Raw genomic sequence first — 228,739 nt, 5'->3', positions numbered from 1 at the left:
CTTGTCCACGGTCAGGCACTTGCCGCTGTGGCGGGCCTCAATGCGGTAGTAGTCGCTACCCGCTGCCACCCGCACAAAGCGCCACTGCTGACTGTTGGGGTGCGTAAACTCCCACTGCACCACCGCGGCGCCGGGGTCCTGCGAGCCTTTGCTGACGTCGAGCGAGCGGCCGCTGCTGCGGGCCACGATGCCGTACCAGGTGTTTTCCTCGGGGGCAGTTTCGGCGTACTGCGCCCGGAGCGGGCCGGCGCACAGCAGAGCAATCAGAAAAGTAACCAGAGAGAAACGGAACGGCAGCTGAATCATGGGCAACAGAACGGAAGGTAGGGCCCGCAAGTTAGGGCAAAACCCTCCGGCCACCGAAAAGCAGCGCGCCGCACCCCTGCAGCAGGAGCGCGGCGCGCGCGAATCAAGCGACGGGCGCTGGCCCGGCGCGGTTACTGAGGATTATGGATGTACTTGAACCGGACAAACCGATCGTTTTCGTAGATGGCGGTGAAGTGGCCGCTGCTCTGGGGCTTTTGTTCGGCTTTGCGCTCGGGCTTCGGTGTGGCGGGCATAGAGGAGGATGGGTAAATTCCGGGCATCATGCCGGGGACGTGACAGATGAAGGAGAGGATTTTTGAAGCCATGGTGTAGACGTTTGTTTTCGTGGTGCGGAGACGTGTAAGCAGAACAGTAACAGCTGATCAGGCGCTGCAGACGCTTTTTCTGATCACCGTTTCAAATGTAAAGATATTATCATTCGATTGAATGATGCTAAGGTAAATTTTTTATCAAATAAGTATAAATACCAACTTTCCCGTATATCTGCATCCGTACTGGCACGGATAAATATCTGTGGGCCAGCACGGATAGCCGCTTAACGAGAAGCACCGCGGAGCGCATACGTGTAGCATATGGAAGGATTGGCTCTCATTTATGGAGCCGGCGCGGATTTCATTATCTGACGCACAAACGCCCGCCCGAGGGCGCCATCCGCACCCAGGCGCCTGGAGCCGGCCCGCTTTTTCGGCGGTAGCTGACAGGGGCGACTAGCTGATCAGCTTATGCCGGAGCGCATACTGAATCAGGCCTATCACCGATTTGCAGCTGGTTTTGACCAGAATATTCCGGCGGTGGGTTTCCACCGTCCGCTCGCTGATAAAAAGTTGCCCGGCAATATCAGCGTTAGAAAACTCCCGGGCTATGAGCTGCAGAATCTCCTTCTCACGGCTGGTCAGCCCTACGGGGCGGTGTTCGGTAGTGGCAGCGCGGCCATTGGCCGGAGTCCGCATATTCTGCAGCAGCATGGTGCCTACTTCGGGGCTGAAGAATGTGCTGCCGGCCGCCACCGAGCGAATGGCGTTGCTCAGTTCGGCTTTGCTGGTGTTTTTTAGGAGGTAGCCCGCGCCGCCAGCCTCTAGCACTTCCGTCACCGACGCATGATCGTGCGACATACTCAGGGCCAGCACCCGCACGTCGGGGCGCTGGCCATGGATGAGCCGGGTCAGCTCCACGCCGCTCATCTGCGGCATATTCAGGTCTACAATGGCCACATTCACCTCGGGGTGGTTGTGCAGGCACCGCAGCGCTTCGGCCCCGTTGCTGGCCTGGGCCACCACCCGGATATCGGCTTCCTGGCGCAGCAGCGTCTTGATGCCTTCTATCACCAACTGATGGTCGTCGGCCAGCAGCACATGAATCCGGGCAGGTGAGGGTAGCGGTTCGGTCATGAGCAGATTGGAGCTGGCCCGCTGCACAAAGCAGACAACAGCAGTGCGTAACTCAGAAAATCGGTTGGCCGTGGGTACTTGGGCTAAGGAAGATACAACAATCAGGCTGGGTTTTCAATTGGCCGGGGCCAGCGGAATTTCTATGCTGATGCTGGTGCCGTGGCCGGGCCGGGAGTCAATGTGCAGGGTACCCCGCAGGTAGGCCACGCGGGACTGAATGTTGCGCAGCCCCATACCAGCCTCGGGCTGGCTGGCCAGTGTGGTTGGGCAGAAGCCCACGCCATTATCTTCCACCAGCACCGTCAGCTGGTGCGGCTGGCGAATGAGCTGCACCGACAGCGTAGTGGCGCGGGCGTGTTTGAGCATGTTTTGCACCAGCTCCTGCACCACCCGAAACAGGGCCATTTCCACCGCCGGGTCGAGCCGTTCCTCCAGGCCCAGCGCTTCAAAGTGAATCTGGAACCGACTGGCGCACTCTATCCGGCTCAGAAAGCTGCGCACAGCCTCGGCCAGCCCTCGCCTGATCAGCACGTACGGCGCCAAGTTGTGCGAAATGCCCCGCACCTCCCGCACCGACTCGTCCACGATGTCCAGCGCCGCCCCGAACTGTTGCTGCTGGCTTTCCCGGAGGCCGGGCTCCAGCTCCGCGCGCAGCGCCCCCAGGTTGAGCTTCACCACGCTCAGCAGCTGCCCCAGCCCATCGTGCAGGTCGGCCCCGATGCGCCTTCGCTCCTGCTCTTCGGCCGCCAGCACCTGCTCGGCGCGCAGCCGCTCCAGCTGCTGGCGCTCCTGCGCGAAAGCCACCTGCTGCTGCAGCCGGCGCCGGTTCAGCAGTAGATAGCCACCTCCGGTAAACCCCGCCAGCAGCAGCAGCGCCACCCGCGACCAGTACTGCCGGCGGGCCGCCATGGCCTGGCCCTGCTGCTCGGCCAGGGCCTGCTGGTGCAGGTATTCGCTGAAATCCAGGGCCTGCACCTGCACTTGGCGGCTGTGGTTGAACAGACTGTCGCGGATGACGGCGGCCATCAGCAGATACCGGTAAGCCTGGGCGCTGTCGGCGCGTGCGGCCATGCGCCGGGCCAGGTAGCCGCTGGCCTCAAACACGCCTTTGGCGTAGCGCCCCTGCTGGCTGGCCAGCAGCGCCTGCCGGGCATACAGCAGCACCTGGCCGGACTGCTGCCCCTGCGCCAGCCGCGCCAGCCCCAAATAGGAGCGGCACAGCGCATACGACACCGGCATGCCCTCCGACCGGGCAATGGAGCATAGGTAATAGCGGCGGGCTTCCACGGGCTGCCCGCGCCGGGCAGCAATATCACCGAGCAGCGACAGGTCGCCGATTTCGCTGTGCCGGTCGTGGTAGCGTAGGTCGTAGCGGTAGCCCTGCCAGGTGTAGTGCCACGCCGAATCCAGGCGGCCCTGTGCCAGATATGCCTGCCCCACATTGCCGAGAATAGGCGTCAGGAGCACATTGTCGTGGTGCTGCCGGGCCAGGGCCAGGGCGCGGTAGTAGTAGCGCAAAGCCGTCTGGTAGCGGCCCTGCTCGGCGTAGGCGTAGCCCAGGGCATTATCGGCATGAATGATACCACCCGCGTAGGGAATGGCCTCGGCCAGGTGCCGCGCCTGCAGCTGCGTCTGTACGGCCGTGGGGTAGTTGCCGCTGCGCAGGAAGGCCCAGCCCAGCATCAGCAGCGCCCGGCACTCGCCGGTCCGGAAGTTGAGCTGCCGGGCCAGGCGCAGGCTTTGGCGGCCATAGCGGACAGCAGCCAGCGGATCATCGTCGGTTCGGTCCCAGGCCAGCAGCGTCAGGAGCTGCACCCGGGTGGTGTCGGGTTGGCTGGTGGCCAGCAGCCGCTGCAGGCTGTCGGCGCGGGCGCTGGGCTGCCGGGCGGCCATGCCGGCCACGGCGCAGCCCAGGAGTAGCCAGATAACAGCCAGGAATTCGCGCATAGCAGACGAACGTACCATAGACAAACCTTGCGCAGCTGCCGGCCAGACAAGCTGCAGGAATAGCGGCCCCGGGGCCAGGCCACCCGAACAGGCCGGCAGCACCGATTACAGCCCGGGCACCGCCCAGAAAACACCTTCTGTAGCAGCCCCTTATGTTGAGGCCAGCTGAATTATGGGGTATATATACAACTTTCACGATAAAAAGCCGAAACCCGGCCGGCAACATCCACTGCAGCTCCCGAGTACATAGCAGCGGCCGCTGCCGCTACGGTAGTGCGCCCCCGCAATCCATCCACCCTACTGCCCCTCCCCACCATGCGCAAAGGCACCACTGTCACCTGGAAATACGGCACCGGCACGGCCACCGGTAAAATCGAGGAAACCCACAAGGAGAGCGTCACGCGCAAGCTCAAGGGCGCCGACATCACCCGCCACGGCACCCCGGATAACCCGGCCCTCGTTATCGTGCAGGACAACGGCGACCGGGTGCTCAAGCTGCAGAGCGAGGTGAAGGCCGCTTCGGCCAGCGCCAAAAAGTAGCCGGCCCACCTACTCAACCCGCACAAAAAAAGCCCGTCCGGATACGTATCCGGACGGGCTTTTCTAGTTTACAACTGCGAGGTTACCGGTTGTCTTTGTCGGGCTCGATGAAGGCTTGCTCTTCCATTTCGGTGGGCATTACCACGATGCCTTTCTGCAGCATGGAGTTGCGCTTGCCGTAGAGGAAGTACACGATGAAGCCGAGAATCATCCAGCCCAGGGCCACCTGCAGCGTGAACGAGTCGAGGGCCAGAATCATGCTCGTGCACACCAGCACGCCCATTACAGGCACGAAGGGGAACGACGGCGACGACAGCGGCGCCCGGAATGGACGGTGCTGCGCGGGGTCGGAGCGGCGCATGATCCAGATGCCGGCCGACACCAGCACGAAGGCCAGCAGCGTACCGAACGAGGTCAGGTCGCCGGCCAGCGAGCCGGGCACGAAGGCGGCAAAGCCACCCACAAACACCAGCAGCGCCAGGTTCGACTTGTAGGGCGTGTTGAAGCGCGGGTGCAGCTCGGAGAAGGCTTTCGGCATCAGGCCGTCTTTGGCCATCGAGAAGAACACGCGGCTCTGGCCCATCAGCATCACCAGGATTACCGACGAGAAACCGAGCAGAATGGCCACCGTCACGGCCGTACCCAGCCACTCGTAGCCGGGCATGTGCGCCTTGATGGCGTACGTCACGGACGCCTCGCCGCCCAAAGCTGGGTCGGCAAATTCGCGCCAGTTGGCAACGCCCGTCAGCACGTGGCCGAACAGGATGTAGAGCACGGTGCACACGGCCAGCGAGCCGAGAATACCGATAGGCATGTCGCGCTTGGGGTTTTTGGCTTCCTGGGCCGCAGTGCTCACGGCATCAAACCCGATGAAGGCGAAGAACACGATGGCCGCGCCACCCAGCACGCCACCCAAGCCATGCTTGTTCCAGGCGGTGTACTCGCGCACTACCACGCCGGCAGCGTTTTTCACGGGCTCGGCGTTGTCAGGAATCAGGTAAGGAGTGTGGTTGGCGGGATTGATGAACTGCCAGCCTACTGCAATGAACACCAGCACGATAGCCACTTTCAGAAACACCACTACGGCGTTGAACATGGCCGACTCCTGGGTGCCTTTGATGAGCAGCAGTGAGAGGGCCACAATCACCAGCAGCGCGGGCAGGTTGATGATGCCATGCTGCATTACGCCATCTACCACGGCGCTTTCGAAGGGCGAGTGGCTCAGACTATACGGTATACTGGTGCCAAAGACTTCTAAGAGCTTATTCAGGTATTCGCTCCAGGCAATGCTCACGGTGGCGGCCCCGAGGGCATATTCCATGATCAGAGCCCAGCCGATAATCCAAGCCACGAACTCACCCATGGTGGTGTAGGCGTAGGTGTAGGCCGAGCCGGCAATCGGAATCATGGCGGCAAACTCGGCGTAGCACAGGCCGGCAAACACGCAGCCGATGGCGGCCACGATGAAAGCCAGCGTCACGCCCGGCCCGGAAGCCTGGGCGGCGGCGGCGGCGGTGCGCACAAACAGGCCAGCGCCGATAATGGCGCCCACGCCCAGGGCCACCAGATTGCCGGCGCCCAGCGTGCGCTTCAGCGTACCGTGCCCGGTGGAGTTAGCCTCGCCCAGCAGTTGGGCCAGCGGTTTTTTGGCGAAAATATTTGCCATACAGGTTTGGAGAGAGAGGGGAAAAGTAGAGGTGAAACCATGGTACCAACGGCCTGCAAGCCGTTGCGAGGCCCCGAATATAGGCGTTTCTGTGCTTGGTAAGCTATCCGCTCACGATTAGCGGGCACGGCAGGGGCCGGATTAAACCCCGGGCGCCGCCGCTACTCTAACCGGCCGTAACCACACCCATAGACTTCCCCGCCATGAAAAAGATGCTTGTCCTACTCGCCGCCCTTGCCTTATCGGCCGGCACCACCTTTGCCCAAACCACTCCTGCGCCTACCACCCGCATGGGCGCGGGCCGCATGCAGGACGCCGCCCGCACCCCCGAGCAGCGCGCCGACATGCAAACAAAGCACCTCACCAAGCAGCTGGGCCTTTCCGCTGACCAGAGCGCCAAAGTGCAGACCATTGCCCTGGCGGAAAACCAGGAACTGCAGGCCCTGCGCGGCAAATATGCGTCAGCTGATACCCGCAAAGGTGCCGGCCAGGAGATGAAAGCCGTGCAGGAGAAATACGATGCGCAGCTGAAAGGCGTGTTCACGGCCGAGCAGTACGCCAAATACACCCAGATGCGCGAAGACCGCATGGACAAGCGCAAAGAAGGCCGCATGAAGCAAAAGAGCTAAGCTGCCGGTAGGCCACTTAAAAATCCCCGACCCACACCGGCCGGGGATTTTTTTGTACTGGCCGAATGCCGGCCCGGCTGGCTGCTGGCCCCGAAAACGTCCGTAGCCGGCGGCGGCCCCAGCCTGCTTCTGCTTGTTCCACTTACCTTCGGGTGATATATTTGAAGAAGTACGCCTTCGCGGCGACTCCACCACATCCTCCACCCCATGAGTCCTCTGCCCAGTAGTACCGGCTCGGTACAAATTCAGCAGTTCTACGACAAAGGCCTGGCCCACGCCAGCTACGCCATCCGCAGCGGCCGCCAGGTAGCCATCATCGACCCGGCACGCGACCCGCAGCCATACTACGATTTCGCCGACGAGCACGACGCCCAGATCGTGGCCGTTATTGAAACCCACCCCCACGCCGACTTCGTGAGCAGCCACCTGGAAATCTCCCAGGAAACCGGCGCCACCATCTATGTGAGCAAGCTGGTAAATGCTACCTATCCGCACGAAGCCTTCGACGATGGCGACCGGATTACGCTGGGCAACATGGAGCTACACGCCCTCAACACCCCCGGCCACTCCCCCGATTCCATCAGCGTGCTGCTAATGGACGAGCTGGCCCAGACCCGCGCCGTGTTCACCGGCGACACCCTGTTTGTGGGCGACGTAGGCCGCCCCGACCTGCGCGAGTCCGACCTGGTAGGCGGCCACAGCCGCGAGGCCCTGGCGGCCCAGCTCTACCATAGCACCCGCGAGAAGCTCATGACCCTGCCCGCCACCACCAAAGTGTACCCGGCGCACGGCCCCGGCTCGCTGTGCGGCAAAACCACCAGCACAGACCTCGACAGCACTATCGGTAAGGAGGTAAAAACCAACTACGCCCTGCAGCCCATGTCGGAGGCCGAGTTCATCAAGGTGCTGCTCGAAGACCAGCCTTTCATGCCCAAATACTTCGGGCACGACGTAGTGCTTAATCGTCTGGGTGCTTTGCCGTTCGAGGACAGCATCCGGGCCGTGCCGCGCCTGTTTCCGGACGCCGAGCTGGAGGCCGGCGTATTGCTGATTGACACCCGGCCTGCCGCCGAGTTCCGGGCCGGCCACCTGCCCGGCGCCATCAACCTGATGGACGGTGGCAAGTTTGAAACCTGGCTAGGCTCCATCATCGGGCCGCAGGAATCGTTCTATCTGCTGGCCGACTCGCAGATTGCCCTCGACACCGTGATCCGCAAAACCGCCAAAATCGGCTACGAAGGCAACGTGCGCGGCGCCATTCTTACACCGCGTGAGCTACCGGCTACTTCACCGGCCGTGGACGTGGAGCAGGTTCGGCAGCAGCCCCAGGGCTTCACCATCGTGGATATCCGCAACCGCGCCGAGGCCCAGCAGCCGGTCTTCGACAATGCCCTGGTGATTCCGCTGCCCGAGCTGCGCGAGCGGGCCCACGAAATCCCGACCAATAAGCCCGTGCTGGTACATTGTGCCGGCGGCTACCGCTCGGCGGCCGGCGTCAGCATCGTGCAGGCGGCTCTGCCGGGCGTGGCGGTGTATGATCTGGGGGAAGCCGTTACGTCGTTTCAGACTCAGGCAGTTCATTAGTCAGTTTCCGCAGAGGGCGCAGAGAAAGGCGCAGAAGTCGCAGAACGTGCTGCGGCTTCTGCGCCTTCTTCTGCGCCCTCTGCGGGAACTACCGTCCGGGCTATTTCGATTACGACACCATGCGCGTACTACACACCGCCGACTGGCACCTGGGCCAGCGCTTCATCCAGGGCCACGAGCGCACCGACGAGCACCGCCACTTCCTGGACTGGCTGGTGACCACCATCCGGGAGCAGCAGGTGGAAGTGCTGGTGATTGCCGGCGACATTTTCGACACCGGCTCGCCTTCCAACCAGGCCCTGGAGCTATACTATTCCTTCCTGCTCAACATTCGCGGCACCGGCTGCCGCGACATTGTGGTGGTGGGCGGCAACCACGATTCGCCGGCCACCCTCAATGCGCCGGCCCGGCTGCTGCGCCACCTGCGCGTGCACGTGGTGGGCTGCGTGCCCGACTGCTTCGAGGACCAGGTGCTGGTGCTGGATGATGCCGCCGGCCAGCCCGGCCTGGTGGTGTGCGCCGTGCCCTTCCTGCGCGACCGGGACGTGCGCCTCTCGGTGCCCGGCGAAACGGCCGAGGAGCGCGAAGCCCGCATCAAGCAGGGCATTGCCGACCACTACGCCCGCCTCGCCGAAGTGGAGAAAGTGTGGCAGCTCAAAGACCTGGGCCTGCCCGTGCTGGCTACCGGCCACCTCTACGCCGCCGGCGCCGCCCCCTCCGACTCCGAGCGCACCATCCACGTCGGCAACCTGGGCCAGGTGACGGCCGACCACTTCCCCACCGTGTTCGACTACGTGGCGCTGGGCCATTTGCACCGGCCGCAGCGGGTGGGCGGCCGGGAGCACATCCGCTACTCGGGCTCCCCTATTCCGCTGTCGTTTTCCGAGCTTGATCATCCTAAGGAAGTGCTGCTGCTCGATTTTGTCGGCGGCAAGCTAGCCGCTCTGCAGCCCCTGCCGGTGCCCGGCGCGCGGCGGCTGGTGCGCTTCCACGGCACGCTGGAGGAAGTCACGCAGGGCCTTACCACCTACGACAACGCCGGCTACCTGCTCCCGGCCTGGGCCGACGTGCAGATCCACTCCGAGCTCACCCAGCTGGAAGTGGCCGACGCCCTGCTCCAGGTGATTCAGACCCTGGACCGCCAGCAGCTGGAGGTGCTGGCCCGCCGCCACCTGCGCCTGATCAAGCTCCGCGCCCTCGGCACCGACGACGCCGAAGCCGACGAACCCCTCACCCCCAGCCTCCACGACTTCACGGAGCGCGAGGTGTTCGGCCAGCGCCTCGCCGCCGAGCCCGAAGCCAGCCGCGCCGAGCTACTGCGCACGTTTGATGAGCTGCTGGAGAGTATGTGAATACGATGGTAAGGAGCAACCGCCGGCCGCAGGCTTGCGTTATACAGCCTCTACTCTTTTTCCTGTCACTCATGAGCATCTTCGGTTCTGACCGCCCCAGCGGTACATTAGGTGGCCTGCTAGCAGGCCTATTCGGCAGCAAAAAAGCCGAGAACCCCGCTTCCGACACGTATGGCAATACTGCCCGGTCGGGTGGCGTTGGCCGCAAGCTGGCTACCGGCGCACTGCTGGCCGCCGGCGCGGCGTACCTCTACAACCGCAACAAGAAAAAAGACATCAGCGCCCCCAGCTTCAACCCGAATCTGTAAGCAGCCTGCTGCCTACCACCGAAAAGCCCCACTCCGGATTGCCATTGGCTTCGGAGTGGGGCTTTTTTGTGGCTGATTGCGGCCGCGCGGCCGTGCCGGTCAGGTACACTGGCAGGGTGTGGCCGGGCGCCTTAGTGGTCGTAGCTCACTACCCGCGTCACCTGCCACCGCCCCTCTTTCAGGCGCCACACCATCATATTCTTGAACGTGCCGCAGTCGTCCTTGCCGTTTTCGACGTGGCAGAACCGGTGCTGGTAGGTTTCTACCGCGCCATAGCCATTGATGGGATACACTTCCAGGGTACCGGGCACCAGCTGGCGGTTCAGGCCGGTGGTTTTGTTTTGCTCGAACAGGCGCCGGAAGCCCTCCATGGATTGCTGGAAATTAGCCAGGCCGCCTTTGTCGTGGTAGAACTCCAGGTCTTCGGCGAAGTAGGTTTGTAGCTGCGCGAGGTCGTGGCGGTTGAACGCCGCGAACATGAGGCTGTCCTGCCGGGCAATGGTGGCGTAAAGCTCTGGCGAAACCGGCGAATACGCCGGCTTGGCGACGGCCGAAACGGGGCGCACCGGCGCACAGGCCCCGGTGAGCATCAAAAGCAGAATGGCAAGCGGCAGACGGTTCATCGGCTTTGCTATTGTTTCTTGACTACTATCGGACTTGGACCGGCTTCATAATATGCCAGAATTCTCTCTACTTCGGTGGTAGTCAGCAGTTGCAGGTTAGCGTTACGCTTAGCTTCGGCTGCAGGCATCATAGAGCGCATCAACAGCAACGTAAATGCTTCTTTTCTATGAGGCAAGCCGAGTGGATGAGACTGGTTGCTCAGGTAGCGTGTATAAGCGGCAGCCATCATTTCCCACACGGCTATTTCCCGGTCTGGATGAACATCACGCTGAAAATTGTTGATGGTTTCGGCTAAGCTGACCGGATATACCTCGGCAAATGTGGCTTGGATACGTGTAATCTGCTCCACTTGCTGTTTCGTCAGCGAATCGTGTACAACGGTTCCAATATGGATCTGCTTCGTGTCAATTGTCTGAACATCACCCTTGCCTACTTCTGGGGTGGAAGAATCTGGTTGGCATGCACCTAACCACAAGCCTGAGCATAACAGTAATACAGTCGAAAATTTCATAGCGGCCAAGATACTGTGCTGAATCTGGCCAAGGCGCCCAACTCAAAGGGCATGATTTTCAGAGAAGGTATTGCCCGCAGGGCCAGTTACCTTTGCAGAAGCTCAAATTAGTGCTTCCGCTTATTGAAATTCGTGGCAGCTACCCGTTAGTCGTTGCCTCTCCATGAAAATTCTCCGCGTCCGTTTCTTCAACCTCAACTCCCTGCGCGGCGAGCATACCGTGGATTTCAGCCAGACGCCCCTCTCGGACGCGGGCCTGTTTGCCATTACCGGGCCCACCGGCGCGGGCAAAACCACTATTCTGGACGCCATTACGCTGGCCCTCTACGGGCAGGTGCCGCGCCACGAGGCCACCGGCCCCGAGCACGTGATGAGCCACGGCACCGGCGAGAGCTGGGCCGAGGTGGAATTTGAGGTGAACGGCCAGCACTACCGCTCCAAATGGGGGCAGTACCGGGCCCGCAAGCGGCCCGAAGGCAATCTGCAGCCCCCCAGCATGGAGCTGAGCGAGCGAAAAATGGCCGACGACGGCACCGAAACCTGGCCGCTGCTGGAGGAAATGAAGCGGCAGGTGCCCGTGCGGGTAGCCGAACTGAGCGGCCTGGAATACAAGCAGTTTCTGCGCTCGGTGCTGCTGGCCCAGGGCGACTTCACCCGCTTTCTGAAGGCCCCGGCCGGCGAGCGGGCCCAGTTGCTGGAGAAAATCACGGACACCAAAAAGTACTCCGACATCTCGCGGGCGGCCTTTGAGCGCGCCAAGCAGGAAACCCAGCAAGTAGAGCAGCTGCGCGCCGGGCTGGCTGGCGTCACGCTGCTGTCGGCAGAGGAAGTGGCGTTTCTGGAAGACGAGGTGCAGGAGTTTGCGCGCCAGCTGGCCACCGCCACCGCCGCCCAGGAGCAGCTACGTGAAGCCCGGCAGTGGCACCTGCGGCTGCAGGAGCTGCACCGCAACGTGCTGGCCACCCAGCAGCGCCAGCACCAGCTAAACGGGCAGGCCGAAACGTTGGCCCCACTGCGCCAGCGCCTGGCTTTGCACCAGCAGGCCGCGCCCTTCGCCACCGACTACGCCCTGCTGCGCCAGCTGGAAGCCCAACTCGGCCGCCTGCGCCAGGAAACCCAGCAGCTCCAGACGCAGCTGCCGCAGCTGGAGCAGCGCCGCGCCACCGCCGAAGCCACCCGCACTACCGCCCACCTCGCCTACGACCAAGCCACCAGCACCCGGCAGCAGCAGGAGCCACGACTGCGCGAAGCCGAGCAGCTGGATTTGCTGATGGCGGAAGCCCGGCAGCGCCTCGACAAAGGCAAGCAGGAATATCAGCAGCGCAACACGCTGTGGAAAGAGCAGAACCGGGAAGCGGCACAGTCGGCCGAGCAGACGCAGGTGCAGGCCCGGCAGGCCCAGGAGCTGCGCGAGTGGCTGCTCCGCCGGGCGGTGCTGAGCGGAGCCGCCGAAGCACTGGCGCCGCTCAGTGGCTACCTCCAGGATTGGCAGCATATTCAGGCAGAAATAGCCGAGCTGCAGCAGGCAACCGGCAAATGTCAGCAGCAGCTGACGGCCGCCACCGCCACTGAAACCAGCAATACCCAGCTGCTGCAGGAAGCCCGGGCGCAGCTTGCCGCTACCACCACCCAGCAGGCCGCCGCCGCCGCCCTGCGCCACGACTGGCACCAGCAGATTACGCACCACGTAGCCCGGCTTCACCACGAAAACACAGCGCTAGAAACCAGCCTCCACGACCTGCGCCGGCTGATGCAGGCGCACCAGCTCATTCTCACGCACGAGGAGGCCCGCCGCCACCTCACGCCCCATGAGCCGTGCCCGTTGTGTGGTGCGCTGGAGCATCCGTATGCCGCCGGCGTATTGGGTGTCAGCGAGGCCTCGGTGCTGCGCGACCAGGCGCGGGAGCAGGAGCTGACCCAGCAAATGGTGGCGCTGAAAGGCCGCCTCAACCGCCTCGTCAGTATTGGGGGGCTGCTGGAAACTGAGCTTGCGCCACCGGCCGAAACACCGGTTATCCGGTTGCTAACCGAAGCGGAAGAAGCCACGGTGCCCGCTACGGTGCGCGGCCTGGTGCAGGAAATCCGCACCCTGGAGCAGCAGCAGCAGCAGGCGCTGCTCACCCAGACCAAAGCTGAAACCGACCAGCAGCACGCCCGGCAGCAGCAGCAGCAGCTCCGCCAGGAGCTGGAGCGCCTGACGGCCCGGCTGCAGGATTCGCAGGAGCAAGCCCCGAAAATCAAGGAGCTCATTTCCAGCCTCCTGCTTTCATTCGGCTTGAAATTTTCGGGTGAAAATGGCCCCGAGTTGGTGCGCAGTCTGGAAAGTGCGGGCACTGAATTTCGAAGCAAGCAGCAGGAAGTGGATAAGCTTGAGCGGGAACTGGACCTGAACAAAGGGCGCGCCGAAGCCGCCACCCAGCGCCGCGATGAGCTGCAGCAGTGGCTGACGGCCCGGCTGGCAGAACTGACCGCTGAGCACGAAGCCATCCAGCAGCAGCAGCAGCAGCGCCACGCCCTGCTACCCGATGCCGACCTGGCCGCCGTGCGCCAGCGCCTGGAGCAGGCCGTGCGCACCACTGAAACCCAGCGCCAGCAGGCCGAGCAGCAGTTTCAGCAGCAGGAAACGGCCGCCACGGTGGCGGCGGCCCGCCTGCAGCAGCTCACCCACGACACCGCCCAGCAGCAGCAGGCGCACTCCGCCAGCACAACGGCCCTCACGCAGGCCCTGCAGGCCGCCGGCCTCGCCCCCGACCCGGCCACCCTGCCCGCCCTGCTCCTGCCCGAAACCGAGGCGGCCACCCTGCAGGCGCAGCTCAGCCGCCACGAGCAGGAAGTAGCACTGGCCGCCCGCACCCTGCTGGAAACCGAGCAGCAGCTGCAGCAGGAAGAAGCCCGCGCCCTCACCACCGAGCCGCTAGACGCCTTGAACCACCACCTGGAAACCAGCAGCCAGCAGCTGGCCACCCTCAACCAGCAGCTGGGCCAACGCCAGGAGCGCCTCGGCAGCCACCGCTCCGGCCAGGAGCGCCACGCCACACTGGCCGCCCAACTGGAAACCCAGCAGCAGGAAGCACGCCGCTGGCGGCAGCTGGCCGAGCTGATCGGCTCGGCCGACGGCAAAAAATTCAGCGAATTCGCCCAGGGCCTCACCCTGGCCCGCCTCGTGGATCTGGCCAACCGCCACCTGCACCGCTTCTCCGACCGCTACCGCATCCTGCGCAACCCCGACCAGCACCTCGACCTGCTCATCCAGGACGAGTATCAAGCTGGCGCGGTGCGCACCATGAACTCGCTGTCGGGCGGGGAAAGCTTTTTGGTAAGTCTGGCCCTGGCGCTGGGCCTCTCGGAGCTGGCGGGCCGCAAAACCCAGATCGACACGCTGTTCATAGACGAAGGTTTCGGCACGCTCGACCCCGACACGCTGGACATTGCGCTTTCGGCGCTGGAAATGCTGCAGGGCACCGGCAAAACCATCGGCATCATCTCGCACGTGGAGGCCCTGCAGGAGCGCGTCAGCACCCAGATCAGCGTGCGGAAAGGGGCCGGCGGCATCAGCTCCCTGCAGGTGCTAGGGTTCAACGGGGCATTGTAGCAGAAGCCCGAAAAACCCGCAGAGCATTCTGCTGAATGGTATTTGCTTTCTTTGCTTTGGAGCTTCGATTCATGGCTCGCAAAACCACTTTTTCACCTTTTATCCTCTGTCCTTTGAAACAATCTTTACTGTTAGTGCTGCTGCTGCCGCTATCCTGCTTTGCGCAGACCGGGCGCAACATGATGCAGATGAATCAGCAGTCCCGCCAGGATTTCAACCGCATGACGAGTCAGCGGAACCAGGATTTTCAGAACCGGCAGATGCTCAGGCCACGGGCGGGCTTGGGCGGCGGGCCAATGACGGCGGAGCAGCTAACGCAGGCTCAGGCCAAGCAGCAGCAGCTGGAGCAGGCCGCCATCGAGAAACTCGCGCAGCTAGCCCGGCAGCAGCAACAACGACGTGAACAGCATCCGGCTGCTAACCCCCAACAGGCCGCACTTCAACAGAAAAAAGACGAGAAGCAGCTGAATATTCTTACGGTGAAAAACTATCGCGAGGTATTTCTGCCCGGCCAAGTTGTCAATGCACTGCAGGCCCAGCAGCTCCCGGCCAGGGCACAGCAGAACCTGCGCAATCTGAACGAAAGCCTAACGGACAAATCGTGGTGGAAAAAGCAGGAAGGCGCCGGGTTGACGGCCAATCTTACCGCATACAGCGATACCCTTTCTTCACTGACCACGAGCTTGTTGGGCTTTGATTTGGCCTCCCCACCGGCCATGCCGGCCCCCTTCTCCCTCACGGGCCTTACCGCGCAGTTGGCCACCCACACCTTCGACCAGAATGCCGCTACCCAGCTCGTCAGGGATGCGGCACTGAGTGACAAACTGGTGGCGGGCGAGCAACTGGCCAAGGCCGTCAATAACTTTCGCAGCCTTAGCACCGCTGCCGTCCAAAGCCCACCTACCAATCCCAAAAAGTTGAAGGAAGACGTGCAAGCGAGCCTGCGCACAGTAAACAAAGAAATGGAGCGCTATTATGCACGCATCAGCGCCGCGCACGCTCTTACCGATGCCCAAAAAGCCTTATTGAAATCCACGTCGGATTACTTGGCTAAAAACCGCAAATAACCCACCAGCCAGCCGGCAACCGACGGGGTACACCAAACTGGTGTCCAACCAAATCAGTAGCAGCAAAATAGCCGCACCAGGCAGTAGGATGACCATTCTGCTGTCTGGTGCGGCTATTTTACACCGATATATGGCTAGGCCGAAACGGCCCTTATTTCCGCCCAGCTCCAGTACCGCCGGGGCTCGACACCAGCGTAGGCGGCCTCGAAAAATCGTACTACTTCCTGCTCCAGCACTTCAGCAGGAATAGACGAAGCGTATAGTGGGCGCTGGTCGGGGTCGGCGTAGCGTTGCGCTTTCGTGAGGCCTTTGCCGCTCAGGCGCAGCAGCGGGCCCGTGTCGGTGATACCGTCATGGGTCCAGCGGCGCGGGGTGGCTTCCAGCGCATTGAGGCGGGCGGCCAGGGTATCGAGCGGCAGGCGCGGCAGCGTGGGGCGACTTTCCAGGTCAATCCAGGTGGAGTATTTGTACTCGAATTCGTAGCGCTGGCCGTCGTACAGGCTCAGCACCATATCGGTGCCGCGGCTGGCGCTGAACAGGGCGTAGTACGGCAGCGGCTCCGGCGTGCGCACCACCGTCAGCCCGATTTGCGGGTAGCGCCGCACGGTGGTAGCGGCGCTGTGCAGCACGGCCACGGCCTGGAGCACCCTGCTGTATTCCGGTTCCCAGACGGCGCGGCCTGGCTCCGGGTTTTGCAGAATATCACCGAAGCGGGGCAGAAACCAGGCAAACTTCTCCGCCGAGGCCTCGTCTTCGCGGCGGCGGCGGGCTGGGGCGCCAAACGGCTCGTAGAACCGCGTTTTCTCTTCGGCATTCAGCCAGCACACCAACTGCAGCGCCTGGCGGGCCTGCGGGTGCTGCCAGTCCAGCTCCCGAAAGTCGCCCAGCGTAGCCACTAGGCGCAGCAGGTCCTCGTGCTGCAGCGCCAGCGCCGGATTCAGCAGCGCCCAGACGCCCACAAAGCCATCCACGTCAAAATGATTGGCCGTGACGGCGGCGGCGGCCAGCCCGGGCGTGTGAGGATGGCGCAGGGCCCGCAGCACCGAGCCCGCGCTGGTGTCGTCGCGCAACGGCGTGGGCGTGGCGGCCCCGCGCCAGTGCGCCAGCGTGAGTGCCGCCCCCAGTCCGGTGCTATCTACCACGATAGTAGGCTGCCGGCGCAGCTGCTGAAACGGAACGAAGTATCTGGGCTGCAAAGTGGGGTGATGAGGGGAGGATGAGGGGAGGATGAGGAAGAACGTCATTCCGAGCTTGCGAGGAATCTCGCGTGCTGACGTTGTGGGGCAAATCTACATGCTTGGCAACGTTGGGACGTGAAACGGGCTGCTCGCCCCCCGAAAATGCATAGCGGCCGCATGAGTACGCTGGCCTATCCGCAGATGCTGAACACGCCTCGCAACATCAGCACGCGAGATTCCTCGCAAGCTCGGAATGACGTTCTTCCTCATCACCCCCATCACTTCATCACCTGTCACCCCATCACCTTTTTCCGCGGCGGTTGCGGATGCGTTCTATTTTGCTGCGACGCACCCAGTGCAGGTATTTCTGCAGCTCTTCGGCGCCTTGCAGCAGCTCGATGGTGCAGTAGCGGCGGGCCAGCTCGCGGTTGTCGAGGAGTAGGTGCACGGTGCTGTGGCAGGGCTGGCAAAGCGCCACCGTAGGGCCGTGGCGGCCGCCTTCTTCGCGCGGCACCAGATGGTGCCGCGAAGTATGCTGCACTTCCCGCCCGCACAGGCCACAACGGGTTTCGGAAGCTTCAGCACGAGATTCTGAGCCGGGAAGCAAGGTAGTTTGACGACGGCGACGAGGCATAGACAGCCCTAGAACCGTTAAAAGCCAGCCCCGGTTTCCGGCTGCCAGGCGCAATAAAAAACCACAAAAAATAAAATACGGCCGTACGGCACGTGTCGAAATACTTCTATATTTGGTTGGGATAGAGCTAGTCAGCAAGCTGCATTCTCGATTTTTTCCCTTTTAGCATCTTCCTGCGATATACTTCACTTTTACCTTGTTGCCCATGCGCGTTTCTACTCTCTCTCCTTTCCATCATCTGTCGTCGCTGCTGCGGGGGGTGGGCCTGCTGGTAGCATTGTGGTGCCTGGCTCCTTCCGAGGCAAGTGCCCAGACCTGGATGGTTTCCACTGACCCTTACCTCAAGCTCGGCGTCATGGACAAGTTCGGGCAGCTGGGAGGCTACACCGCTAAGTTTGTGGTGACCAACCAAACCACCGGCAAAGAGTACATCCTGGTGAAGCAGGTAGCCGGCGGCCAGAACGGCGTAGACGTTATTTTTCCTTCTGAACCCTCGGAGCCCGACTATTTCAAAACCCAGACCGGCGAGGCAGCCCGGGCCCTGCCCGGGCGCTACAGCTGGGAGTGCCAGGTGAGCGGCAAAAAAGTGGTGGGCGGCAAATTCTCGCTGCCCGAAACCACCAACGACGTGTCCGTAATCGAGCAGAAGAAGCCATAGCAGCCCGGTAAGGGTCTGCCTGCAAAGGCCCGCAGCTTCGGCTGCGGGCCTTTTTTATGGCCGTTGTGTGCCGCCAGACGCCAGATTACGTATTAGGGCTTTGGCAGCTTTTGCCGCTCCTCTTTTACTTTGCGTCTTTCCATCATGCCCAAAAAATCCTTTTCCGAAATCATCAACAGCCCCGGCATGCCCGTGCTGGTTGACTTTTACGCCGACTGGTGTGGCCCGTGCAAAGCTATGGCGCCCGTACTGGAGCAGCTGGCCCAGCAACACCAGGGCAAGCTCAAAGTCATCAAGATTGATGTGGACCGCAATCCGGCGGCGGCCCAGCAGTTTCGCGTGCAGAGTATCCCTACGCTGATTCTGTTTCATAAGGGCCAGCCGGTGTGGCGGCAGGCCGGGGCGGTGCCGGCCGGGCAGCTTACGCAGGCCGTACAACCTTTTCTGAGCTAGCAGCCTCTTACGAGGCAGGAGCCGGACAATCGGCCAAACCATCCGGGCCGGGCCGGTGTTGGGCAGTGCGGGGCACGTACCTTTGCGGCCTCCGTCCTGCTTGTTGCTCATGCGCTACTTTTCGTATCTGATTGGTTTGCTACTGCTGTGGAGCGTGGCGGGCAGCTCCCCGGCGCAGGCCCAGGAGCGCTACCGGCTCAGCGGCTACATCCGCGACGCCAGCCGGGGCGTGCTGCCCGGCGCCTCAGTAGTGGTGCCGGCCCTGGCTGCCGGGGCCACCACCGATTCCACCGGCTTCTACTCGTTTCTGCTGCCGGCGGGCCGTCATCAATTGGTCATCTCCTTCATCGGCTACCAGAGCCAAACCCGCGACCTGAACCTAACGCGCGCCCAACGTCTGTCGTTCACGCTGGCCGAGAGCAGCAACACGCTGGGCGAAGTGGTGGTGGAGGGCTCCGGCACGCTGGAGCAGAAGCTGCAAACCACTCAGATGAGCGTAGAGCGCCTCACGGCCGCCGAGGCCAAGTTGCTACCCGCTTTGTTCGGGGAAGTGGACTTGCTGAAAACGCTGCAGCTCAAGCCCGGCGTGCAAAACGGCGGTGAGGGCACCTCCGGCCTGTTCGTGCGCGGCGGCTCCTCCGACCAGAACCTGGTGCTCGTGGACGATGCCGTAGTGTACAACCCGGCCCACTTGTTCGGGCTGTTTTCGGTGTTCAACCCCGATGCCGTACAAAGCGTGGACCTCTACAAAGGAGGCTTTCCGGCGCAATATGGCGGGCGGCTGTCGTCGGTGATTGATGTGAAGATGCGCGAAGGCGACAACCAGAAAATCGTCACCAGCGGCGGCATCGGCCTGATTTCGTCCCGTTTGACGGTGGAAGGCCCTATCGTGAAGGACAAAGGTTCGTTTCTACTGTCGGGGCGGCGCACGTATTTCGACGTTTTCACGCGCCAGATCAATAAGGCCAGCGAAAACAACCCCGACTACAACCCCATTCCCGACTACTACTTCTACGATTTCAACGCCAAAGGCAATTACAAGCTCGGCGACAAGGACCAGGTGTTTCTGAGCGGATACCTGGGGCGCGACGTCTTCGGGTTCGGCTCGCAGGGCGGCTTCGATTTCAACTTCAGCTGGGGCAACACACTGGGTGCGGCGCGCTGGAGCCACGTGTTCAACAAGCGCCTGTTTCTGAACACCACCGCCTCGTACACCAACTACAAGTACGACGTCACCAACAAGCTCGACCAGTTCAGCTTCAATCTGGCCTCTGATATCCAGGACCTGGCTTTGCGTTCCGACCTCGACTACACGCCCAACGACCGGCACGCTTTCAAGTTCGGGGCCCAGCTCATCAACCACCGCTTTGGCGTGGGCCGCCTGCAGGCCGGCTCCGCCGACGGCCGCCTGAGCATCGGCTCCGATGTGGCATACCGGGGCCTGGAAGGCGGCCTTTACGCCTCCGACAACTTCAAGGCCACCGACAAGCTGCAGCTGGAATACGGCCTGCGCCTGAGTGGTTTCCAGAGTGGCTCGAATAGCTACGCCGGGTTGGAGCCGCGCGGGTCGGCGCGCTACTCGCTCACGCCCAAAACTTCGCTCAAGGCCAGCTACGCCCTGATGTACCAGTACGTGCACCTCGTCACGAACTCCGGTGCCACGCTGCCCACCGATATCTGGTATCCGTCTAGGCAGTCGGTGAAGCCGCAACGCTCGCAGCAGGCTGCGGCCGGTGTGAGCTTCCTGCTCGGCGACGGCAAGTACCTGCTCACCAACGAGGTGTACTACAAATGGGCGCAGAACCAAGTCGACTTTAAGGATGGCGCGCAGCTGTTCGTGAATCCGGACCTGGACTCAGAGTTCCTGTTTGGCAAAGGCTGGGCCTATGGCAACGAGCTGTACCTGGAAAAGAAAACCGGCCGCACCACCGGCTGGATCGGGTACACGCTGAGCTGGAGCAAGCGCCAGTTTCTGCCCCAGCGCGGCACCACGGGCATCAACGAGGGCCGCGTGTTCTACCCCAGCTTCGACCGCCGCCACAACCTGACCGTAGTGGTGCTGCACAAGCTTACCGAGCGCCTGAACCTCACCGGCTCGTTTGTGTACACCACCGGCAATGCCACCACGCTGCCCGCCGCCCGCTTTGCCGTGCAGGACATCTTCGGCGGCGACCTGTCGGCGGTACCCGTATACCCTGACCGCAACACCTTCCGCCTGGCCCCCTACAACCGTCTCGACCTGGGGCTGGTGTGGAAGCTGAAGCCCAACCGCTGGGTGCCGGAATCCGACCTGACGTTCAGCGTATACAACGCCTACAACCGCCGCAACCCCTATTTCGTGTACTTCGACCAAGTGCGGGCCGGCGGCGAGGATACGCCCGTCACCAGCTACCGCGCCCGGCAGGTGTCACTGTTCCCGACCATTCCGGCTGTCACGTACAACTTCAAGTTCTAATCACGGATTCAACCGGATTTTTCGGATTTAGCTTCGCTGTCCTTCGGTTCACGGATTTTGTGAGCGGCTCGGTTTGGGCTGATTTCCTTCGTAGCTGACACCGCTTGCTTCTGCCCTTTTTGCTTATGTCTGGCTCTATGACCCGTTTTTCAGCTTTACGCACCACCGCCAGCTTGTTGACGCTAGCCGGCCTCACGGCTTCCTGCGACCTGGAGCAGAATATTGATGTGGAGCTGCCAGCCCTGCCAGCCCAGCTGGTGGCGGAGTGCTACCTCGAAGACGGCCAGATTCCGCGCCTCACCGTGACGGAAACCGTGCCCTACCTGGCCAGCCCCGAGCCCGTACTGCCTACCGACGTAACGGTGCGCCTCACGCTGGCCAACGGGCAGGTGGAGGTGATACGCTTTTTCCCGGGCGTTGACCCGGTGACGGGCAAAGGCTACACCCACATGGGCCGCCGCCCGCTGGTGGCGCGTCCCGGCGACGTTTTCAGCCTGGAAGTGGTGGACACGAAAGGCCGCCGCCTGACTGGCACGGCCACCGTGCCGGCGCGGGTGCCCATCGACTCGGTGGAGTATAAGTTCAACGACCTGCCACCAACCCAGCGCGAAGCATTCGTGCTCACCAACTTCCGCGACCCGGCCGGCCTGGGTGACTACTACCGCCTGCAGATTCACCGCGACAGTATTTCCGATGAGGCCGAAATCGACTACGATGTGGAAGACCGCCTCAACGATGGCCGCCCCTACACGCTCGGCACCAGCTACCGCTTCGACCCCGGCGACACGCTGCTGGTCACGCTCTACCACTTCGACCAGCCTTACTACCTGTTCCGGCAGTCGGTGAACGATGCGCGCAACGCTAACGGCAACCCGTTTGCGCAGCCATCGGCCATCAAGAGCACGGTGCAGGGCGGGTTGGGCGTGTTCACGGTGCTCAGCTACGACCGGAAGCAGATTATCATCCCGTAGCGGCCACCGCACGGCGGAAATAAAAATCCGGCGGCATACAACGTTCCTGCGCTAGACTTACTCTACGTTATATCCTTTCACTTTTATCTTTTTCTTCCCTTATGCGCCTACCCTACTTAACCCGTTTACTCTGCCTGCTGGCCGTGCTCAGCTTTGTCTTCAGCAGCTGCCAGGAAGACGACCCCACGCCCGCTTTCGGCCCCATCAAAACCCTCACGACCGGTAGCTGGCGCCTCGATGAAATCCGGGAAAACAACCAAGTTACCAGCACCGGCACCGGTATCAAAGACCGGTTCAGCCTCACGTTCCGCGCCGATGGCACCTACACCGAAAACCAGTTCGTGAACGGCACCACCTACGCCGGCACCTGGATGCTGATGAGCGGCAACACCATTCTGCACTTCACCGACCACAAAGGCGACGACCACCAGTACAACCTCGTCAGCATCTCCGACACCGGCCTGCAGTACGGCGCGCTCAACAAGAACAACCAGCAGGAAGTCTACACCTTCTCCGCCCAGCCATAATCAAGTGATTTTACGAACAAAAAAACGGCCGCTGCATGATGCAGCGGCCGTTTTTTTGTTCGCCTTGAAGCCGTTTCGGTCGCCAGCCGGCACAGGCTGAAGCCTATGCTACATGCGCGTTAGTCCTGCTGCGCGATGACGGCCTGCAGCAGCGCCGTGAGGCGGGGCTCGGCGGCGGCGGCTACGCGCAGGATGTCGGCTATTTCCACCCGCTTGAGCTTGCCCGGTGAGCACAGGTCGGTGATGACGCTGATGGCCAGCACCGGCAGCCCCATGTGCACGGCCGCAATGACCTCGGGCACGGTGCTCATGCCCACCGCGTCGGCCCCGATGGTGCGCAGGTAGCGGTACTCGGCGGGCGTTTCCAGCATGGGGCCGGGCACGCTCACGTACACGCCGCGCCGCACCTTATCGGCGAAGCCGAGGCTGCGGGCGGTCTCTTCGGCCTGGCGCAGCAGGCGGGCATCGTAGGGCTCCAGCATGTCGGGGAAGCGGGCACCCAGCTCGTCGAGGTTTTTGCCGATGAGCGGGTTGGTGGGCTGCAGGTTGATGTGGTCGTCGATGAGCATGAGGTCCGAGTAGTTCATGTCAGGGTGCAGGCCGCCGGCGGCGTTGCTCACGAACAGCTTCCGGATGCCCAGCATCTTCATCACGCGCACGGGCAGCACCACCTGCTCCATGGTGTAGCCTTCGTAGAAGTGAAAGCGGCCCTGCATCACCAACACTTTGCGGCCGCCCAGCTCGGCCGCCAGCAGGTTGCCGGAGTGGCTTTCCACCGTCGAAACCGGGAAGTTCGGGATGCTGGCGTATGGGATAGTGTGGTGAATGGTCAGGTCCTTGACCAGCGCGCCCAGCCCGGTACCGAGGATGATACCGAATTCGGGCTCAAAGCCCTGCAGCAGCGGGCGAATATGGTTGGCGGCTTCGTGGAGGTGTTGCATTGTGGTGGACATTGATAAAAAAACTGTCATCCTGAGCTTGCGAAGGATCCTATCAGGTCAGAACGTATCGTGAGAACAGCAAGCGTTGCAACGACTCGTTCCGGCGTGATAAGATCCTTCGCAAGCTCAGGATGACAGACGATACCTATTGAATATTCAGCTCAAACGGCATGCGGGCCTGGGCACCTTTCATTTCCGAGAGCTTCTTGTACTGCTCGTACACCGGAAACAGCGGGCCCATTTCCTGCTTCACCAGGCTCATGCGCACTTCCTCGTTGATGCCGCTGAAGATGTTTTCCATAAACGACTTCTGGCGTGGCAACGCCTGCAGCGTGTAGTCGCCTTCCTTGAGCTTGGCGCGGCGGGCCGCAATGCGCAACGCATCATCCATGGAACCCAGCACGTCTACGAGGCCACGGGCCTTGGCTTCGGAGCCCGACCATACGCGGCCGGAAGCGTAACCGCGCAGACGCTCCACAGGCATGTTGCGGCCCTGGGCAGCTTTGGTGGTGAAGTCGGCGTAGATGCGGTTGATTTCGTTCTGGAACTGGCTCTGCTCGAAGGGCGTGAGCGGGCGCGTGATGGTGGGGAAGTCCGAGAACTTGCCCGTTGTCACGCGGTCCGTCGTCACGCCCAGCTTGTCGCGCAGCAGCGGCTGGATGTTGGGCAGCACGCCGAATACGCCAATACTGCCGGTGATGGTGTTCGGGTGGGCCACAATGGTGTCGCAGCCCATGGCAATGAAGTAGCCGCCCGAAGCCGCCACGTCCGACATCGAGCAGATGATGGGCTTCACCTTCTTGGTAAGCAGCACTTCGCGGTAGATGATGTCGGAAGCCAGCGACGAGCCGCCGGGCGAGTTCACGCGCAGCACCACGGCCTTCACCTTGTCGTCGAGGCGGGCTTTGCGGATGGCTTCGGCGAAGCGGGTGCTGCCGATGCTGCTGCCGCTGCCTTTGCCGGTCACGATGTCGCCCTCGGCGTAGATGACGGCAATGCGGTTGCTGCCGCTGCTGCTTTCCTCGTCGTCGGCTTTGCTGTAGTCGGTGAGGCTCACGAGGCTCAGCTTCTCGTCTTTCTCCACGCCCAGCTTGCCCTTCATGTAGTCGAGGGCCTGGTCGTAGTAGCCGAGGTTGGTGACGAGGCCGAGGCGCTTGGCGTCGTCGGCGTTGTGCACCAGCATCGAGTCGCTGATGGTTTTCAGGCGCTGGGGCGCGATTTTGCGAGCCGTGGCAATGTGGCCCAGCATGAAGTCGTTGATGGAGTTCAGAAAAGAGGACGTCTGCAGGCGAGCCGAATCCGACATATTCTCGCGGAAAAACGGCTCCACGGCGCTTTTAAACGAGCCCACCCGGAAGATCTGGGGCTGAATGCCGGCCTTCTCGAACAGGTTTTTGTAGTACATCGTCTCGGAGCTGAGGCCGTTGAATTCCAGCGTGCCCTGCGGATTGAGGTAGATGCGGTCGGCGACGGACGTGAGGTAGTAGCTCTTCTCCGACTGCGCATCGGCGTAGGCCACCACAAACTTGCCCGACTTCTTGAAGTCCAGCAGCGCGTCGCGCACTTCTTCCAGCGAGGCCATACCGGCCTGCACCAGCTCCACGTTCAGGAAGATGCCCTTGATATCGGAGTCGTTTTTGGCGCGGCGCAGGGTGGCTTTCAGGTTGTCGAGGCCGATGTTATCGGCCTGGGAGCTGACGATGGAGCCAAACGAGGTGCGGCTTTCGCGCTCGGCAATCGGCTTGTCGAGCTTGAGCTCCAGCACCGAGTCGCTGGCCACGGTTACTTCGGTGTCGGACGAGGCCAGCGCGGCCACGAAGCCGATCAGCAGCACAAAGCCCAGCACCCCGAACACGAACAGGCCCGTGAGCGTGGCCAGCACGTACTTAAAGAATTGTCTCATTGAATCGCAGATGTTGCAGATGAAGGAGGATGACGCTGATGCAGACGGCGCAAGCGGCGTTTTGCTTTCGGTATAACAACCAGACGGCAAGTTATTGATTCGGCTGCCTGCGTGGCTTGGATTGGCGGCTTTTAAATCACAGATGGTGCAGATTTTTCGCTGATTACGCAGATGTAGGATTGATGTAAAAGCCGCCGGACCAGGGCTGTTCTATATCGATCCTACATCTGCGTAATCAGCGAAAAATCTGCAAAATCTGTGATTAATAGCCGTACTTCTCGCCCCAGAGCTGGCGCAGGCGCTCTTGGGCTTTGGCTTCGGCGGGGTTATGGCCGGGGAGGTAGAACACGGTCCCGCTGAGGGCCTCGGGCAGAAACTCCTGGTATGCGAAATTGCCAGGGTAGTCGTGCGAGTATTGGTACTGGCCGCCGTAGCCGAGGTCTTTCATGAGCTTGGTGGGGGCGTTGCGCAGCGGGATGGGCACCGGCTGCACGCCCTGCTGCCGCACCAGCGCCCGCGCCTCCCGGATGGCCTTGTAGCTGGCGTTGCTCTTGGGCGAGGTGGCGAGGTACACCACGGTCTGCCCCAGGATAATGTCGCCCTCGGGCATGCCAATCACGGCAATGGCCTGGAAGCAGCTCTGGGCCAGAATCAGGGCGTTGGGATTGGCCAGGCCCACGTCTTCGGAGGCCAGAATGAGCAGGCGGCGGGCAATGAACTTGGCGTCCTCGCCACCTTCCAGCATCACGGCCAGGTAGTAGAGGGCGGCGTTAGGGTCGGAGCCGCGGATGCTCTTGATGAAGGCCGAAATGACGTCGTAGTGCATTTCGCCGCCTTTGTCGTAGCGGGCGAGGTGCTGCTGGGCCAGTTGCTGCACGCCCTCGTCGGTGATGACAACTTCGCCGGTTTTGGGGTCGGGGCGGCTGGCTTCCACCACAATTTCCAGCAGGTTGAGCAGCTTGCGCGCATCGCCGCCCGAGATGGTGAGCAGCGCGCCGTACTCCTGCATGCGCACCTTGCGCTGCTGCAGCTGCGCGTCCTCGGCCAGGGCTTTGTCTACCAGGCCGGTCAGCACTTCCTTGCTCAGCGGCTCCAGCACGTACACCTGCGCCCGGCTCAGCACGGCCGGAATCACCTCAAACGACGGATTTTCGGTGGTGGCCCCGATGAGCGTGACGATGCCCTGCTCAACCGCGCCGAGCAGCGCATCCTGCTGGCTTTTGCTGAAACGGTGGATTTCATCAATAAACAGCACCGTGCCGCGCTGCTTGCGGGCGCGCTCTATCACCTCGCGCACGTCTTTCACGCCGGCATTCACGGCGCTGAGCGAGGCAAACGGCTTGCCCAGTTCCTGCGCCAGCAGGTTGGCCAGGGTGGTTTTGCCCACGCCGGGCGGGCCCCACAAAATCAGGCTGGGCAGACGGCCGGCGCTGAGGTAGCGGCGCAGCACGCCTTCGGGCCCGACGAGGTGCTGCTGCCCGGCGTATTCGTCGAGGGTGCGGGGACGGCGGCGCTCGGCCAGCGGCGCGTTGGCCGCGGCAGGCGGGATAAAGGCCGGCGTAGGATCAGAATCGAAAAGGGAACCGGTGGACATATTGGAGGGGGCGTAAGCTTCAGCTTGCGCCGGAAGGAGATGAAACGGCGTGGCCGTGGGTTTGCCCTAGTACGTATGGGTTACGGCGCAAGCTAAAGCTTACGCTACATTCGCCCCAATGAAAAATTCCGCTAAGGTCCACTCGGCCCTCTTTGTGGTGGCGCTGATCTACGCCGCCAACTACAGTATTTCCAAGGATGTGATGCCGCAGTACATGGGTCCGTTTGGGCTGGTGCTGCTGCGCGTGGTGGGCGCGACGGTGTTTTTCGGCATCCTGAGCCGGCTGGTGGCGCCGCAGGACCGCATCACCGGCCGCGCCGACCAGCTGCGGGCCGTGGCATGCGGCATCCTGGGCATCGGCTTGAACCAGCTGTTGTTCTTCTCGGGCCTCAACCTAACCTCGCCCATCAACGCCTCGCTCATCCAGACCATTGCGCCGGTCGTGACGGTGCTGGCCTCGGCGGTGCTGCTGGGCGAGCGGCTGACGCTGCCCCGGCTGGCGGGCATCGTGTTGGCGGGCGCCGGCGCGGCCAGCATCATCCTGAGCAAAGGCCCGGTGGCGGCCGGCGGGCAGGACGGACTGCTGGGCAACGTCTACATCCTGCTCAACGCCACCGCGTTTGGGGTGTACCTGGTGCTGGTAATGCCGCTGATGCGCAAGTATCACCCGTTCACGGTACTGGCGCGCATCTTTCTGGTGGGCGCCTTTATTGCGGTGCCGGCCGGCTGGCAGCAGGTGCAGCAGCCCGATTACGCCAGCTTCCCGGCCAGCATCTGGGCCGCCATTGCCTACATGGTGATTTGCCTCACGATTCTGGCCTACCTGCTCAACAACTGGGCCCTGAAATACGCCTCCCCCGCCCTGCTGGGGGCCTACATCTACCTGCAGCCGGCCCTGGCCGTGCTCATTGCCGTGAGCCTGGGCAAAGACGTGCTGACCTGGGACCGGGGCTGGCAGGCGCTGCTGATTTTCGGCGGTGTGTTTCTGGTCAGCCGCAAGCCGAAATCTGCCGTGCAGCCGGTACCGCTGGAGCCGGTGCAGGACTGACGAGCACAACCAACGGCCCCTAAGTTTGGCCGCTACTTCAGATAAACCGAGCCGATTTTAAGTTTCCCCCATGACCACCCGTCTGCTTGCTATAACTATGCTGCTGGCGGCCTGCACTCGGCCGACACAACACGCAGCCCGTTTTGCATCCCCGGCTCTTGCGGCCAGGCTCGACTCGCTCAGCGCCGCTGACTGGCAAGACCGTCAGGCCATTTTCGCAGTGTTCAGGCAACATGGATTTAAATCAACCGTGGCGGATACGGCCAACCGCTGGCTGCTGCGGCAGGATGCTGTGCGGCTGGCGACATTTCAGCAGCTGGAGCGCCACCACGGCTGGCCCGCGGTAACCCAGGCCGGTACCGAAGCAGCCGGAACTGCTTTTCTGTTGCTTCAGCATGCTCCGGATTCCGTACAGCTGCAGTATTTGCCCCGCGTAGAGGCCCTTTATGAAGCCAGAAGGCTGCCGTCCGCCGATTACGCCACTTACCTCGACCGGGCTCTGATCAATCAAGGGCTGCCTCAGCAGTATGGCACGCAATCGGCCCGGGTAGTGCGCCCTTTCGGCGAAACCATAGACTCGTTGTTGCCGACAGCGGGGTTCGACAAGCTGGACGAGCGCCGCCGTACCATGAAACTGGAGCCTCTACAGCGACAATTGCGCCCGGGCACCATGTATTTTAAGACCAAGCCGTAAGGTATCAGCCGTGGACACTTCGTCCGAAACCCGCAAAATCATTCACCTCGACATGGACGCGTTTTATGCTTCCGTGGAGCAGCGCGACAACCCGACGCTGCGCGGCAAGCCCGTGGCCGTGGGTGGCTCGCGGGCGCGGGGCGTGGTGGCGGCGGCGAGTTATGAGGCCCGGCAGTTTGGGGTGCGCTCGGCTATGCCTTCCAGCACGGCGCTGCGCAAGTGCCCGGAGCTGGTGTTCGTGAAGCCACGCTTCGAGGTGTATAAGGAAGTGTCGCGGCAGATCCGGGCCATTTTTGCCGAGTACACGCCCCTCATCGAGCCTCTTTCCCTGGATGAAGCCTACCTCGACGTCACCGAGAACCTGAAAGGCATTGCGCTGGCTACGCAGGTGGCGCGCGAAATCCGGGCCGAAATTCTGCGCCAGACCCAGCTGACGGCCTCGGCGGGCATCAGCTACAACAAGTTTCTGGCGAAGCTGGCCTCCGACCACCGCAAGCCCAACGGCCAGTTCGTGATTCGGCCCGAGCAGGGGCTGGCGTTTGTGGCGCAGCTGCGGGTGGGCGAGTTTCACGGCATCGGGCCGGCCACGGCGGCGCGGCTGAACCAGCTGGGCATCTTCAGCGGGCTGGATCTGCGGCAGCAGTCGGAGGCATTTCTGCGCCAGCACTTCGGCAAGGCAGGCGGGCACTACTACCTTATTGCCCGCGCCCAGGACCACCGCCCCGTCGTGCCCGACCGGGTGCGCAAGTCGGTAGGCTCCGAAACTACCTTCGCCGAAGACCTGCACACGCCTCAAGAGCTGCGCGAGGGCCTGCAGCCCTGCCTAGACTCGGTCTGGGGCTACTGCCAGCGCACCGGGCTGCTGGGCCGCACGCTCACGCTCAAGGTCAAGTACGCCGACTTCCAGCAGATTACGCGCAGCCGGACGCTGCCGGCGCCGCTGGCTAGTATGGCCGCTCTGGCTCAGATCAGCCAGGAGCTAGTGCAGGGCTGCCTGCCGCTGCCCAAGGGCGTGCGGCTTCTGGGGGTTTCGTTGTCCAACCTCGAAACGCCGGAAGATTTCATCGGCAAGCAGCTCACGCTCAGCCTTTAGACTTGGGCGTCTTTTTGGTAGGTTTGGTGGCTGCCGGCGCGGGCCGGGCTTTCTTGCGGGCGGCTTTGCGGGCCTGGCGCCGTTTACGTAAGCCGGCCAGCCGCTGCCGTTCCTCTTTGCGTTCGGCGCGGGCAGCCATACGCTCGGGCAAGCGCGCCATCAGCCGCTCGCGCACATATTGGGCGAGGCTGGAAAGAGGCACCAGCTGCGTGGTGCGCAGAAAATGCAGCACCTCCGCCCGGCGCAGGCTGCTTACGCCGTACAGGCCGCGGGCCAGCAGAAACTGCTTCACCTCTTCCAGCAGCAGCAGGCTGGCCAGCGGCGCGGGCTCCACGGTGGCATTGTAGCGGGCGGCGCGGTGCGGGCGCAGCTCCTCCTCTGCTGCCACCAGCACGCCCACCCAGTCGGGCAGCAGCGGCAGCAGTTTGGGCAGGTGCTTTTCCGTCACCACAAACGTCACGAAATCATAGACTTCACTGTAGCAGCGCAGCTGGTTGGGCACGCGCTGCAGCGTGTCGGCATCGCCTTTCACCTCGTAGCCGTGCAGAAAGTCCGGCGTGATGTGCACTACGTCGGCGCGGGTGGTGCCGGTGGGTAGCTCATCAATGTACACGCCACCCAACAGTAACGGGTAAAGTAGGGCTCGGATTTCCGGGTCATTCATAGGGGCCGGTTTGGGCTGGCTAAAGGTGCGAACGGCAGCGGGCATCGACAAGCAAAAAGAAAGCCCGACCGCAACTGGTGCGGCCGGGCTCAGAACAGAATCGGCCGAAGCCGTACTGCTTAGTTAGAATCGGTTTTCACTTTCCGCTTCTTCTTCTTGTCTTTCACTTTAGCATCGGCGGGCAGCGTGGTGGCGGGCGCTACGCTGGTAGCAGACTGCGTTTCAACGGTGGTCGTCGTAGAAGCTGGCATCGTGGTGGTCGTGGAATTGATGGTTCCAGTCGCCGGATCCGGCATCGTCGTGGTGGTGCTTTGTTGGGTCGGCACCGTAGTCGTGGTGGTGGTGTTGGTGGTCTGGGCGTTGGCAGCAGACATACCGGTTACGAGCACGGCGGCAATAGCAAGTAGCTTTTTCATGTAAGTCAAAATTGAAGGTGAACTACTCAAGTCAGCCGCTTGGCTGTCTTTTGAATAGCCTCTAACGCAACATTGCCCCTCATGGTTCAGACTGGGCTTCATATTGCCACCAGGGCTGCCAGCTCACCTCCACCCCAAATGCCGCAGTAAAGCCATGCAGCCAGCATCTTGCGCCAAATCCGGTCAGTGAAAAAAACTGTCCGATTCAGTCCACAAAAGCCCAGCCACACGCGTTTGGTGCCGGTTCAGGCAGCCGTATTTAGCCGGTAAAACCACCAGAAAGGCCGGGCTGCTCTGCGGGGCAGCCCGGCCTTTCTGGTGGCTGGACATCAAGTTTGGCTATTCCGGAAAGTTGGGGTTAGTGCGCATACGGGTGCGCTTGCGCTTCTCCTTCACTTTAGTCGGTTGCGGCTCAACCGGGGCCGGCGAAGCCATGGTTCCCTGCTGCAGGTCAGCAGCGGGAGGTGTTGGCTTGCGCACTGAGTCTGGGAGAACCGGCGTGGCGGGTGTGCTCGGAGGAGGAGAAACCGTTTGCGCGGAAGCAGCCCCGGCCAACAGTAGCAACAGGACGCAGACAGCTGGCATTTTCATGGCTAGGCAGTTAAATGAAGCGCAGGCGGGCGACAACCAGACAGCCCGTTAATATACATAAAAATCTATGTAAAATTCACTTCTCCTACCCGCCGCTACTTCAGCAGTTCGTGCAGCACCGTCTGCATAGAAATGGTCCGATTGCCGGCTTCTTGGATGATGAGCGAGCCGGGCGCGTCGAGCACGGCATCGGACACTTCCACGTTGCGGCGCACGGGCAGGCAGTGCAGGAACTTGGCGTCTTTGGTCAGGGCCATGTGCTCGGGGGTGAGCATCCAGGCGGGGTCGTTGCCCAGCACCTGTCCGTAATCCTGGTAGCTGCTCCAGTTTTTGGCCTGCACGTAGTCGGCTCCTTCCAGGGCTTTCTTCTGGTCGTACTCGATGCGGGCGCCTTTGGTGAATCTGGGGTCCAGCTCGTAGCCCTCGGGGTGGGTGATGACGAAATCCACCCAGTCGATTTCCGCGAACCAGTCGCAGAACGAGTTGGGCACGCACTGAGGCAGGGCGCGCACGTGCGGGGCCCAGGTGAGCACCACTTTCACGCGCTCCTTCTGCTTGGTTTCGGCCACCGTAATCAGGTCGGCGAAGCTCTGCAACGGGTGCAGCGTGGCGCTTTCCAGGCTGATAACGGGGACGGTGGCGTACTGCAGAATCTTGTTGAATACGACTTCGCCATAGTCCTCCGCCTTGTCCTTGAGGGTGGGGAAGGTGCGTACACCCAGCACGTCGCAGTACTGGCTCATCACCGCAATGGCGTCCTTGATGTGCTCCTGGGTGCCACCGTTCATCACCGCGCCGTCGGCCATTTCCAGGGTCCAGGAGTCGGCGCCGGCGTTGAGCACCCAGGCCTGCGCGCCCAGGTTGTAGGCCGCCTTCACCGAGCTGAGGCGGGTGCGCAGGCTGGGGTTGAAGAAGATGAGCCCAACAGTTTTGTTGCGCCCGATGTGCTGGTAGCCGTAGGGATTAGCCTTGATTTCGAGGGCTTGCTGCAACAGGGCCTTATAGTCGCCCGCATCGGCGAAAGAGGTGAAGTTTTTCATTGTGTAATTGTTAACCTCTTTTCCTTATCAAAAAGAGCTTTTGCTCAGTAGGAACCCATACATATACAAAGCTGCCAACTGGATAAGCTGAAAAGTATGCGTAGTAGTTGCCGGGTTTGTGGAGGTACTGATTTTCTACGAATTGTCTGCTGCACCGAAAGTCTTGCAGATTGCCAAATCCAGTTGAATTTATGTGAAGCTTATCTTCAGTATGGGCAGGTGTGGGTAGCCATTTTGAACGTTCGATTGACTGCAACGGACGTGTGGATTGACCATACTGCGCTTCCGTGAAGTTGGGTAGATTTTCAGTCGGAATAGTGATTAGTTTCTTCGAAGAGGAAACAGTGTATTCGTAGAAATCAAAAGCTTCACCATGATTCGTCAGTCCAATAAAGTCATGGCTACATTCCAAGTTCAAAAGCACATCTGGCTGGCCGAATAAGTCGTTTCCAGCAGTTTCTTTAGGCGGCTGCCGAAACCAAGCGCTATCAAAGAACAAAACGACGCAGATAAGAGAAATGAACAGGCCAAGTACAATACCTAAACCTGTTTTGAGGTAGCCTCTACTCGTCATTGTTTTGCTGCTGATTAATTGGCCATTCTGCTTGCCATTCAAAAACTACATCGCCTTATACTCGTTCCAGCTCTTAATCTTCAAGTCCTTCATTTCCAGCGAGCAGAAGGCTTGGATAAACGCCTTCGCCAGCCGCGCATTCGTCAGCAAACCGACGCCGAAATCCACAGACGTGCGGCGGATTTTGTAGTCGTTATCCAGCTCGCCTTTCGACAGGTTTTTGGGGATGTTAATGACCAGGTCGATTTTCTTTTCCTTCAGATAGGTCAGCACGTTAGGCTCCTGCAGCTCATCGGGCCAGAAGAGGAGGCTGCTTGGGATGCCGTTTTCGGCGAAGAAGCGGTGCGTGCCTTGCGTGGCGTACACGGTGTAGCCCTTTTTGACGAGCAGCGCGGCGGGCGCGAGCAGGGCCACTTTGGAGATAATGGGGCCTCCGGAAATGAGCACCGTTTTCTGCGGGATTTTGTAGCCTACGCTCAGCATCGATTTCAGCAGGGCTTCCTCGGCGGTATCGCCCAGGCAGCCGACTTCGCCGGTGCTCACCATATCCACACGCAGCACCGGGTCGGCGCCGGGCAGGCGGGTGAAGGAGAACTGCGGGGCCTTCACGCCCACGAAGGGCAGGTCGTAAATCCGCTCGCTTTCGTCGCGCTCTACGGGCTTGCCCAGCAGGATTTGCGTGGCTTTTTTGATGAGGTTGTTGCCCGATATTTTCGATACGAACGGGTAGCTGCGCGAGGCGCGGATGTTGCACTCAATCACCCGGATTTCCCCGTTTTTTTCCAGGAACTGAATGTTGAATGGGCCGCTGATTTCGTAGCGCTTGGCAATCTTTTCGGCGATGATTTTCAGCTTGCGGATGGTGCCCACGTACACCCGTTGGGGCGGGTAGTACATGGTGGCGTCGCCGGAGTGCACGCCGGCAAACTCCACGTGCTCGGAAATGGCATAGCTCACGATGTCGCCGTGGTCGGCCACCGCGTCCAGCTCAATTTCCTTGGCTTCCTGGATGAATTCTGACACCACCACCGGGTATTCGTCGCTCACCTCCACGGCGGTTTGCAGGAAGGCTTCCAGCTCGAAGGTGTTGGAAACCACGTTCATGGCGGCGCCCGACAGCACGTAGCTCGGCCGGATGAGCACCGGGAAACCAACTTCGCGCACGAAGGCGTTCATGGCTTCCAGCGAAGTCAACTCCTTCCAGCGCGGCTGCGCGATGCCCAGCTCGTCCATGATGCTGGAGAACTTGTGGCGGTTTTCGGCTTCGTCGATGCGGGCCGGCGCGGTGCCCAGAATGGGCGCGTGGGCGTCGGCCAAGCGGGTGGCGAGGTTGTTGGGAATCTGGCCGCCGGTGCTCAGAATCACGCCGCCGGGCTGCTCGAAATCCAGGATATCCATCACCCGCTCGAAGCTCAGCTCCTCGAAATACAGCCGGTCCGACACGTCGTAGTCGGTCGACACGGTTTCGGGGTTGTAGTTGATGATGATGGTTTTGTAGCCCTCGGCCGCTGCCGTTTGCACGGCCTGTACGCCGCACCAGTCAAACTCCACCGACGAGCCGATGCGGTACACGCCCGAACCCAGCACCACCACCGACTGCGCGGTTTCGCGCGTCAGGTCGTTTTCGGCGCCGTGGTAGGTGGTGTAGAGGTAGTTGGTTTTGGCCGGGAATTCGGCCGCCAGCGTGTCAATCTGCTTCACCACGGGCAGCACGCCCAGGGCCTTGCGGCGGGCGCGCACCAGCAGCTCGTCGGACTTCACGTCGCCTTCGCCCAGCAGCTGCACGGCAATCTGCTGGTCGGAGAAACCGGCCTTCTTCACGTCGCGCAGCAGCTTGGTTTCCAGGCCATCAATGCCGGTTGCGCGACCGGCGGCCAGCTGCTTGCCCAGCTCGAAAATGGTGTGCAAACGCTGCAAAAACCAGTGGTCAATCTTGGTCAGCTGGTGCACCTGCTCCAGCGTGTAGCCGGCCTCGAAGGCGCTGTTGATGGCGAAGATGCGCTCCTCGTTGGGCTCGCTCAGGAGCTGGTCGATTTCGGCGTGGTCGAGGTCGTCCTCGGGGCGGTTGGCCACGAAGCCGCGCTTGCCGGTGTCCAGCATCCGCAGGCCTTTCTGGATGGCTTCCTCGAAGGATTTACCGATGGCCATCACCTCGCCCACGCTCTTCATGGCGCTGCCAATCTGGCGGTTAACGCCCGCGAACTTGCCCAAATCCCAACGCGGCAGCTTCACCACCACGTAGTCGAGCGCCGGCTCGAAAAAGGCCGACGTTGTCTGCGTCACGCTGTTTTTCAGCTCGGCCAGCGAGTAACCCAGGCTCAGCTTGGCGGCCACAAAGGCCAGCGGGTAGCCCGTAGCCTTGGAAGCCAGCGCCGAGGAGCGCGACAGGCGCGCATTCACCTCAATCACGCGGTAATCCTCCGAAACGGGGTCGAGGGCGTACTGAATGTTGCACTCGCCCACGATGCCCAGGTGGCGGATGGTTTTGATGCCGATGGTGCGCAGCTTGTGGTACTCGCGGTTGCTCAGCGTCTGCGACGGGGCCACCACGATGCTCTCGCCGGTGTGAATGCCGATGGGGTCGAAGTTCTCCATGTTGCAGACCGTGATGCAGTTATCATACGCATCACGAACCACTTCGTACTCCACTTCCTTCCAGCCCTTCAGCGACTCTTCCACCAGAATCTGGTCGGAAGTGGTGAAGGATTTTTGGGCCAGCGTCCGCAGTTCGTCCATGTTGTTGGCGAAGCCGCTGCCCAGGCCGCCCAGCGCAAACGCCGCCCGCACGATGATGGGGAAGCCGATTTTCTCGGCCGCCGCCAGCGCGTCGTCCATCGTCGTCACGGCCACGCTGCGGGCCGAGAGCACGCCAATCTGCTCCAGCTTCTCCTTGAAAATATCCCGGTCCTCGGTGTCGATGATGCTCTGCACGGGCGTGCCCAGCACCTTCACGTTATACTTCTCGAACACGCCGGCGCGGTATAGAGCCACGGCGCAGTTCAGCGCCGTTTGGCCGCCAAAGGCCACCAGAATGCCATCGGGTTGCTCCTTTTTGATGACTTCCTCCACGAAGTAGGGCGTCACGGGCAGGAAGTACACGTCATCGGCAATGTTGTCCGACGTCTGCACGGTGGCAATGTTGGGGTTGATGAGGATGGTACGGATGCCTTCCTCCTTCAGCGCCTTGAGAGCCTGCGAGCCGGAATAATCGAACTCCCCGGCCTCGCCAATCTTGAGGGCGCCGGAACCGAGGATGAGCACTTTCTGCGGTTTTTCCATCTATCGTGTGCGGTGTGGTGGGAGCTTAGCTCCCGGCTAGCCCGGCGGATGCCGGCGTGAAGGTTTATGTTTGTTAGAACGTTGGGCGGGACAGTCGTTGCCAGCAGTTCAGTATGTTTGAACAACCTTCAGCAGATTTAGCTAAGTGGTTATTCCTTATGAAAAGAGCCTTCTTCCTTTTATTCTGCTGCGCGCTGATGAATCAAGTGTCAGCACAGTCTTATCGGGCCAAGAATGCTATGCGTACTCGCGAAGTACCAGTGCCGGCCAAAGTGGTTAAGAAGTTTAAGCGTACCTACCCTGATGCTCGGATTGACTCTTGCCGCGTTTACGGCGACTTGGAGAAGGGGGAAGAGGAGTACATGTTTTATTCCAAGCAGCAGAACCGAGTGCTCAACGTAGCCTTCGATAAGAACTGCCAGTTTGCTGAATCGGAAACCGAAGTTTCGATTGAAGAACTGCCTCTGTCATTGCAGCAAACAATAGCCAAAAAATCCTTCCAAGCCGATAGCATAGGAAAGGCGTTCAAGCTAATTGGTAAGCGAAGACGCAACGAGGTTGAGTACATGCTTGAATGGTTTATCAACGAGAAGGGCCATAAACTTAAATCCTTCATGTACTTCAACGCGGCAGGTTCTTTATCCCGAGCATCGGTAGCTGATTCCTGGTAGAGATGCTTCGGCAAGCTCAGCATGACGTTCTTTTTCGTCGTGCTGAGCTTGGTCGTTCGGCTACTTACCAGCCTTGTACTTCTCGACCTCGTCCAGGAACTGGTCGAAGAGAAACTCCGTGTCTTGGGGGCCGCCGGCGGCTTCCGGGTGAAATTGGGTGGAGAAGAAGGGCTTGGTTTTGTGCTTGATGCCTTCGCAGGTGCCGTCGTTAAGGTTCTCGAACAGCATGTCCCACTCGGCGGGCAGCGTTTCGGTGTCCACCGCGAAGCCGTGGTTCTGGCTGGTGATGTAGCAGCGCTGGGTGCCGGTGAGCTTCACGGGCTGGTTGTGGCTGCGGTGGCCGTATTTCAGCTTGAAGGTATCACCGCCCGCGGCCAGGCCCATGAGCTGGCTGCCCAGGCAGATGCCGAAGATGGGCTTGTCCTGACCCAGCGCCGTTTGCAGGTGGCCGATGGTGGCCTCGCACATTTTGGGGTCGCCGGGGCCGTTGCTCAGGAACAGGCCGTCGTAATCGAGGGTTGTGAAATCGTAGTCCCAGGGCACCCGAATCAGCTCCACGTCGCGCTCTAGGAAGCAGCGGATGATGTTGGTTTTGGTGCCGCAGTCCACGAGCACGATTTTGTGCTGGCCATGGCCGTAGTGCTGCACGCCGGCGGGGCTCACCTGGGCCACCAGGTTTTCGAGGTTGGGGTCGTGCAGGGGCACGTCGGTTTCGGCCACGATTTTGCCCAGCATGGCACCTTTCTCGCGCAGCTTTTTGGTGAGCATGCGGGTATCGACGCCGAAAATGCCGGGGATGTTGTACTCCTTGAGCCAGTCGCCGAGGCTTTTGGCGGCGTTCCAGTGGCTGTGCTCCTCGGAGTAGTAATTCACCACCAGCCCGGCAATATGAATCTTATCCGACTCGAAAATCTTTGAAATCGACTCGTACAGGTCCTCGCCGGGCACGCCGTAGTTGCCCACCATGGGGTAGGTGAGCACCAGAATCTGGCCGGCGAAGGATGGGTCGGTGAGGTTTTCGGGGTAGCCGGTCATGGCCGTGCTGAACACCACTTCGCCCGCGGCCGAAGTAAATGCGCCGAAAGAAGTACCCTCGATTTCAGTGCCGTCTTCCAGGACGAGTTTTACCGATTTAGCGTTTTCCACTCTGTTATGCGAAAAAAGGGTTTACTCTATTGTTGATTTTCAGCAGTAGTCAAGCCCGCCGCTTCCTTGCTCGTTAATGGGAGCGAGGCGGCAGGGATGTGCTTCAGTCCGATCAACGCTGATCGGAACATGGTAATCGGAGGGGAATGCGGCGATTTGGCGCCCCCTATGCCGAGCGTCTGGCGGGTGCGCGGCGTAGCCTCCGCCGGCTTTTGCAGCAGCCACGATACATTTTCGGCTGGAATAGGACCGAATACCGGGGGTCTATTCCAGCCGAACAATGACTTAAGCCAAACGGGAGAGAAAGAATATACATCAATCGGTCCCGCACCCTGCCACTTCCAAATGTCAGGCATCGGAAAGTCGGGCGGGCACAACTGCTGGAAGGAAAAATGGGTGGCCGTTCTTTCATGGAAAGAACCAGCCGGTTGCTGCGCAATAGTCACCAATGGCAGCGTGCAGCTAATCAGAAGGGGAGCCTGGCTCGGGAACTTCATCGTGCTACTCATTGGGGCTGCAAGTTAGGCTACAAGCTGCTTACTTTCTTACCTCCACCGGAATAAGTGTGTACAGCGCCTGCAAAAACCGGTCTACCTCGGCCTTCGTGATGTTGAGCGGCGGCAGCAGGCGCAGCACCGTGGGGTCGGAAGCGTTGCCCACGAAAATGTGGTGCTCGGCGAGCAGCTTGTCCCGGATTTCCTTGATGGGGAAGTCGTACTTGATGCCCACCATCAGGCCGCGGCCGCGGATTTCTTCGGCGCCGGCGTGGGCCAGCAGCTCGGTGCGGAGGTATTCGCCCAGCTCGGTGGCGTGGGCCAGCAGGTTTTCATCTTCGATGACTTCGAGCACAGCTAGGGCGGCGGCGCAGGCCAGGTGGTTGCCACCGAACGTGGTGCCCAGCAGGCCGTACGAGGCCTGGTATTTGGGCGAAATCAGGATGCCGCCGATGGGAAAGCCGTTGCCCATGCCCTTGGCAACGGAAATGATATCGGGCCGCAGGCCGGCATGCTGGTGCGCGAAAAACTTGCCGCTACGGCCGTAGCCACTCTGCACCTCATCGGCAATCAGCAGCACGTCGTTGGCCCAGCAGAACAGCGCCAGATGACGCATAAACTCGTCGGAAGGCATGATGATGCCGCCCACGCCCTGAATCGGCTCCACAATGACGGCGCAGACGTCGCCGCCGTGCAGCACGGCCAGCACAGCCTCCAGGTCGTAGTCCACGAAGGTCACCAAGTGGCCTTCGTTGAAAGGCGCCACGATTTTCGCGTTGTCCGTAGCCGCTACCGCGCCGCTGGTGCGGCCGTGAAACGCGCCTCGAAACGCCACCACGCGCTTTTTGCCGGTATGGAAGGAGGCCAGCTTCAGCGCATTCTCGTTGGCCTCGGCCCCGGAGTTGCACAAAAACAGCGTATAGTCCTCGTAACCCGACACCTGGCCCAGCTTGTGCGCCAGCTGCGTCTGAATCGGAATCTGCACCGAGTTGGAGTAGAAGCCGATATTCTGCAGCTGCTCGGTGAGGCGCTGCACGTAGTGCGGGTGGCTGTGGCCGATGCTGATAACGGCGTGCCCGCCGTAGAAGTCCAGATATTCCTGGCCCTTGTCGTCCCAAAGCTTCGCCCCCAGCGCCTTCACGGGCGTAATGTTGACGAGCGGATACACGTTGAAAAGCTCCATGATATAGATGTGAGAGCTGAGAAGTTAGAACTTAGAAACGTACGGCAGAACTCGAAGATGAACGTCATTCCGAGCTTGCCGAGGAATCTCGCGTGCTGATGTTGTGGTGGTATTCCGGACGTCAGCAAGCGAGATTCCTCGACTTCGCTGCGCTCCGCTCGGAATGACGTTATGAGAAGCTAGAATAGCCCGGCCTTCAACCCCAGACCCGTCGTTTCGGGCAAGCCAAAAACCAGGTTCATGTTCTGCACGGCCTGGCCGGAAGCGCCTTTCACCAGGTTGTCGATAACGGAGGTGATGAGCAGTTGCTTGCCCATTTTCTGCACGTGCAGCAGGCATTTATTGGTGTTCACCACCTGCTTGAGGTGAATTTCCTTGTCGGAAACCGTGGTAAACGGGGCATCCTGGTAGAACTGCTGGTACAGCGCCCGGGCTTCATCCTCGGTCAGGTCCGACGGCGTGTAGACGCTGGCGAAGATGCCCCGCGTGAAGTTGCCGCGGTACGGGATGAAGTGGATATCCACCGCCAACTCGTGCTGCAGTTGCGCCAGGCTCTCCCCTATCTCGCCCAGGTGCTGGTGCGTGAAGGGCTTGTAGATGGACACATTGTTGGTGCGCCACGAGAAATGCACCGTCTCCGAGAGGCTCTGGCCCGCGCCCGTGCTGCCCGTAATGGCCGAGACGTGCACATCATCCGTCAGCTTGCCGGCCTGGGCCAGCGGCAGCAGCGCCAGCTGAATGGCCGTGGCGAAGCAGCCGGGATTGGCAATGTTCTGGGCCTGCTGAATGCGGCTGCGGTTCAGCTCCGGCAACCCGTACACAAACTCCAGGTCGCCAAATTCGGCGTCGGCTTCCAGGCGGAAGTCGTTGCTCAGGTCGATGACGTGGGTGGTTTCCGGCAGCGGATTCTGGGTCAGCCAAGCCTTGGAGTTGCCGTGGCCCAGGCACAGAAACACCACGTCCTCGTCGCCCTGCAGCTCAGCTGCGAAGCGCAGCGCCGTCTCGCCCACCAGGTCGTCGTGCACCTGGTGGATGGGGTTGCCGGCATTGGAGGAACTCACGATGCCGCCCAGCTCCACAAACTCGTGGTGCAGCAGAATCCGCAGCAACTCCCCCGCCGTGTAGCCGGCCCCACCGACGATGCCTGCCTTAATTTTCATCGTTGAACGAGCTATGAATCTTCAGCTGGTTGCTGAAGATTTTGATGAAGCCTTTCGCGTCGCGCGAGTCCCAGGCGTTGTTTTCCTCACCGTAGGTGGCCACCTTCGACTGCATCATGTCGAACGGCGACTCCACACCCAGCAGCTCAAATTGATAAGGTTTCAGGGTCACGTACACCGTACCCGACACCCGCTCCTGCGACGACTCCAGGAAGGCCTCCATGTCGCGCATTACCGGGTCGAGGTACTGGGCCTCGTGTAGCAGCGTGCCGTACCAGTTGGCTATGTAGTCTTTGTGCAGCAGCTGCCAGCGGCTGGACGTATGCTTTTCCAGCAAGTGGTGGCCTTTGATGAGGATCAGCGGCGCGGGGGCCTCGAAGCCTACCCGGCCCTTGATGCCCAGAATCGTGTCGCCCACGTGGGTGTCGCGGCCAATGGCGTACTGACCGGCCAGCTCGTTGAGGGCCACAATCAGGTCCACGGGCTTCATGGCTTCGCCGTTCAGCGCCACCGGCTCGCCTTTCTCAAAGGTGATGCTGATTTCCTGCGGCTCGGTTTTGCTCAGCTGCGTCGGCCAGGCCGACTCGGGCAGGCCCTGGCGCGAGGTCAGGGTTTCCACCCCGCCCACGCTGGTGCCCCAGATGCCTTTGTTGATGGAGTATTTGGCTTTTTCCCAGCTCATCTCCACCCCATTCTTTTGCAGATATTCGATTTCCTGCTGGCGCGAGAGGCCCAGGTCGCGGATGGGCGTGATGATTTCGGTATCAGGCGAAATCACCGAGAAGGCCACGTCGAAGCGCACCTGGTCGTTGCCGGCGCCGGTGCTGCCGTGGGCAATGTAGTCGGCTTTGTTCTCGCGGGCGTACTCGGCCAAGGCCAGGCTCTGGAACATGCGTTCGGCACTCACGCTCAGCGGGTAGGCGTCGTTTTTGAGCACGTTGCCGGCCAGCAGGTAGCGCAGGCACTGCTGGTAGAACCGGTCCGTTACGTCAATCACCTCGTGGCGCGTGGAGCCCATTTCGTACGCGCGCTGCTCGATGCCGGCCAACTCCTCCTGGGAGAACCCACCCGAGTTGACAATCACCGTGTGGACTTCCAAACCCAACTCCCGGGTCAGATATACCACGCAATAAGATGTATCCAAGCCGCCACTATAGGCGAGAACTACTTTTTTCATGGAGTGCTGTGTGGTATTAGTGGGCCGTCATGCAGAGGCGGAGCCGAAGCATCTCGCGTGCTGAGGTTGTGATGCTTTTCCCGACGCCAGCCGAGCGAGATGCTTCGGCTCCGCCTCTGCATGACGGACTGACGGCAATTGATTAGCGCTCCTGCGCCAGGATTTCGATGGATTGCTGCGTGAAACTGTCGTCCAGCGTGTCGTAGACCATGCCGGTGCAGAGGCACATTTTGCGCTGGTTTTCCATCAGGATGCCGTAGTTTTTGCAGCTGGAGCAGCCCTTCCAGAAGTCGTCCGACTGCGTGAGCTCGGGGAAGGTCACGGGGCGGTAGCCCAGCTCGTTGTTGATCTTCATCACGGCCGCGGAGGTGGTGATACCGAAGATCTTAGCCGCCGGGTACTTCATGCGCGACAGCTCGAACACGCGGTGCTTAATGGCGCGGCCCAGGCCCTCCTTGCGCAGCTCGGTGTTCACAATCAGCCCCGAGTTCACCACGAATTTCGCGTCCTCGAAGGTTTCGATGTAGCAGAAACCGGCCAGCTGGTCATCGATAAAGGCGATGATGGAGTCACCCTTTTCCATCTTCTTAATCAGATAGTTAGGGTCACGCTTGGCAATGCCGACGCCGCGCGTTCTAGCGGATTCGGCATACCATTGACAAAGGGTTTCCACATACTGCGCATCGGCAGCATTGGCGACTCGTAAATTCATGGTCAGGACTCGGTTAGTGGCCGGAATTGTGCGGCAACAGACTCGGAAAGACAAAAAAAGGAAGGGAGCAGGCGAGGCTGCGCGGGCTCCGGCGGCGGGGCCGGAAGCATCAAAAACCCGAAGGCGAGGTGGCCCCGTTGGGCCGGGGAGCGGGGCGTTCCAGCCGGGAGCCGGAAGAAGTCACACGGGTAGTTACACTCGGACTAAGGTCGGTTGATTCGTGAAGGGTCTCTTGGGGTGGGCTCCGGTAGGAGGACCCGGCGTCGGTTCGCGGTAGAGGCGGAACCCGGACGTACTATTGCAGCCAGCGGTTAAGCTGGCATGATTCGCACGACCAGCATTGGTCGTCGCAGAAGCGCAATAGAAGAGAGTTGAATCATGACGGTTGCCGCGGGGCGGCGAGGGAGTGTTTTCACGGTTTAAATCGTTTAAACCGCTAAATCGTTGCAAAACTAGAGGATTTTTTTCGGAAACTTTGCCGCTCCGGGAGCAAAATAAATTTCTTAACAGTGCGGCCGCTCGGTTTATGCCGGGGCCCCATGAGGCCTGTTTTAGCAGCGTACGGCGCGCAGTGCCGCATTTCTCCCTACTTGCATCCTATGAGCGAAGGCCTGAAAATTTTTAAAATCGGGGGCGGCATTATTGATGATGATGCCCAGCTGCAGCGGTTTCTGCGGGAGCTGGCGCAAGTGCCGGGCCGCAAGCTGCTGGTGCACGGCGGCGGCAAAGGTGCCAGCCAGATGCTGCGCGACCTGGGCCAGGAATCCCAGATGGTGCAGGGCCGACGCATCACCGACACTGCCACCCTCGACATCGTGACCATGTTCTACGCCGGCAAAACCAACAAGCAGGTGGTGGCCGGTTTGCAGGCCGCGGGCGTGAATGCGCTGGGCCTTTCGGGGGCCGATGGCAACGCCATCCGGGCCGTGCGGCGGCCGGTGCGCGACATCGACTACGGCTTCGTGGGCGACCTGCCGGCCGACGCGGTGAACGTGCCCCTGCTGCGCCAGTTACTGGAAACCAACCTGCTACCCGTGTTCTGCGCCATCACCCACGACGGCGCAGGCCAGCTACTCAACACCAATGCCGACACCATTGCCAGCGTATTGGCTTGCGCTTTGGCCCCGCACTACGCCGTGGAGCTACACTACTGCTTCGAGAAGGACGGCGTGCTGCGCGACGTGGACGACGACGCCTCGGTGATTCCGCAGATAACCGCCGCTGAGTACCAAGAGCTGAAGGCCGCGGGCATCATTGCGGCCGGCATGGTACCCAAGCTGGATAACGCCTTTGCCGCCCTCGAAGCCGGCGTGGCACGGGTGGTCATCGAGCACGCGCTGCGCATCAACGAGCCCGTAAAAACCGTGCTATGCAGGAACTAACTGCCCTCACCAACGACGCCATTGAGCTGCTGATTCAGCTGGTACAGACGCCTTCCTTGTCCCGGGAAGAAGACCAGACGGCCGAGCTTATTTTCCGGTTTCTGACTTTCCACGGCGCCCGCCCCCAGCGCGACGCGAACAACGTGTGGGCCCTATCGAAGCGCTTTGACCCGGCCAAGCCCACCATCCTGCTCAACTCCCACCACGACACCGTCAAGCCCGGCGCGTCCTGGACCGCCGACCCGTTCGGGGCTGTGATGGAGGGCGACCGGCTGACCGGCCTGGGCAGCAACGACGCGGGAGCTTCGGCGGTGAGTCTGCTGGCCACATTCCTCTACTTCCACGAGCAGGAGAATCTGCCCTACAACCTTATCTGCGCCATTACGGCCGAGGAGGAAGTATCGGGCGCGAACGGCATCCGCCGGCTGCTGCCGCTGCTGCCGAAGATTGACCTGGGCATCGTGGGCGAACCGACGCAGATGGACCTGGCGGTGGCTGAAAAGGGCCTGGTGGTGCTCGACTGCGTAGCCCACGGCCGCACCGGGCACGCGGCCCGCGAGGAAGGCGAAAACGCCCTCTACAAAGCCCTCGACGATGTGCAGCGCCTGCGTGACTACCAGTTTGAGCGGGTGTCGGAGCTGCTGGGTCCGGTGAAACTGACCGTAACGCAGATGCAGGCCGGCACCCAGCACAACGTGGTACCCGATCGGTGCACCTTCGTGGCCGACGTGCGTACCAACGAGCTGTATACCAACCCGGAAGTGGTGGAATTCGTGCGCAGTCTCATCGGGGCCGAGGTAACGCCACGCTCCACCCACCTCAACTCCTCGCGCATCCCGCTCACGCACCCGCTGGTGCAGCGCGGCGTGGCGCTGGGTTGCCGTACCTTCGGCTCCGTCACCCTCTCCGACCAGAGCATGATGCCCTTCACGACCGTCAAAATCGGCCCCGGCGACTCGGCCCGCTCCCACACCCCCGACGAGTACATCCTGCTCAGCGAAATCCGCGCCGGCGTGCAGGGGTATGTAGCTTTGCTGGACGGGCTGGAGTTGTAACACCAAGCTCCAGCTTGGTGAATCGTTGAACGACGGGCAGCCTGAGGCATCCGCTTTTCACTGCCCTGTGCGCGCAACAACGATTCTGTTCAACGATTCACCAAGCTGGAGCTTGGTGTTACTGCAACACACATGAAAATCTGGGATAAAGGCATTGCCGTTGATAAGAAAATCGAGCAGTTCACCATCGGGCGCGACCGGGAGCTGGATATGTACTTGGCGCAGTTTGACGTGCAGGCGTCCCGGGCCCAGGCCAATATGCTGGCCGGGGCGGGGCTGATTTCCGGGAACGAAAACCAGCAGTTGCAGCAGGGCCTGCAGGAGCTGGCTGCCCAACTGGAAGCCGGCACGTTCACCATCGGCGAGGACTTCGAAGACGTGCATTCCAAAATCGAGTCATACCTGACCGAGCACTATGGCGACGCGGGCAAGAAAATCCACACCGCCCGCTCCCGCAACGACCAAGTGCTGACGGCCATTCAGCTCTTTCTGAAAGACTACACCCAACGCGCCGCCGCCCGCACCCTGGAGCTGGTGGAGGTACTGTTGCAGAAGGCAGAGGATCACAAAACCGACCTGATGCCCGGCTACACCCACTTCCAGGCGGCTATGCCCAGCTCGTTCGGGCTGTGGTTTTCGGCCTACGCCGAACACCTGCTGCTGGATCTAGCGTTGTTCGAGGCCGCCCACACCGTGGCCGACCAAAACCCGCTGGGCTCGGGCGCGGGCTTCGGTAGCTCCTTCCCCATCGACCGGCTGCAGACCACCCAGGAAATGGGCTTCGGCAACCTGGCCGTGAGCAGCGTGGGAGCCCAGATGCTGCGTGGGAAAACCGAGAAAACCGTGGCCTTTGCCCTGGCCGGCATGGCCGCCACCCTGGCCAAAATGGCCTACGACTTGGTGCTCTACAACTCGCAGGATATGGCCTTCGTGGAGCTGCCGGCGGCCTTCACCACCGGCTCTAGCATCATGCCCCACAAGAAAAACCCTGACGTGTTCGAGCTAATCCGGGCCCGCTGCAACGCCCTGCAGGCCCTGCCCAACACGCTCATACTGGCCACCAGCAACCTGCCCAGCGGCTACCACCGGGACTTCCAGATTCTCAAGGAAATCCTGTTCGAGCCGATGACGCAGTTTCTCGACATCCTCGACATCGTGCTGTTTGCCCTGCCCCAGCTGCGCATCAAGCCCGATCTGCTCAACCAGCCCAAATACGACGCCGTATTTACGGTGGAGAATATCAACCAGCTCATCCAGACCGGCACGCCCTTCCGCACCGCCTACAAGCAGGTGGGCCTGGCCGTGGAAGACGGCTCGTACGTGCCCCATAAGGAGTTTCAGACCACCCACTTGGGCAGCGTGCACAACCTCGGCCTGGAAGAAATCCAGGCGAAAGTGGCACGGTTCCGGGCGGGGAGCCGGCTGGTATAGCGCCGGCCTCCCCTGCTATGCGGCCAGAAACGCCACCGATAGCAAACCCAATACTGGGTTGAAACTACGGTCACTATAACATGGTTTTTGTTTACATTTGATTTTTCCCCAATGGCAATTTGAATAACCCTATTTTCAATTTACTCTAATGGATACCCAATATAAATTACCTTCTTTTAATACAGAAGAGCTGTATCGAGAAGCAGTTCAAACAAACCCAAGTTTTCAGTTTTTCAATATCGATGATTTAGAAAAACATATTGAAATCATAAGTCGCCACTTTCAATTTCCCGAATTACTAGAAACTAATATAATTCATCCTTTGTCACATCCATATCCTTATATATATTATTGGGTATACACGATGTGGAAACGCAAGGCTGATGACGCTAAGTCAGAACAACAAGAATTACTTATCTATATAACTAAAATCAAGCCTCACCTAAAAGACCTCTCATTATTCGAAATAAGCAGACGTTTGCATGAGGAACAAAAAAGCTATGAAGATAAAATAACTATTGGATCTATATCACGAACTGTATACCCAATCGTTGCATATCCTATCATTCTTGCTAATATTATTTTTGAAGAAAATCCAAAATGGATATTTTATTCAGCCTCATTACAGAAGGCTTTCCTTAATACTGTTTTACCCAGTGTTAATTGCAACAACGTCATCGTTGATTTTCAGAAACAGAATAGCTCATATCATAGAATAGAGAACGAGAATGATGAACCAATTTTAGAGTATGATGATGAATCATCAGTACAAGCTCCTCCTCCAGATATAGATTATGAGAGCCCAGCAAAATAATATTCACCATATCACATTACTACTTCTGGCGTTCCAATATCATTGTTCGACTTAACTGTCTAATTAAAACATATTGAAAAGGCCCCGAAACCAGACGGTTTCGGGGCCTTTCTTATGCGGCACAGGCTGAAGCCTATGCTACAGTTTTACAGGTGAATCACCTCGCCGTAGGCGGCGGCGGCGGCCTCCATGATGGCCTCGCTCATGGTGGGGTGCGGGTGCACGGCCTTGATGATTTCGTGGCCGGTGGTTTCGAGCTTGCGGGCTACTACTACCTCGGCAATCATTTCGGTTACGTTGGCCCCAATCATGTGGGCGCCCAGCCACTCGCCGTACTTCTTGTCGAAGATGACTTTCACGAAGCCGTCTTTCACGCCGGCGGCCGAAGCTTTGCCGGAGGCCGAGAACGGGAATTTGCCCACCAGGATGTCGTAGCCCTGGTTTTTGGCTTCGGCTTCGGTGAGGCCTACCGAGGCAATTTCCGGCGAGGCGTAGGTGCAGCCGGGAATGTTCTGGTAGTTGAGCGGCTCGGGGTGGTGACCAGCAATTTTCTCGACGCAGATAATGCCTTCGGCCGAAGCCACGTGGGCCAGGGCAGGGCCGGGCACGATGTCGCCGATGGCGTAGATGCCGGGCACGTTGGTCTGGTAGAAGTCGTCGACGATAACGCGGCCCTTCTCCACCTTGATACCCAGCTCCTCAATGCCAATGTTTTCGAGGTTGGTCTGCACGCCCACGGCGCTCAGCACCACGTCGCACTCCACCTGCTGCTCCCCTTTGGCGGTTTTGATGGTTACATGGCAGCCAGCGCCGCTGGTGTCCACCTTCGTCACCTCGGCACTGGTCAGCACGTTGATGCCGATTTTGCGGAACGACTTTTCCATCTGCCGGCTCACTTCCTCGTCCTCCACGGGCACAATGCGGGGCAGGTATTCCACCACCGTCACCTCCGAACCCATGGTGCGGTAGAAGTAGGCAAACTCGACGCCGATGGCGCCAGAACCCACCACCACGAGGCGCTTGGGCAGCTGCTCCATGGTCATGGCCTTGCGGTACTCAATGATCTTCTGGCCGTCGATGGGCATGCTGGGCAGCTGGCGGGCGCGGGTACCGGTGGCCAGAATGATGCTCTTAGCCTCCACCGTTTCCTTGGTGCCATCGGCTTTGGTGAGCTCCACTTTGCCGGGGGCCAGCAGCTTGCCGGTGCCCATCAGGGCGTCGATTTTATTCTTTTTAAACAGGAAATTGATGCCCTTGCTCATGCCCTCAGCCACACCGCGGCTGCGCTTAATCACGGCACCAAAATCATAGCCCACGCCCTCGGCTTTGAGGCCATAATCGGCGGCGTGGTTGAGGTATTCAAACACCTGGGCGCTTTTGAGCAGGGCTTTGGTAGGAATGCAGCCCCAGTTGAGGCAGATGCCGCCGAGCGACTCCCGCTCGATAACGCCGACTTTCAGACCAAGCTGCGAAGCCCGGATAGCAGCCACGTAGCCGCCGGGGCCGCTGCCGACAACGACCAGGTCGTATTGCAATGCCATGTTGTTATACTTGAGGGTGAGATTGAAAAGCCCGCACCGGGCATGGACTGCTGGCGGGGCCCGGCAAAGATAGGCAGGCCGCGCAACTCGCCAACTGACGGCCGCCAGCCGCCTGCCAGCCCGGCAGGCCGCTTAAAACAACGGCCGGCCTATATCCGTTCGGGCCGATGCCCCGTAGAAGACCCGATTTACCTGTCCGGCGCCCTGGCGCCTCCTTTCTGACTGCTTTGCTCATGAACCACCGTCTACTCTCCCTGCTTTCCATCACCGGCAGCCTGCTGTTTTTCAGCCAGTGTGCCACCACCACCGAAGCCGACAAGCCCGGCACCACCCAGCGCGCCATGCGCCAGGAAACCGTTGCCGCGCCGGCTGCTACCGCCAGCACTGGCACGGAGGTAGCAACGGCCTCCGCCGCACCCGTGCCCGCCCCCGGCACCATGGAAGCCGCCGCCCGCAAATCCAGCGCCGACTACCGCAACGAAATCCGCACCGCCGACGCCACGCTCAAGGCGTCGCCCCGCAACTTCGACGCGCTGCTGACCCGGGCCAAGGCCAAAAGCCACCTCAAGGACTACGCCGACGCCATTGCGGACTACAACCTAGCCGCCCGCCTCAAACCCACCAACGCCGAAGTGTACTACAACCGCGGCCTGAACCGCCTCAAGCTCAAGCAGTACGCCCCCGCCATCTCCGACTTCAGCAAAGCCACCCGCTACAACCCCACCGACAAGGAGGCCTTCTTCGGCCGGGGCGCGGCCCGCATGCAGATGTTCAACTTCAAGGCCGCCATCCCCGATTTCACTAAGGCCCTCGAGTTGGACCCCACCTACGCCGACGCCTACGAGTACCGCGGCATCAGCTACGCCTCCATAAACAAGCCCGCCGAGGCCAAAACCGACCTCGAAAAAGCCACCCAGCTCAACCCTGAAGCCGCCAAGAGCCTCCGCCGCTACGCCGGCAAGTAGTTTAATGGGTTAGTGGCAGAACGTCATTCCGAGCAAAGGCGGAGCCGTAGCCGAGGAATCTCGCCAGCGTGGTAAAATCAGTTACTACACTAGCGAGATTCCTCGGCTACGGCTCCGCCTTCGCTCGGAATGACGTTCTATCTATTTTATCGGACTACCGCCCAAACAGCAGTTTCACGTAGAAACTCGGCTGGCGCAGCCGTTCGCGCATATCCAGGTCCAGGAACATCATGGACAGGGTTTCGGCCAGGGTGGGGTTGTTGGCGGCGCGGTTGGCAATGAAGTTGAACAGCCACGGATAGTCGAGTAGCTTCTGCATGGCGCGGCTCAGGCGTAGCTCCTGGCCTAGGCGGTTGTACACGGCCGCGTCGTAGCCGCGCAGAAACGCGGGCGAGCAATCCTGGGTGGCCAGCGCCCGGCCGGCCCAGTCGGCGGCGTGCCGCCCAGATACCATGGCGTGGCTAATGCCTTCGCCCGTAAACGGGTCGATGAGCGAGGCGGCGTCGCCGAGCAGCAGGTAGTTCTTGCCCGACAGCGCGCGGCGCTTAGAGCCCAGCGGCAGCCCAAAGCCGCGCACCGGCCCCAGCCGCTCGGCCCCGGCGAACCGGTCTTTGAGGGCGGGGTGCGTCTGCAGGATTTCGGCCAGCCGCTCGCGCAGATTCACTTTCTTTTTCGACACGGCTTCCGTGAGCATACCCACGCCCACGTTGGCTTCACCGTTGGGCAGCGGGAACACCCACAGATAGCCCGGCAAGAAGTCTTTGATGAAGTGCAGCTCGATAAAATTGTCGGGGTGCAGGCCCTGCACGCCGCGGTAGTAGGCCCGCAGCCCCGCGCAGTGGTGGGCCGGCTCCAGCGCGTGCCCGGCCACCTGCCGCGCAAACCCCGACTGCGCCCCATTGGCCACCAGCAGCAGTCGCGCCAGCGCCACGGGCGTGCCGGCGGCGTCTCGCACCAGCCAGCGGCCGTCGGGCTGCTGCTCGGGCAGGGCGGCGTCCAGGCCTTCGCGGAAGTCGATTTCGGGGCGGCGGCGCACTTCTTCCACCAGGAAATTATCGAAGTCAATGCGCTTGCTGATGTGGCCGGCGGCGCGGTCAGTGGCTTTGTTGTAGCCGGGCTTGAAGGGCACGGCCAGCTTGCGGCCGTTGGGGGCGTAAAAGTCAATGCCCCAGCTGGGCAACTGGGCGGGGTCGGCGGCCAGCTGAGCGGGCAGCGCCTCCCCTATCCGGCGCAGCTCGCTGATGACTTTACCACTGAGGGCGTCGCCGCACACTTTGTCGCGCGGAAAGGTGGCCTTGTCCAGCAGCAGGCAGCGGTGACCGGCGTTGGCCAGGTGCAAGGCCGCCGTGGCGCCGCCGGGCCCGGCACCCAGAATGCAGATATCGGTTTCGAGCATACGTAGCGCCAAGCTCCAGCTTGGCGGGTCATGGGACGGTGCCTGCTGAACGATTTCTAGCGGAATCGTTCAACGATGCACCAAGCTGGAGCTTGGCGCTACATTTTCCTGCAAGCTAATACCGCCAATCCTTACCTTCGCCGCATGACAAAATTGCTCGACGGAAAAGTGGCCCTGATTACGGGCGCTTCCAAAGGAATCGGCCGCGCCATTGCGGTGCATTTTGCCCAACTGGGCGCTCAGGTGGCTTTCACCTACCTCTCCAGCGTAGAGAAAGGCCAGCAGCTCGAACAGGAGCTGGCCGCCCACGGCACCAAAGTGAAGGGCTTCCGCTCCGACGCCTCGGTATATGCCGAAGCCGAGAAGCTGGTGGACGACGTGGTAGCCGAGTTCGGCAAGCTGGATATTCTGGTGAATAACGCCGGCATCACGCAGGACGGCCTGCTCATGCGTATGAGCGAGCAGCAGTGGGACCAGGTCCTGGCCGTGAATCTGAAGTCGGTGTTCAACCTCACCAAAGCCGCCACCAAACCCATGATGCGCGCCAAAGCCGGCAGCATCATCAACATGAGCTCGGTGGTAGGCATCAAAGGCAACGCCGGCCAGAGCAACTACGCGGCCTCCAAATCGGGCATTATCGGCTTCACGAAGTCGGTGGCGCTGGAGCTGGGCTCGCGCAACATCCGCTGCAACGCCGTAGCCCCCGGCTTCATCGAAACCGAAATGACCGACGCCCTCGACTCCAAACAGGTAGACGAGTGGCGCAAAGCCATTCCGCTGCGTCGCGGCGGCACCCCCGAAGACGTGGCCAAAGCCACCGCCTTCCTCGCCTCCGACGACAGCAGCTACATCACCGGCCAGGTACTGCAGGTAGACGGCGGCATGCTGACCTAGCACTGCGGTCCTGTCTGTAACGCGAAGTTGCACTTCGCGGAGCGTCCACGTCGTTTGGGGTAATAGCCCTGAAAACGATGATGCGGTGCTTCGCGAAGTGCAACTTCGCGTTACGTCCTTTCCTAACTCCCATCCCCCACCATGCGCCGCTTCCTCCTGTTTCTGCTGCCGCTGCTGCTGCTCACGGTACTGGCCTACCCGCGCCTGCACCGCCGCTACACCCGCCTGCGCCAGACCCAGACGGCCCGCACCGCCGTGCAGCAGCTGGCCCCGCGCCTGCACGACGGCGACCTGATTTTCCAGACGTCTCAATCAGCGCAGAGCCGGGCCATTCAACTGGCTACGCATTCCGCGTACAGCCACTGCGGCATCCTGTTCCGGAAAAACGGCGAATGGCGCGTGTTTGAGGCCGTGCAGCCCGTGAGCGAAACCTCGCTGGCCGCCTGGGTGGCGCGCGGTCAGGGCGGCCGGTTCGTGGTGAAGCGCCTCCGCAACGCCCGAACCGTGCTGACGCCCCCGGTGCTGCGGAAGCTGCATGCCGCCGGCGAGCAGTACCGCGGCCGCAGCTACGACCTGTATTTTGGCTGGTCGGATGAGCGAATCTACTGCTCGGAGCTGCTCTGGAAGATGTACCAGCAGGCCACGGGCCGCGAAATCGGACAGCTCCAGCACCTGCGCGACTTCGACCTCTCCCACCCCGCCGTGCAGGCCAAGCTGCGCGAGCGGTACGGCAAGCAGCTCCCGCTCGATGAGCTGGTAATTTCGCCGGTCCGGATGCTGGACAGCCGGGAGCTGGTGACGGTGCGGTAGCTTAAGCCACTGCTGGCCCGGCCACAGTGCCACGGCGCTTTTGCGTTTACTCCCGCAGCTTGGCCTGAAGGCAATTTCTCAACTGCACTTCCGCTGCATCAACAGAGCGCAGCGCAACCGGGCCGGTGGATTCGTACACCAGGAAATCCTGCGTTTCTCCGAAATCCTGCGGAAATGCAAGCGCTGATATGATGGCCATATTATCCTGTACGAAGCGCGCCTGTTGCTTTACTTTAGCCGAGTGGCGGTAGAAATGCAGGATGATGTGCGGCTGGTAGGTGTTACCGGGCTTTTTATTTAGTTGCCGGGCATACAGCGTATCCACTACCGAATACTGCGCCTCGAAATGCAGCTCAAAGTCTGCTTTGCCGATGTGCGCCAGGGCAATCTTGCTGCTGTCGGCCGTTACTTTCCGCACCGTCCAGCGCTCGGGCAAGCAGCCACGGAGTTTTGCCTCGGCGTAAGGCGTTGTGGTCCTGCTCCTGCTCTCACTGCTGGTCTTACTGCTGGTCTTACTGCCGTACGCGCAGCCGTTTGGCAGTAAGACCAGCGCTACACCAAGCGGCCATAATATTACTGCGGCAAGTCTGTTCATGGCGCACATAGCGGCCTAGCTGATTATCGTAGAAGGGTAGTAGGCGTCAAGATAAGCAATACGGTTAGCTGCCGCATTACAGCGGGATTCTCTGCGCCGCTCGCCTTACCTTGCGCCGCATCCGTAAGCGCTTCTGACTACCTCCGACTTACTCATGAGCAAAGCCGTTTTCATTGCCACTGCCGAGCCGTACAGCGGCAAGTCCGTTGTGACGCTGGGGCTGGTACACCTGCTGCTGGGCCAGGCGCAGCGGGTGGGCTACTTCAAGCCCATCATCACGCCCCTCGCCGACGGCCAGCCCGACTATCACATCCAGACGGTGCTGCAGCACTTCCAGCTGCCCCTCGCCTACCCCGATACCTACGCCTACACCGGCCAGGAGGCTTTGCGCATGGTGGAGGCCGGCCGAGCCGGTGAGCTACTCGACACCATCATCCACCGCTTCAAGCAGCTGGAAGCCGCCCACGACTTTGTAGTGGTGGAAGGCACCGACTTCGTGGGCAGCAGCCTGGCCCTGGAGCTGGACCTCAACTGGCAGGTGGCCCGCAACCTAAGCGTGCCGGTGGTGCTGCTGATTTCGGGCCTCGACAAAACCGTGGAGCAGCTCGTCAACGCCGCCTTGTCCATCCGCCGCGATGCGCTGGAAAGCGAGGTGCAGGTGCTGGCCCTAGTGCTCAACCGCGTGGCCCCGGCGCAGCTGGATGAGGTGCGCACCCTGCTCCGCGACCAGCTGCCGTCCGAAACCCAACTGGCCCTCATTCCGGAAAGCCCGGCCCTGCGCAGCCCCACCATGCAGGAAATCCATGACCAGCTGGGCGGGGAGCTGCTGTTCGGGGCCGACCAGCTTACCAACCCCGTCGACCACTTCATCAATGGCTCGATGCAGGTGCCCAATTTTTTGCTGCGCCTCGAGGAAAACGTGCTCATCATCACGCCCGGCGACCGGGCCGACCTTATTCTGAGTGCCCTGCAGGCCAATATGTCGGCCAGCTACCCGCGCGTGGCGGGGCTGGTGCTCACCAGCGGCTACCGGCCCGAGGACTCGGTGCTGCGCCTGATTGAGGGCCTACCCGCGGCCGTGCCGATTCTGCTGGTAGAGTCGGGTACGTTCCAGACTACCACCCGCATCGGCAACATTCAGGCGCGCATCGGGCCGCAGCAAACCAAGAAAATCCGGCTGGCCATCCAGACGTTTGAGCGCCACCTCGATGCGCCGCGCCTGCTGGAGCAGCTCAGCACGTTTGCGCCGCGCGGCCTCACGCCGCACATGTTCCAGTACCAGCTGCTGCAGTGGGCGCGCAGCCAACGCAAGCACATTGTGCTGCCCGAGGGCAACGACGACCGGGTGCTGCGCGCGGCGGCCCGCCTGCTGGAGCAGGACGTGGTGAGCCTCACCATCCTCGGCGACCCGACCCAGATTCTGGCCGCCGCCAAGCGCCTCGGCCGCCCCCTGGACCCGCAGCGCGTGCAGCTGCTGGACCCGGCCGCCTCCGCGCTGTTCCAGGACTTCGCCGAAACCCTGTTTGAGCTGCGCCGCAGCAAAGGCGTGACCCTGGAAATGGCCCGCGACCTGATGACCGACGTGTCGTATTTCGGCTCGATGATGGTGTACAAGGGCCTCGCCGATGGCATGGTGTCGGGGGCGGTGCACACCACGCAGCACACCATTCGGCCGGCGCTGCAGTTTATCAAGACGCGGCCGGGCGTGTCGGTGGTGTCGTCGGTGTTCTTTATGTGCCTGCCGGATCGGGTGGCGGTGTTTGGCGACTGCGCCGTGAACCCCAACCCCACCGCCGAGCAGCTGGCCGAAATTGCCATTTCCTCGGCCGACAGCTCCCGGCGCTTCGGCATCGAGCCGCGGGTGGCTATGCTGTCCTACTCCTCAGGCACCTCCGGCGAGGGCGCCGACGTGGACAAGGTGCGCCAGGCCACCCAACTCGTGCGCCAGCTCCGCCCCGATTTGCTGGTGGAAGGCCCCATCCAGTACGATGCCGCCGTGGACCCCGCCGTGGGCCAGCAGAAGCTGCCCGGCTCGCCGGTAGCAGGCCAGGCCAGCGTGCTCATCTTCCCCGACCTGAACACTGGCAACAACACCTACAAAGCCGTGCAGCGCGAAACCGGCGCCCTGGCCATCGGCCCGATGCTACAGGGCCTGAACAAGCCCGTCAACGACCTGAGCCGCGGCTGCACCGTCGACGACATCTACAACACGGTGCTGCTGACGGCCATTCAGGCGCAGGGGCAGTAAAAAATCTGCGTAAAATCAGCCACAACGGGATAGAGACACGTATTCGCGTCTCATCGTTGAACGGCCGGAACTGCGCCACCTAAACAACACCAGCAACGATTGAGACGCGAATACGCGTCTTTACACCGTTCTGGCTGCCCGGCAGAACACCCTTTTTCAAACTCGCATACATCACCCAATCAACCTACATGGCCTCCGGACTTTTTGCATTACTAGATGATATTTCGGCTTTAGTGAAAGTCAGTGCCGCCAGCCTGGACGATGTGCCGGCGCAGGTGGCCAAAACCACTGGCAAGGTGTCGGGCATCGTGATTGACGATACGGCCGTGACGCCCAAGTACGTGGTCGGCCTCGACCCCAGCCGGGAGCTGTCCATCATCTTCCAGATTGCCAAAAAGTCGCTGTTCAACAAGCTGCTGATTCTGACGCCGGCGGCGCTGGTGCTGGGCTACTTCGCGCCCTGGGCCATCACGCCCATCCTGATGCTGGGCGGAGCATACCTGTGCTACGAGGGCTACGAGAAGGTGCATTCCATGTTCAGCAAGCACCCCGAGGCGCAGGCGGAAACCGAGCAGATGGAAACCATTACGCCCGAGGAGCTGGAGAAGCAGCGCGTAGCCGGCGCCGTCCGCACCGACATCATTCTGTCGGCCGAAATCATGGCCATTGCCTACAGCCAGGTAACCGACCAGCCCATCGTGAACCAGATCATCGTGATGCTGGCCGTGGCGGTGTTTATCACGGTGGCGGTGTACGGGTTTGTGGGGCTGATTGTGAAGGCCGACGACATCGGTCTGCACCTGGCCGAAGGCGACAACAGCGCGGCCATCAAGAGCTTCGGCCGCGGCCTCGTGAAGTTCATGCCGAAGTTTCTCAGCATCCTGAGCTACGTGGGCACCGCCGCCATGCTGTGGGTGGGCGCCGAAATCATTGCCCACGGCATCCCCTTCACCGCCCACCTGCTGCACGACCTGGAAGTAGCCCTGGCCTCCATGCCCGCCGTGGCCTGGCTGGCTAAAGTAGTGGCCTGCGGCCTGGGCGGCTTGGTGATTGGCTTCGTGGTCGACCAGGTAGTACGGCTGGTGAAAAAGCTGCTGCCGGCTAAGAAGGAGGTTGCTCAGTAGCGCGAACTTCTTGTCAATAGATGTTGAAGCCGTTTTGTAGCGTCTTATAGAACGTCATGCTGAGCTTGCCGAAGTAGAACGTCATGCTGAGCTTGCCGAAGCATCTCGCGTGCTGACGTTGCACTACTATTCAGACGTCAGCACGCGAGATGCTTCGGCAAGCTCAGCATGACGTTCTGATTATTCTGACGACTTCCCAAGCAGCTTCTCTCTCACTACCTCTCCCAATGCACATCTTCGTCATCAACTCCGGCAGCAGCTCGCTGAAGTACCAACTGTTTCGCTGGCCGCAGGAGCAGCCGCTGGCCCGCGGGCTGGTGGAGCGCATCGGACTGCCCGACGGCCAGCTCACGCACACCACCCTGCAGCCCGACGGCCAGGAGCATACCGAGCGCCACACCCTGCCCATCCCCGACCACCGCACCGGCCTGGAGCAGGCCATGCGCCTGCTCACCGACCCCGCCACCGGCGTGCTGCAAAACCCCGCCAACGTGCAGCTGGTGGGACACCGCGCCGTGCACGGCGGTGAGGAGTTCCGGCAGCCGACGCTGGTAACGCCGGAGGTGAAGGCCCGCATCCGGGAGCTGTTTCCGCTGGCCCCGCTGCACAACCCGGCCAACCTGCTGGGCATGGAAGTGGCCGAGCAGCTGTTTCCGCAGGCCCGGCAGGTGGCGGTGTTCGACACGGCGTTTCATAGCACACTCCCGCCCCACGCCTACCGCTTCGCGCTGCCCGAGGAGCTGTACACTCGGCACGGGCTGCGCGCCTACGGCTTTCACGGTACCAGCCACCAGTTCGTGAGCCGCGAAACCCTGCGCTACCTGGGCCAGCCCGACGCCCGCGTTATCACGGTGCACCTGGGCAACGGCTGCAGCATGGCCGCCACCGTAGCCGGCCGCGCCGTGGATACCAGCATGGGCTTCGGCCCCATGAACGGCCTGGTGATGGGTACCCGCGCCGGCGACACTGACCAGGCCGTTATCTTCCACTTGGTAGAGCAGCTGGGCTACTCGCTCGACGACGTCAAGAACCTGCTCAATAAGGAAAGCGGCATGCTCGGCCTCACCGGCCACAGCGACATGCGCGACATCACACGCCTGCTCAACGAAGGCGACCCGCGCGCCCGCCTCGCCTACGACCTCTACGCCCACCGCATCAAGAAGTACCTCGGCAGCTTCCTGGCCGTCCTCAACGGGGCCGATGCCGTAGTCTTCACAGGCGGCGTGGGCGAAAACGACGCGCTGGTGCGCCAGCTGGTGTGCGCCAACCTGGACTTCCTGGGCATCCAACTCGATGAAACCGAAAACGCCCGCCGCGCCCCCGGCATCCGCGACTTATCAGCAGCCGGCAGCCGCGTGCAGGTGCTGGTGGTGCCCACCAACGAGGAACTGGAAATTGCACGGCTGTGCGCAGCCGTTAGCCTCACTGCATAGCCTCCTCTCCAGTAGAAAAGGTGAGACAGATACTTTTTTTGATAGTTAAGCTCTGCTCTCTGAAAAGGATATTTTGGGTAAAGCTGATAGACGCCAGAACAATTTCTAGAGCTAGCCCCCCTCTCCTTTTCGGAGAGGGGGTTGGGGGTGAGGCGACTAAAAACTAGCTCCACCGCGGAGGCGGCTAGGGGGTGAGGCAACGGAACTACGTACCTTCGCTACGCAACTCTGTGGCGCTTGCCGGGGTTCTTAGCCTGCTCACCCGCTATTTCCGTCTTTTGATTTCTATAGCTGCTTCTCCCTGGTTGATTTTGCCGTGCCTGCTGGCGGGCGCGGGCTATGCGGCGCTGCTCTACTCGGCCAAGGCCCCCTGGAGCCGCCGCCTGAATTATGGGCTGGCGGCGCTGCGCTTCGTGGTGGTGAGCTTTCTGAGCTTTCTGCTGCTCTCGCCCTTCCTCAACACCACGACCACCACCACCGAGAAGCCCACCATCGTGCTGGCCGTCGACAACTCGCAGTCGGTGGCCCTGTTTACGCCCGCGCCAGTGCTGGGCCAGGCCACCGGCGGACTGCGGCAGCTGGCGGCCACGCTGCAGGCTAAAGGCTTCACAGTGGAAACCCGCCCGCTGGCCGGCCCGGCCCGGCCCGCCGACTCGCTGCGCTTCACAGCCCCGGCCACCGACCTCAACGCCCTGCTCAGTGGCATCCAGGAAAGCTACGATGGCCGCAACCTGGCCGGCGTGGTGCTGGCCTCCGATGGCATCGTAAACCAGGGCCAGTCGCCGACTTTCGCGGAGTTCCGGTTCCCGATTTATAGCCTGGCCCTCGGCGACACGGTGCCGAAAAAAGACCTGAGCCTGCCCGCCCTCACCTACAACCGGGTGGCGTTCAGCGGCAACCGCTTCCCCCTCGAAGCCGACCTCACTTATGACGGTTTTGCAGGCGGTGCGGCCGTGGTGCAGCTGCGCGAAAACGGCCGCGTGCTCCAGACCCGGCGCGTGGCGCTGCCCGCGGGCCAGCGGCGCACCAAGGTGGCCTTCACGGTGGTGGCTCCTGCCCCCGGCAAGCGCCGCTACGAGGTGGTGGTAGAGCGCCAGGCCGGCGAATTCACGGCCCTCAACAACAGCAAGTTCGCCTACATCGAGGTGGTGAAAGGCAAACTGCGGGTGCTGCTAGCCGGCGCTGCCCCCCACCCCGACCTCAAGGCCCTGCGCGCCGCCATCCAGGGCAACGACAACTTCGACCTCATCACCTACCTGCCCGGCATCAGCCCCCTGAAAGCCGGCCAGGACTATGATGTGGCCATTCTGCACCAGCTGCCGGCCCGCTCCGGCGTGGGGGCCGAGGTGCTGGCGCAGGTGCGCAGCCGCCGCACTCCGGCCCTGTACGTGCTGGGCGCGCAATCTGATTTCACCGCCTACAACGCCCTCGGCACCGGCCTCACGGTACAGCCCCGCGGCAGCCAGACCGACGACGTGACGCCTACGCTCAACCCGGCTTTCTCGCGCTTCACCTTTGAGGAAGACGCCCTGCGCCGCTTTGCCGCCTACCCGCCCGCCCCGGTGCCGTTCGGCGACTACCGGCTGGGCGGCGGGGCTGAGGCCGCGCTCTGGCAGCAGGTGGGCCGGGTGCGTACCCAAAAGCCTCTGCTGGTCTTCGGGGGCACGCCGCAGCAGCGCCAGGCCACCCTACTCACCGAGGGCAGCTGGCAGTGGCGCCTGCAGGAAGCCGTGGAGCACGACGACCGGCCCGAAGCCTACGACCGGCTGGTGAACCGCACGCTGCAGCTGCTTACCCAGAACGCCAACAAGAAGCGCCTCGACGTGTACCCCACCCAGGATGCCTTCAGCTCGCAGGACGACGTGACCTTCGCGGCCGAAACCTACAACACCATCTTCGAGCGCATCTACGGCCAGCAAATCACGCTCACCTTCACCGACGAGCAGCAGAAAACCCGCACCTTCACCTACACCACCACCGAAGACGGCGCCCCGCTGCACCTGGGCGCACTGCCCGGCGGCCTCTACCGCTACGTGGCCCGCGCCACCCTCTCGGGCCAGCCCCAGCAAGACCGCGGCGAGGTGCTGGTGCAGGAGCAGCAGCTCGAAGCCCTGCAAAGCCGCGCCGACCACAACCTGCTCTACCAGCTGGCCCGCCGCAGTGGCTCGCGCCTTTATTTCCCCAAGCAGTTTCAGCAGCTGACGGATGATATTCTGAAGGCCGATTACAAGCCCATCATTTACTCGCAGCAGGATCTGCAGGATTTGATCAATCTGAAGTGGTTGTTCTTCGTGCTGTTGGCTCTTGCCACGCTGGAATGGGCCACCCGCAAGTATTCCGGCGGGGTGTAACACCAAGCTCCAGCTTGGTGAATCGTTGAACGAAACCGTTGCCTCGGCGCGGGAGATACGCGCAGTAGAACGTTCGTATTATGGTGCCATCCGTCAGCAACGATTCACCAAGCTGGAGCTTGGTATTACATCGGGCCATCTTCTCGGTACCTTTGCGCCATGCGTTACATTCTGCTCAACAAGCCCTACGAAGTCCTCACCCAGTTCACCGACGAAGCCGGGCGCCAGACGCTCAAGGATTTCGTGGCCGTACCCGACATTTATCCGGTAGGCCGGCTGGACTACGACTCCGAGGGCCTCGTGCTACTCACCGACGACAAGCAGCTGCAGCACCGCCTATCGGAGCCGCGCTTCAAGGTGCCGAAAACGTATTGGGTGCAGGTGGAAGGCGTTCCGACCGAGGCCGCACTGGAGAACCTGCGCCGCGGCGTCGACCTGAAAACCGGCTACACCAGCCCCGCCGAGGTGGCGCTGCTGCCCGAAGCGCCCGAAATCTGGGAGCGCAGCAAGCCGGTGCGCTTCCGGGCTGCCATTCCCACCAGCTGGGTCCAGATCCGGATTTCACAGGGCATGAACCGGCAGGTGCGCAAAATGACGGCCGCCGTGGGCTACCCCACCCTGCGCCTTGTGCGCGCCAGCATCGCCGATATGGCCGTAGCTGAGCTGCAGCCCGGCCAATGGCGCGAACTGACCGAAGCCGAAGTGCAGGCCCTGCGCGAAGACATGGCCGCCCAGACGGCCGCCGCCGGCACCTACAAGCCCACCACCAAAGCCTCGGAGTACTGGCCCGGCGGCGTGCGCCCAGCCACCAGCAAAACCGGCCAGAACAGTGCCGGCGGCTACAACCGGGGCGGGTTTGGGGGCCAGGGCGGAGCCAAACCCGGCGCTGCCGATGGGCGCGCCGCCGGCAGCCGCGGGGCCGGCCGGCCGGGCACGTTCAGCGCCAAACCATCCAACGGCAAGCCCAAAAACGCCTCGCCCGGCAAAACCGGCAGCAAGCCCGGCCCAAAGTCGGCGGGGCGGGGCACGACGGGGCGCAAGCCCGGCCCGGCTGGTGGCAGCCGCAGCAGCCGCGGCTAGTGGCCGGACGGGCAGCGAGGCGGTGGCGCCGGACGCTTGGCCTGGCCGTGCTGGTGTTTCTGGCAATGAACGCAGTGGCGTTTTTTCACGCCTGGCGCTTCACGCATTTCACCACCGAAGCCGGCTCCCACACCGATAACCCGGAGCAGCTGACGCTCCTGCAGAAAGTGGGTATTCTGCTCACGGGCATTAAAAACCCGAAGCCCGTCAACCGGCAGCGGCCCGATTTCCCGTACCGCACGGTGTATCTGAGCAGCCCCAACGGGCGGCTGGAAACCTGGTACGCCACGGTGCCCGAGGCGCGCGGCACCGTGGCCCTGTTTCATGGCTACACCAGCTGCAAAAGCAAGCTTCTGACCGAGGCCGGCTACTTCCGCCGCCTCGGCTACAACGTGCTGCTCACCGATTTTGCCGGCAACGGCGGCTCCGAGGGCAACGTCTGCACCGTGGGTCATCATGAAGCTGAAGACGTGGCTACGGCCGTGCGCTGGCTGCAGCGGCGGCCCGGCCCGGTGCTCATCTACGCCAACTCCATGGGGGCCGTGGCCACGCTGCGCGCCGAAGCCGAGCTGGGCATCCGGCCCGACGCCAATATCCTGGAGTGCCCCTACGGCTCCATGCTCCAGACCGCGCAAAGCCGCTTCCGCTCCATGCACGTCCCGCCCTTCCCGATGGCCAACCTGCTGGTGTTGTGGGGCGGCCTGGCCAACAACTTCTGGGCTTTCGACCTCGACGCCACGCGCTACGCGGCCCTCACCAGCACGCCCACCCTACTACTCTGGGGTGCCGCCGACCCGCGCGTAACCCGCCCCGAAACCGACGCCATCTTCGCCGCTCTGCGCGGCCCCAAGAAGCGCCAGGACTTTCCTGGCTCCGGCCACGAGCCATATTGGTGGAAGAATAAGGCACTGTGGGAGCAGACGATTCAGGAGTTTCTGGCAAATCCGGCTACCCGCTGACTGCTATATGTGGCACGGACTTCAGTCCGTAGCCCCCCCGAACCGCACATTATCTACCGGACGGCAGCGGGCTACGGACTGAAGTCCGTGCCACAGGCTACCGATTAGCCCTGCCCCTGTGGCAGCATATCCTGCCGCCGGCTTTTTCGTAAAAGCCAGTCCGTCGCGAAATCCTTCGGGCACCTGCTCAGAAATGACAATCTGTCACGAAAAAGCAGGCTTTTTGCGGCTGGTACGCGTCTTGTAACTCCCCCGATGCGAGCAATTCGCGTCCTACAACCTGACACTCCAACTCCTAACCGATAACCATTCAGATGGGCAAAATAATTGGTATTGACCTCGGCACCACCAACTCGTGCGTGGCCGTTATGGAAGGCAACGAGCCGGTAGTTATTCCGAACAGCGAAGGCCGCCGCACCACCCCGAGTATCGTAGCCTTCCTCGATAATGGCAAGGGCGAGCGGAAAGTTGGTGACCCGGCCAAGCGCCAGGCGATTACCAACCCAATCAACACGCTGCAGTCGATCAAGCGTTTCATGGGCCGTGGCTTCGGCGAAGTGACCGAGGAAGCCAAAAACGTCTCGTACCAGCTGGTAAAAGGCTCCAACAACACGGTAGCCGTCCAGATCGGTGACCGGCAGTACACGCCGCAGGAAATCTCGGCCATGGTTCTGCAGAAAATGAAGCAGACCGCCGAAGACTACCTCGGTCAGCCCGTAACGGAAGCCGTTATTACGGTGCCTGCCTACTTCAATGATGCCCAGCGCCAGGCCACCAAAGAAGCCGGCGCCATTGCTGGCCTCGATGTGAAGCGCATCATCAACGAGCCCACCGCCGCCGCTTTGGCGTACGGCCTCGACAAAAAGCATAAAGACCAGAAGATTGCCGTGTATGACCTCGGCGGCGGTACGTTCGACATTTCCATCCTCGAGCTGGGTGATGGCGTGTTTGAAGTGCTGAGCACCAACGGTGATACCCACCTCGGTGGCGACGACTTCGACCAGGTAATCATCAACTTCCTGGCCGAGACGTTCGCCAGCGAAAACGAAGGCCTCGACCTGCGCAAAGACGCTATGGCTCTCCAGCGCCTCAAGGAAGCTGCCGAGAAAGCCAAGGTAGAGCTGTCGTCTTCGACCGAAACCGAAATCAACCTGCCGTACGTGACGGCTACCGCCTCGGGCCCCAAGCACTTGGTGGTGAAACTGAGCCGCGCCAAGTTCGAGCAGCTCGCCGACAACCTAGTGCGCCGCTCGATGGAGCCTTGCAAAAAGGCGCTGCAGGATGCCGGCCTGAGCACTTCCGACATCGACGAGGTTATCCTCGTAGGTGGCTCGACGCGCATTCCGCGCATCCAGGAAGAAGTGGAGAAGTTCTTCGGCAAGAAGCCTTCCAAGGGTGTGAACCCCGACGAAGTAGTAGCCGTGGGCGCTGCCATCCAGGGCGGTGTATTGACCGGTGAGGTGAAGGACGTACTGCTGCTCGACGTGACCCCGCTTTCGCTGGGCATCGAAACGATGGGCGGCGTAATGACCAAGCTCATCGAGAGCAACACCACGATTCCAACCAAGAAGTCGGAGACGTTCTCGACGGCTTCGGATTCGCAGCCTTCGGTAGAAATTCACGTGCTGCAGGGCGAGCGTCCGCTGGCTTCGCAGAACCGCACTATCGGCCGCTTCCACCTCGACTCGATTCCGCCGGCTCCCCGCGGTGTTCCGCAGATCGAAGTAACCTTCGACATCGACGCCAACGGCATTCTGCACGTGTCGGCCAAAGACAAAGGCACCGGCAAGGAGCAGAAGATCCGCATCGAAGCTTCCTCGGGCCTGACTGACGCCGACATTGAGCGCATGCGCAACGAAGCCGCTGCCAACGCCGACGCCGATAAAGCCGAGACGGAGCGCATCGGCAAGGTAAACGCCGCCGACTCGATGATTTTCCAGACGGAGAAGCAGCTGAAAGAGTACGGCGACAAGCTGAGCGCCGGCAACAAAACGGCCGTTGAAGATGCCCTCGCCGACCTCAAGAAGGCTCACGAGAGCAAAGACATCAGCCAGATTGATACGGCCATGGAAGCCATCAACACGGCCTGGCAGGCAGCCTCGCAGGAGATGTACGCCCAGGGCGGTGCCGAAGGCGGCCAGCCCGGCGCCGACGGTGGCAACCCCTTCGGCGGTGCCGGCCAGCCCGGCGGCAACGGCCAGCAAGGCCAGCCCCACGACAACGTAACCGACGTGGATTACGAGGAAGTAGGCAAGTAAATCACTGATTAGCGCTGATTGTATTGATTGCGCTGATTGTTGAAAACAGAAAGGCCCGGAGCAGCTTGCTCCGGGCCTTTTTGTGTTTACATCCTGGCAGGTTTTCGGCGCAGGTGTTGCCGTAGGCAACAGGCGAGCCTGAACACCAAAGACCGCCTGACTCTGCCCTAGTGCGCTGTAGCAGAACGGAAGATTCCCGGCCGCTACCTTACCTACCAGACCGCCATCCGCCAGTCGATTTACAGCCCACAGTAACGCAAACAGCCCAGGCAAGTGCCTGGGCTGTTTGCATTACTGACCATCATAGCTGTCTGCTGATGATTTGCGGTTTGCAGCCGACTCGCTAGGTAGTTAGCTCCTTTTTCTCGCCGGGGTTCTCAGCTTCTTCGGCTTCTTCTTCGTCCTCCTCCTCAAAGCCTTCCTGTATCTTCTCAGTGGCTTCGGCGTGGTCGTCGGCGTCGGCTTCCTCGCAGTTTTCTTCCTGTTCCTCTTTGTCGTGGGGCTCGTAGCTGAGCTTGATGTAGATGGGGAAGTGGTCGGAGCCGACGTACGGCAGGCGCTCCATATCATCCACCTTGAAGTGGGCCGACACGAACACGTGGTCGAGGGGCCAGCGGAGCAGGTAGTGGTCGGCGTGGAAGGTGGGCAGCAGGCCGCGGCCCACGCGTGGGTCCATGAGGCCACTGATGCGCCGGAACAGCTCGGAAGTGTGCGACCAAGCCACGTCGTTCATGTCGCCGAATACGATGGTGGGCTCGTCCTTTTTGTCGATGGCTTTGCCTACCAGCAGCAGCTCGGCGTCGCGCTTGGTGCTGGTTTTGGATTCGGCCGGCGCTGGCGGCTTGGGGTGCAGGCCGTACACCTGCACCCAGGTGCGGCCATCGGCCAACTGCACGCGGGCATGCAGGCTGGGCACGTCGTCGTCGAGCAGGTACTTGATGTCGCAGCTTTCCAGCTTGAGGCGCGAGAAGAACAGCAGGCCGTACGTGTTGTCGAGCGGCTCGTGGCAGGTGTGGGGGTGGGTTTCTTCCAGCGGCTTGAGCTGCTCGTACCACCACTGGTCGGTTTCCACAGCCATGATGATGTCCGGATCCATCTTCTGGATGGCTTGCAGCGCCTTCTGGCCCTGCTTATTGAATTGCAGCACGTTCATCATCACCAGACTCAGGTGGCGCTTGCCGTCCTTGAGGGTGCTGTCGCCCACCTGCTTTTTCACCAGCGGCGTGTAGGGCACAATCCGGAAGAACTGGTAGACCACGGCCGCGGCCAGCAGCCCCAGCGCGCCTACGCCCCACCAGCCCGGCAGCGTATGCCAGCCCAGCAGCAGGCCACCGACTATTGTAAGCAGAGTAACAGCCACGATCTGCAGGCGCGGGAAGTCAAACACGCGTATCCACCAAGCCGTTGCGCGCAGCAGCGGCAGCAGCGTAGCCACAACGCTGGCCAGCGTCAGGAGCATTACCAGGCCATGAAGGGCAGTCAGCCACCAGGGCAATGAGTCAAAATCAGGCATCAGAGCAGAGAAGGTGTGGGGAGGATTGGGCGGGATGGAGCGCGGGAAGCGGTGGTTACTCGTCGTTGAAGCCGCCTTTCCGCAGCTCTTCGATGGTGCGCATCACTTTGTCTTTAAGCGAGGCACGGTACTTTTCCAGCACATCGTGCAGGCGGGCGTTGCTGATGGCCAGCATCTGGGTGGCCAGCACGGCGGCGTTGGTGGCACCGTCGAGGGCCACAGTGGCCACGGGCACCCCAGCCGGCATCTGCAGCATCGACAGAATGGAGTCGAGGCCGTGGATGGAGGTAGCCGAATTGATAGGCACCCCAATAACCGGCAGTGTGGTGAAGGCCGCCACCATACCCGGCAAATGGGCAGCCCCGCCCCCACCGGCAATAATGACGCGCAGGCCCCGCTTACGAGCTGTTTCGGTATATTCTACCAGCCGATGCGGCGTGCGATGCGCCGAAACCAGCGTAATTTCATACGGCACGTTGAACTGGCGCAGCAGTTCGGCGGCCGCCGACATGGTCTTTAGATCAGACTGGGAGCCCATGATGATGCCCACCAAAGGGGTTTCGGTGGCAGCAGCGGCGTCGGCGGCCGCTACCGTGGGAGGAAGCGTGGTATTCATGCGAGCGGAAAGAGAGAGGGAAAAACAGGATAGGCCTGCCGGGGAGTTGCTTCTACGGGCTGCCCGGGCTACGGTTGAGGCATAAACATAGCATTTTCCCTGCTTGCTGATTCTCAAAGGCTCGTACCTTTACCCGTAGCTACACGCCCGGTCCATGGAGATACTGCTCGCCACTTTTACCACACTCTTCTCGGTTGTGAACCCCTTTGGGGCCATGCCGGTATTCCTGACCCTGACCGAGGAAGACACGCCGGCCGAACGCGCCAACATCGGCCTAAAGGCCTGCCTGTACATGGTGGGCGTGCTCACGGTGTCGTTTTTCGCGGGGCAGTACGTGCTCAACTTCTTCGGCATCAACATCCATCACCTGCGCATTGCGGGCGGCATCCTGCTCATGCGCTCGGCCTTCGACCTGCTTACGCCGGGCGGCAACCGGGCCAAGGTGTCGGAGGAAACGCTGGAGGAAAGCATGCACAAAAACGACATCAGCTTCACGCCGCTGGCCATGCCCATGCTCTCGGGGCCGGGTTCCATGGCCGTGTGCATCGGCCTGTTTACGGGCAAGCTCAGCTACTCCGATATGGGCCTGATTGTGCTGGGCTTCGGGCTGGTGGCGCTGGCAGCCTACATCATCCTGATGTCGTCGTTGCGGCTCACGCGGTTTCTGGGGCGGCCCGGTATGGCGGCGCTGGCCCGCATCATGGGCTTCCTGACGCTGGCTATCGGCGTCAATTTTATGGCTACGGCCATTATAGCGCTGTTTCCGGGGTTGAGCCGGTAGGCGGCAACTCGCCGCATATCCGGCTTATTCAGCTTGCATGGGCGTTTGCCTGACGTGTCAATGAGCAAGAAATCCTGTAAAGGGCAAGGCGTACACCACCGCAAGTACCCACACGGCAACCAGCGCATACCAAACTCTAGCCCTCCCGTTTTCCGCATCGTACCGCGACAAGCGTTCTTCGGTAAGGTGACGTTTGAAGTAGCGTGTCTGCAAGCAGGCATAGGCACCCAGCAGAAGCCCAGCCAGAAGCAAAAAGGTAAGCTGCCCCTGTATAAGTCTCACATTCATAATCTTTTCAATAACCAGCAACAGGTCGAAACCCACCAGCGCATACACCATCACCAACCCCACCTTTGCTGCATCCAGACGACCGGAGGGATATAGCTGCCGTTTGGCAACCAGACTATACAGGCAGTGAAAAAGGAAGCTGGTAACTTGAAGCATAGTAGATAGGGGCCTGCGCGGCGTCTTATGATAAGCCGGAACAAAAGTAACTTTCCCGGGCAAGAAGGCCTGCTCAAGGATAAGCAGCAGCCTTCTATCTGCCCTTAGTTGCCAGGCCAAGTAGATACTGTCGCGGCAAGGTAGCACACTGGTTTCGGTCATCTTGCCCTGTTTCCGGGCCAGACCGTTTGCTACAACACTCTTATCCTTTTTGCTAATCATCATGCTACACACACGTTGGATACCCACGCTTGGCTCTCTGCTGCTGTTCTGGTTGAGTACCACAAGCCTACAGGCTCAGAGCAAGGACGACCACCTAGAGCCCGCCGATTGGCACTACACAACAGTTGAGCAGCTACAAAAGACCGCAGCGCTGGCGCAGGTGGTCGTGCTAACTTCTTTCAAGTCCTCGTATGTGCTTTCGATTGAGCAGGACAAGCAGCGCTACTACCTAACCTACGCGGAAATGCGGCGCGGCACAGCCCCGGCGGCGGGCTTCCGACGCGATTCGCTGGTGGCTAGCAGCGCGCGAAAACTGGCCATTACGACCGAACTGGCCCGGACTCTCACTAACCTGTGGCATGCGGCCATTCAGCAAACCCGCTACCCCGAGCCCCTCATGCGCATCCGGACAGATGGGACCCGGTTTGTATTTTCCAGCTTCCGGCCGGGCATGGGCCTGCGGGCCGGTACCACCTGGGAGCCGGCCGCGGGCACGCACATGTCATCCCTCGCTGGCATCGTTACCGAACTGCACCAGTTGGCCACCGCCGGCGCTTATTCTGAGCAGCAACAGAATCTGTTGGAGGATGCCCGCATTTTGCTGAAGGCGCTGCAACCGAATTGAATGCGGAAGCCATGAACGGATATGTGGAGGTATTAGCAGTTCTCGCCTTGATCCTCCTCTGCTTTACTGCACTGATTGTCTTTCCGGCAGCTGGTTTGTGGTGGCTGACTAAGTGGCTGCAGCGCCGACAGTATCGCCGGTCAGCGGTAGTCATGCAGGTTCTGCTGGTTGGATTTGGTCTGTTCTGCTTCAGTGTTGTGTATTCTTTCTGCGTTCCGTTTGACAGCGAGATTGAACATGAGTTCGTGCAGATTACCGGATTGCCTTTTCCAACTTCTGGTGAGGTAATCGAAAGCAAAACATCAGGGCTTGATTTACAAGGTGACTATCACCTAACTGCCCGCATAAAAGTGAGCCGACAGGATTATACGCGGCTTTGGCGGAACATTAGCGCTGACACTTCTTTCCGGCAGCTTTCCCCGAATTCGGCGGCAACAGACAGTTCTTCCTACCAGACATTTGAAAAACATAGCCGCAACAGCAGTCAGTATCGCTCTATTAGCTTTTGGACCGATGGCCGAACGGTTACATTTCATCATAGCAGCAACTAAGGAAGCTTCCGCTGCTGAAGCATTCAGACTGATTTTTTAATTCGGCGAAGCGTACCTTTGCGCCCCGGCTGCTGGCCTCGGCAGCGGCGGAATCAGCGAAATAACCAGCGAAACCTGTGCTTAAGAACGACCTCCTCCTCCGTGCCGCCCGTGGCGAAGAAACCGAGCGCACGCCCGTGTGGCTGATGCGCCAGGCCGGCCGCATCCTGCCCGAATACCGCGCTTTGCGCGCCCGCCTCAGCGGCTTCAAAGAACTGGTAGAAACGCCCGAGCTGGCTGCCGAAGTCACCATTCAGCCCATCGACGCGCTGGACGTGGATGCCGCCATCATCTTCTCCGATATTCTGGTGGTGCCCGACGCCATGGGCCTCACCTACGAAATGGTGGAAGCCCGCGGCCCGCTGTTCCCGGAAACCATCAAAACCGCGCAGGACGTGGCCCGTATGCGCATCGCCGACCCCGAGGAGCACCTCGGCTACGTGCTGGAAGCCATCCGCGTGACCAAGCGTGCCCTCAATGGCCGTGTGCCGCTCATCGGGTTTGCCGGCGCACCCTGGACCATCCTGGCGTACATGGTGGAGGGCCACGGCTCCAAAACCTTCAGCAAGGCCCGCCGCATGCTGTATCAGGATCCGGCACTGGCGCACGAGCTGCTCCGCAAAATCACGGCTACCACCATTGCATACCTGAAAGCCCAGGTAGCGGCCGGCGCCAACATCGTGCAGGTCTTCGACTCGTGGGCCGGGATTCTGCCGCCCGCGCACTACAAGGAGTTCAGCACCCGCTACATTGCCGAAATCTGCGCCGCCATTCCGGAGGTGCCTGTCACGGTGTTTGCCAAAGGCGCTTTCTGGGCGGTGGAAGACTTCGCCCAACTCCCCTGCCGCACCATCGGCCTCGACTGGAACCAGGACCCGCGCGCCGTGCGCCCCTTGGTCGGCGACAAAACACTGCAGGGCAACCTCGACCCCTGCGCCCTCTACGGCACGCCGGAACAGGTGCGCGCCGCCACCATTGCCATGCTCGACCAGTTCGGGCCGCACCGCCACATCGCCAACCTCGGCCACGGCGTCTACCCCGACACCAACCCCGACAACGTGAAGGTGTTTATCGAAACCGTGAAGGAATACAGCACGCGGCTTAGGGCTTAGGGCTTAGGGCTTAGGGCTTAGGGCTTAGGGCTTAGGGCTTAGGGCTTAGGGCTTAGGGCTTAGGGCTTAGGGTGTATGTGAAAGGCCCCGCCGGGTTACGGCGGGGCCTATTTTTTTTCTGTTTATTCGAGCCTATGCCCTAAGCCCTATCCCCTAAGCCCTACAACACCAACCCGGTTTCCTGCGCCTCGGCCAGCAGCAGGCTTTTTTCGATGGGCACTACGCCGGCCTGCTCGCACACGAGGCCGCCGCCGAGGTTGGCCAGCGCGGCTGTAACCGGAGCCGGCATGCCCAGTGCCACGCACAGCGCCGCAATGCTGATAACCGTGTCGCCGGCGCCCGAAACGTCGGCAATGCTGCGCAGGTGGGCCGGAATGTATGTTTTGGTAAAGCTGCCATTTTCCACAAATACGCCACGCTCCGACAGCGTCACCAGCACGTTGTCGGGCGTGAGCAGCTCGCGCAGGCGCGCCACGGCCGCCTCGAAGGCGGGCTGGTCGGCGTCATCGAAGGCCACGCCCAGGCCTTCGCGCAGCTCCTTCAGGTTGGGCTTGAACAGCGTGCAGTGGCGGTAGGCCAAGAAGTTCTTTTTCTTCGGATCGACGACGGTGGGAATGCCGCGCTGCTGGGCCAGGCTGATGAAGTGCTGGATGCTGGCTTCGCAGAGCACGCCCTTGTCGTAGTCCTCAAACACCACCACGTCGGCGCGGGCCAGCAGCTGCTCGAAGCGGGCGGTGAGGTCGGCGTTTTCGGTGCTATTGAGGTCGGTTTCCACTTCGGAGTCGATGCGGAGCAGTTGCTGGCCGTGGGCCAGGATGCGCTGCTTCACGGTGGTGGGCCGGTAGCTGGAGCGCACCATGCCGTCGGGGGCGAGGCCAGTGGTGTGCAGCAGTTCCAGCAGCTGGTCGCCGCCCTGGTCGTCGCCAATAACGGCGCACAGCAGCGGCGTGGCGCCCAGGGCCTGCACGTTCAGGGCCACGTTGGCAGCCCCACCCAGCCGCTGCTCGGTGCGGCTCACCGTCACGACGGGCACCGGAGCCTCGGGCGAGAGGCGGGCCGCCTTGCCCCACACGTAGGCATCGAGCATCACGTCGCCCACAATCAGGACGGTGAGGCCGTTGAAAGCGGCAAACAAATCGGGCAGGGAAATGGGCGCGGAGGCAGCAGCAGGCATTACAGCAGGTTCGGGCATAAGAAGCCGCAAAGGTAGGAAGTAACGCGTTGCGCCGGCCTGGTGCAGAAAAAGCAGTAGCGCGAACTACAAAGTTCGCGCTACTATTTCTACGTCAGCTTCACCAAGCTGTTTTTGATGCGGATGAAGGCTTCGCGCAGCTTCTCATCGGCGGCGGCAGTGCTGAACCGGATGCAGTTCGGGGCCCCGAAGGCGCCGCCATCCACGGCCGCCACGTGGGCGTCGTGCAGCATAAACATGGCCAGGTCCGACGCGTTGCCGATTACCTTACCGTCGGGCGTGGTTTTGCCGAAGCAGTTGCTCACGTCCGGGAAGACGTAGAAAGCGCCGCTGGGCGTGGGCGTGCGGAAACCGGGGATTTCCTGGCACAGGGCCAGCACCAGGTCGCGGCGGCGGCGGTAGGCGGCCACCATCTCGTCGGCGGAGCTGCGGCCGCCCAGCAGGGCCGCTAGGGCCGCGCGCTGGGCAATGGAGCAGGTGCCGGACGTAATCTGGCTCTGCATCTTCTCGCAGGCACCGGCAATTTCCTTGCTGGCGGCCAAGTAGCCCACGCGCCAGCCCGTCATGGCGTAGCCTTTCGAGAAGCCGTTCACGGTAATCACCCGGTCTTTGATGGCCTCAAACTGGGCCATGCTCACATGCTCGCCCACGAAGTTGATGTACTCGTAAATCTCGTCGGCCAGCACGTGCACCTGCGGGTGGCGGGCCACTACCTCAGCAATGGCGCCCAGCTCTTCCCGGCTGAACACCGAGCCCGTGGGGTTACACGGCGACGAGTACATAATGAGCTTGGTGCGCGGCGTAATAGCGGCTTCCAGCTCGGCGGCCGTCACCTTGAAGTCGTTTTCCAACGAGCCCATCAGCGTGACGCTGGTGCCCTCGGCCAGGCGCACCATCTCCTCGTAGCTCACCCAGTAGGGCGCAAACACAATCACCTCGTCGCCGGGGTTGATGAGGCTGAGCACGGCGTTGGCCAAGGCCTGCTTGGCTCCCGTGCTCACCACAATGTTTTCGGGCTTGTAGCTGAGCTGGTTGTCGCGCTGCAGCTTGTCGCAGATGGCCTGGCGCAGCTCCGGGATGCCAGGCACGGGCGTGTAAAACGTGTAGCCGTCATCGAGGGCCTTTTTGGCGGCGTCCTTGATGTACTGCGGGGTCTGAAAGTCGGGCTCGCCAAAGCTGAGGCTGATGACGTCCACGCCCTGCGCCGCCAGCTCGCGAGCCTTTTTGGCCATGGCAATGGTCTGCGACTCCTGCATGGCCAGGATTCGGTCGGAAAGAACGGAAGACATAAGCGGGGCGGCGTCGGACATGCGGGAGGGGAATTTTGGGGTGGGGATGCGGGCAAAAGTACGGCGAAAGTAACGTAGGGCCTCAGCCGTCTGTCATTCCGACGTAGCAGGAATCTGAGTTAAGACGGCTGAGTGAGTTTGGCCAGATTCCTCCTGCGTCGGAATGACAAACGTGCTACTCCATGCCCAGCCAGCGGAAGCGGCGGAGCAGGATGCGCAGGTCGGTGCCGGGCTCGTAGTCTTTGGCGTAAAGCAGCTCCAGGCGGCGGCGGGTGGCCTCGGTGAGCGGGCCGCGGGCCTGCACGCCATCGGCGGGCGAGAGGATGGCGCGGGCCAGGCGCTGGGGGGCGGCGGCGTAGCGCAGCCCCACCCAGGTGCAGGAGCCGGCCAGCACCCGCACGCAGTTGCGCAGAAAGCCGCCCTTGTGCTGCTGCAGGGCCAGCAGCAGCGGCGAGGCCAGCAGCAGCACAAGGCTGGTGAAGATGTCGAGCAGGCGCTTGTTGCGCACCTGCTCGGGCCGGAACAGGTTCAGGGTGATATCCAGCGTGTAGTAGTCGCCGGGCGAGTCTTTGCTGGAGCTGCCGATGATGTACTCGCTGTCCTGAGGCAGGATTTTGTAGGCCACGGGCGGCTGCTGCGGCAAGCTTACCATGAGGCTGATGATCTGGCTGGCCGACAGGTCGCGGCCGCAGAAAATCAACTCATCGAGGGCGTAGATGCGGATGATGTCTTCCAGCTGCCGCACCTCGCCCAGCGCCTCGTCGGCAGGCCCGGCCGAGAGCAGCGGGGGCGCCGCCAGCGTAGCCGTGCCGCCCCCGGCCGCGTACGTGCCCGGCGCGTCAGCTGCTACGAGCACAGCGGCGGTTACTTCGGCGGCGGGCGTGATGAAGCCGATGATGCGGGCCTGCACACCAGCCTGCTCCAGCAGGTGGCGCACCCGCAGGCTTTCCACCCCGGAGCCCACGATAGCCACGTTTTTCTGCCGCCTTTCGCTCAGGCGCAAATCGTGGTAGCGCAGGAAGTGCGTGGCCAGGCGCCGCCCTACCAGCGCCACCACGGCCCACCCGCCGCCCAGAATAATGAGAGCCTTGGAGAATCGGTAGGCATCGAAGAAGTTGCTGATGGCCGAAATCAGGACCGTGCCCACGAAGATGCCGCGCACGATGCGGGCCGTTTTAGTGGGCTGGTCGTAGGCCCCGCTCAGGTAGGCCGACGTCAACCACACCACCAGATAAGCCGGCACCGCCACCAGCATAAACTCCGGCGGGTAGTCGGTGCGCACGTACTTGTGGTTGTTTTCCCAGTAGTTTTTCAGGAAAAACATACCGCCGTAAATCAGGCCGGCATCCAGCAAAATGGGCGCGGCCTGGGCGAGCAGCCGCATGGCCACCGCCGCCCCCGCCCGCAGCCAGATGGCTCCGTTGATGAGCAGCGAAAACAGCCCTGCCCGCTGCGGCGCAAAGTGCTTCTGCGCGAAAATCACCATGGCCCGGTAGAACACGAACACGTAGTTGACGCTGGTACGCTTGGTGCTTTCGCCCTTGTAATGGATGATGCGGGTGCCGGGGTAGTAGTAGTTTTTCCAGCCGCCCTGCGTGATGCGGTACGAGAGGTCGATGTCCTCGCCGTACATGAAATAGTCTTCGTCGAGCAGGCCCACCTGGTCGAGGGTGGCTTTGCGCATGAGCATGAAGGCGCCGCTGAGCACGTCTATTTCGTGGGACTGGTCCCGGTCAAGGAAGCCGAGGTGGTAGCGCCCGAAGCGGCGCGAGGCCGGAAACAGCCGCGCCAGCCCGAAGATCTTGTAGAACGCCACGCCCGGCGTGGGCAGGCCGCGCTTACTTTCGGGCAGAAACTTGCCCTGGCCGTCCAGCATCTTCACGCCCAGCCCGCCGGCGTTGGGGTGGGCGTCCATAAAATCGCAGCAAGCCCGGAAGGTGTCTTCTTCCACCACCGTGTCGGGGTTGAGCAGGAGCTGGTACTCGCCGGTGGCCTGGCGCAAGGCCTGGTTGTTGCCTTTGCTGAAGCCGGGATTGTCCTTGTTTTCAATGAGGATGACTTCCGGAAACCGGGCCTTTACCATCGCCACGGAGCCATCCACGGAGTTGTTATCCACCACAAACACCTCCACCGGCTCGCCCAGCCGTTCCGTGGCTCGCCGCACCGACAGCAAGGCCTGCTCCAGAAAGTAGCAGACGTTATAATTGACGATGACGACTGAAAGCTTCACGGATAGCGGCGGCATAGAGGGCCGAAAGGTAAGAAATGTAGCATAGGCTTCAGCCTGTGCCCTCCCGCAATCCTTGTTCGCCCTTAAAAACAAAAAACCTTCCCCACACACACAGGAAAGGTTTCTTTACTATACAGAGAAGTAAGCTGCCGGCACAGGCTGAAGCCTATGCTACACGCACCTACCTACCGCGCCTGGCGCTGGCGTTCCACGATGCTGCGGCCCAGCGTGATTTCGTCGGCGTATTCCAGCTCGCCGCCCATCGGAATGCCGCGGGCGATGGTGCTGATGTGCACGCCCTCGAAGTCGCGGAGCTTGCGCGAGAGGTAGAAGGCCGTGGTGTCGCCTTCCATGGTGGGGCTAATGGCCAGAATCACTTCCTTGATTTCTGACTCCGGCCCGCTCATACGCGCCACGAGGCTGTCAATCTGCAGGTCGCTGGGGCCCACGCCTTCAATGGGCGAAATGACGCCGCCCAGCACGTGGTAGGTGCCCTTGTACTGGCCGGTATTCTCGATGGCAATGACGTCGCGGATGTCCGACACCACGCACACCGTGCTGTGGTCGCGGAGCTGGTTGGCACAGATGGCGCACTCCGGCGTGTCGGAAATGTTGTGGCAGGTGTCGCAGTAGCGGATTTCGAAGCGCATCTTGGCCAGGGCCTCGGCCAGGGTGGCTGTGGTGTCGGCTTCGGCCTTGAGCAGGTGCAGCGCCAGCCGCAGGGCCGTCTTCTTACCTACTCCGGGCAGCTTCGACAGCTCGCCAACGGCGTTTTCGATCAGCTTGGAAGGAAACTCCATTCAGTTGAATTGTTGCATTGTTTACTGGCTAAATGGCTGGGCGTTCCGGCATCTTATTGAACAACCACCCATTCAACAATGCAGCCATTTAGCCATTTAGACGATATCCGCTGAAATTCCCCGGTCGTGGAGGGCGGTGCACATGGCGGCCAGCTCCTCGTAGGCGCCGTGCTTGACGGTGCACTGGCCTTTGTAGTGGATGAGGAGCGTGCACTGCTCGGCCTGCTCGGGCTGGTGGCCACACACGTCCATCAGGGTTTTGATGACGTGGTCGAAGGTGTTGACGTCGTCGTTGTACACGATTAGGTCGCGCACGTCGGTGGTTTCTTCCAGGAGCAGTACGTCCTCGTCGTACTCGATTAACGGCTTGGTGTTCATGGCGCAAAAATACGGAAAAACGGGCAGATAACCGGACTGCGGACACGTCACCCGGCCTGCTATAACCTATTCAGGGGTTGAATCGTTTCCGCATTTTACCGGAATAAAGGTCTGCTACCGCAGGGACTCGGGCGGCAGCCCGGGCATGGCGGAGGCTCCGGGAAATCCGCCGTAATTTTCCGGCTGATTAGCCTGTTTCCGCCTCTCCAACTGCCATGCCCGTTCCGTCCGCCGAATTCAAGCGCGCCCTCAAGAAGCTGTCCGACAAGGAAAAGGAGGCCCTGCTGCTGCGCGCCGCCCGCCGCGACGCCGAGCTCTACGACACGCTCTGCTACGAGCTACTGCCCGACATAACCACCGAAACCGTGTTCGAGCAGGCCTCCGACCAGATTCATGAGCTGTTTGCGGTGGGCGCTACCGGCCGCCTGCTCAACCGCAGCCTCACCAAAGCCCTGGGCAAAGCCACCAAGGAAGTGGCCCGCGCCCGCCGCATCACCAAAGACAAACGCCTGGAAGTGGACCTGAACCTGTACACCCTGCGCCACATCTTCGACAACTACACCGGGCAGTTCGAGAGCATGTACGCCGGCTTTTATACCGGCACGGCCCGGCTGGCGGCCCGCACGGCCCAGCTGGTGCTCAACAACCTGCATGAAGACCTGTGGCTGGAGTACAAGGCCGAAATCGACGAGTTTCTGCAGCAGCTCCACGCCCGCGCCAAAAGCCGCAGCCTCAAGTTTGAGCTACCCCGCGAGCTGGTGCTGCCGGAGTAAGTTGGCAGTATCGGAATAACCAGTTACTTGCCGGAAAATATCCGCGCTATGCCCCTATTCCGCTACCTGCCGGCCCTGCTGCTGCTCAGTGCCCTCCCCTCCTGCTCGTCCGACGGCCCGGCTGGGCGCCCGGCCACTACCGGCACAGTGGCCAAAGCTGCCCCCGATACGGCCGCCGTGCGCAAAGCCGCCCAGCAGTACCGCGTGGTGCTCGGCGAACCGGTTTTTGTGGATAGCTCCGCCTACTATTACCAGCCTGTGGAAGTGGGCATGAAAAACGGCGGACGGAATCTGCGCGACAAGATTTCACTCTCAGTCGAGAGTAGCAGCAGCTACGGCAGTCAGGGACAGGTCTTCAATCTGCTGTTCACGCACCAGCCCGACCAGACCACGCATTTGCTGCTGCCGCACGGCCGTTTCCTGATTACAGAAGTTAACTCGTCGGCGCAGCCGGCTGCCCGCTACCCCTTCCTGTTCTGCACCCTGGTCACCCAGGATTTCAACCGCGACGGGGAGCTGACCACCTCCGACGCCAGCGCCCTCTACGTAGCCGACCGCGACGGCCGCAACCTCCGGCAGCTACCAGCGCCTGCCGGCACTCAGGTAGCCAAGCTACTGGTGCTGCCCCAGGCCCCCACGCTGCTAGTGCTGCTTCGCCAGGACACCGACCACGATCTGGAGTTTGATTCCGAGGACGCCCAGCAGTGGCTGAGCTACGATCTGCGCAACCTGGCCGCCGGGCCACAGCGGCACCCGCAACCCCGAGTGCAGGCCCAGCTTCGGCAACAGCTTATCGAGTTCAACACCCATTTGGTACCGGCGCGCTAGCCAGCCGCCACGCACACAAAAAAGCCCCTCTGGCAATAGCCAGAGGGGCTTTTTAACGTAATGCCGAATCATCCATTCAACGGCATTTCACTAGCAGGATTATTGCTTGGCAATAACGTTGAAGCTCATCGTGAAGTCATCCATGATGGCCTTGTCGCCGATGCTTTCGAAGAACGACTTGGAGCCGTACTTGATGTCGAACTTGGTGCGGTCGATGGTAGCCGTGCCGGTGGCCGAAGCTACGCCGCCTTTCACGCCCGTTTTAGCCGGGAAGCTGATGCTCTGGGTGATGCCTTTGATGGTCAGGTCGCCGGTGATGGTGGCGTTGTTGCCGGCCGCGTCAGCTTTCAGCGGGGCTACTTTCGTGATTTTGAACGTCGAGGTTGGGTTCTTCTCGATGCTGAAGAAGTCTTCGGAACGCAGGTGGCCCACCAGCTTGCCGTTGTATTCGGCTTCCTTGATGTCCTCCACTTTCAGCGAGTTCATGTCGACCGTGAACGTGCCACCTACAATTTGGGTGCCGCGTACCAGCACGTTGCCATCCTTGAACTGGATGTTGCCGTTGTGCTGGCCGGTTACTTTTTTACCTACCCAGCCCAGCGTGCTCAGCTGCGGCTGCAGCTTATACGACTTATCGGCAGCTTTGCTGGTGCGGGCAGCGGCAGCGGCCGTGGCAGGGTTGCCGGCGTAGGCCGGGGCAGCCAGCAGCGAAACAGCAATAAGAGCGGGCAAAAGGAGCTTTTTCATGATGTTGAAAAAAAGAAAAGGTGTGGTTAGTAAGCGAAAGGAACGGGCCGTTTAATCCCGGATTTTATCAAGCAACGCGCTCAGCTGAGCGGCTTCGTCTTCGGTAAGATTATGCATGCCGATGGGTTGCTCCTGCATCACCAGGTCCATGCGCTGCAGCAACTCCAGGCCGGCATCCGTAATGCAGATATCAACGGCGCGGCGGTTGCTGGGGCACACGGTGCGCGTCACGAGGGCTTTGCTTTCCAGCTTGTCAACGATGCGCGAGGCATTGCTGGTTTTGTCCAGCATCCGCTCAATCAGCAGATTCACGGTGGCCGGCTTGGGGTGCTGGCCGCGCAGGATGCGCAGAATGTTGAACTGAGGCAGCGTGATACCAAAGGATTTGAAAGCCGCGGCCTGCCGCTGCCCCAGCCAGCCAGCCGTGAATATCACGTTGATCTGGGCTTTCTGGTGGGCGTCGCGGAAAACAGTCTGCTTGATTTCGTCCTCAATTTTCATGGCCGACATGCGCTGCGGGGAAATGATGTCACAAATATATGTACATACATTTTATGTAGCAACATTTGTTCCCCTCGATTATTTTTTTATTTTTCTCGAGCCGGACCTTCCGGCCTTTTCAGGCAGGCTTCCGTAAGCAGAAACCTCCTCTCATCCTAAGCACTTTATCGAATGAAAAACCTTGCTTTCCTGGCCGTTACGGCCGTATTGATGGTAGCGGCACCGTATTGTGGCACCGCCCAAACGAAAACCGCGCCGAAAACTGCCGGTGCTACCGTCCCTGCCCGCTCCGACCAGTATGTGATGCAGAATGCCGAGGTGATGCTTCGGCAGGGCACCCGCCTGACGCCGCTCACCAAAAACGTGGTACTCCCCAACGGCACGAAGGTAAATTATAAGAGCGGCATTGTGGAGTTTCCGACGGGCAAGAAAACCACGCTCGGCGAAGGCGACTACGTGACCACCGCCGGCGACATCGTATTTGCCACGCCCGCCAGTGCCGCCGCCGCCCGCGGCGACAATTCGGTGCCCACCGATTCACAGTACACCACTTATGTGCAGAAAGGCGCCGCTCCTACCGCCCCCACCACCACCAGCGTCACGGCCATCGGCACCCCCAACGACCTGACGTCGCTGCTGACCCGCAAAGTGCAACTCCTCACCGAGAAAATCAGCCTGATGACGCCCAACCCGGCCAACCAGACAGCCATCAACAGCCTCAATCAGCAGCTACAGGCTCTTGACGCCCAGATTGGCCGCTAGTAGCCGCCACCAGTTCACCGCCGGTTCCCTTCTTCGCAACCACGCCCGGCTTCGGCTAGGCGTGGTTGTTGCGTCTGAGCGGCCTCAGCTGGAAGCATATTTGATGTTGTTCGACCAGAAAACAGGCCCATCCAGCTAAAAATTATAGAATCATTATGTTTCAATGCACTATTCTTGTGACATTGTGCTATCAACTCATGGTCTGCTTCCTCTATATGCTTCGACACGTACTCTCTCTCTCACTCATGATGCTGCTTTCGACACCTGCAGCATTATTGGCTCAGTCAACGACCGCTACGGCCGCAGCCCCGGCCAAAGCCCAGCACTTCATAGTGCAGGACCATGAAGTGGTATTGCGCAAGGATGATAAAATCATTGCGCTTACCAAAAACGTAATGCTGCCGGGCAGCATCAAAATCAACTACAAAAGCGGCATTATTGAGTATCCGGATGGCCGGAAGATAGCCCTCAAGGAGGGCGACATCGTAACGATGAGCGGCGAAATTGTGGCCAGCATGCCTGTGCGCCGCACCGATGCCGCCCCGGCGGCCCCAACTATCACAGCCGCAGCTACCACCACCCCGGCACCAGTAGCTGCAGCGCCCACCCCCGCCCTAGCCCCGGCCCCGGCAGCAGCACCGGTTGCTGCTGCTTCCCCGGTTACGCCGGCGTTTACGTATCGTGCGGCCGAGCCTGTCAATGGCAAGCTCCGGGGCGTAGTAGAGCTTGGGGCCAGCGGCTTCAACTCATTTATCGTGCGCATGGATGCCCAGCGCAACTGGAAGCTGGAGCGCGCCGACTTCGGCTACAGCCTGGTCATGGAAAACCTGGCCACCAGCGACGATGTGCGCAAAGGCCTCAAAGCCTACATCGGCCAGATGCTGGAATATGGCGTACCCGGCAACAGCATCTATTTCATGGTGAGCTCGGGAGCCCAGAAAGCCGAGGTGACGCAGAAGATTATTCGCGGCCTCAAGGAGCTGAACTACGTGGTAAACACCGTGACGCCAGAGCAGGAAGGCCAACTGGCACTACGCGCGACCTTACCGCCGGCCTATGCTACCCGAGGCTTTGTACTGGACATCGGCTCCGGCAACACCAAGATTTCTTGGCTGCAGAACGGCACGCCCCAGTCCGTGGAAGCCACAGGCTCGAAATACTACGAGTCGGGCATGGATGATGGCAAAGTTGCCGCCGAGCTGCTGGCCAAAGCCGCCCAGGTGCCGGATGCCCTGCGCACCACCTGCTTTATCATCGGCGGGGTGCCGTATGAGCTGGCCAAGCCGCTGCGCAAAGGCCAGGAGCGCTACACGGTGCTGAATGCGCCGGAAGCTTATAAGCAGCTGGAAAAAGCCAAAACCAAGGCGGGCGTGAACATATACAAGGCCGTGCGCGAAGCCACCGGCTGCCAGCAGTTCGTGTTCGACTGGGATGCCAACTTCACAATTGGCTACCTGCTTTCCCTGAAATAGCAATAATCTGGCAAGCATACGATGCCCCTGGCTAACCGCAGTAGTGCGCTTAGCCAGGGGCATAGTTCGTTTCAAGGCATTTGCTTGGCAAACAGACCACCCTCTCGCCGCAGTGCGCCCTCGACACATGGTAACGAGCATCAAACAACCACTACGCTGCTTGGGCGCCTTAGTCCGGATTGTCCAGACCCGAGCGTAGCCGGTAGAAGATTCGCGCCAGCAAGCTGATATCCTCGGTGACGATGTCAGCCTGAGCACTTATGTGGCTGCGAAAGGCAATGTTGCGGCCGTAGGTGGTCACCAAGCCCTGCGGCAAAGATACCCGCGCCATGAAGGTGTTATCGGCGGCCGGAATAGAAGATATGGAAGCAACCTTGCCTCTCAGCATGCCATACTCACTGAAAGGATAGCCATCCAGACGAATCAAGACCTGTTGTCCAACCTGTACTTTCCCCAGATTTTGCTGGGGCACCCGCATGGCCCCGTAGTAAGTGGCTGGCGCGGCATTCATGTAAAACACCTCCTCGTTCGTGCGTACAACCTGGTTGAACTCCACGAAGCGTGAGAAATGGACCGCACCCGTCATGGGAGCCGTCAGCACATAGCGGCTTTTCCATGCGTCGATTGCACTACGCAAGGCATTGACAGCTTGCATATAGTTATCGTTCTGGTCGGCAATAAGCTTGTCCAGTGCCAGTAGCTCCTGCTGCTTCATCTGCTGAGCCGCTACATTGGCCAGCACCGCTGCCTGTACTTGCTTGAGCGGAAACTGCTTGGCCAGCTCCTTGCTCTCTTCGCGCCGAAGCTCGGAGGAAGCAATTACTCCCTGCCGGGCCAGGTTCCGCTGCATCTGCACATCGGCTTGCATTAGCTGCAGATCTTTGGAATAAAGCTCCTGCTGCTGCCCCAGGTTTCGCCCAATTTGCTGCAGGTTAGCAAGTTCAGAGAGAAACATGGTTTTCTTCCGCCGAAAGAACAACCGGCTGCTCTTGCTGCTGAACTGGGTGTAGGCTTGCGCAAATACCTGATACTTGGCCTGTAGCTCGCCGAGCTTCTCCGGGAAGTAAGCGCGACTTCGCAGAGAGTAGTAGCTGTTCTGATGCAATGTATCCAGGTACGCAGCCAAGGCCATGACTTGGCTGTTGTCAGCCGTACTTTCCAGATAAGCCAGCGGCTGGCCCTGCACCACTTGCTGGTTGTCTTTTACCAGCAGCCTGGTGATACGGCTGTCGCCCTTGCTTACTACCGGGATGGGTGCGCTGCTGGAGGTTAGCGAAAACGCGCACCGCACCATCACCGGATACTTTACCACCCAGCTCAGCAGCACCAAAACAGCCAGCAGAGCCAGAAACAAGGCTGTGCCTAATCGGATAAACCAATGAGGCTCGTTTGAAACTATTTCCTCTAACTCTTCGCTGTGCACTATTTCCATCTTGGGCTGCTGGTATTTGTCCTGCGTTGAAAAAAAGAATTTCACCGCTACGCCTCCAGCTCCAGCTGGTTTTTTACCAGGGAGAAGTAATAGCCTCGCCGCCTGATCAATTCGTCGTGGGTTCCCTGCTCCGTGATAATACCCTGATTCATCACAACGATATTGTCCGCATTTCTAACGGTGCTGAGCCGGTGCGCCACCACCACCACCGTCCGGCCCCGCATGAATTCTTCCAGATTCCGCAGGATAGCACTCTCATTTTCCGTGTCCAGGGCATTCGTGGCCTCGTCCAGAAACAGGTAGGCCGGGTCCTTGTACACGGCCCGCGCAATAAGCAGCCGCTGCCGCTGCCCCTGGCTCATGCCGCTGCCATCGTTCCCGATTCGGGTGTTGAGCCCCAGCGGCAACGACTCCATATATTCCGCAATGTTGGCAATGTGTACCGCGTGCAACAGCCGATCGATATTGGGCTGCTCCTCGCCTACAGCAATATTGCGAGCAATGGTATCGGAAAACACAAAGCCCTCCTGGGTTACCACGCCACACTCTCTGCGCCAGGCTTCCTGGCTGATCTGGCTCAGATTAATGTGTCCGGCCTGAATCTTACCGTGTATGGGCTCATAAAACTTGAGCAATAGCTTAAGCAGAGTGGTTTTACCACTCCCGCTGGCCCCTACTATGGCAGTGGTTTTGCCTGCCGGAATATGCAGGCTAAGGCCACAAAGCACCAGGCGTGCCTCAGAGCCAGGATAGGCAAAGTCCACATCCTTCAGACTGACCGAGCGGTCGGCCGGCAGCATCTGCAGGCTTAGCTCGGGGGCAGTTTCCTCGTCCTCCAACGCATGAATTTCATCCAGTCGCTCCAGGCTGATCTGCGCGTCTTGCCAGGTCTGGGTGAACAGGATAATCTGCTCAACGGGCTTATTAAGTTGACCTAGAATGTATTGCACGGTCAGCATCGCGCCCAGCGTGATGTGGCCATTGATAACTGCTTTGGCTGCCAAGAAGGTAATCAGGATGTTCTTGCCTTCATTGATAAACACTGCTCCGGCCTTCTGATACTGCACGGCCGCAAGGCCTTCGTAATTTATCTTGAATAATGAGGCCTGGATCTTCTCCCACTCCCAGCGTTTCTGTCTTTCAGAATTGGCAAGCTTTATTTCTTTTATCCCCTGCACAAGCTGAATAATAGCGCCTTGATTACGCGACTGGGCCTTAAAGCGCAAAGCATCAATTTCCCGGCGACGTTTCAGAAAAACAATCGCCCATACCACGTAAGCTATAGTGCCAATTAAAAAGACAAAGAATATAGTCGTGTCGTATATACACAGCACGGCCCCAAATACCAAGATGTTGAGGGCGGCAAACAGCGTAGCTTGTGGAGTGTTGGTCAGGAACACTTCAATCCGCTCGTGGTCATGAAACCGCTGCATGATGTCGCCCATTTGGCGAACGTCAAAGAAGGAAACCGGCAGGCGCAACAGCTTGGATAGAAAGCTGGATAGAATGAGCACATTGATACGGGAGCTGATGTGCAGAATAATCCAGCCCCGAATGAAATCAACGACGTTCTGACTGATAAACAGCGTGACCTGCGCTATCAGAATCAGGTACACAAAGCTGATATTATGCGTGTTAACTCCTACATCGACCACTGATTGCGCCAGAAACGGCAGGATCAACTGGAAGCCACAGGCTATAAACACGCCTAGCAGCAGCTGCACGAGCAGCGGCTTGTATTTGAGCAGGTAGGCAAAGGCTTGCTTGAGGCCTACTTTCTGTTCGGGGTCGAATTCTTTGTCCAGGTAGAGAGCGGGCGTGGGCTCCAGCAGCAGCACATTGCCCTGGCTCACGCCAGCGGGCCGCTCCACCAGCCAGCCGGCCAGAAACTCTTCGTACGGGTACGTTACCAGGCCCAGGGCCGGGTCGGCGACGAGCACGCTTGTGCGGATGTGCTCTTTGTTGCGAAAGCGCGGCTTGCTGAAACCATAGACCACCACAAAGTGCTGCTGCTGCCACTGCGCTATGCACGGGAGCGTGGCTTCTTTGGCCAGCTTGGCAAAACTCATCTTCGCGCCCAGCGTCTGGAACCCCAGCTCTTCTGCTGCCTTGCTGATGTCGTTCAGGGAGCCTTGGCTAGTTCCGGTTCTATCGGGTAGGGCCACCTTGAGGCCGGCACACGGTCGGCCGTAGTGCTTGGCTATCATCTTCAGGCACGCGCTGCCGTAGTCGGCGGCATGCTGCTGCTTATAGAAAGGGAACATGGGTAAGGGTAACGCTAGAAGAATACTCGACTTGATTATGGTGCCAGACAGACTGGATAGCGGCAACCATTGCCCGGCGCTGCAGCTCCGAAAACCTGTGCATCAGGCCCCGAAGTCTATAATTGGGACTTTGGTGTTTCGGCAAATATAACGGATAAATAATATTACCTTAACACAAAAAACAATTGGCCGGATTATATTTTATCCGGCCAGAAATGGGAAATCCGTCCCTTAGTTTTCGTGCCTGAGCTACAGGGTGGCCGGCAGTTCGGCTTGGGCGTGCAGCTGCCCGGCCTGCTCCTGCACCAGACCAAAGGGCTCGTCGCGGAGGATGAGCAGGCCGTCCAGGTCGCAGATGCCGGCCAGGCCGCTCAGCTGCAGCGCCGACCATATACCCAGCGACGTTTCCACCATACAGCCCAGCATGGTTTGCAAGCCGTGGGCCTGGGTTTCGCGCAGAATACGCAGGCCGTTGCGGTAGCCGCCGGCCTTCATCAGCTTCATGTTTACGCCATGAAACTGCCGGGCAATATCGGCGAAGTCGGCCCCGTCAGTCACCGACTCGTCGGCGAACAGCGGCCAGGGCGTGCGGGAGTGCAGGTAGCGGTAGGCTTCGGCTTCGGCGGCGGGCAGCGGCTGCTCCAGCAAGCGCACGCGCAGGCCGGGCAGCGCGGCGGCTTGCTCCACAAACTGCAGCAGAGCATCCGGGTCGGTCCAGGCCTCGTTGCCGTCGATGATGAGGGGGCGGCCGGGCAGGGCGCGCGTCACTTCCCGCAGCAGCTCGTAGCCCATTTCCTGGTTTACCTTGATTTTGAGCAGCGCGAACCGGGCCATATCCTGCTCCTGCAGAAACCCCACCACGGCGCCGGGCTCCATGATGGGCAGCGTGAAGGCGGTAGGCACCGCCGCCGCCGGCTCCGGCGCCCCCAGCCACTGCCACACCGGCTGGCCGGCCCGCGCCGCCTCCCAATGCACCACCGCCGACTCCAGCGCAAACCGCAGCGCGTGCGCCACCGGCTGGCCGGCCAGAAATTCGTGCAGCGCGGCCTCGGAGTTTACCCGATTCAGGCCGGCTTGCAGCAGCGCCGCAAATTCCTCCTGCAGGCCGGCCGGGGTTTCGCCGTAGCGCACGTTCGGGGCGGCTTCGCCGTAGCCCGTGGGGCCGCCGGCTTCGTCGCGCACCTGCACCAGCAGGTTGGTTTTGGCGGTAGAAGCGTTGCGGGAGATTTTCCAGGTGAACCGCAGCGGCAGTTCGAGGGCAGTAAGCGACCAGACGGGCATAGGTGTATAGGTGTTAGTTATTCGTTGTCAGTTGGCGGGTACTGGTTGGCGGCTGATGTGGGCCACGTCTGCTTTTTCTGCAATCGTCAACTGCCAACCGACAACGAACAACTGACAACTGACAACCTTCAATCGGGCGGCAATAACTGAAAACCAGAAACTAGAAACCAAAAACTACCTTTGCGGCTGTTCCCTGCCCCCCCACTTTCCTCCTTTTGCCGCCGCGCATGAAGTTTTCGCGACTCCTTCCTCTCGTATTACTGCTGGCCGTAGTGGCCGTGCTCCTCACCGTTTTGGCCACCTACGGGGTGGGCGGCATCAGCTCTGGCGTGGCTCAGGCCGCCCGGTGGGTGTTTCTGGCCGCTTTCGTGGCCTATGGCGTGCAGCGCCGCTCCCTCACCTTCTGGATTGTGGTGAGCATGTTCGTCGGGGCCGAAATCGGCAACGACTATCCGGCCTTCGCCGTCAACCTCAAAGTGCTCAGCGACGCCTTCCTGCGACTGGTGAAAACCATCATTGCGCCGCTGGTATTCGGCACGCTGGTGGTGGGCATTGCCGGCCACGCCAACCTCAAGCAGGTAGGCAAAATGGGCCTCAAGGCGCTGGTCTACTTTGAAGTCGTGACCACCTTCGCGCTCTTCATCGGGCTGGCGGCCATCAACCTCACCAAGGCCGGCGTCGGCATCAGCCAAGCCGGCGTCGCGGCCGACACCGAGAAGCTGCAGGCTGTGGAGCAGTCCACGTCCGACATCATCCTGCACATCTTCCCCGAAAACATTGCCAAATCCATTGCCGAAGGCCAGGTGCTGCAGGTGGTGGTGTTTGCCATCATCTTCGCCATCGGGCTGGCCATGGTGCACCAGAAGCACCGCCGCCCCATGCTGGAGTGGGCCGAAAGCCTGTCGGAGGTGATGTTCAAGTTCACCAACGTCGTGATGTTCTTCGCGCCGCTGGGCGTGGGCGGGGCGCTGGCCTACACGGTCGGCAAAATGGGCTTCGCGCCGCTGCTGAACGCCTTCCAGCTTCTGCTGACCCTCTATGCCGCCCTCATCGTGTTCCTGCTGGTGGTGCTGCTGCCCATTGCCCTGATCATGCGCATTCCGGTGAAGCGCTTCGTGCAGGCCATTGCCGAGCCCGTGAGCATCGCCTTTGCCACCACCTCGTCGGAAGCGGCACTGCCGCGGGCCATGGAAGCCATGGAAAGCATTGGCGTGCCGCGCCGGATTGTGGCCTTCGTGATGCCCACCGGCTACTCCTTCAACCTCGACGGCACCACGCTCTACCTGTCATTGGCAGCCGTGTTTGTGGCCCAGGCCGCCGGCATCGAACTGTCGCTTGGGCAGCAGCTGGTGATGGTTTTCACCCTGATGCTGACCTCGAAAGGCGTGGCCGGGGTGCCACGCGCCTCGCTCGTGATTCTGCTGGCCACAGTTGCTTCCTTTAACCTGCCGGCCTGGCCGGTGTTCATCATCCTGGGCATTGATGCCCTGATGGACATGGCCCGCACGGCCGTCAACGTCATCGGCAACTGCCTGGCCACGGCCGTAGTGGCCCGCTGGGAAGGCGAGTTCATCGACAACTACGTGGCGCCGGAGCCCGTGCAGGAGCTAGCCGAACCCGACAGCAGCCTCATGCAGTCACACTAATTTCGGGTAACAGTCTCCCTCTGCGTTCCTGTTTTAAGCCCCGGTCCGGTTTCGGACCGGGGCTTTGTGCTTCTATTTTAAAAAACATTTTCAATGTTATATATTTTCGTTTTTAAGTTATATTGGTAATACCATTTCCGCTGAACTCAAAGTAGTACTTTAGGGGTTCTGGCCAATGAAAATTGAAACGTCCAATTCTATGATTGCACTTCTTCGCATTCCACTGCTACTGCTGTTTGGTGCTTCCGTCCTGGCAGGATGCAAATCTGCCGACCGGGTGATGTTCCAGACCCCCAGCCACCGGCTCAGCAGCCAGCTGCCCCCCCTCGAAATCACCGTGGACAACGGCCCAATGGCTTTCACGGAAGGTGCCCTACCCGAAGACCCGCTACGGGTGTTTCGGCAGGAAGTGGGCCAGAACCTGATGGAAGCCGCCGATAGCAGCCGCTACGGCTACGTGAAGCTGCTGGTAAAGGAAGCCGAAGTCACGCGCACCGGCCGGTTTTTTCAGGGTGTGCAGATGGTTACGATGATGGTGCCCAGCCTGCTGGGGCTGCCCATAGAGTACTACCGCACCAATGTGCAGGCCGAAGTGCAGATTCTGAATGCCCAGAACGAAGTTATCGGGACGTACGCCGGTGCGGGCCGCTCGAAGGTGCGCGTGGCCATGTACCACGGTTACTCCCAGGCCAACGCCCCGCGCCTGGCCGATATGCAGGCGCTGCGCCTGGCCCTCGACCAGATCCGGCCCCAGCTGGAGGCCAGCGCCGACACGCTGCGCCAGCAGCTGCTGGCCGCCGGCCCCCTGCAGCCCGACGCCATGGAAACCGACACTTCCAGCGGATTATAGGCTGCTTTGATGGCTACCGGCTTTCAGTAGAACATTCTTTTTTTAAGCGTCGAGCCGCTTCAGTGCATAACTGAAGCGGTTTTTTCGTTTCCCAAGTTAAACCTGCGGCTCTCTGCGGCATCTATCAGCCGCATTCTACTCCTCATTTTTGGCCTTGCCCCATGAAAATAACTTCTCTAAGGATAGTGGCTGTCAGCCTGTTTATGCTGCTGGCCGGCGGCACCGAAGCCCGCCCCCACCGGCCCGCTCCCGGCGCCCCCGCCCGCCCGGAAATGAAGGCCTACATCCGGCAAAACGTGCTGCCCGTGCTGCGGCAGCAGCGCCAGCAGCTGGAAACCCGGCTCAGCCCCGCCGACCGCACGCAGCTGGCCACCTACCGCTCCGAGCTGCAGGCGCTCCGCCAGCAGGCTCATACGCTCCGCCAGAACACGAAGCCTGCCGCCGCAGAAGCCCGCCCCGAACTGACACCCGCACAGCAACAACAGCGCCAGGAGCTGCGCGCCGCCACCAAAGCCGTACTGCTGAACGTGGCGCGGCTGGCGCAGAAATACGAGGCCGATATCAGGCAGCTAACCCAGCAAATACAACCCCAGCAGGAGAAATGGGCCTCCGACCTGGCCGCCATCCGGGCCCGGCACACGCCTGCTTCCGGGGAGGCTGCAACTGCCGGCCGGCCTCACCACGCCGCCGCCAGTCGCCTGCTGCGCCCGGTTCGCTTCCTACTTCTCGATCCGGCGGCCCCGGCCCAGGCGCAGGCCGGGGCGGCGGCCAGCCTCTATCCTAACCCGGCTGTAGCCGCCAGCCAGCTTACCTACGAGGTGCAAAAGGCCGGCCCCATAACCATCGAGCTGCTGGACGGGCGCGGCAACACGCTCCGCACCGTGGCCCAGGAAAGCCGCCAGGAAAAAGGCCCGCACACGCTGTCCATCGACTTGAGCGCCCTGCCGGCCGGCACCTATTTCTATAAGATCAGCACGCGCACCGGCGCCGAAACCAAGCGCTTCGTGAAAGAATAAGACAGCCTGCCGTTCGTTGAAAGCCAGCCCCGTTCAGGGCTGGCTTTTTTTCTAAACCGCTACTGGCCGGTCAAACCGCTGCCCGGCGCCGGTTGCTGCTTATCTTTACGCCCTATGCTGCGCAATCCGCTTACCTGGCTTCTGTTCTTTATTGCTGCCACGGCGCTGGCCGCCTGCTGCGGTTCCGTAGCCTGCGACTGCCAGGACTCACTCGACGATGCCGTATCGTTCAGCTTCAACCAAACGACCGGCACGACCCGGCCATTCACGCTCGACGAGCTGGATTCGGTGTTTTTCGTGCGGGAGCTGCGCCGCGACACCGCCCGCCGGCCAGTGATTGATACCGTGCTGCTGATCCGTACCGCCGAGCAGCGCGGCAGCAACGTGGTGCTCAACAACGCCCAGCCGTTCGGGCAGCGCGGCACCCGCAAGCTCGACCAGTATCGCTACCTGCTCTATCTGGGCAAGCGCCGGGCCCCCACGGCTAGTTTCCGCATCGACAGCGTCCAGCTCAATAGCCGCCTGCAGAGCGACGGCTGCTGCACCTGCAACAACAACACGCTCAAGCGCGTGTACCTCAACGGCAGCCCGCAGCCCATCGACGCCACCGACCCCAGCGGCCAGGATCGGGCCGTGCCGGTGGTTTTGAGCCGGTAAGGGCGAGGTTGCGGCAGTCGGCGCACGTCCGCGCGCCCGGCCCTTACGTATAGTTCTCACCCGGAGGCTGGCTGCTACCAATATTGGCTACCTTCGGGACTGTTGCTGCTGCTATGCCTCCTGAACTCACCGTTACCCGCCCGGCCCAGGCCGTTTTTCCTTTCCAAGTTTCGCTTAGCCTGGAGCCAATTATTGCCTATTGGCGGGCCCGCGAAGACGACGCCAACCCCGGCGTGGCACTGCTGGCCCGCGCCGTCGGCGAGAAGGTAGCCGCCGAGCCCTGGAGCCGCGGCCCCATCACCGACATGAGCGCGCTGGAGTGCCATTGCGACCTGGTGGACACGCTGATGCTGGCCATGTTTCCGCCCGCTTCCTTCCGCCAGGATATCAGTGGGGCCATTGTGCCGTTTCAGCGCTACAGCTTCTACCACACGCCGCGCTTTGCCGAAGTGCTGCTCACGAGCGCCAAAACCGTGAAGCAGCCGCTCAACATTGATACGGCTACCTTGGAGGTGCACACCGCTCGCATGGCCTACCAGCTGATTCTGGACAAGGTGTACGGTGTGCAGATGCCCGACAACGGCAGCATCATCTTCACCGTGCCCGACTACAGTATTGGCCTGTACCGGCACTTCAGCGTGGTTTTTGACTCTACTTTTCTGGATGTACGCCTGGCGGGGCCGCGGCCCGAGTTGACGTCGGAGCAGGTGGAGCGGCTCACGCGCAACCCCAACCGCCCCGACATCTGGCAGGAACTGCTGCCGCCCGAGCATTTTGTGCTCGAAGGCTTCAACATTCTGCACTTGGCCGACGTGACCGAGCAGGAAATCCTGTCGGAGCTGAAATACGACCTGCTGGAGCGCGACGTGCTGCAGGCATCCGACCGCCTGGAACAGATTCAGGAGAAGCTGCGGGTGCTGTTCAAGCGGCCGTTTCTGCAGCTCGGCATTGCGGCCTACAACGAGAAGAAGCGCGCCTTCGTGGATTTTGGCCGCAAAATCAACCACAGCTTCCTCACCAAGCAGCTGCACAGCCAGGATGCCGGCTCGGGCTTCCGCCAGATCTACTCCGACCTCTGGCAGAACCGCCAGCCGCTGGTGCTCGAAGACGTGGAAACCGCCGACATTCCCGAAGATCTGCGCCAGCAGATTCTGAGCATCGGCATTCGCTCGGCCATTCTGGCGCTGCTCCGCTACGGCGACGACACGGTGGGTTTGCTGGAGCTGGGCTCGCCGAACGTGGGCGACCTGGACGAGTTTGATATTGAGACGGTGGCGCAGTTTGCGCCGCTGTTTGCGGTGGCCGTAAAGCGCAACGCAGAGGAAATCCAGACCCGCGTGCAGTCCATCATCAAGGAGAAGTTCACGGCCATTCACCCCAGCATGGAGTGGCGCTTCACCAACGCGGCCGAAAACCTGCTGCAGAAGCAGGAAGACGGCAACCGGGGCGCCGAAATGGAGGATATCGTGTTCCACGACGTGTACCCGCTGCACGGCTCCTGCGACATCCGCGGCTCCAGCACGGCACGCAACGAGGCCATCCAGGGCGACCTGGTGGAGCACCTCACGCTGGCCAATAAAGTACTGAAAAAAGCCTCGGAGTTTCAGGCCCTGCCCATCCTCGACGAGCTCAAATTCTATGTTAACAAAAACCTGCGCCGCCTGCGCCAGGGCCTGATTTCCGGCGACGAGGTAAGCATCTTCGAGTCGCTCCGGACGGAGGTGGAGCCGCTATTTGAGTATCTGGGGCAGAACACGCCCGAGCTGCAGGCCGTCATCAGCCAGTACTGGTCGAATATCGACCCCGAGCTGGGTGTGCTCTACAAGCGCCGCAAGGCCTTCGAGCAAAGCACCACCCTGCTCAACGACGCCGTGAGCGACTACCTCGACGACGAAGAGGAAAAAGCCCAGCAGATGTTCCCGCACTACTTCCAGCGCTTCAAAACCGACGGAGTGGAGTACAACATCTACGTGGGCGCCTCGCTGGTGGAGCATAAGCCCTTCGACCTGGTGTTCCTGAAAAACCTGCGGCTGTGGCAGTTGCTCACCATGATTGAGATTACGCGGCGCACGGCGGCCCTCAAGCCGCAGTTGCCCGTACCGCTCGATACCACCCAGCTCATCCTCATTCACAGTCAGCCGCTGGGCATCCGTTTCCGGCAGGATGAGCGCCAGTTCGACGTCGACGGCGCCTACAACATCCGCTACGAAATCATCAAGAAGCGCATCGACAAGGCCACCGTGCAGGGCACCGGCGAGCGGCTCACGCAGCCCGGCCGCATTGCGCTGGTCTACTCGCAGCAGCGCGAGGCCGACGAGTATCTGGAATACCTCGACTACCTCCAGGACCGCGGCATGCTTGAAGACGACATTGAGGAACTGGAGCTGGAGGAGCTGCAAGGCGTAAAAGGTCTGCTGGCTCTGCGTGTGAAGGTCAAATTGAGTTAGCGGCCACCGCGCTTAACCGGCAAAGCCGCGCAACTACCCCCGGGCGGGATGTTGCGCGGCTTTTCTGTGTAGCTGCAGCGTGTGGTCAGAGCGTGGCGGAAAGGGGCACCATCACCTTGTCCAGCACCACCTGGTAGGCATCAGGCGTGACGCTCACGTCGCCGAGGTACGGGTGGTCGAGGGCGGCAATCAGGAAAATCATGATGCCAACCATCAGCGCCAGCAGGCTGGTCAGCAGGGCGTGAAACCGCAGGTCTTCCACCACGAAGCAGTAGGAAAACGCAATGGTGATGACGGCCCCCAGCAGCACCGCGGCCCACAGCACGCCCGGCACACCCGAGCTGATGCTCTCAATCCGCTGCCGCCGCAATTCCACCAGCCGGTTGAAGGTTTCGATGGCCTCGCCGTGCAGCACCTGCTGGCTCATGGTGCGCACCTCGGTACGCAGCAGCTGCAGCTGAAACCGGGTAAGTACAATGCGCTCGGTGTCGTTGGCCATGCCTCGGCGCTGGGCCGGCCACGATTTCTGCACGATGAACTCGGTGTAGTCGCGCAACTGGGCCTGCAAGGGCTGAGCGGTGCTGTCGGGGTAGCCACTCAGGTCGCGGTAGAGCACCGCCAGGGAGGCGGCCTCCTGCGAGGCAATGGCGGAAGCGTCGGAGTAGTTTTGCCACGTGGCCACCGTGAGCAAACCCAGCGTGAGGCCGTAGAGCACTGTTACGCCCGAAAAGAACCAGCCCACCGTCCCATTGTCGATGAGGGCCGCGGCGGCGCTGCCATGCAGGCGCCGGTGCGTGAAATACAGGCCAACCAGCGAAACCAGCACGGTGGCACCCATGATACAGAGTGCCAGCAGCCAGGTAGGCATTTCGTACATCCAAAGCATATACTGCAGGGAAGAGTCAACGGGATAGAAGGAAGCTTCCCAGGAAGAAGCAGAAGCCATAGGCGTACGAAAAACGGGGTTGTGTTGGCGCGTTTGCCGCCAGCCGGCCGTATCATACTCCCAATGCCGTCATTTGGTTTTGCGGCGCAGCGGGCAAGGCGGCAGCTGGTTTGGTTGGGGCTTACTTGAGCACCTGCTGCTCTTCGCGCCAGTACAGCCGTAGCGCGGTGCGCAGCAGAATCAGCCAGAGCAGGCCGGCGGCAAACCCGGCCAGCACATCGGTGGCGTAGTGCACCTGCAGGTAGATGCGGGTAAAACCGATGAGCACGGCCCAAAGCACGAGCAGCCCGGCCCAGGCCGGATGGCGGCCGTGCCGCCAAAGCAGCCACGCCAGGCAGCCATAAAGTGCCATGCCAATCATGGCATGGCCGCTCGGGAAGCTCAGGCCCGGCTGCGGTAGCAGCGCCGTGGCCGGGCGGGGCCGGTGAAAGTACGTTTTGAGCAGCTGGTTGAAAAGCGAAGCCCCCGCTACGGCCAGAAACACTTCCAGGGCCTCCCGCTTCCGCCCCTGCCACCGCAGCGCCGCGGGCAGCAGCACAGCGGCCACCACCAGAAAGGGAAAGGACGCGAAAAAGGTCACGAACAGGGCCGAATTGGTAACCGGCGGCCAAGCAGTCCGCAACGCATTAGCCTGCCCGATGGCCCAGTTGTCGAAGGTGAGCGAATGGGCACTGAACACGACCCGCGTGAGGTAGAAAAACAGCCCCAGCGACGCCAGAAACACCCCACTCACCAGCAGTATTTCCAGCGTCAGGAAGCTGAGCAGCGCAAGCAAACGGGCACGGAGCACGGATTGACGCAGGTTTTTCACGGATTACACGAATTTTGTAGTCGACGGGCGTTAGGCCTGGCGGGGCATGACGGATGTGGTGCCACAACTTTTTCTGTCATGGTACTACTCTCGTTGAACAACCTCCGTTAGCGCCGTTCAACGATAGTGGTAGCACGAGGCCTTTGTCAACTCGTGGCACCACGACCAGCCCACGCCGTCCACAAAATCCGTGTAATCCGGGATAAATCCGCGCCAGTCAATGTAAAAACGAAAAAGCCGGTCCATTTCTGGACCGGCTTTCGTGCGCTCGGGGAGACTCGAACTCCCACACCTTGCGGAACTGCCGCCTGAAGACAGCGCGTCTACCAATTTCGCCACAAGCGCATCTTGTGTATCAGCGGCCGTTTGCCCTAACCGGGGTGGCTTTTGATGCTGCAAAGATAGGGGCATCTTTTGTCACCAGACAAGCTTTGCGTGAAAAAAGTCGATATATTTTTCTGCAGAAATTCGCTTTTTAGCCTATTCAGGCTGTTTTTCAGCTAATTGCGGCTGATTCCTGAACTGGCTTTTCACCCGGTTTTCAATCTGCTTCAGCACCGGAATGGCCACCACCAGCCACACGAGCCCGGCCGTGAAGCCGGCCAGCACATCGGTGGCATAGTGCACGCGCAGGTACACGCGGGTTAGGCCAATGAGCAGGATGAGGCTGACCAGCAGAACCGTGAGCAGCCAGCGCAGCCAGCGGGGCCGCACGTGCGTTTGCACCAGATACACCAGCAGCCCATAAAACGAGGCCGAAATCATGGCGTGCCCGCTCGGGAAGCTCAGGCCCGAGGCCGACACCAGCGGCAGCAGCGGCCGGGGCCGGTTGTAGAACTGCTTCAGCACCAAGTTGAGGGTGATGCTGCCCAGCGCCACCACCGGCACCAGCAGCGAGTACCAGCGGTGCCGGCGCAGCAGCAGCAGCCAGTTGATGAGCAGCAGCCCGGCCACGGTAATGAAGTTGCGCGAGGCAAAGAACGTAACGGCTTCCACCCACTGCTGCCGGGGCCCGAGCAGGTGCCGCGCCCACCGGAACGCCGCCGCGTCGAAGGTGGCCGCATCCTGGTCGAACACCTCCCGGCCCAGCGCCAGAAACCCCACTACCCCCAGAATGCCCAGCAGCACCGTCACGGCAAACTCGGTCAGAAACAGTATACTGCCGGCCAGCAGCCGGCGCAGATGATTGGTCATAGCAAAGAATGTAGCATACGCTTTAGCTTGTGCCGTACAAAACACTTTGTGCTGTACGGCACAAGCTAAAGCGTATGCTACATATTCTTCCGGATTCCGGTTTCGATCGGGTAGCCGCTTTCTACGACCCGCTGGCGCGGCTGGTGTACGGCCGGGCGCTGCAGGCGGCGCAGCAGGCGGCGCTGATAGCCGGTTTGCCCGCCGGTACGCCGCGGGTGCTTATCATCGGGGGCGGCACGGGCTGGGTGCTGGCCGAGGTGCTGCGGCTGCGGCCCCAGGCGCAGGTGCTCTACCTGGAAGCCTCGCCCCGGATGCTGGCCCGCGCGCGGCGGCAGGTGCCCGCCGACGCCGCCGCGCATGTGGAATTCCGGTTGGGCACGGAGGCCGCGCTGGACCCGTCAGAGAGGTTTGAGGTAATCGTCACGTTTTTTCTGCTGGATTTATTTGAGCCCGGGCGGCTGCGGCAGCTGGTGGCCCGCCTGCACCACGCCCGCCAGCCCAGCGCCCCCTGGCTGCTGGCCGACTTTGCGGCGCCCCGCATCTGGTGGCAGCGCGGGCTGCTGACAGCTATGTACGGCTTCTTTCGAGCCACTACCGGCATCAGCGCCCGCCGTTTGCCGCCTATTCATCAGGAGCTAAAGCGGCTAGGCTTGCAACCGGGGCAGGAACAGCGCTTTTTTGGCGGGATGGTGGAAGCCGTGGTGTGGCAGTGAAGTAGCAGCGTGGGGCAGTGTGCAGGCAAAGAGCCGCTTCATCTTACATTTACGGCCCTTCACTCCCTTCATTCTGCTCCCCTACCCATGCAAAAATTTGCCGCTCTGCTTTTCCTGGCGTTGCCGCTAACCCTGGCCCGGCCGGCTGCCGCGCAGGCGCCTGTCGCCTATCAGGTGGCCTTTCCGAACGCCGCGCATCATGAGGCCCGCATTACGGCCACGTTTCGGGAGCTGCCCGCCGGTCCGCTGCAGGTGCGCATGGCCCGCTCGTCGCCGGGCCGCTACGCGCTGCACGAATTCGCCAAGAACGTGTATGATGTGCAGGCCATCGACTCGAAAGGGAAAGTTCTGACCGTGACGCACCCCGACCCCTACGGCTGGGACGTGCCCGGCCACGACGGCACAGTGGTGTTCACCTACACCCTGTTCGGCGACCGGACCGACGGCACCTACGCCGGCATTGATGCCCGCCACGCCCACCTCAACATGCCCGCTACGCTGGCCTACGCCCCCGCGCTGGCGCAGCGGCCGGCGCAGGTGCAGTTTGCCATGCCCGCCACCTGGACGGTAGCCAGCCAGCTGCAGCCCGATGCCGCCGGCACCACCTGGCAGGCGCCCAACCTGCAGTACCTCATGGATTCGCCTACTTCTTTGGGCGAGCAGCAGGTGCGCACCTGGCAGGAAGGCGGCCGCACCATCGAGCTGAAGGTACTGCACGATGGCACCGCAGCCGAGCTGGACGCCTACACCGCCAACACCAAAAAAGTGGTGAAGGAAGCCGCCGCCATCTTCGGCGGCCTGCCGGAGTACGACTTCGGCCGCTACACCTTCGTGGCCAACTACCTGCCCCAGACCAGCGGCGACGGCATGGAGCACCGCAACTCCACCTCCCTGACCAGCCGCCGCCCGCTGCGCGGCCCCGAGGCCATCGACAACCTGGGCACCGTGGCGCACGAGTTTTTCCATAGCTGGAACGTGGAGCGCCTGCGCCCGCAGGATTTGGAGCCGTTTGATTTTCAGCGGGCCAACATGAGCAACAGCCTGTGGTTTGCCGAGGGCTTCACCCAATACTACGGTGAGCTGCTACTACGCCGCGCCGGCGTGTACACCGACGAGGAATATTGCAAAGAGGCCCTAACCGGCATCGTGGATGCCATGCTTAGCATGCCGGGCCCCAAGCGGTACTCGCCGGTGCACATGAGCCAGCAGGCACCGTTCGTGGATGCCGCCGCCGCCATCGACCCCAACAACCGCTCGAACACCTACCTGAGCTACTACTACATCGGAGCGGCCAATGCGCTGGCCCTAGACCTGGAGCTGCGCCAGCGCTACCGCACCGACCTCGACACGTATATGCGCACGCTCTGGCAGCAGCACGGCGCTCAGCAGAACTACGCCCCCGCCAAGCCCTACACCCTGCGCGACCTGCAGCGGGTGCTAGGCGAAGTCACCCGCGACACCACGTTTGCGGGCCAGTTCTTCCGCCAGCACATCACCGGCCACGAGCTGCCGAAGTACGACGAGCTGCTGGCCTCGGCCGGATTGCTGGTGCGCCGCGCCCACCCCGGCCAGGCCACGCTGGGCGCCCGCCTGCAGTTCAACCCTGCCGACAGCAGCGCCACGCTGGGCACCACGCTGCTCGGCAGCCCGCTCTATCTGGCCGGCCTCGACCGGGAAGATGTGCTGCTGAAGCTGGAAGGCCAGAAGCTGACCGGCAACCCGCAGGTGCAGAAGCTACTGGCCACCCACAAGCCCGGCGACGTGCTGCAGGTGGAAGTGCGCGCCCGCGACGGCAAACGCACAGTGCCGGTCACGCTGCAGGAAAGTACCGATCTGGAAGTAGTGCTCAATGACAAGGCCACCCGCAAGCAGCTGGCCTTCCGCAAAGCCTGGCTGAGCGGCAAGGCGAAGTAGCGGCTTGAGTGGCCTGATTCTGTCATCCTGAGCAAAGCGAAAGACCTTGTCACGTCGGAACGATTCGTATGCACGATGGTCGTTCTGACGTAACAAGGTCCTTCACTTTGCTCAGGATGACAGATATTTACCGTTACCGGCGGCGGCCAAACAGGCGCAGCAGAAACAGGAACAGGTTCACGAAGTCGAGGTAGAGGGTGAGGGCGCCCAGCACGGCGGCTTTGCGGTCGGTGGCCTCGTCTTCGTAGCCGAGGAAGGCCAGCATCTTCACTTTCTGGGTGTCGTAGGCGGTGAGTGCCGTGAACAGCAGCACGCCCACGAAGCTGGAAATCCAGTACAGCAGCTCGCTGTTCAGGAAGATATTCACCACCGAGGCCAGCACCAGCCCAATCAGGCCCATAAACAGCAGGTTGCCCCAGCGCGAGAGGTCGGTGCGGGTGAAGTAGCCGTAGAGGCTCATCAGGCCAAACGTGCCGGCCGTGATGAAGAACGTGGAGCTGATAGATTCCATGGTGTAGACCATGAAGATGATGCCCAGCGTGAGGCCATTGAGCGCCGAATAGCCCATAAACGCCGCCGTGGTAGTGCCCGCCGACCAGTCGAAGGCCTTGCGCGAGAGGAAACCGACCAGCGCAATCTCGGCGATGATCAGGCCCAGAAACACAAACCGGTTGCCGAACACCAGCTCCTGCAGCGTGGCCGAGCCGGCCACCAGCATGGCCACGGCCCCGCTGACGGCCAGCGCGCCGGCCATCCAGCCGTACACCTGCGTCATAAAGCGCGACGTCACCCGGGAGGCTTCCTCGGGCGAGAGGGTGAGTTGCGGTTGCGGCTCCTGATAGTTTTCAGAAGTAAAATCTTCCATGAGAATAGAGTGAGAGTTGGTAATAAAGTTGCGGCAAATTAGAGGTTTGCGGCAGGTTAACCTAACACCCAACATCCCGGCCGGTGCCATAGCGCAAAGCCTCTACCTTTGCGCCATGCCCGCCCCCAAGGACCGCCGCCTGCCCCACATTTACCTCATTATCCTGATCGACGTGATTGTGGGGGCGGCCATCGGGCCGGTGATGCCGGAGTTTGTGCGGGGCCTGCCGCAGCCGCAGCTGTGGCTGTCGATGGGCACGGGCCTGTTTCTGGGGGTGCAGCTGTTTTCGGCGCCGGTGCTGGGCCGGCTTTCTGATGGCTACGGGCGGCGGCCCATCTTCATCTTTTCGGCGGTGGGCACGCTGCTGGCCAATACGCTGCTGCTGCCGGTGCGGGCGGGCCTGTTTTTCGTGAACCGCGCCTCCGACGGCCTCACCAACGGCATGTACGCCACCGTCCGCTCGGCCCTCACCGATATTTCGCCGCCCGAGAAGCTGTTCAAGAACCTGGGCATCGAGGGCGCCATCATCTCCCTGGGCTTCGTGCTGGGCCCGATGGCGTCGGGAATATTACTGACGCTGCTGCAGGTGGCGCCGGGCCAGGAAGCCGCCTACGTGGTGCGGCTGGCCGTGGTGCTGGCCGCCCTGAACGTGGTGCTGAGCGTGCTGCTGCGCGAAACCCACACCCGCCGCAACGGCGTGCGCGGGGCCGAACTGCGCACCGAGCTGGCGCTGGCCCTCAACCCGCTCACGCTCTGGGCCCGGCTGCGCGAGAAGGAAGCCACCACGCCCGGCATCCGGCGCATTGTGCTCACGCAGGTGGCCCTCACGCTCAGCACGGGCTATTATTTCTACTTCGTGCCCTTCATCAGTCAGGGCCCGATGCACCTGGACGCGCGCGGCATCTCCTACTTCTTTATGTTCTTCGGGGCCCTGAGCATTGCCCTCAACTACGGCTTCTACACCTACCTCGCCGACCGCATCAACCAGCGCAAAGCCATTGTGTGGCTGGCGGCGCTGGGCGTGCCGGTGCTGGCCGCCTACGGGCTGGTGGGCACGTCGGTGGTGGCGCTCTACGTGCTGGTCGTCATCGACTGCTTCACGCTCTCGTTGATTCAGGGCTTGCTGGAGGGCCTGCTGGCCCAGCGCACCACCGACGCCGACCGGGGCGAGATTTTCGGGCTGAATCAGGCCTTTCAGGGGCTGGCCAGCTTTGCTACCACGCTGGTGTTCGGGGCGCTGTCGGTGCTGGACTTGCGGCTGCCGTGGGCCTGGTTTGCGCTGTGTTTGGCGGCCGTGGCGGTGCTGGCCGGCTGGAACCGCGCCACGCCACCCGCCACGGCTACTCCTGCAGATACCAGCGCAGCGCCGTCCAGATAACCAAACTGACGGCGCCCAGCGCCAGAATGCGGCGGCCGTGGGTTTGGTCGGCGGCGGCAAAGGCCGGCACCTGCCGGCCGTCGGGCAGCAGCTTTTTGTGCGAGGCCAGGTGCCAGCCGATAAACAGCCCAATCACCCCGCCCAGCAGCGCCAGCGCGTAGCCTGCCACTATCCAAGTACGCTGACTTTTCTCGGGCCGGGCCAGGGCCGCCAGCCGGTTCTGGCGCAGCAGCTGCACAGTATCTTCCGACACGTCGCGGCCGCGCTGCTGCAGAATCCGGCGCGCCAGCGTCACGTCGAAGTTGCTCCATTCGTCGGGTTTGGCCAGGATGTCGAACAGCTCATCGTCGGTGAAGCCAAATAGGTAATGGTCGTCCTCAACTTCGGTGGTACGCTGCTCGTTGACAGCCGCCTCCAGGCCGCGGGCCGTCAGGAAGTCCTGCTGCCGCAGCTTCACCGTGAACTGGGCGCGGGTGGCGTTGTACGCAAAAGCGGGGTCGAAGCTGTGCTGGTCGGAGCTGGTTTCGAAGGGGATTTCCTGCTGTTTGAGCAGCTGGAGCAGCGGCTGGGCGGCTTCGGCCGTCAGAAAGGTCTGGTACTGGATAAACTCGGAAGGCATAACGCAACGGGAATAATTCGGCGCTAGATACCAACTTTTCGGCGGGCCGGTGGTACCTTTTCAGAAGCGGCGCCGGCTTCGTGCCACTTTTCTGCGCCGGCGTGCGTCTATCGGGTGTTCGTTGTCTTGATTCCTTGCGTTATGCTTGTTCTCCGTCTATCCACTTTCGCTACCGGTCTGCTGTTGGCCGGCGGCGCCTTCGCCCAAAGCCCGCTGCCGGGTGCCACGCTCGGCGTGGGCACGCCGCTGCTGACCGGCCTGCGCGGGCCGCGCCAGAACGTGCAGCTGAGCGCCGGCATGATGACGGCCGGCCGGCTGGGCACGGCGGCCTGGGTGAGCCCGATTGCCAGCTACCGTCTCACGCCGCGCCTGAGCGTGTTCGGCGGCCTCACCTACCTGCGCCTCACGCCCGGCGCGGCCTACTACCCCAGCGCCGCCGCCGACAACCAGCTGCGCCCCTGGACCGGCTACAACCAGTTTCTGATGCAGGGCGGCGCGCAGTATCTGGTGTCGCCGCGGCTGGCCCTCACAGGCACGGCCTGGAAGGAAATTCCGGGCACGCAGCCCCGCATCAACCCCTACGCCGGCTTCGGCAGCATGGGCTCGGGCATGAGCTTGCGGGCCGATTACCTGATTACCGAAAACCTGTCTATTTCGGGTGGGCTGCGCATGAGCAACGGCCAGGGCACCAACTTCCCGGGCTACGCGCCGGGACTGTCGGGCGGGTTCTGGTAAGATTTTCTGGCCGCAGCTGCAGCACAAAAGCCCCGGAACCTTCCGGGGCTTTGTTGTTTCTTTGGCATCCTATCGGCTTCATTTCGCTCTATGGCCTCCGCCCCGCGCTACGTCAGCAACCCGCAGCTGCCCATCATCAAACCCAACTATCCCGGCAACAAGATGATTGGCCGGCAATACTGCAACGGCGAGGAGCTGTATGAGCCCACATTTGGTACGTTGCTGAAGTGGCAGCTGAGCGAGAATCCGCAGAAAAAAGAAAAGAAAGCCGACCTCTGGACACCGGACGTGGTTGACTGCACCGAATTCCTGCGGGGCCAGGACGATGGCCTCGTGTGGCTGGGGCACGCCAGCTTCGTGCTGCGGGTGGCCGGCCGCACGCTGCTTTTTGATCCGCTGCTGTTCTCGTCGCTGGGGCTGCGCCGCCGCCACGCCCTGCCCTGCCGACCCGAAGATCTTACCAGTATTGATTTCCTGCTGCTCAGCCACGGCCACCGCGACCATCTCGACGAGAAATCCATGCAGCTGCTGGCCCGCCAGAATCCGCAGGCGCAGGTGCTGACTTCGCTGAGCATGACGCCGCTGCTGCGCCGTTTGGCCCCGGGCCTGCCGGTGCAGGAAGCCGGCTGGTGGCAGCAGTACGAGCTGGGCCCTGAAGCGCCGTTCGAGCTGTTCTACCTGCCCGCCTCACACTGGCACCGCCGCGGGCTCGCCGACCTGAACCAGGTGCTGTGGGGCAGCTTCCTGCTGCGCCTGCCCGACGGCCGCACGATTTATTTCGCCGGCGATACTTCGATGGCCGGCCACTTCGAGGAAATCGAGAAGCAATTCGGGCCGCTGGATGTCGTGCTGATGCCCATCGGGGCCTACAAGCCGGCCTACATGATGCAGATGAGCCACGTCAATCCGCACGAAGCGGCCAAGGCGGCCAACCTGCTGCGCGCCGGCCACGTGGTGCCCATGCACTACGGCACCTTCGATTTGAGCGACGAGCCGGCCTCCGAGCCGCTGCGCGAGCTGCAGCAGGTGGCGGCCGGCGGCATGCTCCGCGGCGAGCTGCACGCCCCGGCCGTGGGCGAGGTGCTGCACTGGCAGGACTGGGAGTAGTTTCATCGGGAACGTCATGCAGAGGCGCAGCCGAAGCATCTCGTCAGTGTGGCAAAATCAGTTACTACATTGGCGAGATGCTTCGCCTGCGCCTCTGCATGACGTTCTTTGTTAGCTTTGCCCTATGTCTCCTACTCTGATCCTGAGCCTGATTGCGGGCTACTTTGTCGTTCTCATTATTATTTCGATTCTCACGTCGCGCAAGGCCACGAGTGAGTCGTTCTTTATTGCCAACCGCAACGCGCCCTGGTACATGGTGGCGTTTGCCATGATTGGCACCTCGCTGTCGGGCGTCACGTTCATTTCCATTCCGGGCATGGTGGCCACGCAGAGCTGGAGCTACATGGCCGTGGTGCTGGGCTACATTGTGGGTTACCTCGTGATTGGTACCGTGCTGATGCCGCTCTACTACCGGCTGCGGCTCGTGAGCATCTACACCTATCTGGAGCAGCGGTTTGGGTTCTGGAGCTACAAAACCGGGGCGTTTTTCTTCCTGATTTCCCGGGCCGTGGGGGCGGCGTTCCGGCTATTTCTGGTGGCAGGCGTGCTGCAGCTGGCCGTGTTCGACGGGCTGGGTGTGCCGTTTGCCGTCACCGTCACGGTCAGCATCTTCCTGATTTACCTTTACACCTTCCGCGGTGGCCTCAAAACCATCCTCTGGACCGATACTTTCCAGACCATGGCCATGCTCGTGTGCGTGGGCGTGAGCATCTACCTGATGGCCGATGAGCTGAACCTGGGCTTTGCCGGGCTGGTGAAAACGGTGAAGGAAAGCAGCATGTCACAGATCTACTTCTCCGACCCCAAAGACGATAAGTTCTTCTGGAAGCAGTTCGCCTCGGGCGCCTTCATCACCATCGTCATGACCGGCCTCGACCAGGACCTAATGCAAAAGAATCTGAGCTGCCGTAACCTGGCCGACGCCCAGAAAAACATGTTCTGGTTCACGATTGCCATTGTGGTGGTGAACGTGTTTTTCCTGTCGCTGGGCGTGCTGCTCTACCAATACGCGGCCGCCAAGGGCATTGCGCTGCCCATCAACCCGGTCACCGGCAAAATCATCGGCGACAACGTGTTTCCGCTGCTGGCGACCGGCCACTTCACGCTGTTTGCGGGCATCGTGTTCATCCTGGGCATTATTGCCGTTACGTACGCTTCTGCCGACTCGGCCCTGACGGCCCTCACCACCTCGTTCTGCGTGGATATGCTCAATATCAAGCAATACGAGGAGAAAAAGCAGACCCGCGTGCGGCAGCTTACGCACTTCGGCTTCTCGCTGGTGCTCATCGTCATCATCCTGATTTTCCGCGCCATCAACGACCAGAGCGTCATTACGGCCGTGTTTAAGGCAGCCGGCTACACCTACGGGCCGCTGCTGGGGCTGTACTCCTTCGGGCTGTTTATGAGCCGCGGCCTGCACGATCGGCTGGTGCCGGCCGTGTGCGTGGCCGCCCCGCTCGTTACGTGGTTCATCAATGCCAACTCCAAGGCCTGGTGGGGCTATGAGTTCGGGTTCGAGATTCTGATTCTTAACGGCCTGCTCACGTTCCTGGGGCTGCTGGCCGTTTCGCGCCCCCGCGCCGCCGCCGAATTGAACCCTGCTTTATAAGGAGTGTTTACGGGGAAGTAGCCGTACCTTTGCGCCACGTACCGCGAAATTCTGTTTCGCGACGAGCGGAGCGAGTAGTTACCATCTGCGCGGGCTGCGCAGTATCGGACACTCGCGCTGCTCGTCGCGAAACAGAATTTCGCGGCACCCTTCCTCCTATGAAACACCTCTTCCTCTTTCTGCTGACGGTAGTGGCCACCCACGCTGCGCAGGCCCAGCAGCCGACCGCGCCCAAAGCGCCGGTTGAGCTGAAAGCCGGCCGTATGCAGGCGCAGGCCCGCCCGGCCGCCAACCGGCCCGACGTGGCGCCCCAGTATCCGGGCGGTGCGCAGGCCATGGGCGCTTTTTTTCAGCAGCAGATCCAGTATCCGGAGGCGTCGCGCGTCAAGGGTATTACCGGCAACGTGGAAGTCACAGCTACCGTCGGGGCCGATGGCCGCCTGACCAACCCGGTGGTGGCCAAATCCTTGGCCCCCGACTGCGACGCGGAGGCGCTGCGGGTGCTGGCCCTCATGCCCGCCTGGAAGCCAGCCACCCGCAAGGGCGAGCCGGTGCCCGTGCAGGTGCGCCTGCCGGTGCCGTTCGGCAACTCCCAGATCCTGAAGGTGGAACAAGGAAAACCCAAATTTGACTAACGAGTTGAAATAGAAGAAGTCAGGAGTGAGACTTGGCGGTTGTCATCTTGTTGACGCCCGACAAGCCTCACTTCTTACGTCTCCCGTCTCACTTCTATATACAGAATGGCCCGAAGCGGAATGAATACCAGCGGCGCAACCCTTGATCCGGACGTGCCGAAAAAGAAATTATCGAAGGAAAGCTTCCGGCAGGGGTTGCGGATTTTCCGCTTCACGCTGCCCTACCGCGCCAAGTTTGTCGTGGGCACGGTCCTGCTGACGCTATCCAGCTTTAGCACCCTGGCCTTCCCGTGGCTGATTGGCAAGCTGGCCGATGCCGCCAGCGGCAACCCAGTAGTGCTGCCCAACGGCACAGCCGTTTCCATCAACCAGATTGCGCTGGGTTTTGCGGGACTGATTCTGCTGCAGGGCCTGTTTTCGTTCGGGCGCATCTGGTTTTTCACGCAGGTGAGCGAGTTTACCGTCCGCGACATCCGGCAGGCGCTCTACCGCAAGTTCGTGACGCTGCCCATTCCGTACTTCGAGAAAAATCGGGTGGGCGCCATCTCCTCGCGCATTACCTCCGATGTGGGCATCATTCAGGATTCGTTTTCCCTGACGCTGGCCGAGCTGTTCCGGCAGGTGACGACCCTGCTGGCGGGCATCGTGTTTATCATGATAGTGTCGGTGAAGCTGTCGATGTTTATGCTGCTGACGTTTCCGCCGATTGTGGTGCTGGCCATGGTGTTCGGCAAGAAAATCCGGGGGCTGGCCAAAACCACTCAGGACGAGCTGGCCAAAACCAACGTCATCGTGGAGGAAACCCTGCAGGGCATCAACACGGTGAAGGCCTTCACCAACGAGCAGTTTGAAACCCAGCGCTACACAGCCTCTCTCTCTAACACCGTGCGGGCCGCGCTGAAAAGCAACCTCTACCGCGGCGGCTTCGTGTCGTTCGTCATCATTGGCCTGTTCGGCGGCATTGTGCTGGTGCTGTGGCGCGCCGCCACGCTGGTGCAGGCCGGCCAGATGACCATCGGCGACCTAACGCAGTTTGCTTTGTACACCATGTTCATCGGGGCCTCGGTGGCGGGCCTGGGCGAGCTGTACGGCAAGGTGCAAAGCACGCTGGGCGCCTCGGAGCGGATTCTGGAAATCCTGGACGAGCCCACCGAACCTACCCACCAGCCGGGCGCGCAGCCCATCCAGCTGCAGGGCAACATCGCCTACGAACACGTGGCCTTCCAATACCCCACCCGCCCCGATCTGACGGTGCTGCAGGATATTACCTTCTCCATCCGGGCCGGCGAGAAAATTGCGCTGGTGGGCCCCTCGGGCGCCGGCAAAAGCACCATTGTGCAGCTGCTGATGCAGTTCTACGAGCTTAGCGGCGGCCAGATCACCATCGACGGCCGCCCCATCCAGTCGTATGACCTGACGGAGCTGCGCCGCCACATCGGCATCGTGCCCCAGGAAACCATCCTGTTCGGCGGCTCCATCCGGGAGAACATTGCCTACGGCAAAACCAACGCCACCGACGAGGAAATCATGCAGGCGGCCCGCAAAGCCAACGCCTGGCAGTTCATCAGCTCCTTCCCCGAGGGGCTCGACACGCTGGTGGGCGAGCGGGGCATCAAGCTCTCGGGCGGGCAGCGCCAGCGCGTGGCCATTGCCCGCGCCATCCTGAAAAACCCGGCCATCCTGCTGCTCGACGAAGCCACTTCGGCCCTCGACTCGGAGAGCGAGAAGCTAGTGCAGCAGGCCATGGACGAGCTGATGCAGCACCGCACCAGCATCATCATCGCCCACCGCCTGAGCACCATCCGCAAGGTGGATAAGATTCTGGTAATCGACGGCGGGCGCATTGTGGAGCAGGGCACCCACGAGGAGCTTTCGCAGGCCGATAATGGCCTGTATGCTAATTTGCTCAAGCTGCAGTTTGAGATGAGCTAGGCAGTATAGAGCGTAGCGCTCCGGCGCAGCCAGCATATTTTTCAGCCGCTCCGGAATTCGGAGCGGCTTATGTTTGTCTTGTCCTTCCCTACTTCGGGCATATCCGATTTTCGTTAACCATGACCGTCACCCGCCTCAAACAACGTCTGGCTTTGCTTTCGCTCGTGGTGAGTGTGGCGTTGGTGCTGGTGAAATTCTACGCCTACTTCCTCACCCACTCGCAGGCCGTCCTGACCGATGCCCTGGAGAGCATTATCAACGTGGTGGCCAGCGGCTTTGCGCTCTACAGCGTGTACCTGGCCAGTTTGCCCAAAGACGAAAACCACCCCTACGGCCACGGCAAAATCGAGCACCTGTCGGTAGGGTTTGAGGGTGGGCTGATTCTGATGGCGGGCGGCTACATTTTCTACTCGGCCGTGAAGGCTCTGCTGGCGCCGCACGCGCTGGAGCAGCCGGGCTGGGGCATGGCGCTGCTGGCCGCTACGGCCGTCGTCAACCTGCTGGTGGGCTTCGTGCTGGTGCGGGCGGGCCGCAAGCACCACTCGCTGGCGCTGGTCGGCGATGGGCAGCACCTGTACCTGGATGCCGTCAGCACGCTGGTTTCGTGTCTGGCGCTGGTGCTGGTGATACTCACGGGCAAGGTGGTGTTCGACGCCGCGGCCTCGGTTATCCTGGGGCTGTTTATCGTGGTGAACGGCTACCGCATGGTGCGCCGCTCGGTGGGCGGGCTCATGGACGAATCGGACGAGGCCACCGTGCTGCAGGTGATAACGGAACTGCAGCAGCAGCGTCGCCCCGCCTGGATTGATGTGCACAACCTGCGCGTGCAGCGCTACGGCTCCAACCTGCACATCGACTGCCACGTGACCATGCCCTACTATTTCAGCTTGGAAGAAACCCACACCGAAGTGCACCGCATCGAGGAGCTGGTGCGCGACCGGTTCGAGGTGGACGTGGAAATGTTCGTGCATGCCGACCCCTGCATCTTCTCGGCCTGCTCGCATTGCCTTCTGCCCGACTGCCCGGTGCGCCAGCACGCCTTCAGCCAGGAAATTCCCTGGACGCTGGCCAACGTGGTGAAAAACGAGCGCCACCAGTTGGTGGAGTCGGTGTAATGTCCCTCATTATTCCTCTCCGCTAGCCCGTGCCTACTACCTACCCGCTTTTACTGCCCGGCGTCCGGATGACGGCCGATGAATTTGTGGCCGTGAACTTCCGGCTGTGGCGGCAGCGGCCCCGCACCCGCTTCAACCATTGGCTGCTGGGGCTGGCGGTGCTGCTGCTGGCCGGCAGCGTGGCGCTGGATATCAGCCGGACCGGCCGCATCAGCAACCAAAGCACCGTTGTGTTTCTGGCCGTGGCGGTGCTGTATGCGCTGGTGCGGATGCAGCTGGTGCGCTACCAGCTGCGGCGCGGCTACGCCCGCAACACCGGCCTGCACGCGCCCATCAGCTTTGAGCTGGATGCCGAACGGCTGCGCGGCCGCAGCGCCGACGGCCACTTTGAGGCGCGCTGGCAGGTGCTGCGCCGCGCCGTGTGGGTGCACCCCGACTGGCTGCTGCTCTACCCCACCGAAGCCGCCTGCTACTACCTGGATCTGCGCCGCCTGCAGGCCCCGGCCACGCCCGAGCAGATGCTGGCGCTGCTGCAGCAGCACCAGATTCCGGTGCAGGAGCTATAGTTTCAGTAGCATGGCGTAATCAGCTGACCGGAGCATTTTTCCTTCTGGCTACCTATCGAAATACCACAAATCCTGCGTTGCAACGCGGGGTTTGCTACTTTTGGGCCGTTACCCCATTCCATCATTTCCCCTTTCATGAAAGCTCTTCTCTCGATTTCGGCCGGCCTGGTAGTGCTGGCGGCCCCGATGGCCACTCAGGCGCAGATTGCCACGCCCGCGGCCAGCCCCAAAAGCACCATCACGCAGCGCGTGGGCCTCACCGACATCACCCTCACCTACTCGCGCCCCAGCGTGAAGGGCCGCATGGTGTTCGGCGACTCCACCTCTAAAGCCATTGTGCCCTACGCCAAGCGCTGGCGCACGGGCGCCAACCAAACTACCACCGTCAAATTCTCCGACGACGTGACCGTGGAAGGTAAGAAGGTGCCGGCCGGTGAGTATGGCCTGTACACGGTGCCCGGCAAAGCCTCCTGGAAGATGGTGCTGAGCAAAAACACCAAGCAGGGCGCCAACGTCGACGGCTTCAAGGCCGAAGACGACGTGGCCACCTTTATGGTGAAGCCCTACAAAACGGCCGCCACGGTGGAAACCTTCACCATGAACTTCACCGACCTCACCCCCGCCACCGCCAACGTGGACCTGCAGTGGGAGACAACCGGCGTCAAGTTCAAGGTAGCCGCCGATGTGGAGCCCAAGGTAATGGCCCAGATTGCGGAGAAAGTAACCCAAAACGCCTCGCCCACCCCCAACGACCTGGCCGCCGCCGCCGTCTACTACTACGACAACGACAAGGACCTCAAGCAGGCCCTGGCCTGGATGCAGAAAGCCAACGAGAAGGAGCCCAAGTTCTGGAACGTACACACCGAGGCTAAAATCCGCATGAAAATGAAGGATTACAAAGGCGCCCTCACCGCCGCCGAGCAGTCGCGCACCCTGGCCCAGACCGCCAAAAATATGGACTACGTGAAGATGAACGACGACATCATCGCCACGGCCAAGAAGAACGGCGCCAAGTAAGCGCCTGACGATTGCCTCACCCCCTAGCCCCCTCTCCTAGGGGAGAGGGGGAACTAGCTGCTAATTTTTGGATCTAGTAGGCGCCCAATAAATCAGAAAAGCCCGCCGGACACTCCGGCGGGCTTTTTTTAGTGCTATGATTGTAGAGCTAGTCCCCCTCTCCCCTAGGAGAGGGGGCTAGGGGGTGAGGCAATCGTGAGCCCCACGCAAAGCCCGGCACAAGCTGAAGCTTATGCTACAGTTTTCTTTCCTGCCACCGACAGCAGCAGACTCATCCCCACCACCAGCAGGCTGCCGATGATGTTGAACCACAGGTAGCCGATATCGGTCTTCCAGAACAGCAGCAGCACCACGGTTTGGGCCACGATGGCCGACCAGAATACCGCCGTGCCGCCCACGCGCTTCAGGAAGAAAGCCACCATGAAAATCCCCAGAATGGTACCGTAGAACAGCGAGCCGAGGATGTTCACGGCCTGAATCAGGTTTTCGAGGCGGGCGGCAAAGGTGGCGAAACCGATGCCGAGCACGCCCCAACCGATGGCTGCCCAGCGCGAGGCGCGCACGTTGTGGGCCTCGTCCACGTGGGGGCGGCTGGGGCGGTACAGGTCGATGACGGTGGTGGAGGCCAGGGCGTTGAGGCCGGCCGCCGCCGAGCCCATGGCCGCCGACAGCACCACCGCAATCAGCAGCCCCACCAAACCCTGCGGCATGTTGTTGAGCACGAAAGTCAGGAACACGTAGTCGGTGTCTTTGGCCTCGGACGAGGGCACGGCTTTCTTGATGAGGGCCTGGGCCCGGTCGCGCAGGCCGCGGGTGGCGGCGGTGGTGGCCTGCAGATGGGTTTCGGCGGCGGCCAGCTGGGCGGGGTCTTCGGTGTGCAGGGCCTCTACCAGCTGGGTGGTAGCCTGGCGGCGCGCCAGAAACAGCGTGGCGTGGGTTTGCTCCAGCTCGCGCAGCTGCGGGCCGTAGGTGGCGGAGCGCGCCACCTGGTCGCGCACGGGGCGGTTGAAGGTGAGCGGCGGCGGGCTGAACTGGTAGAACACGAACAGCAGCACGCCCACCAACAAAATGGCAAACTGCATGGGCACCTTCACGAGGCCGTTCATGAGCAAGCCCAGGCGGCTTTCTGTCACGCTACGGCCGGCCAGGTAGCGCTGCACCTGGCTTTGGTCGGTGCCGAAATACGAGAGGGCCAGAAACAGGCCGCCCGTCATACCCGACCAGAAATTGTAGCGGTCCGTGGGGTCGAAGGTGAAATCGACGAGGTTGAGCTTGCCCTGGTGGCCGGCCACCTGCAGGGCTTCCTTGAAGCCTACATCCGCCGGCAGATAGTGCACCAGCAGGTAGCCGGCCACCACCATGCCCGTGAAAATCACAGCCACCTGGCCCTGCTGCGTCACCATCACGGCGCGGGTGCCGCCGGCCACGGTGTAGGCAATCATGATGCCGCCCAACAGCCACACCGTGAGCATGATGTTCCAGCCCAGAATGGCCGACAGCACCAGCGCTGGCGCGTACAGGGAGAGGCCGTTGCTGAGGCCGCGCTGTACCAGAAACAGCGACGCCGCCAACGTGCGCGTGCGCCTATCGAAACGCCCCTCCAGGTACTCGTAGGCCGTATAGACGCGGAGCCGGTGGTAGATGGGCACCGCAAACAGCGCAATCAGCACCATGGCCAGCGGCAGGCCGAAGTAGAACTGAATGAAGCGCATCCCGTCGTCGTAGGCCTGGCCGGGCGTACTGAGGAAGGTGATGGCCGAGGCCTGGGTGGCAATGATGCTCAGGCCCACGCCCCACCAGGATGCGTCCCGGTCGCCGAGCAGGTAGGAATCCAGCGAGGCACCGGCGCCGCGCGTGCGCCACGCCCCGTAGCCGACAATAAACAACAGCGTGCTGCTGAGCACCAGCCAATCGAAGGTACTCATGCAGCGAAAGCGCGGGTGAGGTAGGTGAAAAAGGCTACTTCCGCCACCAGCGCGCCCAGCACCAGCCAGTACCAGGCCCGCCACGAGGGCAGCAGCGGAGGCTTTTCAGATTCAGGGATAGCAGACATAGAAAACGAAGGTAAAGTAAAGCATGGCAACACCCGCCAAAATAACGCGGCTTTCGACTCCCAGACACAGAGTGACGCAGAGTTTCCGCTACGTGCCAACCGGGCGGGGCCGCAGCCAGCCGGTGGCCAGCTCCCAACCGCAGGTGAGCAGCAGCCCCAGCGCCGCGCCCGCCACCACGTCGCTGAGCCAGTGGTATTCCAGCACCACCCGGCCCAGGCAGATCAGCCCCAGCCAGCCCAGCAGCCACGGCCGCGCCCTGGGAAACCGCAACGCCCAGGGCAGCAGCAACCCGGCCGCGCCGGCCGCGTGCCCCGAAGGAAACGCATCGAACCGCCCGGCCGCCTGCCAGAAACTACCATCGGGGGCAATATGCTCGAACACCTGCCACGGCCGGGGCCGATTGGAGTACACCGCCAGCAGGTTGCGCAGGCCCTGGCTACTTATTATCGTCAGGAGCGCCACCAGCCAAATGGTGCAGTGGGGCCACCGCCGCAGCCGGGCCACCACGAACAGCAGGAGGAGCAGCAACCACAACCACGGCGTCAGAAGCTTACCCGCCACCGCGTCATGCACCTGCATCACCCCAATAAAGAACAGCCGCAATGGCGCGCCGTATTGGTGCAGCAGCTCGGCCAGCGGCGCATCAACAACGCTAATCAGCAGCAAAGCAAGCGGCAGAGAAAGCCCAGCAACCGGCAGTAGGCGTAAGTAATAAAGCATAGCACGTATAGCTGTGGCACGGACTTCAGTCCGTAGCCCCCACGGTCGGGAAACCTGCAACCAGTTTAGCACGCACAGCCCGGGGCTACGGACTGAAGTACGTGCCACTTTTGCGAGCTACCTGCCCAACGACACCATATTGGTTAATATCCGGTAGGCGCCTGGCACGCCGGCGGGCAGCTCCCGGAACAGCGAGAGGCCGGTGTAGATGTAGTGGCCTTTGCCGTAGTCGGCTACCAGGATGGCGCTTTGCTTGGCCGGTTCGCCGGGGTCGTTGCTGCTGAGCACGGTCTGGTACTTAGGGTCCCACTGGCTGGGGTAGTAGAGGCCCTGCTCCTGCACCCAGCCCTCGAAATCCTTGCTCGTGATTTTATTGGGCGTGTTGAGCAACGGCTGGGTGGGGTTGAGGAAGGTGACGGGGGCGTTTTCCACCGTCACCCGGTCGGTGCTGAGGGTGAGCGGATAGGGGCCAATTTGCGGCAGCACGGTGCCGCGGCTCACCACGTACTGCACCACCAGATTGCCACCGTTTTCCACGTACTTGAGCAGCGTGGGCTGCAGGGTTTTGAGGCGGTCGAGGGTGTTGTAGGCGCGCACGCCCAGCACCACGGCATCGAAGCGGCGCAGGTTCGGCTCGGTGAGGTCTTCGGGCTTGAGCAGGGTCACGGTGTAGCCGATCTGGCGCAGGGCGTCGGGCACCTCGTCGCCGGCCCCCATCAGGTAGCCGATTTCCTGGCCTTTGCGCTTGAGGTCCAGCTTCACCAGCGGGGCCACGGCTTCCGGAAACAGCGTTTGGGTGGGGATGTGGGTGTAGGCAATGGTCTGGTAGCCGCGCGCGTATGCCTGGCCGTCCACGGTAGCCACGGCCCGCAGCTCCGATTTGCCCTCCGCGGCGCCTGCACCGGGCTGCACCCGGAACTGCACGGTCTGCTCGGCGTCTTTGGCGGCCAGCTCGAAGGAAATGCTGGCGGGCTCGGCCGTCCAGCCTTTGGGCAGGCTCAGGGCCAAGGTGCCCTTCACGCCCGCTTTGCCGGCGCGCAGCGTCACGGGTACCGTTTTGGGCTGGTTATCGGCAAACACGTAGGCGTGGCCGCCCACGTTCACCATCACTGGCGGCACTACCGTCAGCGGGCGGTACTTCTCCCCTTCCACCGGGTCGGTGCTTTTGTATTGGACGGGGACGGTGAGCGGAATTCCCTTCCCGTTGATCATAAATGCCATTTGAACCGTTACCATACTCTCATTTTCTGGCTTGCCGCGTTGCTGTTGTTCACTCACCTGGTACATTCCAGTAGTTCCCGGCTGCACTAACCAATATGGTTGCGAGGTATTCAATACGCTAGGCATAGCAGCAGAAAACTTTTTAACCTGCACCTTATGTAGCAACGGCTCTGCCTCGGCCATCGGTACGGTATAACGCATTCGGATCGAGATGCCCTCATTGGTAAGCATCTTCTTCACCGTGGAGTCATTACCACCATGCATATACTCCCCTAACTGTACATTCAGCAACTGTACGGGCACGACAGAACGGTTTAGTGCGCCTATCGTCAGGAGCAGCGGCTGGCCAGGCACTACCGACGGCTCTGCTGCCGTGGCCTCTATATGCAGGCCCAGACAAGCCCGAATCAGCTCATCTACAGCTCCCAGCTTAGCTCCTACTAGAGGATCATAACTTCGTTTTTTTTCGCCGAAGCCCGCTAGCTTGTAGATAGGCTGGTGCAAATCAGCCAAGGCGGCCACACTCGCACTCGGATTGGCCGGGTCGTACTTCCGAATCACCTCGTCAATCATCTTCCCTACGGCCGCGCCGCCGGGCACCCGGTTCCAGGTCATATCCACGCCCTCGAACAGGTCGGTGGTGGCTTTGTCGCCTTTCAGGGGCTGGAAATACTCCAGGGCCTCGCCGCGCTGAGCACTGCTGCCGAAGCCCTGGCTGCGGTGCTGGGAGCGGCTGCGGGCGGCAATTTCGCCGTAGCTCTGCCCCAGTAGCGGGTTGAAGCCGCCGGCGTCCAGCTTCAGGTAGCCACTCATATCGTCACCGGCCTTCACGAAGAAGCTGCCGGTGTTCCAGAGCAGCCGCTTGGCCTGCCAGGGCTGCACGTATTGGAGCTGCTCGGGGAAGCGCTTGGGATCGGCGGCGGCCGAGAAGGCCTCAATGGCCAGCATGGCGCTGGCCGTGTGGTGGCCGTGGCCGGCGCGGCCGTCGGGCGGGAAGCGGGTAATCATGACGTCTGGGCGGCGCTGCCGGATCACCCAGACCATATCGGAGAGCACCTGCTCCTTGTCCCAGATGGTGAAGGTTTCCTCGGGCGTTTTCGAGAAGCCGAAGTCGTTGGCGCGGGTGAAGAACTGCCGGCCCCCATCGATGCGGCGGGCCGCCAGCAGCTCCTGCGTCCGGATAACGCCCAGCCCCTCGCGCAGTTCGGGGCCGATGAGGTTCTGGCCGCCGTCGCCGCGGGTGCAGCTCAAGTAGCCGGTTTCCACGAGGCGGCCGTTGGCGAGGTAGGCAATCAGGCGGGTGTTTTCGTCGTCGGGGTGGGCGGCCACGTACAGGGCCGAGCCCAGCACGTTCAGCTTCTTCAGCCCCAGCAGAATTTCACTGGACGACCAGGTTTTGGGGGCCTGGGCGGCGGCTTCGCCAACTAGTAATGAGGAATTAGTAATGAAGAGTGCCGCCAACAGGGCGACGTGCAGGAGACGAGTACGCATACGTTTGGGCAGCTTGAAGGCGTGAAGATAAGCCGCCCCGGCCGACCCTGTCCGGGGAGGCGGAACGAGTGGTGCCACGAGTTGCCCGAAGGGCCTCGTGGTATCACTATCGTTGGACGGCGCGGCTGGTTGTCGTTCAACGGTAGTGGTATTACGACTGGAAAAAGCCGTAGTACCACACCGGCCCCCACTTCCTCGTGCGTCCGGACGGGGCGGAACTGTGTCTGTGGTGTTGAAGTTGGCAGGTGATGATCGTGAAGACCCTGCCTGCGTATAGGCCTCTTTTAGTATCCGCTCGCTATCTGCTGATGACGTTTTCCGTTCCTTCCCGCCTGCGCCTGCTGGGCTTGGCCCTGCTGCTGCCCCTGCTGGGCACGGCCCAGAATGCCGTTTCTACCGCCCCACAGCCTGCCGTGCCGCCGCAACAGTGGTACCTGCTCGACCCGGCCGCCGACGGCGTGATGGGCGTGAGCGTGCGCAAAACCTACGACGAGCTGCTCAAAAACCGGCCCTCGGCCCCGGTGGTGGTGGCCATCATTGATGCCGGCATCGACACGGCCCACGCCGACCTGCGGCGCCTGCTCTGGACCAATCCGCGCGAAATTGCCGGCAACGGCCTCGACGACGACCAGAACGGCTACGTCGACGACGTGCACGGCTGGAACTTCCTGGGCGGCGCCGACGGCCGCAACGTGGACGTGGAAACCTATGAGGATACCCGCCTCGTGGCCCGGCTCCGGCCGCTCTACGAGGGCAAAGCCCGTACCGCCGTGCCTGCCGCCAAGCGCGCCGAGTATGATCTGTATCAGAAAGTAAAGAAAACCCAGGCCGACAAGATTGCCGAGAACAAGGAGCGGGTCACTTCGCTCGACCAAGCCTATACGGTCAATAAAAAGGGCGCCGACAACCTCCGTGAGGCCCTCGGCCTGGCCCGCCTCGATACGGCTAGCCTGCGTGCCGCCACCCCCACCGACCCCAACCTCTACCGCGCCGCCCTCAGCCTCTACGCCAACCTGCGCGCTGCCGGCTACGCCGATCTGGAGTCGGTGCTGGCGGATATGAAGGAGGGCCTCGACGACAGCCGCAGCCAGCTGGAGTTCGGCCTCAACCCGGCCTTCAACCCGCGCGCCACCATCATCGGCGACGACCCCACCAACACCCAGGACCGCCGCTACGGCAACCGCGACAACCACGGCCCCGACCCCATGCACGGCACCCACGTGGCCGGCATCATCGGCGCCGACCGCACCAACCTGCTCGGCATCCTCGGCATTGCCGACAACGTGCGCCTGATGGCCGTGCGGGCAGTGCCCAACGGCGACGAGCGGGACAAGGACATTGCCAACGCCATCCGCTACGCCGTGGATAACGGGGCCAGCATCATCAACATGAGCTTCGGCAAGTACTACTCGCCGCAGCGTGAGGCCGTGGATGCGGCCATGCGCTACGCCGCCACCAAAGGCGTGCTGCTGGTGCATTCGGCCGGCAACGAAAACGACGACATCGACGTGAACGTGGAGTTTCCGTCGCCGGTGTACCTGGATGGGAAGGCCGTGCCGAACATGATTACGGTGGGTGCCAGCGCCCGCACCAACGACCAGAACCTGGTAGCGGACTTCTCCAACTACGGCCGTAAAAACGTGGACGTATTCGCGCCCGGCAACCAGATCTACTCCACGCTGCCCGGCCAGCAGTACGGCAACAAGAGCGGCACCAGCATGGCCTCGCCGGTGGTATCGGGCATAGCGGCCGTGCTGAAATCGTATTTCCCTACCCTTACCGCCACCGACCTGAAGCGCATCATCCTGCAGTCGGCGGTGGTGTACCACACCAAGGTGCTCAAGCCCGGCACCCGCAAAACGGTGGATTTCGCCGAGCTGTCGAGCACCGGCGGCCTCGTGAATCTCTACCGCGCCGTGCAGCTCGCCGACGCCGAAACGGCGAAGTAGCAAGCCCGCAGTAGTAGTAAAGCCGCGTAGCGGCGACAGATCGGGAAGAATGTTTCCACTGAATCTGTCGCCGCTACGCGGCTTTGGTGCTCTTGCCGTAGCGGCTCCGGTTTCCTGTCTGAAGCCGCTGCTGCGCGGCTATTCTGCCGGCACCGGCTCAGGCTGCAGCCGCGCCCCGGTGGGCAGCCCCCACGGGTTGAGGCCGGCCGTGCCAGGCAGCACCGCCAGCAGCACGCAGGCCGGCACGTTCACGACGGGCACCAGCAGGGCCAGCGCGTACCAGCCGCTCAGATACAGATCGTGGAGGCGGCGCACCGAAAACAGCGCCGCCAGGGCCGTGCTGACGGCCAGCACCAGCCCGGCCAGCAGCACCTGATACCAGACCTGCGGCGCCGGCAGGAAGCTGGCCGGCAACAACGGCACCAGGGCCAGCAGCAGCCGCAGCATATAGTCGGAGCGGCCCAGGCGGCCCTGCAGAAAGTTGTACTGTTTCATAGTGATTTATGGAATGATATAGCGGGTCGCTACCTCCGGCAGCACTGGTGGCGGCCGTTCCCAAAATCCGGGCCAAAGCCGGCGCACTTGCCTGATTTTTCAACGTTTAGGCACCAGGGGCGTATGATAAAGGACGCTTCACCCTGATTTGTATGCTCATACCTCAACTTATTTTCTTGGATAAACTGCGCAATAAGACCACCCCCGACACCCCGCTGGGCAAACCGAAACGCCCCCTGAAACGCCGGCCGCGCCGCACGGCCGCCGCCGCCCGCCGCTGGTTCCGGCACCACCTGTTCAGCGCCATGTATCTGGCGCTGGGGGTGCTGTCGGCCGCATTCGGCCTTAAGGCCTTTCTGCTGCCCAACGACTTCATCGACGGCGGCGTGACGGGCATTTCGCTGCTGGTGCGCCAGCTCACTGGCCTGCCTTTGTCGTTGCTGATTATCGTCATCAACGCGCCGTTCATCATTATGGCCTACTTCCAGATGGACCGCACATTGGCCTTCAAGTCGCTGTGCGCCATCCTGGCCCTGGCCGCAGTGCTGCTGGTAGTATCGTTTCCCACCCTGACGCAGGATAAGCTGCTGATTTCCGTGTTTGGAGGCTTCTTCCTCGGGGCGGGCATCGGGCTGGCTATGCGCGGCGGCGGCGTGCTCGACGGCACCGAAATCCTGGCCGTGTTCCTGAGCAAGAAAACCAGCCTCACCGTCGGCGACATTATCCTGCTTTTCAACATTGGCATCTTCGCCGTGGCGGCCTATGTGCTATCCATCGAAACGGCGTTGTATTCCATTCTGGCCTATCTTTCGGCCGCCAAAACCATTGACTTCCTGATTGACGGCATCGAGGAATACACCGGCGTCACCATCATTTCGGGCCGCTCCGATGCCATCCGGCGCATGATTACCGAGAAACTGGGCCGCGGCGCCACCGTGTACATGGGCAAGCGCGGCTACGGCACCCACGGCGACCAGCCTAACCCCGTCGAAATCGTGTTTACCGTCGTCACCCGCTTGGAACTCTCGCGCCTCAAGGGCGAAATCGACCAGATTGACCGGCAGGCCTTCATTGTCATGCACAGCGTGAAAGACACCAAGGGCGGCATGATCAAGAAGCGGCCTTTGCACTAGAAACAGTACTGAACGTCATGCAGAGGCGCAGCCGAAGCATCTCGCCAGCGTGGTAAAGCCGTTATGTTGAGCTGCTACGTTTGGCAAAACGGACTTTTACCTCAGCGTTTCACGCCTACCTTTGCCGCATGGCCGCACCGCTCCTCCTGCAAGACCTTTATATCTACCCCGTCAAGTCGCTGGGCGGCATTCGGGTCACCCAGGCCGAAGTGACGCCCCGCGGCCTGCGCCACGACCGGCGCTGGCTGCTGGTTGATGCCCAGAACCAGTTCATGACCCAGCGCCAGACGCCCGATATGGCCCTGCTGCGGGTGGCGCCGGCCTACAACGGCTTCTTGCTCACGCACGCCCAACGGCCCGATTTACTGCCGCTGTACGTGCCCTTCGAGGCCACGCCCGAGCGCACGCTGTTCGTGACCATCTGGGACGATATGGTGTTTGCCTGGCGCGGCACCCGCGCCGCCGACGAATGGGTGAGCGAGGCGCTGGGCCGCCCCTGCAAGCTGGTGTACATGTCGGATATGGTGCGCCGCGACGTGGAGCCCGAACATAACCCCGAAGGTCAGCTGGTGAGCTTCGCCGACGGCTACCCCTTTCTGCTCATCGGCCAGAGCGCCCTCGACGAGCTCAACGGCCGCCTCGCCGAGCCCGTGCCCATGGACCGGTTCCGGCCCAACCTCGTGTTCAGCGGCGGTGCCCCGTTCGAGGAAGATACCTGGGCCGAATTCCAGGTCGGCGACGTACCATTTCGGGCCGTGCGCGCCTGCGGCCGGTGCGTGCTCACCACCATCGACCAGCAGTCGGCCGAGAAAAATGCCGCAGGTGAGCCGCTGCGCACGCTGGCCACCTACCGCACCCAAGGCAGCAAGGTGATGTTCGGGCAAAATGTAACCGGCCGCGGCCGCGGCCTGCTCCGTGTGGGTTATGCGCTGCAGGTATCAAGCCTGAAATAAGCCAGCCAGCCTTATTGCCTGATTTGCTGCCACAGCCTTTTCGGGCAGCAACGGGGCAGCACAATGCCGTTCAGTTATCAGACTATTTTCAGCAGTTTGTACATATCCTTGAAATATGTACATTTGCTAATTCTTACGCTTTTTCTTGTGTTTTAAGAAGATCAGGCAGACTTGTTTCGCTACGTCGTCTGATTACAATACCGTCATAATACCCTCCCGCGCTACAATCTGCACTACCCGGCATGGCTGCATGCTGGCTGGCCTTCGGGCTGCACACCTGTTGTTTTCCCACTTACTCTTTCTCTATGACGCGTACGCTTGCCGGCCGGGTTGTCGTTCTGCTTCTGTTTTTTGCGGGTAGCTTTCCCCTGGCTGGCGTGGCCCAAACGCTTTCCAGCGCCCAGCTGCACGCCCCCTGGGACGAGCTGCTGCACCAGTACGTAACGCCCGAGGGGCTGGTGAACTACCAGGGCCTGCTGGAGCAGGAAGACCGGCTGCTCGACTACCTGCTGGCCCAGCGCAAAGTGTCGCCCGAAGCGGCTGGCTGGTCAGCTGCCGACCAGGAGGCCTACTGGATCAATATCTACAATGCCGCCACGGTGTACCTGGTGCTGCAGTATTACCCGCTCAGCAACGTCAACGATATTCGGCTGAAAGGCAAGGTGCATTCGTTGTGGGAAGCGCCCAGCGTGGAGGTAGGCGGCCAGCAGTACTCGCTCAATCAGATTGAGCGCGAAAAACTGACGGCGCGCTTCCACGACCCGCGCCTGCACTTTGCGCTGGTGCAGGGCGCGGTTTCGGGGCCGCAGTTGCTGCCCGAGGCCTACGACGGCGGACAGCTGCCGCAGCAGCTGGAGCGGCAAACCCGCCACTTCCTCAATGACCCCAGCCGCAATACCCTCGCGGGGCCCCAACTCCAGCTGTCCGGCCTGTTCAGTTTCTACGCTACCGAGTTCGGGAGCGGACCGCAGCTGCTGGAGTTCATCAACCGCTACGCCCACATGCCCGTGGCGGCCACCGCCCCGGTTGATTTCCTGCCCTTTAGCTGGGCCCTCAACGACCGACAGCCGCTGTCGACGACGCAGGCCTTGCGCAAATAGGCCACAAACCACGCCCGCGGAAGCATCTGAAAAGCCGGCCTGTCGTATCAGGGGTAGCTTTTCACTTATTTCTGCCCCATGGACCGAGCACTGGTGCTAGCGTTTCTGCGCGAGCTGGCCACCCACAACCACAAAGCCTGGATGGACGAGCACCGGGCCGACTACCAGCAGGCCCGCACCGAATTCATGGCCCTGCTCCGCACGCTGCTCGACGGCCTGCAGCAGTTCGAGCCCGAAACCCGCGGCCTCACGCCGGCCGAGGTGATGTACCGCCTGCACAAAAACGACCGTTCGCAGCGCGACCCCGAAACCTACAAGCGCCACATGAGCGCCGGCCTCAAGCCCGGCGGCCGCCACAGCCCCTGGGCCGGCTACTACGTGGTGCTGGAGCCGGGCGGCGAGTCGTACGTGGGGGCCGGGCGCTGGGAGCCCGAGCCGCAGCAGCTGGCCCGCCTCCGCCAGGAAATTCACTACAACGGCCCGGCGTTTCATGCTTTGCTCCAAGACCCCGAATTCAAGCGCCACTTCCCGGCCGGCCTCGACCCCAGCGACGCCCTCAAAACCGCCCCCAAAGGCTACGACCGGCTCGACCCCGATATTGAGTGGCTGCGCCTCAAGCGCTTCTTTGTGTGGCGCGCCATCCCCGATGCGGAGGTAATAAGCCCCGATTTTCCGGCCCGCGTACTGGAATCCTGGCGTGCCGCCCAGCCGTTCGTACGCTTCCTCAATGAAGCCATGAAGAGTTAGGGCTTGGGGCTTAGGGCTTAGGGTATAAGTGAAAGGCCCCGCCGGGTTACGGCGGGGCCTTTCACTTATACCCTAAGCCCTAGGCACCAAGCGCTGTTCCCTAAGCTCTAAAACAGCCCAAACAGGGTGCTGTTGATGCTTTCGATGATGACGCTCAGGTCTTCGGGGTTGTTGACGTAGTCGAGATTGTTGACGTCGATGATGAGCAGCTTGCCGTGCTTGTAGCTGCTGATCCACTCCTCGTAGTGCTCGTTGAGGTGCTTGAGGTAGTCGATCTTGATGTTGTTTTCGTAGTCGCGGTTGCGGCGCTCGATCTGCTGCACCAGCTTGGGCAGGTCGGCGCGCAGGTAGAGCAGCAGGTCCGGAGGGTCCACCATGCTCACCATCGACTCGAACAGCCCCAGGTAGTTGCGGTAGTCGCGCTCCGTCATCAGGCTGGACTGGTGCAGGTTGGCCGCGAAGATGTGGGCATCCTCGTAGATGGTGCGGTCCTGGATGACGCCCTTGCTGGCTGCCTGCAGCTTCTTGATCTGCTGGGTCTGGCGGAAGCGGCTGTTGAGGAAGTACACCTGCAGATGAAATGCCCAGCGCGGCATATCATCGTAAAAATCCTTCAGGTACGGATTGTGGTCGACGTCCTCCAGGAATACTTCCCAGTTGAAATGGTGGGCCAGCTTGTTGGCCAGCGTGGTTTTGCCGGCCCCAATGTTGCCGACGATGGCAATGTGCATACGTCTGATAGAAAAGGCGGCCAGCCGCCTTGGCCCGGCCCGAACCACAAAAGTACACAACCCGCCGCAAGTCGGAAGCAGATAGGTTCACGGCATGCGGGCCTTCGCCTACGTTTTCTCACCCGACATGCACAACCAACTGGCGGCGCTGGAATTCTTTACCCGCATCCGCCCGCACGTGGCCATCCGGCTTTTATACGATGCCGATTCCGCCTACGAGTGGCTGCTTACCTACCTGTAGCCTACCAGCCCAAACAGCAACAACCCCGGCACCGCACTGCCATAGTACGTTGCCGGGGTTGCGGTTACGAGGATCGGTGAGTGTTACTCGGCCATTACGCCTTTCACGTCGCGGGCCTTTTCCAAGGTGCGGAACTCGCCCTGCCACGAGCGGATGCGGACCCGCTCTTCCAGCGGCAGCTGCTCGCGTACCTGCTCGTAGCGGGCGTTCAGGCGGCCCAGCACGGCGGAGGCGTTGCTCCAGTCGGCGGCGGTCCACTGGCGGCGCTGGGTACGGGTGGCCTCAATGAAGCGGCTGTAGAGGTCGGGCAGCTCGGTGGCACGGGCCCGGCTGATGGACGCGTTTTCGCCCAGTAGCTTATTCTGGGACTGCTGCGCAGTTTCAGGGGTGCGGGCGGCGCGGTCAAGGCTGTCCTGGCGGGACTGCCACGAGCCGTAGCGCTTCTTCTGGATGTCGTATTCGCGCTTGCCTTCCACCGTGAGGCTGTCCACGGCCTTGTCGATGCGCTTGCTCTGACGGTCGAATTCCTCCGTAACGCGGGGCGTTTCGCGGGCAATATCGTCGGCCACGCGGGTTACGTTGTCGCTCACCCAGTCGGAGAAGATGCGCAGGTCGCGCTCCACGGCTGAGGCCGTGCTGCTGGCCGTAGTCCGGGTAGTGCTGGGGGTAGTTTTGGCAGCCGGAGCCTTGGTAGCCGGCGCTTTCGGGGCGGGCGTTTGCTGGGCCAGCGCGGCCGAAGCCGACAGGAACACAGCCGCTAGCAAGAGGGAAAGTGGTTTCATGAGGATGGGAAAAACGGGAGAATATCAGCAACGCTGACCAGCAGCGTAGCCGTATGCCACAACAGGCAACTTCTGGCCCAAAAACGAGTGGCCGACCGTTTTGGGTTCGGTTTTCCGTGAAATAATGCCGTTTTTGCGGCCTATGTCACGCGTTGAACCTACTTCTGCTACCATCCGGGCGGCCACTACGGCCGACATTCCTACCATCGTTGAGCTGGCTGAAGCCACCTGGGAACCCACCTACCGCTTCATCATCTCGAAAGAGCAGATCGACTACATGTACCGCGTGATTTACACGCCGGCCTCGCTGCAGCGCCAGATGACCGAGCAGGGCCACCAGTTTCTGCTGCTGCTGGATGCCGAGCAGCAGCCGGGCGGCTTCGCCTCCTATTCGGCCAAGGAGCTACCCGGCGCCTATCACCTCAACAAGATCTATATCCTGCCCTCAAACCAAGGCCAGGGCTTTGGGCAACTGCTGCTGGGCGCCGTGGAAACGGCGGTGCGGGCGGCAGGCGGCCACATTCTGGAGCTCAACGTAAACCGCCACAACCCCGCGCTGGCGTTCTACGAGCACGCCGGCTTTGTGCGGCACCGCGAGGAAGACACTGCCATCGGCCCCTACTGGATGAACGACTACGTAATGCGCAAGGAGCTGCTGTAGCACAGGCTTCAGCCTGCGTCGCCCTCCAGCTCAGCCCGATAACCCCGCTTTTTTTCTCAGTTTTTTTCCCGGCACAGGCTGAAGCCTATGCTACATTCCTTTTCTCTATGGCAACCACCAAACTCACCGTCCTCAGCAATGGCTCCCTCCGCGTGGAGGGCACCGATTTCGAACTCGTAGACGCCCAGGGCCAGCCATACGGCCTGGCCGGCCGGGAGCGGATCAGCATCTGCCGCTGCGGCCTCTCCGCCAACAAGCCCTTCTGCGACGGTTCGCACAAAGGCCACTTCGAGCACGACGCCAAGGCCTTCGACCTGCCCGCGCCGAAAGTATAGCCGGTAGTAGCGCGAACTTTGTAGTTCGCGTCCTCGCGCCGCTGTAATCGTTCAGGGTCACGAACTGCAAAGTTCGCGCTACTTGACGATACCAGACGCAAAACCGGCCCCGCTCCTGCTAAAGGAACGGGGCCGGTTTTGTGTTAAACTGACTTGCCGCTTAGAACAGCGAGTTCACGAAGTCCACGTATTCCTGGCGGGCTTCGTCCTGGCTTTTGCCGCGCACGCCGGCCCAGGCGTCGTATTTGGCAATGGCTTTGAAATCGAAGCCGCCCGGCCGGTCGCCGGAAACGTCGCCTTCGCTGCCTTGCTTGTAAAGGGCGTAGAGCTTGAGTAGGGTTGAGTTGTCGGGCTTGGCGGGCAGCTCTTTGCTGCGGGCGGCGGCGGCTTCAAATTCTTCGGGAGTGGCCATAAGTTGGAGGGATGAAGTGGTGGAATGGTGGGTTTGGCGCCGCAAAGTGCCGAACCGGTGGCAAAAGATACGGATTGCCGGAAAAATAGGCGGCATGCAGCGTTTTTTCTTCGTGTATCTTTCTAGCCTTCTCTCCCACCCTCCTTTTGCTCTGCGCTTATGCTGAAAAAACTACTCCCCGGCCTGCTGGCTGCCACCCTGCTGCTGCCTGCTACCGCCCTGGCCCAGCGCACCTACCTGCACTGCGGCCGCCTGCTGGACATGCGGTCCAACGGCCGCGCCCAGACCGAAATGACGCTGGTAGTGGAAAAAGGCCTGGTGCTGGCTGTGGAACGCGGCTACACCACGCCCCCCAGCGCCACCGATAAAGTCATCGACCTGAAAAACCGCACCGTGCTGCCGGGTCTCATCGACTGCCACGTGCACCTGGAAAGTGAAACCAGCAAAGACCAGTACCTCAAGGAATTCACCCAGAACCCGGCCGACGTGGCCTTCGGCACCCTCGACCACGCCCGCGTGACGCTGCTTTCGGGCTTTACTACGGTGCGCGACCTGGGCGGCTCGGGCGTGAACATTGCCCTGCGCAACGCCATCAACCGGGGGCAGGTGGTGGGGCCGCGCATCTTCACGGCGGGCAAGGCCATATCGGGCACCGGCGGCCACATGGACCCCACCAACGGCTACCGCCTCGACCTGATGGGCATACCCGGCCCCACCGACGGCGTGGCCAACGGCCCTGAGCAGGGCCGGCAGGCCGTGCGCGAGCAGTACAAGCGCGGCGCCGACCTCATCAAGATTGCCAGCACCGGCGGCGTGCTGAGCGTGGCCAAAGACGGCAGCAGCGCCCAGATGACGGAAGAGGAAATCCGCACCATCGTGCAGACGGCCCGCGACCTGGGCCTGAACGTGGCCTGCCACGCCCACGGCGCCGAGGGCATGAAGCGCGCCATCCGGGCCGGCGTGACCAGCATCGAGCACGGCACGCTCATGGACGACGAAACCATGCAGCTGATGAAGAAATACGGCACCTGGTACGTGCCCACCATCACGGCCGGCAAGTCGGTGGCCGACTCGGCCAAAATCCCGAACTACTACCCGGCCCTCGTGACGCCCAAGGCGCTGGCCATCGGGCCCAAGCTGCAAGGCACGTTTGGGCGGGCCTACAAGGCCGGGGTGAAGATTGCCTTCGGGACGGATGCGGCCGTGTTCCGGCACGGCGTGAATGCGCTGGAGTTCCGCTACATGGTGGAGGCCGGCATGCCGCCGCTGGAGGCCCTGCGCAGCGCCACGGTATCAGCGGCGGAGCTGCTGGGCCAGACGAGCAGCCTGGGCACGCTGGAGCCCGGCAAGCTAGCCGACGTGGTGGCCGTGGACGGCGACCCGGTGCAGGATATCAACGCCATGCAGCGCGTGCGGTTTGTGATGAAGCAGGGTGTGGTGTACCGCAGCGAGTAATTTTTCTACCGCCGAGTAGCTGGCAAAACGCGAAAAATTGGCCCACACCTCCGTTTTCCACCAGCCTTGATTTGCGGATGGCTGGGCTTATCCTGCCGATTTTTGAGCAATTTGCCGGCTCATGCCTATCGGCCAGCTTTTGTCGTAATGCCTCTTCGCAAGTCTCTTTCCTTTTGGGTGCTGCTGGTTTGCTCCGCCTCTATCCTGCTGACTTCCTTCTGGTATTACCCGCGCTGGAACAAGCCCCAGACCGAGGCCCTGATCAGCTGGGACGCGTCGGGGTACTACATGTATCTGCCGGCTACGTTTATCTACCACGACCTGAAGAAGCTGGATTTCCTGCCGGCCATCACCCAGAAATACTCGCCCGACCCCTACCAGAACCAGGCCTACCTGGACTCGACCAGCGGCAACCAGGTGATGAAGTATCCGGCGGGGCTGGCCGTGCAAAGCCTACCCTTTTTTGCGGCCGGCCACCTGGCCGCCAAGACGCTGGGCTACCCGGCCGACGGGTTTTCGGCGCCGTATCAGCTCAGTTTGCAGCTAGGCGCGGAACTGGTGGCTATTCTGGGCTTTGTGCTGGTGTGGTATGCGCTGCGGCGGCGGTTCAGTGAGGAAGCCACGGCCCTGACGCTGGTAGTGCTGGCCCTGGGCTCCAACTACCTCAACTACGCCGCCATCGACTCGGCCATGACGCATAACTGGCTGTTTACGCTGTATGCGGGCCTGATTCTGCTCACCCAGGCATTCTACAAGCGGCCCACGCTGGGCCGGGCCCTGGCCATCGGCGCGGTGTGCGGCCTGATGGCCCTGACCCGCCCAACCGAAGTGCTGGCGTCGCTGATTCCCATTCTGTGGGGGTTGCGGCCCGACCGGCAGGTGTTGGCGGCCCGGCTGGCGTTCTGGCTTCGGCACCTGCCGCATCTGCTGCTGGCCGGCCTGGCTGGCGCGGCCATCGGCAGCATCCAGCCGCTCTACTGGCACTACGTTACGGGGCGCTGGCTGGTGTATAGCTACGGCGACCAAAGCTTCAGCTGGCTGCGGCCCCACCTCTACGACGGTATCTTCAGCTTCCGCAGCGGCTGGCTGACCTACTCGCCGCTGATGGCCGTGGCCCTGTTGGGCTTCGGGGCGCTGTGGCGGCGCTACCCGGAGGTTTTCTGGGCCATGCTGATTTACTCGGTGCTGTTCATCTACGTCACGTTTGCCTGGGACATCTGGTGGTATGGCGGCTCGTTGGGGCAGCGGGCCATGGTGCAGAGCTACCCCGTGCTGGCCTGGCCCATGGCCGCGGCCATGAGCTGGCTGCTCGCCCAGCGGGTGCGCGTGGCTGCCTTTGCCGTGCTGCTGCTGCTTGGCATCTACTACAACCTCTGGATGACGCACCAGGCCCACGGCGGCTCCGGCCTGATTGCGGCCGGCGACATGACCCGGTCGTTTTTCTGGCAGGTGGTGGGCCGCAACGCCGTGCCGGTTTCCACCTTCTGGCTCCTCGACAACCCCGACCAGCTGGTGAATGACTCCGACCGCAAAAACGTGCGGGAGCTGTGGCACACGGATTTCGAGCAGGACACCACGGCCGGCTGCGGCACGCCGGCGCTGCAGGGCCGCTGCTCGCTGGCCCTCGACCAAACCCACCAGTCCAGCCCCGATTACCGCATCAATATCTTCCAGAACGACGTGCAGTGGGTGCGGGTGCGCGCCCGCGCCAAATGCGTGCAGAAGGAATGGGACACCTGGAAAATGACCCAGTTGGTGGTCAGCTACCGGCAGGGCGACGACAAGGTGAAGGAAGGCTTTATCAGGCTGCAGCGCGTAGTCGGCCAAGACTGGCCCGCCGAGGTCTACCTCGACCTGCAGGCCCCGCGCAACCAGTCCTACGACAACATCCGGGTGGCCTTCTGGAACGCCGACGGCCCCCAGCGCATCCTCATCGACGAAGTGCGGGTAGAGGCGTTTGAGCGGTGACAGGTGACAGGTGACATGTGACAAAATAAGAACGTCATTCCGAGCAGAGCGAGGAATCTCGCCAGCGTGGTAACTCGGGTCGTCCCTACGTCAGCACGCGAGATTCCTCGCTCTGCTCGGAATGACGTTCTTCATTAACCCGTTACCCCGTTACCTCATCACCAAAAACTACTCCTTCTTCGCCTTCGTCAGCATGAGCTTGAGATTGAGGCGCACGATGTCGCCCATGGAGCGGCAGCGGCGGAACTGGTCGGTGTGGTGGTGCAGGCCCAGCTGCTCCTTGAGTTGCTCCACCTTCTCCGGCGGCGACACCTCGTCGCGGCGGAGGCAGTCGATGAGGTCTTTGAGGCGGTAGCGCTCCGAACGGGCCCGGCGGGCCATTAGGGCGCGTTCCTCGGTCTGGTACTGGCGGGTGGTTTCGGCGTTGAGCAGGCGGCTGCAAAGCTGCACCACGGCCCGGTTGTCCTTGAAATACTGAGGCAGGTACATGGTCTTTTTGCCCTCGTAGCACTGCTGGTCAAAGTCGATGGCTCGCACGCGGTACTGCTCATCTTCGAAGTCGGGCGTCACGTCGATGACGTAATTGTAGGCCCGCATATCGCCCAGCAGCCGCGCAAAGCACCGCTCGTTGAACTTCACAAACTCCTTGGCAATGCGCACCTGGTTGAGGTGCGGGGCCGCCAACCGGTCGCGGATGAAGTCGTCGCCGGGAATGCCCACAATATGCTCCTCGATGATGGTATCGCCGAAAACGAGGTAGTTGAGGCTGTTGGGCGAGAGCAGGTGCTCCAACTCCAGGCCGTACACACGCGAGGCGTCGGCGCGCTTCACGTAGAAGTAGTCGTAGTTGTCGTTGAGCTGGTTGACGATGCGCACCCGAAACGGGTTGGAGTTGCCAAAGCGGCAGTAATCCACCCGGTCGGCCAGCAGGTGCTCCGTAAAGCTCAGGTCGCCGGCCGTTTTCAGGATGGCGTACACCTCGGCCAAGCCGGTTCCCAGCTCGCGCAGGGTCTGGGGCTCGTAGAACACGGTTTCCCACATCGTGTCGCGGCCCTGGCGGTCGGCCAGCGGGTAGGAGCCGCTGCTGCGCGTGAGGTCCTGGTACGTGACGGGCAGCGTGGCTTCGCGGTCGTAGTGCTGCAGGTAGGTTCGGAGCGGCTCCTGAATGGCGTAGGTGATTTTCTTTTTGGTGATAAGCGTCACGGGCGGGCAGAGCTGGAACGGTGGGACGGAAGGCGCGGCGGCTTCAACTGGAAACAGCACAAATTCAGGGGCTTTGCCGGCGGCGGCCCGGCAAGGTATTGTGTTTTGGGAACGTGAGTTTTGCTTATACGCAGAACCAGCACGCAAACACTCACTGAGTTACGACTTCCCGGTGTCAATCCGCTAACTTCGCTGCGGTCCACCTCACGGCCCTGCCCTTCCGCTATGAAAAAACAGTTTCTCCTTTTGTTGTGCCTGGTGCTGTTGGTCCCGGTTACGTCGCCGGGCTGGGGCTTTTTTGCGCACCGCACCATTGCGCAGATTTCCGTGTATGCCCTGCCGGCCAGCATGCAGGCCTTTTATTTCCGGCATATGAAGGAAATTGTGCGCCTATCGACGTCCCCCGACGAGCGGCGCGACTCCGACCCCACGGAGGCCAGCAAGCACTTCATCGACCTCGACCACTTCGGCGACAACCCCTTCGGCGCCATGCCCAAGGCCTGGGAAAAAGCTGAGGCCAAATACACGGCCGACACCCTGCGCAAGTACGGCACCGTGCCCTGGACCATCATCGACGTGAAAGACCAGCTCACAACGGCCTTTAAGCAGCGCGACACCGTGGCCATTGTGCGGCTCTCGGCCGAGCTGTGCCACTACGTGGCCGACGCCTACGTGCCGCTGCACACCACCGAAAACTACGACGGTCAGCTTACCAACCAGGCCGGCATGCATTCGCTCTGGGAAAGCAAGCTGCCCGAGCGCCACATTGCCGAGTACAAGCTGGATTCGGAGTCGGCCAAATACGTGAAGGAGCCGCTCAACGACGTCTGGAAGGTGCTGCAGGAGTCGTACGGCTTCCTGGGCGAAACCTTCGACCGGGAAGAGAAGGTGACCCGGCAGTTTACACCCGAAACCAAGTACAGCTTCTCGCATAAGTTCGGCAAGACCCGCCGCTTCTACTCCGATGCCTTTGCCGATGCCTACCACAAGGAAGTGGGCGGCATGGTGGCTTTCCGCCTGAAGCTGGCCCCCACGTTCATCTCGTCATTGTGGCTGACGGCGTGGAAGGATGGCGGCAGCCCCAACCTCAACGAGCTGATGGGCCGCAAGCCCGACAAAGCCGACAAAGACTCGCTGGACGCGCAGCTGAAAATCTGGAAAGACAACGGCCTAGTGCCCCAGCAAATGCTACTGGCCATGCAGAAGCAGGCCGTGGTGGTGCAGGCCGACCAGATCAACGCGGCCAAAGATATGGCGCCGCCGATGCTGGAAACCACTTCGCCGCCGGTAGCCCCCGCGCCGGCTGCCGCGCCCAAAGCCGCCACGGCCGCCACCCCGACGCCTGCCCCAGCGCCCGCCGGGAAGGGCCCGGAAAAGGTGAAGACCAAAACCAAGTCGGCGGACGGCGGCAGCACCAAAACCAAGGAAAAGGAGCCGAACCGCAAGAAGAAGGCCGCCCAGAAAGACGACGGCTGGGGCGCGCCGGCCGGTTCGGGCTGGTAGACTACCGGCGGCCCTGCTACCTTTGGCGTCGGCCAGGTTCCGTGCGGAGCCCGGCCGACGCCTTTGTTTTGTTTCCGCTGTCCGCCTTGCTTCCGGCTATGCTACACCTTCCTTTTTCGACCCCAAAAGGCACTTTGACGGGCATTTTGCTGCTGGCCGCAGCCAGCCTGACACTGCCGGCCTGCAACCGCCAGCAGCCCGTGGAAGAAACGGCGCCGCCGGTCGTCTCGAACGAGAAGCCCACGCCCGGCCCGGCCTTGCTGGCGCTGGCCGACAGCAGCGCGGCGGCCCTGCTGCTGCCCTACGGCCGGCAATATCCGGCCTCGGGCGTGGTGCTGCACACCCGCCACGGCGCCATCCGGGTGAAGCTCTACGACGATACGCCCATCCACAAAGCCAACTTCCTGCTGCTTTCGCGCCGGGGCGTGTTCGATGAAACCGTGTTCAACCGCATCGTGAAGGGCTTTGCCATCCAGGGCGGGCGCTCCGAGCACCGCACCATCCGGGTGAACCGCTACCGGCTGCCGCCCGAGTTCCGGCCCGCCCACTTCCACCGGCGCGGGGCCCTGGGCATGGCCCGCTACGACGACGAGCAGAACCCTGGCAAGCTCTCTTCCAGCACCGATTTCTACTTCGTGCAGGGCTCCACCATGACGCCCGCCCAAAGCCAGGCCATGGCCGGCCGGCCCCTCACGCCCGAGCAGCAGCGCGTGTACGCCACCATGGGCGGCGTGCCCTCGCTGGATGGCAAGTACACCGTGTTCGGCGAAATCACCGAGGGCCTGGACGTCGTCGATAAAATAGCCAACGAGCCCGTCGACGCCTACAAATGGCCCCTCAAGGACGTGGGCATCCGGGTGGAGATACTGCCATAAAGTGGTTTGCTGTTAATAAAGAACGTCATGCAGAGGCGCAGCCGAAGCACCTCGCTAGTGTGGTAGAATCAATTTACCATACTGGCGAGATGCTTCGGCTGCGCCTCTGCATGACGTTCTTTTTGGACTTAGCTACCTCACACGACAATCGCGCTACGGCCGGCGCACTTGTATCAGATGGCTTTTCGTGACGTCGCCGGGCTGGAGCTCAAGCAGCTCGCGCAGCTCGGCGCGGGTGTAGACGATGGTTTTGGGGGTGGGCTCGAAGGCCAGCTGGCGCAGGTCGGCGTCGGGGCTGGGCGAGTCCTGGCGGGCGGGGTGCAGGTACACGCTGTCGGGCGCTACCCGGAACAGGTGGTAGAAGTAGTAGCGCGGGGCCGGACTGCCCTGGGGCTGAAACTGCACCACGTACACGTCGCCTACCTGCGGGTCGGCCACCTGCTCCTGCACACTCTCAGAACCGGAACAGGCAGCCAGCAGCGGCAGCCACAACAGCAAACGAAACATCTTAAGCATGGCAGCAAGTTAGGCAAGTACACCAGATTCCGGGCGCTGGCCCCGGTCTGAGCGGCGCAGCCGCGGCGACCGGTGGCCCAAAACCGGGCCGGTCTCCAGACCGGCAATAGGCCCATGGCGGCGCGGGGCGGGATGGCTGCTGCGCATCCTCCGGTCGGAGACCGGGGCGGTTTGGCGGCCACCGGTCGCCGCGGCTGCGCCGCTCAGACCGGGTCAGTCGGGCCAGTTGCTGCCAAACACGAAAAAGGCGGCCCGCGCTGTGCGGGCCGCCTCTCAGCAATTCAACCATTGAGCAATTACGCCATTCAGCCTACCAGATTTTGGCGCGCTCGGTCTGCACACGCACCATCTTGGCGTCTTCCTTGCAGCCGAAGGCCTCGTAGAACTGGGGCATGTTCATGAGCGGGCCGTTGGTGCGGAACTGGGCCGGCGAGTGCGGGTCAGTCATCACCTGCTGGCGCAGGTACTCCGGCCGGGCGTTGGTGCGCCAGATCTGGGCGTAGGCCAGGAAGAAGCGCTGCTCGGGCGTCAGGCCGTCGTACTTGGGCCGCTCATTGGTGCCGTACTGCTTCTGCAGCTGCTTCTGCAGGGCGGTGTAGGCAATGTTGAGGCCGCCTAGGTCGGCGAGGTTTTCGCCCATGGTCAGCTTGCCGTTCACGTACACCGAGTCCAGCGGCGAGAAGGCATCGAACTGCTTGCCGACGATGGCAGCGCGGGCGTCGAACTTCTCGGCGTCTTCCTTGGTCCACCAGTCTTTCAGGTTGCCCTCGGCGTCGTACTGCCGGCCCTGGTCGTCGAAGCCGTGCGTGATTTCGTGGCCAATAACCGCGCCCATGCCGCCGTAGTTTACCGCGTCATCAGCCTTGGGGTCGAAGAACGGAGGCTGCATGATGCCGGCCGGAAACACGATTTCGTTCATGCTCGGGTTGTAGTAGGCATTCACCGTGGGCGGGGTCATGCCCCACTCCTTGCGGTCAATCGGCTTACCAAACTTCTTCACGTTGTCGTTGATGGCCCACTCGCGCGAGGCCAGCACGTTCTTCAGGTACGATTCCCGCGAGATGGTGAGGGCTGAATAGTCCTTCCACTGATCCGGATAGCCGATTTTCACGGTGAAGGCGTTCAGCTTCTTCATGGCTTCCACCTTGGTGGCGGGGCTCATCCATTCCAGCTGCTGAATGTGCTCGGCGAGGGCAGCTTTGATGTTGTCGACCATGGCCATGGCCTTCTGCTTGGCTTCGGGCGTGAAGGCCTTGTCTACGTAGAGCTGGCCGAACGCCTCGCCCAGCGCGCCGTCGGTGGAGCGCAGCATGCGCTTCCAGCGGGGCTGCTGCTTCTTGGCCCCGCTCAGTACCTGCGTGAACTTGAAGCTCTCATCGGCATACGCCTTAGGCAGCGCCGACGAAACCGACGTTACCAGGTGCCAGCGCATGTAGGTTTTGAGGTCGGCCAGCGGCTCGGCCTTCATCATTGCACTCACCTCCTTGAAGAAAGCCGGCTGGCCCACAATCACCTCCTTGGCCGCGCCCAGGCCCATCTGCTGGAGTACACCGGGCAGGTTCAGGTTCGGAAACTGCTGGTTGGCCGCCGCCACCGTCATCTTGTTGTAGTTGGCGTACGGGTCGCGCAGGTCTACGCGGCTCTTGCTGGCTTTGGCCATGCGCGTTTCCAGGCGCAGCACCGTGGCGGCGTTCTTGGCAGCCGTGGCGTCATTTTCGCCCAGCATCTTGAACGTGTTGACCAGATAGGTCATGTAGGCCGAGCGGATGCCTTTCGAGCGGGCATCGTCCTTGAGGTAGTAGTCCCGATCGGGCAGGCTTAGGCCGCCCTGATACAGGTTTACGGCGTACTGGGTGCTGATTTTGTCGTCCTGACCAACGTAGCCGTTGAAAAAGGCTCCGGTCTGGATTTTCTGGGCCCGTACCACGGCGCCCTGCAATCCTTTCAGGTCTTTGATGCCGTTGATGCGGTCCAGCTCCGGCTTGAGGAACTTGAGGCCGGCAGCCTCAATGGCCATCGAGTCCATGGCCGTGGCGTAGTAGTCGCCAACTTTCTGGGCGTTGGTGCCTTTGGCCGCCGAGGTGTTGGCCGAGGCTTCGTCCAGAATCTGCCGCATCACGGCGTTGTTCTTGTCGGCCAGCTCGTTGAAGGAGCCCCAGCGCGTTTCAGCAGCCGGAATCGGGTTGTTTTTCAGCCACGAGCCCGAAGCATACTGAAAGAAGTTGTCGCAGGGCGAAACCGACAGGTCGCGGTTGGCTACGTTCAGGCCGATGCCGGGCACGATGGGCGCTTCCGTAGGGGTGGATGCCGTGGTGGCCGGGGCGGTGGTAGCCGCCGTGGGCGCCGTGCCAGAGGCGCAGCCCGACAGGGCCAGGCCGGTGGCGGCCAGGGCTGCCAGGGTCAGCGTATTGCGGTTTTTCATGGGAATTTGATTGGTGGAAAGGCAGTTTGCAGGTACCAAAGTAAGCGGAAACTGCCAATTGGTGCGCCGCCCGCAATAGCACGCGGCAAAGAAGTGGTTGGTTTTGGCCGGGTTAGCCGCCTGTTTACCAGTCGTAGTACACGCGCCACGGTGGCAAATCGAGGTGATGCGAGAAGCGCTGGCCCAGCCAGTTTTCGCCCACGGCCGCCTCATCCCGCACCAGCAGCACCGGCCGCAGCCGTAGCAACGAATCCAGGCGGGCCGGCGGCATATCGATGGCACTCAGGTTGGTCTGGCGCCAGCGCGAATCCCGCTCGAACTGCGTTTCGCGCCGCAGGTAGTGGTTGCCGGCATAGAGTGAAATCGGCACGCGACCCTGCGCAAACGCCAGCGAAGGCAGCAGCTCATTATAGACCAGCACCGGCCGATCGGCGAGGCCGTGCTCCTGTAGCAGCGCCGCCACCGGCCGCGTCCCGTGGAATTTTGCTTCATTCTGCTGAAAAACGGGCTTGGCGGCCAACACCAGCGTAGCCGTGAAAACAGCCGCGACTGGCAGCAGCCGTATGGCCGAAGGCAGCTTTCGGCTGCGCCACGCACTCAGGGTTAACACAACCAGCCCAGCCAACGGCAGCAGGGCAGCGGCAGGCGCCAGCGTGAGTTGCAGAAGTTCAGCTACGGCGGGCAGCCCGGCCAGCGCCAGCAGCAGCAACACCCACAGCGTCACAAAGCCATGGTACCAGCGGTGGGCGGCGGTTTCGGGTAGCACGTGCAGGTAGTAGGCCGTGAGCAGCGCCACGCCCGGGAACATGGGCAGCACGTACAACAGCAGCTTGGACTGCGACAACGAGAAGAACACCAATGGCACCAGCACCCAGAACACCAGCACGTTGCGCCATATTTGCGGCAGCCTGGCCCAGCCCGTCCGGATGGCCTGCACAATGAACAGTGCAGCCCACGGCAGGCTGGTGGCGGGGGCCAGCACCAGGTAAAACCACCACGGCTTGGCCCGGTCAAAAGCCTCGGCGTGGGCAAACCTGTCGAGGGTATGCCCAATCACGAAGTAGCGCAGGAACGCCGGATTTTCGCGCAGCAGCAGCAGGTACCAGCTCAGCCCCACCAGTATAAACAGCCCGATGCCCAGCGCGTGATGCCTAGTGAAAGGTCGCGGCGCCTGCCCGCGCCGGAAGTAGTGCCCCACCACTGCCATCAGCGGCAGCACGAAGCCCACCGGACCTTTCGTGAGAAATGCCAGCCCCAGTGCCAGCCAGAACAGATACAGGCCCCACCAGCGTCCGTCGTGGTAGTGGCGCAGGATGCCGTAGGCGGCGGCCAGCTCCAGGGTGGCCAGGTAGGCATCGGTCGTGACGTTGAGGGCCGACACCAGCACCACTGGCAGCGTGCCGTAGATGATGGCCGCCGTGCGGGCCCGGGTCTGGTCGCCGCCAAAAAACAGCTTGCCCAGGCCGTATACCAGCAGCACCTGTGCCAGCACGGCCAGCACCGGCAGCAGGCGCACGCCCAGCGCCGTGGGGCCGGCCAGGGCCAGCCCGGCGGCCGTGAGCCAATACGTGAAGGGCGGCTTATGAAAATGCCCGATTCCCAGCAGCCGCGGGTGCAGCCAGTCGTGGCTGGCCAGCATTTCGCGCCCGATTTCGGCATATCGGGCCTCACTGCTTTCCAGCGGCCCCCAGGCGTTCAGGCCGGCTAACAGACTAACAGCCAGCAGCAATACAAAGCCCCACAGCCAGTAGCGGGAATACGGAAAAGTACCGGCAGGCGTAGGCAGGGGCTGACTCATTAAAATAAAATTAAAACAAAGAACGTGACATTGCGTCTATTCCTAGCCGAGGCACCGGCCAGCTACGGAAATAGCATCTACCCGCAATGGCGTGCGTTCTATCCGTTAGTTGCCGAACTTCCCGATCTTTGGCACATTCATTCTATCGCTGCTGCATGCGTACAGTACTGGTGACCGGCTCGGCTGGCTTTATTGGCTCACACCTTTGTGAGCGGCTCCTGGCCGATGGTCACCGCGTCGTGGGGGTCGATAATTTCGACCCATTTTACAGTCAGTCGATTAAAGAAGGTAATCTGGCGGCGCTGCGGCAGCACCCGCACTTTCGCTTCTGCCAGGCCGATTTGCGGCAGGGCGCGGCGGCGCTGCAGGCAGCACTGCCGGCCGGGTTTACGTACGAAGCCGTGGTTCACTTAGCGGCTAAGGCCGGGGTAGGCCCCTCGCTGCGCGAGCCGGCCGCCTACATGGAAAACAACGTGCTGGGCACCACCCACCTGCTGGAATGGATGCGGCAGCAGGAGGTCAAGACGCTGGTGTTTGCGTCGTCGTCGTCGGTGTATGGCAACACGCCCCGCACGCCGTTCCGGGAGGACGAGTCGCTACTGGCGCGCAGCATCTCGCCCTACGCCGCCAGCAAGCTGGCCGGCGAGGCCCTCACCTTCACCTATCATCATCTGTATCAGCTGAGCGTGCTGAATGCGCGCTTTTTCACGGTGTATGGCCCGCGCCAGCGCCCCGATCTGGCCATCCATAAGTTTGCGCGCCTGCTGCGGGCCGGCCAGCCCATTCCGGTGTACGGCGACGGCAGTATGGCCCGCGACTACACCTTCGTGGCCGACACCGTGGACGGCATCGTGCGCGGCCTGGAGTACCTGCTGGCCCACCCCGGCGCCTACGAAACCGTGAACCTGGGCAACAGCCAGCCCGTGCCGCTGCTGGAGCTGGTGGCCGCCATCGGGCTGGCCGTGGGCGTGGCGCCGGTGCTGCAGTTCCAGCCCGCTCAGGCCGGCGACGTCGACATCACCTACGCCGACAACGAGAAGGCCGCGCGCCTGCTGGGCTACCAGCCCCGCACCACCCTGGCCGAGGGCTTGCGCCAGTTTGTTGGCTGGCTTGACACGCAGGTGGCCCCGGCTGAACCGGCTACCTTAGCGCCAGCCGGGCAGGCTCCGGTTGCCCTCACTCCCCGTTCGTAGTTCCTGATGCCCACTGGTTTGTTTGCTGATTTCGAGAGCCCGCGGCTGCGCGTGGCTTTGGTGGCGCTGGTGTGCGCCTTTTCTTTTTTTGTGCACCTGGGCCAGGCCGAGGTGAACCTGATGGAAGCCCGCAACTTCGTGGCCGCCCGCGAAATGGCCGCCGGTGGCTCCTGGCTCATCCCGACGATGAACGGCGCGCTGCGCCTGGCCAAGCCGCCACTGCCCACCTGGGCCGTGGCTGGCGTCATCAAGCTCACGCAGCAGCCCGCCAACCCCGCGCTGCTGCGGCTGCCAGCGGCCGTTATGTCCACGCTGCTCGTGTTTTTCTTCTGGGGCTTGCTCCGCGAGCTGACCCGGCAGCTGCCCGGCGAAACCGAGGCCCCGGGCCGCACCGCCTGGCTAGGGGCGCTGGTGCTGGCCAGCAGCCTGCTCATGATTACGGTCGGGCGCGAGGGCCACTGGGACATTTTCGCCAACAGCCTGATGGTGGGCACGCTCTGGGCGCTGGCCCGGGCCTGGAATACGGCCAAAGGCAGCGGCTGGTGGTTTGCGCTCAGCGGGCTACTGCTGGGCGGCGCCATCCTCAGCAAAGGCCCCGTAACGCCCTACGCCATGCTGCTGCCGTTTCTGGTGGCCTTCGGCGTGCCGCGCCTGAACCCGGAGCGCGGCTCGCTCACGCCCGCCCGGCAGCGCGGCCTGCTGCTGCTGGCGGCGCTGGGGCTACTGGTGGGCCTGGCCTGGCCGGCCTACCTCGCCATTCAGGACACGGTGGCGCCGGCTGCGCTGGCCGTGGCCCGGCTGGAGGCTACCTCGTGGGTGGAGCGCCACTCCCGCCCGTTCTGGGACTACTGGAACTTCGCGGTGTTTGCCGGTATTTGGGCGCCGGTGGCGGTGGCAGTGCTGGCCGTGCGGTTTGCGCGGCCCCGCGCCGGCCGCTACGTGCCCTACACTACGGCGCTGGCCTGGCTGCTGCTCTCGTTGCTGCTGCTGAGCCTCGTGCCTGAGAAAAAGGAGCGCTATATGCTGCCCCTGATGCCGCCGCTGGCCATCCTGATGGCCGGGCTGCTGCGCCACTTCGAAACCGCCCTGCGCCAGCAACCTACGCTGCAGCCCGAAACCCGGCTGCTCCGCATCTGGGCCGGCCTGCTGGCGCTGCTGTTTGCACTGGTGCCGGTGGCTATGGCCGTGGCTAACCTGCCGGGCTTTGGCATTAGCTCGTCACCGTTCGGCTGCGCGCTAGTGTTGTTCTGGGGGCTGGCCGTAGTGCTGGGCCGCGCACTGCGCCACGTGGTGCGGCCCGCCTTCGTGACGGGCGTGGCGCTGACGGCCATGGCGGTGCTGGTGTCCCTGATCCTGCCGGCGCATGCAGTGTGGTCGGAGCGCAAGGCCGAGCCGGGCCTGCGCCGCGCCGATGCCCTGCAGCGCAACCCGGCGCTGGCCCGCCTGCCCTGGTACACGCTGGAAGAGCTGCACATGAAGGAAGTGTGGCGGGCCGGCCGCGCCGCCCCCTCCTGGCCCCGCAGCGCCGATTCGGTGCTGCTGCGCCCAACCCGCCCGATAGCCGTGCTCACCGGCTCGAAAATAGCCCGGCAACTGCCCCCCGCATGGCGCGACCAAATGCGCCTGCGCGTCGTCGACAGCTTCTACCTCGACCGCAACCGCAAGGGCGGCTTCTGGCACGTCACCATCGTGGAGCCGAAATAAGTTATCAGTTGCTGGTTGTCAGTTGCTGGTTGTCAGTTGTCAGTACCGTTTTTCAACTTACAACAAGCAATAGATAACTACAGTGTAGCCACGTAACGGCGGCAGGCACGTAACATGTGTTTGCTACTAACAACTGACAACCAACACCTAACAACTATATAAACTAACTATCCCTGCTGCTCCCGGCGCAGCAGCACGATGTTGCGGGCGTAGACCACGGTACCGAAGATGTTGCCCACAATCAGGACTACATCGACGGGGCGGCGCAGGATGGCGTAGGTCAGGATCATCACCGAGCCCACGAAGCTCACCACCCAGAAGCTCAGTGGTAGAATCGACTCGCCTTTGCGCTCCGAGTACAGCCACTGGTACACGAACCGGAGCAGAAACACGGCCTGCCCTACTGCGCCCAGCAGCAGCACCCCGGCCGGAATACCGTGGCTGAGCATGGCCTGCAGGCCAAAATGCTGGTTGCCGACCGCAAACCACGCCAGCATGGCCAGCGGAAACACGTAGGCGCCCACCCGAAACGGCGCGCTCAGCTTGCGCCACTCGCCCAGCAGCTGCAGGTTGCGGATGTAGATGGCGTAGCTGACCAGCTGCGCCGCCAGAATCACGGGGTCCTGGCGCAGCATGCCGTAGATAATCATCAGAAACGATGAAATCAGGCTGATCTGCCAGAACAGCGTGGGCACCAGCACCCGCTTGGCCCGTTCGCTCTGCACCCATTGCAGCACAATGCGGCTGCTGAACAGCAGCTGCGAGGTAAGCCCGATGCCCAGCGCTACCTGCGTGGCACTAAGCATGCGCCTCGGGGCGGTGTTGCTCACCTATTTCGTAGTTTTTCCAGCGGCTCCGGATCCAGCGGAAGCCGAACGTGTCCACCAGCGGCTTCCAGGCGCGGTTCCAAAGATTGTATTTGGCCGTGCCGGCGAAGCGGGGGAAGTGGCGTACTGGCAACTGCTTCACGCGGCCGCCCTGCAGCTGCACCAGCGCCCCCAGAAAGCGGTGCATGCCGTGGAACAGCGGCAGCCGCCGGGCATACTCAATCTTCATGATTTTCAGCGGGCAGCCCGTGTCCTCGATGCCGTCGTTGATGAGCGTGCGGCGCACGGTGTTGGCAATTTTCGAGGACAGTTTCTTCACCACCGTATCCTGGCGCTTGGCCCGGATGCCGTTCACCATGTCGTATTCGGGCAGGAACTCGAAGAACTGCAGAAAATCCAGCGGCGTGGTCTGGATGTCGGAGTCGATGTAGCCGACCAGCGTGGTGCGGCAGTGGTCGACGCCGGCTTTGATGGCCGTGCTCAGGCCCCGGTTCTCGCTCAGGCTGATGAAGTGGTAGGCCGGGTTCTGGCGCGTAATGTCGCGCAGCAGCGCCAAAGAGCCGTCTTTGGAGCCATCGTTTACGAACAGCACGGTGGTGGGCACCGGCGTCTGGGCCAGAAATTTATCCATCTCTACCACAAACTGCGGCAGGCTTTCTTCTTCGTCGTACACCGGCACGAGCACGGTGAGGGTTTGCTGGGAAAGATACGTGGCAGCGGCGAGCGGTTGGGGCATAGATAATAGAGCAGACCAGAAAATCAGCAGCAAAGATACGTAACCCATACTGGCAGATCCGGCCCGAAGTTGCGGGCCTTGTGTCCCGCCATACAAGTACTTGACCGCTGCCGGAATTTGCGTAGGTTTAGCCCCATATTTCTACCTGTTAATTCCTATCCATATGCCTGCTTGCTACGTGCTGGCCCTGAGCGCCGCCGCCCTGCTGCCTGCGCCCGACACGACCATTGCTGCCACCCCACCCCGGCAGATTATCAAGCTGGGCATACAGGGTTTCGGGCCCGGTTTCTTTGCCCTGACCTACGAGCGGCAGCTGTCAAGCCAGTGGTCGGTGCTGGGCAGCGTGGGCTACCTGGGCTACTCGCGGCGCAGCGGCACCATCTTCTACGACTACGACGGCAGCATCATAGAGGACAACTACACGACACGGGAGCGATACTACAACACCAACGTGCAGCTGCGCCGCTACTTCCGGCGCCACACGATCCGGCCGCTGGCCGGCTGGTTTGCGGCCGCCAACCTGCACACCTACCTGCGCAACAGCAGGGAGCAGCATTCCCGCTACACCAACCTGAACTACAACCTCTCCCGCACCACCGCGCAGGTGCAGTTCCTGCTGGGCCGGCAGTCGTCGTTGGGCCGCCGCCTGACGCTCGACAGCTATCTGGGCGTGAACCTACGGCGGCGGCCGTCCGCTTCGACAAACCGCACGCAGGGTGTGTGGATTGAGGGCGGCGTGGGCCTGCAGGTGGGCTACCGGTTCCAGCCGCTGGCCCGCCGCTAGCGTTTGCGCTGGCGCCCGCGCTGGCATGGGCGGCGCGCAGGCCCTACCTTTACGGCCCATGCCACCGCTCTACAACCGCCGTTCCGAACCGGGTTTGCCCGCCCCTGCCGCGCCGCCCGTGGCTTTGCCGCTGGCCGAGCTGCTGCTGCGCGTGAAGCAGACCCTGACTGAGCGGTTTGCCGACTCCTACTGGGTGGTGGCCGAAATTGCCGACCTCACACTGCCGCGCTTTGCCGGCGCCCACTGCTACCTCACTCTCACCGACCAGCACCAGACCGGCCGCGGCGCCCAGCTCAAGGCCCAGGCCCGCGCCACCATCTGGAGCCAGCGCTACCAGCAGCTGGCTCCGGCCTTCGCCGAGCACACCGGTCAGGAGCTGCGCCCCGGCCTGAAAATTATGCTGCGGGTGCAGGTGAAGTTTCATGAGCAGTACGGCCTGAGCCTCGACGTGCTGGCCCTCGACCCCACCTACACTGTGGGCGAGCTGGCCCGGCAGCGCCTCGAAACCATTCGTAAGCTCGAAGAAAAAGGCCTGCTGGAGCGGCAGCGGGCGTTGCCGCTGGCTTTGGCCCCGCAGCGGCTGGCCATCATTTCGTCGCCGACGGCGGCGGGCTTCCAGGATTTCGTGCGCCAGCTGGAGGAGTCGGCATATGCGTTTTCGCTGGCCCTGTTTCCGGCCGCCATGCAGGGCGACGACGCGCCGGCCAGCATCCGGACCGCGCTGGATGCCATCCGGCCCCACCGCCAGCGGTTTGATGCGGTGGTTATCATTCGGGGTGGCGGCTCCAAAACCGATTTGCTGGCCTTCGACGACTACGGGCTGGCGGCCGCCATTGGCGCGTTTCCGCTGCCCGTGCTCACCGGCATCGGGCACGAGCGGGACGAGGCCGTGGTGGACATGGCCGCACACCTGGCCCTGAAAACGCCGACTGCCGTGGCCGCCTTCCTTTCCGAAAGGCTGGCCCGCCTCGATGCCGTGTTCGAGAGCTATGGCGCCCGGGTGCAGGAGCTGGCCCAACAGAGCCTCTATGCCGCCGCCGCCCACCTCGACCGCCTGGGCCGCCGCACCCACCAATCGGCGCAAGGCTGCCTGCAAGACCACCACACAGCCCTGCGCCAGCGCGTGCGCGCTACCGCGCCGCTGGCCCGGCAGCGCCTGCGGCAGCAGGAGGTGCTGCTGAGCCAGCAGCGGCAGGCCTTGCAGCGGGCCGCCCACCACGCGGCCGAAGACCAGCACCGCCACCTGCGCCGCCTGGGCCAGCTGCTGGCCCGGCGCTTCCGCTACCTGCACCGCCGCCGCCGCGAGCAGCTGCTCACGCGGCGCTTCCAACTGCAGCTGGCAGCTGAGCGCCTGCTCCACCGCGCCGAAATCCGGCTGCTGGAAATGACGAGGAAGTGATGGGGTGATGAAGTGATGAGGTCATCACTTCATCACCCCATCGCCCGCATCACCTCATAACCCTATCACAAAAAATCACCTAAATGGAAACCACCTACCGCGACGCTATAGCCGAACTGGAAACCATTCTGCGGGCCCTCGAAACCGACACTGTGGATGTGGACGAGCTGACGGCCCGCGTGCAGCGCTCGGCCACGCTCATCCGCCTCTGCAAGCAGAAGCTGCGCACCGCCGAAGACGCCATTGACCGGGTTTTCGAGAACCTCGACCAGGACGAAGAACTGCCCGAGCCCGAAGCCCCCGCCCCTACGCCACCCACCAAGCGCGCCCCCAAAACCCCGCGCGACACCAGCGGCGGCCTGCTGTTCTAGCGGCGGTGCAGTAGCCGGTAACCGGTAAAGAAAAAATGAGCGGCTTGCATACAATGGGGTTTCAGCTATATTTGAATGGCTCAAATCCATACTGTTTTTGTTCCATTCCGCCCTCCTGCTTTACACACCGTTTACCTGTTGCGCATGAACCCTACAATCCGCTCCTACTCCGACGACGACGAGGCAACCATCGGCCAGAGCATCACCCTCGACGAAGCAAAAACCTGGACCGGCACCTACCAGCACGACAATCCAGACAAGTTGCGCTCGGTGTACTTCTCCAGCAGCGTCTTCACGGAGCTCATAGCGCAGGGAGGCAAAGGCATCCGGATCTACTTGGCCAATAACGGCAGCACCGATACGATGGTGCTGGTGAGTGCCAACTCCTCCACCGACCTGGTAGACGACGGCAACAAGCTGTTTGATGGTGGGCAGGTCACGCCTCCTAACCACGTAGCCAGCCCACTGCAACACTAATCCTGCTGCTATGTCGACGCCGGAATCCGCTAAGCTGATTCAACTGTTCTACGCATTGAGTTACCTTGGCCAAGCGTCGATACTAGTGCCAATAGTGATTGGGTTTCAGCGCCGACAGCGGCTGGCGCCGGCTTCTCGTATCATCTTTTATTGCTGCCTGATGTGGCTGGTAATGATGGCATTCGGAGAATTCGCTCGCAAATTCTGGCATTACAATGTAGTCATCTGGGATGCGGTAGATATCCTAGAAATGTGGTTTATCGGGGTAGCCTACCACCGAGTCCTGCGGTTCCGGCTCCGCCGCCACTTTTTGCCGCTGGGTATTCTGTACACGGCATTTGCTCTACTGGACATTTTTGTGTTGCACGGGCTGATGCGGTCAATAACTTACACGATTGTGCTTAAAAGCACCCTCTTTGTGGTGCTGACCCTACTGTATTTCGAGCAAATACTGCGGGAACTGCGCAATATCCGGCTGGAGCACGACCCGATGTTTGTCATCAGCGTGGCTTTATTGCTGTACTACGCCGGTACAGTCGTAGCCATAATGATGCGGGGCTATTTTATTGATCAGGATGCCATCTTACAATCACAAATAGTCTACGCCGTCAACTCCGTGCTCAATCTGGTCATGCACGGGCTTATTGCGCGGGGCTTCTGGCTGGCGGGGCGGCAGCCGCAGCTGGCCGTGGAGCCGCTGACGGCGGCCACGGCTCAGCGGCCAGCTTAGCCGCGGCCGTAGAGCCGCCTCGCCATTCAGGCTAGCAGGGCAGGTATCTTACGAATCGTCTTTCCTTCCTGCTACGTTTACCATGCCAGACTTGAGCGACATCATGTACTGGCTGCGGGTGCTGTATCTCGTCTGCCAAGCATCCATTCTGATACCAGTGATGGCCGGGCTGCTGTGGCGACGACGCTTGCCGCGCAGTCTGCGCATACTGGTTAGTTGCTGCCTGATGTGGCTGGTGTTGATGAGCTTTGGCGAATACGCCAGCTGGGCCTGGGGCAACAACAATGGGGTCTATCAGTTGGTCGACACTTTGGAACCCTGGTTTATTGGCGCGGCTTACTATCACACGCTGCGGTTGCCCTGGCGGCGCTACTTTCCATTGGTTGGGGTGACGTTTACGGTGCTGGCGCTGTTCGACTATTTTGTGCTCAGCGGCCTGTGGCAGGCCATCACGCAAACGCTTATTTTCAACGACTACTATGCCACTCTACTGCGCTATATCCTGATGATCGGGCTGGTGCTGCTGTATTTCGAGCAGTGCCTGACGGAACTGCGCCGCATAAGCCTGTGGCAGGATGCTATGTTTGTGGTGAGTGTAGGATTCTTGCTATTCTACACCAGCACGCTCATGCTATTCCTGACCAAGCACCTGATTCTAGGACCCGAGCGCCGCCTAGCATTCGCAGGGCTGGGCGTCATCAATCTGGTACTGCACCTGCTGCTGACGCGGGCTTTCTGGCTGGGTCGGCAACCGCTGCCGGCTACCGCCGCCGCGGCCACACCACGGTAGGTGGCGGTGCCGACGGGCAGCTTCATGGTGTACCTTACGCCGTGGATTGCCTTACGAGCCGTTTCCTTCTCGTTGCTTCCGCTTGCTATGCCCCACCCGAGCAACATCATGTATTTGTTGAAGGTGCTGTTCCTGGTTTGTCAGTCGTCCATTCTATTACCGGTGGTGACTGGGTGGATGTGGCGGCAGCAGCTGCCGCGCAACTTGCGCATTCTGGTGTACTGTTGCCTGATGTGGCTGGCTATGATGAGTTTCAGCGAATATGCCGGCTGGGCCTGGGGCAACAACAATGGCATAAACCAGTCAGTTGAAATTCTGGAATTCTGGTTTATTGGCGCAGCTTACTATCACACGCTACGGTTGCCCTGGCGGCGCTACTTTCCGCTGATTGGGGTGGTGTTCACGGCACTGGCGCTGTTCGACTTTTTTGCAATAAGCGGTCTGTGGCAGGCCATCACGCAGACGCTCATCTTCAACGACACTTATACCACTCTGCTTAAGCACCTGCTGGTTATCGGGTTGATGCTTCTGTATTTCGAGCAGTGCCTGACCGAATTGCGCCCTATGAGCTTGTGGCAGGATGCCATGTTTGTAGTGAGTGTAGGATTTCTGCTGTTCTATTCCAGCACGCTCATGCTGTTTCTGGCGCGGCACCTCATCACGGCCAGCGTGGGGCGCATAGTGTACACGGGGCTTGGAGTCGTCAATCTGGTACTGCACCTGCTGCTGACGCGGGCGTTCTGGCTGGGCCGCCACCCGCCGCCGGCTGCTGTCGGCGTAGTCTTGCCACGGTAGGTTGCCGGCCCGGCCCGCAGCAGCAGTCTGCCTAAAATCCGTGGCGGCTGTGGTGATTTCGAGGCGCGTGGCGTACTTTCCCATCCCTAACCTGCGGGTAGTAGCGTAGGCTACTGGAGCAAAACATAGTAGCTTTACCTATTCACCTGGCCGTTTTCGTTTCCTACTCCTTGTCTGCTTCGCACATTACCTGCGCCGCCCGGCGTTCGTCTCTTTCGCCTTCATGAACAACTGGCTGATTCCGGTGCTGCTGGCTACTCCGGTGCTGCTGCTGCTGGCGTTGGGTATCGTGGCGTTTGTGCTGCGCTACCAGCGGCGGCTACTACGGCAGCAGGAGCAGCTGCGGCTGGCCCGCGAAATGGGCCAGCAGCAAGCCCTTGAAGCGGCCCTGTTGGCGCAGGAAGAAGAACGCCGCCGCATTGCCGCCGACCTGCACGACGGCGTGGGCACCACCTTGGCCATCGTGAAGCTGCACCTGAGCACGCTGGGCCAGCCTACGCACACCCAGGAAGCCACCGCCCTCCTCGACCAAGCCATTACCGAAGTGCGGCGTATCTCACGCAACCTGCTGCCGGCCGCCTTGCAGAAGTTCGGGCTGCCGTTTGCCCTAGATGCCCTGGCCCGCACCGTGCCCGCCGACGGTGCCACCCACCTCACCCTGGAGCAGAAAGGCCAGCCCCGGCGCCTCGACCCCAAGTACGAGCTGATTGTGTACCGCGTGGTGCAGGAGCTGCTCGGCAACGGCCTGCGCCACGCCCACGCCGAAACCATCCACATTGCCGTCGAATTCGGCCCCAATACCCTTTCCGTCTTCTACTCCGACAACGGCGTCGGCTTCGACCCGGCGCTGGTGGAAGCAGCCCCACTGCCCGGCGCCCGCACCGGCCACGGCCTCACCAACCTGCGCAGCCGCGTGGCGGTGCTGCAAGGCACCCTCCGCTACGAGTCGGAAACCGGGGGTGGCAGCCGCGTTTGGATATCCTGCCCCATTCCGTATCTTACTACCAATCAGGCTCCTGCCCTTTCTCCTACCCTATGACACCTCCTGTTATTCGACTTGCCGTTACCGACGACCATATCCTGTTCCGCAAGGGCCTGCGCGCCCTGATCAGCGGGTTTCCGGGCATGGAAGTGCTCTTCGAAGCCGGCGACGGCGAAGAGCTGCTGGAGCGCCTCGACCAGGGCAACCGGCCCGACGTCATTCTCATGGACCTGCAGATGCCCAACCTCGACGGCCTGCAGACCGTGCGCCTGCTGCGGGCCCAATACCCGTACATCCGCGTCATCATCATCTCCATGCACGACGAGCCCGAGCTGATTGAGAGCCTCAAAGCCGAAGGCGCCCACGGCTACCTGCTCAAAAACGCCAACCCTGAAGAAGTGCGCGGCGCCATTCTGGCCGCCTACAACAACAACGAGTCCCGCCCCGCGCTGGCTCCTTTGGGAGTAACTGAGTAATGGAGTAGCGGAGTATGTTTTTTGTCAAAAACTCAAAAGCGTCGGCTTCCTGAAGGAGGCCGGCGCTTTCGTGTTTCCGCAAGCTCCAAAAGCATTCAGGTTCCACCAACGCAAAAGCGCCTGCTCCTCATGAGGAAGCAGGCGCTTTTGCGTTAAGACACAGAAATTACTCAGTTACTCCACTACTCAGCTACTCTACAGCGTAGCCGACAGGCCGACCGTGAACGTGCGGCCCCGGTTGAAGAAGGCCTGAATCAGGTTGGGGTCGATGACGTTGGAGTTGTTGCGGTTCGAGACGTCGGTGAAGTAGTATTCGTCCAGCACGTTGAGGATGGAGGCCTTCAGGCCCAGCTTCACCCGGTCGTTGAACAGCGGCTTGATGTCATAGCCGAAGTGCAAGTCGAGGTTGCGGCTGGTAGGCAGGCGGTAGGAGTCGGTGCGGGTGGCCGGATTCCGGATGCTCTCGGGGTTGAAGGCGGCGTAGTACTTGGTGAACAGCAGAAACGATGGCCGGATGTACAGGCCCCGGATCGGCTCGTAGCGCAAGCCTAGCTGAAACTGGTTTTGGGCGGCGTCGCCTACGTGGGTGTTGTCGAGGTACACTCGCTCGTCGAGCTGGGTGCCGGGAGCGGGGTTGCCGCCTTCGTCGGTCTGGTTGAGCAGGCCTTCCCCAATCCAACGCCAGTCGCCGAGGGCAATGGCGGCGTTCAGCTGCAGGCGGCGGCTGATTTCCTGCGCCACGCTCAGCTCCACGCCCATGTGGCGGGCATCCACGTTGCGCACGTTGCTGTATATCGCCTCGCCGGAGGTAGTGTTCACCGAGTTGGTAGCTTTGTTGGCCCACAGCGTGTAGTACGTGTTCAGCGTGGCCTTCATGCTAGGGTAGTTGATGCTGTAGCCCAGCTCGATGCTGGTGATGCCTTCGGGGCGCACGTTCGGGTAGAGCAGGCCCTGCGTGGTGTACACCTGGTTGAAGAAGGGCACCTTGCTATTGTAGCCCACGTTCAGAAACAGGTTGTTGAACTCGCTGAGGTTGTAGTTGGCCCCGGCCTTCACGCTGTAGCCGGTGTAGCGGGCCCAGTCAGTTTCCACGGTGCTGCCGTCGGCATTGGTGTACACCTGGCCGTCGGCGGCGGTGTAGGTCTGGCCGAAGCCCACGGGGCGCTTGGCACCGTCCACGTCCACAGTTTTGGCCTGGAAATAATCAATGCGCTTGTAGCCGATGCGCGATATTGTGCCACTCACCACGGCCGACAGCACCGGCGTTTTGTATTCGAGTTGGCCGTAGCCGCCCAGCCACTGCGTTTTGCCGTCGTAGTTGTAGCTAAGCTTGTCGCCGACGCCAAGCCGTGTGGTAGGGTCGGAATTCCGGTCACCGATTGGGAGAGCATAGTTGCCACCCAGCAAATCCCGGATTTCGCGGTAGTGCAGGCCGTAGTAGGTGCGCCCATCTACGCCGGCCGACAGCGTGAGCTTGTCGGAAAGCGTGTAGTCGGCCCCGGTCACGAAGCCATACCAGCGGTGGCTGTTCACGTTATTCACCAAGAACTGCGTGGAGCGGCGGGTGGGATTGGGGTCGGCGTTGGCAGGCGTGGGCAGGCCGATGTTGGCATCGTAAATACCCTGGAAGTTTGTCTGGCCGGTGGTCGAAATGGTGCTGATGGTACTGGAGTTGCCGCTGGTCAGGCCGCTTACGCCGCCGCCGCGCCCGTAGGAAGCATACACCACCGTCGAGACGAACAGCTTGTCGTTTACCTGCCAAAAGTCGTTGAGGTTGATCTGGGGCTTGTGGTAGAAGTTGCTGCGCTCATTCAGCACTTTCTCCCCCTGCACATTACTCACGGTCCTGGTGGCGCGGTCGTAGTCATAGCGCTGCAGCGTGCCCCAGAACGGGTTGTACTTGAAGCCTTTGTCGCCGTTGGCCATAGGTGTAGCGCCCAGCTCGCGGGCCTTCGCCTCCGAGTACAGCCCTACGTTCGACTGAAACGAGCGGGTGCCGTGGCTTTGCGGCGAGCCCAGGCCCGTGAGCGAGAGGCGGTGGCTGCCCAGCTTCTTGCTGACGTTGCCGAAGTAGGTCCAGGCGTCGTCGAAAGCATTAGTCACCCAACCGTCGGAGGTGCGGCGCGAGCCGTAGAACGTGAAGGCCCAGTCGCCCTTTAGCGCGCCGCTGCTCAGCATCAGGGAGGCTTTGCGGTAATTGTTGGAGCCGGTTTCGAGGCGAGCCAACATGCTGCGCTTGTCGTCGAAGCCGCGCGTCAGCACGTTGATGGTGCCGCCCACCGAGGGCACCGCAATGCGCGAAGCCGACAGGCCGCGCTGCACCTGCAGGCTCTTGGTCACGTCGCCCAAATCCCAGTTCGACCAGAACACCTGGCCGGTTTCCATGTCGTTGACGGGCACGCCGTTCACCATCACGGCCACGTTGCGCTGGTCGAAGCCGCGGATGTTGATGCGCGAGTCGCCGGTGCCGCCGCCGCCCTGCGTGGCATACACGCCGGGCGTTTCGTTGAGAATCATCGGCAGGTCGCGGTTAGACAGCGTTTCGCGCAGCTTCACCTCGTTCACCGCCGAAAAGGCCACCGGCGTGGAGCGCTCCACGGCAATACCGAGCGAGCCTACTACCTGCACCTCGCTGAGCGTGGCGTTGTCGGAGTTCAGCGAGAAGGTAGCCACGGCGTTCTGGCTGCCAATCGTCACTTTCTGCTCGCTCAGCTTGTAGCCGATGAACGAGGCCTTCACCACGTAGGTGCCGGGCTTGAGGTTGGGCACCGTGTAGGAGCCGTTTACCTCGGTGCCGGCACCGGTGTTCACGCCGTTGCCGCTGATCTGCACGGTGGCCCCGGGCAGGCCTTCCCCGGTGAGCTTATCGAGCACCCGGCCCCGGATGGAAAAAGTACTTTGTGCTGCCGCCGACACGACAGTCAGAGAAGCAAGTAAAAAAGACAGTAAGGGTTTTTTCATACCAGAAAGCAGGACGCGCGGGGTTTGCGCTTAGCAAAGGTAAGGGATTGACGGGGAGCCGAAAAACGGAAGCGCGGGGTTTGCGGGAGCTGCCTGTCGGCCGTACATTTGGCCCTATTCTACAATTCCGTTTTTATCTGATTCAGCTCTATTTTTTTCTCGCATGCGCCTATTATTCTTGCTGCAAATCGGCATCAGCTTTCTGCTATGTATGGGTTGCGGCCCGGCTACTGCTCAGCTTTCAACAGGCGCGCCTGTGGTCATCAGCCTGCAGACCGAACTGCAGAATCTTTCCGTACCGGGCGTGTATGTGGAGCAGGTGATTGACGCGCGGGCTAGCGCCGAGCCGCTGGGCCTGGTAGTGCGCGGCCTGAACAGCACGTTGCGGGAAGTACAGCTGCAGCAGGGTTTCGTGCCGGAACTAGCCGGGCTCCTGCACAACCGCCTTCCAGCTGCCGGGGCCCGGCCTGTGGTGTTGCGCATTCTGTCTATGGGCGTGGCGGAGGCCCCCGTTGGCAACTTTCGCGTGCAAATGGCGGCTGAGCTTTCCGCCGAATGGTACGCCCGCCAGCCCGATAGCACTTATTACCTGTTGTGCCGCACCTCCCGCACCACGCAGCTTATCAGCAGCGCGGAGCCGAAAAACAGCCATATAGCTAACCTGGGGGCACTGCTGGAGGCCAGCTTACAGCAGATGGCGGGCGTCGACTGGGCGGCGCAACTGACGGCTAACCCGCGCTGCCAGGCAGCGGCGCTGCAACGCCGGCTACCAACCCAACCCTATGCGATTCAGAGCGAAGAGTGCCTGCGCCCGGGTGTGTACAGCAACTTTTTCGAGTTTCGCTACAATGCACCGGGCCGGCCGGGCAACGTGCAAGCCGATGCCCGCGCCTACCAGACCGCCGAGTGGCAGGGGCTGCGCGCCGTGGCCCCGTTTATGCTCACACCGGAAGGCCAGCATGTGGCGGTAGAACAAGCCTGGGGCTTTTGCGACGGCCAGCAGATATACATCCGTTTCGGCGCTGATTACTTTTTGCTGGAAAAGCGCGGCGCGGCCTTTCTCTTTTTTGCGCCGGCGCTCTACAACAACAATAACACGCTGCTTTTCAATGGTGGGCCGCCCAAGCATGCCTATTCGCTTAATCTATTCAGTGGGCTTACCACCAATTACGCGGGCCCATCGAACCTGATTTCCCTGAACAAAGAAGGCCTGGTTACCCATTTGATGGTGTACAGGCGGCGCCAGAAAAATGCTCCCCCGCTGCCGGTACAACTCAATGGCCAGGCGGCTGGCGAACTGCGGGAAGGCGATTATCTTTCGCTGCCCTGGCACGACAGCAACCAACCGGTGCGCCTGTGCGTGGGTACCGATGCCTGTCTGGAGTTAACGCCGAGCTTCAGCGAAGCCAATTACATCGAGTACCAGCCTGGGGCACCCGCTGCTTTGCAGCTGGTGCCGGTGCGCGAAGGCAAAACCCAAGTAACGCGCATGGCCAGCCGCTGAGCGTACTGCGCCAAGTAGCTTTTTATTCTTTGTTTCTGGATTTTCACTCATCCCTCGTGAAGCTTCTCTACTTACCGCTGCTATTGTTGCCCCTGGCCGGCTATTCCCAAAGCACCAAACTGGAAATCAGCCTCGCCCAGCAGGTTCTGCCGGCCGCCGGCACAGCCTTTCACTTCGATAAGCTGGTGGATGCCCGCCCCGACCACTCCAGCATCGGCAGCGTACACCGCGGCCTCGACAACCACCTAGTGCCCGCCGTGCTGGGCGGCAGCCTGGAAACCGAGCTGACGCCCATGCTCAAGCAGGCTCTGCCGGCCGGCCCGACGACCCGGCCGGTGGTGGTGCGCATCTACGCCCTGAATGTACACGAAACCATCACGGCCATGTCGGAGACAGGCAGCGCCGAGGTGGAAATGGACTTTCTGGAAGCCACTAGCCCCGATACCTACCGGCTGCTGCTCAGCACAGCGGAACTTGTGGAGGGCAAAGGCCTGGATGTCACCAGCAAACACCCCGACAACATCCGCCGCGCCGTGCAGCAAAGCCTGCAGCGCCTGGCTACTGCCGTGCCGCCCGCCACCGCCCCCACCCTGACGTGGGCGCAGGTGCTGGCCGGCGAAGAAGGTGCGCTGCCGCGCTTCCCGGTGCAGACCCAGCCGCTGCAGCGCGGCATCTACCGGTCGTTTGAGGAGTTTCGCCAGAACGCGCCCACGCTTACGGCCGGGCCGTTTGAGCTGCAGCGCAAAACCCGCAAGGGCGCACAATGGGCCGGCACCGAAGAAGTGGAAGCCTGGTACCTGCACCTCAGCGACGACCAGCCCCGCCGCTTGGTGCGCGGCGCCTGGGGCCTGAGCGACGGCGAGAAAGTCTATATCTTCTACCAGGGCCGCTACCCTTGCAGGCCGCTGCCAACTACTACAGCTTCGTCGGCTTCCGGCAGCCCGACGGCAGCAACGTGCTGGCCGGGGCCATGCTGGGCGGCCGCCTGGCCGGCGCGGCCATTGCCGGCAGCATCGGCACCAACCAGCCGCAGCTGTACGAGCTACGCCTAGCCTCGGGACGGGTAGCTACCAGCCTGCAGCCCGTCGGCGCAGACGGTTTTGCCGCCGCGGCCGACACTGCCGCCATCTACCTGTACCGCCGCGCCGACGCCGGGCCTGCCACGCCCCTGCGGGTGCTGGTGGACGGCAAAGAGGCGGGCCAGCTGGGACCCGGCCAATACCTGGCCTTGAACTGGCGCGACAAGCGCCGCGACATGGCTATCTGCGTGCAGGGCGAACAGGAAAAATGCCACACGTTTATGCCCCTGTTCGGTACCACTACGTTTCTGGCCTGCGCCCCGGGCAGCGGCGCCGCGGCGCCAACCGTGCAGCCAGTGGCAGCCAAGGAAGGTCTTTTCCAGCTCAAGCACATCAAAGCCCGCGAACGGAAGCCGGCCAACTAGCGCCGCTACTCCAGTTCCGTGGTGGGGTCCCAGAACAGGCGCCGGAAATCCTGCACCTCATCATCCAGCACGCGCACGCCTTCGGCTTCCAGGGCTTCCTGCATGGCGGTAGGCGTGGCGAAGTGCAGGCGGCCGGTGAGCTGGCCGTTGCGGTTGATGACGCGGTGAGCTGGCACGTACGCGTCGGCGGTGTGGGCGGCCATCATGGCCCAGCCCACCATGCGGGCGCCGTGCCGGGCCCCTAAGTAGTGGGCAATAGCGCCGTAGGTGGTTACGCGGCCGGCCGGCACCAGGCGCACTACTTCGTGCACTTCCTGAAAGAAATTGCGGTGAGCTTCCGTAGGATTACGCGGAATCATGGGCGGAGGGGCAGACGGTGAAGGACGGCGAAATATAAGGCAGCCGCAGTCCGCATTGGGCAAGGATAGCGCATCAGCCCGCAAAACTACCACCCCACAATTTCCGGCCACGGGCGCAACCCGGGGTTGATTTCGGTGTCTTAAGCGCATGGCTGGCCCGACCAGTCGGGTGGGGAAGTAAACCCCGGCCGGCTGATTCGCGTTGTCATCCGTTGCCCGGCCCGCACGACCAGGGGCCGCCGCAGACGGACAGAACTCCGACACTCAACTATGCAGACTCAGGAACACGAACCAGCAGAACTACAGGCCGCCGAAGAAACCCCCGGCAAAAGCCACGGGCTGCGCTGGCTGATCATTGCCGTGGTACTCATTGCCGCGCTGGCGTTCGTCAAGATAACGTATTTCCCCTCTCCTAACGCCGATGTCAAAGGCGGCGGTAAAGGGGCGGCTGGCGGTGGCAAGGGTGCCCCGGGCGGCAAAAGTGGCGGGGGCGGTGGCCTGCCGGTGCAGGTGTATGTGGTGAAGCCGACCAACCTCTCCGACGAGGTAGCGGCCACCGGCTCCATTCTGGCCGACGAGTCGGTGGTTATCAAAAGTGAGCTATCGGGCAAAATCACCAGCCTGAACATAAAAGAAGGCCAGCCGGTGAGCAAGGGCCAGTTGCTGTTCAGCATCAACGCCGATGAGGCCCAGGCGGCCATCCGCAAGCAGCAGTACAACATCAAGCTCTTCCGCGACCAAGAAAAGCGCCAGCGCACGCTGCTGGACAAGGAGTACATCAGCGCCCAGGAGTACGAGCAGTCCAACAACCAGCTGCTCACGGCGCAGTCGGACCTGAAGGCGCTGCAGGCCTCGCTGGACCGGGCCTACGTACGGGCGCCGTTCAGCGGCGTGCTGGGCCTGACCACGGCCACCGTGGGCACCTACGTGAGCCCAGGCTCTGAAATAACGACCCTTTCCCGCGTGCGGCCCGTGAAAATCGACTTTGCTGTACCGGGCCGCTTTGCTACCAAAGTGCGCGTGGGCGACGTAGTGAGCATCACCGACGAAGGCACTAACAAGAAGTACGAGGCCAAGGTCTACGCCATCGACCCGCAGATTGACCCCGTGAGCCGCACCCAGCCGGTGCGCGCCCGCTACGCCAACACCAACAACGAGCTGCGCCCCGGCGCTTTCGTGAAAGTGAACCTACAGCTCGGCGAATCCACCGACGCGCTGCAGGTGCCGACGGAAGCCGTAATTCCGGAGGCCAGCGGCTACAGCGTCTACACCGTGAAGGACGGCAAGATGGTACCCAAGAAAATCAAGATTGGCATCCGCTCCGATAAGGTGATTCAAATCACCGACGGCCTGGCCGTAGGCGACTCCGTAATTCGCACCGGCATTCTGCAGGTGAAACCCGGCGACGCGGTGAAGGCCACCAAGTAACACCAAGCTCCAGCTTGGTGAATCGTTGAACGGCCAGCCGGCGGTGCAACGATTTGATTACCACCCTAACGTCTCACCAAGCTAGAGCTTGGTGTTACTGCTACTATGAGCCTTTCCTCCACCAGCATCAACCGCCCCGTCCTCGCAATCGTGATGAGCCTCGTCATCGTGATTTTCGGTGTGATTGGGTTTCGCTACCTCAGCATCCGGGAATACCCGAGTGTAGACCCGCCGATTATTACCGTGTCGGCCAGCTACACCGGCGCCTCCGCCGACGTGATGCAGGGCCAGGTGACTGAGCCGCTCGAAGAAGCCCTTAACGGTATTGCGGGCATCAAGAACCTGACCTCCAACTCCCGCGACGGCCGCACCCAGATTACGGTGGAGTTTGACCTCGACGCCGACCTGGAAACCGCTGCCAACGACGTGCGCGACAAGGTTTCGGGCGCGCAGGGCCGCCTTCCGCGCGACATCGACCCGCCCATCGTGAGCAAGGCCAACGCCGACTCGCAGCCGATTGTGATGACCTACCTCAGCTCCAGCAAGCGCACCCTGCTGGAACTGACCGACTACGCCAACAACGCCCTGAAAGAGCGCCTCCAGACGATTCCGGGCGTGTCGGAGGTGCGGGTGTACGGCGAGCGGAAGTACTCCATGCGCCTCTGGATGGACCCCGTTAAGCTGTCGGCGCTGGGCGTGAGCCCCGTGGACGTGCAGGCCGCCCTCACCCGCGAAAACGTGGAGCTGCCCAGCGGCTCGGTGCAGGGCCAGAACACCCAGCTCACGCTGCGCACAATGGGCCGCCTGACGTCGGTGGAGGACTTCAACAACCTGATTATCCGCAAAGATGCCTCGTCGCTGGTGCGGCTGTCGGATATCGGCTATGCCGAGTTGTACCCCGAAAACGACCAGACCATCTTTAAAGTAAACGGCGTGCCGATGGTGGGCCTGGCCGTGATTCCGCAGCCGGGCTCCAACCAGATTGACATTGCCGACGAGTTCAACAAGCGCATTGAGCTCTACGGCAAAGACTTGCCGAAAGACCTGGTGCTCAAGCCCGGCTTCGACAACTCGGTGTTCATCCGCAAATCCATCACCGAGGTAGAGCACACCATCATCGAGGCCTTCGTGCTGGTGGTGATTATCATCTTCTTGTTTCTGCGCGACTGGCGCTCCACCCTTATTCCGGTGGTGGCCATTCCGGTGTCATTGGTGGGTATTTTCTTCGTGATGTATCTGCTCGACTTCTCCATCAACGTGCTGACGCTGCTGGCCGTGGTGCTGGCCATTGGCCTGGTGGTGGACGACGCCATTGTGGTGCTGGAAAACATCTACTCGCGCATCGAGGAAGGCGAAGACCCCAAAACGGCCGCCATCAAAGGCTCCGAGGAAATTCTGATGGCCGTTATCAGTACCACGGTGGTGCTGGCGGCGGTGTTCCTGCCGGTGGTATTCCTGACCGGCATCACCGGGCGCCTATTCCGCGAGTTCGGGATTGTGGTGGCCGGCTCGGTGCTGATTTCGGCGTTTGTATCGCTCACTCTCACGCCCATGATGTGCTCGGTGCTGCTCAAGCGGCAGGAAAAGCACAACTGGTTTTACCGCAAAACCGAGCCCTTCTTCCAGAAGATGATCGGGGGCTACCAGAGCAGCCTGCAAACCTTTTTGCGCAACCGCTGGATGGCGTGGCTGGTGGTGCTGGGCACGGGCGTGGGCATCTGGTTTTTCATGAAAGCCATTCCGTCGGAGCTGGCGCCGGTGGAAGACCGCAGCCGCGTCAACGTCAACGCAACGGGGCCGGAAGGGGCATCTTTTGAGTACATGGATGCCTACATGAACCAGATTACCAAGATGGCCATGGACTCGGCCGGCAGCAGCCTGAGCAGCGTGTTTGCCGTGACTTCGCCCGGCTTTGGCGGCGGCTCCAACTCCGGCACGGCCCGCGTGCTGCTGCTCGATGCCGACCAGCGCCCCCGCAACCAGGACCAAGTGGCGGCCGGCCTCAGCGCCGGCGTGAAAAAGCTGACCGCCGCCCGTACGTCGGTGTCGCAGGACCAGAGCATCGGGGGTGGCGGCGGCGGCGGTGGTGGCCTGCCGGTGCAGTTCGTTATCCAGACCCAGGACTTCGAGAAGCTGCGGGCCGCAGTGCCCAAGTTCCTCGATGCCGCCCGCCAGGACCCCACCTTCCAGTTCGTGGATGTGAACCTGAAGTTCAACAAGCCCGAGCTGCGCGTAAACATCGACCGCGAAAAGGCGCAGAGCCTGGGCGTGTCGGTGCAGAGCATCAGCCAGACGCTGCAGTCGGGGTTGAGCGGGCAGCGTTTCGGCTATTTCATCCGGGAGGGCAAGCAGTACCAGATCATCGGGCAGGTGGCGCGCGAAGACCGCAACCAGCCGCTGGACGTGCGCCTGCTGTCGGTGAAGAACGCCGACGGCCAGCTCGTGCAGCTCGACAACGTGATTCGCCTCACGGAAAGCAGCACGCCGCCGCAGCTCTACCGCTTCAACCGCTACAACTCGGCCACCTTCTCGGCCTCGCTGGCGCCCGGCAAAACCCTCGGCGACGGTATTGCGGCTATGCAGAGCATCGCCGAGAAGAACCTCGACGACACCTTTTCCACCGAGCTGTCGGGTGCCTCCCGCGACTTCCAGGAGAGCTCTAGCAGCCTCGTGTTTGCCTTCGGGCTGGCGCTGGTGCTGATTTACCTGGTGCTGGCTGCGCAGTTTGAGAGCTTCCGCGACCCGGTCATCATCATGGTGACGGTGCCGCTGGCGCTGTCGGGCGCGCTGCTCAGCCTGTGGTACTTCAACCAGACCCTGAACCTGTTTTCGCAGATCGGCATCATCATGCTGGTGGGCCTTGTGACCAAAAACGGTATCCTCATCGTGGAATTTGCCAACCAGCAGGTGGAAAACGGCAAGGACTACATGACCGGCCTGATTGAAGGCGCCACTGCCCGCTTCCGCCCTATTCTGATGACCAGCCTGTGCGCCATCCTGGGCATTCTGCCGATTGCCATTGCCACCGGCGCCGGCGCCCTGAGCCGCCGGGCCATGGGCATTGGGGTGGTAGGCGGCCTGTTCTTTGCCACCGGCCTCACGCTCTACGTAGTGCCCGTGATGTACTCCTACTTCGCCACGGCCAAAAAGCACAGCCAGAAGCAGGAGGCCGCCAAAAAGAAGGCCGTAACGGCATAATTGCCACCGCCGCTGCCGGCGTCCGATTTCCTTTACAGTTGATGTATTTCATGCCCCGCTCCTTCTTTTTCACTCTCCTACTGGCTTTGCCTCTGCCGATGCTGGCGCAACAGCCGGTGCTGCCCACCCGGGAACCAGCCTCGAAGCCCCAGAGCAAATCCCAGACGGAGAAGCCGGAAACCGTAGCCGACGCCCCGCCCCTCACGCTGGCCGAGGCCATCCGGCTGGGCCTGGAAAGCAATTACGACATTCGGGTTTCGCGGCAGGATGAGCGCATCGCCGAAAACAACGTGACCCGCGGCAACGCCGGCCAGCTGCCCGTGGTGAACGGCAACCTGACCCGCAACTTCAACCGCAACAACGTGCGGCAGGAGTCGTCGGCGCGGCCCGAGGCCAGCATTGCCAACGGCGCACAGTCCAACCTGCTCAACGCCAACGTAGCCGCCACCTGGACCCTTTTCGACGGGCTGGGCATGTTCATCGCCTACGACCGGCTGAAGTCGCTGGAGCAAAGCCAGCGCCAGCTCACCCGCGCCACCGTCGAGGAAACCGTGGCCACCATCACCGACGCCTATTATGTGGTGGTGCGCGAGTCCGGCAAGATCAGGGCCAGCGAGGAGGCCCTGAAAATCGGACAGGCGCGCATCGACCTCACGCAGGCCCGCGTGGATGTGGGCGTGAGCGCCAAAGTGGAAGTGCTGACGGCCCGCGTGGACTACAACGCCGACCGCTCGCTGCTGATTCAGCAGCAGGAAGCGCTGCAGACGGCCAAAATCAACCTCAACAACCTGCTGGGCCGCACTCCGCGCCTCAACTTCCGCCCCGCCGACTCCATTGTAGTGGCTACCGACCTGAGCCGGGAAAGCGTGGCGCAGGCCGTGCAGCAGAACAACCCTCGCCTGCAACAGGCCCGCCTCAACACCGAAATTGCCACCTACGACCGGAAGCTGGTGCGCGCCTCCCGCTTCCCGCAGATCGGCCTGACGACCGGCTACGGCTACAACCGCAACATCAACGGGGCCGCGTTCTTCGGCAATCAGCTCGTGACCAACACGGGCCGCACGTATGGCCTCAACTACGGCGTGGTGGCCACCATTCCCATCTTCGATGGTTTCAACCGCAACCGGCTGGAGCAGAACGCCCGCATCGGCGAAGTGCAAAGCAGCCTGCTGCTGGGCCAGACGCAGCTGCAGCTGGAAACCGAAGCCGAGCAGGCCTATGCCCAGTACCAGAACCGCCTGCAGTTGCTGGAGCTGGAAGAAGCCAACATTCTGCTGGCCCGCGAAAACGTGGCCATTGCCCTAGAGCGCTACCGCCTGGGCCTCTTAGTGCCCCTGGCTCTGCGCGAAGCCCAACGCACCCAGCTCGACGCCGAAGTACGCCTGCTCGACATCCGCTACCAAGCCAAGCAGGCCGAGATTATCCTGCGCCGCCTGAGCAGCGGCCTAGTGCAGGAAAGCGGGCAACCGCGCTAGGCTACGCGGCCGCCGCCGAAGCTTCGTCGGGTGAAACGCGGGTTTGACGGGCAAACCGGCTTGGCCCGGCGAAACCGGCGTTTTCGGGCCGGTCAGAGCGGTAGGTTTGTGTACTTCCTTTTCAGAGCTGCCGCAGTGGTAGCCCGGCCGGAAGCTCGCCCCGCACACCTATTGCACTATGTTCACTGTTGTCTGCCGTCTGGTTTTGGTTCTGGTTTTTGCTTTGCTAAGCGTTTTTTCGGCGTTTACGGCAGCGGCGCAACCGTTTTTCCGGTTGCCCATCCTGCGTACCGCTTCCAAGCAGAAAGCTGGCAAAATCCATCGGCCGGTGTACCGTACGTACAAGATGTACCGCCAGTAATAAGCACCGCAGACGCAACACAGCGAGGGGCGCAACCCACGGCCATTATGGTCCGGGTTGCGCCCCTCGCTGTGTTGTAGGTATGAATCAGGCAGGATACGCTACTTGGCCTCCGCTGTTTTCAGTTGCGCCAAAGCTTCCATGGTTTTGGCGCGGGTGCCCTTCTCCTTCTCGTCTTCGTCGATGGGCTGTTTGGGAGCGGAACCGAAGAACGCGAGGATGTTTTTCTTCACCGGAGCTGTCAGGCCGTCAAACTTGTTGTCGGCCAGCTTGCGCACCCATTCGCCGTAGGCCTCGTCGGTCAGCTCATACTCCCCTACCACCGTCGGGCGGCCGGTATCGAAGTCGGTGTTGGGCAGCACCTGCGTGGAAATGGTGGTCGTGTCAGTCGGCTCGGCGTCTACGTGGCGGCAGTAGTTGACCATCACGCTGCGGAAACTGGCCCGGAACAGCGTCTGCGCCTCCGGGGTTGGCAGCTTGAAGGCAAAGGGCTGCAAGGGGCCTATTTTGGGCAGCACCCGCACGAAGTACGACAGCAGCCGGGCGCCCGTGCCGGGCTTCTGGTAATCGGTACCGTACTTTTCGCGGTACTCTTCCTCACTCTGGTCGTAGATGTACTCGCGGCGGCGGGCCTGAGGGCTGAGGCGACGGATTTCCTTTTTCTGCGAGTGCCACGCGGCCCGGCTGGCAATCGGAATCAGACTACGCACCGCAAACCGAAACGAGCTGATGGCCAGGTCCACGTTGAAAATCACCTTGCCCAGCTCCAGGCCGTAGGTTTTGAGGAAAGCCCGCTCCAACACCGGCTTGCTCACCTGAAACCCGATGTAGCGCTGGTAGTCGGCGGTGCGGTAGCGGCCGGCGGCCAGCTGCACCACATCAAAGGCAAACTCCAGCTGCGTATGCTGCACCGGCGCTTCCTCGTAGCTGATTTCCGTCCCAAACTTGCGGCGCAGGTCGGGGTAGACGGAGGACATGGCTTTGTTGGTGCCTTCGGGATGCCCGATGATATCAGCCGTGTAGTGCGACAGCGCCCCCAAGGCAAAGGCGTATTCGTTGCGGCCGTGGGCCTCATCGAGCAGGTTGCGCACAAAGTCGCCGCTGCGCACGTAATGGGTCATGTTGGTAAAAAGCTCCGAGCCGAACGGGTAGAAGCCCATATCCTGGATGATGGAGCCGCCATAGGCGTAGCTTTTGGCCTCGATAAGTTGCTCTTCGGTGGCGCCCGGGTAGCGTTTTTGCAGCATCGGCATCAGGCAGCGCGACCAGGTAGAATCAATATTGGCCTGGTGGGTGAGCACAGAGTAGGCAGATGCGGAAGAGGGAAACAGCAGCAGCAGTGCCAGAATCCCGGTTAGCCATTTTAGCATAGGAAGCAGAAGGGCTAGGCGAAGGCCGGGCACAGCACCCAGAATCGGAAAGCATTGCATCTACGCGCCACCCGGGCCGGGGTTGTATGGCCGTATATCTCAACAACCCGTCGGTCACGAATCCTTGTGGCACGGAAACAAAAAAAGAGGGCCAAACACACGTTTGCCCCTCTTTATCCTTCTGCGCAAGACTATATCAGCCTCACTTAAAGCACAGCTATTCCAGTACCACTTTGCGCGTTACCGTATGTTCGCCCACCTGCACCCGCAACGTGTAGAAGCCTTTGGCCAGGCCCTGCACCGGCAGCGTCTGCTCCAATGCCCCACCGCGCACGGCCAGTTGCTGGCGCAGCACCTGCTGGCCGAGGGCGTTCAGCAGCGCCACCTGCACCGCCGCCACGCCGGCCTCTGCGCCACGCAAACGCAGCATGAGAGGGCCACCCAGGTGCGGCGTCGGGAACACGCTCACCTCGCCACCCGGCAACTGGCCGGTGCCCGTGCTCAGCGTAGAAGCCAAGGCAATAGTGAAGGCCCCCTGCGTATCGCTGGAGCCGTAGCCCGATACCGAGACGTAGTAGGTGGTGCCCGGCGTGAGCGAAGGCACGGCCAATGGACCGGCCGCCGTGCCGGAGCCGGTGCTGGCCAGGCAGGCCAGCTGCGTGAACGGACCGTTGCAGGATGTCGCGGAGAACAGGCGAACCTGACCGGCCGGACCACCCGTTACCACCAAGGTCCGCGGACCGTTGGAAGGAGCCACGAATGAGAACCAAACATCTTTCGGGTTAGAAGCCAGCGCGCAGCCGGGGTTGGCGTAGCCGTTGGCCGGCGAGGCCGTAGCCCCCAGGTTGGACGTCGTCAGGGGCGTGCCGTTGGCGGGCAGCGCTGTAGCCGTGCAGGGCTCATCGTTGGACAGCGGTGGCAGCAGCGTGGTGAACGTAGTGGTAACGGGAGCCGAAAACTGGCCGGCGCCACAGCTACTAGCCACTCCCACAGTGTAGTCCATCAGCCCCTGCAGGCCGGTGAGCTGGATAGGCGAGCCGCTGCCCGTTGCCGTAATGGCCGGGCCGGTGGCTGGGATAGCCACCACGGTGTAGCCGCCGGAGCCGGTTACAGGCGTGAAAGTGACCGTAGCGCCGGAGCCCGTAATGTTGCTCGCAACCACGTTGCTCACCCGCGGACAGGAAGAAATTGTGATGTTGTCGAGGCCGATATCGGTCGAGCCGAAGTCGGCGCGGGCCCGGAACCGGATGACCGTGGTGGCTGAGGTACTGGCCAGGGCCAGCGTCTGGCCCCGAAAGCCGCCGCTGGCGCTGCCCAGGCGCAACAGGAATGGCCCGAACGTGAGGCCGCCATTCGTGGAAATCTGCACCGTCAGCGAGTCGGAGCCGGTGGTGTTGATGTAGTCGAAAGCCAGCTCCCGGCTGCCGGCGCCGCTCAGGTTCACAAACAGGTCCAGGGTACCGATGAGGCCGCTGCTGGCGCTGCCGCTGTGGAAGCGGGCCGAGTGGGCACTGTTCTGGCTGCCGTTGGGCGTGTAGGCGTAGCTGGTGGCCGAAGTCCAGTTGGCAGCCGCGCCGTCGTCTTCACGCCGCCAAGAGTTGTTGCCTGTCAGCGGCGTGTTGCGCCAGCTGTTGCCGGGCACGTCGCGCGTGGCGCACCGGTCGAGCCAAGTGCTTTCAAACGTCTCGCTGAAGGGCAGCGCGGCGTAGGTGGGCGTCACGCACTCGGTGCGGAAAGCACCAGCCGTCGAACGACTGGAGGTGCTGCCGGAGCAGAGTTGCGTCACGTAGAACTGGTAGCTGGTGCTCGGCGACAAGCCAGGAATTGTTACCGAGGTGCCGGTGCTGGTGATGGTCTGGCCTCCGGTACCGGGCGTGAAGCCGGTGGGGCCGTAGTTGATGGCGAAAGTCCCGCCGCCGCCCGTTACGCTCCAGGCAACCACAGCCGCCGTAGCAGTGGTGCCCGTTACGGCCAGGTTGCGGGGCGTGGGGCAGCCCGTGGCAACCGGCGGCGTAAACGCATACAGCTGGCCGGTGGCAGGCAGCGTGCTGAGAGTATTGGTTTCCGCGGTGGAGCTAACCGTAGGCGAGGCACTGGTGCTGCCCAGCGACAGAAACGGAATGGGCGTGCCCGTGCCGGCAATACCGATAGACGCCGAAGGCGAATTCGCCGCCCCGCCCTCGGGCCGGTACACAAACTCGATACGGTTGGAAGTTTCGTACAGCTTCACCTGAAACGACACCACCGCCGACGTAGCGTTGTAGTTCCACGACCAGTTCTGCCACTCAAACGTGAACACCCGGTTGGGCGCGGTGCCGCTGGTCTGGTAGCGGGCCGCGCTGTTGGCCAGCTCCCCGCCCAGATCGTCCCAGAGCGGAGCCAGCAGCGGTAGCTGACTGGTCCCGCCACCGGTGGTCAGGTTGTTGGTCAGGCCGCTGGTGGCGTTGGCGTTAAACGACAGAAAGCCGTTGGAACTGGCGTACACAGTGGTGTAAGGAATTCCGTCGAAGGCAAACGGGAAGCCGATGGGCAGGGCGCCGGAAATGGCGTCGTCGTCCTGCACTACCGTAGCAACGGACGCAGTGCCCGGCAACGGCGCATACGTGCCGGTAGCCGCCGCAAACTGATAGGTATCGGCCTGGGCCCGGGCGTGGCCCGGGCTAAGGGCAAGCAGCGCCAGGCTACTGGCCGCCACTGCGAGCTGGCGCCAGCTACGGCGCGCACGATGAATAAAGGGTAGAGATTTTTGCATGGAGGAACCTGAAAAGTGGAAGAGAGGAAATAAGCCGGATCAGTCGGATGGCTCTGTTCATCTGGCAATTAGGCCTCAGAGAGCGGAAGTAAGATAAGGTCAGATGGCAGCAATCCAAACCAATACCGTCATTTTCCTACCGCTCCCCCGGCCAGCTCTCTCCCTGATTGCCAGCCACATGGCAGCTGACAGCCTTTCTCGCTTCCAATTCCTATCGATTCTGTTACGCGCCTCTTACTGGCCACAGGCAGTAGGGCCTGCCTATACCGCGCCGTTCCTGCTGGCAGCCTCCCCCAACCGCCCGAAACCGCCTCTACTCAATTGTCACCCAAAAGCTGGTGCCGCTCTGACGCCTACGGTGGTTGCCATCGGCCACCTGCCCAGGCTACAGCCGCCGCCTAGCAGGCTACCAAATCTGCCGGCAGCACCTGCTACGTAGGTAGTTGCGTCGCTCAACCTATCACCGCTATTATGGAAAAGGACGCCGCTACCACCCCCTCCCGCCGCCACCGGCTCAGCCGGCGCTCCTCCCGTCCGCGGCTGAGCCGGGAAACGCTGCTGGCGCTGATTCTGCTCGCGCTGCTGGTGGGCTTTGTGCTCTACCACGGGTGGCGCTACGGCTGGTAATCGCCAGGCCGGTACGCCTTATTCACCGGGCTAATTTCTGCCGGCTCGCGAAGGAGCTGCTTACTGGCCGGAAAACAAAAATCCCCTTAGCTACAGAAGCTAAGGGGATTTTGCAGTTCACTGTGCAGAGGAGGAGGGATTCGAACCCCCGGAGGTTTAACCCTCAACGGTTTTCAAGACCGCCGCAATCGACCACTCTGCCACTCCTCTAAAAGGCAATCGATACTAAAAAAAGGCAGTGACTTATCGCAGCTGTTCGCTCAATCGAGCTATGGTTGCGGGCAGCTTGCCAAGTAGAGAGGGGGGGATTCGAACCCCCGATACCCTTGCAGGTATAACGGATTTCGAATCCGTCGCATTCGACCACTCTGCCACCTCTCTAGGGTCCAAACTGAGTGGTTTGGGACGACAAAAGTAGCAGCACATCCTGCGCATCACAACTTTTGGCCACTTATTTTTCCAAAAATCCGGTCAGCCGACACCCATTTACCGGGTTTCCACTGATAATCAGGGGCTAAATTTTTGCCTGCTGATTGCGCAGGCGGTTCATCAGGCGCTGGGCGGCAGGGCCGGTGCGCAGCCGCCCGGTCACGGCATCAATGCTGACGTTGATTTCGAAGCCCAGAATCAGGGTCATACACACGAAATCCAGCCACACCATGAAGCCCACGAGCGTGCCCACCGAGCCGTAGAAGTGGTTGTAGCTATCAAAAATCTTCACGTAGAGGATGAACAGAAACGACACGAGGAAGATGAGCAAGGTGGCCACAATGGCCCCGGCCGACAGAAACGGCCACTTGTCGTGCACGGGCGGCACGTAGTAGTACACCAGGCAGGTGGTGAGCAGAAACAGCCCCACCACCGAGCCGTATTTGATGATCGTAATCAGCTCGGCGGTGTACTGCTCGGGCACGATTTCGTGAAACACCAGCGCATCAATGATATACGTACCGAAGAAGATACCCACCACCGACACCAGCAGCACCGACGACAGCACCACCGTCAGCAGCGTGGCAATGACCCGCTTACGCACGTAGGTGCGCTTCTTAAACGACGGGTACTTCTTCTCAAACGCGTCGAGCAGGGCCATGATGCCGTTGGAGCTGAGCACCAGCGCCGTGGCAAAACCAAACGACAGCAAGCCACCGTGCGGAATGTTCACGATGTCCTCGATGGTGCCGGAAATGGCCCGGTACATCTCCCCCGGAATCAGGTCGGCGAGGAACTGCAGAATGTCCAGGTTCAGGTTCGGAATCGGGACGTAGGGAATGAGCGTGAACAGGAAGATGATGGTGGGAAATATGGCAATGGTGAAGTTGAACGCCATGTAAGAGGCGCGCTTGGCAATACCATCCAGCCGGATTTCTTGCATCAGCCGGTCCACCACATCATACACCGAGGCCCGGCCGCCGGCAAACCGCAGCCGCTTCAGAAACACAATAGCCTTGCGGTACGCCCGACGGCGGCGTACATCAGGCAAGTGGTAGCGGCGGGTGGGCAGGCGCATGTGCGGTGAGATGAGTTGGTAATGAACTGTCATGCTGAGCTTGTCGAAGCATCTCTACCGCTTCGTTGGTCTGTTATCCAGACGAAGCGGTAGAGATGCTTCGACAAGCTCAGCATGACGTGCCTTTGGCTCCTTATTTCTTCAGAAACGCAGCCGGCGCGGGGGCATCTACGGGGGCTTTGGGCGGCGTGAGCGGGCTGCCGGCTTCGTCGTCGGTGAAATAGCCCGACAGCTTCTGCTGAATGTGCGGCGGAATGGGGACGGGGCGGCCGGTGCTCATGTTTACGAACACCATCAGGGTGTGGCCTTCGGTGAGCAGTTCCTGGGCCTCGTTATAGATTTCATACTCGAACAGCACCCGTGAGCCTTCGGCGGGTTGCTTGAGCAGCAGGCGCACTGTGAGCAGGTCGTCGTAGCGGGCGGGGCGGCGGAAGCGGGTGCGGATTTCGCCCACCGGCATCCCGACGCCTTCGGCCTCCAGGTCTTTGTAGCTGATGCCCAGCTGCCGGAAGGCTTCGGTGCGGCACACCTCGAAGTACGCCGCGTAGTTGCCGTGGTACACGTAGCCCATCTGGTCGGTTTCGGCGTACCGCACGCGGATCTGGGTGTCGGAAGAGTACATTGGTTTGGATGTAACACCAAGCTCCTGCTTGGTGAATCGTTGAACGATGTGAGTTGCACTGGCGCGGAAGTCAGCACGCAGCTCACCAAGCTGGAGCTTGGTGTTACTTCATAATGCCGCTTCGCGTGAGGGCGGCCTGGTAGCGGCGGGCGTTTACGAGGTGCTCCTGCTCATTGCGGGCAAAGGCGTGGTAGCCGCTGAAGTCTTCCTTGGCGCAGAAGTAGAGGTAGTCGTGGCTTTCGGGGTTCAGCACGGCGTCGATGCTGGCAATGCTGGGCAGGTTGATGGGGCCGGGCGGCAGGCCGGCGTACTTGTAGGTGTTGTAGGGCGAGTCTTTGGTAAGGTGCACGTTCAGCACCCGCTTGATGGTGAAATCCCGGTTGGCGTACACCACCGTCGGGTCGGCCTGCAGCTTCATGCCGCGGCGCAGGCGGTTGAGGTACACGCCCGCCACGCGCGGGCGCTCATCGGCATGCTGCTGCTGCTCAGCCTCCACGATGCTGGCCAGGGTGCTGACTTCGGCGCGGCTCAGGTTCATTTTCTGGCGCTTGGCGTCGCGGGCAGGCGTCCAGAACTTCTCGTACTCCTTTTTCATGCGCTGCATGAGGTTGTCGGGCGTGGAGTTCCAGTACAGCTCGTAGGTGTTCGGGATGAACATCGTCAGGATGCTCGTGGTGTCGAAGCCCAGGCTTTTGGTGTAGCTAGGGCTGCTAAGCAGGCTGTCGAACTGGCCGGGTCGGGCATCGATGGCCGTGTTGAGCTTCTGAGCCAGGTCTTCGCGCAGCCGGATGTTCTGAAACGTGAGCTTGAGCGGCGACTGGCGGCCGGTGCGCAGCGCGTTGATCAGCTCGCGGTTGGTGTAGCCGTTTTTGAGCTCGTAGCGGCCGGGCTTCACCAGCTTCTCGTACTTCATCACCTTGGCCACGAAGCGCAGACTGAGCTTGTCCACGATGGCGCCGGTAGCTTCCACTGAATCCAGCACCGACTTTGCAGTCTGGCCGCGGCGCACCAGCACGTAGGTGGGCGTTTTGGTTTCTACGTTCGGCGTAAAGAAAACCTGGTAGAAATAGTAGGAAAACGTAATCAGAATCAGGCCCGAAATACCGGTGATGTAGGCGAACCGGTTGCGGCGTTTCAGTGCGTTGGCTTTGTAGTCGATGCGGGGTTTGGCCATCGGGAAGGAGGGTGGTCAGATTACCGGAGTATGAAGTTCCGCAGGGCGGATTGGCGGGAGAAGCCGTTTGGAGTAGTTTTATGGTTCAAAAGTACGCGGAATCCGGTAGTGCCGTAGCTTGGGCTTGTTTGCTCTGCTCCGGAGCCAACCTTTGGCCCGGGTTTGCGTCCTTACCTGCAATACACCTGTTTACATTCTTCTTCCTTACCCTCGTTTCCCCATGCAACACTCCTACTCTTCGCGGTGGCAGCGGCTGGCCCTTCTGGCCGCGCTGGGCCTGTTTGGCACCAGTGCCCAGGCTCAGCTAGCCACTTACAGCTTCACCAACGCCATCGGCGACGAACCCACGTTCCCAGCTGATGCCCAGCCTATCAATGCTTCTTTCAGCCCGATGAGCCGTGGTGCTGGTATTACAGCATCTGCTGGTGGTGGTGCTTTCTCGGCTACCGGTTGGTCGATGGCCGCGCTGGATGCCACCGATTACTTCGCTTTCACGGTGCAGCCCGCCTCGGGCTTCCAGGTGCGCCTTGACAGCCTGGTGCTGGATGAGCGCCGTTCCGGCACCGGCGTCCGCGACTGGTCGGTGCGCTCCAGCGTCGATAACTTCGCCACTGATCTGATAACGGTAAACGTACCCGACGACACCAACACGCGCACCAACAAGAAGGTGGCGCTGCCTGCCAGCTTTGCGGCCCGCACCGGAGCCGTGGAGTTCCGGATTTACGGCTACAATTCCGAGGCAGTAGCCGGCTCGTGGCGCGTAGACAATGTTCGTACCTACGGGCTGGTTAGCGCCACCAGCGGCACTACCACGCCTGCTATTGAGTTCGGCGCAGCCGCAGCTACCGTAGCCGAGAACGTGGGTGTGGTGCAGATTCCGGTGCGCCTGAGCGCCGCCAGCGCGCAGGCCGTCACGGTGCAGGTGGTACTGGCCACTCCGGCCGGCACCGCCACCTCGCCCGCCGACTACACCTACACCACCCAGACCCTCACGTTCCCGGCCAACAGCACCGCCGCCCAGAACGCCACGCTCACCATCGTGGACGACGCCGTGGCGGAATCCAGCGAAACGGTGATTCTGAAGCTGCAGAACGCCCTGCCTGCCGGTTCGGCTACGGTATCGGCCGACAGCTATACCGTTACCATCACCGACAACGACACACCTACCGGCCCCACCGTTTCGACGGTTGCGGCCCTGACCGTAAACGACGCCAACGGTGTGCCTACCCAGGCCACGCAGGTGGTGTCGGCCCGCGGCACAGTGTATGGCGTAAACCAGCGTACGGCTGGCTACCAGTTCTCCCTCCTCGACAACACCGGCGGCATTGGCCTGTTTGCTTCGGCGGCCATCGGCACCAACGTGCTGGCGGAAGGTGACTCCGTGCTGGTTACCGGCACGCTGGGCCAGTTCAACGGCCTGAGCCAGATTACGATGACCGGCATTACGCCCCTGGGCCGTGCCCGCCGCACCTACCTCCCGCGCGCTGTAGTGGGGGCTCTCACTGAGAATGAAGAGTCGGAGCTGATTGCCATTGCGACGCCTGTTACCCTCATGACGCCCGCCCAGTGGACGGGTGCCGCCACGGCCTACAACGTGGACGTGATGACGGCCGCTGGTGTGATGTACCTGATGCGCGTTCCCGCTAACTCCGACTTCGCCGGTAAGCCTGCGCCTACCACGCCGTTCCTGCTCACCGGCATCGGCGGACAGTTCGACAACACCTCGCCTTACGATGCTGGCTACCAGATCGTGCCGCGCCGCTACTCGGATCTGGCTTTTGTGCAGTCCGCTGCTGAGCCAGCCTTCGCTAAGAGCCTCGCCCTGTACCCAAACCCCGCTACCAGCCAACTCACGCTCCGCGTTGCTGGTGCCCGCGGTGCGCAGGTGGAAATCATGAACTCGCTCGGCCAGGTAGTAAGCCGCACCACGGCGGCCAACGACCTGACGCCGCTGAACGTGGCTTCGCTGCCCGCTGGCGTGTACGGCGTGCGCCTCACCACCCAGGATGGCTCGGCTACCCGCCGTTTCGTAAAGCAATAAGGATCCGGCCCCATCGGCCACCCACGAAAAGGCTCCGGCATTGTGCCGGAGCCTTTTTTTGTACGCTCAAGCGGCGCTGCGGGACTCTTTTGACCGTCCGGTGTAACCTGCGGCGCAAAAAGCACGAACAGGTTGGCAGTTGTCTGTTACAAGGGCTACCTTGCCCGCTTCGACGCCACTTTGGGGGCGTCGGCCGTTTTCTCACTTCATCCCTCGTCTTGCTATGGCCGCTACGCTGCTCCGCATTCACCCCGAAAATCCGCCCCAGAACCGTATCCAGCAGGTAGTAGATGTGCTACGCCGTGGGGGTATCATTATTTATCCGACGGACACGGTGTATGGCATTGGGTGCGATATTCACAATGCGAAGGCCGTTGACAAGCTCTGCCGCATCAAGGGCCTGAACCCCGAGAAGGCCATGCTCAGCTTTATCTGCGCCGATTTGTCGCACATCAGCGACTATGCCCACGGTATCACCACGCCCACCTATAAGGTGATTAAGCGCGCCCTGCCCGGGCCGTTCACGTTCATTTTTGAGGCCAGCTCCAAGGTGCCGCGCCAGGGCGGCAAGCAGCGTAAAACTGTCGGCATCCGCGTGCCCGACAGCCAGATCATCATTCAGCTTGTGCGGGAGCTTGGCAACCCCATCATGAGCACCTCGGTGCGGGAAGACGAAAACACGCTCGACGAGTACGTAACCGACCCCGACCTGATTTTCGAGAAATACCGCGCGCTGGTTGACTTGGTTATCGACGGAGGCTTCGGCAACAACGTGCCCAGCACCATCATCGACTGCACCAACGACGACTTCGACCTGGTACGCCAGGGCGCCGGCGACATTGAGCAGTATCTGTAAGATTTAGAAGTGAGATAATAGCAGTGAGAGGTGAGACTTTCGTTCAAATGGCGCGTTGCCAGAACGAAAGCCTCACCTCTCACTGCTATTATCTCGCTTCTCTCTTGTGTTTCCAGCGGCGGTGCGTCCAGAGGTAGTCGGTGGGGAAGGCGTGGATATCCTGCTCCAGTTGGCGCACAAACGCCTCCGTGATGGGAAATTCGTTGGCGGGCAACGGCGCATCACCATCGTAGAGCTCCGTGAGGATGATCTGGTAGTAGCCGCGGCGCAGCCGGCGGATGCTCACGTACACCACCGGGCAATGGAAGCGGTCGGCCAGCCGGTCGGCGCTGGTGTAGAAGCCGGAATCCTGGTGCATGAATTCAGTCCAGTAGGGCCGGTCTTCGGGGCCGGCGGCCTGGTCGGAGAGCAGGCTTACCACCCGGGTTTCGCCGCGGCGCTGCAGCATATCCCGCAGGGTGTCGCGCATCGGAATCAGGCCGGCGCCGGTGCGGGTGCGTAGCTGGTGCATAAAGCTTTCGAAGAACGGATTGCTCAGCGGCTTATATACGCCATCGGCGTGCGCCGACAACCACACAGCTCCGGACGTCAGCACCCATTCCCAGTTGCTGGAGTGCGACGACAGACCCAACACCGTACGGCCCTGCGCGAAATGGCGCTCCATCACCTCCGGGTTACTGAACCACACCCGCTTCTTCAACTCGGCGGCTGGCATCACCGCCAATTTCAGCGTTTCCACCATCACCTCCGCAAAGTGCCGGTAGAATCCCTTTGTAATGCGCTGGATTTCTGCTTCAGACTTATCATGAAAGGAATTTCGCAGGTTAACGAGCACCACTTGCTGCCGGTAGCGCACCACGTAGGCCAGCAGCAGATAGATGCCATCGGCCAGCACGTAGAGGACGGGCAATGGCAGGTGCGCGAGGCCGCGCAACAACCAGTTTAGGGGGCGGTAGTACCAGGGATAGGGCTTGGGCAACGAGTTAGGCATGCCCCAAAGTTAACGGGCTGAGCCCGCTCCGGCCGGTGCATAGTCGGCAGCATCCTGCCGCACTGCGGTAGCTTGCGACGTAAGCAGCTGATTTTTAGCGTTACGCACTTCCACAGTCAGCGTGTAGTCGCCGCTGGGCAGCTTGCTCAGATCCAGCTCGCCCAGCACGGGCGTCGGACGCCCGGCCTGGCCGCGCACGGCTCCGTTCATAACTAAGGCGTCGGTTTTGGCAGCCGTTAGTCGCAGCCGGTAGCGCAGCACCAGCGGCTGGTCTTCGGCCACGTTGTAGAGCTCGGCGTACATCCAGAGCCGGTTAGCACCGCGGGCATAGAGGCCGCCGGGAGCCCGCGTGAGGCCGTAGCCTCCACGACTGAAGTTGCTGGCTTCGGCCCCACGGACCGGGGCGCGGGCCAGCAGCAGCAGGTCGCTCAACTGCGGCTTTGAGCCAACAGCGGCCAGCACCAGCGGCTGCTCCACCAGGCTTTGTTTGCCGGCTTGGTATTGGTCGCGCACCAGCGCCCGCAGCGTGTAGGTGCCTTCGGGTAGCAAAAGGCGCTTCTGAAAGCTGAGCGGATTCTTGATAACGGCCGTGGTGTCGCTGAGCACCGGCGGCTTAAGCACCACCGTTTCCTGGTAAACGGCCTGCCCGTCGGGCCGGATTACCTCCAGAGTGAGGGCCGCCGCGGCCTGGTACATCTTAGGGGCGCGGCGCATATAGCGCAGGCTTTTGCCCGACACGGTAGCATATATTTCAACCACCGCGCCCTTCAGGGCCACATCTTCATTGCGGAAACGCGCTACATCCAGCTGCAGCATGGGCGGGGTGGCAGCCTCCGCCAGGCAGGAAACCAGTAATAGAAATAGCAGGGAGAAGTAGCGCATCATGTCAGATTGACAAAACTGTAAGCAGGAAACAAGTGTACTACGCAACAAACCCGGTGCCACGGACAGTTTCCTGCAGCCAGCCGCAATACGCCGGTATTAGGACCTTTTTTGACACTTCTCTGTCTCTTTTCTGGAATCCTAGTCCAGGTCCTGGCCGTTATCCGGGTCGCTCCACTACCTGCCGACCCGCATAATTTCGTCATTTTCCCGGGCTTCGGCAGTGGTATCAGCCGTCATCCTGCTATGTTGGCGGCTGCATTGTTTCTTTTCGCTTCCCGCTGCTGCTCATGCCTGCCGTTTTATCCGAATTACCCTACCATCCACCAATCGCCTTTTTCAGCCAGCTGCTGGGGGCCGATGCCCTCTGGCTGGAAGGCCACGAACATTACCGCAAGCAAACCTACCGCAACCGTTGTCTGATCCTCACGGCGCAAGGCCAACAACCCCTCACCGTGCCTGTAATAGATGGTAACCGCAGCGAGAAAGTGGCCATTTCCGCCCTGGAAATCGACTATCGGCAGAACTGGATTCACCGGCACTGGCGCACCCTGCAAACCGCATACGGGGGCTCGCCGTACTTTGAATATTACGCCGACTACCTGCACGACATCTACTTGCAAAAGCCTGCGCTTTTGTTTGACCTGAACCTGCAGTTTCTGCACCTCTACCTTCGCTGTCTGCGCCTGCGGCTGCCCGTGCACGTCACTACTTCCTACCACGCTCCTGCCGCCACTTCTTCCACGCTTCTCCCCTTCCCGACTGACCTGCTCGACTGCCGCGACCACCTGACACCAAAGGCCCAAGTTGGCCAGGGACCTGACAGGACGTCGGGCCGGCCCTACCCCCAGACGTTTGGTAAAGATTTTGTACCAGAGCTCAGCATCTTAGACCTGCTCTTTATGCAGGGCCCGGCCGCCGGCAGTTTTCTCGCGTAGTGCCTACTGCCGCCCCCGAACCTTCGCCCGTTCCAATCTGTTTCAGATTATATCGGCCCAACCTGCATCCGGGCCCCAAGTCCGGTTGCAGGGTACCATTTTTCTTCACTACCTTATCTGCATGGAAGCTAAATTCTCAAATCGAGTCAAGGAGGTCATCTCCCTGAGCCGGGAAGAGGCCATCCGGCTCGGGCACGACTATATCGGCACCGAACACCTGTTGCTGGGAATGATTCGCGAAGGGGAAGGCACGGCTATCGGACTGCTCAAGAAATTGGGCGTGTCGGTAGACGAGCTGAAATACGCCCTCGAGCAAGCCACCCGCAACACGGCCACTCAGGGCACGAGCATCACCGGCTCCATCCCGCTGACGAAGCAAACCGAGAAAGTCCTCAAGATCACCTACCTCGAAGCCAAAATCTTCAAGAGCGAGATTATCGGTACGGAGCATTTGCTGCTGTCGATTTTGCGCGATGAAGACAACATTTCGTCCCAAATTCTCAGCAAATTCAACGTGAACTACGAATCTGTCCGCGATTCGCTGGATTACCACGGTAACACGGCGAACAACCCCACCTCCGGCCCCGAAGCCGACGACGACGACAACGACCGCCTCTTTGGTGGCGGTGCAGGCCGCGGCGGTGCCGGGGCTGGCGCCACGCCCAAGAAAGGCACGGAGAAGTCGCGCACGCCGGTGCTTGATAACTTCGGCCGCGACCTGACCAAGCTGGCCGAAGACGACAAGCTCGACCCCATTGTGGGCCGCGAGAAGGAAATTGAGCGCGTAGCTCAGATCCTGAGCCGCCGCAAAAAGAACAACCCGATTCTGATCGGTGAGCCTGGCGTTGGTAAAACGGCAATTGCCGAAGGCCTCGCCCTGCGCATCATCCAGAAGAAGGTATCGCGCGTGCTGTTTGGTAAGCGCGTGGTAACGCTGGACCTGGCCTCGCTGGTAGCCGGCACCAAGTACCGCGGCCAGTTCGAAGAGCGCATGAAGGCCGTGATGAACGAGCTGGAAAAGTCGCCCGACGTGATTCTGTTCATCGACGAGCTGCACACGATTGTGGGCGCTGGCGGTGCCTCCGGCTCGTTGGATGCTTCCAACATGTTCAAGCCGGCTCTGGCCCGCGGCGAAATCCAATGCATTGGCGCGACTACGCTCGACGAGTACCGCCAGTACATTGAGAAGGATGGCGCGCTGGCCCGTCGTTTCCAGATGGTGATGGTCGATCCGACCACGCCTGAGGAAACCATCGAAATCTTGCACAACATCAAGGACAAATATCAGGACCACCACCACGTAGTGTACACCGACAAAGCCATTGAGGCCTGCGTGAAGCTGTCGGACCGTTACATGTCGGACCGGTTCCTGCCCGACAAGGCCATCGACATTCTCGACGAGGCCGGCGCCCGCGTGCACATCAACAACATTGTGGTGCCCGAGGATATTCTCAAGCTCGAAGAGCAGATTGAGAACATCAAAGGGGAGAAAAACCGCGTGGTGAAAAGCCAGAAGTACGAAGAGGCCGCCAAGCTGCGCGACACGGAGAAGAAGCTTATTGATCAGCTCGAATCAGCCAAAAAGGACTGGGAAGAGGAGACCAAGAAGAAGCGCTACACCGTGAAGGAGGAGAATGTGGCCGAGGTAATTGCCATGATGACCGGCATCCCCGTTTCACGCGTGGCGCAAAACGAAAGCTCTAAGCTCCTGAAAATGGGCGAAGAGCTGCAGGGCAAGGTTATCGGGCAGGACAAGGCCATCAAGCAGCTGGTGAAAGCCATTCAGCGCACCCGCGTTGGCTTGAAAGATCCTAAGAAGCCTATCGGCTCGTTCGTGTTCCTGGGCCCAACCGGCGTAGGTAAAACGGAGTTGGCCAAGGTGCTGGCTACCTACCTCTTCGACAAAGAAGATTCGCTGGTGCGGATCGACATGTCGGAGTACATGGAGAAATTCAGCGTATCGCGCCTGGTGGGTGCACCTCCCGGCTACGTAGGCTACGAAGAGGGCGGCCAGCTGACGGAGAAAATCCGCCGCAAGCCGTACTCGGTGATTCTGCTCGACGAAATCGAGAAGGCCCACCCTGACGTGTACAACTTGCTTCTGCAGGTGCTGGACGATGGTATCCTGACTGACGGCCTGGGCCGCAAAGTGGACTTCCGCAACACCATCATCATCATGACCTCGAACATCGGGGCGCGTGATCTGCAGGACTTCGGCGCTGGCATCGGCTTCGGTACCAAGGCCCGCAACGAGAACATGGACGAGCTGACGAAGGGCACTATCACCAACGCCCTAAAAAAGACTTTCTCGCCCGAGTTCCTCAACCGTTTGGATGATGTAATTGTCTTCAACTCCCTGGAGAAGAAAGACATCCACAAAATCATCGATATCAGCCTGGCTAAATTGCTGAGTCGTATCCAGACGCTGGGCTACAAAGTGGAATTGACGGAAGCCGCCAAGGATTACGTGGCCGATAAAGGCTACGATCCAAAGTATGGTGCCCGTCCGTTGAACCGCGCCATCCAGAAGTATATCGAAGACCCGATTGCGGAGGAAATCCTGAAGGCTGAAATTGCTCAGGGTGACGTCATAACGGCCGACTATACGGAAGGTGCCGAGGAACTTGTTTTTGCGGTAAGCAAGAGCGGTGAGGAAATGAATCTGGCCAGCGACGAGCGGCCTGAGGAAGCCCCCGAGCCCACCGACGACGAGCCCAAGGACAACAAGAAGAAAGGCGAGTAATCGTCGGAGGTGATTAAGAAACGGCCGGTTCCTGTGAAGGGGCCGGCCGTTTTTGTTTGCCCGACCAGCCCAAGCCAGTTGCAGGAGTCAGCCAAATTCTGGTGCGGCTTTTCTTTACCGGTGCGTTACCTTTGGCATACTGTCCTATAAGTAGCAAACCAGACTCCCACCCCGCATGTCCGATCCGCACGCTGAAGCCCAACTGAGCAAAATCAAAATTCTCGCCCGTAAAAATGAGGAGGCCCTGCTCGGCGGCGGCCAGGCCCGCATCGATGCCCAGCACAAGAAAGGCAAGCTCACCGCCCGCGAGCGAATTGACCTGCTGTTCGACGAGGGCTCATTTGAGGAAATCGGCAAGTTTGTGATGCACCGCTCCAAGGATTTCGGCCTGGACAAGGAGTACTACCTCGGCGACGGTGTAATCACGGGCTACGGCACCGTTAACGGCCGGCTGGTGTACGCGTTTTCGCAGGATTTCACGGTGTTTGGTGGCTCGCTGAGCGAAACCCACGCCGAGAAAATCGTAAAAATCATGGACCTGGCCATGAAGAACGGGGCGCCTGTGCTCGGCCTTAATGATTCCGGCGGAGCCCGGATTCAGGAAGGCGTGGTGAGCCTCGGTGGCTACGCCGACATCTTCTACAAGAACACGCTGGCCTCGGGCGTGGTGCCGCAGCTCTCGGCCATCATGGGGCCGTGCGCGGGCGGCGCGGTATACTCGCCGGCCATCACCGACTTCATCCTGATGGTGGAGGACACGAGCTATATGTTCGTGACCGGGCCGAACGTGGTGAAGACCGTAACCCACGAAAACGTAACCAGCGAGGAACTGGGCGGCGCCAGCACCCACTCGGCCAAGAGCGGCGTCACGCATTTCTCGTGCGCCAACGAAGTGGCCTGCATCAACCACCTCAAGCAGCTGCTGAGCTACATGCCCCAGAACTGCGAGGAAACCGCCCCGATGGTGCCCTACGAGGCCGGTCAGGACGAAAGCCGTTCGGTGCTCGACACCATCATTCCCGAAAACCCGAACCAGCCCTACGACATGCGGGAGGTGATTGACGGCCTCATCGACGCCGACTCTTTCCTGGAGGTGCACAAGAATTTTGCCGAGAACATCGTGGTGGGTTTTGCCCGTCTGGGGGGCCGCAGCATCGGCATCGTGGGCAACCAGCCGGCGGTGCTGGCCGGCGTGCTCGACATCAACGCCAGCACCAAGGCGGCCCGCTTCGTGCGGTTCTGCGACTCGTTCAACATCCCGCTGCTGGTGCTGGAGGACGTGCCCGGCTTCCTGCCCGGCACCGACCAGGAGTGGCGCGGCATCATCACCAACGGCGCCAAGCTGCTCTATGCCTTCTGCGAAGCCACCGTGCCGCGCATCACCGTCATCACCCGCAAAGCTTATGGAGGGGCCTACGACGTGATGAACAGCAAGCACATCGGGGCCGACATGAACTACGCCTGGCCCACCGCCGAAATTGCGGTAATGGGCGCCAAGGGCGCCGCTGAAATCATCTTCAAGCGCGAAATTGCCCAGGCCGAAGATCCTGCCGCCAAGCTCCAGGAGAAGGTGGACGAGTACCAGCAGAAGTTTGCCACGCCTTACCGCGCCGCCCACCGGGGCTTCGTGGACGAGGTGATTCTGCCCTCCCAGACGCGCCAGAAGCTGATTCGGGCTTTCAAGATGCTGGAAAACAAGGTGGACACCATGCCGCGCAAGAAACACGGCAACATTCCGCTGTAAGATTCCGGCTATGCCCATCACCATTCGTCCCTCCACGCTCCAGGATGCCCCGGCCATTCGGCGGCTGTACCAGCGCGTGTCGGCGGAAAGCGGCGGCCTGGCCCGGCAGCCCGAGGAGGTTACCGAGGAGTATGTGCAGCATTTTCTGACGCGCAGCTTAGCGAAGGGTGTGGCATTAGTGGCCGAACGCACCGGTGAACTGGTAGCAGAAATCCATGTGTACAGCCCCGGCCTGCAGATTTTTGCCCACGTCCTCGGCGACCTGACGGTGGCAATTGCGCCCGCCGCGCAGGGCCAGGGCCTGGGGCGGCGGCTATTTGAGGAGTTGCTGACCCGCGTTCAGGCCCGGTTTCCGCAGGTGAGCCGGGTAGAGCTACTGGTGCGGGAAAGCAACGCCCGGGCCATTGCGCTCTACGAAAAGCTGGGCTTCCGCCAGGAAGGCCGCTTCGAGGGGCGGGTAGCCGGCGCGCAGGGCCTGGAAGCGGATGTGCCGATGGCCTGGCACGCGCCGATGCCGGCAGATTAAACCATCAGGCCCAGCCTTTGTATTCTATCTTTTGATTCTTCATTCCATGCGCCCAGAAAGCTTCGATTTCCTCCAGAAATACCTCAACAACCCCTCTCCCACCGGTTTCGAGAAGGAAGGCCAGAAAATCTGGCTCGACTACATCCGGCCCTACATCGACGAGTATTTCGTGGATACCTATGGCACGGTGGTCGGCGTCATCAACCCCGAGGCCAAGTACAAAGTGGTGATTGAGGCACACGCCGACGAAATCAGCTACTTCGTGAACTTCATTACGGAGTCGGGCTTTTTGTACCTGCGCAAAAACGGCGGTTCCGACCCATTAGTGGCCCCGAGCAAGCGTGTGAATATTCACACCAAGAAGGGCATCGTGAAAGCGGTGTTCGGCTGGCCGGCCATCCACGTGCGCAAGGTGGAGCAGGACAAGGCGCCTACCATCGAAACCGTGTTCCTCGACTGCGGCGCTTCCAGCAAGGAAGAAGTGGAGCAGATGGGTATTCACGTGGGTTCCGTCGTCACGTTTGAGGACGAGTTCATGGTGCTCAACGACAAGTTCTACGTGGGCCGCGCCCTCGACAACCGGGTGGGCGGCTTCATGATTGCCGAGGTGGCCCGCATGCTCAAAGAGAACAAGAAAACGCTGCCCTTCGGCCTCTACATCGTGAATGCCGTGCAGGAGGAAATCGGGTTGCGCGGGGCCGAGATGGTGGCGCACCGCATTCAGCCCGATGTGGCCATCATCACGGACGTGACCCACGACACCCAGTCGCCGATGTATGAGAAGAAGACCAGCGGCGACATTTTCTGCGGCAAAGGCCCGGTGATTACCTACGGCCCGGCCGTGCAGAACAACCTGCGCGACCTGATCATCGAGACGGCCCAGAGCGCCGAAATTCCATTCCAGCGCGCCGCCGCTACCCGCGCCACCGGCACCGACACCGACGCCTTTGCCTACTCCGGTTCCGGCGTGGCTTCGGCCCTGATTTCACTGCCCCTCAAGTACATGCACACCACCGTCGAGACCGTGCATAAAGACGACGTAGACAGCGTAACGCGCCTGATCTACGAAACGCTGCTGCGCATCGAGGACGGCCACGATTTCCGCTACTTCAGTTAAGCACGGATTTTTCGGATCAGACGGATTTTTCGGATTTCGTGGACGATTGTAGCGCGGCGCCTCGGTGTCGCGCTACAATTGTTGACCGGCTGTACCGTCTGCTAAATCCGACCAATCCGTCTGATCCGAAAAAATCCGTGTTCATCTCCGGTTTCACCATCATCCGCAACGCCTTCGTCAATGGCTATCCGGTGGTGGATGAAATGGTGGTGAGCGTGGGCAACAGCCGCCGCTGGTATGCCCGCGAGATGCGCGTCATCCGCAACGACGCCGATATCCGCTCCTACAAGGACGCGCAGGGCTTCCGGCACGCCAACGGCGGCAAGCTGCTGGCCGCCGCCGACGTCTTCAACTTCGACGACTACGACTCGCTGGAGCTGTTCCAGGGTACCCATCCGGCCGTGATGCAGCCGCGCGTGGCCCGCCAAAACTGGCCGGTGCAGATCGACATCAGCAAAAAGCGCTTCTTTGGATCCCGCAACTTCCGCCTGCTGTAGCCGCACCCGCCGTCCGGCCGCGGCTGCCTGGAATTATCTTTTCGCCAGGCGCCTGGCCTGGTGAGCAGTTTTGCGCCATGTGCGCGCCGGTCGCGAAGCGGAACTTCGCGGTACGTTTACGTTTCCTTCGTTACGTCATGCAACTCCCTCCCCTTTTCCCGCCGCTCACCGTCACGGACCAGATGGGCCGCCGGGTGGCGGTGCCGTTTCCGCCGCGCCGCATTGTGTCGCTGGTGCCTTCGCAGACGGAGCTGCTGTTTGCGCTGGGCCTCGGCGAACGGGTGGTAGGCGTCACGAAGTTCTGCATTCACCCGCCCGAGGCCAGGCAAACGGCCACGGTTATTGGGGGCACCAAGAATTTCGATTTCGAAAAGATTGCCGACCTCCGGCCCGATCTGATCATCGGAAACAAGGAAGAAAACTACCAGGAAGGCATCGAACAGCTGGCCGCACAGTTTCCGGTCTGGATGAGCGACATCAGCAACCTCGACGAGGCACTGGACATGATCCGGCGCGTCGGGTTCATCGGGGGCCGCAAGGAAGCCGCCGAGCAGATGGCCGCGCAGATTGCCGCGTCGTTTCAGCAGCTGCCGCTGCCGGCGGAGCTGGTGCCAGCCGCCTATTTCATCTGGCGCAAGCCCTACATGGTGGCTGCCACGGGCACCTTCATCGACGACCTGCTGGCACGCGGCGGCTTCCGCAACGTGTTCGGCCACCTGGCCCGCTACCCCGAAGTCACGCCCGAGCAGCTGCAGGCGGCCGCGCCCCGGCAGATTCTGCTGTCTTCGGAGCCCTACCCTTTTAAGGAAAAGCATCTGGCCGAGTTTCAGGCGCTCTGCCCGCAGGCCACCATACGCATCGTGGATGGGGAGCTGTTCAGCTGGTACGGCAGCCGGCTGCTGGAGTCGGCGGCGTATCTGCGGAGCCTGCAGCCTGTAGCATAGGCTTTAGCCTATGCCGGCAACCTCACTCCCACTCCTCTCCAATAAGAGAGGGGCTTTTTAGTCCTGACTTTCCAAGTTAAGCTCCTACAGCTAGTTCCCCCTCTCTTTTGGAGAGGGGGCCAGGGGATAAGGCGTCCGGCACAGGCTAAAGCCTAAGCTACATTGAACCCGGCTTTTTCCAGCTCGCTCCAGAACTGCGGATACGACTTGCGCACCACCTGCGGGGCCTCGATGGTGAGCGGCCCGAGCAACGCCAGCGGCGCAAACGCCATGGCCATGCGGTGGTCGTGGTAGGTGGCCACGGTCTGGCCGCTCACCCGAAACCCGTCGGTGCTGACGCGGAAGTGGCCTTCGGTTTCCTCGGTGAGGTAAGCCCCGAAGTTGGCCATCTCAGTCTGGAGCGCGAAAATCCGGTCGGTTTCCTTGATGCGCAGGCTTTCGAGGCCGCTCATCAGCACCGACACACCCAGCGCCGCCGCCACTACGGCCACGGTCTGAGCCAGGTCGGGGCAGTCGGTGAAATCCTGGGTGAAGGGCGTGCGGGTGCCGGTCTGGGTGAGGCGCACACCGTCCTGCACGTACTCGGTGGCCACACCCAGCTGGGCCATGATGGCCACAATGGCCTGGTCGCCCTGCCAGGAGTAGCGGCGCAGGCCGGGCAGCGTCAGCCAGGAGCCGGCCGGGGCCAGCGCCACCATGGCGTACCAGTAGCTCGCCGCCGACCAGTCCGACTCGATGGTGTAATCGGTGGGCTGGTAGCGGCCGGGGCGCGCCTCCACCACCGTGCCCAGGTCGCGGCAGTCGGCCCCGAAGTGCTGCATCAAAGCCAGCGTCATGCGGATATAGGGGCGCGAACCTACCTTGCCGGTGAGGCGCAGGCGCAGGCCGTGCGGCAGCGTGGGCCCCACCATCAGCAGCGCCGAAATGTACTGGCTGCTGATGTCGCCGCGTACAGACAGCTCCGTCAACTCGCCGGCCTCGGTGGCATCGTCGGTGGGGTTCCAGCCGCTGAGCTGCAGCGGCGGGTAGCCTTCCTGGCCTTCGTAGCGGATGGCCGCGCCGAGCTGGCGCAGGGCGTCCACGAGCACCGCAATGGGGCGCTCCAGCATGCGGGCCGTGCCGGTGAGGTGCGTATGGCGGCCCGTGGCAGCCAGATAGCCGGTCAGAAAGCGCATCACCGTGCCGGCATCTTCGGCATCGAAGCGGGGCGCGTCGGGGTTCAGCAGCAGGCGCTGCATGAGCTGGGTGTCGTTGGCGTCGGAGAGGTTGTCGAGCTGGCCGCCGCCGGCCAGGGCCTGCAGAATCAGAGCGCGGTTGCTTTCACTTTTGGAAGCCGGCAGCTGGGCCGTGCCCCGCAGCGGCTGCGCCGGCCGGGTGAGCGTGAGGGAAGAGTTGATGGCAAAGAGAGCTAAGCCGCCAGGCAGGCGCCCGGGGCGTGATAGAAAAAACAGCGGCCGCCGCCGCCCGGGGCCACGCAGCGGCCGGCCCGCGGCAAAAATAGCCCTCAACCGTGGACTATGGACCAGGTCGGCGCCACCGGGCCACCTACAGCCGGTGGTAGTAGCGCAACGACTCGGCGACGTCGTGTAGCGTAACCGGCTGGTCGTACACGCCCCGCCCGATACCTTCCAGCAGAGTGCAGTTGATGACGGAGCCCGAGTTTTTCTTGTCCTGCAGTGCGTATTCGGCAATGGCGTCGGTTTCCAGGCTCACAAAATGCACCTTCTCAAACACCGAAAACAGGAAGGTTTCCACCTGGTCCAGCTCGGCGGCGCTCAGCAGGCCGCGCTGCACGCTCAGCCAGGCCTCGCAGATCATGCCGGCCGCCACGGCCTCGCCGTGCAGGATTTCGCGGCCGGGCTGCGTGAGCAGGTAGCTCTCCAGCGCGTGCCCCACGGTATGCCCGAAGTTGAGCAGCTTGCGCGGGCCGGCCTCCAGCGGGTCCTGGGCCACAATACGCTGCTTTAGCGCCACCGACGCCTCGATGGTAGCCGTCCAGTCGTCGACGAACATGCCGGTGCGGCGCTGCTCCTCGAAGGCGGCGGCATCGGCAATTAGGCTGTGCTTCACGATTTCGGCGTAGCCCGATTTCAGCTGCCGTGGGTCGAGTGTTTGCAGGAAGCGCGGCTCGATGAACACGCCCGCCGGCTCCTGAAATACGCCTAGCTGGTTTTTAAAGCCGAGGAAATCGACGCCGGTTTTGCCGCCGACGCTGGCATCTACCTGCGCCAGCAGCGTGGTGGGTACCTGCACAAACCGGATACCCCGCTTGTAGAGGGCCGCGCAGAAGCCGCCCAGATCGGTAATGACGCCGCCACCCAGGTTCACCAGTATCGCAAACCGGTCGGCCCGGTGTTCGGTCAGCGCGTTCCAGACGGTTTCACACGATGCCAGGGTTTTGGCTTCCTCGCCCGCCGGCAGCTCTATTACGATATGTTGCTCAGGCAGATAGGGAGCCAGCAGGGGGTAGCACAGGCGCCCGGTGTTGGCATCAGTGAGCACAAAAACCTGGCTTATAGCCGGCCGACGCAGCATTTCTGCCAGTTCTGGCAAGGCATTTGCTCCAATTTGCAAGGTTCCGTTCAACTTCTTCTTGTTTTAAGAAAATCTATTACCAGAATCGGTTGCATAAAATGCAGAAAATGATTAGCATAGTGCAACCATACTACCCGCATTCTGATCATACAATCGAAACTTACTAACTATTACGTTATGTCCTTCTTTACCCGACCCGTGTGTCTGGCCCCGTTATTGGCTTTTAGCCTGTTATCCGCTGCCTGCAGCCGCGACTCGATGCCGCCGATGGAGCAGCAGCTGGTGGGCCGCTGGGAGTGGCAGCAAACCGCTACTGGTGCAAGCAGTATTCTCACCCCGGCTACTACCGGCCACGAAGTAGTGGTGGAATTCGACCGTCGGGGCCGTGCCATGTTCTACCAGGATGGCCAGCTACAGAGCGCCGCCGCGTTTTCGGTTCGGCAGCAGCGGCCGGGGCGGCATATTATTCAATACCGGGGCTACGCTGGCAGCCAGTACTACTCGGTTTCCGGCAATGTGCTCTACCTGCAGGAAATGACGGGCCACACCACCCGGCACAGCTACGTGCGCTTGCCGGCCGTCCGTGCCCTGTCAACTGCCAATTCCTCGGCGCTGTAATTTTCTCCGGTCGGGTTGCAACCATCCAAAGACGGGTTTGCTCATCTCTACAGAAACATAGTATTCACGCTATTCCCTTATCCGATGAAAGCTCTACCCTATGCTAGCCTGCTGTTGGCCGCTACTCTCTTCTCCGGCTGTGCCAAGCAGGAAGTTACCCCCGAACAGGCATCCGTGGTGGGCTCCTGGCAGTGGCAAAGCAGCTTCTGCGGCTGGGGCGGCGCCAGCTCACCGGCCACAACGGGCACCACCCGGCAATTAATCATTGGGGCAGACGGCCAAGCGAAAATGCTTGAAAACGGGGTTTTGCGGTATGTTACCCCCTACGTGCTCAGCCGCCATACTTCGCTGCTCAAAAAACAGGAAACCGACTTCATCACCTTCACGGCGCAGCAGCGGGAGTACATGGTGGAAGTAAGCCCCCAGACCCGAACCCTGAGCCTGGCCGACGATACCTACGACGGCTGCGGCGAAACCTACTCTTCTGCTTCCGGCCAATAGCCTGTCACTACCGCCATGCAGTTCCGCCCCTACTTCCTTTTCGCTATGGCGCTGACCGTATGCAGCACCAACATGGCTGCCCTCTGTTGCCGCGACGATACCGACCAACTGCCTGCCAACCTGGATGCCCTGGCGCAAAAGCAAGGCTATTGGGAATGGCAAAACAGCTTTACGGAAGGCCCGGTAGTGTCGCCGGCTACGGTAGGCTATTCGCGCCAGCTGGTATTCGGCACAAATGGGCAACTGACCATTCGCCACAACAACCAGCCTTTCTCGGAGGTCCCCTATCAGGTTTCCAGCAGTACGCTGCCACGCTGCGGCACCCCACAGCAACCGGTCAGCTTGGTTACGTTCACGGCCGAGCTGGCCAACAACGACCGTAAGGCCTACAGCCTGAGTACGGATGCAGCCGGCACGCATCTCATGCTTGTCGGGGAGGATGCCTGCTTCGATGGCGGCTACACGGAAAACTATCTTTGGAAGGCCGACTGAGGTGTTCTTTGCCAGACCTGCACCCATCTAAAAAGCCCGCCCATCCGATTCCACGGATAGGGCGGGCTTCTTCGTAAGCCTCTTGCGGTTACTCCGGGCGCTGCAGTATCTCGGTCTGGCGCCGGATGCTTTCTACGTGGATAAGCTTGTAGAGCTCGGCCACAAACTTCTCGTTTATGCCGGCTTTTTTCGCCCATTCCGGCCGCGAGCTGAAGATTTCCTGCCACCGGTCGAGCTGCAGAATCTTCACGTTGTTTTCCTTTTTGTACTCGGCCAGCTCGCCTACCAGCGCCATGCGCCGGGCCAGGGCCTCTACAATTTCGCGGTCGGCCACGTCCATTTTCTGGCGCAGCTCCTCGGCTTTGTTGAGGTAGTCTTCGTTGTCGGAAGATCGGTAGCGGTATTTCAGCTCAGTTAGAATCTCACCCAGGCGCTGCGGCGTCACCTGCTGCTCGGCATCCGAAAGGGCGTGGTCGGGGTCAGGGTGGGTTTCAATCATTAGGCCGTCGTAGTCGAGGTCGAGGGCCTTCTGGGCGATGGGCAGCAGCAGGTCGCGGCGGCCGCCGATATGGCTGGGGTCGCAGATCAGCGGCAAGTGCGGAAAGCGGGTTTTCAGCTCGATGGGCAGCATCCAGGTGGGCGCATTGCGGTAGCGGGAAGGCGCAAACGTGCTGAAGCCGCGGTGAATGGCGGCCAGGTCGGTGATGCCGGCGCGCTCCAGCCGCTCCAGCGCTCCGGCCCACAGCGCCACGTCTGGGTTCACCGGGTTCTTCACCATCACGGGCACACCGGTGCCGGCCAGAGCGTCGGCCAGCTCCTGCACCGCAAACGGATTGACGGTGGTGCGGGCCCCAATCCAGAGCACGTCGATGCCGTGCGCCAGGGCCTCTTCCACGTGGCGCGGCGTGGCTACCTCAATGGTGGTGGGCAGGCCGGTTTCGGCTTTCACGCGCTGCAGCCACGGCAGTGCCTCACGGCCCATGCCCTCAAAGGAGCCCGGCCGGGTGCGCGGCTTCCAGATGCCGGCCCGGAACAGGTCGATGTTGCCCAGCGCCTGCAGGCCGCGCGCCGTGGTCATTACCTGTTCCTCGGTTTCGGCGGAACAGGGCCCGGCAATGAGCAGCGGCTGCCCTTTGGCAGCGAGGCGGCTCGTGAAAAAAGAAGCAGCAGCAGGAGTGTTCATGAGAAGCAACGAAAGATAAATCGGGCAACGGCAAGCCCGGAATGAAAGCCCGCCAACTTATGTTGGCCAACTACCGTCTGCTGGCATAACCCAACCGGTTTAGCCTGGGTTTAACGGCTATATTTGTATCACCCATCCACCTGCCCAAAGCTACCACCCGATGCCCACAACCCAAGCCCCGCCTGTTTCCTTCACCGACACCGCCGTAGCCTTCGCCTCCAAGTCCGACGCCGAGCTGCGCAAGATGTATGCGCTGTTTGCGGCCATGAACAACAACACGCTGGTGAAAACCGGCGGTGGCATGATGAAGGCGGCCTTGAAATGGAGCCTGCCCGGCACCAAATTCCTGATCAAAAACTCCATTTTCAGCCAGTTTTGCGGGGGCGAAACCATTCAGGAATGTGTGCCAGTGGTGGCCGAGCTGGGCCGCTACCACATCGGCACCATCCTCGACTACTCGGTTGAGGGCGAAGGCAGCGACAAGAGCTTCGACCACACCCGCGACGAAATTCTGGCCACGCTGGATCTGGCGCACCGCTCCACGCACATTCCGTTTTCGGTGTTCAAGGTGACGGGCCTAGCCGACAGCGCCCTGCTGGAAAAGGTGCAGGCCGGCACGGCCCTCACGCCCGCTGAGCAGGCCAGCTACGACCGGGCCCACGCCCGCGTAGATGCCATCTGCCACCGGGCCCACCAGTATGGGGTGCGGGTGTTCGTAGATGCTGAGGAAAGCTGGTTTCAGGCCACTATCGACAACCTGGCCTACGAGATGATGCGCAAGTACAACCGCGAGTCTGCCATCGTCTGGAACACCTACCAGCTCTACCGCCAAGACCGGCTCGATGCTATTAAACAGGCCCACGACAATGCCCGGCAGGAAGGCTACTACCTGGGCGGAAAGCTGGTGCGGGGCGCTTACATGGAAAAAGAAGCCCGCGTGGCCGCGCAGCGCGGCTACGCCAATCCCATCAACCCCACCAAAGCCGCCACTGATCAGCTCTACGATGACGCCCTGCGCTACTGCGTAGAGCACGTGGAGCGCATCAGCATTTGTGCCGGCACCCACAACGAGGACAGTTCCCGCCTACTCACGGAGCTCATGCAGCAGCACGACCTCGCTCCCAACGACCCCCGCATCTGGTTTGCGCAGCTCTACGGCATGAGCGACAACCTGAGCTACAACCTGGCCCACGCCGATTACAACACGGCCAAATATGTGCCCTACGGCCCGGTAGATGCCGTGATGCCCTACCTGCTGCGCCGCGCCGACGAAAACACGGCCATTGCTGGCCAGAGCAGCCGGGAGTTCCGGCTCATTCAGAAAGAGTTGCGCCGCCGCCAGGGCCGGTAGTAGGATTTTGCCCAAGCGGCACGATTTTGGATATATAGCGTAAATTGATGTTCGCGGCTTCGCAGATTGTGAAGCCGCGAACTTTTTTTGTTATTTTCCGCCTCCATCATTCTCTTTCCCTACGCCATGTTTGGCCGAATTCGCAACCACTTAATCCGTTTTGCCCGTCATCAGGTAGGCACCATCAGCTACCTGAACCTGGTCCAGGAAGCGGAATTAGGGCTTAACCTGGATATTTCTCATGAGAAAAGTCGCCTCAATGAGTTACTGGCCGAAATTTCTGAGCAGGAACACGCGGCTGGCCGGCCCCTGCTGAGCTGCTTGGTGAAAGTCCAGGGCTCCAAAGGCCAGGGCGACAACTTCTACAAGCTCTGCGAACGACTGGGAATGGGCGAATGGCGTACCCTCAAACAGGAGGAGGACTTCCTGAAGAACATGCGCCGCGAATGCCGGGCCTTCTGGCAGGACCAACAGAACTTCGAGAAACACGGATAGAGCTGACTGGCAATAGAATAGATAAAATAAGATACTTAAACGCCCGAATTTTGTGTGTAACCCCCACAGAATTGGCCGCGTTTAGTAGCACAGATTCGACGCTCATTACCATCCACCCGGCGCCGGATTTTTTCTATTCTTTTCCCTTAAACTCTCCCATCTCATGAGCACTAACGATTCGAACAACCCAGCTAACTCAGGTACCGGTTCAGGCGCTAACTACGGCACCGGCAATGCTGGCACCGGTTACGGCACCGGCGCTAACACTACTTCGAGCGGCAACATGGGCAACGCCTCTACCGGCAACCCTAGCCTCGACAGCAACGATAATAACCCGCATCATGACCACAGCGCCACCCAGAAGGGTGCTGCAGTAGCTGGCACTGCCGGCGCAGTAGTTGGTGCAGGCGTAGACGCAGTCCAGAACGCAGCCGGTGATGCTGCCCGTGCCGTAACCGGCAACGACACCTCCTACGGCTCCGGCAACAGCTACACCACGGGCATGTTCCGTGACCGTGACAGCGCTGAGCGTGCTTATTCTTCGCTCTCGTCGCGTGGCTACAGCAAAGACGACGTGAACCTGATGATGTCGGACGATACGCGCAAGACGCATTTCGGTGACAACACAGCTGATACCGACCTGGGTGATAAGGCCATGGAAGGTGCCGGCGTAGGCTCGGCCATCGGTGGCACGGCTGGTGCCGTAATTGGCGCCATTGCTGCCATCGGCACTTCGATTGCACTGCCCGGCCTCGGCCTCATCATCGCCGGCCCGATTGCCGCTGCCCTGGCTGGTGCCGGTGCCGGTGGCCTGACGGGCGGTCTGGTAGGCGCTCTGGTAGGCTCAGGCATCCCAGAAGAGCATGCTGTGGAGTATGAAAATGACGTGAAAAACGGCGGCATCGTAATGGGCGTGAAACCCCGTAACGCAGAAGATGCCCAGTATTTCGAAGAGGAATTCCGCCGCAACAACGGTGACAAAGTACGCCGCTACTAAGCATAGCGCGCACTATGTAAAAAGACTCTCCCCTAGCCGGGGAGAGTCTTTTTTTGTTTAGTAATCAGCAGATCCGGCTATTATGGTATTCCGGCACTCTGGCCCGATTTTTAAGCGTATACTTCTGCTCGCAGGGTGCAACCTGTTTCGTCAGTTTGGTGCCTCTGCAATACGAGCCGTGCCGGACTGAAGGGCACTTAACCGGCAGTAGTTGGGTTTTTCTACCAGAACCAGCACCTTGGCTGCGCCGTACCTCTCAGGACGGCTTTTATGTACTTTTGATTTTCCTCCATTTCACCCGATTCTTCATGTCTTCTCCCCGAATCAAGATAGGCTTGTACGCCGCGGTGGTGCTGGCAGTATTCGTGCTGGCCTCCTATAAGCTGTACAACCGCGGTGATGCGCGTACGCCTCAGAAAGACGCCATTCTGGTGCAGGCCATGCTGCAGGGACTTACCTACCAGCACTACCAGCCCGAGAAACTCGACGATGCCTTCTCCAAGCGGGTATTCGACCTGTACCTGAAGCGCGTAGACTCCAACAAGAAATTTCTGCTGGCCTCCGATGTGGCCCAGCTCCGCAAATACCAGAACACCGTTGACGACGAAGTAAAGCGCGGCACCCATGAGTTCATGGACCAAACCAACCTTGTGCTAGACCAGCGCGTGAAAGATGTGCAGGCGCTGTACCGTGACATTCTGTCCAAGCCCTTCGACTTCACCACCGACGAAGCCTTCGAGACGGAGCCCGACAAGATGGCGTATGCTGCCGACAAGGCGGCCCAGCGGGAAGAGTGGCGCAAGTTTCTGAAGTACCAGACACTGGTGCGCATTTCGGAAATGATGGACACGCAGGCCAAGAAGAAGGACAAGCCGCTGGCTTCGACCACCGCTACGCCGTCGGCCGCCACTACCACTGAGCCGACCCGCACGCCTGCCGAAATGGAAGTGGAAGCCCGCAAGCGGGTATTGAAGTACTTCGAGGACCAGTTCAAGGATCTGTTGCAGAACGATGCCAACGACCGGCTGGCCATGTACGCCAACACCATTGCCAACACCTACGACCCCCACACGGAGTACTTCGCGCCGCGTGATAAAGAGAGTTTCGATGTGGCCATGACGGGCCGCTTTGAAGGCATCGGGGCCTCGCTGCAGGAAAAAGACGGCCTGATCAAAATCACGGACATCATCCCCGGCAGCGCTTCCTACCGCCAGGGCGACCTGAAAACCGGCGACATCATTCTGCGCGTGGCGCAGGGTGCCGAGGAGCCGGTGTCGGTGGAAGGCATGCGCCTGGACAAGGCCGTGTCGCTCATCAAAGGCAAGAAAGGCACGGAAGTGCGCCTGACGGTGCGCAAGCCCGACAACAACACCCGCATCGTGGCCATCATCCGCGACGTGGTGGTGATCAAGGAAACCTACGCGCAGTCGGCCACCATCAACGAGGCCGGCAAGAAAATTGGCTACATCAAGCTGCCTACTTTCTACGCCGACTTCAACGACAACGGCGGCCGCAGCTCGGCTGAAGATGTGAAGAAGGAGCTGGAGAAACTCAAGCAGGAGAAAGTAGATGGCGTGGTGCTAGACCTGCGCTTCAACGGCGGCGGCTCTTTGCAGGACGCCGTGGAGATGGCCGGCCTGTTCATCGACAGCGGTCCGGTAGTGCAGGTGAAGGGCAGCCAGGGCGCCGCCAGCGTCCTCAACGACCGTGACCCCCGCATCCAGTACAGCGGCCCGCTGGTGGTGCTCGTGAATAAGTACAGCGCCTCGGCTTCTGAGATTCTGGCTGCTGCCATCCAGGACTACAAGCGTGGTGTGGTGATGGGTGCCGCTAGCACCTACGGCAAAGGCACCGTGCAGCGCATCTTCGACCTCGACGACGCCCTGCCGGCAGAGTTCAACAGCATCAAGCCCTTCGGCTCGCTGAAGCTGACCACCCAGAAGTTCTACCGCATCAACGGCGGTTCCACCCAGTTCAAGGGTGTGGTTCCGGACATCATCCTGCCCGACGCCTACAGCTACCTCGACCAGGGCGAGAAAGAGCAGGAGTACGCGCTGAAGTGGGACGAAATCAGCCCGGCCCGCTACCGCTCGTGGCCGCAGGCTCCGGCCTTCGACAAGCTACGCACAGCTAGCCAGGCCCGCGTAGCCGCCAGCCCCAGCTTCCGCCTCGTAAACGAGCTGGCCCAGCGCATGCGCAAGCGCAAAGACGAAACCAAGGTATCGCTGAAGCTGACGGCCTACCGCGCCGAGCAGGAGCAGAACAAAGCCGAGTCGGACAAGTACGACGCCGTGCAGAAGTCGGCTCAGCCGCTAGCCATTGCAGCATTGGCTACCGACCTGAAGGCACTGGGCTCTGATACGGTGGAAGTGAATCGCGCCTCGCGCTTCACTAAGACCCTCAATAAGGACATCACGCTCCGCGAGGCCGTATCGGTAGTGAAAGACCAGATGTAAGCAAGCAGATTAACCGCTGCCAGAAGCCTCCGCAACCTACGTTGCGGAGGCTTTTTTTTGCGCCTACGGTATGCCCAAATACGCCGGCATTATCCTTAGTAAATCAACTCTAAAAAACACCTTCTTACCCGAGAATAAAAATCACCATAAACAACTGATAATCAATGCTAAATACAATCTTATATTTGCCCAATATTTTTAGCAAAAAGAGAACTATCTATATTGTCATTCTGTTGAACTGATATGACGATGAACATGGAAACCCTGATCATTCCGCTCGTTACGGACGAGCAGCAGAAGCTGGCTGATGAAACCTGGCGCAAGTCGATTCCGGCCCAGGTGTTCCTCAACTATTTCTTTGCCATCAACTACCACATTCAGGAAGCCGACGACGCCAGCGGCGGCCTGCAGCATCTGCCGTTCTTTCGGGCCCACCAGGCCGAGCTGACCGACGACGACCTGGCGGCCGTCACCAAGCTGCTGCACGCCTGCTGGAGCACCGAGTACGCGCTGCGCTCCACGGCGGAGCTGGGCGACGAGGACTACCTGCGCAACGCCCTGCACTGGACGTTCCCGCAGGCTTATCATACCATCATGGCCGGGCTGCAGGCCTTCCTGCACACGGCTGGCGTACGCGGCAACAACCCGTCGCTGGTGCGGCGCGAGGTAGGCCGGCTGGTGGTGCGCAACGCCTACCCGCGGCCGGTGTCGTTCTACGCCGCCGGGGCCTACGGCGACTTCAGCATTCACCGGCTGCCGCTGGCGGGCTACAAGGCCGGACTGCACATTGCCGGCAAAGAGATTGACGCGCAGGCCCAGATCGGGCAGTTTCTGCGCACCACCCGCAAGCTGAAAGCCACCGCCACCCGCCAGCAGGTACAAGCCAATGCCAACACGGCCATCCGCAGCCAGAAGACCGGCAAGGTGCTCGACAAGTGGACGGCCGCCCATTGGCAGCAGATTACCTGGCGCCTGGGTTACACTACTCTCTTCGACCTGCTGGGTCGCCTGCGCATCTCGCAGACCAGCCGCGAGATTGAGCGTTTCATTGAGGCCGATATCGACTTCAAACTGTTCCATCAGTCGCTGCTCAACATCGTGAGCTACCTCAACGGCATTCACGAAACCTACGTGGCCAAAGCCATGGGCTTGGAACGCTACCAGCAGCTGGTGGCCGAGCTGCCCAAGCACCTGCAGCACAGCTTCGTGGAGGACCGCCTGCGCACCCGCGTGCAGCCCACCATCACGGGCGAAGCGCCGCTGCCTCAGATGGGCATTGCCGCCTAGTGCCTTTACCCGCTGCTTTTTATACCTCACTCCATATACACGTAAGCGCCGCTCCTTTGGGGCGGCGCTTTTTGCTTGTTCTTGAAAACCGAATGGGGGCTTGTACCTGTTAGGTTAGCCGGACAGGCCGCCTTACTTTTGCAGCTTGACTTTTCCGGCCCTTCGGGGCCCTGTTTTTACGCCCTCCCCCATGCAGCACCTCAGCGAACAGGAAATCATACGCCGCCAGAAGCTCGAAGAACTTCAGAAGCTGGGCATTGAGCCGTATCCGTCCGAGCTGTTTGACGTGAATTTCTACGCCCAGGAAATTCTCGATAACTACCACGAAGAACTCAACAACTTCCAGGAAGTGAGCCTAGCCGGCCGGCTGATGTCGATGCGGGTGAAGGGCAAGGCGTCCTTCGCCGAGCTGCAGGATGCCTCGGGCCGCATTCAGCTCTACATCAACCGCGACGAAATCTGCCCCGGCGAAGACAAGGAGCTGTACAACACGGTTTTCAAGAAGCTGCTGGACTTAGGCGACTTCATTGGGGTGAAGGGCCACGTATTCAAAACGATGGTGGGCGAAACATCCATCCACGTCACGGGCCTGACGGTGCTTAGCAAGAGCCTGCGCCCGCTGCCCGTGGTGAAGGAGCGCACCGACGAAGCTACCGGCGAAAAAATCACCTACGATGCCTTCACTGACCCCGAGCAGCGCTACCGCCAGCGCTACGTGGATCTGGTGGTGAACCCCCACGTGCGCGAGGCCTTCATCAAGCGCACGCAGCTGGTGCAGGCCATGCGCAACTACCTCAACGACAAGGGCTACATGGAGGTGGAAACCCCGATTCTGCAGCCCCTGTACGGCGGCGCGGCGGCCCGCCCCTTCAAGACGTTCCACAACACGCTGGACATGACGCTGTATCTGCGCATTGCCAACGAGCTATACCTGAAGCGCCTGATTGTGGGCGGTTTCGACGGGGTGTACGAGTTCAGCAAGGACTTCCGCAACGAGGGCATGAGCCGGTTCCACAACCCCGAGTTCACCCAGATGGAGCTGTACGTAGCCTACAAGGACTACTACTGGATGATGGATTTGGTGGAGGAAATGGTAGAGAAGGTGGCCCTGGCCCTGCACGGCAAAACCGAGGTGCAGGTAGGCGAAAACCTCATCAACTTCCAGCGCCCCTGGAAGCGCTACACCATGGCCGAGTCCATTGAGCACTTCACGGGCTTCAACATCGAGGGCAAGAATGAGGAGGAGCTGCGCGCCGCCGCCAAGGAGCTGAAAGTAGGCCTCGACCCGAGCATGGGCAAAGCCAAAATCATCGACGAAATCTTCGGCGAGCATGTGGAGCCTAAGCTGATCCAGCCGACGTTCATCACCGACTACCCGGTGGAAATGTCGCCGCTGGCCAAGAAGCACCGCAGCAAGCCGGGCCTAGTGGAGCGGTTCGAGGCCATCTGCAACGGCAAGGAGATCTGCAATGCCTTCTCCGAGCTCAACGACCCAATCGACCAACGCGCCCGCTTCGAGGAGCAGTTGGAGCTGGGCAAGCGCGGCGACACCGAGGCCATGGTGCTCGACGAGGACTTCCTGCGCGCCTTGGAATACGGCATGCCGCCCACGGCCGGCCTGGGCATCGGCATCGACCGCCTGAGCATGATCATGACCAACTCCAACTCCATCCAGGACGTGCTGTTCTTCCCGCAGATGAAGCCGGAAAACACCAAATCGGAAAACGCACCGCACGCGTAGCGTATCCACCGTTATACAACAGCAAAACCCCAACGGGGCTGGCCACTTGGTCAGCCCCGTTGGGGTTTTTAGCATTCCGAGGATTTCATCAAGCGCCGGCCAGTCCACCGAAGCCGACATCCGTGCAAGCCGTTTAATCTGCAGAATCTGCGTTTAAAATCAGAAAGCCTCCCACGAATAATGCGTGGGAGGCTTTCCTTTATATACAACCGGTTTACCCTTCCAATTGGGTCTACTGAAGAAGCTTGCGATGGGCGAACCAGATTTTACTACCAAGAAATACTCTCTTGGCAGAAGCTCGGCGGCCGGCAATTTTACTTCAATAGCTTCTCCGATTTTCTTTCAAACCAGTTGTCTATTCCTTAACGCGAAGATGGGCAGCGGGTTACGTTGACCACCAATTTTTTTCAGCAAACTTACTTCGGACGGCCATAGCCGGCGGAGTGGCGCGTGTCGCTGCCGATGCCGTCGTAATCAGAGTCGGCTTCCTCAACGGGGTCGGGAATGGGGCTGCTCTTGCCGGGGCTACTCAGCGAGTTCAGCAGCTGGTCGGCCGCAGAGCGGTCGGCCTGTTGCTGGGAGGTAGCGCCAGCGGATGCGCCACCGCCGCCAAAGCGGCTCAAGCCATCTTTAAAGAGCTTGTTGAGGTCCTCGCCAAACTTAGAGGCCGACTTTTTGAGGCCGCTCCGGGTTTCGTCGCCGGTTTCGGGCGCCAGCAGCAGGCCCGTCACGATGCCAGCCGTGGCGCCAGCCAGCAGCGAGAAGATTACTTTGCCTTTCGTGTCTTGCATACCGCGCACAGAGTTTAGAATGAAACGAGCCGCCAGCTGCCTGCTGGCGTAGGACGGTATAACGCGCGGAACGCCGGGTTGGTTAACTAAAAAAAGCCCCCCGGCTTCCGAAGAAACCGGGGGGGCTTTTGGCATAGTGCTGCCTGATGACCTACAGGTCGTTCAGCATTTTCACTACTTCGTTTTTGGCTTTGCCGAGCTTGTTCTGCAGACGGCCCACCAGCTCATCGCCTTTGCCATCGGCATAGTCGAGGTCTTCGTCGGTCAGCTGCGCGTACTGCTGCTTCAGCTTGCCTTTGGCGGTGTTCCAGTCGCCTTTCAGCTTCAGGCTCGAGCCAGCAGCGCCGGTCAGGTCTTCCAGTTTCTCAACGTAGCCTTTGAACTTGGCGTCCAGCTCTTCGCCGTACTTCGACAGCTGCTCGCCGAACTGGCCGCTGTATTTGGTGGCAGCGCTGCCGATTTTTTCGCGGGTAGCTTTGCCTTTATCGGGAGCCATCAGCAGGCCAGCAATGATGCCAGCACCGGCACCGGCCAGAGCAGCGAGGAGAATTTTACCGGAGTTGTCTTCTTCGTGATACGACATGGTAGTGGGGAGAGAATGGTGATGAATGAGTTTCGGTTGGGTGGCGTGGCCGGGATGATTTCCGCCAAAACCCTGGCTGAGGCCCGGGTTTGTGCCATTCTGAAGCCTAATACGGCGTGTGGCAGCCGGGGTTATCACCCAACCACAAAAAAGATGGCCAACCTGCTATATGCCACGAGCAGAATGGTCACTTGCCGGAATTGGCAAACCGTAGTATGCCGCCTAAGCTTTACTTTCGCCGGGTCATTCGCCTTAACTCGCTGTTCGTATGAAAACGCTGCTTCCGCTGTTGCTCCTGCTGCTGACTGGCGCCTGCCAGCGGGCCACGCCCCCGGCTGCCACCGCCTGCATCGACCCGGCCAAGATCCGGAAAGACGCCATGTGCACCATGCAGTACGACCCCGTGTGCGGCTGCGATGGCCAGACTTACGCCAACGCCTGCACGGCCACCAACGCAGGCGTCACGCGCTTTACGCCGGGCGCCTGCCCCACTTCTCCCTCCACGCCCACTCCCCGCTAGCTTCTGCCATGTCTTCTGAAAAACGCTATTTCCGTCAGCAAAACCCTTTTATCGTTCCCACCACCGATGGCAAGCTCATCGAGGAGCACATCGGGCAGGCCAGCACCGGCACCAGCCAATACAGCGTGGCGCACATGGTGGCCCCGCCGCAGTGGAGCGAGCCGCACCAGCGCCCTGAGTTTGACGAGGTGACTATAGTGGTGCGGGGCCGCAAGCGGTTCGAGATTGACGGCGACGTGGTAGAACTGGGCGCCGGCGAGTCGTTGCTGATTAAGGCCGGGGCGCGGGTGCGCTACTCCAACCCATTCGAGGCCGAGTGCGAGTATTGGTCGGTGTGCGTGCCGGCTTTCTCGCCCGCCACCGTAAACCGCGAGGAAGAATAGCGCCACCGATGAACCTGCTATATCTGGTATTTGGCGACGCGGTCCGGAATCATTTCCAGGCCCAGTTTTCCATTCTATCGTTTCTGCGCCACCGCGCCGGGCTGAGCGGCATTACAGTAGTGACGGATGCGCCCGACTTCTACCGTCATCTGGCCGGCCACGTCACGGTGCTGCCCATTGATGCGGCCACGTTGCGCGAGTGGAAAGGCGAGTTCGATTTCTTTTGGCGCGTCAAAATCAAAGCCCTCGAATACGTGGCGGAGCGCAGCCCCGGGCAGGCCATTCTGTACCTCGACACCGACACCTTTTTGCACGGCTCCTTTGCCGCTTTGCAGGAGTCATTGGCGGCGGGCATGGCCTTCATGCATGAGCCGGAAGGGGCGCTGGCAGCACTAGGCAGCAAAACCGACAAGCTGATGTGGCGCCAGACCGGCGGCCAGACTTTCAGTGGCATCCAATTCAACGAGCGCCACACGATGTGGAATGCGGGCGTGGTAGGCATTCCGGCCGCGGGTGGCCCGGCGGCTATTGCGCTGGCCCTGGCCATCTGCGACGACCTGAGCCGGCAAGGCGTGACGCCGCGGCTGATTGAGCAGTTTGCGCTGTCGGTGGCGCTGCAGGAGCAGTTCGAGCTACGGGCGGCGCGGCCCTACATCGGGCACTACTGGAGCAACAAGGATGAGTGGAACGACGCCATCGGCATGTTTCTGCTTGAATCGAGCCTGAAGGGGCGCACGGTGGAGCAGGAAGTGGCCGCCCTCGCCGACTTCGACTTTCGGGCCGTGCCGGTAAAGAAGATGCTGAAAAACACCCACTGGCGCCTAGTGCATCTGGTAGACCGGCTGTTTCCGCCCCGCGAAACCGTGTACGCCGGCGACGAGCCAGCTGCCTAGCCGCTGCTTTCGGCTTCCTGCCTATCTTGCCTACTGTCTTCCCACTCACTTTTCTGCCTTATGGATCAGCGGATTATCAACCTATTCGACGAGTACACGCACGCCCCACTTAGCCGCAAGGAGTTTATGGAGCGCCTGCTGAAGCTGACCGGCGGCACTGCGTTGGCCGCCGCCGCCCTGGCCGCGCTGGAGCCTGGCTACGCGCAAGCGGCTGGCCTGCCCCAGAAGAACGACGAGCTGCTGATGGAAGACGTGACTTGGCCCGGCGCCGAGGGCGTGACCATGAAGGGATACTTGGTGCATCCGAAGTCCAAGAAAAAGCGCGGGGCGGTGGTGGTGATTCATGAAAACCGAGGTCTGACGCCGCACATCAAAGACGTGACGCGCCGCGTGGCCGAGGCTGGCTACCTGGCACTGGGCGTGGATGCACTGTCTGTATTCGGCGGCACGCCAGCCAACGAGGACGAGGGCCGCGCGCTCATCGGCAAGCTCGACCCGAAGCAGAACCTGCAGAACTACCTGGCGGGGCTGGCCTACCTGCGCCGCCACCCCGAAAGCAACGGCCGCACCGGCTGCGTGGGCTTCTGCTGGGGCGGCGCCATGGCCAACAAGCTCGCCATTGCCGACCCAAGCCTCAATGCCGCAGTGGCCTACTACGGCACCCAGCCGCCCGTGTCGGATGTACTGAGCATCAAGGCGCGCCTGCTGCTGCACTACGCCGGCCTCGATGAGCGGGTGAATGCCGGCAAGGACGCATACGCGGCGGCCCTCACGGCCGCGGGCGTGAAGTTCGACCAGTACGTGTATGAGGGCGTCAACCACGCATTCAACAACGATTCGTCGCCGGCCCGCTACAACGCCGAGGCCGCCAAACTGGCCTGGGACCGGACGCTCAAGCTGTTCAAGGAAACCCTAAGCTAACCGCGCCAACTCCCCTAAACGCCACAGTGCCCCACCGAACCAGCTTCGGTGGGGCACTGTTAATTGTGACTGACGCTACGGGCGCCAATGAGAGAGGCGGGCTAACTCTTGTTTTCGGGCTTGGCGGTGGGCAGCGGCTTGCGGGGCAGCTTGGCGTCGCGCATGGCGGCCTGGTACACGAACGACGCTACCAGCACGGAGGCCTGCTTGAGGTCGTCGGCGGGCAGCCGCTCATAGGTATCCATGTTGGTGTGGTGGGTGCGCGTGCCGTAGTCGAGCGGGTCCTGGATGAACTGAAAGCCGGGCAAACCTACCGCGTCGAACGACAGGTGGTCGGTGCCGCCGGTGTTGCGCAGCGTGACGGTGCTAGCGCCCATATCGGCGAAGGGCTGGAGCCAGTCCTGAAAGATGGGCGCGGCAGCCTCGTTGCCCTGGGCGTAGATGCCCCGGATTTTGCCAGCCCCGTTATCGAGGTTGAAGTAAGCGGCCAGCGTTGAGTGCTCGGGCAGCAGCTTCATGGTGGCGGGGTCGGCGAAATGGTTTTTCACGTAGCCCCGCGAGCCGAACAGGCCCTGCTCCTCCTCGCCCCACAGCGCAATCCGGATGGTGCGGCGCGGCTGCACGCCGCTGGCTTTCAGAATGCGCACGGCCTCCATCATGATGGCGCAGCCGGCGGCGTTGTCGGTGGCGCCGGTGGCGGCGTGCCACGAGTCGAGGTGGCCGCCCAGCATCACCACTTCACTCTTGAGCTTCTTGTCGGTGCCCGGAATTTCGGCCACTACGTTGTAACCTTTCAGGTCCTGGGTCTGGAAGCGGGTGCGGGTTTCCAGCTCAATTTCTACCGGAATACCGGCTTCGGCCAGCCGAATCAGACGCAGCTGATCTTCAGGAGCCATTTCCAGCTCGGGCAGCACGGGCTTGGCATCGGCGGCGTAGGGTGCGCCGTTGCTGGTGAAGAACGTGCCGTCGGAGCCGCCGCGGGTGCTCAGAATGGCGGCCGCGCCTTCGGCCTGCACCATATCGGTCAGCTTGGTGCGCAGTGCAAACTGCGCGCGCCGGGCCGCCATCCGCTCGGCGTCGGCGGGCGCGGGAGTAGTAGTTGCGGCAGCCGCTGCGGGTTTGAAGTCGGCCATTTTCTTCAGGTCGTCCTCGGAGTGGCGGCGGGCATCAGGCTCAAAAGAGGGCTTGGGCGGATTGGGCACCTCAAAGAGCACAATTTTGTCGCGCAGCTGGCCCTGATACTTGGCCAGGTCGGCTTCCGTTGCCGCCTTCACCACGACCACCTGCTTTTTGAGGGCGCCGTTGGTGCTGGGGGTCCAGGCTTTGGGCGCCCCGATGAGCGTGTGGTAGTAGGGCGCCGTCATGGCTACGTACGACTTCTCGATGTCCCAGCCGCGGCCGAACGTGCCCCAGGGCTCCACGTTGGCGTTGGTCAGGCCCCAGTCGGTGAGCTGCTTCTTGGTCCAGGCGTTGGCGCGACTGAGGCCATCGGAACCAGCCAGGCGCGGGCCGCAGACGTCGGTGAGGTAGAAGGCCGTTTCCATCACTTTGGAGCGGTTCAGGCCCTCATCTTTGATTTTGGCCAGCATGGCCGGATCAGCCTTGGTACCCTGCTGAGCCAGCGTGGGCGTAGCAGCGGCCAGCGAGCCAGCCAGTATCAGGAAGCGCAGTGTCGTCATGTTGGGGTTGGTTGGGATGATAGAAATGCCTCGGCATCTAAAGTCCCGGCAAACCGGCGGGCGTTGCGCCGAAGGAGAATATCTTCTTCCCTGAGTCAGCTACCGGAATTTCACCTTGCTGCTGCCTGCCTGGCCACCGTCACGAAAAGGCAGGCCTGTGCGGCTACTGCCGTCTACATGTGCCTTGCGCCCCTGTGTTCCCAATTTGACATCAGCCCTTTTTTTTTCGTGCCGTCCAGCGGGCATATGCAGCCGTTTCGGGCCCCTCTCCGGAAGTCGCTCAGCCTGCCACGCCCTTATAGAAGCGCTAGCTGGCGTCAGCCGGATTTCGGCTGATGCCAGGCACTGAATTCCCGATTTTACCATCTTCAATTTTATATATAGAATCATTTACTTCCCCTGAAAACTACCGTAACATTCAGTATTGAAGATCAATACAAGGATATTATGGACGTCCTGAAACGAAATAATGTACGCGTTCTGGGGCATGGGTCGCGTACGCTGGTCCTGGTGAACGGCTTCGGCTGCGACCAGAGCATCTGGAACGCCGTGACTCCCGTTCTGGCCAAGCAGTTTCGGGTGGTACTCTTCGACCAGATAGGCGCCGGCGACTCTGACTCTACGGCCTACGACCCGGCGAAATACGCCTCATTGGCCGGCTACACTCAGGATTTGCTGGAAATATGCCGGCAGCTGCAGCTTAGCCAGGTTACGCTTATCGGCCACTCCGTAGGCGCCATGATCTGTCTGCTGGCAACCATTGAAGCCCCCGAGCTATTCCGGCAGCTTCTGCTGCTGTGCCCGTCGCCGTGCTACACCAACCACCCCAGCTACCACGGCGGCTTCGAGCAGGCCGATATCGACTCGATGCTTGCGTTTATGGAAACGGATTTTGTGGGCTGGGCCGATTCATTCGCGCATTTTGTGATGGGCACGCCCGACCGGCCTTCGCTGGCAATGGAGCTGGCGCACCGCTTCTGCCGCAATGATCCGTTCATTGCCAAGCAGTTCGCCCGCGTAACGTTCACGGCCGATAACCGCAACGATTTGCAGCGGGTACCTACTCCCTGCCTGCTGGTGCAGTGTGCCCAGGACCTGATAGCGCCGCTGGAAGTAGGGTCTTATCTGCTGGCATCCATCCCCCGGGCTACCCTCGTCACGTTGCCCGTCAGCGGGCACTGCCCCCACGTGAGTGCTCCCCTGCAGACCCTGACCGTGCTGCAGTCGTTTATGGCGGCCTGACGGCCTACCCTTCGTCAAACGAATAAACCCGCAGTGATTTTGGCCCGGCGCTGGTTTCGTTTCAGTAGAACCCAAAGCGGAAAGCGTAACTCCCGTTCTCCCCTGCCACCCGAAAGGCTTCCGCAAGAGTACGGCATTTGGGACGTTTATTGAGGTGGTAATGCCTTTTGCACGAGTACTCAGGAGATGAGCCACTATGCGGTGGTAGAATGATTCTCCATCAATCATATAAAATTATAGTCCACTCAATTAAATGATTTGGCAACCAATTTCTCTTGAAGAACTCTACGACGACATACTTTCAGCAGAAATCAAGATGCGCAGCGAAATAGAGCGACTGTGGGAACTGGTGAAAATCTTTCCGGAGAAATGGCAGTATGATACCTACGGTAGCGGAGAGGATAGCTTTTGGGTGGTGGCAGTCTGCGGCCGACACATCATTTGGTACGACGACATAGAGGAGCATTTCTGTCTTTCCGAATACAATACCTACGGTCACTTCGGTCAGAATACAGCGCACGGCGTGGCAGCTGGATTACAAAATAATGTTCAGGCGCTATTGGCTCGAATACAGTTTCACTGATCAATACTGCTTGTCCTTTATCCTTCTTCACCATAACCTCGCCCCTACCCCGCTCGTCTAACCGGCAACTCCTCACCTAGCCGCTGCTGCATGAGCCTTTGGGAAATTATCAGGCGACTCTACCCCTACGTGCTGCCCTACCGGCGGCTGGTGATTGCTACGCTGCTGCTCACGCTGGTGGGCTCGTTGGCGGCGCAGGTGAACCCGTTTGTGCTGCGCTACACCGTGGATACTGTGCAGGGTTTGCTCGACCGCAACCAGGGCCTGGCCGAGGGCGCGGAGCTGCTGCTGCTGGTGAGCGGGCTGCTGCTGGGCAAGGAAATCATCAACACCGGTATCCAGTTCGGGCAGAAGTTCTACGGCGAGAAAATCCGCATTAACGTGTCCAGCACGCTGGTGCGCGACGCGGTGCACAAGGTGCTCAGCTACCAGCTCGGCTTCTACTCCGACAGCGGCAACCAGACCGGCAAGCTCCAGACCCGCATTGATCGGGGCGTGGAGAGCCTGATGAAGCTGGTGCAGAACTTCTTTATTGACATTCTGCCGCTGTTTGCCAACTCTATCGTGGCCCTGGTGGTGATGTTTGCCAACAATCTGTACGTGGGGTTGGTGGCCGTGGCGGTGCTGCCGGTGTACTTCTGGCTCAGCTACCGCCAGGCCGATAAGCTCAACGGCACCCGCCGGGCCCTGCGCGGCCTGCGCGAAGCCCGCAGCCAGGGCCTTGTGAACCTAATTGATTCGGCCGTGGTCATCAAGAGCTTCGTGCGCGAAGACTACGAGGAGCAGAAGCAGACCCAGGTGCAGCAGAACCTGCAGGAAGCCCAGCTCCAGACCCGCAAAACCAACTTCCTCTACGACGGCCTCAAAACCTTCACCGAGCAGATCGGGGTGGTACTCATCATCATCCTGACGGCCTACTTGGTGCTGGACCGGCAGATCAGCATCGGGGCCATCATGTTCCATATTCTGCTGTTCAACAACGTGGCGGCCCCCATCCGGCAGCTGCACCGCATCTACGACGAGATGAACGACGCCCTCACCTACGCCGAGGGCTTCTTCGACATCCTGGACGCCGAGGACGCCGTGGAGCCAACCGGCCCGCTCAAGTCCGACCACCTGCAGGGCACCTTCGACATCTGCAACGTGGACTTCACCTACCCCAGCGGCACCCAAGCCCTGCACGACGTCTGCCTGACCATTGAGGCCGGCAAAACCACCGCGCTTGTGGGTTTGAGCGGGGCTGGCAAGAGCACCATCATCAACCTGCTCTGCAAGTTCTACGCCCCCGATTCGGGCCAGATGCTGCTCGACGGACAGCCCCTGGCCGACTACGACACCCACGCCCTGCGCCGGCAAATCGGGCTGGTGCTCCAGAAAAACCACATTTTCAAGGGCACCATCGAGGAGAACATCCGATACGGCGTGATGGACGCCACTCTCGACCAGATCAAGGCCGCCGCCCGGCAGGCCTACCTGCACGAGCAGATCATGGAGCTGCCCAACGGCTACCAGTCCGACGCCCAGCAGCTCTCGGGCGGGCAGCAGCAGCGCATTGCCATTGCCCGGCTGTTCCTCAAAAACCCGCCCATCATCTTCCTCGACGAGCCCACCGCCTCCCTCGACGCCATTGCCACCGAGCAGATCAAGAACTCCCTCGACGCTATCAAGCAGGGCCGCACGGTGGTCATCATCTCCCACAGCCTCGCCCAGATTGTCGATTCCGACTGCATCTACGTGATGAAGCAGGGCCGCATGGTGGAAAGCGGCACCCACGAGCACCTCTACGACCTGCGCGGCACCTACCGCGAAATCTTCGACGCCTCCGCCCGCAGCCTCAACATCGAGAAGCTGGCCCGGGTAATGGTGGACGATGAGGACGAGGTGGGCGACACGGCGGGGTAACGGTTACCTTTGCAGTAATGGATCCAGTGTTATTATCTCTCCCAGCAAATCCGCTATCCTGATGGATCCTACTTCCCTACCCGACACCACTAAACTTGAGCAGCATTTGAGCTTGCTACTGGCCAAAATGCGGGAGCAAGTAGCCGACCCCACCCAGCAGAGCTTCGACAGCCTGAAATACAATCTGGCCAAGCTGGAGCAGGATGTGGCTGAACGTTCATATCTGAGTCCGCTTTACGTGGTGAATCTGCCCCGCTGGATGGGTGAATATGGCAATACCGCTCTGGAGGAGCAGATTTACGGACTTAGCTACCGCATCGACGAAGCCTTGGTTGAGCTGATGGGAGGACGAGAGCACATAAACCGAATCCGGAGGGAGCACAACCGAAAGCTTGGCTACTAACTGCGTCTCCCCGGAAGTATTGTACTTCCGTCGTTAGGCTACACTACTGTGCTTCCCTACTTCTAACTGAATCTGGCTAGCTTTGGACCTTGCTATCTTGACTATTGACCTATACTAATTTCGCCTATTCCTGCTGGCAAGTGCGCTGTTGCTTGCATTGCATATCCCAACATACCATTATGACCCTCGACCTCACTGGCATCACCAGCAAAGCCGCCATTCACCAGCTTTTCAAGGAACAATTAGGCTTTGAAGAATGGTACGGCCCGAGTTGGGACGCCTTCTGGGATTCGGTGGTGGCCATTGTGGAAATGCCACCCGTGCTGACGCTGACGAACTGGGATGAATTTGCTCGCTGCTGCCCCCGCGACATACAGATTCTGCAGCAGGTGATAGAGGACTACGCCGTGGAAATGCACCCCAAACAGATTATGCTGGGGTGAACAGGGCGGGCGGCACCGTACCTTTGGCGCATATCCGCTTCCTGCCTGATGAAGTACCGTTTGCTACCTGCGCTGCTGCTGCCGGCCGCTTTTGCCACCGCCCAACCCACTGCCCGCCCGCCCAAAACCATTGCGTTGCCGCCGGAGCTGGCCGATAAGAACAACCAGTTTTCCGGCTTGTACATCGACGGTCGCGAGCTGCTGCTGCTCTCCGAAAGCCGCCTGCAGGAGCAGGCCGAGGCCAAGGTGTACGGCCTGCCCCTGGCCAACCTCAACCGCCAGCTCACCGGGCAGCCGCAGGCGCTGCCGTACCGCAAGTACCCCATCCGCGGCCTCAACCAGCTGCAGGCCCGCATCGACAGCCTGGGCCAGGTGTACGAAGGACTGGAGAGCCTAACGGTGCTCAACGGCGTGCTGTATTTTACCATCGAAACGGCCACGGCCGCGCCCTACTGCTACCTGATTAAGGGCCGGTTCGATGCCGCCCACACAGCCATCCAGCTGGATCCGGCGTATCTGGTGGCGCTGGCCAAACCCGTGCTGCCCGATGGCACTCATGTGTACAACGCCGGCTTCGAGGCCATGGCACGCTACCGGCAGCAACTGCTGCTGCTGTTTGAGTACAACGCCTTTCCGGCCGGTAGCCAAGCGCTGCTGCTTCCCGCCGCGGCCACCACGGCGGCACAGCTACGGGCCGTGCCGGTGGCGGCGCTGCCGTTTCGGGTGACGGATATGGTACGCACCGGCCGTGGCCGCTACACTGCTATCAACTACTTCTTCAACGGCCCCGATGACAGCGTGTACCGCCCCGCTCCCACTGACGCCAACACCCGGCTGGTCCTAGATAGCACCGGCCGCTACCAGAACTACTGCCGGCTTATCAGCCTGCGCTACCGCCGCCGCCAGTTGCGCTGGGAGCCGCTGCTGGAGCTGCCGCGCCCGTACATGACTTACAACTGGGAAGGGCTGGCGGCGTACCGGGGCGGCTACTTTCTGCTCAACGACAAGTACGGGCCTTCGGGGCAGTCTACCCTGCTCTACATCCGACCGGAATAGTCTGGTTTTAACAGCCACGAGCCAAAACCTCGACCATAATTGCCCGCGCAAAGGCCTCGTTAGCCGCACAATCCGCGCCGCCAGCGGGAAACTATCGGGTTTCGGCTGTTATAAGGCCTTGTGCCGTATATCACCCGGCAAACACCCTCCCCGAATTTCAACCTTCATGAAGAATATAGCCCTTGTAGTAGGTGCCAGCGGCATCATCGGCAGCAACCTAGCCCGCGAGCTGGTGGCCCACGACTGGCCTACCTACGGCCTAGCCCGCACACCCCGCCCCGACGACGTTCCTGGCCTGCACCCCGTGGCCGCCGATTTGCTGGACCCCGCCAGTCTGCAAACCGCCCTGCAGGACCTCGCGCCCACCCACGTATTCATCACCAGCTGGATGCGCCAGGACACTGAGGCCGAGAATATTCGGGTGAACAGCCTGATGGTGCGCAACCTGCTCGATGCCCTGGCTCCCAAGAAGTCGTTGCAACATGTGGCGCTGGTAACGGGCCTGAAGCATTATCTGGGGCCGTTTGAGGCCTACGTGAACGGCGGTACGCCGCCGCCCACGCCGCTGCGCGAGGAGCAGGCCCGCCTGCCGCTCGACAACTTTTACTACGCCCAGGAAGACGAAGTGTACGCCGCCGCGGCCCGCGACGGGTTCACGTGGAGCATCCACCGGCCGCACACCATCATCGGCAAGGCTGTGGGCAACCTCATGAACCTGGGCACCACCCTGGCCGTGTACGCCAGCATCTGCAAAGAAACCGGCCGCCCCTTCCGCTGGCCTGGCTCCGATGCCCAATGGAACGGCCTCTCAGACGTAACCGACGCCCGCATCATCGCCCAGCAGCTGCGCTGGGCCGCCACCGCCGAAACCGCCCAAGACCAGGCTTTCAACATCGTGAACGGCGACGTATTCCGCTGGAGCTGGCTGTGGCCGCGCCTGGCCGCGTGGTTCGGGGTGGAAGCCGTGGGCTTCGATGGCACCATTCACCCGCTGGAAGCCGAGCTCAGCCAGGATGCCGCCGTGTGGCGCGAAATTGCCGAGCGGCACCAGCTCCGGGAGCCGGCCCTCGACCGCCTCGCCTCCCCCTGGCACACCGACCTTGACCTGGGCCGCCCCATCGAAGTCATGACCGACATGACCAACAGCCGCAAGCGCGGTTTCCTGGCCTACCAGTCCACCGAAGACTCCTTCTTCGACCTGTTCGAGCAGCTCCGCACCGACCGGTTGATTCCGTAGTTCGCGGAGATGGAGAAAGTAAAAGAACGTCATGCTGAGCTTGCCGAAGCATCTCGCGTGCTGATGTTGTGATACTATTCAGATGTCAGCACGCGAGATGCTTCGGCAAGCTCAGCATGACGTTCTTTTAGGTTTTGCACAGTTCTACCCAACATGCCAAACCGGCCCCAACTACGCTGCTAAGCGCCGTTGGGGCCGGTTTGCGGTTTTTATCCCAGCCTTTACCGACGACCAACGTATACAGGCCGAACCGCGGCGCGCCTGCGCCGCGTAGTCCATTCAGCTTTTCCGTATGCAGAAGTTCACCGTAGAACGCCTCACTTTCGATACCCTCACTCAGCTGCCCAACTCCTGGGAGCCGGCCGATTACAAGGCCCTGCTGACCAAAACCGGCTACGACAACCCCGACGAAATAGCCGCCAACGAGCTGACCGACATGGCCCACATGGCCCTCACCGAGCTGGAACCCACCGAGGCCGCCCAGCTGGTGCTGGAATACCTGTTTGAGGACCAGCTTACCACCGGCCAGATTGAGAACCTGGCCCACCAGATGCTCACCGAGAAGCTCTGGGAAGAAAACCCCGAACTGGGGCAGCACGAAGGGTTTTTCAAAGCCACCCAGCTGCTCTACACCGCCTACAACGGCAAATTCCCGCGCGCCGAAGCCGTGCAGTTTCAGGTGCAGCTCACAGCCGAAGACGCAGAAGCCCTGACGATATTCGACCAGCAACCCGAAGCCCCGCTGCTGCGCCTATTGGCCCAGGGCATGCCCGACAACACCCTGCTCAAACGCCTTTTCCACGAGCAGCTCGACGGCACCAGCTTCCCCGAGGCCCCCAGCATCATCTGGCAACTGACTCCCTCGAAAAAAACCGATACCTCCATGGTCTTCGACGTGGTCAGCTCCGCCTACTGGCTCGACGATTTCAAGTACGCCGACACCTACGAAGCCACTACCCAGGCTGACGCAGTAGTAGAGACGGCCGAGTAGCGCCGTAATTGTAGCGCGAACTTTGTGGTTCACGTCCCCGCGCTGATAGAACGACTGTATCGACGCGGGGATGCGAACTGCAAAGTTCGCGCTACTGCGTGCTTATCATTCGGCCCCCGGCAACTTAGGTTGGCGGGGGCCGAACTGTATATGGTGGGCAGACGTAAATTTGCGTCCGCATTACCATTTCATGAAGAAATTACTAACTCTCCTTCTGCTGCTGGCCAGTGGCCGCGCCCACGGTCAGGCCGCTGACTCCTCCTCCTCTGAGCCTGCCCCAACGCCCAAGTGGTACCAGGCCGTTTCTGTTCGGGGCTACGTGCAGGCCCGCTATAACCGACTGCTGGAAACCAACCCCGACCTTACCTGCGAGCAGTGCGACCGGTCGTGGGGCCGCAACGGCGGGTTTTCGCTGCGCCGGATTCGCATCATCTTCTTCGGGCAGCTGCACGAGCGGGTGTACTTCTATCTGCAGCCCGACTTTGCCAGTACCCTCAGCGGCAGCTCCTCCCTGAACGCCACGCTGCTGCGCGACGCCTACCTTGATGTAGGCCTCGATAAAGCCAGCCAATTCCGGGTGCGGCTGGGACAAAGCAAAATTCCGTACGGCTTCGAGAACATGCAGTCGAGCCAGAACCGGCTGGCCCTGGACCGCAGCGACGGAATCAACAGCTCCTTTTCCAACGAGCGGGATTTGGGCGCGTTCCTCTACTGGGCTCCCACGGCCGTGCGCCAGCGGTTCAGCCGCCTCGTGAAAGACGGCCTGAAAGGCTCCGGCGACTACGGCGTGGTGGGCCTCGGCGTCTTCAATGGTCAGACTGCCAACCGCCCCGAGCTCAACAACCAGCGCCACGTGGTGGCCCGCGTTACGTATCCGCTGGAAATCGGGGGCCGGATCATCGAGCCCGCGTTGCAGGCGTATTCCGGCGAGTACGTGGTGAACCGCGACCAGCTTTCCAGCGGCGTGAAGCACCGCCCCGATCTGCGCTACCCCGACCAGCGCGTGGCGGCCACCTTCGTGGTGTATCCGCAGCCCTTCGGCGTGCAGGCCGAGTACAACGTGGGCCGCGGCCCCGAGTTCAACCCGCGCACCGACAGCATCGAGACGAAGCGCCTGCACGGTGGCTACGTGCTGCTCAACTACCGCCTGCAATACAAAGGGCAGCAGTTCTACCCCTTCCTGCGCGGCCAGTACTACGACGGCGGCAAGAAGCACGAGCGGGACGCCCGCAGCTACCAGGTGCGCGAGGCCGAGCTGGGCGTGGAGTGGCAGCCGTTCCCGAGCTTCGAGCTGGTGACGATGTACACCCTCTCCAACCGCCGCTTCGAGGATTTCCAGAAGCAGGACAACCGTCAGCGCGGCGGCCTGCTGCGCCTGCAGGCCCAGCTGAATTTCTAGGCAGCTAGGGTTCCTCTTCTTATGGAGTTTTTGCTGATTGTACTATGCCTTCTGCACTAACCCAGTTCTTTCAGCACCACGCCACTAACCTACCCGACCCACGCCTGCTGCACTACGAGTTGCCGGCCTGGATTCGTTTTGACCTGCAAGGCCCTCTTTCGCCTAAGGATGCCGGCTATTTTGCCCAGGTTTTGCACCGCGCCACCACCCTGTTCGCCGCCGCCTTCGCGCCGACCGATGAGGTGCTGCTGGTGTATCAGGAGCACCGCTACAAACGCCACCGTATCCGCAGCAATAGCTACCTGTTCCGGCAGTTAGGCATTCGCAAGCGTGACGTCACGTTTCAGAAACGATGGGCCCGACCTAGCCAACTGGCGTACCACGAAGGACGTTGGATCCAGGCTCTTTACACTACGCTTGCGGCCCGGATACCGTACCGGACGCTGCTAGCGGCCATCAGCTACCAGGATTTTCCAGACCAGAATAAAACGGCTATTCACGGGCTGTTCTACTTTTTCAACCAGACCACGGGGCTCATTTTCTACATGTATGATGACCGTGGGATACTTGTCAGCAGCAACACACCCGAAATAACCCGGCCTTTATACCAAGAATACAACGACTGGATTCTTGACTTTGACCGGGGAACCATAGACGCGCTGTTTTCAGAAGCTGCTTCTACAAAATCCTGAACGCAACAACGCCCGGCCAACTTGGCCGGGCGTTGTCGTTCACAGGAAAACCCAAACAGGTTACTGCTTGGCGTTCGACATCAGCTCCACGATTTCTTCCGAGATGCCGGTGGTGCTGAAGCCACCGTCGTGCATGAGGTTCTGCATGGTTACGTAGCGGGTCAGGTCCGAGAACAGGGAGATGCAGTAGTCAGCGCAGGCTTCGGCCGGGGCGTTGCCCAGCGGCGAAAGGCGGTTGGCGTACTCGTAGAACGCATCGAAACCGCTGATGCCGGTGCCGGCCGTGGTTTTGGTCGGCGACTGCGAGATGGTGTTCACGCGCACTTTCTTGAGCTTGCCGAGGCGCTGACCGTAGCTGCGGGCAATGCTTTCGAGCATGGCCTTGGCCTGCGACATGTCGGTGTAGTCGAGGAAGGCGCGCTGGGCGGCAATGTAGCTTAGGGCCACGGCCGAGCCCCACTCGTTGAAGGCATCCTGCTTTTCAGCCACCGCCAGCATCTTGTGGAACGACAGGGCCGACACGTCGAGCGTTTTCTGGTACCACTCGTAGTTCAGCTCACCGTAGTGCTTGCCCTTGCGGATGTTGGCGCTCATGCCAATGCTGTGCAGCACAAAATCGAGCTTACCGCCGAGGTTCTCCTGCGCGCCCGAGAACAGCTTCTCCAGGTCCTCCATGGAGGTAGCATCGGCCGGGATAATCAGGGCGTCGCACTGCTCGGCGAGTTTGTTGATTTCGCCCATGCGCATGGCCAGCGGGGCGTTGGTGAGCACAAAGCGGGCACCTTCGGCGTGGGCCTTCAGGGCTACTTTCCAGGCAATGGATTCTTCGTTCAGCGCGCCGGAAATAATACCGACTTTGCCCGCGAGCAGGTTATTAGCCATATGGGGAGTTCAGAGGTGTAGTGGTTGGAACTACAAAAGAGGCAAAAAAATATAGAACGTCACGTTACAGTGGCTTGAATAAAAAGAACGTCATTCCGAGCAAAGCGGAGCGTAGTCGAGGAATCTCGCGTGCTGACGTTGTGGTAGTATTGATTTTACCACACTAGCAAGATTCCTCGACTACGCTCCGCTTCGCTCGGAATGACGTTCTGGAATTTCTTTCACCTACTACCCCGCCATTTCCACCCCGCGCAACGCCAGCAGCTCGCGGGCGCTATGGTAGGCGTGCTGGCTGGGGTTGGCGCCGGAAATCATCTGGGCAATTTCCTGGATGCGTTCCTCCTGGCTGAGCTGGCGGATGCGGCTCACGGTGCGGTCGGCGCGGTCTTCCTTATACACGAAGTAGTGCGCGTCGCCGGCGGCGGCCATCTGGGGCAGGTGGCTGATGGCAATGAGCTGGTGCTTTTTGGCCATCTGCTGCATCATACGGCCCACTTTCACCGCAATTTCCCCGCTGATGCCCGTGTCGATTTCATCAAACACGATTGTCGGCAACGCCGTCTTATCGGCCAGCATGTACTTGATGCACAGCATCAGGCGCGAGAACTCGCCGCCCGAGGCGGCCTTGCTCAGCGTCTGAGGCTGGGCGCCCTTGTTGGCCGTAAACAGGATGCTCACCACATCAATGCCGCTGGTGGCGGGGGCACTTTCTTGGTGCTGCACCACAATGCGCGAGTTGGGCATGCCCAGATCAGCCAGCAGCGCAGCCAGCTCCTTCTCAAACTTCGGAAACACCTTGCGGCGGGCTTCGGAGAGGCGCGTGGCCTGCTTGGTTACGGTGGCCAGCGCGGCGTCGGCGTCGCGGCGCAGGCGCGTAATCTGGCGGTCGAGGTTGAGCACGGAGCTTACCTTGTCGCGCAGGTCGGAGCGCACGGCCAGCAGCGCCACCACGTCGCGCACCTGATGCTTGCGCTGCAGGCTATAGAGCACGTTCAGGCGGCCCTGCAGCTCATCGATGCGGGCCGGGTCGCCTTCGGTGCGGCGCTCGGCAGCTTCTATTTCGTCGGCAATATCGTGCAGCTCAATCAGGCAGCTATCGAGGCGCAGCTTCAGCTCGCGGGCCTGCTCCGAGTAGCTGGCAATCTGGCCCAGCAGCGTGGCGGCTTCCTTCATGCCGCTGGTGGCGCAGTACTCGCTTTCGGTGAGGCTTTGCAGGGCGTGGGTGAGCTTGTACTTGATTTCCTCGGCGTGCTCCAGCTCTTTCACTTCCTGCTCAAGCTCGTCCTGGCGCTCGTTGTCGAGGCGGGCGTCTTCCAACTCCGTCAGCAGAAAGCTATGATAGTCAAGCTCCTTATTGGCCTGCGCCACCTGGTCCTGCAGCGTCTTCAGGTCGGCTTCCAGCTTGCGGTACTGGCGGTAGGCATTGCTGTATTGGCCCCGCGTGGGCACCAGCCCGGCGTACAGGTCCAGCAGATTCAGCTGAAACACGGCATCCCCAAGCAGCAGCGTGTCGTGCTGCGAGTGGATATCCATGAGGTTGGCCCCAATGTGGCGCAGGGTTTCCAGCGTCACGGGTGTATCGTTCACGAAGGCCCGGCTCTTGCCGGCGGGGCTGATTTCGCGCCGCAGAATGCACTGCGCGTCATAATCGAGGTCTTCGGCCTCGAAAATATCCTGCAACTGGTAGCTGCTGATATCAAACTGGCCCTCAATCACGCACTTCTTGTCGGTGTCGAAGAGCATGCGCGAGTCGGCGCGGTTGCCGAGCAGCAGGCCGATGGCGCCCAGCATAATGGACTTGCCGGCCCCGGTTTCGCCGGTGATGATGTTGAGCAGCGCCGAAGGTTGCAGTTGCAGCTGCTCAATCAGGGCGTAGTTGCGGATGCGAAGGTCAATGAGCATAACAAACCAAGTGAAGGCCGGACTCCCGGCCGTAGCTGCCAAAAAACACGCGCTACGGACCGGCACAAGCCAGCCGGGTCTAGTAGCTTTAGCAAAGCTACTAGTTCACTTAGTCAATTGCCAATAAAATTTGCTTACGGATTTTTTCGGATGAGGACGAATTCATCGGATTTTGTGGATGACTCGGCTTGAAACCATTCCTGGGCCGGATTTAGAAAATTTGCACTGCTTGAAAAGCCAATCAGCCGGTAAACTTTAAAAGTCGCTTGTGCAGCAGGCCGGCAGAATTTCGTCCACAAGATCCGACCAATCCGTCTAATCCGAAAAATCCGTGATTAACGCAGCATGGCCTGGTACTTGGCCGAGTTGGTGGGGTCTACTTCCGTGAGCAGGGTGGTGAGGCGCTGCTTCTGCTGAGCATCGGGCGAACTGCGGAAGATGTTGGCAATTTCGTCGGCCTTGGTGTCGAAGAAGGCGCGGGCCAGCAGCGTGCCGGGGCGGCGGATAGCCGCTTTCTGCACCCCTTCCAGCGCGCCGTAGATGCTGGCGCGGGCTTCTTCGGGCTTTTCGATGAATACATCGAGCCCCTGCCGGTAGTAGGCGTAGATGCCCGTGCGGATGGCTTCCAGCTGCGGGTCCTGCAGGTTGTTGAGCAGCCAGTAGCGGTTGCGCGACTGCCCGTCCTTCCAGGCGTCGTCCTGCTCATTGGTGCTGGTCTGCGACGAGGCATTCTGCACCACGATGCGGGCCCGGTCGTAATATGGCGAGCCGCTCAGGCGCGCAAAGCTGTCCTGGTCGATGCCGATGGTGAGGTAGGCGTAGAAGGTCAGCAGCGACGACAGGTTGCCCACAAAGTTGTTTTCCGAGAAGTCAATCGGGTTCTGGGGCGAGTAGTTGAAGACGAAATTCCGGTCGGCAAAGGTGAGCAGGTTGGTTTCGTAGCCGGTGCCGTACACCGGCCGCGACGACACGATGCGGGCCGTGGCCTTGAACTGGCCGTTCTGCGGAATTTCGGTGATGCCCACAAAAATGCGCATCCGAATCCGCTCCTCGGGCCGGTAGGTCTGGCTGGTGAAGGAGCGCGTGTTCAGAAACGCCTGCATGTCGTTCTGCATCTGCTGCACCAGCTGGCGGTCGGAGATGGTCACGTTTTCGGTGGTGACGCGCACCTCGGCCTGGATTTCCTGGGCCTGGGTTGGGCGGGCCAGCAGCGCAACGAAGGCAAGCAGCAGAGCAGACAGCGACAGATTATACTTCACGAGGCAGGAGGGCAAGAACGGCAGCAACAATATCCCGGGCCACTTCGGCCTTGGGCTTTACTTCAAAGATACGGGATTCGCCCTGCGCGTCGAGCAGCGTCACTTTGTTGGTATCGTGGCGAAAACCGGCCCCGGCGTCGCGCAGGGAGTTCAGTACCACGAGGTCGAAGTTCTTGCGGCGCAGCTTGTCCAGGGCGTGAGCTTCCTCGTTGTTGGTCTCCAACGCAAAACCCACCGAAAATTGTTCGGGCCGCTTGGTTTTCCCCAGTGTGGCCGCAATGTCCACGTTCTTCACCAGGTCCAGCGTGAGCGTATCGCCGGACTTTTTGATCTTCTCCACCGCCACCTGGGCCGGCTTGTAGTCGGCCACGGCGGCGGCAAACACCCACACATCGGCCGCGGGCGCCAGGGCGGCGGCGGCGGCATACATCTGGTCGGCGGTTTCTACGCGCTGCGTGCGGATGCGCGGGTGCGCGGGGTCGGGCAGGTTGGTGGGGCCGCTGACGAGCGTGACGTCGGCGCCGATGGCGGCAAAGGCCTCGGCCAGCGCGTAGCCCATCTTACCGGTGCTGTGGTTGCCGATAAAGCGCACGGGGTCCAGCGGCTCGTAGGTAGGCCCGGCAGTGAGGAGAACACGCATACTAGTGTTGAGTGACTGTCATCCTGAGCCTGCGAAGGACCTTATCACGCTTGGACGGAGATTGTCCTGGAGTTACTCAAATGTGATAAGGTCCTTCGCAAGCTCAGGATGACAGAAGGATTTAACGATTAAAAAACCGCTCCAGCTCCACCACAATATCCTCGGGCTCCAGCATGCGGCCGGGGCCGGAGAGGCCGCTGGCCAGCTCGCCGGCCGGCGAGTCGAGCACGAGGTTGCCGTAGCCGCGTAGGGTGGCCAGGTTGGCGGTGGTGGCGGGGTGGGCATACATGTCGAGGTCCATGGCGGGGGCCAGCAGCACCGAGCAGCGCGCCGACAGGTACACGGCATCGAGCAGAGAGTCGCAGAGGCCGTGGGCGAAGTGGGCCAGCGTGTTGGCCGAGGCCGGCGCCACCAGCAGCGCATCAGCCCACAGGCCCAGGTGCACGTGGTTGTGCCACTCGCCGGCGCGCTCGTCTTTCAGGAAGCCCTGCAGCACCGGTTTTTTGGAGAGCGTGCCCAGCGTGAGCGGCGTCACGAAGGCGGCCGCGGCGGGCGTGAGAATCACCTGTACCTCGGCCCCGGCCTTCACCAGCAACCGCACCAGCGGCGCGGCTTTGTAGGCGGCAATGCTGCCGCACACGCCCAGTAAGATCTTGCGCCCCTGTATCACGGATTTAACGGATTTTTCGGATTTCACGGATGGTGCTGGCGGTGCCTGCTAACGAAACACGTCATGCATAGCGAAGCGAAGCATCCGGCCAGGGCAGTAAAATTACTACGCTGGCGAGATGCTTCGCTCCGCTCTGCATGACGTGCTTTGCTGGATAGCCAAAAAGCTGACTAGCCTTCGATAACGCGCAGGTTGCCGTTCTCGTCGAACTCCGACGGCGTGCGGTAGTGAATTTTGCCTTCCAGGAATTCCTCGATGGCTAGGTTCGTAGGCTTGGGCAGACGCTCGTAGTGCTTGCTGATTTCGATCTGCTCGCGGTTCTCGAACACCTCTTCCAAGTTATCCACGGTGGTAGCAAACTCGGCCAGCTTGCCGTTCAGCTCCTCTTTCAGCTTCACCGAAATCTGGTTGGCGCGCTTCGAGATGATGGCAATCGACTCGTACACGTTGCCGGTTTCGTTGGCAAATTCCGACATGTTGCGGGTCACGATAGAGGCGGACAGGTTGTTGGGTGCTTTCATGATGCTAATGTGCTGATTTTTGAGGTGTTGATGTGCTGAAGCGCTGATTTTTTTGATGAGTAAGTTTGTGCTGGAAGTTAGCAGCCAGCACGTCTACCCATCAAAAATCAGCACATCTATTTGGCCGCTGTTGGTTCGGCGGGCTTGAGCTTGGCGGCTTGGGCCTGGGCGTCGATGAACATCTTCTCGGCCTCCTTCAGGCGGCGGCTTTGCGGATAGGTATCGATGAAGTGCTGGTAGAACGACTGCACCTCCAGGTACCGTTCGCGCTGCTTCTCTTCCACGCTTTCGCGGGCCAGGTCATACTGCGCGCTTACCTTCAGGTATTCGGCTTCTTCGTTGAAGGCCGAGGCCGGAAACTGCTGCTGAAACCCACCCAAGGCCACTACGGCCGACTGGTAGTAGCGCAGGTTATAGTAGAGCTTGGCGCCCTGATAGGCCTTCAGCTCTAGCTTTTTCTGCAGCTCCTGCGACATATTCTCGGCCTCAGGCCGGAACGTGCTGGTGGGGTAGCGGTTGATGAACTCCTGAATGGACTCCAGCGCCGAGTAGGTATTGGTCTGGTCCAGCTCCCACTCCGGCGAGTCGCGGAACAGCGACTTGGCCTGCAGGAAATTGGCTTCCTCGGCGTACTGCGAGTTGGGGTAGGTATCGGCGAAGCTCTTGAAGTAGTAGGCGCCTAGCGTGTAGTTGCGCTGCCGGAAATTGGTGTTGGCGAAGTAAAACTCCGCTTTCTCCGCTTCGGGGCGGCCTTTGAGCAGCGGCAGCAGGTCTTCGAGCAGGGTGCCGGCTTTGAAGTAGTCGCCCTTCTCGTAGTACTGGATGGCCGCTTCGTACTTCTTGTTCACGTCGCTGCTCTTGAGCAGCTTCTGGTAACCGGTGCACGCGCCGAGCAGCAGGGTGCTCAGCAGCAGAACAAAAAGGGTCGGGCGGAAATAGTGCATAAGGGGCGCAAAGGTAACGGTTTCTGCCTGAATGGCTGAAGGGTTTGTGGTTTGGGGTGGCAGCAGCCTCTGTCGTGGCCGCTCACGGCCCCGGGAAGCTACTTCCGGGCCGGTGTGGCGGGCCTAGCCGGCGCTTTGAGTGGGACCTTGGCGGGGGCTGCCCCCCGCACCGGCGCTTTGGGTTTCGGTTTGGCGCTGGCCTTGGCGGGCGTTTTGGCTTTGGTTTTCGGTTTGGCTTTCACCGCCACGGCGAAGTGTTTGCCCAACACCATGCGGCGGGTCGGGCGTTCCGTGGGGCGCCAGCGGAAGTCTTTCAGCTTTTCGTCTTCGGGCTTGAGTTCATGCGGCGGGATAAAGCTGGCGTCGGGGTTGGTGAGGAAGCTGATGGTTTGCAGCTTGCCCTCGGCAAAGCGCAGCGCCATCGTCGAGGACAACGCTTTGTTCATACCGCTCACCGCCGTGTCGCCATCAAGAGCATAGTAGAGGCTCTCAGCGTTGCCAAGCACGTCCACTTTTTTTATGGAGTTGGCCTGGAAGTAGGCCACCATGTTGCGCCCCTTCACCTGGTTGTAGTTCAGCAGCGTGTCCTGCCCGATGATGAACGAGTTGGCGTACAGGCGCATCTGGTCCAGCTTGCCGTTGCGCTGCCGGATCTGCATGCTATCGGCGGTGAGCTGGTTTTTCTCGTTCCAGAGGATCGGGTTCTTGTTGAGGTAGATGATGGAATCCTGCCGGTCGTAGGTGAGCGAGTCGGCGCGGCCCTGCAGGTTGGAGCGGAAAATTTTGGCCCGTGGAAAGGCATACAGCACCCCAGCCGCGTTCAGCGGCGGGCGGCCCTCCTGGCTGATAAGCGTATCGGCGGCGAGGTAGAGCGTGTCTTTGCCCGAAATGTTGCGCATCACCGGGGCGCCGTACACCTTGGTGCGGCCCCGCGCCCGCCAGTAGCGCCCCACGTCGCCCCGAATCACGAGGTTGTCTTTCTTGCTGGTCATCGAGACGTGGCCGGTGGCCACGCCATACTGCCGGGCTTCGTCGTACACCAGCCGGTCGCCGCCCAGCAGGTAGTTGGGCGTCTCGATTTTGGCGTTTTTCTGGAAGTTGGAAACCCGCGTGATGGTGTTGTAGGTGCCGTTTTCGGCGTAGAGCGTGCCCTGCTGCCCCTTGATGCGGGTGGGTCCCAGGAAGGTGGCAATCTTCGACACCGTATTGTACTGCAGCGTGTCGGTATCGATGACGTTGTCTTTGGTAACCAGCTTCACGTCGCGCTTGAAGCTGAACACCTTGCTGGCGGTATTATAGTAGCCGAAGCGGCTGTCGAGCGTATTTTCGGGGTCAACGAGGTGGCCGCCGGTGCTGTAGTAGGCCAGGTTGCGGTTCAGGTCGTAGTCGAGGGCCTGGGTGGTGAGGGTCATGCGCGGGTCGCGCATGGTTACGTTGCCAGTGATGCGGGCCTTGCGGGTGTCGCCGTCATAAGTGCCCCGGTCACCGGTGATGGTGATGGTGTCGTTCTGGATGATGCGCACGTTGCTGAAGGCCTCCAGCGCGTTTTTATCCAGATACTGGTAGGCCGAGTCGCAATAGAGCAGCGTGGTGCCCTGCCGAAAGCTCACGTTGCCGAGCAGCTTGCGGATTTCCACGCCGTTGAACGTGCCGCCCACCAACCGTTGGGTGCCCGGCAGCAGCTCGATGCGGGAGCCCTTGGGCGGCGTGGCAGCCGTGACCGGCCGGGCGCCTGGCCGCTGCTGGGCCACGGCAAAGGCGGGCAGCAGGGCCAGCCACAACAGAAAAAGTTGCTTGGGAAAGGTCATTTCAGCGCGAAGGTACGGAACCTGCCCCCTAACGCCATCAGCCCGCACTTCGTGTAAGCAATAGGTATTAAGTAGGTAGGGCGCGCCGTCCGCACTTCCCATCGATTCCGGGCAACGACGGGCGGAGACGAGCTCTGCACCCTACTGCCCGGAAATCATGCCCCGCATGGCCGGCACGTTGTCGGTTTCGATGGCGTCGGGCAGGGTACCAAGCAGGCGCTTGACGGTGCCGGCTGAGCGCCCCCCGAACGTGACCACCTGCAAGCCAGCGGCGTGGGCCTGCCGGGTGTTTTCCAGACTTACGATGTCTTTGCTGAGCACAATAGCCTGCACCTGTAGCCCTTTGGCCGCCTGCAGGCCGGCTGCAAAGTTGTCGGTGACTTCCAAACCCAGCTGCACGCCCGGCAGCTCGCGGCGCAGCAGGGCCAGCGTGGGCTGGTGGGTGGTCAGGATAAGCAACCGATCCGCAGGCCAGGGGTAGCGCTTCAGCAAGCGGCCCAGGGCCCGGGCCAGCACCGGTGCCCGCCAATAGGCATCATCGGGGCGGCAGGCGTCGGCGTGGTGCAGGTCGAAGTGCAGGTAGGGGTGCTGGCCCTGCGTGCGGCTCAGCAGACTTTCCAGCGTCTGCAGCTTCTCATCCTGGAACCAGTCGTAGGGGAAGCCAGCGCGGTAGGGCAGCTGCTGGAGCTCCGCCGCCAACTTCTCGCTGATGCATCCTGCCCCGGTCGTCAACGTCTCCAGCTTGGCGTCGTGATAGAGCATAATGACGCTGTCCTGGCTGAGTTGCAGGTCCATTTCCAAACCGTCGGCGCCGCGGTCCAGGGCCTGCTGCAGGCTGGCGGCGCTGTTGGGCGGCAGCGGGTTGAAGGGGTTGATGGGCGTCAGGAACGCGGAGCCGGCGTGCCCGATGACCAGCGGCCGGTAGCCGGCAGGCAGCGTGGGGGCGGTGGTGCAGGCGGCGGGCAGTAGCAGCGCCAGCCCCAGGCTGGCTCGGCCCAGCAGGGGCCGCAACCAAGTAGTAAAAAAAACAGGCATAGAAGATCAGGCGAATAAAACTCGCCGGCCCAAGATAACCCACCGGCCGGCAAACAGCCGACCAAGCCGTACTTTTACGCCTCGCTTATCCTTGCTTCCCCTCCCCCATGCTCGACCAGGTCCGCCGCTACATCACCGAACACGCTCTTTTCAACCTGGAAACCGACACGCTGCTGGTAGCCGTGAGCGGCGGTCAGGACTCGGTGGTGCTGGCCGAGGTACTGCACCAGCTAGGGGCGCGGTTTGCGGTGGCGCACTGCCACTTCGGGTTGCGCGCCGAAGAAGCCGACGCCGACGAACAGTTTGTGCGCAAGCTGGCCAAGAAGTACGAGGTGCCCTACTTCGTGGAGTTCTTCCAGACCAAGGCCTTTGCCGAGCAGGAAGGCATTTCGACGCAGATGGCGGCCCGGGCGCTGCGCTACGAGTGGTTCGAGCGAATCCGGCAGATGCAGGGCTACAACTACATAGCCACTGCCCACCACCAGCGCGACGCCGCCGAAACCATGCTGCTCAACCTCACGCACGGCACCGGGCTGGCCGGTCTGCACGGCATTCCGCCCAAAAACGGCTACCTCGTGCGGCCGCTGCTGAGCGTGGCCAAGCCCGAGCTATTTGAGTACCTCGTGGAGCACCACTTGATCTGGCGCGAAGACGCCTCCAACGACAGCCCCGTGTACCAGCGCAACCGCCTGCGTCAGGAGGTGCTGCCCGTGCTGCGCGACATCAACCCCAACCTCGACCAGACCCTGCAGTTCACGGCCGAGCGGGTGGGCGGGGCCGAGGAAATCGTGCGCCGCTACGTGCAGGACACTGCCGCTGAGGCCCAGCGCATCGAGGCCGACGCCACGTATCTGGACATCCGGCTGCTGCAAAAAACGGCCGCCACCACGCTGGTGCTCCATGAACTGCTGCGGCCGTTTGGGTTCAGCTTTCCGGTGGTGAAAGATATTGTGGCCGCCTTTCCGGCCGAGCCCGGCCGCCGCTTCGAGTCGCCGACGCACCGGTTGGTGAAGGACCGCGAGCAGCTGGTCATCACTCCGCGCAACCTCACCAAGTTCGGCACGCACCAGCTGCAGGCCGGCCAGGAAGTACTGAAAATCGACGGGCTGCACCTGCGCCTGGAGCTGCAGGAAGTGACGGAAGCGTTTGAGGTGCCGCGCGGCAAAGCCGTGGCCGCCCTGGATGCCGACGCGCTGAAATTCCCGCTTATCGTGCGGCCCTGGCAGGAAGGCGACTGGTTTATGCCCATCGGCATGAAAGGCAAAAAGAAGCTCAGTGACTTCCTCATCGACCAGAAAGTGCCCCTCAACCTCAAAGACAACGTGCAGGTGCTCTGCTCCGGCGACGGCAAAATCGCCTGGGTCATCGGTTTCCGCCCCGACGAGCGGTTCCGCGTGAACGACGACACCGAGCGGGTGCTGGTGGTGAAACGGATGTAGAGTTTAGTGCTTAGTGCCTGGTGCTTAGTGCTTAGGAAGTTGGCTATTATTGTCTGCCTGCATCTTTAATTGCCTAAGCTATACGCAGTAAGCACTTAGCTCTGCCTCAAACCTCCACCTAAGCACTAAGCACTAAGCACCAAGCACTATCTTTACGCTTATAACGTAACCCTCACCCAATTCCTCACCCGATGAAAGTTACCGTAGTTGGGGCTGGCAACGTGGGCGCAACCTGCGCCGACGTATTGGCCACCCGCGAAATTGCCAACGAAATCGTACTGGTTGACATCAAGGAAGGCTTCGCCGAAGGCAAGGCCCTCGACATCTGGCAGAAAGCCCCCATCATCGGCTACGACTCGCGCACGGTAGGCGTGACCAGCGACTATGCCCGCACCGCCGACTCCGACGTGGTGGTGATTACCTCCGGCCTGCCCCGCAAGCCCGGCATGACCCGCGACGACCTGATTTCGACCAACGCCGGTATCGTGAAGTCGGTGACCGAGCAGGTGGTGAAATACTCGCCCAACGCCATCATCATCATCGTGTCGAACCCGCTCGACGTGATGACCTACCAGGCCCACCTCACGTCGGGTCTGCCCCGCGAAAAGGTATTCGGCATGGCCGGCATCCTGGACACGGCCCGCTACCGCGCCTTCCTGGCTGAGGCCCTGAACGTGAGCCCCAAAGACATTCAGGCAGTGCTCATGGGTGGCCACGGCGACACCATGGTGCCCCTGCCCCGCTACACCACCGTGGGCGGCATCCCCGTAACGGAGCTGATTGATAAGGCTACCCTCGACGCCATCGTGCAGCGCACGGCGCAGGGCGGCGGCGAGCTGGTGAAGCTGATGGGTACCTCGGCCTGGTACGCGCCCGGCGCGGCTGCCGCTCAGATGGTAGAGGCCATCGTGCGCGACCAGCGCCGCGTGTTCCCGGTGTGCATCAAGCTGGAAGGCGAGTATGGCATCGACGGCGTGTACCTGGGTGCTCCGGTTATCCTGGGCAAAAACGGCATCGAGAAAGTTATCGAGCTGCAGCTGAACGACGAGGAAAAGGCGCTGCTGGAAACCTCGCGCGGCCACGTGAAAGAAGTAATGGACGCGCTGGACAACATGAGCAAGGCTTCGGCCTAAGCTTCTCCAGCCTCTGAATAGAAACCGGCCGTTCTGCGCAAGCAGGGCGGCCGGTTTTGCGTTCAGCCGTAGCGCGAACTTTGTAGTTCGCGTCTGCGCGCCGTTTGGAGTCGTTGGAACGGCGTGGGGGCGCGAACTACAAAGTTCGCGCTACTACTCGGCGGCTCCCTGAGAAGCTGTTTGACTCAATTTACGGGCAGGCAGCGCAATGTAGAAACGCAATACTTTGCGTCTCGTCGTTGAACGGTACCAGAACCGCGCCGGCTAAACAACATCAGCAACGACGAGACGCAACGTGTTGCGCCTCTACACCTTTCAACCAGCTAAACAGCTTCCGCAACGGCTATACAACCATAGAGCCGGAGTGTGGCCCTATGCAGGCAACCCGGTTGCCGCAGTTCCAGTCTGTTGCTTCTGATACAGTTATTGCGCCTTTCTCTCCCATGCTATACCAGATACCGATGAAAGCTCTCCTCCTGAGTGTATGGCTGCTGCTGACCGCCGCCACGGCCACCCTGGCACAGCCAACACCCACCGGCATCCGGCCGCTCGACCAGCTGGTGACTGCCATCAACACGAAATCGGTGGAGCCGCTGCAGCCATTTCTGAGCAGCGAAACCCGCGTGGGAAGCCTGCCCGCCACTTATACCCCGCAGCTGCTGGCGCAGCTCATTCCCGGCTTCGGGCCCGTAGAAAACGTGCGGCTGGTGCGGCAGACGCCCGAGGGCGCCAACACACGTTACGTGTGCGCCTTCACCCGCCAGGGCACGGAGAAGGAGTACGACTTTCTGATAACTCCCGAAGCCAGGTTTCTGGAGCTGAACCTGGCCAAAGCCAGCGTGAAGAAGATTGCCACCGCCTCCGCTACCCTGGAGCTGACCACGCCGCCCGCCGTAACCGTGCCGATGCGCCTGATGGATGGCCTGATTGTGGTGGAAGCCGAGGTAGACGGCCGCCGCGGCAATTTCCTGCTCGATTCGGGGGCGCCGGCCCTGATGCTCAACCAGCGTGAGTTTGCCGCTAACTCCGGCGAAACCACCGCTACGGCCGGCGGCATGCGCGGCGTGAACGGCAGCATGGGCAGCTACTCCTACCACACCACCCAAAGCTTCGACTGGGCCGGCATCCGGTTCCAGAACCGCGAGGTACCCACCTTGGATTTGTCGAGCCTGGAACAACGGCTGAATGGGATGAAGCTGCTGGGCCTCATCGGCTACAATCTGCTCGACCAGTACGCCCTCACCCTCGACTACCGCGCCGCCCAGGTGCAGCTCCGCAAGCCCGACCCCGCCCCTGCCGGCCCTGCGCCGCTGCTGAGCGTGCCCTTCACCCTACGCGGCCACCTGCCCATACTGGAAGCCACCGCCGCCGACCAGACCTGGCAGCTGGCCCTAGACTCCGGCGCCCAGTACAACCTCTTCGACCAGCAATACGCCCCCATTTTCCAGAAAACGCTGCGCAACAAGGAAAATGTCACGCTGCAGGGCGCCGACAACCTGTCGCGCACGGTGGTGAGCGGGCAGGTGCCGGAGCTGCAGGTGGGCAGCAAGCTGACTTTCCGCAACCAGCACACGGTGTTCACCGATATTTCGCACCTCAATAGCCGGCCCGGTCAAGCACCGGTGCAGGGCCTCGTGGGCTATCCATTCCTAAGCCAGTACCGCACTACCATCGACTTTGTAAACAAGCAGGTGCGGTTTTATAACTGGTGATCGAAGTACGGAAATATGAAGAGATTAGAAGCTAGTAAGTTAGATTCACATTGACTACTATCTAACATTTCCTCTTAAACCATAACAATCATGAGAAACGCCCTTATTATAATACTGTTGCTACAGTGCTTTTTTAGTTATGGGCAAAAATCAGTCAGCACAGATTATATCTTAATTCATGATATTAAACCAGGAATATCTAAATCAGTATCTCCTATGCTTATAGGCAAAGATGTAAAGTCTGACGATTACGAAGTTCTTAGGTTCGAGGTGACGAAGAGTACACTTTCTGAAATGACCAATCACATTAACCTGTTCAAAGCCAATAAATTATCCAAAAGTAAGTCAAAACGCATGAAGTACGATTGGCAAGCGTTTGAGATATTATACTGTGTAAATAATAGATGCCATAAAAAATTCATCTCTGAAAGTGAGTGTGATTCATTTCTACAAGGACTAATTATCATAAACAACAGAAATAGAGAGAAGAATACCTTAAGTGAATATCTTGAGTATGCACAGAAGCTGATAACGTTACCTTGATATACATATCGTATACAATTGACAATAGCTATATAATCTGGCTATCTACTTCTGACTGGCTTTGAACAGGCGCTGCTTTTCGTCTTTGGAGAGACTTTCGTAGCCGGAGCGGGAGATTTTGTCGAGGATGGCGTCGAGGTCTTCCTGCTCGGGCTGGGGCAGGGTGCCTTTGCGGGCGCCTGATGCGGCCGGGGCTGCCGCCGCGCCGCCGCGGTGCGTCACGCGCAGGCGCGGGCCGGAGAGCAGGCCGCCCACCCAGTCGCCGATGGCCTGCACGGGGCGGCCCAGGTCGCGGCCGCGCTGCAGCTGCTTGACGAACAGGAAGCCGAGCAGCGCGCCGCCGAGGTGGGCAATTTCGCCGCCCGGGTTGCCGCCATCAATCCCCGCAATCGACACAATCACCACCACAGCCGCAATGTATTTGATACGTACCGGGCCTAGCAGAATGATGCTGAACGTATAGTCGGGCAGCAGCGTGGCGGCCCCTACAATGATGGCCGTAACGCCCGCCGAGGCGCCGTAGAGCATGGCCGGCCGGCCGGCAAACACGGGAATGAAGTTGTAAGCCAGCAGGTACAGCGCGGCTCCGGCCAACGCCCCCAGAATATACAGACTCACCAGCTTCCGGTCGCCGAGGTACTCGCGCACTAGCGAGCCAAACCAGTACAGGTTCAGCAGGTTGAACAGAATGTGGAAGAAATCGGTGTGGACGAAGGCGTAGGTGAGCAGCGTCCAGGGGCGGGTGAGCAGCGTGAACGGGCCCGAAGGCACTGCCAGCCACTCCAGCACCGAGGTGATGTCGATGCGGCCCGCCGTCACGAGGAACAGCGTGACGCGGATCAGCAGCAGCACTATAAACACCAGCACATTGATCAGCAGCAGCTGGCTCAGGGCATTGTCGCGCCGGGTAAGAGTGGCGCGGATGTCATCAAGGAAACTCATGGAGAGGAAAGCAAGGAGAACGGCAGGCTACGCGAAGCTACAACTTGGCAGGCAGGCGGCACCTTAGCCGTAGTGCGTGCCGTTGCGCTGCCAGATTTTCAACACGATGAAGCCAATCAACATTCCGCCCAAATGCGCAAAGTGCGCCACATTGTCGCCGGGCACCGGGTGGATGCCCTGGTACAGCTCGTAGGCGGTGTACAGCGTCACGAACAGCCAGGCCTTGATGGGAATCGGAATCGGGAAGATGATGAGCGACTGTTGCGGAAACAGGAACCCGAACGCAAACAGCACCCCAAACAGCGCCCCCGACGCCCCCAGCATCCCGGCCGCCGGACTATTGATGGCCTGATTGTAGATGGCCTGGATGGTTTCCGTAGCGGAGGCAATCAACTCTTTGTTCTGAGGGTCGCGCTGCATTTGGGCGGCTACCACCGCGTAGGCTCCGCCGGCGCCAGGCAGGTAATCGTCGAAGTAGTTGGCGAAGGCAATACCGGACGGAGCCTCTTGGAACGCAATCCGGTCGGTGTCCATTTGGTGCAGCTCGTAGGCCCGCACGCCTTGGTAGAGGATACCGGCCCCTACGCCGCAGATCAGCCAATACGTCAGGAACCGTTTCGGGCCCCACACGTCTTCCAGCGAGGCCCCGATGAACACGAGGCCCAGCATGTTGGAAAACAGGTGGGCGAAGCTGCCGTGCAGAAACATATAGGTCAGGAACTGCCAGGGCTGAAAGTACACCGAGCCAATCGGGTAAAGGGCGCCCAGCACCGTCACCTGCGCCCCAAACTGGCTTTGCAGAAAAAACACCAGCACGTTAATAATGAGCAGCGTGCGAACAGTGGGAGTAAGTCGGAACATGAATCGCTGATTTGCGCTGATTGAATTGATTTCGCTGATTTTTCTTCCCTTACGCTAGACGGAGCGGTTTGGCCGGATGAGGCATGTAGAGACGCGACACTTCGCGTCTCGTCGTTGGTGATGCTGTTTAGCCGGCGTGGTTCCGGTCGTTCAACAACGAGACGCAAAATATTGCGTCTCTACATCACCCAACGCCCCTGTTCAAATCAGCGGCGGAAGAACTCCTGAATCTG

Annotated in this window: 202 protein-coding genes and 3 tRNA genes (2 of these 205 only partly in view); 118 read left to right on the top strand and 87 right to left on the bottom strand. The window is 61.3% G+C overall.

Annotated features, from left to right (window positions below; all coding sequences use genetic code 11):
• From O3303_RS01285 to O3303_RS01270, 4 genes are all read right to left on the bottom strand, one after another.
• Positions 1-306, bottom strand: partial view of an RICIN domain-containing protein gene (locus O3303_RS01285; RefSeq protein ID WP_269560262.1) — the start only. Its footprint begins 1,746 nt before the window's first position; only the first 306 of its 2,052 coding nucleotides appear in the window; its start codon is at positions 304-306; the stop codon falls past the left edge of the window.
• Between the two features lie 131 nt (positions 307-437).
• Positions 438-560 carry a hypothetical protein gene (locus O3303_RS01280; RefSeq protein WP_269560261.1) on the bottom strand — a complete coding sequence of 41 codons (123 nt, stop codon included), beginning with the start codon at positions 558-560 and terminating at the stop codon, positions 438-440.
• A gap of 474 nt (positions 561-1,034) precedes the next feature.
• Positions 1,035-1,715 carry a response regulator transcription factor gene (locus tag O3303_RS01275; protein WP_269560260.1) on the bottom strand — a complete coding sequence of 227 codons (681 nt, stop codon included), beginning with the start codon at positions 1,713-1,715 and terminating at the stop codon, positions 1,035-1,037.
• Positions 1,716-1,829: 114 nt separating this feature from the next.
• A complete protein-coding gene (locus O3303_RS01270; RefSeq protein ID WP_269560259.1) occupies positions 1,830-3,662 on the bottom strand; it encodes a tetratricopeptide repeat protein in 1,833 nt (610 codons plus the stop codon).
• Positions 3,663-3,977: 315 nt separating this feature from the next.
• On the opposite strand from O3303_RS01270, the gene O3303_RS01265 reads away from it, so the two are divergent.
• Positions 3,978-4,202, top strand: coding sequence for a hypervirulence associated TUDOR domain-containing protein (locus O3303_RS01265; protein ID WP_269560258.1), 225 nt, complete (start codon positions 3,978-3,980; stop codon positions 4,200-4,202).
• 82 nt (positions 4,203-4,284) lie between these two features.
• Here the strand turns inward: O3303_RS01265 and O3303_RS01260 are convergent, their stop codons facing one another.
• The gene (locus tag O3303_RS01260) at positions 4,285-5,868 is read right to left on the bottom strand and encodes an amino acid permease (protein ID WP_269560257.1); all 1,584 of its coding nucleotides are present in this window, start codon (positions 5,866-5,868) and stop codon (positions 4,285-4,287) included.
• Between the two features lie 203 nt (positions 5,869-6,071).
• Between O3303_RS01260 and O3303_RS01255 the strand changes: the two genes are divergently transcribed.
• From O3303_RS01255 to O3303_RS01240, 4 genes are all read left to right on the top strand, one after another.
• Positions 6,072-6,497, top strand: coding sequence for a DUF4890 domain-containing protein (locus O3303_RS01255; protein WP_269560256.1), 426 nt, complete (start codon positions 6,072-6,074; stop codon positions 6,495-6,497).
• Positions 6,498-6,704: 207 nt separating this feature from the next.
• Positions 6,705-8,081 (top strand): MBL fold metallo-hydrolase, encoded by a 1,377-nt coding sequence (locus O3303_RS01250; RefSeq protein ID WP_269560255.1) that lies wholly within the window; start codon positions 6,705-6,707, stop codon positions 8,079-8,081.
• Between the two features lie 119 nt (positions 8,082-8,200).
• Positions 8,201-9,433 (top strand): exonuclease subunit SbcD, encoded by a 1,233-nt coding sequence (sbcD, locus tag O3303_RS01245; protein WP_269560254.1) that lies wholly within the window; start codon positions 8,201-8,203, stop codon positions 9,431-9,433.
• A gap of 71 nt (positions 9,434-9,504) precedes the next feature.
• Positions 9,505-9,741, top strand: a complete 237-nt coding sequence (locus O3303_RS01240) for a hypothetical protein (RefSeq protein WP_269560253.1) — start codon at positions 9,505-9,507, stop codon at positions 9,739-9,741.
• A gap of 131 nt (positions 9,742-9,872) precedes the next feature.
• Here the strand turns inward: O3303_RS01240 and O3303_RS01235 are convergent, their stop codons facing one another.
• Positions 9,873-10,364, bottom strand: coding sequence for a nuclear transport factor 2 family protein (locus O3303_RS01235; RefSeq protein ID WP_269560252.1), 492 nt, complete (start codon positions 10,362-10,364; stop codon positions 9,873-9,875).
• Between the two features lie 8 nt (positions 10,365-10,372).
• On the bottom strand, positions 10,373-10,876 hold the full coding sequence (locus O3303_RS01230) for a hypothetical protein (RefSeq protein WP_269560251.1): 504 nt from the start codon (positions 10,874-10,876) through the stop codon (positions 10,373-10,375).
• Between the two features lie 163 nt (positions 10,877-11,039).
• Between O3303_RS01230 and O3303_RS01225 the strand changes: the two genes are divergently transcribed.
• Positions 11,040-14,468, top strand: a complete 3,429-nt coding sequence (locus tag O3303_RS01225) for an AAA family ATPase (protein WP_269560250.1) — start codon at positions 11,040-11,042, stop codon at positions 14,466-14,468.
• A 113-nt stretch (positions 14,469-14,581) separates the two neighbouring features.
• Positions 14,582-15,535, top strand: a complete 954-nt coding sequence (locus tag O3303_RS01220) for a hypothetical protein (protein ID WP_269560249.1) — start codon at positions 14,582-14,584, stop codon at positions 15,533-15,535.
• Positions 15,536-15,669: 134 nt separating this feature from the next.
• On the opposite strand, the gene O3303_RS01215 is transcribed toward O3303_RS01220, so the two are convergent.
• The gene (locus O3303_RS01215; protein WP_269560248.1) at positions 15,670-16,779 is read right to left on the bottom strand and encodes a DUF6687 family protein; all 1,110 of its coding nucleotides are present in this window, start codon (positions 16,777-16,779) and stop codon (positions 15,670-15,672) included.
• A gap of 235 nt (positions 16,780-17,014) precedes the next feature.
• Positions 17,015-17,254, bottom strand: a complete 240-nt coding sequence (locus tag O3303_RS01210; protein WP_269560247.1) for an HNH endonuclease — start codon at positions 17,252-17,254, stop codon at positions 17,015-17,017.
• 298 nt (positions 17,255-17,552) lie between these two features.
• On the opposite strand from O3303_RS01210, the gene O3303_RS01205 reads away from it, so the two are divergent.
• The 5 genes from O3303_RS01205 to O3303_RS01185 all read left to right on the top strand — a co-directional run bounded on the left by O3303_RS01205 (position 17,553) and on the right by O3303_RS01185 (position 22,411).
• Positions 17,553-18,005, top strand: a complete 453-nt coding sequence (locus O3303_RS01205; RefSeq protein ID WP_269560246.1) for a hypothetical protein — start codon at positions 17,553-17,555, stop codon at positions 18,003-18,005.
• A gap of 144 nt (positions 18,006-18,149) precedes the next feature.
• On the top strand, positions 18,150-18,458 hold the full coding sequence (gene trxA, locus O3303_RS01200) for a thioredoxin (RefSeq protein WP_269560245.1): 309 nt from the start codon (positions 18,150-18,152) through the stop codon (positions 18,456-18,458).
• Positions 18,459-18,567: 109 nt separating this feature from the next.
• The gene (locus O3303_RS01195) at positions 18,568-20,913 is read left to right on the top strand and encodes a TonB-dependent receptor (RefSeq protein WP_269560244.1); all 2,346 of its coding nucleotides are present in this window, start codon (positions 18,568-18,570) and stop codon (positions 20,911-20,913) included.
• A 137-nt stretch (positions 20,914-21,050) separates the two neighbouring features.
• Positions 21,051-21,884, top strand: coding sequence for a DUF4249 domain-containing protein (locus O3303_RS01190; protein WP_269560243.1), 834 nt, complete (start codon positions 21,051-21,053; stop codon positions 21,882-21,884).
• A gap of 101 nt (positions 21,885-21,985) precedes the next feature.
• Entirely contained in the window at positions 21,986-22,411 is a 426-nt protein-coding gene (locus O3303_RS01185; RefSeq protein WP_269560242.1) for a lipocalin family protein, read from the top strand.
• A gap of 119 nt (positions 22,412-22,530) precedes the next feature.
• Here the strand turns inward: O3303_RS01185 and O3303_RS01180 are convergent, their stop codons facing one another.
• From O3303_RS01180 to O3303_RS01170, 3 genes are all read right to left on the bottom strand, one after another.
• Positions 22,531-23,352 carry a purine-nucleoside phosphorylase gene (locus O3303_RS01180; RefSeq protein ID WP_269560241.1) on the bottom strand — a complete coding sequence of 274 codons (822 nt, stop codon included), beginning with the start codon at positions 23,350-23,352 and terminating at the stop codon, positions 22,531-22,533.
• 145 nt (positions 23,353-23,497) lie between these two features.
• Complete coding sequence (gene sppA / locus O3303_RS01175) at positions 23,498-25,255, bottom strand: signal peptide peptidase SppA (protein WP_269560240.1); 1,758 nt, start codon at positions 25,253-25,255, stop codon at positions 23,498-23,500.
• 262 nt (positions 25,256-25,517) lie between these two features.
• Complete coding sequence (locus tag O3303_RS01170; protein WP_269560239.1) at positions 25,518-26,849, bottom strand: replication-associated recombination protein A; 1,332 nt, start codon at positions 26,847-26,849, stop codon at positions 25,518-25,520.
• 118 nt (positions 26,850-26,967) lie between these two features.
• Here O3303_RS01170 and O3303_RS01165 point away from each other — a divergent pair, with 118 nt between their 5' ends.
• The 3 genes from O3303_RS01165 to dinB all read left to right on the top strand — a co-directional run bounded on the left by O3303_RS01165 (position 26,968) and on the right by dinB (position 29,684).
• The gene (locus O3303_RS01165) at positions 26,968-27,897 is read left to right on the top strand and encodes a DMT family transporter (protein WP_269560237.1); all 930 of its coding nucleotides are present in this window, start codon (positions 26,968-26,970) and stop codon (positions 27,895-27,897) included.
• A 70-nt stretch (positions 27,898-27,967) separates the two neighbouring features.
• Positions 27,968-28,591: a DUF6624 domain-containing protein gene (locus O3303_RS01160; RefSeq protein WP_269560236.1), complete on the top strand. Its 624-nt coding sequence runs from the start codon at positions 27,968-27,970 to the stop codon at positions 28,589-28,591.
• A 52-nt stretch (positions 28,592-28,643) separates the two neighbouring features.
• A complete protein-coding gene (gene dinB, locus O3303_RS01155) occupies positions 28,644-29,684 on the top strand; it encodes a DNA polymerase IV (protein ID WP_434086419.1) in 1,041 nt (346 codons plus the stop codon).
• On the opposite strand, the gene O3303_RS01150 is transcribed toward dinB, so the two are convergent.
• The 5 genes from O3303_RS01150 to carB form a co-directional block, all read right to left on the bottom strand.
• Positions 29,674-30,348: a sce7726 family protein gene (locus tag O3303_RS01150; protein WP_269560234.1), complete on the bottom strand. Its 675-nt coding sequence runs from the start codon at positions 30,346-30,348 to the stop codon at positions 29,674-29,676. The genes dinB and O3303_RS01150 overlap by 11 nt on opposite strands.
• A 119-nt stretch (positions 30,349-30,467) precedes the next feature.
• On the bottom strand, positions 30,468-30,764 hold the full coding sequence (locus O3303_RS01145) for a hypothetical protein (protein WP_269560233.1): 297 nt from the start codon (positions 30,762-30,764) through the stop codon (positions 30,468-30,470).
• A gap of 686 nt (positions 30,765-31,450) precedes the next feature.
• Complete coding sequence (locus O3303_RS01140) at positions 31,451-32,395, bottom strand: Rossmann-fold NAD(P)-binding domain-containing protein (RefSeq protein WP_269560232.1); 945 nt, start codon at positions 32,393-32,395, stop codon at positions 31,451-31,453.
• Between the two features lie 10 nt (positions 32,396-32,405).
• A complete protein-coding gene (locus O3303_RS01135) occupies positions 32,406-33,011 on the bottom strand; it encodes a hypothetical protein (RefSeq protein ID WP_269560231.1) in 606 nt (201 codons plus the stop codon).
• 3 nt (positions 33,012-33,014) lie between these two features.
• Positions 33,015-36,248: a carbamoyl-phosphate synthase (glutamine-hydrolyzing) large subunit gene (carB, locus tag O3303_RS01130; protein ID WP_269560230.1), complete on the bottom strand. Its 3,234-nt coding sequence runs from the start codon at positions 36,246-36,248 to the stop codon at positions 33,015-33,017.
• A gap of 113 nt (positions 36,249-36,361) precedes the next feature.
• Between carB and O3303_RS01125 the strand changes: the two genes are divergently transcribed.
• A complete protein-coding gene (locus tag O3303_RS01125) occupies positions 36,362-36,919 on the top strand; it encodes a hypothetical protein (RefSeq protein ID WP_269560229.1) in 558 nt (185 codons plus the stop codon).
• 60 nt (positions 36,920-36,979) lie between these two features.
• Here the strand turns inward: O3303_RS01125 and carA are convergent, their stop codons facing one another.
• The 5 genes from carA to O3303_RS01100 all read right to left on the bottom strand — a co-directional run bounded on the left by carA (position 36,980) and on the right by O3303_RS01100 (position 42,791).
• The gene (gene carA, locus O3303_RS01120) at positions 36,980-38,065 is read right to left on the bottom strand and encodes a glutamine-hydrolyzing carbamoyl-phosphate synthase small subunit (protein ID WP_269560228.1); all 1,086 of its coding nucleotides are present in this window, start codon (positions 38,063-38,065) and stop codon (positions 36,980-36,982) included.
• Between the two features lie 537 nt (positions 38,066-38,602).
• Positions 38,603-39,742, bottom strand: coding sequence for an aspartate aminotransferase family protein (locus O3303_RS01115; RefSeq protein ID WP_269560227.1), 1,140 nt, complete (start codon positions 39,740-39,742; stop codon positions 38,603-38,605).
• Between the two features lie 179 nt (positions 39,743-39,921).
• Entirely contained in the window at positions 39,922-40,902 is a 981-nt protein-coding gene (argC, locus tag O3303_RS01110; protein WP_269560226.1) for an N-acetyl-gamma-glutamyl-phosphate reductase, read from the bottom strand.
• Entirely contained in the window at positions 40,892-42,079 is a 1,188-nt protein-coding gene (gene argG, locus O3303_RS01105; RefSeq protein WP_269560225.1) for an argininosuccinate synthase, read from the bottom strand. The genes argC and argG overlap by 11 nt, the downstream gene beginning before the upstream one ends.
• A gap of 142 nt (positions 42,080-42,221) precedes the next feature.
• Positions 42,222-42,791 (bottom strand): GNAT family N-acetyltransferase, encoded by a 570-nt coding sequence (locus O3303_RS01100; protein WP_269560224.1) that lies wholly within the window; start codon positions 42,789-42,791, stop codon positions 42,222-42,224.
• Positions 42,792-43,390: 599 nt separating this feature from the next.
• On the opposite strand from O3303_RS01100, the gene argB reads away from it, so the two are divergent.
• The 4 genes from argB to O3303_RS01080 all read left to right on the top strand — a co-directional run bounded on the left by argB (position 43,391) and on the right by O3303_RS01080 (position 47,473).
• Positions 43,391-44,173, top strand: a complete 783-nt coding sequence (argB, locus tag O3303_RS01095) for an acetylglutamate kinase (RefSeq protein ID WP_269560223.1) — start codon at positions 43,391-43,393, stop codon at positions 44,171-44,173.
• A complete protein-coding gene (locus O3303_RS01090; protein WP_269560222.1) occupies positions 44,161-45,228 on the top strand; it encodes a M20 family metallo-hydrolase in 1,068 nt (355 codons plus the stop codon). Before argB ends, O3303_RS01090 begins: the two co-directional genes overlap by 13 nt.
• A gap of 132 nt (positions 45,229-45,360) precedes the next feature.
• On the top strand, positions 45,361-46,659 hold the full coding sequence (argH, locus tag O3303_RS01085; protein WP_269560221.1) for an argininosuccinate lyase: 1,299 nt from the start codon (positions 45,361-45,363) through the stop codon (positions 46,657-46,659).
• Positions 46,660-46,807: 148 nt separating this feature from the next.
• Positions 46,808-47,473 (top strand): hypothetical protein, encoded by a 666-nt coding sequence (locus tag O3303_RS01080; RefSeq protein ID WP_269560220.1) that lies wholly within the window; start codon positions 46,808-46,810, stop codon positions 47,471-47,473.
• A 146-nt stretch (positions 47,474-47,619) separates the two neighbouring features.
• On the opposite strand, the gene lpdA is transcribed toward O3303_RS01080, so the two are convergent.
• On the bottom strand, positions 47,620-49,014 hold the full coding sequence (lpdA, locus tag O3303_RS01075; RefSeq protein ID WP_269560219.1) for a dihydrolipoyl dehydrogenase: 1,395 nt from the start codon (positions 49,012-49,014) through the stop codon (positions 47,620-47,622).
• Between the two features lie 233 nt (positions 49,015-49,247).
• Between lpdA and O3303_RS01070 the strand changes: the two genes are divergently transcribed.
• Positions 49,248-49,979 carry a tetratricopeptide repeat protein gene (locus O3303_RS01070; protein ID WP_269560218.1) on the top strand — a complete coding sequence of 244 codons (732 nt, stop codon included), beginning with the start codon at positions 49,248-49,250 and terminating at the stop codon, positions 49,977-49,979.
• A gap of 154 nt (positions 49,980-50,133) precedes the next feature.
• Here O3303_RS01070 and O3303_RS01065 read toward each other — a convergent pair whose 3' ends face one another.
• Positions 50,134-51,375, bottom strand: a complete 1,242-nt coding sequence (locus tag O3303_RS01065; RefSeq protein ID WP_269560217.1) for a geranylgeranyl reductase family protein — start codon at positions 51,373-51,375, stop codon at positions 50,134-50,136.
• 144 nt (positions 51,376-51,519) lie between these two features.
• On the opposite strand from O3303_RS01065, the gene fabG reads away from it, so the two are divergent.
• Positions 51,520-52,269 (top strand): 3-oxoacyl-[acyl-carrier-protein] reductase, encoded by a 750-nt coding sequence (gene fabG / locus O3303_RS01060; protein WP_269560216.1) that lies wholly within the window; start codon positions 51,520-51,522, stop codon positions 52,267-52,269.
• Positions 52,270-52,410: 141 nt separating this feature from the next.
• Positions 52,411-53,079, top strand: coding sequence for a YiiX family permuted papain-like enzyme (locus tag O3303_RS01055; RefSeq protein WP_269560215.1), 669 nt, complete (start codon positions 52,411-52,413; stop codon positions 53,077-53,079).
• Positions 53,080-53,125: 46 nt separating this feature from the next.
• Here the strand turns inward: O3303_RS01055 and O3303_RS01050 are convergent, their stop codons facing one another.
• Positions 53,126-53,674, bottom strand: a complete 549-nt coding sequence (locus O3303_RS01050; protein WP_269560214.1) for a hypothetical protein — start codon at positions 53,672-53,674, stop codon at positions 53,126-53,128.
• 154 nt (positions 53,675-53,828) lie between these two features.
• Between O3303_RS01050 and pta the strand changes: the two genes are divergently transcribed.
• The 7 genes from pta to dnaK all read left to right on the top strand — a co-directional run bounded on the left by pta (position 53,829) and on the right by dnaK (position 65,127).
• On the top strand, positions 53,829-55,922 hold the full coding sequence (gene pta, locus O3303_RS01045) for a phosphate acetyltransferase (RefSeq protein ID WP_269560213.1): 2,094 nt from the start codon (positions 53,829-53,831) through the stop codon (positions 55,920-55,922).
• A gap of 188 nt (positions 55,923-56,110) precedes the next feature.
• The gene (locus O3303_RS01040; protein ID WP_269560212.1) at positions 56,111-57,046 is read left to right on the top strand and encodes a DUF808 domain-containing protein; all 936 of its coding nucleotides are present in this window, start codon (positions 56,111-56,113) and stop codon (positions 57,044-57,046) included.
• A gap of 227 nt (positions 57,047-57,273) precedes the next feature.
• The gene (locus O3303_RS01035; RefSeq protein WP_269560211.1) at positions 57,274-58,479 is read left to right on the top strand and encodes an acetate/propionate family kinase; all 1,206 of its coding nucleotides are present in this window, start codon (positions 57,274-57,276) and stop codon (positions 58,477-58,479) included.
• 311 nt (positions 58,480-58,790) lie between these two features.
• The gene (locus O3303_RS01030; RefSeq protein ID WP_269560210.1) at positions 58,791-60,830 is read left to right on the top strand and encodes a VWA domain-containing protein; all 2,040 of its coding nucleotides are present in this window, start codon (positions 58,791-58,793) and stop codon (positions 60,828-60,830) included.
• A 159-nt stretch (positions 60,831-60,989) separates the two neighbouring features.
• Entirely contained in the window at positions 60,990-61,910 is a 921-nt protein-coding gene (locus O3303_RS01025) for a pseudouridine synthase (protein ID WP_269560209.1), read from the top strand.
• A 74-nt stretch (positions 61,911-61,984) separates the two neighbouring features.
• A complete protein-coding gene (locus tag O3303_RS01020) occupies positions 61,985-62,869 on the top strand; it encodes an alpha/beta hydrolase (protein WP_269560208.1) in 885 nt (294 codons plus the stop codon).
• Between the two features lie 314 nt (positions 62,870-63,183).
• Positions 63,184-65,127 carry a molecular chaperone DnaK gene (dnaK, locus tag O3303_RS01015; RefSeq protein WP_269560207.1) on the top strand — a complete coding sequence of 648 codons (1,944 nt, stop codon included), beginning with the start codon at positions 63,184-63,186 and terminating at the stop codon, positions 65,125-65,127.
• Between the two features lie 343 nt (positions 65,128-65,470).
• On the opposite strand, the gene O3303_RS01010 is transcribed toward dnaK, so the two are convergent.
• On the bottom strand, positions 65,471-66,640 hold the full coding sequence (locus O3303_RS01010; protein WP_269560206.1) for an endonuclease/exonuclease/phosphatase family protein: 1,170 nt from the start codon (positions 66,638-66,640) through the stop codon (positions 65,471-65,473).
• A gap of 55 nt (positions 66,641-66,695) precedes the next feature.
• Positions 66,696-67,256, bottom strand: a complete 561-nt coding sequence (gene purE / locus O3303_RS01005; RefSeq protein WP_269560205.1) for a 5-(carboxyamino)imidazole ribonucleotide mutase — start codon at positions 67,254-67,256, stop codon at positions 66,696-66,698.
• A gap of 154 nt (positions 67,257-67,410) precedes the next feature.
• Between purE and O3303_RS01000 the strand changes: the two genes are divergently transcribed.
• Positions 67,411-68,037, top strand: coding sequence for a MarC family protein (locus O3303_RS01000; RefSeq protein ID WP_269560204.1), 627 nt, complete (start codon positions 67,411-67,413; stop codon positions 68,035-68,037).
• Positions 68,038-68,094: 57 nt separating this feature from the next.
• On the opposite strand, the gene O3303_RS00995 is transcribed toward O3303_RS01000, so the two are convergent.
• Positions 68,095-68,706: a hypothetical protein gene (locus O3303_RS00995; RefSeq protein WP_269560203.1), complete on the bottom strand. Its 612-nt coding sequence runs from the start codon at positions 68,704-68,706 to the stop codon at positions 68,095-68,097.
• Between O3303_RS00995 and O3303_RS00990 the strand changes: the two genes are divergently transcribed.
• The 3 genes from O3303_RS00990 (at position 68,705) to hemE (ending at position 71,030) form a co-directional block, all read left to right on the top strand.
• Entirely contained in the window at positions 68,705-69,328 is a 624-nt protein-coding gene (locus tag O3303_RS00990; RefSeq protein WP_269560202.1) for a hypothetical protein, read from the top strand. The two genes, O3303_RS00995 and O3303_RS00990, sit on opposite strands and share 2 nt — an antisense overlap.
• Positions 69,325-69,879: a hypothetical protein gene (locus O3303_RS00985; protein WP_269560201.1), complete on the top strand. Its 555-nt coding sequence runs from the start codon at positions 69,325-69,327 to the stop codon at positions 69,877-69,879. The genes O3303_RS00990 and O3303_RS00985 overlap by 4 nt, the downstream gene beginning before the upstream one ends.
• Before the next feature lie 116 nt (positions 69,880-69,995).
• Complete coding sequence (hemE, locus tag O3303_RS00980; protein ID WP_269560200.1) at positions 69,996-71,030, top strand: uroporphyrinogen decarboxylase; 1,035 nt, start codon at positions 69,996-69,998, stop codon at positions 71,028-71,030.
• Positions 71,031-71,190: 160 nt separating this feature from the next.
• Here hemE and O3303_RS00975 read toward each other — a convergent pair whose 3' ends face one another.
• The 5 genes from O3303_RS00975 to O3303_RS00955 form a co-directional block, all read right to left on the bottom strand.
• Positions 71,191-72,222: a bifunctional heptose 7-phosphate kinase/heptose 1-phosphate adenyltransferase gene (locus O3303_RS00975; RefSeq protein ID WP_269560199.1), complete on the bottom strand. Its 1,032-nt coding sequence runs from the start codon at positions 72,220-72,222 to the stop codon at positions 71,191-71,193.
• Positions 72,223-72,311: 89 nt separating this feature from the next.
• Positions 72,312-73,511 carry a pyridoxal phosphate-dependent aminotransferase gene (locus O3303_RS00970; protein WP_269560198.1) on the bottom strand — a complete coding sequence of 400 codons (1,200 nt, stop codon included), beginning with the start codon at positions 73,509-73,511 and terminating at the stop codon, positions 72,312-72,314.
• Positions 73,512-73,686: 175 nt separating this feature from the next.
• On the bottom strand, positions 73,687-75,756 hold the full coding sequence (locus O3303_RS00965; protein ID WP_269560197.1) for a glycosyltransferase family 2 protein: 2,070 nt from the start codon (positions 75,754-75,756) through the stop codon (positions 73,687-73,689).
• 170 nt (positions 75,757-75,926) lie between these two features.
• Positions 75,927-76,541 carry a recombination mediator RecR gene (recR, locus tag O3303_RS00960; protein ID WP_044013624.1) on the bottom strand — a complete coding sequence of 205 codons (615 nt, stop codon included), beginning with the start codon at positions 76,539-76,541 and terminating at the stop codon, positions 75,927-75,929.
• Positions 76,542-76,637: 96 nt separating this feature from the next.
• On the bottom strand, positions 76,638-76,919 hold the full coding sequence (locus tag O3303_RS00955) for an ATP-dependent Clp protease adaptor ClpS (RefSeq protein ID WP_269560196.1): 282 nt from the start codon (positions 76,917-76,919) through the stop codon (positions 76,638-76,640).
• 215 nt (positions 76,920-77,134) lie between these two features.
• Here O3303_RS00955 and O3303_RS00950 point away from each other — a divergent pair, with 215 nt between their 5' ends.
• The gene (locus O3303_RS00950) at positions 77,135-77,692 is read left to right on the top strand and encodes a hypothetical protein (RefSeq protein WP_269560195.1); all 558 of its coding nucleotides are present in this window, start codon (positions 77,135-77,137) and stop codon (positions 77,690-77,692) included.
• A 48-nt stretch (positions 77,693-77,740) separates the two neighbouring features.
• Positions 77,741-78,520, top strand: a complete 780-nt coding sequence (locus tag O3303_RS00945) for a hypothetical protein (RefSeq protein WP_269560194.1) — start codon at positions 77,741-77,743, stop codon at positions 78,518-78,520.
• A gap of 99 nt (positions 78,521-78,619) precedes the next feature.
• Here O3303_RS00945 and O3303_RS00940 read toward each other — a convergent pair whose 3' ends face one another.
• Positions 78,620-79,267 carry a YceI family protein gene (locus O3303_RS00940; protein WP_269560193.1) on the bottom strand — a complete coding sequence of 216 codons (648 nt, stop codon included), beginning with the start codon at positions 79,265-79,267 and terminating at the stop codon, positions 78,620-78,622.
• A 51-nt stretch (positions 79,268-79,318) separates the two neighbouring features.
• Positions 79,319-79,777, bottom strand: a complete 459-nt coding sequence (locus O3303_RS00935) for a MarR family winged helix-turn-helix transcriptional regulator (protein ID WP_350356601.1) — start codon at positions 79,775-79,777, stop codon at positions 79,319-79,321.
• Positions 79,778-79,939: 162 nt separating this feature from the next.
• Here O3303_RS00935 and O3303_RS00930 point away from each other — a divergent pair, with 162 nt between their 5' ends.
• Together O3303_RS00930 and O3303_RS00925 are read left to right on the top strand one after the other, a co-directional pair.
• Entirely contained in the window at positions 79,940-80,530 is a 591-nt protein-coding gene (locus O3303_RS00930) for a DUF6799 domain-containing protein (RefSeq protein ID WP_269560192.1), read from the top strand.
• A 215-nt stretch (positions 80,531-80,745) separates the two neighbouring features.
• On the top strand, positions 80,746-82,002 hold the full coding sequence (locus O3303_RS00925; RefSeq protein WP_269560191.1) for a DUF6799 domain-containing protein: 1,257 nt from the start codon (positions 80,746-80,748) through the stop codon (positions 82,000-82,002).
• A gap of 169 nt (positions 82,003-82,171) precedes the next feature.
• On the opposite strand, the gene O3303_RS00920 is transcribed toward O3303_RS00925, so the two are convergent.
• The 3 genes from O3303_RS00920 to O3303_RS00910 form a co-directional block, all read right to left on the bottom strand.
• Positions 82,172-83,434, bottom strand: a complete 1,263-nt coding sequence (locus O3303_RS00920) for an HlyD family secretion protein (protein WP_269560190.1) — start codon at positions 83,432-83,434, stop codon at positions 82,172-82,174.
• A gap of 47 nt (positions 83,435-83,481) precedes the next feature.
• Positions 83,482-85,641: a peptidase domain-containing ABC transporter gene (locus O3303_RS00915; protein WP_350356600.1), complete on the bottom strand. Its 2,160-nt coding sequence runs from the start codon at positions 85,639-85,641 to the stop codon at positions 83,482-83,484.
• A gap of 306 nt (positions 85,642-85,947) precedes the next feature.
• A complete protein-coding gene (locus tag O3303_RS00910) occupies positions 85,948-86,979 on the bottom strand; it encodes a dipeptide epimerase (protein WP_269560189.1) in 1,032 nt (343 codons plus the stop codon).
• 227 nt (positions 86,980-87,206) lie between these two features.
• Here O3303_RS00910 and O3303_RS00905 point away from each other — a divergent pair, with 227 nt between their 5' ends.
• The 5 genes from O3303_RS00905 to O3303_RS00885 all read left to right on the top strand — a co-directional run bounded on the left by O3303_RS00905 (position 87,207) and on the right by O3303_RS00885 (position 93,595).
• The gene (locus tag O3303_RS00905) at positions 87,207-88,625 is read left to right on the top strand and encodes a dicarboxylate/amino acid:cation symporter (RefSeq protein WP_269560188.1); all 1,419 of its coding nucleotides are present in this window, start codon (positions 87,207-87,209) and stop codon (positions 88,623-88,625) included.
• A 199-nt stretch (positions 88,626-88,824) separates the two neighbouring features.
• Positions 88,825-89,475, top strand: coding sequence for a hypothetical protein (locus O3303_RS00900; RefSeq protein WP_269560187.1), 651 nt, complete (start codon positions 88,825-88,827; stop codon positions 89,473-89,475).
• A gap of 161 nt (positions 89,476-89,636) precedes the next feature.
• Positions 89,637-90,491 (top strand): T9SS type A sorting domain-containing protein, encoded by an 855-nt coding sequence (locus tag O3303_RS00895; RefSeq protein ID WP_269560186.1) that lies wholly within the window; start codon positions 89,637-89,639, stop codon positions 90,489-90,491.
• A gap of 114 nt (positions 90,492-90,605) precedes the next feature.
• Positions 90,606-91,148: a hypothetical protein gene (locus tag O3303_RS00890; RefSeq protein ID WP_269560185.1), complete on the top strand. Its 543-nt coding sequence runs from the start codon at positions 90,606-90,608 to the stop codon at positions 91,146-91,148.
• Between the two features lie 113 nt (positions 91,149-91,261).
• Positions 91,262-93,595: a GAF domain-containing protein gene (locus O3303_RS00885; RefSeq protein ID WP_269560184.1), complete on the top strand. Its 2,334-nt coding sequence runs from the start codon at positions 91,262-91,264 to the stop codon at positions 93,593-93,595.
• An 85-nt stretch (positions 93,596-93,680) separates the two neighbouring features.
• Here the strand turns inward: O3303_RS00885 and O3303_RS00880 are convergent, their stop codons facing one another.
• The 4 genes from O3303_RS00880 to O3303_RS00865 form a co-directional block, all read right to left on the bottom strand.
• Positions 93,681-94,541, bottom strand: a complete 861-nt coding sequence (locus tag O3303_RS00880; protein ID WP_269560183.1) for a bestrophin-like domain — start codon at positions 94,539-94,541, stop codon at positions 93,681-93,683.
• Between the two features lie 121 nt (positions 94,542-94,662).
• A complete protein-coding gene (locus O3303_RS00875) occupies positions 94,663-95,352 on the bottom strand; it encodes a phosphatase PAP2 family protein (protein ID WP_269560182.1) in 690 nt (229 codons plus the stop codon).
• A gap of 263 nt (positions 95,353-95,615) precedes the next feature.
• Positions 95,616-95,697: transfer RNA gene (locus O3303_RS00870), tRNA-Leu, on the bottom strand.
• Positions 95,698-95,832: 135 nt separating this feature from the next.
• Positions 95,833-96,546 carry a phosphatase PAP2 family protein gene (locus tag O3303_RS00865; RefSeq protein ID WP_269560181.1) on the bottom strand — a complete coding sequence of 238 codons (714 nt, stop codon included), beginning with the start codon at positions 96,544-96,546 and terminating at the stop codon, positions 95,833-95,835.
• Positions 96,547-96,620: 74 nt separating this feature from the next.
• On the opposite strand from O3303_RS00865, the gene O3303_RS00860 reads away from it, so the two are divergent.
• Together O3303_RS00860 and O3303_RS00855 are read left to right on the top strand one after the other, a co-directional pair.
• On the top strand, positions 96,621-97,259 hold the full coding sequence (locus O3303_RS00860; RefSeq protein WP_269560180.1) for a class I SAM-dependent methyltransferase: 639 nt from the start codon (positions 96,621-96,623) through the stop codon (positions 97,257-97,259).
• Positions 97,260-97,346: 87 nt separating this feature from the next.
• Positions 97,347-99,173, top strand: coding sequence for a M61 family metallopeptidase (locus O3303_RS00855; RefSeq protein WP_269560179.1), 1,827 nt, complete (start codon positions 97,347-97,349; stop codon positions 99,171-99,173).
• A 133-nt stretch (positions 99,174-99,306) separates the two neighbouring features.
• Here the strand turns inward: O3303_RS00855 and O3303_RS00850 are convergent, their stop codons facing one another.
• Complete coding sequence (locus tag O3303_RS00850; RefSeq protein ID WP_350356599.1) at positions 99,307-100,038, bottom strand: Bax inhibitor-1/YccA family protein; 732 nt, start codon at positions 100,036-100,038, stop codon at positions 99,307-99,309.
• 115 nt (positions 100,039-100,153) lie between these two features.
• Here O3303_RS00850 and O3303_RS00845 point away from each other — a divergent pair, with 115 nt between their 5' ends.
• Positions 100,154-101,416, top strand: coding sequence for an MFS transporter (locus O3303_RS00845; protein ID WP_269560178.1), 1,263 nt, complete (start codon positions 100,154-100,156; stop codon positions 101,414-101,416).
• Here O3303_RS00845 and O3303_RS00840 read toward each other — a convergent pair.
• Complete coding sequence (locus O3303_RS00840; protein ID WP_269560177.1) at positions 101,379-102,035, bottom strand: hypothetical protein; 657 nt, start codon at positions 102,033-102,035, stop codon at positions 101,379-101,381. The two genes, O3303_RS00845 and O3303_RS00840, sit on opposite strands and share 38 nt — an antisense overlap.
• A gap of 141 nt (positions 102,036-102,176) precedes the next feature.
• Here O3303_RS00840 and O3303_RS00835 point away from each other — a divergent pair, with 141 nt between their 5' ends.
• From O3303_RS00835 to O3303_RS00800, 8 genes are all read left to right on the top strand, one after another.
• Entirely contained in the window at positions 102,177-102,770 is a 594-nt protein-coding gene (locus O3303_RS00835) for a hypothetical protein (RefSeq protein ID WP_269560176.1), read from the top strand.
• A 90-nt stretch (positions 102,771-102,860) separates the two neighbouring features.
• Positions 102,861-103,877 carry an MBL fold metallo-hydrolase gene (locus O3303_RS00830; protein WP_269560175.1) on the top strand — a complete coding sequence of 339 codons (1,017 nt, stop codon included), beginning with the start codon at positions 102,861-102,863 and terminating at the stop codon, positions 103,875-103,877.
• Between the two features lie 124 nt (positions 103,878-104,001).
• Entirely contained in the window at positions 104,002-105,486 is a 1,485-nt protein-coding gene (locus tag O3303_RS00825) for a sodium:solute symporter (protein ID WP_269560174.1), read from the top strand.
• A 158-nt stretch (positions 105,487-105,644) separates the two neighbouring features.
• Positions 105,645-106,121 (top strand): energy transducer TonB, encoded by a 477-nt coding sequence (locus O3303_RS00820; RefSeq protein ID WP_269560173.1) that lies wholly within the window; start codon positions 105,645-105,647, stop codon positions 106,119-106,121.
• Positions 106,122-106,226: 105 nt separating this feature from the next.
• A complete protein-coding gene (locus O3303_RS00815; protein WP_269560172.1) occupies positions 106,227-108,053 on the top strand; it encodes an ABC transporter ATP-binding protein in 1,827 nt (608 codons plus the stop codon).
• Positions 108,054-108,172: 119 nt separating this feature from the next.
• Positions 108,173-109,168 (top strand): cation diffusion facilitator family transporter, encoded by a 996-nt coding sequence (locus O3303_RS00810; protein WP_269560171.1) that lies wholly within the window; start codon positions 108,173-108,175, stop codon positions 109,166-109,168.
• Positions 109,169-109,197: 29 nt separating this feature from the next.
• On the top strand, positions 109,198-109,734 hold the full coding sequence (locus O3303_RS00805) for a hypothetical protein (protein ID WP_269560170.1): 537 nt from the start codon (positions 109,198-109,200) through the stop codon (positions 109,732-109,734).
• A gap of 135 nt (positions 109,735-109,869) precedes the next feature.
• On the top strand, positions 109,870-110,751 hold the full coding sequence (locus O3303_RS00800; RefSeq protein ID WP_269560169.1) for a DUF2911 domain-containing protein: 882 nt from the start codon (positions 109,870-109,872) through the stop codon (positions 110,749-110,751).
• A gap of 230 nt (positions 110,752-110,981) precedes the next feature.
• On the opposite strand, the gene O3303_RS00795 is transcribed toward O3303_RS00800, so the two are convergent.
• From O3303_RS00795 to O3303_RS00780, 4 genes are all read right to left on the bottom strand, one after another.
• On the bottom strand, positions 110,982-112,676 hold the full coding sequence (locus O3303_RS00795; protein WP_269560168.1) for a sodium:solute symporter family protein: 1,695 nt from the start codon (positions 112,674-112,676) through the stop codon (positions 110,982-110,984).
• Positions 112,673-112,804: a hypothetical protein gene (locus O3303_RS00790; RefSeq protein ID WP_269560167.1), complete on the bottom strand. Its 132-nt coding sequence runs from the start codon at positions 112,802-112,804 to the stop codon at positions 112,673-112,675. Before O3303_RS00790 ends, O3303_RS00795 begins: the two co-directional genes overlap by 4 nt.
• Before the next feature lie 88 nt (positions 112,805-112,892).
• Positions 112,893-113,471: a phosphatase PAP2 family protein gene (locus tag O3303_RS00785; RefSeq protein WP_269560166.1), complete on the bottom strand. Its 579-nt coding sequence runs from the start codon at positions 113,469-113,471 to the stop codon at positions 112,893-112,895.
• Between the two features lie 171 nt (positions 113,472-113,642).
• Positions 113,643-116,237 (bottom strand): PIG-L family deacetylase, encoded by a 2,595-nt coding sequence (locus O3303_RS00780; protein ID WP_269560164.1) that lies wholly within the window; start codon positions 116,235-116,237, stop codon positions 113,643-113,645.
• Positions 116,238-116,545: 308 nt separating this feature from the next.
• On the opposite strand from O3303_RS00780, the gene O3303_RS00775 reads away from it, so the two are divergent.
• Positions 116,546-118,186 carry a S8 family peptidase gene (locus O3303_RS00775; RefSeq protein ID WP_269560163.1) on the top strand — a complete coding sequence of 547 codons (1,641 nt, stop codon included), beginning with the start codon at positions 116,546-116,548 and terminating at the stop codon, positions 118,184-118,186.
• Positions 118,187-118,324: 138 nt separating this feature from the next.
• On the opposite strand, the gene O3303_RS00770 is transcribed toward O3303_RS00775, so the two are convergent.
• Positions 118,325-118,681, bottom strand: a complete 357-nt coding sequence (locus O3303_RS00770; protein WP_269560162.1) for a DUF805 domain-containing protein — start codon at positions 118,679-118,681, stop codon at positions 118,325-118,327.
• Between the two features lie 176 nt (positions 118,682-118,857).
• On the opposite strand from O3303_RS00770, the gene O3303_RS00765 reads away from it, so the two are divergent.
• The 4 genes from O3303_RS00765 (at position 118,858) to O3303_RS00750 (ending at position 122,614) form a co-directional block, all read left to right on the top strand.
• Positions 118,858-119,814 carry a YitT family protein gene (locus tag O3303_RS00765; RefSeq protein WP_269560161.1) on the top strand — a complete coding sequence of 319 codons (957 nt, stop codon included), beginning with the start codon at positions 118,858-118,860 and terminating at the stop codon, positions 119,812-119,814.
• Between the two features lie 128 nt (positions 119,815-119,942).
• Positions 119,943-120,767 carry an MOSC domain-containing protein gene (locus tag O3303_RS00760; protein ID WP_269560160.1) on the top strand — a complete coding sequence of 275 codons (825 nt, stop codon included), beginning with the start codon at positions 119,943-119,945 and terminating at the stop codon, positions 120,765-120,767.
• Between the two features lie 305 nt (positions 120,768-121,072).
• Positions 121,073-121,867, top strand: coding sequence for a DUF547 domain-containing protein (locus O3303_RS00755; protein ID WP_269560159.1), 795 nt, complete (start codon positions 121,073-121,075; stop codon positions 121,865-121,867).
• A gap of 78 nt (positions 121,868-121,945) precedes the next feature.
• Complete coding sequence (locus O3303_RS00750) at positions 121,946-122,614, top strand: DUF2461 domain-containing protein (protein WP_269560158.1); 669 nt, start codon at positions 121,946-121,948, stop codon at positions 122,612-122,614.
• 107 nt (positions 122,615-122,721) lie between these two features.
• On the opposite strand, the gene O3303_RS00745 is transcribed toward O3303_RS00750, so the two are convergent.
• Positions 122,722-123,345, bottom strand: coding sequence for a deoxynucleoside kinase (locus O3303_RS00745; RefSeq protein WP_269560157.1), 624 nt, complete (start codon positions 123,343-123,345; stop codon positions 122,722-122,724).
• A gap of 324 nt (positions 123,346-123,669) precedes the next feature.
• Positions 123,670-124,368, bottom strand: coding sequence for a hypothetical protein (locus O3303_RS00740; RefSeq protein ID WP_269560156.1), 699 nt, complete (start codon positions 124,366-124,368; stop codon positions 123,670-123,672).
• A 142-nt stretch (positions 124,369-124,510) separates the two neighbouring features.
• On the opposite strand from O3303_RS00740, the gene O3303_RS00735 reads away from it, so the two are divergent.
• Positions 124,511-125,029, top strand: a complete 519-nt coding sequence (locus O3303_RS00735) for a GNAT family N-acetyltransferase (protein ID WP_269560155.1) — start codon at positions 124,511-124,513, stop codon at positions 125,027-125,029.
• 107 nt (positions 125,030-125,136) lie between these two features.
• On the top strand, positions 125,137-125,364 hold the full coding sequence (locus O3303_RS00730) for a CDGSH iron-sulfur domain-containing protein (RefSeq protein ID WP_269560154.1): 228 nt from the start codon (positions 125,137-125,139) through the stop codon (positions 125,362-125,364).
• A gap of 160 nt (positions 125,365-125,524) precedes the next feature.
• Here the strand turns inward: O3303_RS00730 and O3303_RS00725 are convergent, their stop codons facing one another.
• Complete coding sequence (locus O3303_RS00725) at positions 125,525-125,776, bottom strand: acyl-CoA-binding protein (protein ID WP_269560153.1); 252 nt, start codon at positions 125,774-125,776, stop codon at positions 125,525-125,527.
• A 159-nt stretch (positions 125,777-125,935) separates the two neighbouring features.
• On the opposite strand from O3303_RS00725, the gene O3303_RS00720 reads away from it, so the two are divergent.
• Entirely contained in the window at positions 125,936-127,231 is a 1,296-nt protein-coding gene (locus O3303_RS00720; protein ID WP_269560152.1) for an amidohydrolase family protein, read from the top strand.
• Between the two features lie 147 nt (positions 127,232-127,378).
• Complete coding sequence (locus O3303_RS00715) at positions 127,379-129,199, top strand: glycosyltransferase family protein (RefSeq protein ID WP_269560151.1); 1,821 nt, start codon at positions 127,379-127,381, stop codon at positions 129,197-129,199.
• 168 nt (positions 129,200-129,367) lie between these two features.
• Here O3303_RS00715 and O3303_RS00710 read toward each other — a convergent pair whose 3' ends face one another.
• Complete coding sequence (locus tag O3303_RS00710; protein WP_269561938.1) at positions 129,368-130,402, bottom strand: hypothetical protein; 1,035 nt, start codon at positions 130,400-130,402, stop codon at positions 129,368-129,370.
• Positions 130,403-130,627: 225 nt separating this feature from the next.
• Here O3303_RS00710 and O3303_RS00705 point away from each other — a divergent pair, with 225 nt between their 5' ends.
• Together O3303_RS00705 and O3303_RS00700 are read left to right on the top strand one after the other, a co-directional pair.
• Positions 130,628-131,905 (top strand): zinc dependent phospholipase C family protein, encoded by a 1,278-nt coding sequence (locus O3303_RS00705; protein WP_269560150.1) that lies wholly within the window; start codon positions 130,628-130,630, stop codon positions 131,903-131,905.
• 98 nt (positions 131,906-132,003) lie between these two features.
• Complete coding sequence (locus tag O3303_RS00700; protein WP_269560149.1) at positions 132,004-132,780, top strand: peptidylprolyl isomerase; 777 nt, start codon at positions 132,004-132,006, stop codon at positions 132,778-132,780.
• Positions 132,781-132,933: 153 nt separating this feature from the next.
• On the opposite strand, the gene O3303_RS00695 is transcribed toward O3303_RS00700, so the two are convergent.
• The 3 genes from O3303_RS00695 to O3303_RS00685 form a co-directional block, all read right to left on the bottom strand.
• Complete coding sequence (locus tag O3303_RS00695; RefSeq protein WP_269560148.1) at positions 132,934-133,296, bottom strand: hypothetical protein; 363 nt, start codon at positions 133,294-133,296, stop codon at positions 132,934-132,936.
• A 310-nt stretch (positions 133,297-133,606) separates the two neighbouring features.
• Entirely contained in the window at positions 133,607-135,718 is a 2,112-nt protein-coding gene (locus O3303_RS00690; protein WP_269560147.1) for a M13 family metallopeptidase, read from the bottom strand.
• 124 nt (positions 135,719-135,842) lie between these two features.
• Positions 135,843-137,516 carry an ArnT family glycosyltransferase gene (locus tag O3303_RS00685; protein WP_269560146.1) on the bottom strand — a complete coding sequence of 558 codons (1,674 nt, stop codon included), beginning with the start codon at positions 137,514-137,516 and terminating at the stop codon, positions 135,843-135,845.
• A 155-nt stretch (positions 137,517-137,671) separates the two neighbouring features.
• Between O3303_RS00685 and O3303_RS00680 the strand changes: the two genes are divergently transcribed.
• Together O3303_RS00680 and O3303_RS00675 are read left to right on the top strand one after the other, a co-directional pair.
• A complete protein-coding gene (locus O3303_RS00680; protein WP_269560145.1) occupies positions 137,672-138,709 on the top strand; it encodes a GDP-mannose 4,6-dehydratase in 1,038 nt (345 codons plus the stop codon).
• Between the two features lie 6 nt (positions 138,710-138,715).
• Positions 138,716-140,413, top strand: coding sequence for an ArnT family glycosyltransferase (locus O3303_RS00675; protein ID WP_269560144.1), 1,698 nt, complete (start codon positions 138,716-138,718; stop codon positions 140,411-140,413).
• Positions 140,414-140,580: 167 nt separating this feature from the next.
• On the opposite strand, the gene O3303_RS00670 is transcribed toward O3303_RS00675, so the two are convergent.
• Positions 140,581-141,219, bottom strand: a complete 639-nt coding sequence (locus O3303_RS00670; RefSeq protein ID WP_269560143.1) for a lipid-A-disaccharide synthase N-terminal domain-containing protein — start codon at positions 141,217-141,219, stop codon at positions 140,581-140,583.
• On the bottom strand, positions 141,212-141,976 hold the full coding sequence (locus O3303_RS00665; protein ID WP_269560142.1) for a glycosyltransferase: 765 nt from the start codon (positions 141,974-141,976) through the stop codon (positions 141,212-141,214). The genes O3303_RS00670 and O3303_RS00665 overlap by 8 nt, the downstream gene beginning before the upstream one ends.
• Positions 141,977-142,139: 163 nt before the next feature.
• On the opposite strand from O3303_RS00665, the gene O3303_RS00660 reads away from it, so the two are divergent.
• From O3303_RS00660 to O3303_RS00620, 9 genes are all read left to right on the top strand, one after another.
• Positions 142,140-142,760 (top strand): hypothetical protein, encoded by a 621-nt coding sequence (locus tag O3303_RS00660; protein WP_269560141.1) that lies wholly within the window; start codon positions 142,140-142,142, stop codon positions 142,758-142,760.
• 58 nt (positions 142,761-142,818) lie between these two features.
• Complete coding sequence (gene xseA / locus O3303_RS00655) at positions 142,819-144,159, top strand: exodeoxyribonuclease VII large subunit (RefSeq protein ID WP_269560140.1); 1,341 nt, start codon at positions 142,819-142,821, stop codon at positions 144,157-144,159.
• 83 nt (positions 144,160-144,242) lie between these two features.
• The gene (xseB, locus tag O3303_RS00650) at positions 144,243-144,530 is read left to right on the top strand and encodes an exodeoxyribonuclease VII small subunit (RefSeq protein ID WP_269560139.1); all 288 of its coding nucleotides are present in this window, start codon (positions 144,243-144,245) and stop codon (positions 144,528-144,530) included.
• Positions 144,531-144,674: 144 nt separating this feature from the next.
• Positions 144,675-145,007: a hypothetical protein gene (locus O3303_RS00645; RefSeq protein ID WP_269560138.1), complete on the top strand. Its 333-nt coding sequence runs from the start codon at positions 144,675-144,677 to the stop codon at positions 145,005-145,007.
• Between the two features lie 10 nt (positions 145,008-145,017).
• The gene (locus O3303_RS00640) at positions 145,018-145,737 is read left to right on the top strand and encodes a hypothetical protein (protein ID WP_269560137.1); all 720 of its coding nucleotides are present in this window, start codon (positions 145,018-145,020) and stop codon (positions 145,735-145,737) included.
• Positions 145,738-145,819: 82 nt separating this feature from the next.
• Positions 145,820-146,527 (top strand): hypothetical protein, encoded by a 708-nt coding sequence (locus tag O3303_RS00635; protein WP_269560136.1) that lies wholly within the window; start codon positions 145,820-145,822, stop codon positions 146,525-146,527.
• 87 nt (positions 146,528-146,614) lie between these two features.
• Positions 146,615-147,322, top strand: a complete 708-nt coding sequence (locus O3303_RS00630; protein ID WP_269560135.1) for a hypothetical protein — start codon at positions 146,615-146,617, stop codon at positions 147,320-147,322.
• 223 nt (positions 147,323-147,545) lie between these two features.
• Positions 147,546-148,361: a sensor histidine kinase gene (locus O3303_RS00625; protein ID WP_269560134.1), complete on the top strand. Its 816-nt coding sequence runs from the start codon at positions 147,546-147,548 to the stop codon at positions 148,359-148,361.
• On the top strand, positions 148,358-148,780 hold the full coding sequence (locus O3303_RS00620; RefSeq protein ID WP_269560133.1) for a response regulator: 423 nt from the start codon (positions 148,358-148,360) through the stop codon (positions 148,778-148,780). Before O3303_RS00625 ends, O3303_RS00620 begins: the two co-directional genes overlap by 4 nt.
• A 195-nt stretch (positions 148,781-148,975) precedes the next feature.
• Here the strand turns inward: O3303_RS00620 and O3303_RS00615 are convergent, their stop codons facing one another.
• The gene (locus O3303_RS00615) at positions 148,976-151,741 is read right to left on the bottom strand and encodes a TonB-dependent receptor (protein ID WP_269560132.1); all 2,766 of its coding nucleotides are present in this window, start codon (positions 151,739-151,741) and stop codon (positions 148,976-148,978) included.
• A 163-nt stretch (positions 151,742-151,904) separates the two neighbouring features.
• Here O3303_RS00615 and O3303_RS00610 point away from each other — a divergent pair, with 163 nt between their 5' ends.
• From O3303_RS00610 to O3303_RS00600, 3 genes are read left to right on the top strand one after another with little or no spacing between them, the layout of a single operon-like run.
• Complete coding sequence (locus O3303_RS00610; protein ID WP_269560131.1) at positions 151,905-153,245, top strand: hypothetical protein; 1,341 nt, start codon at positions 151,905-151,907, stop codon at positions 153,243-153,245.
• A gap of 56 nt (positions 153,246-153,301) precedes the next feature.
• Complete coding sequence (locus tag O3303_RS00605) at positions 153,302-154,297, top strand: hypothetical protein (protein WP_269560130.1); 996 nt, start codon at positions 153,302-153,304, stop codon at positions 154,295-154,297.
• Complete coding sequence (locus O3303_RS00600) at positions 154,216-154,689, top strand: hypothetical protein (protein WP_269560129.1); 474 nt, start codon at positions 154,216-154,218, stop codon at positions 154,687-154,689. The genes O3303_RS00605 and O3303_RS00600 overlap by 82 nt, the downstream gene beginning before the upstream one ends.
• A 5-nt stretch (positions 154,690-154,694) precedes the next feature.
• On the opposite strand, the gene O3303_RS00595 is transcribed toward O3303_RS00600, so the two are convergent.
• A complete protein-coding gene (locus O3303_RS00595; protein ID WP_269560128.1) occupies positions 154,695-155,048 on the bottom strand; it encodes an MGMT family protein in 354 nt (117 codons plus the stop codon).
• A 270-nt stretch (positions 155,049-155,318) separates the two neighbouring features.
• On the opposite strand from O3303_RS00595, the gene O3303_RS00590 reads away from it, so the two are divergent.
• The 3 genes from O3303_RS00590 to O3303_RS00580 all read left to right on the top strand — a co-directional run bounded on the left by O3303_RS00590 (position 155,319) and on the right by O3303_RS00580 (position 161,149).
• Positions 155,319-156,476: an efflux RND transporter periplasmic adaptor subunit gene (locus O3303_RS00590; protein ID WP_269560127.1), complete on the top strand. Its 1,158-nt coding sequence runs from the start codon at positions 155,319-155,321 to the stop codon at positions 156,474-156,476.
• 105 nt (positions 156,477-156,581) lie between these two features.
• Complete coding sequence (locus O3303_RS00585; protein ID WP_269560126.1) at positions 156,582-159,674, top strand: efflux RND transporter permease subunit; 3,093 nt, start codon at positions 156,582-156,584, stop codon at positions 159,672-159,674.
• A 50-nt stretch (positions 159,675-159,724) separates the two neighbouring features.
• Positions 159,725-161,149 carry a TolC family protein gene (locus O3303_RS00580; RefSeq protein WP_269560125.1) on the top strand — a complete coding sequence of 475 codons (1,425 nt, stop codon included), beginning with the start codon at positions 159,725-159,727 and terminating at the stop codon, positions 161,147-161,149.
• 462 nt (positions 161,150-161,611) lie between these two features.
• On the opposite strand, the gene O3303_RS00575 is transcribed toward O3303_RS00580, so the two are convergent.
• A complete protein-coding gene (locus O3303_RS00575; RefSeq protein WP_269560124.1) occupies positions 161,612-162,880 on the bottom strand; it encodes a zinc dependent phospholipase C family protein in 1,269 nt (422 codons plus the stop codon).
• Positions 162,881-163,097: 217 nt separating this feature from the next.
• Positions 163,098-165,632 (bottom strand): T9SS type A sorting domain-containing protein, encoded by a 2,535-nt coding sequence (locus O3303_RS00570; RefSeq protein WP_269560123.1) that lies wholly within the window; start codon positions 165,630-165,632, stop codon positions 163,098-163,100.
• A 471-nt stretch (positions 165,633-166,103) separates the two neighbouring features.
• Between O3303_RS00570 and O3303_RS00565 the strand changes: the two genes are divergently transcribed.
• Positions 166,104-166,259 (top strand): hypothetical protein, encoded by a 156-nt coding sequence (locus O3303_RS00565; protein WP_269560122.1) that lies wholly within the window; start codon positions 166,104-166,106, stop codon positions 166,257-166,259.
• Positions 166,260-166,384: 125 nt separating this feature from the next.
• Here the strand turns inward: O3303_RS00565 and O3303_RS00560 are convergent.
• The 5 genes from O3303_RS00560 to mltG all read right to left on the bottom strand — a co-directional run bounded on the left by O3303_RS00560 (position 166,385) and on the right by mltG (position 169,562).
• Positions 166,385-166,469, bottom strand: a tRNA-Ser gene (locus tag O3303_RS00560).
• 84 nt (positions 166,470-166,553) lie between these two features.
• A tRNA-Ser gene (locus tag O3303_RS00555) sits at positions 166,554-166,640 on the bottom strand.
• Positions 166,641-166,773: 133 nt separating this feature from the next.
• Positions 166,774-167,766, bottom strand: a complete 993-nt coding sequence (locus O3303_RS00550; protein WP_269560121.1) for a YihY/virulence factor BrkB family protein — start codon at positions 167,764-167,766, stop codon at positions 166,774-166,776.
• A 133-nt stretch (positions 167,767-167,899) separates the two neighbouring features.
• Positions 167,900-168,388 (bottom strand): acyl-CoA thioesterase, encoded by a 489-nt coding sequence (locus tag O3303_RS00545; RefSeq protein WP_269560120.1) that lies wholly within the window; start codon positions 168,386-168,388, stop codon positions 167,900-167,902.
• A 103-nt stretch (positions 168,389-168,491) separates the two neighbouring features.
• A complete protein-coding gene (gene mltG / locus O3303_RS00540; protein WP_269560119.1) occupies positions 168,492-169,562 on the bottom strand; it encodes an endolytic transglycosylase MltG in 1,071 nt (356 codons plus the stop codon).
• A 220-nt stretch (positions 169,563-169,782) separates the two neighbouring features.
• Between mltG and O3303_RS00535 the strand changes: the two genes are divergently transcribed.
• Together O3303_RS00535 and O3303_RS00530 are read left to right on the top strand one after the other, a co-directional pair.
• A complete protein-coding gene (locus tag O3303_RS00535; protein WP_269560118.1) occupies positions 169,783-171,603 on the top strand; it encodes a T9SS type A sorting domain-containing protein in 1,821 nt (606 codons plus the stop codon).
• A gap of 223 nt (positions 171,604-171,826) precedes the next feature.
• The gene (locus O3303_RS00530; protein ID WP_269560117.1) at positions 171,827-172,459 is read left to right on the top strand and encodes an L-threonylcarbamoyladenylate synthase; all 633 of its coding nucleotides are present in this window, start codon (positions 171,827-171,829) and stop codon (positions 172,457-172,459) included.
• A gap of 88 nt (positions 172,460-172,547) precedes the next feature.
• On the opposite strand, the gene O3303_RS00525 is transcribed toward O3303_RS00530, so the two are convergent.
• Both O3303_RS00525 and O3303_RS00520 read right to left on the bottom strand, forming a co-directional pair.
• Positions 172,548-173,450 carry a lysophospholipid acyltransferase family protein gene (locus tag O3303_RS00525; protein WP_269560116.1) on the bottom strand — a complete coding sequence of 301 codons (903 nt, stop codon included), beginning with the start codon at positions 173,448-173,450 and terminating at the stop codon, positions 172,548-172,550.
• Between the two features lie 9 nt (positions 173,451-173,459).
• Positions 173,460-174,335, bottom strand: a complete 876-nt coding sequence (locus O3303_RS00520) for a hypothetical protein (protein ID WP_269560115.1) — start codon at positions 174,333-174,335, stop codon at positions 173,460-173,462.
• A gap of 287 nt (positions 174,336-174,622) precedes the next feature.
• On the opposite strand from O3303_RS00520, the gene O3303_RS00515 reads away from it, so the two are divergent.
• The 7 genes from O3303_RS00515 to O3303_RS00485 all read left to right on the top strand — a co-directional run bounded on the left by O3303_RS00515 (position 174,623) and on the right by O3303_RS00485 (position 182,841).
• Positions 174,623-175,270 (top strand): WbqC family protein, encoded by a 648-nt coding sequence (locus O3303_RS00515; protein ID WP_269560114.1) that lies wholly within the window; start codon positions 174,623-174,625, stop codon positions 175,268-175,270.
• A 121-nt stretch (positions 175,271-175,391) separates the two neighbouring features.
• Positions 175,392-178,013, top strand: coding sequence for an ATP-dependent Clp protease ATP-binding subunit (locus tag O3303_RS00510; protein ID WP_269560113.1), 2,622 nt, complete (start codon positions 175,392-175,394; stop codon positions 178,011-178,013).
• A 175-nt stretch (positions 178,014-178,188) separates the two neighbouring features.
• Entirely contained in the window at positions 178,189-179,757 is a 1,569-nt protein-coding gene (locus tag O3303_RS00505) for an acyl-CoA carboxylase subunit beta (protein ID WP_269560112.1), read from the top strand.
• 10 nt (positions 179,758-179,767) lie between these two features.
• Positions 179,768-180,283, top strand: coding sequence for a GNAT family N-acetyltransferase (locus O3303_RS00500; protein WP_269560111.1), 516 nt, complete (start codon positions 179,768-179,770; stop codon positions 180,281-180,283).
• 46 nt (positions 180,284-180,329) lie between these two features.
• Positions 180,330-181,400, top strand: a complete 1,071-nt coding sequence (locus O3303_RS00495) for a M42 family metallopeptidase (protein WP_269560110.1) — start codon at positions 180,330-180,332, stop codon at positions 181,398-181,400.
• 137 nt (positions 181,401-181,537) lie between these two features.
• Positions 181,538-181,897: a hypothetical protein gene (locus O3303_RS00490; RefSeq protein ID WP_269560109.1), complete on the top strand. Its 360-nt coding sequence runs from the start codon at positions 181,538-181,540 to the stop codon at positions 181,895-181,897.
• A gap of 137 nt (positions 181,898-182,034) precedes the next feature.
• Complete coding sequence (locus O3303_RS00485) at positions 182,035-182,841, top strand: ABC transporter substrate-binding protein (protein WP_269560108.1); 807 nt, start codon at positions 182,035-182,037, stop codon at positions 182,839-182,841.
• 152 nt (positions 182,842-182,993) lie between these two features.
• Here the strand turns inward: O3303_RS00485 and O3303_RS00480 are convergent, their stop codons facing one another.
• Together O3303_RS00480 and aroB are read right to left on the bottom strand one after the other, a co-directional pair.
• Positions 182,994-184,349 (bottom strand): 3-phosphoshikimate 1-carboxyvinyltransferase, encoded by a 1,356-nt coding sequence (locus O3303_RS00480; RefSeq protein ID WP_350356598.1) that lies wholly within the window; start codon positions 184,347-184,349, stop codon positions 182,994-182,996.
• A 37-nt stretch (positions 184,350-184,386) separates the two neighbouring features.
• On the bottom strand, positions 184,387-185,376 hold the full coding sequence (gene aroB / locus O3303_RS00475; protein WP_269560107.1) for a 3-dehydroquinate synthase: 990 nt from the start codon (positions 185,374-185,376) through the stop codon (positions 184,387-184,389).
• A 177-nt stretch (positions 185,377-185,553) separates the two neighbouring features.
• Here aroB and O3303_RS00470 point away from each other — a divergent pair, with 177 nt between their 5' ends.
• The 3 genes from O3303_RS00470 (at position 185,554) to O3303_RS00460 (ending at position 186,987) form a co-directional block, all read left to right on the top strand.
• Positions 185,554-185,994, top strand: a complete 441-nt coding sequence (locus O3303_RS00470; RefSeq protein WP_269560106.1) for a hypothetical protein — start codon at positions 185,554-185,556, stop codon at positions 185,992-185,994.
• Between the two features lie 84 nt (positions 185,995-186,078).
• The gene (locus tag O3303_RS00465; protein ID WP_269560105.1) at positions 186,079-186,495 is read left to right on the top strand and encodes a hypothetical protein; all 417 of its coding nucleotides are present in this window, start codon (positions 186,079-186,081) and stop codon (positions 186,493-186,495) included.
• A 45-nt stretch (positions 186,496-186,540) separates the two neighbouring features.
• Complete coding sequence (locus O3303_RS00460; protein WP_269560104.1) at positions 186,541-186,987, top strand: hypothetical protein; 447 nt, start codon at positions 186,541-186,543, stop codon at positions 186,985-186,987.
• Positions 186,988-187,075: 88 nt separating this feature from the next.
• On the opposite strand, the gene O3303_RS00455 is transcribed toward O3303_RS00460, so the two are convergent.
• Complete coding sequence (locus O3303_RS00455) at positions 187,076-188,170, bottom strand: bifunctional 3-deoxy-7-phosphoheptulonate synthase/chorismate mutase type II (protein WP_269560103.1); 1,095 nt, start codon at positions 188,168-188,170, stop codon at positions 187,076-187,078.
• Between the two features lie 160 nt (positions 188,171-188,330).
• On the opposite strand from O3303_RS00455, the gene O3303_RS00450 reads away from it, so the two are divergent.
• The 6 genes from O3303_RS00450 (at position 188,331) to lysS (ending at position 196,497) form a co-directional block, all read left to right on the top strand.
• A complete protein-coding gene (locus O3303_RS00450; RefSeq protein WP_269560102.1) occupies positions 188,331-189,521 on the top strand; it encodes a proline dehydrogenase family protein in 1,191 nt (396 codons plus the stop codon).
• Positions 189,522-189,608: 87 nt separating this feature from the next.
• Positions 189,609-190,016 (top strand): hypothetical protein, encoded by a 408-nt coding sequence (locus tag O3303_RS00445; protein ID WP_269560101.1) that lies wholly within the window; start codon positions 189,609-189,611, stop codon positions 190,014-190,016.
• Positions 190,017-190,179: 163 nt separating this feature from the next.
• Positions 190,180-191,013, top strand: a complete 834-nt coding sequence (locus O3303_RS21900) for a hypothetical protein (protein WP_350356597.1) — start codon at positions 190,180-190,182, stop codon at positions 191,011-191,013.
• A 308-nt stretch (positions 191,014-191,321) separates the two neighbouring features.
• On the top strand, positions 191,322-193,469 hold the full coding sequence (locus O3303_RS00435) for a carboxy terminal-processing peptidase (protein ID WP_269560100.1): 2,148 nt from the start codon (positions 191,322-191,324) through the stop codon (positions 193,467-193,469).
• A gap of 243 nt (positions 193,470-193,712) precedes the next feature.
• A complete protein-coding gene (locus O3303_RS00430) occupies positions 193,713-194,756 on the top strand; it encodes a hypothetical protein (protein WP_269560099.1) in 1,044 nt (347 codons plus the stop codon).
• Positions 194,757-194,946: 190 nt separating this feature from the next.
• The gene (lysS, locus tag O3303_RS00425) at positions 194,947-196,497 is read left to right on the top strand and encodes a lysine--tRNA ligase (RefSeq protein ID WP_269560098.1); all 1,551 of its coding nucleotides are present in this window, start codon (positions 194,947-194,949) and stop codon (positions 196,495-196,497) included.
• 416 nt (positions 196,498-196,913) lie between these two features.
• Here lysS and O3303_RS00420 read toward each other — a convergent pair whose 3' ends face one another.
• Together O3303_RS00420 and O3303_RS21895 are read right to left on the bottom strand one after the other, a co-directional pair.
• Positions 196,914-197,288 (bottom strand): YtxH domain-containing protein, encoded by a 375-nt coding sequence (locus O3303_RS00420; protein ID WP_269560097.1) that lies wholly within the window; start codon positions 197,286-197,288, stop codon positions 196,914-196,916.
• Between the two features lie 151 nt (positions 197,289-197,439).
• Positions 197,440-197,871, bottom strand: coding sequence for a CsbD family protein (locus O3303_RS21895; protein ID WP_350356596.1), 432 nt, complete (start codon positions 197,869-197,871; stop codon positions 197,440-197,442).
• A 268-nt stretch (positions 197,872-198,139) separates the two neighbouring features.
• Between O3303_RS21895 and O3303_RS00405 the strand changes: the two genes are divergently transcribed.
• The 4 genes from O3303_RS00405 to O3303_RS00390 are packed head-to-tail and all read left to right on the top strand — an operon-like array spanning position 198,140 to position 200,588.
• Positions 198,140-198,391: a Kazal-type serine protease inhibitor domain-containing protein gene (locus tag O3303_RS00405; protein WP_269560096.1), complete on the top strand. Its 252-nt coding sequence runs from the start codon at positions 198,140-198,142 to the stop codon at positions 198,389-198,391.
• 8 nt (positions 198,392-198,399) lie between these two features.
• Positions 198,400-198,774 (top strand): cupin domain-containing protein, encoded by a 375-nt coding sequence (locus tag O3303_RS00400; RefSeq protein WP_269560095.1) that lies wholly within the window; start codon positions 198,400-198,402, stop codon positions 198,772-198,774.
• A gap of 8 nt (positions 198,775-198,782) precedes the next feature.
• Positions 198,783-199,667, top strand: coding sequence for a hypothetical protein (locus O3303_RS00395; RefSeq protein WP_269560094.1), 885 nt, complete (start codon positions 198,783-198,785; stop codon positions 199,665-199,667).
• Positions 199,668-199,727: 60 nt separating this feature from the next.
• Positions 199,728-200,588: a dienelactone hydrolase family protein gene (locus O3303_RS00390; RefSeq protein WP_269560093.1), complete on the top strand. Its 861-nt coding sequence runs from the start codon at positions 199,728-199,730 to the stop codon at positions 200,586-200,588.
• Positions 200,589-200,689: 101 nt separating this feature from the next.
• On the opposite strand, the gene O3303_RS00385 is transcribed toward O3303_RS00390, so the two are convergent.
• A complete protein-coding gene (locus O3303_RS00385; RefSeq protein WP_269560092.1) occupies positions 200,690-202,267 on the bottom strand; it encodes a M28 family metallopeptidase in 1,578 nt (525 codons plus the stop codon).
• Between the two features lie 447 nt (positions 202,268-202,714).
• On the opposite strand from O3303_RS00385, the gene O3303_RS00380 reads away from it, so the two are divergent.
• The 10 genes from O3303_RS00380 to O3303_RS00335 all read left to right on the top strand — a co-directional run bounded on the left by O3303_RS00380 (position 202,715) and on the right by O3303_RS00335 (position 212,215).
• Positions 202,715-203,509 carry an alpha/beta fold hydrolase gene (locus tag O3303_RS00380; protein WP_269560091.1) on the top strand — a complete coding sequence of 265 codons (795 nt, stop codon included), beginning with the start codon at positions 202,715-202,717 and terminating at the stop codon, positions 203,507-203,509.
• A gap of 253 nt (positions 203,510-203,762) precedes the next feature.
• Complete coding sequence (locus O3303_RS00375) at positions 203,763-204,092, top strand: hypothetical protein (RefSeq protein ID WP_269560090.1); 330 nt, start codon at positions 203,763-203,765, stop codon at positions 204,090-204,092.
• A gap of 90 nt (positions 204,093-204,182) precedes the next feature.
• Entirely contained in the window at positions 204,183-205,994 is a 1,812-nt protein-coding gene (locus tag O3303_RS00370) for an ABC transporter ATP-binding protein (RefSeq protein ID WP_269560089.1), read from the top strand.
• Between the two features lie 61 nt (positions 205,995-206,055).
• Positions 206,056-206,397 (top strand): hypothetical protein, encoded by a 342-nt coding sequence (locus O3303_RS00365; RefSeq protein ID WP_269560088.1) that lies wholly within the window; start codon positions 206,056-206,058, stop codon positions 206,395-206,397.
• A 179-nt stretch (positions 206,398-206,576) separates the two neighbouring features.
• The gene (locus O3303_RS00360; protein WP_269560087.1) at positions 206,577-206,840 is read left to right on the top strand and encodes a barstar family protein; all 264 of its coding nucleotides are present in this window, start codon (positions 206,577-206,579) and stop codon (positions 206,838-206,840) included.
• A 48-nt stretch (positions 206,841-206,888) separates the two neighbouring features.
• A complete protein-coding gene (locus O3303_RS00355; RefSeq protein WP_269560086.1) occupies positions 206,889-207,896 on the top strand; it encodes a hypothetical protein in 1,008 nt (335 codons plus the stop codon).
• A gap of 166 nt (positions 207,897-208,062) precedes the next feature.
• Complete coding sequence (locus tag O3303_RS00350) at positions 208,063-209,133, top strand: SDR family oxidoreductase (RefSeq protein WP_269560085.1); 1,071 nt, start codon at positions 208,063-208,065, stop codon at positions 209,131-209,133.
• 292 nt (positions 209,134-209,425) lie between these two features.
• Positions 209,426-210,124 carry a hypothetical protein gene (locus tag O3303_RS00345; RefSeq protein ID WP_269560084.1) on the top strand — a complete coding sequence of 233 codons (699 nt, stop codon included), beginning with the start codon at positions 209,426-209,428 and terminating at the stop codon, positions 210,122-210,124.
• A gap of 190 nt (positions 210,125-210,314) precedes the next feature.
• Positions 210,315-211,523 carry a porin gene (locus O3303_RS00340; RefSeq protein WP_269560083.1) on the top strand — a complete coding sequence of 403 codons (1,209 nt, stop codon included), beginning with the start codon at positions 210,315-210,317 and terminating at the stop codon, positions 211,521-211,523.
• A gap of 44 nt (positions 211,524-211,567) precedes the next feature.
• Positions 211,568-212,215: a DUF3885 domain-containing protein gene (locus tag O3303_RS00335; RefSeq protein WP_269560082.1), complete on the top strand. Its 648-nt coding sequence runs from the start codon at positions 211,568-211,570 to the stop codon at positions 212,213-212,215.
• Positions 212,216-212,275: 60 nt separating this feature from the next.
• On the opposite strand, the gene O3303_RS00330 is transcribed toward O3303_RS00335, so the two are convergent.
• The 9 genes from O3303_RS00330 to O3303_RS00290 form a co-directional block, all read right to left on the bottom strand.
• Positions 212,276-213,097, bottom strand: a complete 822-nt coding sequence (locus O3303_RS00330) for an enoyl-ACP reductase FabI (RefSeq protein WP_269560081.1) — start codon at positions 213,095-213,097, stop codon at positions 212,276-212,278.
• A gap of 228 nt (positions 213,098-213,325) precedes the next feature.
• Complete coding sequence (gene recN / locus O3303_RS00325) at positions 213,326-214,999, bottom strand: DNA repair protein RecN (RefSeq protein ID WP_269560080.1); 1,674 nt, start codon at positions 214,997-214,999, stop codon at positions 213,326-213,328.
• 335 nt (positions 215,000-215,334) lie between these two features.
• Positions 215,335-216,258 carry a type IX secretion system protein PorD gene (gene porD / locus O3303_RS00320; protein WP_269560079.1) on the bottom strand — a complete coding sequence of 308 codons (924 nt, stop codon included), beginning with the start codon at positions 216,256-216,258 and terminating at the stop codon, positions 215,335-215,337.
• On the bottom strand, positions 216,248-216,898 hold the full coding sequence (locus O3303_RS00315; protein ID WP_269560078.1) for a phosphopantothenoylcysteine decarboxylase: 651 nt from the start codon (positions 216,896-216,898) through the stop codon (positions 216,248-216,250). Before O3303_RS00315 ends, porD begins: the two co-directional genes overlap by 11 nt.
• A gap of 121 nt (positions 216,899-217,019) precedes the next feature.
• Entirely contained in the window at positions 217,020-217,595 is a 576-nt protein-coding gene (locus O3303_RS00310) for a flavoprotein (RefSeq protein WP_434086410.1), read from the bottom strand.
• Between the two features lie 143 nt (positions 217,596-217,738).
• Entirely contained in the window at positions 217,739-218,089 is a 351-nt protein-coding gene (locus tag O3303_RS00305) for a DNA-directed RNA polymerase subunit omega (RefSeq protein ID WP_269560077.1), read from the bottom strand.
• A 116-nt stretch (positions 218,090-218,205) separates the two neighbouring features.
• Positions 218,206-219,033: an outer membrane protein assembly factor BamD gene (locus O3303_RS00300; protein ID WP_269560076.1), complete on the bottom strand. Its 828-nt coding sequence runs from the start codon at positions 219,031-219,033 to the stop codon at positions 218,206-218,208.
• Positions 219,034-219,131: 98 nt separating this feature from the next.
• Positions 219,132-220,841, bottom strand: coding sequence for an OstA-like protein (locus O3303_RS00295; RefSeq protein ID WP_269560075.1), 1,710 nt, complete (start codon positions 220,839-220,841; stop codon positions 219,132-219,134).
• Between the two features lie 141 nt (positions 220,842-220,982).
• Positions 220,983-221,876: a glycerophosphodiester phosphodiesterase gene (locus O3303_RS00290; protein WP_269560074.1), complete on the bottom strand. Its 894-nt coding sequence runs from the start codon at positions 221,874-221,876 to the stop codon at positions 220,983-220,985.
• Between the two features lie 107 nt (positions 221,877-221,983).
• On the opposite strand from O3303_RS00290, the gene tilS reads away from it, so the two are divergent.
• From tilS to O3303_RS00275, 3 genes are all read left to right on the top strand, one after another.
• Positions 221,984-223,315 (top strand): tRNA lysidine(34) synthetase TilS, encoded by a 1,332-nt coding sequence (gene tilS, locus O3303_RS00285; RefSeq protein ID WP_269560073.1) that lies wholly within the window; start codon positions 221,984-221,986, stop codon positions 223,313-223,315.
• Positions 223,316-223,506: 191 nt separating this feature from the next.
• Complete coding sequence (mdh, locus tag O3303_RS00280) at positions 223,507-224,448, top strand: malate dehydrogenase (RefSeq protein WP_044001171.1); 942 nt, start codon at positions 223,507-223,509, stop codon at positions 224,446-224,448.
• A 461-nt stretch (positions 224,449-224,909) separates the two neighbouring features.
• Positions 224,910-226,160 carry an aspartyl protease family protein gene (locus tag O3303_RS00275; RefSeq protein WP_269560072.1) on the top strand — a complete coding sequence of 417 codons (1,251 nt, stop codon included), beginning with the start codon at positions 224,910-224,912 and terminating at the stop codon, positions 226,158-226,160.
• A gap of 588 nt (positions 226,161-226,748) precedes the next feature.
• Here the strand turns inward: O3303_RS00275 and O3303_RS00270 are convergent.
• From O3303_RS00270 to mutL, 3 genes are all read right to left on the bottom strand, one after another.
• Positions 226,749-227,645, bottom strand: coding sequence for a rhomboid family intramembrane serine protease (locus O3303_RS00270; RefSeq protein WP_269560071.1), 897 nt, complete (start codon positions 227,643-227,645; stop codon positions 226,749-226,751).
• A 63-nt stretch (positions 227,646-227,708) separates the two neighbouring features.
• Positions 227,709-228,506 (bottom strand): rhomboid family intramembrane serine protease, encoded by a 798-nt coding sequence (locus O3303_RS00265; protein ID WP_269560070.1) that lies wholly within the window; start codon positions 228,504-228,506, stop codon positions 227,709-227,711.
• A gap of 206 nt (positions 228,507-228,712) precedes the next feature.
• Positions 228,713-228,739 carry the 3' portion of a DNA mismatch repair endonuclease MutL gene (gene mutL, locus O3303_RS00260; protein ID WP_269560069.1) on the bottom strand. It continues 2,007 nt past the right edge of the window, so 27 of the gene's 2,034 nt are visible here — the last part of the coding sequence; its start codon lies beyond the right edge, outside the window; the stop codon is at positions 228,713-228,715.

It is taken from the genome of Hymenobacter canadensis (assembly GCF_027359925.1).
In the GTDB taxonomy this organism is placed as follows: Bacteria; Bacteroidota; Bacteroidia; order Cytophagales; family Hymenobacteraceae; genus Hymenobacter; species Hymenobacter canadensis.
The sequence above is the reverse complement of the archived record's forward strand: the minus strand, read 5'-3'. Positions and strand labels throughout refer to the sequence as shown.

Coding starts and splice junctions, on each gene's coding strand:
- O3303_RS21895 (WP_350356596.1), bottom strand. CDS start 197,871: ATGTCGTATCACGAAGAAGACAACTCCGGTAAAATTCTCCTCGCTGCT.
- O3303_RS00770 (WP_269560162.1), bottom strand. CDS start 118,681: ATGAAACAGTACAACTTTCTGCAGGGCCGCCTGGGCCGCTCCGACTAT.
- O3303_RS00750 (WP_269560158.1), top strand. CDS start 121,946: ATGGACCGAGCACTGGTGCTAGCGTTTCTGCGCGAGCTGGCCACCCAC.
- O3303_RS00695 (WP_269560148.1), bottom strand. CDS start 133,296: ATGCTTAAGATGTTTCGTTTGCTGTTGTGGCTGCCGCTGCTGGCTGCC.
- O3303_RS01035 (WP_269560211.1), top strand. CDS start 57,274: ATGCACATCTTCGTCATCAACTCCGGCAGCAGCTCGCTGAAGTACCAA.
- O3303_RS00625 (WP_269560134.1), top strand. CDS start 147,546: ATGAACAACTGGCTGATTCCGGTGCTGCTGGCTACTCCGGTGCTGCTG.
- O3303_RS00745 (WP_269560157.1), bottom strand. CDS start 123,345: ATGCACATTGCCATCGTCGGCAACATTGGGGCCGGCAAAACCACGCTG.
- O3303_RS01145 (WP_269560233.1), bottom strand. CDS start 30,764: ATGAAAAAGCTACTTGCTATTGCCGCCGTGCTCGTAACCGGTATGTCT.
- O3303_RS00775 (WP_269560163.1), top strand. CDS start 116,546: ATGACGTTTTCCGTTCCTTCCCGCCTGCGCCTGCTGGGCTTGGCCCTG.
- O3303_RS00910 (WP_269560189.1), bottom strand. CDS start 86,979: ATGCCCGTCTGGTCGCTTACTGCCCTCGAACTGCCGCTGCGGTTCACC.
- O3303_RS00570 (WP_269560123.1), bottom strand. CDS start 165,632: ATGCAAAAATCTCTACCCTTTATTCATCGTGCGCGCCGTAGCTGGCGC.
- argH (WP_269560221.1), top strand. CDS start 45,361: ATGAAAATCTGGGATAAAGGCATTGCCGTTGATAAGAAAATCGAGCAG.
- O3303_RS01055 (WP_269560215.1), top strand. CDS start 52,411: ATGCGCCGCTTCCTCCTGTTTCTGCTGCCGCTGCTGCTGCTCACGGTA.
- pta (WP_269560213.1), top strand. CDS start 53,829: ATGAGCAAAGCCGTTTTCATTGCCACTGCCGAGCCGTACAGCGGCAAG.
- O3303_RS01040 (WP_269560212.1), top strand. CDS start 56,111: ATGGCCTCCGGACTTTTTGCATTACTAGATGATATTTCGGCTTTAGTG.
- O3303_RS01185 (WP_269560242.1), top strand. CDS start 21,986: ATGCGCCTACCCTACTTAACCCGTTTACTCTGCCTGCTGGCCGTGCTC.
- O3303_RS00930 (WP_269560192.1), top strand. CDS start 79,940: ATGAAAAACCTTGCTTTCCTGGCCGTTACGGCCGTATTGATGGTAGCG.
- O3303_RS00575 (WP_269560124.1), bottom strand. CDS start 162,880: ATGCTAAAATGGCTAACCGGGATTCTGGCACTGCTGCTGCTGTTTCCC.
- O3303_RS01090 (WP_269560222.1), top strand. CDS start 44,161: ATGCAGGAACTAACTGCCCTCACCAACGACGCCATTGAGCTGCTGATT.
- O3303_RS00815 (WP_269560172.1), top strand. CDS start 106,227: ATGGCCCGAAGCGGAATGAATACCAGCGGCGCAACCCTTGATCCGGAC.
- O3303_RS00990 (WP_269560202.1), top strand. CDS start 68,705: ATGCTACACACACGTTGGATACCCACGCTTGGCTCTCTGCTGCTGTTC.
- O3303_RS00525 (WP_269560116.1), bottom strand. CDS start 173,450: ATGCCTAACTCGTTGCCCAAGCCCTATCCCTGGTACTACCGCCCCCTA.
- O3303_RS00610 (WP_269560131.1), top strand. CDS start 151,905: ATGCGCCTATTATTCTTGCTGCAAATCGGCATCAGCTTTCTGCTATGT.
- mltG (WP_269560119.1), bottom strand. CDS start 169,562: ATGGCCAAACCCCGCATCGACTACAAAGCCAACGCACTGAAACGCCGC.
- O3303_RS00700 (WP_269560149.1), top strand. CDS start 132,004: ATGCTACACCTTCCTTTTTCGACCCCAAAAGGCACTTTGACGGGCATT.
- argC (WP_269560226.1), bottom strand. CDS start 40,902: ATGAAAATTAAGGCAGGCATCGTCGGTGGGGCCGGCTACACGGCGGGG.
- O3303_RS00315 (WP_269560078.1), bottom strand. CDS start 216,898: ATGCGTGTTCTCCTCACTGCCGGGCCTACCTACGAGCCGCTGGACCCC.
- O3303_RS00400 (WP_269560095.1), top strand. CDS start 198,400: ATGTCTTCTGAAAAACGCTATTTCCGTCAGCAAAACCCTTTTATCGTT.
- lysS (WP_269560098.1), top strand. CDS start 194,947: ATGCAGCACCTCAGCGAACAGGAAATCATACGCCGCCAGAAGCTCGAA.
- O3303_RS00340 (WP_269560083.1), top strand. CDS start 210,315: ATGAAGAAATTACTAACTCTCCTTCTGCTGCTGGCCAGTGGCCGCGCC.
- O3303_RS01000 (WP_269560204.1), top strand. CDS start 67,411: ATGGAGATACTGCTCGCCACTTTTACCACACTCTTCTCGGTTGTGAAC.
- O3303_RS00470 (WP_269560106.1), top strand. CDS start 185,554: ATGTCCTTCTTTACCCGACCCGTGTGTCTGGCCCCGTTATTGGCTTTT.
- O3303_RS00585 (WP_269560126.1), top strand. CDS start 156,582: ATGAGCCTTTCCTCCACCAGCATCAACCGCCCCGTCCTCGCAATCGTG.
- O3303_RS00545 (WP_269560120.1), bottom strand. CDS start 168,388: ATGTACTCTTCCGACACCCAGATCCGCGTGCGGTACGCCGAAACCGAC.
- O3303_RS01190 (WP_269560243.1), top strand. CDS start 21,051: ATGACCCGTTTTTCAGCTTTACGCACCACCGCCAGCTTGTTGACGCTA.
- O3303_RS01070 (WP_269560218.1), top strand. CDS start 49,248: ATGAACCACCGTCTACTCTCCCTGCTTTCCATCACCGGCAGCCTGCTG.
- carB (WP_269560230.1), bottom strand. CDS start 36,248: ATGGAAAAACCGCAGAAAGTGCTCATCCTCGGTTCCGGCGCCCTCAAG.
- O3303_RS00690 (WP_269560147.1), bottom strand. CDS start 135,718: ATGAAAAACCGCAATACGCTGACCCTGGCAGCCCTGGCCGCCACCGGC.
- trxA (WP_269560245.1), top strand. CDS start 18,150: ATGCCCAAAAAATCCTTTTCCGAAATCATCAACAGCCCCGGCATGCCC.
- O3303_RS00600 (WP_269560129.1), top strand. CDS start 154,216: ATGCTGGGCGGCCGCCTGGCCGGCGCGGCCATTGCCGGCAGCATCGGC.
- O3303_RS00305 (WP_269560077.1), bottom strand. CDS start 218,089: ATGAAAGCACCCAACAACCTGTCCGCCTCTATCGTGACCCGCAACATG.
- O3303_RS00680 (WP_269560145.1), top strand. CDS start 137,672: ATGCGTACAGTACTGGTGACCGGCTCGGCTGGCTTTATTGGCTCACAC.
- tilS (WP_269560073.1), top strand. CDS start 221,984: ATGCTCGACCAGGTCCGCCGCTACATCACCGAACACGCTCTTTTCAAC.
- aroB (WP_269560107.1), bottom strand. CDS start 185,376: ATGCTGCGTCGGCCGGCTATAAGCCAGGTTTTTGTGCTCACTGATGCC.
- O3303_RS00275 (WP_269560072.1), top strand. CDS start 224,910: ATGAAAGCTCTCCTCCTGAGTGTATGGCTGCTGCTGACCGCCGCCACG.
- O3303_RS00865 (WP_269560181.1), bottom strand. CDS start 96,546: ATGACCAATCATCTGCGCCGGCTGCTGGCCGGCAGTATACTGTTTCTG.
- O3303_RS01240 (WP_269560253.1), top strand. CDS start 9,505: ATGAGCATCTTCGGTTCTGACCGCCCCAGCGGTACATTAGGTGGCCTG.
- O3303_RS00830 (WP_269560175.1), top strand. CDS start 102,861: ATGGCCTCCGCCCCGCGCTACGTCAGCAACCCGCAGCTGCCCATCATC.
- O3303_RS00860 (WP_269560180.1), top strand. CDS start 96,621: ATGCTACATATTCTTCCGGATTCCGGTTTCGATCGGGTAGCCGCTTTC.
- O3303_RS00905 (WP_269560188.1), top strand. CDS start 87,207: ATGAAGTTTTCGCGACTCCTTCCTCTCGTATTACTGCTGGCCGTAGTG.
- dnaK (WP_269560207.1), top strand. CDS start 63,184: ATGGGCAAAATAATTGGTATTGACCTCGGCACCACCAACTCGTGCGTG.
- O3303_RS01215 (WP_269560248.1), bottom strand. CDS start 16,779: ATGACGTTCTTCCTCATCCTCCCCTCATCCTCCCCTCATCACCCCACT.
- O3303_RS00935 (WP_350356601.1), bottom strand. CDS start 79,777: ATGTCGGCCATGAAAATTGAGGACGAAATCAAGCAGACTGTTTTCCGC.
- xseB (WP_269560139.1), top strand. CDS start 144,243: ATGGAAACCACCTACCGCGACGCTATAGCCGAACTGGAAACCATTCTG.
- O3303_RS00385 (WP_269560092.1), bottom strand. CDS start 202,267: ATGACGACACTGCGCTTCCTGATACTGGCTGGCTCGCTGGCCGCTGCT.
- O3303_RS01225 (WP_269560250.1), top strand. CDS start 11,040: ATGAAAATTCTCCGCGTCCGTTTCTTCAACCTCAACTCCCTGCGCGGC.
- O3303_RS00295 (WP_269560075.1), bottom strand. CDS start 220,841: ATGACCTTTCCCAAGCAACTTTTTCTGTTGTGGCTGGCCCTGCTGCCC.
- O3303_RS00810 (WP_269560171.1), top strand. CDS start 108,173: ATGACCGTCACCCGCCTCAAACAACGTCTGGCTTTGCTTTCGCTCGTG.
- O3303_RS00485 (WP_269560108.1), top strand. CDS start 182,035: ATGCAACTCCCTCCCCTTTTCCCGCCGCTCACCGTCACGGACCAGATG.
- O3303_RS00995 (WP_269560203.1), bottom strand. CDS start 68,706: ATGATGATTAGCAAAAAGGATAAGAGTGTTGTAGCAAACGGTCTGGCC.
- O3303_RS00430 (WP_269560099.1), top strand. CDS start 193,713: ATGACGATGAACATGGAAACCCTGATCATTCCGCTCGTTACGGACGAG.
- O3303_RS01235 (WP_269560252.1), bottom strand. CDS start 10,364: ATGAACCGTCTGCCGCTTGCCATTCTGCTTTTGATGCTCACCGGGGCC.
- O3303_RS00855 (WP_269560179.1), top strand. CDS start 97,347: ATGCAAAAATTTGCCGCTCTGCTTTTCCTGGCGTTGCCGCTAACCCTG.
- O3303_RS00435 (WP_269560100.1), top strand. CDS start 191,322: ATGTCTTCTCCCCGAATCAAGATAGGCTTGTACGCCGCGGTGGTGCTG.
- O3303_RS21900 (WP_350356597.1), top strand. CDS start 190,180: ATGAGCACTAACGATTCGAACAACCCAGCTAACTCAGGTACCGGTTCA.
- O3303_RS00580 (WP_269560125.1), top strand. CDS start 159,725: ATGCCCCGCTCCTTCTTTTTCACTCTCCTACTGGCTTTGCCTCTGCCG.
- O3303_RS00970 (WP_269560198.1), bottom strand. CDS start 73,511: ATGTCTTCCGTTCTTTCCGACCGAATCCTGGCCATGCAGGAGTCGCAG.
- O3303_RS00850 (WP_350356599.1), bottom strand. CDS start 100,038: ATGGAAGATTTTACTTCTGAAAACTATCAGGAGCCGCAACCGCAACTC.
- O3303_RS00615 (WP_269560132.1), bottom strand. CDS start 151,741: ATGAAAAAACCCTTACTGTCTTTTTTACTTGCTTCTCTGACTGTCGTG.
- O3303_RS00450 (WP_269560102.1), top strand. CDS start 188,331: ATGCCCACAACCCAAGCCCCGCCTGTTTCCTTCACCGACACCGCCGTA.
- O3303_RS00725 (WP_269560153.1), bottom strand. CDS start 125,776: ATGGCCACTCCCGAAGAATTTGAAGCCGCCGCCGCCCGCAGCAAAGAG.
- O3303_RS00265 (WP_269560070.1), bottom strand. CDS start 228,506: ATGTTCCGACTTACTCCCACTGTTCGCACGCTGCTCATTATTAACGTG.
- O3303_RS00890 (WP_269560185.1), top strand. CDS start 90,606: ATGCTGCGCAATCCGCTTACCTGGCTTCTGTTCTTTATTGCTGCCACG.
- O3303_RS00895 (WP_269560186.1), top strand. CDS start 89,637: ATGAAAATAACTTCTCTAAGGATAGTGGCTGTCAGCCTGTTTATGCTG.
- O3303_RS00780 (WP_269560164.1), bottom strand. CDS start 116,237: ATGCGTACTCGTCTCCTGCACGTCGCCCTGTTGGCGGCACTCTTCATT.
- O3303_RS01115 (WP_269560227.1), bottom strand. CDS start 39,742: ATGGAGCTTTTCAACGTGTATCCGCTCGTCAACATTACGCCCGTGAAG.
- O3303_RS00845 (WP_269560178.1), top strand. CDS start 100,154: ATGCCCGCCCCCAAGGACCGCCGCCTGCCCCACATTTACCTCATTATC.
- O3303_RS01205 (WP_269560246.1), top strand. CDS start 17,553: ATGCGCGTTTCTACTCTCTCTCCTTTCCATCATCTGTCGTCGCTGCTG.
- O3303_RS00645 (WP_269560138.1), top strand. CDS start 144,675: ATGAACCCTACAATCCGCTCCTACTCCGACGACGACGAGGCAACCATC.
- O3303_RS00880 (WP_269560183.1), bottom strand. CDS start 94,541: ATGGCTTCTGCTTCTTCCTGGGAAGCTTCCTTCTATCCCGTTGACTCT.
- O3303_RS00375 (WP_269560090.1), top strand. CDS start 203,763: ATGATTTGGCAACCAATTTCTCTTGAAGAACTCTACGACGACATACTT.
- O3303_RS00300 (WP_269560076.1), bottom strand. CDS start 219,033: ATGCACTATTTCCGCCCGACCCTTTTTGTTCTGCTGCTGAGCACCCTG.
- O3303_RS00595 (WP_269560128.1), bottom strand. CDS start 155,048: ATGATTCCGCGTAATCCTACGGAAGCTCACCGCAATTTCTTTCAGGAA.
- mdh (WP_044001171.1), top strand. CDS start 223,507: ATGAAAGTTACCGTAGTTGGGGCTGGCAACGTGGGCGCAACCTGCGCC.
- O3303_RS01050 (WP_269560214.1), bottom strand. CDS start 53,674: ATGAACAGACTTGCCGCAGTAATATTATGGCCGCTTGGTGTAGCGCTG.
- O3303_RS00795 (WP_269560168.1), bottom strand. CDS start 112,676: ATGAGTACCTTCGATTGGCTGGTGCTCAGCAGCACGCTGTTGTTTATT.
- O3303_RS00820 (WP_269560173.1), top strand. CDS start 105,645: ATGAAACACCTCTTCCTCTTTCTGCTGACGGTAGTGGCCACCCACGCT.
- O3303_RS00515 (WP_269560114.1), top strand. CDS start 174,623: ATGCCTGCCGTTTTATCCGAATTACCCTACCATCCACCAATCGCCTTT.
- O3303_RS00840 (WP_269560177.1), bottom strand. CDS start 102,035: ATGCCTTCCGAGTTTATCCAGTACCAGACCTTTCTGACGGCCGAAGCC.
- O3303_RS00290 (WP_269560074.1), bottom strand. CDS start 221,876: ATGCCTGTTTTTTTTACTACTTGGTTGCGGCCCCTGCTGGGCCGAGCC.
- sppA (WP_269560240.1), bottom strand. CDS start 25,255: ATGAGACAATTCTTTAAGTACGTGCTGGCCACGCTCACGGGCCTGTTC.
- O3303_RS00900 (WP_269560187.1), top strand. CDS start 88,825: ATGATTGCACTTCTTCGCATTCCACTGCTACTGCTGTTTGGTGCTTCC.
- sbcD (WP_269560254.1), top strand. CDS start 8,201: ATGCGCGTACTACACACCGCCGACTGGCACCTGGGCCAGCGCTTCATC.
- O3303_RS00760 (WP_269560160.1), top strand. CDS start 119,943: ATGGCCGCACCGCTCCTCCTGCAAGACCTTTATATCTACCCCGTCAAG.
- O3303_RS00950 (WP_269560195.1), top strand. CDS start 77,135: ATGCCCGTTCCGTCCGCCGAATTCAAGCGCGCCCTCAAGAAGCTGTCC.
- O3303_RS00915 (WP_350356600.1), bottom strand. CDS start 85,641: ATGATAGCCAAGCACTACGGCCGACCGTGTGCCGGCCTCAAGGTGGCC.
- O3303_RS00500 (WP_269560111.1), top strand. CDS start 179,768: ATGCCCATCACCATTCGTCCCTCCACGCTCCAGGATGCCCCGGCCATT.
- O3303_RS01280 (WP_269560261.1), bottom strand. CDS start 560: ATGCCCGCCACACCGAAGCCCGAGCGCAAAGCCGAACAAAAGCCCCAG.
- O3303_RS00720 (WP_269560152.1), top strand. CDS start 125,936: ATGCTGAAAAAACTACTCCCCGGCCTGCTGGCTGCCACCCTGCTGCTG.
- O3303_RS01080 (WP_269560220.1), top strand. CDS start 46,808: ATGGATACCCAATATAAATTACCTTCTTTTAATACAGAAGAGCTGTAT.
- O3303_RS00395 (WP_269560094.1), top strand. CDS start 198,783: ATGAACCTGCTATATCTGGTATTTGGCGACGCGGTCCGGAATCATTTC.
- recR (WP_044013624.1), bottom strand. CDS start 76,541: ATGGAGTTTCCTTCCAAGCTGATCGAAAACGCCGTTGGCGAGCTGTCG.
- O3303_RS01250 (WP_269560255.1), top strand. CDS start 6,705: ATGAGTCCTCTGCCCAGTAGTACCGGCTCGGTACAAATTCAGCAGTTC.
- O3303_RS00565 (WP_269560122.1), top strand. CDS start 166,104: ATGGAAAAGGACGCCGCTACCACCCCCTCCCGCCGCCACCGGCTCAGC.
- O3303_RS01150 (WP_269560234.1), bottom strand. CDS start 30,348: ATGAATGACCCGGAAATCCGAGCCCTACTTTACCCGTTACTGTTGGGT.
- O3303_RS01125 (WP_269560229.1), top strand. CDS start 36,362: ATGTTTGAACAACCTTCAGCAGATTTAGCTAAGTGGTTATTCCTTATG.
- O3303_RS00630 (WP_269560135.1), top strand. CDS start 146,615: ATGCCCCACCCGAGCAACATCATGTATTTGTTGAAGGTGCTGTTCCTG.
- O3303_RS00715 (WP_269560151.1), top strand. CDS start 127,379: ATGCCTCTTCGCAAGTCTCTTTCCTTTTGGGTGCTGCTGGTTTGCTCC.
- O3303_RS00390 (WP_269560093.1), top strand. CDS start 199,728: ATGGATCAGCGGATTATCAACCTATTCGACGAGTACACGCACGCCCCA.
- O3303_RS00955 (WP_269560196.1), bottom strand. CDS start 76,919: ATGAACACCAAGCCGTTAATCGAGTACGACGAGGACGTACTGCTCCTG.
- O3303_RS01140 (WP_269560232.1), bottom strand. CDS start 32,395: ATGAAAAACTTCACCTCTTTCGCCGATGCGGGCGACTATAAGGCCCTG.
- O3303_RS00635 (WP_269560136.1), top strand. CDS start 145,820: ATGCCAGACTTGAGCGACATCATGTACTGGCTGCGGGTGCTGTATCTC.
- O3303_RS01100 (WP_269560224.1), bottom strand. CDS start 42,791: ATGAATTTACGAGTCGCCAATGCTGCCGATGCGCAGTATGTGGAAACC.
- O3303_RS00675 (WP_269560144.1), top strand. CDS start 138,716: ATGCCCACTGGTTTGTTTGCTGATTTCGAGAGCCCGCGGCTGCGCGTG.
- O3303_RS00380 (WP_269560091.1), top strand. CDS start 202,715: ATGGACGTCCTGAAACGAAATAATGTACGCGTTCTGGGGCATGGGTCG.
- O3303_RS00835 (WP_269560176.1), top strand. CDS start 102,177: ATGCTTGTTCTCCGTCTATCCACTTTCGCTACCGGTCTGCTGTTGGCC.
- O3303_RS00665 (WP_269560142.1), bottom strand. CDS start 141,976: ATGCCCCAACCGCTCGCCGCTGCCACGTATCTTTCCCAGCAAACCCTC.
- O3303_RS01195 (WP_269560244.1), top strand. CDS start 18,568: ATGCGCTACTTTTCGTATCTGATTGGTTTGCTACTGCTGTGGAGCGTG.
- O3303_RS00755 (WP_269560159.1), top strand. CDS start 121,073: ATGACGCGTACGCTTGCCGGCCGGGTTGTCGTTCTGCTTCTGTTTTTT.
- O3303_RS00885 (WP_269560184.1), top strand. CDS start 91,262: ATGCCTCCTGAACTCACCGTTACCCGCCCGGCCCAGGCCGTTTTTCCT.
- O3303_RS01160 (WP_269560236.1), top strand. CDS start 27,968: ATGACCACCCGTCTGCTTGCTATAACTATGCTGCTGGCGGCCTGCACT.
- O3303_RS00735 (WP_269560155.1), top strand. CDS start 124,511: ATGTCACGCGTTGAACCTACTTCTGCTACCATCCGGGCGGCCACTACG.
- O3303_RS00355 (WP_269560086.1), top strand. CDS start 206,889: ATGAAGTACCGTTTGCTACCTGCGCTGCTGCTGCCGGCCGCTTTTGCC.
- O3303_RS00550 (WP_269560121.1), bottom strand. CDS start 167,766: ATGCGCCTGCCCACCCGCCGCTACCACTTGCCTGATGTACGCCGCCGT.
- O3303_RS00365 (WP_269560088.1), top strand. CDS start 206,056: ATGGATCCTACTTCCCTACCCGACACCACTAAACTTGAGCAGCATTTG.
- O3303_RS01170 (WP_269560239.1), bottom strand. CDS start 26,849: ATGTCCACCGGTTCCCTTTTCGATTCTGATCCTACGCCGGCCTTTATC.
- O3303_RS00495 (WP_269560110.1), top strand. CDS start 180,330: ATGCGCCCAGAAAGCTTCGATTTCCTCCAGAAATACCTCAACAACCCC.
- O3303_RS00510 (WP_269560113.1), top strand. CDS start 175,392: ATGGAAGCTAAATTCTCAAATCGAGTCAAGGAGGTCATCTCCCTGAGC.
- O3303_RS00705 (WP_269560150.1), top strand. CDS start 130,628: ATGAAAAAACAGTTTCTCCTTTTGTTGTGCCTGGTGCTGTTGGTCCCG.
- O3303_RS00270 (WP_269560071.1), bottom strand. CDS start 227,645: ATGAGTTTCCTTGATGACATCCGCGCCACTCTTACCCGGCGCGACAAT.
- O3303_RS00535 (WP_269560118.1), top strand. CDS start 169,783: ATGCAACACTCCTACTCTTCGCGGTGGCAGCGGCTGGCCCTTCTGGCC.
- O3303_RS01165 (WP_269560237.1), top strand. CDS start 26,968: ATGAAAAATTCCGCTAAGGTCCACTCGGCCCTCTTTGTGGTGGCGCTG.
- O3303_RS01275 (WP_269560260.1), bottom strand. CDS start 1,715: ATGACCGAACCGCTACCCTCACCTGCCCGGATTCATGTGCTGCTGGCC.
- O3303_RS00790 (WP_269560167.1), bottom strand. CDS start 112,804: ATGTCTGCTATCCCTGAATCTGAAAAGCCTCCGCTGCTGCCCTCGTGG.
- O3303_RS00360 (WP_269560087.1), top strand. CDS start 206,577: ATGACCCTCGACCTCACTGGCATCACCAGCAAAGCCGCCATTCACCAG.
- argG (WP_269560225.1), bottom strand. CDS start 42,079: ATGAAAAAAGTAGTTCTCGCCTATAGTGGCGGCTTGGATACATCTTAT.
- O3303_RS00420 (WP_269560097.1), bottom strand. CDS start 197,288: ATGCAAGACACGAAAGGCAAAGTAATCTTCTCGCTGCTGGCTGGCGCC.
- O3303_RS00825 (WP_269560174.1), top strand. CDS start 104,002: ATGTCTCCTACTCTGATCCTGAGCCTGATTGCGGGCTACTTTGTCGTT.
- O3303_RS00660 (WP_269560141.1), top strand. CDS start 142,140: ATGCCTGCTTGCTACGTGCTGGCCCTGAGCGCCGCCGCCCTGCTGCCT.
- O3303_RS00920 (WP_269560190.1), bottom strand. CDS start 83,434: ATGGAAATAGTGCACAGCGAAGAGTTAGAGGAAATAGTTTCAAACGAG.
- O3303_RS00925 (WP_269560191.1), top strand. CDS start 80,746: ATGCTTCGACACGTACTCTCTCTCTCACTCATGATGCTGCTTTCGACA.
- O3303_RS00350 (WP_269560085.1), top strand. CDS start 208,063: ATGAAGAATATAGCCCTTGTAGTAGGTGCCAGCGGCATCATCGGCAGC.
- O3303_RS01230 (WP_269560251.1), bottom strand. CDS start 10,876: ATGAAATTTTCGACTGTATTACTGTTATGCTCAGGCTTGTGGTTAGGT.
- O3303_RS00740 (WP_269560156.1), bottom strand. CDS start 124,368: ATGAAACCACTTTCCCTCTTGCTAGCGGCTGTGTTCCTGTCGGCTTCG.
- O3303_RS00520 (WP_269560115.1), bottom strand. CDS start 174,335: ATGATGCGCTACTTCTCCCTGCTATTTCTATTACTGGTTTCCTGCCTG.
- O3303_RS01255 (WP_269560256.1), top strand. CDS start 6,072: ATGAAAAAGATGCTTGTCCTACTCGCCGCCCTTGCCTTATCGGCCGGC.
- O3303_RS00335 (WP_269560082.1), top strand. CDS start 211,568: ATGCCTTCTGCACTAACCCAGTTCTTTCAGCACCACGCCACTAACCTA.
- O3303_RS01065 (WP_269560217.1), bottom strand. CDS start 51,375: ATGCTCGAAACCGATATCTGCATTCTGGGTGCCGGGCCCGGCGGCGCC.
- O3303_RS00940 (WP_269560193.1), bottom strand. CDS start 79,267: ATGAAAAAGCTCCTTTTGCCCGCTCTTATTGCTGTTTCGCTGCTGGCT.
- O3303_RS01270 (WP_269560259.1), bottom strand. CDS start 3,662: ATGCGCGAATTCCTGGCTGTTATCTGGCTACTCCTGGGCTGCGCCGTG.
- O3303_RS01025 (WP_269560209.1), top strand. CDS start 60,990: ATGCGTTACATTCTGCTCAACAAGCCCTACGAAGTCCTCACCCAGTTC.
- O3303_RS00465 (WP_269560105.1), top strand. CDS start 186,079: ATGAAAGCTCTACCCTATGCTAGCCTGCTGTTGGCCGCTACTCTCTTC.
- O3303_RS00460 (WP_269560104.1), top strand. CDS start 186,541: ATGGCGCTGACCGTATGCAGCACCAACATGGCTGCCCTCTGTTGCCGC.
- O3303_RS00505 (WP_269560112.1), top strand. CDS start 178,189: ATGTCCGATCCGCACGCTGAAGCCCAACTGAGCAAAATCAAAATTCTC.
- O3303_RS00965 (WP_269560197.1), bottom strand. CDS start 75,756: ATGCCGCCGCTATCCGTGAAGCTTTCAGTCGTCATCGTCAATTATAAC.
- recN (WP_269560080.1), bottom strand. CDS start 214,999: ATGCTCATTGACCTTCGCATCCGCAACTACGCCCTGATTGAGCAGCTG.
- O3303_RS00685 (WP_269560146.1), bottom strand. CDS start 137,516: ATGAGTCAGCCCCTGCCTACGCCTGCCGGTACTTTTCCGTATTCCCGC.
- O3303_RS00670 (WP_269560143.1), bottom strand. CDS start 141,219: ATGCTTAGTGCCACGCAGGTAGCGCTGGGCATCGGGCTTACCTCGCAG.
- O3303_RS00975 (WP_269560199.1), bottom strand. CDS start 72,222: ATGCCCGAACCTGCTGTAATGCCTGCTGCTGCCTCCGCGCCCATTTCC.
- O3303_RS01180 (WP_269560241.1), bottom strand. CDS start 23,352: ATGCAACACCTCCACGAAGCCGCCAACCATATTCGCCCGCTGCTGCAG.
- O3303_RS00455 (WP_269560103.1), bottom strand. CDS start 188,170: ATGAACACTCCTGCTGCTGCTTCTTTTTTCACGAGCCGCCTCGCTGCC.
- O3303_RS01265 (WP_269560258.1), top strand. CDS start 3,978: ATGCGCAAAGGCACCACTGTCACCTGGAAATACGGCACCGGCACGGCC.
- O3303_RS01010 (WP_269560206.1), bottom strand. CDS start 66,640: ATGCCTGATTTTGACTCATTGCCCTGGTGGCTGACTGCCCTTCATGGC.
- argB (WP_269560223.1), top strand. CDS start 43,391: ATGAGCGAAGGCCTGAAAATTTTTAAAATCGGGGGCGGCATTATTGAT.
- dinB (WP_434086419.1), top strand. CDS start 28,644: ATGGACGCGTTTTATGCTTCCGTGGAGCAGCGCGACAACCCGACGCTG.
- O3303_RS00330 (WP_269560081.1), bottom strand. CDS start 213,097: ATGGCTAATAACCTGCTCGCGGGCAAAGTCGGTATTATTTCCGGCGCG.
- O3303_RS00730 (WP_269560154.1), top strand. CDS start 125,137: ATGGCAACCACCAAACTCACCGTCCTCAGCAATGGCTCCCTCCGCGTG.
- O3303_RS00800 (WP_269560169.1), top strand. CDS start 109,870: ATGAAAGCTCTTCTCTCGATTTCGGCCGGCCTGGTAGTGCTGGCGGCC.
- purE (WP_269560205.1), bottom strand. CDS start 67,256: ATGAATACCACGCTTCCTCCCACGGTAGCGGCCGCCGACGCCGCTGCT.
- O3303_RS00590 (WP_269560127.1), top strand. CDS start 155,319: ATGCAGACTCAGGAACACGAACCAGCAGAACTACAGGCCGCCGAAGAA.
- O3303_RS00405 (WP_269560096.1), top strand. CDS start 198,140: ATGAAAACGCTGCTTCCGCTGTTGCTCCTGCTGCTGACTGGCGCCTGC.
- O3303_RS00345 (WP_269560084.1), top strand. CDS start 209,426: ATGCAGAAGTTCACCGTAGAACGCCTCACTTTCGATACCCTCACTCAG.
- O3303_RS01260 (WP_269560257.1), bottom strand. CDS start 5,868: ATGGCAAATATTTTCGCCAAAAAACCGCTGGCCCAACTGCTGGGCGAG.
- xseA (WP_269560140.1), top strand. CDS start 142,819: ATGCCACCGCTCTACAACCGCCGTTCCGAACCGGGTTTGCCCGCCCCT.
- O3303_RS00620 (WP_269560133.1), top strand. CDS start 148,358: ATGACACCTCCTGTTATTCGACTTGCCGTTACCGACGACCATATCCTG.
- O3303_RS00370 (WP_269560089.1), top strand. CDS start 204,183: ATGAGCCTTTGGGAAATTATCAGGCGACTCTACCCCTACGTGCTGCCC.
- lpdA (WP_269560219.1), bottom strand. CDS start 49,014: ATGGCATTGCAATACGACCTGGTCGTTGTCGGCAGCGGCCCCGGCGGC.
- fabG (WP_269560216.1), top strand. CDS start 51,520: ATGACAAAATTGCTCGACGGAAAAGTGGCCCTGATTACGGGCGCTTCC.
- O3303_RS00945 (WP_269560194.1), top strand. CDS start 77,741: ATGCCCCTATTCCGCTACCTGCCGGCCCTGCTGCTGCTCAGTGCCCTC.
- O3303_RS00640 (WP_269560137.1), top strand. CDS start 145,018: ATGTCGACGCCGGAATCCGCTAAGCTGATTCAACTGTTCTACGCATTG.
- O3303_RS00530 (WP_269560117.1), top strand. CDS start 171,827: ATGGCCGCTACGCTGCTCCGCATTCACCCCGAAAATCCGCCCCAGAAC.